The sequence below is a fragment of the Blattabacterium cuenoti genome, assembly GCF_014251635.1.
GTDB classification, from domain to species: Bacteria; Bacteroidota; Bacteroidia; order Flavobacteriales; family Blattabacteriaceae; genus Blattabacterium; species Blattabacterium cuenoti_S.
The window spans coordinates 115,344-346,029 of record NZ_CP059194.1 but is presented as its reverse complement, the minus strand read 5'-3'; the positions used below and the strand labels follow the sequence as shown (position 1 = coordinate 346,029).

Genomic DNA, 230,686 nt, shown 5'->3' with positions numbered 1-230,686 from the left:
AAAAAAAATTAAAAAATCAAGATATTTGTGCTATAATTACTGAAGGAATACAAGGTGTATCTGGAATTATAGATCCTGGATCAGATTTTTTTTATAAAATCGAAAGTTTTTGCAAAAAATATAATACAGTATTGATTATAGATGAGGTACAAAGTGGATATGGAAGAACAGGATCTTTTTTTTCTCATCAATTGTATTCTATAAAACCAGATTTAATTACTGTGGCCAAAGGTATGGGAAATGGATTTCCTATAGGAGGAGTCCTCATACATCCTAAGTTTCAACCATACTATGGAATGTTAGGAACGACTTTTGGAGGGAATCATTTAGCTTGTACAGCTGGAATTACTGTGTTGGAAATTATTCAAAAAGAGAATTTAATTGAAAATGCAAAAAGAATGGGAAAAATATTGTTACAAGGATTATGTCTTATTCCTGAAATTAATGAAATTAGAGGAAGAGGATTGATGATCGGATTAGAATTTGATTTTCCTATTCAAGATTTAAAAAATCTTTTAATTTATAAAGAAAAAGTGTTTGTTGGGACGTCTAGCAATCCATATGTTTTACGATTACTTCCTCCATTAAATATTAATGAAAATCATATAAAATTATTCCTAAAAAAGTTAAAGAATGCCTTAGCGTATCTATTTAGATATTAGATAAAAACATGGAAAACCATAAAATAATAAAAAAAGCGATACTTGTATTAGAAGATGGAACTCGGTATGAAGCTTATCATTTTGGAGCACCAGTATCCTCTTCTGGAGAAGTTGTATTTAATACAGCTATGACCGGTTATACAGAAAGTATTACAGATCCTTCTTACAAAGGTCAAATCCTTACTTATACTTATCCCATAATAGGGAATTATGGAATTCCATCTTCTTCTTGTAGTAAAGAATCTATTTCTGAATTTTATGAATCCGATAGAATTCAAGTATCCGGACTTATTATTTCTTATTATTCTAATCGTCCGTATCATTGGAATATGAATCAATCTCTATCAAATTGGTTGTATGAAAATAAAATTCCTGGATTATATGGTGTAGATACTAGATTTATTGCAAAAAAACTTAGAAAAAATGGAGGATCCATGTTAGGGAAAATTCTAATGGAAAATGAAGATCTTCCTTTTTATGATCCGAATCAAGAAAATCTTTCTGAAAAAGTATCGATACACGAAAAAATTATATATGGAAATGGGAAATACAAAATATTACTTGTAGATTTTGGGTTAAAGAATAATATATTACGTTGTCTTTTAAGAAGAAATTGTTCTGTAATCAGAGTCCCATGGGATTATGATTTTACGAAAGAAGAATATGATGGATTGATTCTTTCTAATGGGCCTGGAAATCCTAAGGTTTATAAGAAACCTATACATTATCTTCGTGTAGCTATGAAAAAAAAACAACCTATATTTGGCATATGTTTGGGAAATCAACTTTTAGGTATAGCGGCAGGAGGAGATACTTATAAATTGAAATATGCACATAGGAGTCATAATCAACCAGTTTTTTCGTTAGAAACAGGAAAAAGTTTTATCACATCGCAAAATCATGGATATGTTTTGGATGCAAAAAATCTTTCCAAAGAATGGAAAATATTTTTTAAAAATTTAAATGATGATACTTGCGAAGGAATCATTCATAATGATAAACCTTTTTTTTCTGTACAGTTTCATCCAGAAGCTTCAAGTGGACCTAAAGATACCGAATTTTTATTCGATTTTTTTATAGATTCAATTAACAAAATGAATAATTAAAGAATCTTTAATCTTTCAAAATTAGTATGAAAATAGATAAAGTACTTATCCTGGGATCAGGTGCATTAAAAATAGGAGAAGCTGGTGAGTTTGATTATTCTGGGACACAAGCATTAAAAGCCCTTAAAGAGGAGGGAATTTATACTATATTGATTAATCCAAATATTGCCACAGTTCAAACTTCAAAAGAAATTGCTGATAAAGTTTATTTTCTTCCTTTAACTCTATTTTTTATTAAACGTGTTATAGATAAGGAAAGGCCAAAAGGAATTTTATTGTCTTTTGGTGGACAGACTGCATTGAATTGTGGAATTCAACTTTTTCAAGAAGGAATTATAGAAAAATATAAAATTAAAGTTTTAGGAACTTCTATTGAATCTATTATTCACAGTGAAGATAGAAACTTATTTAGGAATCGGTTAACTTGCATTAACATAAAAACGGCAAAAAGTTTTGTTGCTCATTCTATGGATGATGCAATTTCCTATGCTTTAGAAATAGGATTTCCTATTATTATTAGATCAGCTTACACCCTTGGTGGTTTAGGAAGTGGTTTCGCTAAAAATGTTAATGATTTAAAAAAGATAGTAAATAAAGCTTTTTCTTATTCTTCTCAAATTGTTGTTGAAGAATATTTAGAGGGATGGAAAGAAATTGAATATGAAATTCTTAGAGATCAGTATGATAATTGTATTGCTGTATGCAATATGGAAAACTTTGATCCTATAGGAATTCACACAGGAGAAAGTATTGTTGTAGCCCCCTCGCAAACTCTAACAAATTCTGAATATTATAGTTTAAGAAAACTAGCGATATATATAGCTAGAGATTTTCATATAATAGGAGAATGTAACGTTCAGTTTGCGTTAAATCCTAGTTTAGAAGATTATCGTGTAATTGAAGTTAATGCGCGTCTTTCTCGTTCTAGCGCTCTTGCTTCTAAAGCTACAGGTTATCCTTTAGCTTTTGTTGCGGCTAAATTATCTTTAGGATACGGATTGCACGAATTAAAAAATTCTATAACTAGAAATACTTCGGCTTTTTTTGAACCTGCATTGGATTATGTCGTGTGTAAAATTCCTAGATGGGATCTAAAAAAATTTTATGGTGTTTCTAATAGAATTGGAAGTAGTATGAAAAGTGTAGGAGAAGTTATGGCTATTGGAGGTTCTTTTGAAGAAGCCTTACAAAAAGGAATTCGGATGTTAGATATAGGCATGCAAGGATTTATTAATGTTATGAATAAAAAGAAATTGAAATCTGTTCGATTACTAAAAGAATATCTAAAAAAACCTACAGACCAAAGAATTCTCTTTTTAGAAGAGGCTTTAGAATCAGGTATTTCCATAAAAGAAATACATCATTTAACAAAGATTGATCCATGGTTTTTATACCAGCTTGATAATATTTTTCAAACAAAAAAAAAGATAGATCGTTTTGATAATTTTAGAGATCTTCCAGAAGAATTGTTACGAAAAGCCAAAAGAGAAGGATTCTCTGATATACAAATAGCTAGTATTTTTTTTAAAAAAAATAGAGATTACAATATTTTTAATTTAGAGCAAGAAATAAGGGAACGTAGAAAAGTAAAAAATATAGTTCCATATGTAAGACAAATTGATACTTTAGCGTCTGAATATCCGGCGTATACAAATTATTTATATTTAACATATCATGCGATTCAACATGATATTATTTACGAAGAGGATAAAAAGTCTGTCATTACATTAGGATCTGGTGTTTATAGAATTGGAAGTAGTGTTGAATTCGATTGGTGTTGTGTCAATGCATTAAATACGATTCATAAGGAATCTTATAGATCCATAATGATAAATTATAATCCGGAAACTGTCAGCACCGATTTTGATGTATGTGATAGATTATATTTTGAAGAGTTGACTTTAGAACGTGTATTAGATATTATTGAACTAGAAAAACCTAAAGGAACAATTGTCTCCATGGGAGGGCAAATTCCTAATAATTTAGTTTTAAAACTTTATGAAAAAAAGGTTAAAATTTTAGGAACTTCTCCTGTTTCCATTGATAAAGTAGAGAATAGATATAAATTTTCTAATGCTATGGATCATTTAAAAATTAGACAACCTAGATGGAAAGAATTATCAGATTTTGATGCTATTCATAAATTTATAAAAGAAGTAGATTTTCCTATATTGGTTAGACCTTCTTATGTTCTTTCTGGAGCGGATATGAATGTTATTTCTAATCAAGAAGAACTGCAGCATTATCTTCGTGATAAAGTATCCATCTCTTCTGAATATCCATTAGTTATTACAGAATTTATTCAAAATGCTAAGGAAATTGAATTAGATGCTGTTTCTCAAAATGGAGAAATTTTGTATTATGCTATATCAGAACACGTAGAATTTGCAGGAGTACATTCAGGAGATGCAACATTAGTATATCCTCCACATAATTTATATTTATCTACATTAAAAGAAATTATTCGTATATCTGAAAAAATATCCAAATATTTTAATATATCTGGACCTTTCAATATTCAATTTTTATCTAAAGATAATGAAGTAAAAGTAATTGAATGCAATTTGAGAGCTTCCAGAAGTTTTCCTTTTGTATCAAAAATTTCTCATTTTAATATGATTGAATTAGCTACTCAAGTTATTCTTGGAAAAAAGAAAAATAAAATAGAACCTAATTTTTTTATTACAAATTTTTTGGGGGTAAAAGCTTCTCAATTTTCTTTTTCCCGTTTGCAAGATGCAGATCCTATTTTAGGTGTAGATATGGCTTCTACAGGAGAAGTGGGATGTTTAGGAAATACTTTTGATGAAGCGCTTTTAAAATCTATGCTTTCTGTAGGCTATACTGTTCCCAAAAAAAATATATTGATATCTGGAGGCCCTATTGAATCTAAATTAGATCTTTTAGAAGTTGTAAAACTTTTGCATAAAAAAGGATATATATTGTTTGCGACAGAAGGAACTAATAGTTTTTTATCCCATAATGGAATTCCTTCAATAAAAGTTTATTGGCCTAATGTCAAGAAATATTCAAATGTTCTTGAGTTAATAAAAAATAAAAAATTGGATCTTATTATTAATATTCCAAAAAATCTAAGCAAATCAGAGTTAAATAATGATTATACTATTAGACGTTATGCTGTCGATTTTAATATTCCTTTACTCACTAATGCCCGTTTGGCAAAAGCTTTTATACAAGCATTCTGTAATTTATCTACAGATCAATTATTTATAAAAGCTTGGGATGAATACTGAATATAAATAAATTTATGAAAAAATTTTTTAGTGTTGAAGATGTTATCAATGTACATGATCTCATTAAAGATGCTCTTATTTTGAAAAAGCATCCATATGATTTTCATCATATTGGAAAAAATAAAACAATCGGATTGGTTTTTTTCAATCCTAGCTTACGTACAAGAATTAGTTGTCAAAAAGCGGCTTTTAACTTAGGATGCGATACTTGGATATTAGATGTTCATAGGGATTCTTGGACAATTGAAATGAATGACGGAAGCGTTATGAATCTCACACAAGAACATCTTAAAGAGGCTATTTCTGTGATGAGTGTCTATTGTGATATTCTTGCAGTAAGAACTTTTCCAAACCTGTTAGATAAAGATTATGATTATCAAGAAATTATTTTTAATAAAATATTAAATTATTCCAGAGTACCAGTAGTTAACATGGAAAGTGCAACTTTACATCCTTTACAATCTTTAGCAGATGTTATGACTATTGCAGAATTTACATCTTTTTTTAAAAAAAGATGTAAAGTAGTATTAAGTTGGGCTCCTCATGTAAAATCATTGCCTCATTCCGTTGCGAATTCTTTTTCTCAATGGATATCAAAAATAGAACAGATAAATTTTACAATTACGTGTCCAGAAAAATATAATCTACATAAAAAATTTTCTAATGGAGTTTATACGACACATAATCAAAATGAAGCATTTATAAATGCAGATTTTATTTATGCTAAAAATTGGAGTAGTTATTTAGATTATGGAAAAATGCTTTGTCAAAATTCAGATTGGATGATTACTGAAAATAAAATGAAACTAACCAATCAAGCTAAATTTATGCATTGTTTGCCTGTAAGGAGAAATGTAGTAGTGGAAGATGCGGTTTTAGACAGTAAATATTCCATTGTATTAGAACAAGCAAAAAACAGAATTTATGCTTCGCAAATAATTTTTTTAAGAATGTTACAATCTTTATCATGAAAATCCACATAGTCAAAATTGGAGGACATTTAATTAATGACCGTAAGTGTCTTCATGATTCTTTGGAGGCTTTTTGTAAACTACAAGGATATAAAGTGTTGATTCATGGAGGAGGAATAAAAGCGGATTTTATTTCAAAAAAAATGGGGGTTTCACCAAAAATGATACAAGGGAGAAGAATAACAGATAAAGAAACTTTGGATATAGTAGTTATGACTTATGCAGGAGTAATTAATAAAAATATCGTGGCAATATTACAATCTTATCATTGTAACGCTTTAGGTTTATGTGGAGCTGATGGAAATTGCATTAAATCATATTTACGTAAAATGACAAATATTGATTATGGATATGTGGGAGATGTTAATGTGAAAAGTGTCAATACACATTTAATAAAATTTTTATTAAAAAATAATATCATTCCTGTATTATGTTCTATCACACATAATGGAATCGGAAATCTACTCAATACAAATGCAGATACAATAGCTGCTTATATTGCTATATCCTTAGCTAAGGAAAAAGATAAAGATTGTGAAGTAGAGTTACATTTTTGTTTTGAAAAAAAAGGGGTTTTACGAGATGTGAAAGATTCGGAATCTTATTTTAAAGAAATCAATTTTCATTTATTTCAAAAAATGAAACAAAATCATACCATAACAAATGGAATGATTCCTAAATTGGAAAATGCTTTTTTTGCATTAAAAAATGGAGTATCCAAGGTCAGTATAGGCCAACCTAACCATTTAAATGATGTGAATAATAAGACCAAGCTATGTCTGTAGTCGATTTAAAAGTTTTAAAAGAAGAAGCCATACAACTTCTAATACAGATCATCAATACGCCTTCTATATCTGAACAAGAAAATAAGGTTTCTTTCCTAATAGAGGATTATCTTCATAAATATGGATTTCATGTAAAAAGAAAATTTAACAATATATGGACTGAAAATAATAATTATTCTAAACAAGAAGATATACAAACCATATTATTAAATTCTCATCATGATACGGTAAAACCAGGAAAAAATTGGAAAACTGATCCTTTTACAGCGATCAAACAAGAAGATAAACTAATTGGATTAGGCAGTAACGATGCTGGAGCTTCTATCGTTTCATTGATATCTACTTTTATATATTTAAGTAATTTATCGGAATTACCTTATAGATTAATACTTTCTATTACTGCAGAAGAAGAAATATCTGGTTCTTCAGGTGTAAGATCAATTTTACATGAATTGGGATCTATAGACTTAGGAATTGTTGGAGAACCAACACAAATGCAAGTAGCTATTGCTGAAAAAGGGTTAATAGTATTAGATTGTGTAGCTGAAGGAAAAACAGGACACTCTGCGAGAAATACAGGAATCAATGCTATTTATATAGCCACAAAAGATATAGAACGCTTGAGGAACTTTTATTTTGATAAAAAGTCGGATTTACTAGGTTCTACTACTTTAAATGTAACTCAAATACAAGGAGGAATACAACATAATGTCATTCCTGATATTTGTTCTTTTGTCATAGATATCAGAACTAATGAATTATATAGAAATGAGGAATTGATTGAGATGATACGAAAAAAAATTCATTCTAAAATGAATCCACGTTCTTCTCATTTAAATTCATCTTTTATAAATCCTATGCATCCTATTGTTTTAAAAGCTAAATTAGTAGGAAGAAAAACTTATGGATCTCCTACTCTTTCGGATCAAAGCATAATGCCTTTTTCTACTATTAAAATGGGAGTAGGAGATAGTGTACGTTCTCATACGCCTAATGAATATGTTTTGATTTCAGAAATCATGGAGGGAATAGATATTTATATCTGTTTGTTGAAAGATTTTAACTTTTGAATTTAAAACAAAAAAGGTAAATTTGTTTGTTATGTTTTTTATTTAAAAATATGTTACAAGAAATAAACGATGACAATTTTGAAAAGTTGATTTCTAAATCAGAAAAACCTGTTCTAGTAGATTTCTGGGCCCCATGGTGTGCTCCATGTAAGGCTTTATCTGTTTTATTAGAAGAAATATTTTCTGAATATCATACAAAAGTGTCAATTTTTAAGTTGAATGTGGATAATAATCCAAAAACTTCTGATAAATATGGGATACGTAGTATTCCTACTATGATTTTTTTTAAAAATGGAGAAAAAAAAGATATCCATATTGGGATTCTTTCTAAAGAAGACATAAGAAAAAAATTAGATGCTTTAATGAATTTTTGGTCTGGTAGTTCAGTTGGTTAGAATACATGCCTGTCACGCATGGGGTCGCGGGTTCAAATCCCGTCCAGACCGCATTTTATCTTATATTTAATAAGATCTTCTATAGATATAATTTTCATATGAAATTTTTTGGCTATTTGAATCAATTGTGGTAAACGAGCCATAGATCCGTTTTTGTTTAGTATTTCTACCAATACTCCTCCAGGAATGCATCCTGCCATTTGAGTTATGTCAATAGCAGCCTCTGTATGTCCAGGTCTTACTAAGACACCTCCTTTTTTTGCACGGAGAGGAAATATATGTCCTGGTTTGTTAAATACTCTTGGTTTTACTTCATTAACTAAGGAAAAAATAGTTTTCGCTCTATCTGAAACAGAAATGCCAGTGCTAACGCCATAGCCTCGCAAGTCTACAGATACGGTGAAAGCCGTTTTTCTAGGATCTGTGTTATTTTTTACCATCATTTGAAGTTCTAATTGATCACATTTTTCTTCTGTTAAAGAGACACAAACTAATCCTCTACCATGAGTAATGAGAAAATTTACAATTTTAGGAGTTATTTTTTCAGCAGCTACTATAAAATCTCCTTCATTTTCACGATTTTTATCATCAACCACAATAATAATTTTTCCATTTTTGATATCCTGTATGGCCTCTTCAATACCATTCAAATTTTGATTTGAATCAAAAACCATATCTATTTAATTTAATTATATATAAAAATCATCCATTACAGTTTTATAAGTCATCCATATACTTATTGGGAAAAAAATAAAATTTGGTACCCAAGCTCCTATCCATGGACATATTTCGGCTTTTTCTACTTTATTTTGAGTGATAGTTAGTAAAGTATAATAGATGATGAATATAATCATTGCTATCATAGTTGGATAACCTATTCCTCCTTTTCTGATAATAGCGCCTAATGGCGCTCCAATAAGAAACATTATAATGCATGTTACTGGAAATGTAAATTTTTTTTGCAATTCTAATTGCAGCTTGGCTAAGTATATTTTCTTTTCGTAGGTATTTTTATATTTTTTTAAAAAGTTAATCTTTTTAATAAGATTTTTTGTATTAAGAGTTTGATAAAAATCATAGTCATCTAAGTTTTTCATTTTTGATTCTGAAGGAATTTTAAAATTTTGAATTAAAGTATCAAATTCTATAATTTGATAAGAATATTGTTTTTTTTTTGTTTCATTTTCACTATATAAAACTCCATTTATTAATTTCAATTGAATAGATTCATTCTCTTTATCAGGGATTAAAACTCCCTTTTGAGAAAGGATAGTATTAACAAGCGAATTTTTTTCATAAAAAAAAATAAATATATTATGTAAATAATTATTATTTATTGATTTTCTATCAATTTTTATGAAAAAATTTGGTAAAATATTTACGAAAATTCCTTCTTTTAATTTTAAAAATGGATGAGTTAATGATATTTGATATCCTAATTTTTTAGCTTTCATTTTCGCTTTTGGAATAGCAAAATCTGAAAATAAATACAATCCAATGGATAAAACAAAGGTAACCCATAAAATAGGGATCATTATACGAAAAAGAGAGATTCCAGAAGATTTGATAGCGATCAATTCTTGATTTTCTGAAAAGTCCCCAAATATTATAATAGAAGTCAATAATAAAGCAATAGGAGTTACTAATGGAAGAATAGATATCCCAAAGTAAAATACAAATTTTAATATTATAAGAACACTAACATTTTTATCTGTGAGTTCATCTACTTGACTCCAAAAAAATTGGATCATAAAAATAATAAATATTGTAGAATAAATAATTAAAAAAGGAGCTATAAATAATCGAATCATGTATAAATCCAGTTTTTTTATTATCATGATAAATTTTAATTAAAACTTATTGATTTATCTATCTATCATATCCGGTTCTGGCAAAAAAAAGTATTCATTTTTTTTATTATTATTTTCATAAAAATCAACAATTTTTTTTAAATCTGATAATTCCAGAAACGGACATTGTAATCGTATCAATTCATTTCTATTAGAAAATAGCATATCACCTTTTCCTACTAATTGTTCAGCACCGGTGCAATCTAATATAGTTCTAGAATCTATTTTAGAACTTACTTTAAATGCAATTCTTGCAGTAAAATTGGATTTTATTAATCCCGTAATTACATCTACGGATGGACGTTGTGTTGCTATAATTAAATGAATGCCTACAGCACGAGCAAGCTGTGCTAACCGGGTTATATATGTTTCTATTTGTTTTTTATTATTATTAATATTTAAATCGGCAAATTCATCAATAATTAATATGATATAAGGCAAATGATGTTTATTATATTTTACATTATTATATTCTTTAATATTTCTAACCTGATATTTTTCTAAAATAGCATATCTTTGATCCATTTCTTTACATAAAGAATTTAATATATTTTTTACTTCATGTAAATCTGTAATGATAGGTTCTATAGAATTCGGAAGTATCGCAAAATAAGATTTTGAAATCTTCTTATATATTGATAATTCTACTTTTTTTGGATCAATCAAAATAAACTTAATATCTTTTGGACTTTTTTTATATAATAGAAAAACAATCATAATATTTAATCCTACGGATTTTCCTTGTCCCGTTGAGCCTGCTATAAGTATATGAGGCATTTTCGCTAAATCTACAATAAAAATATCATTAAATATCGTCTTTCCTAAAGAAATGGGAAGTTCCATTTTATGACTTTTTTTGTTACTTTCTTCTGAGAATAAAATATCTTGTATATAAACGGGATAACGCTTATAATTGGGGATCTCTATACCAATAGATCCTTTTCCAGGTATAGGGGCAATAATTCTTATGGATATCGCGGATAAATTTAAGGCAATCTCATTTTTTAAGTTTTTGATTTTAGAAATACGTGTTCCCATTTTAGGATATATTTCATACAAAGTTATAGTAGGTCCTATACTCGCTTTTATTTCACATACTTCTATATTATAATAGTTTAGTATTTGAATTATTTTTTTTTTATTCGATTCCAAATCGATTTTTAAATCAATAAATGAAAAGTCTTCTTTTTTTTTATAAAGAATAGAATGAAGAAAGTTTTTTTTTTTACTGTCTTTACTGAAAGAAGAATCCATATTTGGTTTATTGACAATTTTTGTGTTTAAAAAATTTAATCTTTCGTCTATTTTTTTGTTAATATTTTGTATTTTTTTTTTCATTCCATTTTTTATGGTTGGAGTGCTGATACGAAAAATGATAATCAAATAAAAAATGATACTCGTCAAAAGAAGCATATATAATCCTACTTTTCCAAATAAATGAATTAAATAGTTTCCTATTTCAAATCCAAAAATTCCACTGAATATACCTTGATTAGGAACAATAACATAAAAAAAGATGGGAAGCCATATGTTAAAGAATAACAATTTATATATTGTAGATTTGTAAAAATTATTTAACAGTTTTTTATTCATAAAAAGAATTTTTAATCCTGTGAAAAACAATAATATAGGAATAAAAAAAGCGCTAATTCCTATTCCACAGTGAATAAAATAGTGAGAAACGATTGCTCCTATTTTTCCAAGTAAATTTTCTGCTATAATTTCTTTATCGAAAAGTTTTTCGAGTTGACTTTGATCATTTTTCCAATGAAAAAGAAAAGAAAAAAAACTTAAAAACAAAAAAATACTACTTCCTAATAAAAAAAATCCAAAAATGGTTTTAAGAATTTTTTTTTCTTTTTTTCTTATTTTATTTTTATCCATTTTTTTTATAGTTATGTAAAAAAAATTTAATATTTTTTAAAACTATTTTGTTTTGTTTTAAAAAAAGTTTTTTATACTGGAAAATTTATTATATTATGATTGAATAATAAAATTAAAAAAATGAAAATAAATATTTTTCTTATTATTTTTTTATGGTTTTTTTATCCTTCTCATAGTTTTGCAGAAATTATAAAACAAAAAAACACAACAGATGAAAATTCTCATTTTAACATATTTTTAGATTTCTCTAATAGTATTAATTCTACAATAGAAAAAGAATTTTCTGAAGGGGCTCGTTTTTATGAAGACTATTTAAATTTGGAAGTGATAGGAAAAGCCAATGATAAAATCAGTTATCATTTTACAAAACAATTGAAACAAATAGGGGGTTATAAAATCATGGATTTAGCTTATTTAAAATATAAGTGGAACGATAAACTTTATTTTTTGGTAGGAAAACAACCTTTTTCTTTTGGTAGTATGGAATTTTCTAATAATTTCTCTGAACATGTATATCGTTATCCGCATGTATACAAAAATAAGGATGATTATGTCGGATTCAGTTTTATTTATCTTCCCATAAAAGATCATGAATTACAATTTCAAGCGATCAATAACACAAAAGAGAAAGATGATCCTCAAGAAATAAATCATCCTATGGGATATTCTGTGAATTGGAATTGGAGTTTATCAAATAATAATAAAATCATTCAAAATAAATGGTCCTATTCTATTTTTCAAGAGTATGAGAGTCAAAAATTTTGGAAATTATTAGCTTTAGGTAGCAAATTAAATTGGAAACCTATTTCTATAGAAGCAGACTATATACTTAGTGATGAAGACATAGAAAGAAATGGTAATGTAAGAAGAATTTTACGATCATTGAATTATAATTATTCCTATAATCCCTCTGTAAAATATAGAACATATTTAGTAAAATTAAAATACAACTTTATTCCAAAATGGAATTTCATTGCTAAAGGGGTATATGAAACAGGAACCTCTAAAAGAGGATTGAATGATATTTTAGAATATAATAAATTGTTTAAAACAGCATATACTTATTATGGAGGTATAGAATTTATTCCCATAAGAAAAAATGATGATCTTAGTTTTGATTTTGCGTATCAAAACCAAATAGTTAATTACAGTTTAGATAAAATGAAAAAAGAAAATAAGAATAATCATTTTATCACTTTAGGATTGAGTTATCGTGTTAAAATAATTTAAAAAAATAATCGATAAAAAAAAATATCGAGATGCAACATGTAGTCTCGGTATTTTTTTTATAGATCAGTATATCAGTAAGTCAGTAAGTTATAATATGAAAATCGGACTTTATTTTGGATCATTTAATCCTATTCATTTAGGGCATACAATTATTGCTAATCATATAACAGAATTTTTAGATATAGATTATGTTTGGTTTGTGGTTTCTCCACAAAATCCATTAAAAAAAAAAGAACCTTTTAGATTATGAACATAGAATAGAAATGGTTCGAAAAGCTGTTTGTGATTATGAAAAAATGAGTGTTTTGGATATTGAATGTGGATATTTTCCTTCTTATACAATCCATACACTTTATAACATAGAAAAAAAATATCCTAGAAATCAATTTTTTATTCTTTTAGGAAAAGATTCATTTTTTTCTTTCAGGAAATGGAAAAATTATAAAATTATTTTAAATAGATATGATATTTTAGTTTATCCAAGAATTGGATCTTTTACACATCCGGTTTTAACATATCAAAAAAATAACATAATTTTTTTGAAAGCTCCAATTATTGAAATCTCTTCTTCTTTTATTCGAAAATCTATTCAAGAAGGAAAGAACATGAAACCTCTGCTTCATGCAGAAGTTTGGGATTATATGAATAAATATAAATTTTTTATAAAAAAGTAAAATTATTCTTTTGTTTTAATTGTTTTTATATTTATAATATTCATGAGCTTTTTTTAACAATCTTATAAATTCAAGTTCCCCGAATATTTTTTTTATGGAATGCCAATTTGGCTTTTTTACATAAAATTTTTCTTCATGAAAAGAAAAAAGGGGAATATTAGTAACAATAGTAATTAATTTTTTGTATAAAAGACCTAAATCTTTATTTTTTTCAATATTTTTTTTTATTTTTCCGTTAAGATCATGAGTTGAATTTAATAATTTTTCAATACTTCCATATTTTTGAATAAATCTGATGGCATTTTTTATTCCAATTCCTGGCAATCCTGGTATATTATCAGAAGAATCCCCCATCATACTCCATAAATCTATAACTTGTCTTGGATGGTTCACTCCAAATTTTTTTTTGATTTCTTCTATTCCAAAAATTTTTTTTGTATTTCCTTTAAAAGGTGGAATATAAACTTTAATGTTTTCTGTTATCAGTTGAAAAAAATCTTTATCTAAAGTGACTATATAAATAATATATCCTTTATTTTCTGCTTTTTTAGCTATTGTTCCGATAAAATCATCGGCCTCATATCCGTTGGGAGCATAAAAAAAAGAAATTTTAAAGGTTTTTAAAATCTTGATAATATAAGGAATAGCTATGAAAATAGCTTCCGGGGTTTTTTTTCTATGTGCTTTATACTTGTCATATTCTTCTTTTCTAAAAGAAGTTCCTTTACGGGAATCAAAAATAGTTGCCATATAGGATGGCTTTTCATTATTTAATGTGTTCATTAAAAAATATGTGAAATTTATGATAGGCGAAGTATTGAGGCCTTTAGAAGTGAAAAGTGGATTATGTATATAAGCATAATAACTTTGATAAATAAGGGGATATGCGTCAATTAAAAATAATTTTTTATTATTATTATTCATATATCAATTTTTTATTTTTTATATTTTATTATGAAAAAATCAAATAAATATACAGTCACTGCTGCTTTACCATATGCAAATGGCCCAATTCATATAGGACATTTGGCAGGAGTTTATTTACCTGCAGATATTTTCGTTCGTTATCTTAGACGAAATAAAATAGATGTTATTTTTATATGTGGATCGGATGAACATGGAGTACCTATTGCTATGCAAGCTAAAAAAGAAAAAAAAACTCCTAAAGAAATAGTGAATAAGTATCATTACATGATTAAAGATTGTTTTAATAATTTTGGAATACAGTTTGATAACTATTCCAGAACCTCTACAAAAATTCATCACGAAATTTCTACTTCTTTTTTTAAAAAACTTAATGAAAAAAAAAAGATTTTTGAAAAAGTATCTGAACAATATTATGATAAAGAAGCTCAACAATTTTTAGCGGATAGGTATATATCTGGAACATGCCCTCATTGTAAAAATGAAGAAGCTTATGGAGATCAATGCGAAGATTGTGGAAGGCCCCTAATCCCTGAAGATTTAATATCTCCCAAATCGACTATAAGTGGAAGCTTTCCAATTTTGAAAAAAACCAAACATTGGTACTTTCCCCTAAATCAATATCAAAAATTCTTGGAAAAATGGATTTTAATTAATCATAAAAAAGATTGGAAAGTGAATGTATATGGACAAGCAAAATCTTGGTTAGATCAAGGGTTAAAACCTCGTGCTATAACAAGAGATTTGAATTGGGGGGTACCTGTTCCCCAGGATAAAGGAAAAGTTCTATATGTATGGTTTGAAGCTCCTATAGGATATATTTCTTCTACTATAGAGTGGTCTAAACAAACAAAAATAGATTGGAAACCTTATTGGAAAGATGAAAATACCAAATTAATTCAGTTTATAGGAAAAGATAATATTGTTTTTCACTGCATTATTTTTCCGGTTATACTTAAAGCATATAATAGTGGATATATCCTTCCAGATAAAATATTGGCTAATGAATTTCTTCATCTAGAAAACAAAAAAATATCTACTTCTAAAAATTGGGCAGTATGGGTGCATGAATATTTAAAAGATTTTCCAAATCAACAGGACCCCCTTCGTTATATTTTAATAGCTAATATGCCTGAAAAAAAAGATAATAATTTTAATTGGAAAAATTTTCAAATAAAAAATAATACTGAATTGGTTGCTATATTAGGAAATTTTGTAAATAGAAGTCTAACTTTAATACAAAAGTACAATAAAGGCATCGTCCCTTATCCTGAAATGTTGTCTATAAAAGACAAAAATATTTTAACAAAAATTAAAGATTATCCAGAGCATATAGGAAATTTAATTGAATCCTATCAGTTTCGAGAATCCTTAGCATGTTTTATGGATTTAGCTAGACTAGGAAATAAATATTTAACAGAAGAAGAACCTTGGAGTAAAAAAAAAGAAAAACGTATCAATACCATACTTTATGTATCCCTGCAAATTGTTGGTATGTTAGCACAATTAGCAGAACCTTTTCTTCCATATACGGCAAAAAAATTGTTAGACATGCTTCGGTTGAAAACTTTTTTTTGGAATAAAATAAAAAACATAGAAGAAATTTTATGTCCAGGACATGTTTTAGGCAAGACTGTATTTTTATTTAAAAAAATAAGTAACGAAAGTATTGAAAAACAAATGAAAAAACTGAAAAAAATACAGTCATTTATGCAGTGATTTTCTATTGTGTGTCTATTGGCGGAGAGAGAGGGATTCGAACCCCCGGAGGTATCACCCTCAACGGTTTTCAAGACCGCCGCAATTAACCACTCTGCCATCTCTCCAAATTACATGTGTATGTCCACTATGTTTCTCAGAAGATCTTGCATCGTTTCTCTTTTTCTTATAAGAAAATCTTTTCCCTTAAAAATCATAACTTCAGAAGGTCTATAACGAGAATTATAATTAGAAGACATAGAAAAACAGTAAGCTCCTGCATTTTTAATGCATAAAATATCTCCTTCACGGATTTCTTTAACTTTTCTATTAAACCCAAAGGTATCCGATTCGCAAATATATCCCACTACTGTGTAAAAACGAAAACGACCATTTGGATTCGAAATATTTTCAATACAGTGATAAGCATCATAAAACATAGGACGAAGAAAATGATTAAACCCTGAATCTACTCCCGCAAATACAGTAGAAGTAGTATGTTTAATGACATTTACACTAACTAAAAAATATCCAGATTCACTAACTATAAATTTACCTGGTTCAAATATCAAAGTAATTTGACTTCCATAATTCTTACAAAAATTTTCAAATTCTTCTGTAATACAATAACTTAAAGAATTAAGATCCGTTTTTATATCATTTTTTGTGTATGGAACTTTAAAACCACTTCCAAAATCAATATAATCAAGATTGGGAAAATCAATAGCTGCTTGAAATAAGACTTTTGCTCCTGATAAAAAGGCTTTGATATTTGAAATATCAGATCCTGTATGCATATGAAATCCTTCTATTTTAAGTCCTGTATTTTTTAATATTCTTTTCATATGAGGAATTTGATAATAAGAAATACCAAATTTAGAATCAATATGTCCTACTGAAATTTTAGAATTTCCTCCTGCCATAATATGCGGATTAATTCTGATTCCTATAGCATAATCAGGGTAATATTCTCCAAATTGTTCTAAAATGGACAAATTATCTAGATTGATTCTAACTCCGAAACCAACTGCCTTTTTTATTTCTTGAATAGAAACACAATTAGGAGTGAATATAATTTTTTTAGGATGAAAACCTGCTTTTAATCCTAGTTCTACTTCTTGAATAGACACGGTATCTAATCCGCTTCCCAATTTTTGCAAAAATTTCAATATATTCAGATTAGTATTAGCTTTACAGGCATAATTAATGATTAAATTTTTTATCCCACTAAAAGCTTTTTTCATCTTTATATATTGTTTTTTTATTTTGCAAGAATCGTATACATAAAGTGGAGTCCCATATTTTTTTGCAAGTTGAATTAAGTATTCTCTATGAACTGGGTAGCTTTTATTTTTTAATTCATGCATCATAATTTACAACAAAGATAAATGAATCACATCATTCATATTTTTAACATAATCAAAGGTTAATCCTTTTAAGTGTTCGGGTTTAATTTCCTCTACATCTTTTTTGTTATCCTGTGATAAAATAATTTCTTTAATATTAGCACGTTTAGCCGCTAGAATTTTTTCTTTAATTCCACCAACAGGAAGGACTTTCCCTCTTAGAGTGATTTCTCCTGTCATAGCTAGATTAGGCCTTAACTTTCTTTTAGTAAAACTTGACACTAGAGAAGTTAACATTGTTATTCCTGCAGATGGACCATCTTTAGGAACGGCTCCTTCAGGAACATGAACATGCACATTTTTCTCTTCAAACATTATAGGATCTATGTTAAATTCTTTATAATGAGCTTTAATATATTGCAAAGCAATTGTCGCAGATTCTTTCATCACCTCTCCTAAATTTCCAGTAATACTTAAATGACCTTTTCCTTTAGATAAACTGGATTCAATATATAAAATATCTCCCCCAAAATGAGTCCAAGCTAAACCAGTAACCACACCTGGAATATTATTTTCTTCATAACGATCTGGATCATTGGGTATTCCAAGAATTTTTTCTATTTTTTCAATACTTAAAAGTTTCACATATTTTTTGTTCATAGCAATATGTTTCGCGACATAACGTGCTAATTTAGCAATATGTTTTTCCAAAGTTCTCAATCCAGATTCTCTTGTATAACTTTCAATGACTTTTTCTATTTGTTTTGTTCCAAGTACTAAATCAGATTTTTTTAATCCATTGTCTTTTAATTGTTTAGGTAGAATATGTTTTTTTACAATTTGCGTTTTTTCTTCTACAGTATATCCATTCATTTCTATAACTTCCATTCTATCTATTAGAGCAGGTTGAATATGGGAAAGTGAATTCGCTGTAGCAATAAATAATACTTTTGATAAATCGTAACCCATTTCTAAAAAATTATCGTAAAATGAGGTATTTTGTTCCGGATCTAAAACTTCTAACATGGCCGAAGAAGGATCTCCATTTGTACCTAGACCCATTTTATCTATTTCGTCTATAACAAAAACGGGATTTGAAGTTCCTACTTTTCGAATAGATTGTAATAGCCTACCAGGCATGGCGCCTATATAAGTCCTTCTGTGTCCCCGTATTTCTGATTCATCATGCAACCCCCCCAAAGAAATACGAACGTATTTTCTTTTCAATGCGGTAGCTATAGATCTTCCCAAAGAAGTCTTACCGACTCCAGGTGGACCGTAAAAGCATAAAATAGGAGAACGCATATCTCCCCTTAATTTTAATACAGCTAAATATTCTATAATACGTTCTTTTACTTTTTCCAGTCCATAGTGATCTCTGTCTAATATTTTTTGTGCATAATCTAAATCAAAATTATCTTTTGAGTATCTTCCCCAAGGAAGATCAATCATTAATTCCAGATAATTTCTCTGTACCGTATATTCTGGCATTTGAGGATTAGTTCTTTGCATTTTTAGCAATTCCCTATCAAACTGTTTTTTTGCTTCCTTTGGCCATTTTTTTCTGGAAGCTTTAGCTCGCATTTCATCTATCTCTTTTTCATAAGAGATATCTCCTAATTCTTCTTGTATGGCTTTAATCTGCTGATGCAAAAAATATTCTCTCTGTTGTTGATCCATATCACTACGAACACGGGATTGAATGTCGTTTTTTAATTTAATTTGCTGATGTTCTACGTTTAGAAAACGTAATGTTTCCATTGCTCTTTTTTTCAAATCATCGTATTCTAACAATTTTTGCTTATCTCTAGTAGCTAAATTCATATTAGCTGCTACAAAATTTATTAAAAAAGAAGGACTTTCTATATTACGAATAGCAATGCTCGCTTCTGATGGAATATTGGGGTTATCTTGAATAATTTTTATAGCTATTTCCTTTATAGATTCTACTAAAGCAAGGTATTCTTTATCCTTACAGGAAGGTTTATTTTCCTCTAACGCTATAATTTCTGCTTTAAAATATGGATCATTTTGAATAAAACGATTGACTTTAAATCTTCTTTTTCCCTGCAAAATAACCGTGGTATTTCCATCAGGCATTTTCAATAATTTCAATATTTTAGCAACCGTTCCAATAGAATACAAATCTTTTTCACTAAGGTTTTCTATTCCAGAATTTTTTTGTGTTAATACTCCAACTGTTTTATCTAATCCATAAGCATCTTGTAACAATTGTATGGATCCACTTTTTCCTGCTATAATTGGAAAAACAATTCCAGAATACAAAACCATATTTTTTACTGTTAAGATACATAATTGTTCAGGAATATCTCCTTTAAGTAACTGATCTTCTTCATCTTGACTCATTAAGGGAATAAACTCTGCTTCAGACTCGAATCCAGATTCTGTAAATATATTTTTTAATAACATAAAAAAATAGATTTCTGACTCAAATGATGAATTAACTCTTAGTTAAGAATTAATCTCCACTTATAAATTAAATATACTGTTTTCTATATGAAAAACAAAACCATCTATACGTACTTAAATTAATTACTGAAATCGTTAAAATTGATTATTATTTTTTTGAATCATATCCAAAAAAATATGTTCTGTCAAAATTTTTATGTGATTTTTTTTCATACTTTTTTTTAATTTGGAACCAAAATTTTTTCCAACTACTATAAAATTAATTTTTTGATTTACAGTATTATACACTCTTCCACCTAAAAATTCTACTATATTTTTAGCTTCATTCCGGGTTATACAAGATAATTTTCCTGTGAATACAAAAGATTTTCCTTCAATCAAAGAATACTTTTTCATTATAGGATATTTATAAACATGGAATCCATATTTAACAAGCATCTTAACTATGGATTGATGTTCCGTAATTGAAAAATAAGTAATGATACTTTTTGCAATTTTTTTTCCTATGCCAGAAATAGAAATTAAATGATTATAATTTGCATGTATTAAAGAATTGATATCCGAAAAATTATCTGTTAATTTTTTGGAAATATATTCTCCTACATGAGGAATTCCTAAAGCAAATAATACTCTGAAATAGGGATTTTCTTTCGATTTTTCTATATTATTCAAAATTCCACATGCCAGTTTTTCTTTGACTCCTTCAATTTGAAGGAGTTCTTTTTTTTTCAATTCATATAAATCATAAAAATTATATAAAAAACCTTTTTTGTATAGTTTATGTATCATTTTTTCTCCAATTTTTTTTATGTTCATAACACTTACAAAGTGGATTATTTTTTCTATTCTTTGAGAAAAACAGTTTTGATTAGTACAGTAAAATAATTCATTTCTTTTCGTTAAAATGCCATTACATGATGGACATTTTTTTAAAAAAAATACAGGAAAGGTTTGATTCAATCTTTTTTTGATGTTGATTTCTGTAACTTTTGGAATAATATCTCCTCCTTTTTCTAATAAAAGTGTATCTCCATAATGAATTCCCATTTTTTGTATAAAATTATCATTATAAAGTGCAACTCTTTTGATTGTCGTTCCAGAAATTAAAAGAGGAACGACATTGGCTACAGGAGTAATGATCCCTGTACGTCCTACTTGAAACGTAATACTTAATAATTTGGTTTCAGACAATTTTTGTCGAAACTTATAAGCAATAGCCCAACGTGGATATTTATTGGTAAATCCTAAAAGGGATTGTTTTTTATATTCATTAACTTTAATCACTATTCCATCTGTCTGATAAGGAAGTTTATTTTTACATATATCCCAAAAGTCTATAAAATGGAATACTTCTTTTATGTTCCTGCAAAAACGCGCTATTTCCGGAGCTTGAAACCCCCAATATTTTATGTATTTTATAGCTGCATATTGTGTATTAAAAGGTAAATTGTTTCCTACAACATGAAATGCTATACAAAATAAATCTCTTTTACGTACTTCTTGTATATTCTGAATTTTCAGTGTTCCACTAGCCGTATTTCTTGGATTCGCATAAGGATTTTGTCCATTTTTGATACGTTTTTTATTAATTTCTATAAAACTCTTTATAGGAATAAAGATTTCTCCACGTATTTCAAGATACATAGGATAGTTATCCCCTCTTAATTTTAAAGGAATATATTTTATCGTTTTTATATTTTTTGTGACATCTTCTCCTTTTTCTCCATCTCCACGAGTTACCGCTTTTGTTAAAAATCCGTTTTGATAAATCAAATTAATAGATACTCCATCATATTTTGGTTCACATACAAAAGATAAAGAATGAAGTGATTTACTGATTTTTGTTTTCCAAATCATTAATTCTTTTTTAGAATAGGTATTTTGAATAGAGTACATTTTGTATTTATGAGAAGCAGTAGAAATAGAATCTTTTTTAGTGACTTCTGCTCCTACTTTCATTGTAGGAGAAGTTGGATCCTGTAATTCAGGATTTTTTTTCTCTAAAAAAGATAATTCTTTTAATTTTTTATCAAAATGATAGTCAGATATTTCTGAAGTATCCGAATTATAATATTGATCATTATATTTTAACAACTTTTTTCTGAGTTTATATATTTTTTTTTCTATTTTTTCCATATTATTTATTAAGTTTAGTTGGAGTAATAAACTCCACGAACCATTCTGAAATAGCCTTGAAAATCTCTTTTTATTTCTATATTTAGAAACCCTATTTTTTTCATAAAATCAATAATATCTAAATAGATAAATTGGTTTATTTCAAAATAAACATAAACGATTCCAGTTAATCTTTTTTTGATCCAAAAAGAAATTTTTTTATAAAAAATCAAAGGATCCTCGTCAGGAACAAATAAAGCTTGATAAGGCTCGTATTGAACAATATTTGGATGTAGTAGTTCTTTTTCAGATAGCCTGATATAAGGAGGATTACTTACGATAATGTAAATCGTATTTTTATTCATTTTTTGGGGTTTATATATTACATTTTTCAAGATATCTACATTTTTTAATGAAATTTTTACATTATGTAATTTTGCATTTTTACAAGCTATGTCAAGAGCTTCTTGGTCAGAGTCAATGGCACAAATGTGTTGTATAATTTCAGGTTTTTTCTTTTTTAAAGTAATACTAATACATCCACTTCCTGTTCCAATATCAAATACTTGAACGGGATTATCATGATGATCCTGATCCTGTAGAATCCAGGATACAAGTTCTTCTGTTTCTGGTCTTGGAATGAATACTTTTTCATTAACTATGAATTTCAGACCAAAAAAATAGGTTTGCCCAATTACATATTGTATGGGTCTATTTTTTTTTAATTCCCATAATTTTTTTATTAATTTATCGTAAATAAAAAAATTTATCTTTTCTTTTCTACTTAATCGTAATAAAATAGTTGTTTTATCACATCGAAAAATATGAGTAGTGAGTAAAAAAAAGAGATTTTCTACCTCCTTAGGTTCTGGATATAAATCTTGAAGAGTCTTTTGAAAAAGACGGAAAAATTTGTAAAAAGATTCCATATGACGAAATTAAAATGATGTAAATTTCAAAAAAAATACTTATTTTATATATATATGAGACATAAGACATAATTTTTTCGTTTTTTATGTTAGATTTAGATGGTGATACCATTGTGGCTTTAGCTACTCCTATTGGATCTAGTGCTATTTCTGTTATTCGTATTTCTGGAAAAAATTCTATATCTATTGTTGAAAATATTTTTGTTTCTATTAAATCTGGAAAAAAACTGGAAAATCAATCTACACATACGATTCATTTAGGATATGTTGTAGCAGAAAATAATAATTTATTAGATCAAGTTTTAGTTTCTATTTTTAAATCTCCTTTTTCTTATACAGGAGAGAATATGATAGAGATTTCTTGTCATGGATCTTATTATATTCAACAACAGATTTTGCAATTGCTCATTAGAAAAGGAATACGTTTGGCTCGTCCTGGAGAATTTACATTGCGTGCTTTTATCAATCAGAAAGTAGATTTATCACAAGCTGAAGCTATAGCTGATTTGATTGTATCTGAAAATAAAATATGTCATGAAATATCTTTAGAACAAATCAAAGGATCATTCTCTAGTCTTATTAAGGATTTAAGGAAAAAATTATTGGATTTTGCATCTTTACTAGAATTGGAATTGGATTTTTCTGAAGAAAATGTGATCTTTGCTAAAAGATCAGAACTTTTTTCTTTCTTTCAAGAATTAAAAGGGACTTTAAAAGATTTAATTGAATCTTTTTCGTTAGGAAATGCTATAAAAAAAGGAATTTATGTGGTCATTATTGGAGAACCCAATGTGGGAAAATCTACTTTTTTTAATCAGGTTCTTCAGGAAGACCGTTCCATTATATCCCATATAGAAGGAACGACTAGAGATTGTGTGGAAGGAGAAATTATTTTGAATGGAATTCTTTTTCATTTTTTGGATACGGCAGGAATTAGAAAAACCAAAGATCCTATAGAAACTATGGGAGTGGAAAAAACCATGAAAAAAATAGAAGAGGCTCAAGTCATATTATATATTTTTGATTCTTCAAATAAAAATAAAAAAGAACAAAAAATTATTAGTGATATTAAAAAAATTCACAAAAAATATCCGTTAAAAAATATTTTTGCCATAGCGAATAAATCAGATATATCTCCTTTTCATGATTTTGAAAATTTAAAGTCAAAAATTCCCTATTTTTTTGAAATTTCGTCAAAAAATTATCGTGAAGTAAAAAGGGTGCTCAATGCTTTGGGTTCTTTATTTTTGGATAAATTAAAGGAAAAAAAAATAGTGGTAACACAAGATAGACATTATGAAGCTTTAAAGCACTCGTTAAGAGAAATATCATTAGCACACAATGCTTTTAATCAAGGATATTCAGTAGATTTAGTCTCAATATATATTAAAGACGCATTACGGTATTTAGGAGAGATTACGGGAGAAATCACAAGTGAAGATATACTCAAAAATATTTTTTCAAAATTCTGTATTGGAAAATAAATAAAATTATGTCACTACATTCTGTAAGAGTTCGTTTTGCTCCTAGTCCTACAGGCCCACTTCACTTGGGTGGAATCAGAACAGCATTATATAATTATCTTTTTGCTAAAAAACATAGAGGAACATTCGTCCTTAGAATAGAAGATACTGATCAAAAAAGATTCGTTGAGAATTCTGAATCGTATATTTTGGAGTCATTAAAATGGTGTCACATAGAACCTGATGAAGGAGTTGGGTATGGAGGGCCTTATTCTCCTTATTTTCAATCTAAAAGGGGGCATATTTATCGTATGTATATCAAGAAATTGTTAAAAAAAGGATATGCTTATTATGCTTTTGATACAGATCAAGATCTTGATAAAAAAAGAAAAGAATATAATCATCATGGGTTAACTTTTTCTTATAATTCTAGAATTAGAATGAACCTAAACAATTCTTTAACTATGACGAAAGAACAGTTACATGATAAATTGCGATCTTATTCTTATGTGATTCGATTTAAAATAGAACCTGGAGAAAAATTGAAAATGCATGATATCATACGTGGCAATATAATTGTAAATACAGATCATTTAGACGATAAAATTTTGTTAAAATCGGATGGAGTAGCAACTTATCATTTAGCTAATACAATAGACGATTATTTAATGAAAATTACTCATGTGATCAGAGGAGAAGAATGGCTTCCATCTATGTATTTGCATGTATTGTTATATAGGGCTTTGGGTTGGACTCCTCCTAATTTTGCACATTTGCCTTTAATTTTAAAAAAAAATGGAAAAGGAAAAATTAGCAAAAGAAACACAGATAGCTTAAATTCCCCTATATATCCTATACAATGGAAAACTCCAAAAACTAAAATTATCTTACCAGGATATAGGGAATTAGGTTATTTGCCAGAAGCATTTGTGAATATGTTAGCTTTATTAGGATGGAATCCTGGAGTTGAAAGGGAAATTTTTTCTTTACAAGAATTAATCAATTTATTTTCTTTAGAAAAAATAAACAAATCTGGTGTTTTTTTTGATATAAAAAAAGTAAATTGGTTCAATAAAAAACATTTAAATGATAAAAAGGAAGAAATATTTGCATTTCTTTCTGATAAAATCAAAAAATATTCTCTTTTATACAAGACAGATTACTTATGGAAAGTAATCCATTTAACAATGAATAGGATTCATTTTATTCATGAAATATGGGAACATTCTTTTTATTTTTTTATTTCTCCTAGTTCTTATGAAGCTAATTTTTTTAATAAAATTTGTCATGAAAATAGTATTCTTCAATTAAAGAATGCCAAAATATTGTTATATAATTTGAATCAATTTACATCTGTAAATTTGAGATTTTTGTTTCAAAAAACAAAAAATAAACATCAAATCATGCAATTATTTCGTTTAGCTGTAGTGGGGGTTCTAAAAGGAATTGATATTTTCATAATTTTTGAAATGTTAGGAAAAAAAGAAAGTATACAACGTATCGAAAAACTGATCAATAAAATCAAAGAAAAAATTTAGAATGTTTTTGAAAAAAGAACATAAAAATATAGATTTACATTTTCGTAAAAAAAAATTCAATGTTTAAACATTATGAAAATGTTATAATAATAACTCCTATATTATCTGATGATCAAGCAAAAGAAACAGCTAAGGAATATGAAAATTATATCATACAAAAAAAAGGAAAAATCGTTCATCAGGAACATTGGGGGTTAAAAAAATTAGCTTATTCCATTCAAAAAAAACAAAGCGGTTGTTATCACTTATTTGAATTTTTGTTAAATTCTGATTTAGTTTCTGATTTAGAATTGAAATTAAGACAAGATGAGCGTATTTTACGTTTTTTAACTGTAAAATTAAATAAACATGGAATAGAATATGCTGAAAAAAGAAGAAAAAAATTATTAAAAAAAGATGAAGAATTATGATATTAGAGGAACCCCATCAACATGCAAAACAAGTAGTAGATAATGAATTAAGATATTTATCTCCTATTAAAATCGAAACCAAAGTAGAAAAAAAATATTGCTTATTTGAACAAAGAAATATTAAATATATAGATTATAAAGATCCTACATTTTTAATCAAATTTCTGAATGCGCAAGGAAAAATTTTACCACGTCGTATCACAGGGACTTTACAAAAAAATCAAAATAAATTAAATGCAGCTATTAAGAGATGTAGACAGATTGGTCTTTTACCTTTTGTTACAGATGATTTAAGATAAAAATGAAAATTATCCTCAAAAAAGACATAGAAAATTTAGGGTTTCAATACGATGAATTAGATGTAAAACCTGGTTATGCTAGAAACTATCTAATTCCTAAAGGGTATGCTGTTTTAGCTTTACCTGGAACTATAAAAAATACTCATGAAATATTGAAACAACGTTCTAAAAAAGAAAGTTTTTTAATTGAAAAATCGAAAGAAATAGAAGATAAATTAAAAAAATTAACTATTAAAATCCCAGTTAAGGTAGGTAAAGGAGGAAAACTTTTTGGTTCGATTAATAATCAATACCTGATGAAAATTTTAAGTAAAGAAGGAATTTCCATAGATAAAAAATTTATTAGAATACTTGGAAATAAAGTAATTAAAACAACAGGAAAACATCAGGTCAATATCCGTTTACATAGGAAATGCGAGTTTAAGTTAAATTTTGAAGTATTATCTTCTTCCCAATAAAGTATCATATAATAAAAATAAATTGAGCAATACAATGATGATGGTAATAACCCAAGCTAATATTTTTAAAATAGGCCCATTGACAAATGGTCCCATTTTTTCAGAATCCCCTGTAAAATTAACTAATGGAACAATAGCAAAACTTAGTTGGACTGATAAAATAATTTGACTAATTATTAATAATTCAGTTGTTCCTTTTTCTCCATAAACAATAGAAACAATCATGGCTGGAACAATTGCTATAAGTCTTGTGATTAATCTTCGAATCCAAGGTTTAAATTTTATATTCAGAAACCCTTCCATGACTATTTGTCCAGCTAGAGTTCCAGTTAATGTTGAATTTTGTCCTGATGCTAGTAAAGCTAATGCAAAAAAAACTCCAGCTAGACTAGAGCCCAGTATAGGACTTAAAAGTTTGTGAGCGTCCATGATGTCTGCAACTTCTGTATGTCCCGCTTTATGAAAAGTGGAAGCAGATAAAATTAATATAGCTGCATTGATAAAAAACGCTAAGGATAAAGATAAGGTGCTGTCTATGGTCGCATATTTTATCGCCATTTTTTTTCCTTCAATAGTACGTGGATAATCTCTGGTTTGTATGATACTTGAGTGTAGGTAAAGATTGTGAGGCATTACCGTCGCTCCTAATATTCCTATAGATATATAGAAAGAATGCGAATTTTTCATAATTTCAGGGTTAGGGATAATTCCTTTTAATATGGGAAAAATTTCAGGTTTGGAACTAATAATTTCAAAACTGAAACAAACTAAAATTGTAAAAATTAAAGCGGCAACTACACTTTCAATATATCTAAAACCTTTATATTGGAAAAACAAAATAATTAAAACATCTATAACTGTAATTAATACACCCCATGTAATGGGAATGCCAAAAAGCAATTTTAAGGCTAATACGGAACCAATGATTTCAGCTAAATCACAAGCAGAAATAGCAATTTCACATAATATCCATAGGATAAAACTAATCAAGGTAGGGTAATGATCTCTACAAGCTTGTGCTAAATCTCTCTCACAAACAATTCCTAATTTTAAAGCTAAATGTTGCAAAATAATGGCAAAAAAATTGGATATAAAAATGACGGATAAAAGCATATAACCAAATTTAGCTCCTCCAGCGATGTCTGTTGCCCAATTTCCTGGATCCATATATCCCACAGCAATTAATAATCCTGGCCCAGTAAAAGCAAAAAGTTTTTTCCATATTCCTTTCTGTTGAGGAACAGAAACGGAAGAAAAAACTTCCGAAAGAGAAGGATGCTTATTTTCATACCTCCATCCTATAGAAGATTTTTTCTTTTTCATAATGACATAATGAAATAATAGAATACGAAAACATAAAGTTAACCGTTTTAATCTTTTTGTTGTCAAATTCATATTTCATCACTACAATTATAAAAAGTTGAAAAAATTGTATAAAATGGAATAATTTTTTATATTTGCTTCAAAATTTTTCCGCTTTATTGATAGTGATTCAATCTTTTTCTTTTTTTTGATTTCATGAAAAAAATAGCGATACAAGGGGTTAAGGGGTGTTTTCATCATGCAGCTGTTTCCAGATATTTTGAAGGATGTAATTATAAGTTGATGGAATGTTCTTCTTTTAGAGAATTGGCTGTTTCCGTAGCAAAATCTAATGTAGATATTGGGGTAATGGCTATAGAAAATACTATAGCGGGAACGATTTTGACGAATTACAGTCTTTTATCTGAATATAATTTAAAAATAGTGGGAGAGGTATATATGCCTATACAACATCATATCATGGCTTATCCCGGACAAAATATAGAAAATATTAAGGAGATATATTCTCATCCTATGGCTATTTTACAGTGTGAATTATTCATAGATGCACATCCTGATATAAAAATATCCGAGTATTCAGATACAGCTGCTGCTGCTAAATATATTTCTATATGCAAAAAAAAAGGTTTAGCTGCAATAGCGTCTGAAAATGCGGCGAAAGAATATGGTTTGGAGATCATTTCCAAGAATATACAAACGATTACAAGTAATTTTACTAGATTTTTCGTTATTAAAAATATTAAAAATTCTTATAAACAAGAAAATGATTCTTTTAATAAAGCTTCATTAATATTCAAAATATTGCATACTACTGGGAGTTTATCTCAGATATTGAGTCTTATATCTAGTCTTGGAATTAATATGACGAAAATACAATCAATCCCTATCATACAAAGACCTTGGGAGTATTCATTTTATATGGATATTATATTCAACAATATCAAAGATTATGAAAAAATGAAAAAAAGAATACAAAAAATTCCCTGTCTTCATCAATTATCTATTATGGGAGAATATAAAAATGGGAGAATAAGATCTTAATGTATAATGATTCTAGAAGCAAAAAGAACGCATAAAATATCGGAATACTTTTTTTCAGAAAAAATGAAGGAAATTCATAATCTTGAAAAAGATGGTGTAAAAATTATAAATTTAGGAATTGGAAACCCTGATCTTCTTCCTCCACATGGGGTGGTACATAAAATGAAAAAAGCATCAGAATTGAAGCATGCTAATACTTATCAAAGCTATATTGGAATAGAAGCACTACGGAGTGCCATTTCTAATTGGTATAAAAAAGTATATCAAGTTGATGTTAATCCTAAAAGTGAAATTTTACCATTAATGGGTTCTAAAGAAGGAATTATGCATATAAGCATGTCTTATTTAGATAAAGGGGATGAGGTCTTAATTCCAGATCCTGGATATCCTACTTATTCCTCTATATCAAAACTTTTAGAAGCCAAAATTGTCTATTATGATCTTGATGAGGGAGAAAATTGGAGCCCTAGACTGGAAAATATATCTAGGTCAAAAGCTAAGATGATGTGGATTAACTATCCTCATATGCCTACGGGAGCAACAATTATTTTTGATAAATTAGAAGAAATTGTTCTATTTGCGAAAAAAAATCGTGTATTACTCGTTCATGACAATCCTTATAGTTTGATATTGAATGAGGAACGTCCTTTAAGTATTTTTAATATAAAAGGATCTAAAGATATAGCTTTGGAATTAAATTCTTTAAGTAAAAGTTACAATATGCCTGGATGGCGTGTTGGAATGATAATAGGAAAAAAGGAATTTATTCAGAATATATTGAAAATAAAAAGTCAAATGGATTCTGGTATGTATTACCCCATACAAATTGGAGCTATAGAAGCTATGAATCATGATTCAGAATGGATTGAAAAATTGAATATAGAATATATCAAACGAAGAAAAATTATATGGGAAATATGTGATTTTTTAAATTTAAAATATGCAAAAAAAAGTTCTGGAATATTTGTTTGGGCCAAAATCACTGATGGAAATAAGAATGATCGTATATGGTCCGAAAAATTTCTCAAAACTTATCACATATTTGTTGTTCCTGGGAGAGTGTTTGGCCATAATGGAAAAGGATATGTAAGGTTTTCTATGTGTTGTCCAGTAAAAATTTTGGAAGAGGCGAAAAATAGAATTTTTTCATGAATATTGGAATAATAGGATTAGGATTGATTGGAGGATCCATTGGTTTAGGGTTGAGAAAATCAAATTTTGGAGATAAATTTGTAGGAACAGACTCGAATAAAGAAAACGCTTTACATGCTGTAAAACTTGGAATTGTAGATGAGATAATTCCTTTACAGGATCTTATTGTGCAATCTTCAGTAATTATTTTATCTATTCCTGTAGATGGAATAGAGAAAATTCTTCCAAGTATTTTGAATAGAATCAGTAGGGATACAGTCATTTTAGATACTGGATCTACTAAATATGATATTTGTAATAGAATTAACTCTCATCCTAAAAGAAGTCGCTTTGTCGCTACACATCCGATTGCAGGAATTGAAAATTCTGGACCTATTTCAGCTTATTCTGATTTGTTTTATAAAAAAAAATGTATCATTTGTGATTCTGAACTTAGCGCTCCAGATGCAATGTCAGTTGCTACAAAAATCTATTCTATTATGAACATGAGTGTGATTTATATGAGTTCTAAAGAACATGATTTATGTATTGCTTATATATCTCATTTACCTCATGTGGTTTCCTTTTCTTTAGCTAGTACCGTTTTAAAAAAATTTAAAAATGAAAATAAAATTTTTAATAATATGATGGGAAGTGGATTAGATTCAACTACACGTTTAGCGAAAAGTAAACCTGAAACATGGTTGCCTATTTTTATTTCGAATAGAAAAAATATGATTCAAGCTATAGATTTTTATATTGATCATTTAAATAAATTTCGTAATTATTTAATAAACAAAGAATTTCATAAAATATATGAATATATGAAAAAAGCAAACAATATAAAAGATAAAAAATATGTGTAAATTAAATGTATTGTGATGGAAAAATTGAATAATAGTATAGACAGATCTTGGATAGATAAGTGGAATCAACCCTTCATTATATCTGGTCCTTGTAGTGCAGAGAGTGAAAAACAAATATTAGAAACAGCCAATAGATTAAATTCTTCCTATGTTCAAGTATTTAGAGCTGGAATATGGAAACCTAGAACAAAACCCAATAATTTTGAGGGAATTGGAAAAAAAGGATTAGAATGGCTCCATAAGGTTAAAAATAGTACGGGGTTAATGGTCGCTACAGAAATAGCAAATGCAGAACATGTTAAATTATCCATTTCTTTTGGAATAGATATTCTTTGGATAGGAGCGAGAAGCACTGCAAGTCCTTTTACGATTCAAGAAATAGCGGATGCGTTGGAAGGAGAAGAGAATAAAATCATTTTAGTAAAAAACCCCATTCATCCTGATATAGAATTATGGACCGGAGCTTTAGAACGTTTATTGGGGAAAGGTATTAGAAAATTAGGAGTCATACACCGTGGATTTTACACATACAAAAACTCAAAATATCGCAATCAACCTAATTGGAATCTTTTGTTAAATTTTAAAAGCCTTCTTCCTAGAATTCCTATAATATGTGATCCTTCACATATTTGTGGAAATAAAGAAGGAATTTTAGATATAGCAAAAAAAGCTTATCATTTTCAATATGAAGGATTAATGATAGAAAGTCATTGTGATCCTGATCATGCTTGGAGCGATGCTCAACAACAAATCACTCCAGAAAATCTTTTGGAAATGTTAAAAGAATTAACATATGTTAGAAAATGTGATCAAAAAAGTAAAATATCTTTAGATTCTTTTCGAATTTTAATCGATGAACTAGATGAAAATATTATTACGCTTTTATCAGAAAGAATGAACATTTCCAAAAAATTAGGAGCTTTTAAAAAATCTTCAGATATTGAAATTTTTCAACCAAGTAGATGGAAAGATATTATGAAAAAATCTATAGACTTGGGGAAAAGTTTAGGAATTTCTGAAGAATTCCTTGAAGGAATTTTTAAACTCTTGCATCAAGAATCTATTAAAATTCAGAATCAAATTAGGTAATTTATTATAAAAATACTTCTTAGTCCTAAAAATGGCTTATTTATTTACCAGCGAATCTGTTTCAGAAGGTCATCCTGATAAGATTTCCGATCAAATATCGGACTCTATATTAGATCATTTTTTAGCGTATGATCCAAATGCGAAAGTAGCTATAGAAACTTTAGTCACCACGGGGCTAATTATATTAGCTGGAGAAGTAAATTCTAATACCTGGGTTAATGTTAAAAAAATAGCTCGTAATATTCTTAGAAAAATAGGATATACTAAAAATGAATACAGATTCAATGCAGATTCTTGTGGAATCCTTTCTTCTATCCAAGAACAATCTTTAGATTTATTAGAGGGGATTCATAGATCGAAAAAAGAAGAACAAGGTTCTGGAGATCAGGGGATTGTTTTTGGTTATGCCGTGAAAGAAACGGATAATTATATGCCTTTGTCATTAGAGATCTCACATCATATCTTAAGGGAACTTTCATATCTTAGAAATGAAGGGGAAAAAATGACTTATTTACGTCCAGATGCAAAATCTCAAGTAACTTTAGAATATTCTGATGACAATGTCCCGGTGCACATTCACGCTATTGTCATTTCAACTCAACATGATGAATTTGATACGAAAGAAAAAATGCATCTACGTATAGTTGATGATGTTAAGAATATTCTTATTCCAAGAGTAATGAATAATATAAAAAATGTAAAAAAATTATTTACAGATAAAACGAAATATTACATCAATTCAACAGGAAAATTTGTCACGGGGGGACCTCATGGGGACACTGGTCTTACCGGAAGAAAGATTATAGTAGATACTTATGGAGGAAGAGGATCTCATGGAGGAGGAGCTTTTTCTGGAAAAGACCCATCTAAAATGGATAGATCTGGTGCTTATGCCGCTAGACATATAGCTAAAAATTTGGTGGCAGCAGGAATTTCAGATGAGTTACTGATACAAATATCTTACGCTGCAGGGATTGCAGAACCCATAGGAATTTTTGTCAATACCTATGGGAAATCAAAAATAGATAATGAAAACATTGCGTTGAATATAAATAAAATTTTTGATTTACGTCCTTATGCTATAGAAAAAAGATTAAAATTGCGTCAGCCAATATATGAGGAAACATCTGTCTATGGACATATGGGAAAAACTCCTAAAAAAGTGTATAAGTCTTTTTTGGATATAGAAGGGAATCAAAAAAAACAAGAAGTAGAACTTTTCACATGGGAAAAGTTGGACTATTTATCCGTTATAAAGGATATATTTTACAATAAATAGGTATTTTTTAGTTCAATATTTTAACTATGTCTTACAATTTATTGAAAGGAAAAAAAGGAATTATATTTGGAGCCTTGGATGAAAATTCTATTGCTTGGAAGGTAGCAGAACGGGCTTATGAAGAAAAAGCATCTTTTGTATTAACCAATACACCAGCTTCTTTAAGAATAGGTAAAATTTATGAATTATCTCATAAAACAAAATCTATGGTGATTCCAGCAGATGCTACTTCCATTCCAGATCTGAATATTTTATTTGAAAAAACATTAGATTATTTTGGAGGAAAAATAGATTTTTTATTGCATTCCATAGCTATGTCTATAAATATACGAAAGGGTTTAACTTATCCTTCTTTAAATTATGAATTTTTAAGAAAAGGATGGGAAATCTCTGCTGTATCTTATCATAAGATTATGCAAACAGCTTGGAATAAAAAAGCGATGAATAAATGGGGTTCTATTGTGGCTATAACATATATTGCTTCTCAGCGTAGTTTTCCTCATTATGGAGATATGTCAGATTATAAATCCTATTTAGAAAGTATTACACGTAATTTTGGCTATTATTGGGGAATCAAAGAAAAAGTAAGGGTGAATACTGTATCACAGTCTCCTAGTATAACACGATCAGCGAAAGCCATTAAAGGGTTTAATCAACTTTTCATGTTATCTGAAAAAATATCTCCGTTAGGAAACGCTTCTGCACAAGATTGCGCTAACTATATAATTACACTTTTTTCAGATTTAACAAGAAAAGTAACGATGCAAAATTTATATCATGATGGAGGTTTTTCTCATACTGGAATTAATGAAGCTATGATTTCATAAAAATTAAATATCCTATAAATTTTAAGTAACTCTTAATTATTAAAAAATATGAAAAAAATTATAGCTCCATCCTTACTTTCAGCAAATTTAGCTTTTTTGTATCGTGATATAGAAATGCTGAATAAAAGTGAGGCAGATTGGTTACATATTGACATAATGGATTCCTCTTTCGTTTCTAATATTTCTTTTGGATTCTTGTTTAGTAAATATGTAAAAAAATATGCCCATAAGCCTATGGATGTACATTTAATGATATTACAACCAGAACGCTATGTTGAACAGTTGAAAGCTTGCGGAGCCGATCATTTACATATTCATTATGAAGCTTGTATTCATTTAAACCGAACAATTTATGATATTAAAGAAAATGGGATGAAGGTGGGAGTGGCTGTGAATCCACATACTCCAGTTTTTCTTTTACAAGACATTATTAAAGATATAGATTTTGTTTTATTGATGAGTGTTAATCCTGGTTATAGTGGACAAAAATTCATTCCTCAAACATATCAAAAATTAGAAGATACTAAGGATTTAATATTAAAAAAAGATTCTTCTGCTCTTATAGAAGTAGATGGAGGTGTAAATTTAGAAAATTCTTCTTTATTATTCAAAAATGGAGCAGATATATTAGTGGCAGGAACTACTATTTTCTCTGATTCTAATCCACAAAAAATTATTCGTAGAATGAAATTAGGAAATTAAACATTATTATGATTTCTAAAGAAACTATAAAAAAAATACTTTCCGTTTCTTGTATAGAAGATGTTATTGGAGATTTTGTAGGATTAAAAAAAAGTGGGTTGAATTATAGAGGACTAAGCCCTTTTTCTAATGAAAAAACACCTTCTCTTATAGTTTCTCCTACAAAAAAAATATGGAAAGATTTTAGTTCTGGAAAAGGAGGGAATATTATTACTTTTCTTATGGAACATGAACATTTCACTTATGAGGAATCATTACGTTTTCTTGCTAAGAAATATGATATCAAGATTAATCATCTAGATATAGATCAAAAACATAAAAAAGAGGAAGAAGAATACGAAAAATTATACTTGATACAAGATTATGCAAAACGTTTTTTTATTTACCAATTACATTCTACCCAAGAAGGACAGAAAAATGGATTAAATTATTTAATTCAAAAAAGAGGTTTTGACATAAAAATAATTCATAAATTTGAATTAGGCTATGCTCCTATTTCTTGGAATATACTTACGAAAACAGCATTAAAAAATGGATTTAAAATACAAGATATAAAAAAATCTGGGGTTTCTGTTTTTAGAAAATACAATCATTTTTTTGATTGTTTCCGTAAACGTGTGATGTTTCCAATACATAATTTATCAGGAAAGGTTATCGGTTTTGGAGGTAGAAATATTGATTATAGATACTCCACTAAATACATCAATTCATCAGAAAGTAATATCTTTAAAAAAAGTAAAATTTTATATGGCTTGTTTCAAGCTAAAACAAACATTATAAAAGAAAATTTTTGTTATTTAGTGGAAGGATATACAGATGTTATTTCTTTACATCAATCTGGTATAAAAAATGTAGTTTCTTCTTCGGGGATTTCACTCACCGTGGATCAAGTCCTATTGATTAAAAAATTTACAACAAATATTGTTCTTTTTTATGATGGAGATCGTTCTGGAATTAAAGCCTCTTTAAGAGTAATTAATATGATGTTAGAACGAGAAATGAATTTACGTGTATTATTTATTTCTAATGGAGAAGATCCAGATTTTATATCCAAAAAATATTCTTTTTCTCAACTCAGAGATTTTATTGCAAGAAATAGTTACAATTTTGTTTCCTTTAAACAAAAAATATATGAAAAATTCCATAAAGATGACCCCATCAAAAAATCATTTTTAGTTAAAAATATTTTGAATAGTATTTCAAAAATATACAATGTAATTCAAAAGGAATTATACCTGCAAGAAGCTTCCAAAGTGCTCAACATTCGTCAAGAAGTTTTGATTTCTGAATTGACAAGAATACACGAAAAAAAAGCACAAAAACTTAGTACAGTTAAGAGATATCCCCCGTTTTTTTCAAAAAAAAGAAACACTATTCTCATTATTGAAGATCAATTGATCCAATTGATTTTAAATCATGGAAATAAAATTATAAAAAAAAAAGAATACAAGACCACGGTTTTAGAAGAAATATTACGTATTTTTAAATGCGGAAATTTACGTTTTTCTTTGAAAAAGAATCAGGAAATATTTGATAAAATTTGTTTACAAAAGAAAAAAAAAGATGCCTCAAATTTTTTTTATAAAAAAAATATAAAATATTATTCATTATCTAAATGGGATAGAAAAGGAATACAAGTTTCTTCTCAAGAGGATCACATAAATCAATATATTAGCGATCTTTTATTAAGATATCAATCTTTATGTATTTCTAAATTGATTCAAAAAGAAATCATACATTATCAGAATTATCTTGAAAAAGATAAGAATAGAAAAGCTTTTATAAAAAAAATTATGCATTTAACAAATATAAAAAATGAACTTCATAAAAAGTTACATAGATATGTGTAATTTTTTTATAATAATTATTTTTTTCTTCTTTTAAGTTTTGGTAAATTCGTGCATATAAACACGCAAAAAATGAATACATTAATTTCAAAAAAAGCGCCTAACTTTACGGCTAGTGCGGTCTTAAATGGGAAAGAAATTGTCCAATATTTTACTTTAGAACAATTTAAAGGAAGAAAATATGTTTTGCTTTTCTTTTATCCTAAAGATTTTACTTTTGTCTGTCCTACAGAAATATATGCATTTCAAGAAAAAATTCAGGATTTTGAAATGAGAAATGTACAAATTATTGCGGTCTCTACGGATACAGAACAATCTCATTGGGCTTGGTTGCAGATGCCAAAAGAAAAAGGGGGAATACATGGAGTTACTTATCCTATTGTTTCTGATATCAATAAGACCATATCTCATAATTATGGAGTGTTGTCTGGAAACTGGATTTGCAATAATGAAGGATTGAAAGCGACGGGAGAACTAATTGCTTATAGAGGATTATTTTTAATAGATAAAGAAGGGATCGTAAGACATATTTTAATTAATGATTTTCCTTTAGGTAGAAATGTAAATGAAGCTATTCGTATGATAGATGCTCTTCAATATTACGAAAAAAGCGGAGAAGTATGTCCCGCAAATTGGACAAAAGGAAAAAAAGCGATAAAAGCTAGCCATAGCGGAATTGAAGATTATTTTTCATCTTAGTTTAAGTTTAGGAAAAATAGAGATTATACAGATCCACGACAGAAACAGCATAGATCATATAGTTTAGATTAAAATAAAAAAATGTTGAAAAAAAAAGTAGCATTTTATACCATGGGGTGTAAACTAAATTACGCAGAGACCTCAACCATAGCAAGAAAGTTTTCTAACTTATATTATCACCATGTTCCTTTCAAGAGTTATGCAGATATTTATGTGATCAATAGTTGTTCTGTGACAAAAAATGCAGAAATTGAATTTAAGCATATTATACGTTCTGCTAGAAATCTAAATTTAAAGGCTTTTATTATAGTAATAGGATGTTATGCTCAATTAAATCCTGAAGTTGTGTCTTCTATTATTGGAGTGGATCTCGTTTTAGGTTATGAAGAAAAATTTAAAATCATAGATTATGTTAATAGAAAATGGTTTTTGAAAAAAAAATACTATGCAAAGATTATTTCAAAAAAAACTTATTTTCCATCGTTTTCCGTTGGAGATAGAACTCGTTCCTTTTTAAAAATACAGGATGGATGTGATTATAAGTGCAGTTATTGCATCATTCCTATATCAAGAGGGGCCTCTCGTTCTGAGAGTATGGAAAATATATTGAAAAATATTAGATTTCTTTTTAATAAAGGGGTCAAAGAGATAGTGTTAACAGGCGTAAATATAGGCGACTATGGAAAAAATATATACGGAGAAAATCAACGGTTATATACATTTTTTGATTTAATACAAGCTATAGATCAAATACAAGAAAAAGGAAGAATACGTTTATCCTCTATAGAGCCTAATTTGTTAAAAAATGAATGTATTGAATTTTTGTCTAAAAGTAAACATTTTGTACCTCATTTTCATATACCTTTACAGTCTGGAAGCAATGATATTTTGGTAAAAATGCATAGACGTTATAGACGAGAACTTTATCAAGAAAAAGTAAAAAAAATTCGATATTTAATGCCAGATGCTTATATAGGTTCAGATCTTATTGTTGGTTTTCCTGGAGAAACACATAAACATTTTTTGGAAACTTATCATTTTTTGAATGAATTAGAAATTTCATCTTTACACATATTTACCTATTCTACTAGACCAAATACGAAATCCAGTACGATACAGAAAAATGTATCTAAAAAAATACAATGGAAACGAAATCAAGTTTTGAGAGTTCTTTCAAACAAAAAATATAGATTTTTTTGTAAAAAGCAAATTTCCACTAAAAAAACTGTATTATTCGAAAAAAATTCTCACAATAAAGAATATTTGTATGGATATACAGAAAATTATATTCGAACTAAGATCCCATTAAACTCATACAATTCTTCTATATATGAAAATACATTACAAGATGTATTAATGAAAAAAGTAGATAAGGATGGAATTATGATAGCCGAACCAATAAATTAAAAATCTAAAAATCCAATTTTTTGGGCATGTTGATGAATTTTACATCAAAAATTTCTTGAAAAGATTTTTTTACCATACGTTTCACCTCTTGAAAAGAAATCTCATTCTTTTTTAATTCTTTTTTTAAAGAAGTCACTTCTTGATTATAAATTCCACAAGGAATAATATGATTGAAATACTGCAAATCTGTATTTACATTTAAAGCAAATCCATGCATGGTTACCCAACGACTCATTCTAATTCCTATTGCACATATTTTTCTCGATTTTCCATTTTTTACATTCAACCAAACCCCTGTTTTTCCTTTTTTTCGTTCTCCCTTGATTTCATAATTTTTCCATAGAAAATGGATAATCACTTCTTCTAAAAGACGAAGATATTTATGAATATCCGTAAAAAAATAATCCATATTTAAAATGGGATATACTATCAATTGTCCAGGACCATGGTAAGTGATATCCCCTCCTCTATCTGTTTGAGAAAAAGAAACATTTATTTTTTTTAAAAAATCTGACGAAACCAACAAATGTTTATCTTTTTTCCCATTTTTACCTATAGTATATACATGAGGGTGCTCTACAAAAAGCAAATATCCTGCTTCTTGAGCAGGTATATTATGGACTTTTTTTTCTATAATATCATCAAATAATTTTTTCTGATATTTCCAAGTTTCTTCATATTCTTTTTTTCCTAAATCTTCGAAAAAAAGTATTTTTTTTTTCATAGTTTTTGAAAAATTTATATAATAAAAAAAACAAATGTACCTTCGTTTTATTCAATTCGTTCGTTTCGTATGGTGGATATACACACAAATTTATCAGAACAACAAATTATACGAAGAAAAAAACTGTCTCAACTGAAACTATTGGGAATCAATCCTTATCCATCAGAAGAATATGTAGTTACTACTACCATTTGTAATATACGAAAAAATTTTACGGAAAAAGAAACTGTAAGCATAGCTGGACGGTTAATGCGTTTTCGTATTTTAGGAAAAGCTTCTTTTGGAGAGATTAAAGACCATACAGGTTGTATGCAAATATACTTTACTCAGGATCATTTATTTTTATCTTCGGATCAAATAAAAAAAGGGGAAGCTTACAATGTTTTTTTAAAAAAACTTATAGATATAGGAGATATTATTGGAGTAAAAGGGATTTTATTTAAGACAAAAATGGATGAAATAACCATACATGTTCACAAATTCACTTTATTATCCAAATCTATCCGACCTTTACCACAAGTAAAAATGGATAAAAATAAAAAAATATATGATGCTTTTTCTAATACGGAACAACGTTATCGTATGCGTTATGTAGATCTTATAGTGAATGATCATGTAAAAGAAATTTTTTTAAAACGTACTCGTATCATTCAAAAAATAAGGAATTTTTTGGATGATAAGGGATATATAGAGGTAGATACCCCAATTCTACAATCAATTCCTGGAGGAGCTATAGCTCGTCCTTTTGAAACGTATCATAATACACTGGGTATTCCATTGTATTTACGGATAGCTAATGAACTTTATTTGAAAAGACTGATTATTGGTGGATTTCACGGGGTCTATGAATTCTCTAGAAATTTCAGAAATGAGGGGATGGATCGTATTCATAATCCAGAATTTACAGTATTAGAACTTTATGTTGCTTATAAAGATTATTACTGGATGATGAATTTTACAGAAAAATTGATGAAATGTATCTGTAATAAATTTATAAAAAAAGAAAATAATCATATTAATTTTCAAACTCCATTTCCTCGTATCCCCATATTGGATTCTATTAAAAAATATACCGGATTTGATCTTAAAGAAAAAGAAATGGGAAAAGAAGAGTTAAGAAAAGTTTGTCAAAAATTGCATATAGAAGAAAATATAAAAATGAGTAAAGCTAAATTAATTGAAAATATTTTTGAAGAAAAATGCGAAAAAAATTACATAAATCCCACTTTTATTATTGATTATCCTGTAGAAATGAGTCCTTTAACCAAAAGGCATCGTTATAAAGAAAATTTATCAGAACGTTTTGAACTCATCATAAATGGGCAAGAAATTGCTAATGCTTATTCAGAACTTAATGATCCTATCGATCAACTTAATCGTTTACGAGAGCAAATAAAGTTTTCAGATAGAAACACAAAAGACGAATCGATATCTATTGATCAAGATTTTATACGTGCTTTAGAATTCGGAATGCCTCCTACTGCAGGTATTGGTATTGGAATAGATCGTTTAGTAATGTTACTGACTCAAAAAAAATCAATTCAAGAAGTTTTATTTTTTCCACAAATGCGTCCAGAAAAAAGAGGAAAAAAATAAATCACTTCTCTTCCAATCCTAATACTTTTAATCCGTTTATTGTAGCAATTTTTACCAAATGATCTATATCATAATAATGACAAGCTTCCAACATAACTCGTAGTTCTATCCATAGATTTCCGTCAGAAAAAGGTTTATATATGTCACAAATGTTATCTGTACCAAAAGCTACTATAATTCCTTCAGGGATCATCTCATCCACTGGAGTAATAGAATTATGACTAGGAGTTAAACGTTCACTTCTGGTATGATCAATCCAAGCAATGGGACAAGATATTACCATCAAATTCGCTTTCCTCATTAATTGATATATTTTATAACGATAATCTCTAGAATGTGCCGCTAAAGAAATACTATGTATCGCTACTACCTTTCCTTGCATTCCGTGTTCAATCGTTTTTTTTACTAATTTTTCAGTTTCTTTTTCTTCACTAGTATTAAACTGATCTACATGTACATGCACAATTTTTTCTTTTTTTTTAGCTGTTTGTAATAAAATATCTAGATGTTCATCTTCTTTTCCATAATCTGTAGCGGGTAATCCACCAATAATATCCACAAATTCTATTGATTGATCGAACCAATATTTGGATTTTTTATCCAATACGCCTTTAAGAACTTGATTAGCAAAACAAATATTAATAGAATTTCCATAATTGTTTTTCAATTTTTTAGCGGCTTTCAAAGCACGATCTTCTATAATTTCATCTACATCAATAAAAGAGCACAAAGCTTGTGTTCCTTGCATTAAAAAATATTCTAAGGCTTTTTCCATACGGATATAAATATCCTCTTCTGTAGCTAAGCGTTTCATTTCATCAACCAAATACCACTTTTTTTGAAGTGGAAAATAAGAATATTTGAAATTTTTTTTTGTGAGAGTATAAGCTCTATCTAAATGAGCGTGAGCATTTACCCATCCACCTTTTTGTTTCACTTTTTCTAAAAAATTTTTTTTAGGATTCATTTTGTATTTATATTCTATTAATTTAATTAAATGTTGGAAATCCAAATAACTTTTTTAGTTATGAAAAATGGTTCTTCAAAATAATGATTTAAAGGATATTCTATCGCATGAGGAAATTCTTTTAATTCATTATAAAGATTTCCTCCTTTTAGATATAAAGCTCCATTTTTGATTCTAGAATTGGATTTGTATTTAAATTTGTTTTTTATCCAATTATGTATGATATTTATTTTGTTTACAGCTCTAGTAACCACGAAATCAAATTTATTTTCTAATTTCTCTGCACGTATCCAAATAGGATATACATTTTTTAAATGAAGATTATATATAATTTGTTCTACAATTTTAATTTTTTTTCTAATAGAATCTACTAATATAAATTTTGTATGAGGAAAAACTATGGATAAAGGAATACCAGGGAATCCCCCTCCTGTTCCTAAATCCAGAACACATGATCCAGGGTAAAAAGAAAATACTTTAGCTATTCCTAAACAAAAAAGTACGTGTTGTTGATAAAAATCGTGAAATGTTTTTCTAGAAACTAAATTCACATATGTATTCCAATACGCATATAAATTTTTTAAAGAAGACAATTTATAAATTTGTTGATCCAATAGATTTGGAAAATATTTTTTAATTAATTCCATATTAATTAATGGATAAATAAACTTGTAACCAAATTTATTTAGATTTGTAATCATTTCAATCAAACAATTCCAATAAAATAATAAATATTTATGATATGAAAAATAGATTATCACATCGATTACAGAATATATCTTATTCACAAACTATAGCTATGTCAGCTAAGGCCAGAGAATTAAAAAATAAAGGTTATGATGTTATAAACTTGAGTTTGGGAGAACCTGATTTTCTTCCCCCTAATTTTGTTTTATCTGCGGCAAAAAAAGCTATAGATCAAGGGTATCATTATTATACTCCCGTATCCGGATATTTTGAACTTAAAAAAGTAATATGCGAAAAATTCTATCGTGATAATCGTTTAAAATACACCCCTTCTCAAATTGTAGTTTCTACCGGAGCAAAACAAGCTATTATGAATGTTCTTTTATCTTTATTAAATAAAGATGATGAAGTTATTATTCCCGCTCCTTATTGGGTTAGTTATTTACAAATGGTAAAATTTTGTGAATCTTATCCTGTTATAATTCCAACAATGATGGAAAATAATTTTAAGGTTCATCCAGAACAATTAGAAAAAGCCATTACATCTAAAACAAAATTATTTCTTTTTAGTACTCCTTGTAATCCTACTGGAAGCGTTTATTCTTATGAAGAACTGAAAGATTTAGCAAAAGTTTTTAAAAAACATCCAGAAGTCATGATTCTGACTGATGAGATTTATGAACATATTTGTTACTCAAAAAAACATACTAGCATTGCTATATTTCCTGATATTTATCATCAGGTTATCACAGTTAATGGGTTATCTAAAGCTTTTTCAATGACAGGTTGGAGAATTGGATATATTGGAGCTCCAGAATGGATTGCTCAATCTTGTGATAAAATACAGGGACAGATGACATCTTGTCCCAATTCGATTGCACAAATAGCTGCTGTTACTGCATTAGCAGCCCATCCCAATAAAATAGAATATATGATCAAAGAATTTGAAAAAAGAAGAAATTTGGTTTTAGAGATGATAAAAGAAATTGATGGGTTTCAATTTTATCAACCTAATGGAGCTTTTTATATTTTTCCAAAAGTTTCAGATTTTTTTGGACGAAAATTACATGGAAAAATGATTCAAAATTCAGATGAACTTTCTGAATTTTTACTTGAAAAAACTCAAGTAGCTACCGTTAGTGGCAGTGCTTTTGGAGATAATGAATGTTTACGGATTTCTTACGCTTCATCAGAGGATAAAATCATAGAAGCTTTTACAAGAATAAAAAAGGTATTAAATTAGAATTAGAAAAATTTGGGTGGACGACCGGATTCGAACCGGCGACCCTCAGAACCACAATCTGATGCTCTAAACCAACTGAGCTACGCCCACCAAAACACAAAACAAAAGACAAAGATAATTAATTATATAAACAAAAACTTTCTATAATTTTTTTACAATATGTAAATAAATCACTATATATCCATTTTAGGATGGATGTTTTTTCTTGAATTGGATATAAAAGATGAATATTAGCACCTGCATCTAGGGTAAAATAAATATTTTTATTGCTCTGTTTTCTAAAATCCCATACCGTATAAATTACGTTCAGAGTATTGGGTTTCATCCATAAAAAATAGGGTCGAGAGGTCATGATCATAGCATGAAGAGTCAAAGCTTCATGTTCTATTAATTCTCCGAATTCTTGAAAATCTCCTATTTTTAATATAGATATAAGTCTATTCATATTTTTATTAGCACATTTAAATCTATCCTTAGCATAAGGATGATTATTCATTAATTGATGTCCTTTTGAACTTAATATTTTTTTAGGTTCATCATCTACGATTAAGATCGTATCTTCTATTTTTGTAAAAATAGAATGTACATCATATGGATATGGGATAGCATAAAGATTGTTGCTTCCTTTTATGGATTTATGATACCCCCAAACAACAAGTCCAGGATAAATAGATCTGCAAGCACTTCCAGAACCTAATCTGGATAAAAAAGAAGCTTTTTTGAAAAAAAAATCTTCTTTAAAAGAAGATACTAGTTTTTTTTCTATTTTCATGATACACAATGCTAAAGCACTCATGGAAGAAGCAGAAGAAGCAATTCCGCTACTATGTGGAAAAGTATTATAGGTTTCTATAACAAAATTCAAATCCCGTATATAGGAACAATAAAATGAAATTCTATGAAAAAATTCTAAAATTTTTGGAATAAAACTAGTTTTTTCTTTTCCTGAAAAAAATACTCTTATAGATAAATTACTTTTTTTTTTCTCTTGATAAATTAATCGCGTAACCGTGTATACTTCTCCCAAAGAATAACTAATAGACGAATTCAATGGTATTTGAATTTTATTATTATGTTTTCCCCAGTATTTTATTAAAGCGATATTAGAATGACTCTTGCTGGTGACTATTCCATTCGGGTCTATAGAATATTTTTTATTCTTATAATTATAAAAAAAACAATTTTTTTTCAAAATTCAATTACAAATCACTTTCACTTTTTATATAATCTAACATTTTTTTGTCATCGAATTCTCCTTCAGAACGAGCGATTACACAACTGGCTAACCCATTTCCTATAACATTTACGGTCGTCCTAGCCATATCCATTAATTCATCTATTCCTATAATAGCTAATATAGGCCAAGTCGGTAATCCAAAAGAAGCCACAGTAGCTAAAAGAATTACTAAAGATGCTCTAGGAACTCCAGCAACTCCTTTACTCGTTAAAATTAACGTCAGTCCTATAAATATTTGTTGACTAAAACTCAAGGGAATCCCAGATGCTTGTGCTACAAAAACAGTTGCTAAAGATAAATAAAGAGTAGTCCCATCTAAATTAAAGCTATAACCCGTAGGAATCACAAAAGCTATAATTTTTCTGGGGACACCTAATTTTTCTAAATTTTCCATAAGTAAAGGCAAGGCGGATTCGGAACTCGTAGTCGCAAACGCAAGTGATACAGGTTCAGTTAATGCTTTGACGAAACCTTTTAAAGGAACTTTAATCCAAAAAAGAATAGGAAGTAAAACAACTATCAAAAAAACTAGTAAAGCAATATAAAGAGTCAATAACAACTGAAATAAATTATATAAAATATCCAACCCCATATGTCCTACTGTATAAGCGATGGCGGATCCTACTCCTATAGGAGCAAAATACATGATAATTTTAGTAAACTTAAACATGATTTCTGAAAGACTCTCTGCAAACAGTAATATAGGGCTTCTTTTTTTATCTTCTAAGAAAACCATGGATATACCAAATACAACGGAGAAGACCACTATCGGTAATACATCTCCATGATATATAGATTTTATAAAATTTTCCGGAAATACATGAAGAATTGTGTCTTGCCAAGTTCTACTTTCTACTTTTGGTAATTGTTGTTCCGTTATTCCTGAAGGCATTACTATACCCACTCCAGCTTGGGATACATTAATTGCAATAAGACCTATAAACAAAGCTAAAGTTGTCACCACTTCAAAGTATAGTAAAGATTTCCATCCCATACTTCCTAATTGTTTAATATTAGAATGACTTGCTATTCCAACTACCAAAGTTGAAAATAATATTGGAGCAATGATAGTCTTAATCAATCTTAAAAAGATTTGAGATAAAAATCTTAGTTCTACAGCTACTTTTGGGATATCTAATCCTATTTCTATTCCTATAATAATGGATAATAAAATCCAAGTAGTTAAGTCTTTTTTCATAAAAGAATACAATATGAAAATAGATATAACGAAACATCTTAATATGCAAAGAGTAAATTTATCCAATCCTAATAAGGATTTTGATAAATGAATAAAGACATATGCTAAAACACTTAAAAAAGCTATTAATAAAACTTTTTCTTTTTTTATATTCATCCCAATACTCATTTTGTTCTTTGAAAGAATCCAATCTAAAATACTATACTATACCAAACCAAATAGGGAACAGACCCGTAGGGACTCGAACCCCAACTAACAGAACCAAAATCTGCTGTGCTACCGTTACACAACGGGTCTACGAAAAATGTAAATATATACCATTTTTTTTCAAAAACATGATAATTATATCTAAATTTGGGCTACTTTACCCTAAAAAACCTTAACCTTAAAAGGTTTCATATATAATATAAAATTATTAATTATGTCCGTAAAAATTCGTTTAAAAAGAATTGGAAAAAAACATAGACCTATTTATCATATAGTTGTAGCTGATTCTCGTGCTCCACGAAATGGAAAATTTATTGAAAAACTAGGAACTTACAATCCCCATACAAATCCTCCTTCAACTGTATTAAAAATGCAAAATGCTGTGTCCTGGTTAATGAAAGGAGCACAACCTACCAATACGGTTAAATCTATTTTTTCTAAAACCGGTGTATTATTGAAAAAACATTTATTAGAAGGAGTAAAAAAAGGCGTATTAACTGATGAAGAATCCCAAAAAAAGTTTCATACATGGTATAAAAAATATAAAATTTAGTTTACTTTAATAAGTAACATGAAAATTCTTTTGAAATATTTAATTTTACAGAAGAACAATTCATAGTCATAGAAAAATTTCCAATTCGTTCTCTTCTTAAAGAAAGTATATAAGCTCCGCTTTGAAGGGCTTTTCCAAAATCTTGGGCTACAGATCGAATATAAGTCCCCTTTCCACATTCTATAAAAAATTTTATGTAGGGAATTCCTATTTTTAGAATATGAAATTTATAAATTTTTATACGCCTAGATTTAATCACTATTTTTATTTTTTTTCTAGCATATTCATAGAATCTTTTTCCCTTTGTTTTTAACGCAGAAAAATATGGAGGATATTGATCTATTTCTCCCAAAAATCTTTTAGATATTTTTTTAATCAATTGAGGAGTAATATGCGAAGTAGAAGAAAAATTATGCTCTTCTGTTTCTGAGTCGAAAGATAAGGTTTCACAACCTAATTTCATAATACCTGTATAAACTTTTTTGAAATTTTGAATTTCATTTACTTTTTTAGTATATTTTCCTGTAAGTACAATTAATAAACCTGTAGCAAAAGGATCTAAAGTACCTGCATGTCCGATTTTTAAATTTTCTTTTGTATCAGTAAGAATAGAACTTTTTATTTTTTTAACAATGTCAAAAGAAGTCCATCCCCATGGTTTATCTACTAACAATATTTTTCCGTTTTTTAATTCTGATAAATTTTGAATCAAAATTTTCCAATTGGTTTTATTAAATAATGTACAATAAGAAAAAAAGCTCCTAAAACAATTCTATAATATCCGAAAAATTTAAAATTATTTAAATATTTTATGAAACATTTGATAGCTATCATTCCAGTGACAAAAGATACTATATTTCCTAATAACAATAATTCTATATCTTGAAATGTAAAAGAATTTAATTGAAAATAATAGTCATGTAATTTTTTACATGTAGCAATTCCAATAACAGGAACAGATAAAAAGAAAGAAAACTCAATAGCTTTTATTCTATTCACATTTTGTAACATACAAGCAATAATGGTCGTTGCACTTCTAGAGACTCCTGGAATCAGAGCCGCACATTGAAATAATCCAATAATAAAAGCTTTCAAATAAGTAATACTATTTTTTCTATCATAAAAATTTTTTTCATAAAAAATTTCTACTTTCAAAATAACGAATCCTCCTATCAAAAGAGATAAAGCAACTATGAGTGGTTTATCTAAAAAAAAATTGGTGATTTTGTTCAATAAAAAACCAAAAATTCCTACAGGGAAACTAGCTATAAAAATTTTTAGATAAAAATCTAATTTTTGAAAAAAAAACTTGTTTCTATATAAAAAAATTACTGATAAAACAGCTCCAAATTGAACAGAAATAAGAAATAAATTTGTGATTTTATTTTCTAGTATTCCCATTATATCAGCAGCAATAATCATGTGCCCTGTAGAAGAAATAGGAAAAAATTCTGTAATTCCTTCAATAATCCCTAATAGGATTGATTGAATATAATTCATATTTACTCACTTAGTTAAACAAAACAAACTAAACATCAATTTTTGCATATATCGCATTTTGTTCTATAAAATTTCTTCGTGGGGGAACTTCATCTCCCATAAGAATAGAGAAAATTTTGTCTGCTTCCGAATAATCGTCTATATTCACTTTACGTAAAGTTCTTTTTTTGGGATTCATCGTCGTTTCCCAAAGTTGTTCTGCATTCATTTCTCCTAATCCTTTGTATCGTTGTATATTGACAGATTTTCTTCCTCCTAATTTACGTATAATGTTTTCTCTTTCTTGATCATTCCAAGCATATTGATAATGATTTCCTTTTTGAATTAAATAAAGTGGAGGTGTAGCAATATAAATATGGCCTTTTTCTATTAAGGGTTTCATATAACGAAAGAATAATGTTAAAATTAAAGTAGAAATATGACTTCCATCTATATCTGCATCTGTCATAATAATAATTTTATTATATCTAAGTTTTTTAATGTTTAAAATTTTTTTGTCTTCTTCTGTACCATCTGTACCAATAGAAACTCCTAAAGAAGTAAATATATTTTTTATTTCCTCATTTTCAAATATTTTATACTGCATCGCTTTTTCAACATTGAGTATTTTCCCTCTTAAAGGTAAAATAGCTTGAAAATTCCTATCTCTTCCTTGTTTAGCTGTCCCTCCGGCAGAATCTCCTTCAACTAAATAAATTTCACAACTTTCTGGATTATTGTAAGAACAATCCGCTAATTTTCCGGGTAAAATACTACTAATGGTAGTTTTTTTCTGTATTAATTCACGAGCCTTCTTAGCGGCTTGACGCGCTTTAGCTGCTAATATAATTTTATCAATAATTTTTTTTCTATCACTAGGGTGTTCTTCTAAATAATTATACAACGTTTCTCCCACAATTTTGTCTACAATGCCTCCTACTTCATGATTACTTAATTTTGTTTTAGTTTGCCCTTCAAATTGAGGTTCCATCACTCTAACAGATATAATAGCCGTAATTCCTTCTCTAAAATCATCTCCAGTTAATTCTATTTTATTAGATAAAATACTGTATCCATCTACATATTTTTTAAACGTTCTTGTTAATGCTCTTCTGAAACCGGAAAGATGAGTTCCTCCTTCATAAGTATTTATATTGTTTACATAAGAAACAATTTTTTCTTTAAAAGAAGTATTGTATTGCATTGCAACTTCGACAATAGTATTCTCTTTTTCTTCTTCAAGAAAAAGGATATTTTTTGTTAAAGTCTCCTGATTTTTATCTAAAATTTGTAGGTATTCTTTTAATCCATTTTTAGAAAAAAAATGTTCTTTTATATTTTCTCTTTCATCTTTTAAAAATAAGTATAGACCTTTGTTTAAAAAAGATAATTCTTTTAATCGATTAGCTAAAATTTCATAATTATATATAATGGAATTAAAAATAGAATGATCTGCAAGGTAAGAAATTTTTGTTCCTTGCATATTAGTTTTTCCTAAACATTTTACAGGATAAAGGGCTTTTCCTTTTAAATATTCTTGTTGATAAATTTTTCCATTTCGATAAATTGTTACTATAAGTTTTTTAGACAGTGCATTGACACAAGAAATTCCTACGCCGTGTAATCCTCCAGAAACTTTGTAAGAATTTTTATCAAATTTACCACCTGCACCTATTTTAGTCATAACAACCTCTAGAGCCGATTTCCCTTCTTTTTTATGAATATCTATTGGGATTCCACGACCATTGTCAAGTACAGATATAAATCCATTTTTATGAATTGTAAGCCATATTTTATTGCAAAAACCTGCTAAAGCTTCATCTACAGAATTATCTATGACTTCGTATACTAAATGGTGTAAACCTCTAATTCCTACGTCCCCAATATACATGGAAGGTCTGAGTCGAATATGTTCGATTCCTTCAAGGGATTGAATACTATCTGCTGTATAATCTTTTATTGTATTATGTTTTTTATTCATATATTTTACATAAAATTTTATAGTTTTAAAGATAGAAAAAATATTATTTTGTGAAAATTTGGGGAAAAAAAACGAATTTTAGTTTCAATAAAGAAATAGAAAATTTTACTTCAAGTAAGGATTCAAAAATAGATTTGCTTTTAGCACCACATGATGTTATAGGGACTATAGCTCATGTAATTATGTTAAAAAGTATAGGATTATTAAATCAAAAAGATTTAAAAATTTTAATTCAGGAGTTGCGTAATATTTATGTTCACGAAATTTTGAAGAATAATTTTAAGATTGATGAAGGAATAGAAGATATTCATTCTCAGATAGAATTTTTGTTAACCAATCGTTTAGGAGAAGTAGGAAAAAAAATACATAGTGGGAGATCCAGAAATGATCAGATTTTGGTGGATTTGAAACTTTTTGTTCGTACAGAAATCAAAGAAATCGTATACATGGCTTATTCTTTTTTTGATTTACTATTAAAATTAAGTGAACAATATAAAAATATATTAATGCCTGGTTATACTCATTATCAAATAGCGATGCCTTCTTCTTTTGGGCTTTGGTTTGCCGCATATGCAGAAAGTTTAATAGACGATTTACTATTAATACATACCGCATATCGTATCGTAAACAAAAATCCTTTAGGTTCAGCTGCAGGTTATGGATCTTCTTTCCCTTTAAATCGAAAAATGACAACCGATTTATTGGGTTTTGAAAATTTAAATTATAATGTAGTGTATGCTCAAATGGGCCGTGGAAAAATGGAAAGAATCGTTTCAGAATCTATTTCTTCTTTGGCAAGAACTTTAAGTAAAATGGCGCAAGATATTTGCTTATATTTAAGTCAAAATTTTAATTTTATTAGTTTTCCTGATCATCTTACTACCGGATCTAGCATTATGCCTCATAAGAAAAATCCAGATGTTTTTGAGATTATACGAGCTAAATGTAATAGAATATCATCGTTACCTAATGAAATTTATTTGATTTCTTCTAATTTATGTTCTGGATATCATAGAGATTTTCAAATCATTAAAGAAAGATTTATCCCTATTTTTGAAGAAATGAAAAAATGTTTTTACATGTTTAAATATATGTTGAATCATATCATAGTAAAAAAGGATATTCTTCAGGATGAGAAGTATCAATACTTGTTTAGTGTAGAAGTCGTGAACGAGCTTGTTATTGAAAAAGGATATTCTTTTAGGGAAGCTTATCAAAAAGTTGGTTTAGATATCCAAAATGGATGTTTCAAACCCTTTACTCAGACTCAGGTTTGTTATTCCCATGAAGGAAGTATAGGAAATTTGTGTAACACACAAATTAGAAATTTAATGCAAGATATAATAAAAGAATTTGACTTTGATAAAATAAATGAAGTTATAAAACGATTAATTTATAGTGAAATTCATTTTGACGGATCCTCTAAGAATCCAATTTTCGTTTGAATTGCATGGATTTTTGATTCAACCAATCTTTTATTTTTTTATGATGTCCAGATAAAAGTATTTTTGGAACAGCCCATCCTTTATAAACTACTGGGCGAGTATAGATAGGGGGAGCGATGAAGGATTCATTTTGAAAAGAATCTGTGAGAATGGAATTTTGATTTTGTATTACTCCAGGTAATAATCGAACTATAGATTCTACAACGACAGCCGCAGCTAGTTCTCCTCCAGATAAAATATAATTTCCAATAGATATTTCTTTGGATATTAAGTGATCTCGAATTCTTTGATCAATCCCTTTATAACGTCCACAAAGAATAATAATATTTTTCTTATCAATTAAATATTGAGCATATTTTTGTGAAAATAACTTTCCATCAGGAGTCATAAAAATTTTTTCGTCATAATTTCTTTCTGATAAGAGCTTGGAAAAACACTGATCTACAGGTTCTATTCTGATAACCATACCTGATCCTCCTCCATAAGGATAATCATCTAAATTTTTTCGTTTTCCTAAACCATATTTACGCAAATCATGAACATGAATCTCTATTAAACCTTTATTAATTGCCCTTTTAATAATAGAATTGGAAAAAGGACTATGAAGAATTTCAGGCACAAGACTAACAATATCTATACGCAACGTATTATTTTTTTGTTAATATACACTTTGATAATCTAAGAATGAAACTAATGAAAAAATTCTACCTTTGTGAATAATTTATTAAAAATGAATTATATCGTATCTATAGTAGGACGACCTAATGTAGGAAAATCAACTTTGTTTAATCGTCTTGTAGGAAGAAGAAAAGCTATTGTTCATGTAACGAGTGGAGTGACAAGAGATCGTATTTATGGAAATTCAGAATGGAATGGAATAAAATTTTCTATAGTAGACACTGGTGGTTTTTCTGTTTCAAAAAATGATGTACTTGAAAAAGAAATCAAAAACCAAATTTTGATAGCGATCAAAGAATCTGATGTTATTTTATTTTTAGTAGATATAAAAACAGGAATATTAGATGCAGATATCGAAATTGCTCAAATATTAAGAAAATGTCAAAAAATAGTTTTATTAGTTGTGAATAAAGTAGATAACGTAAAATATATATATCATGATACAGATTTTTTTCGTTTAGGATTTTTTAAATATTACTGTATATCAGCTATAAATGGGAGTGGAACTGGAGAATTATTAGATAAATTAATAGAAATATTCAAACAAGAATTATTTAAAAAAAAAGAAAAAATATTGGAAAACAAGCTTTTTCCTCGTTTTTCAATAATAGGACGACCCAATGTAGGAAAATCAACTTTGATTAACTCTTTTCTTAATAAAAACCATCATATTGTTACAGATATTTCGGGAACGACCAGAGATAGTTTAGATGTATTCTACAAAAAATGGGAATATGAATGTATTTTAGTAGATACACCTGGAGTCAGAAAAAAATCTAAAATTAGAGATAACATTGAATTTTATTCTACTATGAGAACGTTTAAAACAATAGAATATGCGGATGTTTGTCTTTTAATGGTAGATGCAGGTTGTGGATGGGAAAAACAGGATATGAATATTTTTAGATTAGTGGAAAAAAATCATAAAGGTATTATAATTATTATTAATAAATGGGATTTATTTCATAAAAAAAATTCTTATACACAACAAGATTACGAATTATTTATTAGAAAAAAAATTTATCCATTTTATAATGTTCCCATTCTTTTTATATCCGCTAAAAATAAAGATGGAATACACAATATTCTCCCCATGGCTTATCAGGTTTTAAGATCCCGTGAAAACAGATTAAAAACGAATATTTTAAATAAAATTATGTTACCAATTTTTAAAAAAAATCCACCTACTCCTAAGAAAAAAAATAAATCCATAACTATAAAATATTGTACTCAGTTGCCTTCACGCACGCCAAAATTTATTTTTTTTTCTAATTTTCCTCAATACATAAAAGAATCTTATAAAAGATTTGTTGAAAATAAAATTCGTTCTCATTTTGATTTTATAGGAGTACCCATACAAATTTTTTTTAGGAAAAAATAACTTTTTAGGATTTATTTATTATCTATTGATAATATCGTGATAACACACTTAAGAGGAAAGTTAGTAGAAAAAAATCAATCTTATTTAATCATAGATTGTCATGGGGTCGGATATCATATTCATATATCCTCATATACCTATTCTTCTTCTTCTTTATTAGAAAAAGAAGGTAAAAATATTTTCATATATACTTATCTGTTTATAAAAGAAAATCAACATGTTTTGTATGGTTTTTCTGATAAAAAAGAAAGACAAATATTTTCTCATTTGATATCCGTGAATGGAATAGGGCCAAGTTCTGCTATCATGTTATTATCTTCTCTTACTCCATATGAAATAGAAAAATCTATATCTAAAGAAGATATAAAAATGTTGAACAAAGTTAAAGGAATTGGGACAAAAATAGCTAAAAGAATTATTATTGAACTAAAAGATAAAATTGAAATTATTCCTAGAAAAGGAAAAAACATAAAAAAACTATTGGAAAATACGCCTTATTTAATAAAAAAAGAAGCTTTAAGCGCTTTGAGTGTGCTGGGATTTTCTCCTCAAGAGTCTAAAACCGTTTTGGATGATATTTTAGATGAAAATCCAGAATTTTCTTTAGAAAATCTCATTAAAGAATCTTTAAAAAAAATTGTAAAATCATAAAATTATTCACTATTTAATTTATAAAAAACAAACCTTAATAATATACTTTTGTTTTTTCGTGAATTCAATAATAATACCTCTTATTATGAAACTTTTTTATCCCTCAATTATAGTGGTTCTTTTTTTCTTATCTATATTTGATCTTATTGTTGGTTTAATTAATGATGCCGTTAATTTTCTAAATTCTGCTATTGGGTCTCGAGTCGCTTCTCGTAGAACTATCATGATTTTTGCTAGTTTAGGTATTTTATTAGGAGCTTTTTTATCTAGTGGAATGATGGAAGTCGCAAGAAAAGGAGTTTTTGACCCCTCTTATTTTTATTTTTCAGATATTATTTTTATTTTTTTATCGGTAATGATATCCGATATTATTTTACTGGATATTTTTAACACTTTAGGATTGCCCACTTCAACTACAGTATCTATGGTTTTTTGTTTATTAGGAGCGGCTTTCAGTATCGCTATGATAAAAATGACATCTCCATTGAATAATGAACCCTTTCATCATTTAACTCTATACATTAAAGCGGAAAAAACATTCACCATTAGTCTAGGTATTTTTTTATCTATTATCATTTCTTTTACTTCCGGTGCTTTTATTCACTATTTCATTCGTCTTTTATTTAGTTTTGAATATGAAAGTAGATTAAAATATGTAGGGGTAATATGGAGTGCCATTTCATTGAGTAGTATGACTTATTTTCTTATTGTAAGAGGATTGCATAGTACTTTACAGGGGTTTATTGATGACAATTTAACAGGGTTTTCCTTATTGATTCAACATTTCATAAAATGGATTCACCATAATTTTTTTATCTTTTTGCTTATTTTATTTTCAACGTGGACTATTATAGCAAAGATCTTTGTTTATTTGGGATATAATATATTAAAATTTGTCGTATTATATGGGACTTTTTCTTTAGCTATGGCTTTTGCAGGAAATGATTTAGTAAATTTTATCGGGATTCCTATAGCTAGTATACAGTCTTATAATATATGGAAAGAATCGGGTAGTCCACCTGCTGAAAAATTCAATATGAAAAGTTTATCTGGAAATGTACAGGTTCCATCTTCTGTTTTAATTTTTTCAGGAATGATTATGATATTCACTCTTTGGTTTTCTAAGAAAACGAAAAATATCACGAGTACAGAAATTAATTTAAGTAGACAAAATGAAGGACCGGAAAAATTTTTATCCAATTCTTTCTCTAGAGGGATTGTTCGATTTTTTTTATATTTAGGAAATCATTTTTTTAAATTCTTTCCTAAAAGACTTCTGGTTAAAATCGAAAAAAACTTTAAGCAAAAAAAAATACAAAAAGAAGAAAGCGTTGCTTTTGATTTAGTTAGAGCTTCTGCAAATTTAACTATATCAAGTATCTTGATATCTATAGCCACAGTTCAAAAACTGCCGTTATCTACCACTTTTGTTACTTTTATGGTATCTATGGGGACATCTCTTTCAGATAGAGCCTGGGACAGAGAAAGTGCTGTTTATAGAGTTTCAGGGGTATTAAAAGTCATAAGAGGATGGTTCTTAACTGGTTTAATCGCCTTTACTATGGCAGGGATCACGGCTGCTGTTTTATACTTTTTTAAAATATGGGCTTTATCCTTTCTTATTTTTTTGATTTTATTTGTTTTTTATAGAAGTTATAAAAACTATAATAAAATGCAAGATCAAAAAATAGAAGAAAAACCGTTTTTTGGTATAGTAAATCTAACTTTAGAAGCCACTTTAGACAAAACCTTCGATATTCTAAAACCAACACTTGAATATATTGAAAGTATTTACAAAAATAGTATAGAAGGAATCACTCAGGAAAATTTAAAAATTCTTAAAGAGAGTAGAAATAATTTTTTAAAAGTAAAAGATAATTTTACTAATATACATAACTCTCTTATTAAAGTAATTAGAAAAACGAAAAATCATGAACCGATTGCTGGAATCCTTTATCTGCATATATACAACAAAACTAAAGAAATTATTGAATCTTCAGATATCATTACGAATCATACATTGTTTCATGTAATCAATAGTCATAAACCTTTAAAATATCAGCAAAAGAAAAATTTGCTAACGCTTGAGCGTTTTATGATTGAACATTTCAACATTATAAAAAGAATAATAACAGACAGAAATTTTAAAAAAATTCAATTTCCTTGTTCTATACAAAATCAAATTATAAAAAAAATTGAAGAGCAAATGAATCAACAAGTAAGGGGGATTATACATAATAAATATGGAACAAAAAATACTTTTTTGATGTTAGATCTTCTTTTACAATCAAAAAAAATCACGGAAAGTATAGAAGAAATCATTCTATTGTATCACGATGCATCATCCCATATTTCATCCAAAAAAGACGCATCTTTTTTAGCTTTCTAGAAAATGGGGGGTCATGATATTACATCCTCGCATATCTGAAAAATCCATTCTTCCTAATACTTCGAATTCATTTTCATTTATTTTTTTCCCCAAATCTTGGGTAGAAATAAAAGGACAAGATAAATAATTTGATAAATCTATAATATCAATCCCTCCTATTTTATTATTATCTATATGTATAAAAGGATCTTCAGGATCTCTTATATATATTTTCATCCAAGGAGGACATTGAAATATCCCGTTTTTTTTTGCATATGCTTGAGAAAGTAATTCTGTCATTCCATATTCTGAATGAATATCCTTTACACAAAAAAAATTTTTTAATTTATTGTGTAATTCTTCTCTAATGATTTCTTTTCTCTTTCCCTTCATTCCTCCTGTTTCCATAATTATGACTTTGTTTTGATATTCCTTCTTTTTAAAAGAAAAAGGAATCAGATAATTATATTTTTCTATAAAATCCAATAAAAAAAAACTAAGTCCAAAAATGAAAATATTTTTATTATTTCGATTAGGAATAAGATGGATATCTTTATTATAATTATTAGAGGAATAAGGAAAAGGAACAAAATGACTCCCATTTTGATAAGTTTTTTGTATCAAATGCTTTACCATATAAATTAAAGAAGAATCCTTTCGATCTGTGGGAAAAAATCCTAAAAACTTAAATTTTTCTATTGAACCATAAAAAAACTCAAAGCTTTTTATAATGCTTTCAATATAAACACTCAAACTTTTCACATAATGTTGACTCCTGATCCCAGGAGTAGTTCCGCTGCTAGTAAAAATGATATCGTAACAATCCCCTGTTCTTGTTGTATTACAACTACTCAAAATACGATGCGTTTTAAAAAAAGAAATAGGTAAAAAAGGAATTTTAGAAATATTTTTGATTTCAAATGGATTAACCTCTAAGTATTGAAGATAATTTTTATAAATTTTGTTATTTTTAATTTGATAACGGAATATATCCCATGTTAAATTATAAAATTCTTTTTTTGATAATATAGAAAAAATTTTTTTTTTAAAATTCATAAAATTTGAAATATAATTCTTTCAACTTATTGAATAAAGATCCTTTTTGATAGAAAATAAATTGAAATCCTTTTTCAAAGGAATTATTAAGAAAATTATAAGGAAAGAGGTCTATTTTTTTATTTGCTTCTTTTAAGAAAAGAATACATATTGAAAGATAAAAAAAATATTTCATCATGCCTAATATTCCCCCCCCCAATCTATCTATAGGTTTCATCCATGTGATAATCATTATGAATTCTATAATTTTTTTAATAATAAAAGCTATAATAATAATAGAAAAAAACGAAATTATTATAGAATAAATTATCAATTGATTCGGTTCTTTATATTTTGATAATATTTCTTTAAAAAAATTAAATATATAAAAACCTTTTAAAATTAAAATAAAAAATATCATAAATATGAATAATTGAGAAATTAAACCTTTTTTATATCCACGATATCCTCCATATAAAATTAGAATTATAATAATTATATCTAACATAACTATTAACATAACTATTTTTTAATATACTAAAAATAAAATGGAAAAAAAATTTATGCAACAATTTCATATTAATTGGAATAAAGTCATGTCATATATACAAAGTAATTTTTCTATAGAAGGAAAGATTGATATAATTGGAATTATTTATCTAATAGGAATTCAAGAATTAGGAAAAGGCAATAATCAGTTTTTTAATAAAGAAGATAAAATCAATATTCTACATATTGCAATATGTAGAATACTAGAACCTTTTGGTTATTATTCTTTTCTTGGAAAAGATAAAGAAGGGTGGCCTCATTATATATTGAAAAATAAGATTCCTTTTAATCAGGGAGAACAATTATTTTTAATTAAAAAAGCTATTATTCGTTACATGAATGACGAAAATATTCTGGAATAAATATGGATAAAAAAATAGATCAAATTAAAAAAGAAATCAAATGTTTTCATATGAAAACATATAATGATTTAGAAATATTCAGAATTAAATTTTTAGGAAAAAAAAAGGGAATTTTAACAATTTTATTTAAAGAATTAAAAGAAGTTTCTATTCAGAAAAGAAAAATTTATGGAAAAATTATTAATGAGTTAAAAAAAGAAGTTCAAAATAAAATAAAAATTTTTTATTCAAAAAATGAAATTCATAATAATAATGAGAAAATACTTAAATTCGATCCTACTATACCGGGAAAATCGATAGAAATTGGATCTAGACACCCCCTTTCTATTATAAAAAACAAAATAATAGATCTTTTTATGAAGATAGGATTTACTTATGTAGATGGACCAGAAATAGAGGATGATTGGCATAATTTCACTGCTTTAAACATTCCTATTTTTCATCCATCTAGAGATATGCAAGATACATTTTTTTTGTGCAAAAATCCAGATATTTTATTGCGCACACATACTTCTTCCGTGCAAATACGGTATATGAAGAAACATAGTCCGCCTTTTCGTGTCTTGTCTATAGGAAAAGTGTATAGAAACGAAACCATTTCATCACGTTCTAATTTCATGTTTCATCAAGCGGAAGGATTTTATATAGACAGAAAAGTCTCTTTTTCTGATTTGAAACAAACGATTTATTATTTGATCAATTCTCTTTTTGGAGAAGCAAAGATTAGATTTCGTCCTTCTTATTTTCCCTTTACAGAACCTAGTGCGGAAGTAGATATCTATTGTGATAGTGGATGGATAGAAATCATGGGTTGTGGTATGATAGACCCCCAAGTTTTGAAAAACGTAAATATTGATTCAGAACTTTATTCTGGATTTGCTTTTGGATTGGGAATTGAACGTTTATCTTTAATAATTTATCAAATGAAAGATATTAGAATTTATTTTGATAATGATATTCGTTTTTTAAAACAATTTAAAAGTGAGTTTTAGATTTAGATTGTCTTTGTCTGAAGATCTCATATAAAATAACACCACAAGCTACAGATACGTTTAAAGATGAAATTCCTTTTATTGATGGAATTTTTGCTTTTTCGTAGGAAATTTTTAAATACTTTGAAGAAATTCCTTTTTCTTCATTTCCTAGTATTAAAGCCGTTGGTCCTGAAAAATCAATATTATACCAATGTATATCAGATTTTTCTGTAGCAGAAACAATTTTCAATCCAGAATTTTTCAAAAATTCTATTGTGTTTAATATGTTTTTTTCTTTACATATTGGAACTTTGAATAAAGCACCTGAAGAAGTTTTGATAGAATCAGATCCAATCATAGCTGTATCTTTTTTTGGAATAATGATAGCATCTGCTCCTGCGCATGCAGCGGTCCGTATTATAGATCCAAAATTTCTTACATCTGTAATTCTATCTAAAATGATCAAAAGTGGATTTTTTCCTTTCTCATAAAATACAGGAAGCAAATCTTCTATGTTATAAGTTTCTATGGGAGAAAGTATAGCAAAAACTCCTTGATGATTTTTATTTTTCAATTGATAAAATTTTTGTTTTGAAACGGTTTGAATCGGAATATGCTCTTCTTTGGAAAGATTTATTAATTTTTTGTAAGCATTTGATACTTGCCTTAATCCTTTTTGAAAAAAAAGCTTTCTAATGTTTTTTTTAGCTATAATTGCTTCGATCAATGGATGTATTCCATAAACAATTTCTAATTTTTTCATAATACCATAATATATTATTTTTTATTGTCAAAAATTTTAATAAAATATTTATTAAATAAATTTTTTATAATGAATCGTGTAATATTTCTTCCAAAAGAAAATATGATAATAAAAATTAAAAGATATAAAATAGTTAAAATTCCAAATCCTATAACATAATTACCAAAGTAAAAAGAAAGGAAAAAACATAAAGAAAGGCTTGCTAAAAAAAAAATAATAATGCAAAATATTAATAATATAAAATTCAAAAAAACCTCTGTCATGATGGAAATCAGTATTCGAATGACTTCATTTCTAAAAATGCACCATTTTTTATGGATAAAATTTCTAATAAAGATGAACATTTTAAAACAATGAAAAACTTATTTAGTTTTAAGTTCCTAATTCATCTTCTACTTGATCCATTTTCTCTATTTTATTTTTTTTCCACTTAGCTTCAAAATCGGATTTAATTTTATGCACTTTTTTTCCAATTTTTTTACCAATTTCCTGTAAATTATCTCTTAGCTCTTCTGTTTTTTTTTCTAATATATTTTTGATTTTTTCCTCTTTTCTTGGAGTTAGTATGATTCCCATTATTAACCCAGCCATGGTCCCCAAAATAATTCCCAAAAAAAAACTTCCTCCTTTTTTCATAATAACAATTTTATATTTTTGATGGATAAATTTAATCATACAATATTTACGTACAAAATTGTATTTATGTATTTATGAAATATTTTTCACATGTTCATTAAAAAACACTTTTCTCTAAAAAAATTTAATACATTTGGAATAAATGTTTATGCTCGTTATTTTGTAGAAGTGAAAAGTATAGAAGAAATTCAAAAAATTTTTGATATATATCCATACATTTCAAAACTATTTTTAGGAAATGGAACCAATATTCTTTTTTTAAAAAATTATTACCCAGGATTAGTAATGAAAGTGGGAATGAAAGGAAAAAAAGTGGTAAAAGAAAATGATTATGAAGTCATTGTTCAAGCTTACGCTGGAGAAAACTGGAATGAATTTGTAAACTGGACGATCAAAAAAGGATTTAGTGGTTTAGAAAACCTATCATTTATTCCTGGTACAGTTGGAGCTTCTCCTATTCAAAACATTGGAGCATATGGAGCAGAAGTAAAAGATACTTTGATAAAAGTACAAGCATATGAAATAGATAATAGAAAAATAAGAGAATTTACACGTGAAGAATGTCAATTAAAATATCGTTATTCTTTCTTTAAGCATCCTCATTATAAAAATAAATTTCTTATTTTATCTGTTTTTTTTCTTTTAAGAAAGAAATTTCAACAATTAAATACATCTTATGTAGAAATTAAAGAAGAATTAGAAAATATGAATATTAAAATACCTACTATTCAAGATTTAAGTCAGGCAATTTTTAATATTAGACACAGGAAACTTCCAAATCCAAAAAAAATTGGAAATGCTGGTAGTTTTTTTATAAATCCTATAGTAGGGGTTTTGTATTTTACAAAAATCAAACATCAATATCCTACCATTACAGGTTATAGCATTTCTAATCAAAAAGTAAAACTATCTGCTAATTCATTAATTGAAAATATAGGATGGAAAGGAAAAAAAATTGGAAATGTAGGAACATATGAAAAAAAACCTATTATTTTAGTAAACTATGGAAAAGCTACTGGAATGGAGATATATTCTGTTTCAGAAAAAATAACGAAAAACATAAAAAAAAAATTTGGGATACCTTTATCTATAGAAGTAAATGTCATACAATAAGTCAAAATGAATCAAATGAAATGATAAAAATAAATAATGAAACAATTTACCTTTGTTTTATTTTTCCCTTTTTATTGGGGGGGTTCTATTCGTGTAACTTGAATTTGTATCAATGACTATGACTTTAGAAAAATCAAAACAATACATACAAAACAAAATAAAAGAAAAACCTGATTTTGGAATTTTATTATTAGGAAGTCAATTTGATAAATTGATAGAGGAAATAAAAAATCCTATATGCATTTCTTATGAAGAAATCCCTATTTTTTCTAAAAAAAATTTGTATGGAAAATTTTATTTCGGTAAAATAGAAGAAAAGAATGTGGTTTGTTTAAACGAACCTTTTTATGAAGAAAATAGAACGAACAATTTCCCTATTGTATTGTGTAAAAATATAGGAATAGATAAATTAATATTGATTAATATTTCTGGTGGAGTCAATCCCAATTACAAAATGGGAGATGTGATGTTAGTTAAGGATCATATTAATTTTTTTCCAGAAAATCCTGATATAAAAGAGTTTATAAAAAATAGATTCTTTGAAATTACAGAACCATATGATAAAAAAATGATAGAAATTGCAGAAAATATCGCGATGAATCATAATATCATTATTCAAAAAGGAGTATATGTTGCTTATCCTTATCCTAATTATAAAACCTGTGCAGAATATGCTATGATACGATCTATGGGAGGGGATAGTGTAGGCATGAATATAGTAACAGATGTCATAACAGCCAGATGTATGAATTTACGAGTATTTGCTATATCCGTTGTTATGGGATTATATGAAAAACTTAATTCAAAAAAAATAAATTTTATGAATCCATTTTTTTATAATTATAAAGAAACAGAAAAATCTATGTCTCTCCTAATATTAATAGTAAAAGAATTTATAAAACTTTGTTTATAAATAAATAATATTTATTCATGCAATTGATTGATAATATGTTCCGTAATCTTTATAAATATGTTTCTAATCTTATCGTTTTTTAAAACAACAGGTATTCCTAAATCCGAATATTCTCGTATTTTTTGCAACATAGGAATTTCTCCAAGAAAAAAAATATTCATTTTTTTTGAAAAATCTCTGACTCCATTTTTTCCAAAAAAAAAATATCTTTCTTTAGTTTCTTTTGAAGGTGAAGGAAAATAAGACATATTTTCTATAATTCCAAGTATAGGAACATAAATAGATTTAATACGAAACATTCCTACAGACCGATTTACATCTGACAAGGCTATCTTTTGAGAGGTACTTACTATAACAACCCCTTTTAATGGAATCTCTTGCAAAAGAGATAAATGAATATCCCCTGTTCCTGGTGGTAAATCCACAATTAAAAAATCTAATTCCCCCCAATTAGTTTCATGCATAAATTGTCTCAAAACTTTAGTTACCATGGGCCCTCTCCAAACAATAGCCTCTCCATATTTTGAAAAAAAACCTATAGATAGAATTTTTACTCCATAACTAGTAATAGGATTTATAATTCCATTTTTATGTTGTAAACTAACAGATTTATTTTCAATATTAAACATTAATGGAATAGAAGGGCCATAGATATCCGCATCTAATAATCCAACATGAAAACCCATATGAACCAGAGATACTGCAATATTTGTTGCTATTGTAGATTTTCCTACACCTCCTTTTCCAGAAGCTACAGCTATTATATTTTTTATTACAGGTTTTATTTTTGTCTCTGATTTTATTTCTGTTTTTATACGTATTGTATCTAAAATATTTTGATTTCTTATAGAATGGGTAATATCTTTAATGAGTTTGTTTTTTATATGCATAGCAGGATTGGATAAACTCAAATGAATTCTTATTTCATTATTTAATAAATCTATTTTTTTTACCCAACCAGATTCTATAATATTTTTATTATCAATAAGAATAACATTTTTTAACGCTTTTTCAATTTTCTTTTTCATACACGCATCATATATTATATTATTTAATTATAAACACTATTCACAATAGTACAAAAAAAATGGTTAGATTTAAAGAAATTCTAAAAATAGAATGAATTTCTGTACCTATAAGTTTCATTCTTTTCATACAATGATCATAGTTTTTAGATGGGAACAGTTTTTAGAGACTATGTTTTTAAGAAAACTTTTTCTTTCAGATAAAGAAAAAGTATTTTTTTTATCATTGTCAGAAAAACGAAAAAGAGAATTTTTAAGTATACGTTATGTTTTGAGGTATATAGGAATAAAAATGAATATTTTTTATAATGAAAAAAGAAAACCTTTTCTTTTTCCTGAAGGAAAACATATTTCTTTAAGTCATTCTTTTGAAAAGATAGCTATAGCTATAAGTTCTTATCATATAGGAATAGACATAGAAAAATTACGAAAAGACAAAAAAATATTTAAAATAAAGAAAAAATTTATTAGAGATGATGAATCTATTTTTATTCATCCAAATTATGAAGAAGATTATTTGCATATTATATGGGGAATCAAAGAAAGTTTATATAAACTAGAAGGAGGAATTTTTTATAATTTTTTAGATCATTATAAAGTTTCTCCTTTTTGCCTTAAAAAGGATTCTTGTGTGTCATGCTGGATTATAAAAAATTCCTATAGTAAACGGTTTTCTGCTTTCTATAGAAAAATAGAAGAACATTACTTAGTTTATATTATAGACATAGACAATAAATGAATATGATAAATGATTGGATAGATATACTTTTATCCCCCTATTATCATTATAGTTATTTTCACATAATTTTAGAATTTACGGCTGTAGCATTTACAATATTTAGTGTTTTTTGTGCTCAAAAAAATAATGCATGGGTATATCCAATAGGAATAGTCAGCACTATTATATATAGTTATTTAACTTTTTATTCTTCTCTTTATGGAGATTTTATTATTAACTTGTATTACACGTTGATGAGTTTTTATGGATGGTATGCATGGATATATAAAAAGGATAAAAATAATAAAATCCCTATTACTTTTTGTAATAAAAAAGATTATTTTTATACCTCTATTTTATTTTTATTCACTTGTACTTTCAGTATGATGGTTTATTTTTTTTATGGAAAACTTCAATCTCATTCTGATTGGATGGATATATTAACAACGGGTATTTATTTTTCTGGAATGTATCAAATGGCTATGAAAAAAGTAGAAAATTGGATATTTTGGATGGTGGGAAATGGAATTTCCGTACCTCTTTATTTTTTTAAGGGTTTTATATTAACAGGGATTCTATTTATTGTTCTTGTTATCCTAGCTATAGGAGGGTTTTTTCTTTGGAAGAAAAAAGCACTCAATCAAATTTTATCATAATTTTTTCATTAATAGATTCACAACGTCATTAACGTGATTGTATTCTTTTTCTGTTTTTTTTTGCATATCTTTCATTTTGATTTTGTTTTTATTGATTTCATTTTTTCCTATACTAATAACAAATGGAATATTGTTCTTATTCGCATATCTAAATTGTTTTCCTATTTTATCCGTATTAGGATATAATTGAGTAGAAATTCCTTTTCTTCTAAAAAATTTAATTATTTTGTATGCATACAAAACCTCTTCATTTCCAAAATTAATAAACAAAACTTTTGAAGAACAATTAGAAATAGTTTGAAACAAATTTTCTTGTTCCATTGCTAAATAAATTCTATCCAAACCTAAAGAAATTCCTACCCCAGAAATATTATTCATTCCAAATAAATTAGCTAATTTATCATATCGACCTCCTCCTCCGATAGAAATAAAACTCCTATTGTGAAATGGAACAATTTCTAATATTGTACCTGTATAATAATTCATTCCTCTGGCTAAAGAAAGATTCCATTCCAATTTTGTATTTTGTAAAGAAATATTCTTTATATTCTTGTAAATAAAACTCAAATCGCGGATCCCTCTTTTCCCTTTTTCAGAATCTTGTAAGGCTATGGTTAAATGTTTTTTTTTATTATAGAAATTTTCTTCCATATCGAAAAAAAATGATACTTTATCAAATGATTTAGATGAAATTCCTTTGTTCATCATTTCTTTTTTAACTAAATCTCGTCCAATTTTATTCCATTTATCTAAAGATGTTGTAAAATTTTTCCATAAATCATTTTCTATGCCAGCTATTTCAACTAATCCTCCTAATACATCTCTATGATTAATGTAGATAATTATAGGAAAATTTAATTGAGTAAAAATTTCGTCACAAAGTTGAATTAATTCTATTTCCTCCCATAAAGACCAAGAGAATGATATCATATCTGCATCACATTGATAAAATTCTCTCAATCTTCCTTTTTGAGGGTTATCTGCACGCCATACAGGTTGTATTTGGTATCTTTTAAAAGGAAAAATGATTTCATTTTGATGCATTACTACATAACGAACAAAAGGAACCGTTAAATCATATCTGAGAGCTTTATTAGACATATATTCAGTAAAGAATTTTACAATATGATCAACATTTTTATTATTTTCGATTTTTTTTAAAAAATCGAAAATTCTCTTTTTTAAAAAATTACCTGAATGTAACAATTTAAACATTAAAGAATCTCCTTCTTCTCCGTATTTACCAACGAGAGTGGAAATATTTTCAATAGAAGAAGTTTCTATAGAATCAAAACCAAAAAGCTCAAATTGTTTTCGAATCGTTTGAACTAAATAATTTCGTTTACTCATCTCAATAGATGAAAAATCTCTAGTCCCTTTGGGAATATTAGGAAACATTAATCAAACTCTTGATTTGTATTATTTTCTTTTTTACGAATCCTATTTTTTAATATTTTTTCATTTTCATTGTATGAAATAGGAAGATCAAAACTATTTTTTAACATATATTTTTTATGTTTTTTTTCGATAAAAAAATTTGAATTTATAGATTGATCAAAAATGTTTTGTTTTTGGTTCGATGAAAAATCGTCTTTTTTATTTTTTTTCTTATTATAATAAGATTTTTCTAAATGACTTGATTTTGAATAATTTTTTGAAAAAAAAGGATCAATTCGTTTAGAATAAGAATGGATTTCTTCCATTTTATTTAATTTTTGTTCATAAGGTTCTTCTAACCTATGAAAAATTTTTTTTTCTTCGTGATTAATCGCTCTCTGTATTTCCGTAGGAAACCCCGTTGCCACTATAGTAATTGAAATACTTTCTTCCAAAACCTCGTCTTCTCCTAAACCCATAATAATATTGGCATTGTTTCCTGCTTCAGATTGTATATAATCACTGATAATTCCTATTTCATCTATCGTAATTTCTATTTTTCCTGAAACAATAAGAAGAAGAACATTTTTAGCTCCCGTAATCTTATTATCATTTAATAATGGAGAATCTAAAGCTTGTACAACAGCTTCTTTTGCTCGATTTTCTCCAACAGCAATCGCCGATCCCATAACAGCTGTTCCACTTTCTTTTAAAACGGTTCTTGTATCTCTTAAATCTATGTTTTGTTTATAATGATGAGTGATGACTTCTGCAATGCCCTTAGCTGCAGTAGTTAAAACTTCATCAGCTTTTGCAAAACCGGCTTTAAATCCTAAATTTCCATATAATTCTCTTAATTTATCATTATTAATCACAATGAGTGAATCCACATTTTTTCTTAATGCTTCTATTCCTTTTTGAGCTTGTTGTAATCTCATTTTTCCTTCAAAATGAAATGGAATTGTAACAATTCCTACAGTCAAAATTCCTTTTTCTTTAGAAATTCCTGCAATAATTGGAGCTGCACCAGTTCCTGTACCACCACCCATTCCTGCTGTTATGAAGGTCATTTTAGTGTTAGAATCTAAAATACTTTTTATTTCCTCCAAACTTTCTAATGCAGCCTTTTCTCCTACTTCTGGATCTGCTCCAGCTCCAAGTCCTTCTGTAATAGAGGCTCCTAATTGAATTTTTATAGGAACTGGATTATTATTTAATGCTTGTGCATCCGTATTACACGCTATAAAATCGACCCCAGTTATTCCTTGTTCAAACATATGACTTAAAGCGTTACTTCCTCCTCCTCCTACTCCAATTACTTTAATAGAAGCTGAACGGTTTTTTGGAAATTCCAATTGAGCGTTTTCTTTTTTTTGTATAAAATCTTCTTTTTTCATTTCATGGTTTATTATTCTGTATCATTCAATATTTTACGGAACTTATCTGCCCAAATTTCAAGAAAAGATTTTGATTTTGTTTTATTTTTTTTCTTTTTATAGTCCTCATCATAATTTAATCTACGATTTTTATTATAAAATTTTGTAGAAATCAATTCAGAATTTTCATCATGTCTATGTGCTATATCTGCTGTTGTACAAAGATATTTTTTTTTATCATCAAGTCCTTTAATTATTAAACCTATAGACGTGGCATATTCTGGATTACTTATCAAACCGTTTTTTCCTCCTGAAATGTGTTCATTAGAATACCCTATACGAACGTCCATTCCAGTAATATATTCTGTTAATGGACGAATATGTTGAAGTTGAGAACCTCCACCTGTCATTACTAATCCTGCAATAAGTCTTTTCTTTTGTTCTTCATTTCCATAATTTTTTATTTCTACATTTACTTGTTCCAAAATTTCACATACTCGTATATGAATAATTTGGGAAAGGTGTTTTAAAGAAATTTCTTTAGGTTCACGACCTCTTAATCCAGGAATACAAACAATTTCCGTTTCCTTATTTTCTCCTGGCCATGCAGATCCAAATTTTATTTTTAGTAATTCTGCTTGCCGTTCAATAATCAAACAATCTGTTTTTATATTTTCAGTTATGACATTTCCTCCAAAAGGGATCACGGCAGTATGCCGGATAATGTTATCTTTAAATATAGCAATATCCGTAGTTCCTCCTCCTATATCCACTAAAGCAACACCTGCTTCTCTTTCTTCGGTACTTAATACAGCTTCAGCAGAAGCTAAAGGTTCTAAAGTCATTCCAGCTAAATTCAAACCTGCAGCTTTTACACATATCCCAATATTTCGTATAGAAGAAATTTGCCCTACTACTACATGAAAATTTGCCTCTAAACGACTTCCATACATTCCTATCGGTTCTACTATTTCTGCTTGACTATCTACTTTATATTCTTGTGGGAGAACATGAATGATTTCTTCTCCTGGTTGCATAACTAGTTTATGAACTTGATCTATTAATCTTTGTATATCTTTTTGACTGATGACATTTTCAAAATTTAATCTAGTAATATAATCATTATGTTGTAGACTTCTAATATGTTGCCCTGCTATTCCAACAATAACTTCTTTTATTTTTAAACCAGAACTATGTTCGGCTTCAGATACTGCTTCATGAATAGCTTCAATGGTTTGAGTTATATTGTTTACAACTCCTCTATGCACACCTACACTTTTAGATCTACCTATCCCTAGGATCTCAATTTTATTATATTCATTTCTCCTGCCTACCATAGCTACAATCTTCGTGGTTCCCACATCAAGACCTATAGCTATATCTTGATATTCCATAGACTTATCTTTTTTTTGCGACTACTTGGTCTTTATATTGCAAATCAATACTTTTGTATTGATTCATATCTATTCTATTTAGGTACTGCTTATAAAATGCTTTTAATTTATTCAATTTATTTTTAAAATTTTTTATATTTCCTAATATAATATGATGATTTCCGATTTTCGGAATTAAAATAAATGAATTTTTATTATTTTTTTTTATGCTAATAATTTGGTCTTTTAATAATTCATCGGAGTTTATGAATTTGACTAGATTTGTTAAATATTTTTTTTCTTCTTTTGAAAAAAGTCCTTTTGCTAAGATGACTTTTGATGAATAAAAAGAAGAAAGTTCTAAATTTTCCGCATCTTTAGTAAGATAATATTCTTGATTTCCATTTTTTATTCTTAATATGGGTTCTTTTTGCAAAATTTTAATATTAAGAGTCCCATCTACACTAAGAAATACTTCAGATTTTTTTATAAAAGGGTAATTATTTAATTTTTTTTCCATTCTCAATATACATAATTGACCGATTTTTTTTTCAATTTTTTTTGTTTTATAAAATAGAATATTTTTAATAATTTCTTCATTTACAAAATGATTTTTAGATAATGGATCAATGATAATATTAAATTTTTTTAAAATTTTGTTTTGGTGTGTTTTTTGAGAAAAATAAAAAAGCGATATCATACAAATCATATATAATAATAAAATAATGATAAAGAATTTTTTATTATTTTTCATTTATTTATCCATATCGTTTATACAACCATTCTTTAATAGGAATAATTAAGGTGTCTATATTACCAGCTCCTATTGTCAGAATAATATCAAAATTTTTTTTTTCAATTTTTTCTAAAACTTTGGACAGAGTAGATATTTCTTTAGAACTCATTTTAATTTTTTTTAACAAATTATTCGAATTAATCTTATTTATGGGAAATTCTCTAGCTGGATAAATATCTAGTAAAATTAAAATGTCAAGACGTTCTAAACTTTTTGCAAAAGATTTTTCAAAAAATTTAGTTCTACTGAATAAATGAGGTTGAAAAATACCTAATATCTTTTTATTTGGAAAACATTTTCTTACAGTATTAATCAAAGCATTGATTTCTGTCGGATGATGTGCATAATCGTCTATATATATCTTTTTTGAAGATTGATAATGAATGGAATATCTTCTTTTTATCCCTTTAAATAAAAATAAAGCTTTTATGATTTTATTTTTAGGAATTTTGAGATAGTCAGATATGGCTAATGCTGCTGTAACGTTTTTTAAGTTATGTTTACCTGGAATAGGTAAAGGTAAAGATCTCCATGTTTCTGTAGGAGTATGAAAATCAAAATACCATTTATTTTCTTTTATATAAAAATGATTGGAATAATAATTTTCTTTTTTTAGCACTGAATAATATATAGCGTTATTAGATCGAAAAAATTCTTCTCGGAAAAGAAATATTTTTTTATATGGTTTTTTTATTCTATTTGAAAAAGTTATATAAGCCTTTTTCAAGGCTTCTTTTATTGGATAAGTATCTACATGATCTTGGTCAAAAGAGGTTATACATGCTATATTGGGAGATAAGTATAAAAAAGAATGGTCAAATTCATCTGCTTCTACCAAAAAAATTTTTTTTCCATTACATACATTATTCAATATTAAATTAGATTTATAATTTTCAGAAATTCCTCCTAAAAAAGCAGTAACATTCATTCCAACACTATATAAAATGTGTCCTAATAAGGTACAAGTAGTTGTTTTTCCATGTGTTCCTCCTATGGCTATACAAATATCATTTTCTGTAATTAAAGCTAATACTTGAGAACGTTTTTTTATATTTTTACCATATTTTTTTAAATACATCCATTGTTTATGATGATTAGGAATGGCTGGGGTATACACAATCAAACATTGTTTGGATAATACCCATTTGGGTAATATTTCGATACTATCATGATAATTTATAGATATTCCTTCTTTTTCTAATTCTTTTGTCAGAAAAGTTTTACTTTGATCATGACCATAAACAGTTTTACCCATAGTATGAAAATATCGAGCCAGGGAACTCATCCCCATTCCTCCTATTCCTATAAAATAAAAAGAATCAATTTGGTTTAAGTTCATAAAATAATTTGTAAAATCTCGTTTACAATATCGCTCGTTGCTTTAGGTTTTCCTAATTCTAATACATTTTTACTCATTTTTTTTTTCATACTGGAATCATTCACTAATTCTATAACAGAATTCACCAGTTTTTGCTCAATTTCTTCATTTTTTATAATTAAAGCCGCTTCTTTTTCTTCTAATATTTTAGCATTTTGATTTTGATGATCATTAGAGGACGAAGGAAAAGGAATCAATATATATGGTTTTCCTATCAAACATATTTCTGATATAGTTAAAGCCCCAGCTCTAGATACAATAATATCCGCCGCAGCATAACATATAGGAATATTTTCAATAAATTCCATGAAAATAATATTCGAATGATAAGACATTTTATTTTTTTTAACTTTATGAAGATCGAATTTTCCTACTTGCCAAATAAGTTGCATATCCAATTCTATTATTTTGTTTAATCCTTTTATCCAAGCATTATTCATACTATTTGACCCCTGACTTCCTCCTATAGATAAAATAATAGGTTTTTTAATTTTTAATCCTAAATGAATACAAGCTTTTTCTTTACTAGGCAATTGTAATATTTCAGATCTTACTGGGTTTCCAGTTATGATTGTTTTTTCTTCTGGAAAAAATTTTTTCGCTTGATCATAAGCAATACATATCTTATTTGCGTAACGAGAGAATATTCTATTGGTTAATCCAGGAAAAGAATTTTGTTCTTGAATCAGAATAGGGATTTTATTTTTTCTTGCCGCATATAAGGTAGGAAAACTTACAAATCCTCCTGTACCAATAACTATATTTGGAGAAAATCTTTTAATGATTTTATTTGCCAAAAAAAAGCTATATATTAGTTGTATAGATAAAATAAAACCTGATATAGAAAAAAATTTATCTTTTCCACCTGAAATACAGATTTCTTCAATAGAATATCCAAATCTAGGGATTTCTCGCATTTCCATATGATTCTTAGATCCAATAAATAAAATATTTATTTTTGGGATTTTTTTTTAAGTTCATTAGCAATAGCTATTCCCGGATATATGTGCCCTCCGGTCCCTCCACTTCCAATAATAACTTTGGGTGTATTGTTCATGATGAGTTATAATTTATTTATTTGTATTTTAGTGGTGTTAGTTGAATTTTTATATATCATTCGACTGACACTTAATATGATGCCAAAACTAAAAAAAGTAACCCACATAGAAGTTCCTCCAGCACTTATAAGCGGCAAAGTTTGTCCTGTAACTGGGAATAAACCAACAGCTATTCCCATATTAATTAGCGCTTGATTTATAATAGGATAACCAACAGCAAATACCAAAAGAGAACAAAAATAATTTTGTACTTTCGTAGCTATTATCATAATTCTCATTAGAATTAGTATATAAATGAATAAAAGGATTACACCTCCAACAGATCCATATTCTTCTATTATAATAGCATAGATAAAATCTGAAGAAGATTGTGGGAGAAAAGCCTTTAAAACACTTTTTCCAGGCCCGCATCCAAATTTATTTCCTAAAACGATTGCCGTTTTAGATTGTTTCATTTGATAACTTTCTTCAGATTCATGATCCAAAAATTTTTCAATACGACTTTTCCATGTATAAACTCTGTTCATAGGGTTTCCCCATTTTATAACAGAATAAATATATATTCCTGCCAATAAAATACCCATTAAAAAAACTCCTATAATACTAGTAAATGGATATCCTCCTATAAAAAGTAAAATTAAAACGGAGATGAAAACAATAACAGCAGTAGAACCGTTAGCAGGAAAAATAAGTCCAATGATAAAAAATATTGGAAACAACAAAGGAAAAAAAGAATTTATAAAATTTATTCTTTCTTTCTTTTTTTGAGCTAAATATCTGGCACAATAGATGAAAATAACTAATCCAGCGATGCTGGAAGTTTGAAAAGATATATTTATTATAGGAATATGTAACCAACGAGAAGCATTCACTCCATCTAATTCTTTTCTTTGACTCATCGTGAAAATTAATAAAATGAATACTATAGGCATGGAAAAAATAGACATACGGTAAAAATATTTATAGTCTATAAATTGAGTAAAAAAAAGGATACAAAATCCAACTAACAAAAAAAGAGCATGTTTTAATAAATAACTAAATACTGTATTTGTCCCTCCATATGTAGTAACTAAGTTTGTGCTAGCAGAATAAACTGGTAAAAAGGAAAATATAGCCAACAAAGAGATGAAAGCCCATAAATATCTATCTCCTTTTATATATTTATTTAAAAATAGGTCTATTTTTTCAGAAATTTTCATAAATCAGTTTCCTTACTTCTTGTTTAAATTTATTTCCTCTTTCCTTGTAATCCTTAAAAAGATCAAAGCTAGAACAAGCAGGAGATAATAAAACGTTATCTCCATGAGAAGATAATACATAAGCCATATAAACAGCTTTTTTAATACTTTTTGTTTCTAAAATAATATCAATGATATTTTGAAAAAAGTTTATAATTTTTTCATTGTTTTTTCCTAAACAAATTATAGCTTTCACTTTTTTTTTAACTAAAGGAATTAATTCTATATAATTATTCCCTTTATCTTCCCCTCCTGCTATCCATATAATAGGAGCATTTGTGCTTTTTAATGCATAAAAAACTGCATTTACATTAGTAGCTTTAGAATCATTAATGAATTGGACTCCATTTATATTTAGTATTTTTTCCATACGATGTTCTATAGATTTCAATTTTAATAGCATGGAAATTATTGATTCTTTTTTTACGTTTAATATTTCGGATATAATTAATGAAACCATAATATTATAGAGATTATGATCTCCTGTTAAAGGAATATCTTTTACATTTATAAAACATATTTCTTGATTTTTTTTATTTCGAATAAATATTTTGTGATCTTTTATATAAGCGCCTATATGTAATTCTTTTTTTATAGAAAAAGGAATACAATGAGACAAAATGGTATATTTTTTTAACCCCTCTCTTATAATAGGATCATCATAATTATATATGAAAATATCTTCTTTTTTTTGAAAAGTTGCTATTCTAAATTTAGAATCAATGTAATTATCAATATTATCATATATATTTAAATGATCTCTTGTTATATTTAATAATACTGCAATATTTGAACGAAAGTTCAAACAATCATCTAACTGAAAACTACTCATTTCCAATATATAAACATCTTTTTTTTTATGACTTCTTTAGAAAAACTATGTCCAATATTTCCTGCTATTCCTACATTCATTCCTTTTTTTTTAAGTATTTTATAAGTAATGGAACAGGTTGTTGTTTTGCCATTACTTCCTGTAATTCCGATTACATAAGAATTTTCAATATAACTTTTACCGAATTCTAATTCGGATTGTATAGGGATTCCTAAAAAATTGATTTTTTTGATCAAAGGATTATTTTTATAAATCCCAGGACTTTTTATCACTTTAATAGCATTTTGAATGATTATATTCTCTGAGTGTCCTTTTTCTTCAAAGCTAATTTTATTTTCTATTAAAATTTTTTTGTATTTATTTAGAATAATTCCAGAATCCGATAAAAATATTTCTAATCCATTTTTCTTAGCTAATAAAGCGGCCCCAACTCCACTTTCTCCTCCCCCTAATATAACTATGAATTTTTTTTTCATTGCTTATTCTTATTTATTAATTAATAAAATAAATACTAACATAGAGAGCATCATTTGTATAATAATAAAACGATTAAAAATTTTATTTTCATGATATCCTAGTTTTTGAAAATGATGATGCAAAGGAGCCATAAGAAAAATTCTTTTTCCTATACCATATTTTTTTTTAGAATATCTAAAATATAATATTTGCATGATCACAGAAATATTTTCTATAAAAAAAATTCCACACAAAATAGGCAATATTAATTCTTTTCTATTAATAATAGCTAATGTAGCGATAACTCCTCCTATAGTTAAACTTCCAGTATCTCCCATGAAAATTTGGGCTGGATAGGTATTATACCAAAGAAAACTTATTAAAGATCCTAAAAAAGAAAAAGAGAATATGATAATTTCTTTTATATGAGGAATATATATAAAATGAAAATAGGAGGAATATATTTTATTACTAGAAATTATAGATAACAAAGATAAGGTTGCAAAAATAATAGAAGAAATTCCAGCTGTTAATCCGTCTATTCCATCAGTTAAATTAGCCCCATTGGATAAAAATGTAATAATAACAATAACAATAGGAATGAAAACAATCCATGCATATTTTTTCCATTTCTGATTATACCAACTCAAAAGATAGGCATAGTTAAATTCATTATTATGATATATGGAAGAAATAATGGGAATAGTGGTCTTGAATCCGTATTCTTTTTTTTTCAAAAAGTGTGAATTTTTTGATTCTATTTTTTGTTCCTGAATAGAAATGTTTGTGTTAAAATACATAGTGATTCCAATAAAAATTCCTAATAAAATTTGACTGAATATTTTTCCCATTATACTAAGTCCTTTTTTATTATGTTTTATTTTAATATAATCATCTATAAATCCAATACACCCCATATACAATGTAGTTATTATCAACATGAATACATATACATTGTTTAATGTAGAAAGGAATATTGTAGGAATTAACGTAGAAAATATGATAACAAGACCACCCATGGTCGGGGTTCCTTCTTTTTCCTTTTGACCAAAAAGTCCAAGATCTCGTATCTTTTCTCCTATAATACTATTTTTTCGATTCCAACATATAATTTTTTTATACAAAATAAAAGCTATACAAAACGATAAAAAAAAAGCAATAATAGCTCTGTAAAAAACAGAATTTATATTGACAAAAAAAGAGATATAAATCAAATATTTTAATTTAAAAAAGTTAATCATCTTACTTCTCGTAAGTTTTTAATAAATCTTGAGCAATTTTCATATCATTAAAAGAATAACGTATTCCTTTTATTTCTTGAAAAGTTTCATGTCCTTTTCCAGCTATCAGAATAACATCTTTTTTTTTAGCAATTCGAATTGCAGCTTGAATAGCTTCTTTTCGTTTCACAAAGGTTAAAATAGATTTTTTTTTTATATATGATCTAAAATTTTTCATGTCATTGAATATTTTATTCATATCTTCATTTCTAGGGTTATCTGATGTAAAAATAGGTATATCACATGTTTCATAAACAATTTTCCCCATTAAAGAACGTTTCTTTATATCTCTATTCCCTCCACAACCTATGATACAAATTAATTTTTCATCATTTTTTTTTATAATTTTAAGAGTATTAAAAATAGATTTTAATCCATCTGGATTATGTGCGTAATCTACAATAATATGAATCCCTGAATTGGATATAAATTGCTCAAAACGCCCTTTTATAGGTTTAACATATTTTATATTTTTCAATATATCATCTTTTTTTTTCCCTAATAAAATAGCTGTAGCATAACCAGCTAATAGATTATAAATATTAAATCTTCCTATTAAATGGGTAAAAATTTTATGACCATCAATCAGTAATAGATTTCCATCAATGTTTTCTTTCAAAATTTGAATTTTAAAATTTGCATTTTTTTTTATCCCATAAAAATAGGTTTTAGCTAAAGTTTTTTTTATTATTTTATGCGAATTTTCATCATCTGAATTAATTAAAGCAAAAGCTTTTTCCGATAAATTTTCAAAGAAAAGTTTTTTAATAGATAAATAACGATCAAAAGATCTATGATAATCTAAGTGATCATGTGTAATATTAGTAAAAACTCCTCCTCTAAATAATAACCCTGTAATTCTTTTTTGATGTATTCCATGTGAAGTTACTTCCATAAAAGCGTATTTACATCCTTTTTGTATTGAAATATTTAAATATTTATTAATATCAATAATATTTGGAGTTGTATGTGTAGTAGAATATTTTTTAGATAATATTTTTATACCTATAGTAGAAATAAGAATATTTTTTTCTCCCATTTTAGAAAATAACTGATGAAGAATCGTAGCCACAGAGGTTTTTCCATTTGTCCCGGTAATTCCTATTAATTTTATTTTTTTTGTAGGATCATCATAGAAATTAGACGAGACAATTCCTAAGGCTTCTATAGAATTTGGAACAAGTACATAGGTAATATGTTTATAAATGGGAAAAGAACTTCTCTCACAAATTATAGTATTAGCACCTTTTTGGATAGCATCTATAATAAATTGGTGTCCATCTGTTATTTTTCCTTTTCTAGCTACAAAAATCATATTGGATTCTACTATTCTGGAATCCATAGCAATTCCTTCTATAAATTGAGAAGTATTTTTTCCTATCATTTTTAATACATGTACTTTTTTCAAAACATCTTTTAATAGTTTTTTCATTCTTCTAATTTCAAAAATATAATCTGATTTTTTTTCAATTTTTTTCCTGGCTGAACAGATTGAGTCACCACTTTTCCTATTCCTTCATATTGTATATGAAATCCCTTATTTTCTAATATAGGGATGATTTCTTTTCCAGGAACAGATATTATATCCGGCATAACCCATTGATCAATCAAAAAATTTTTTGATTCTATAATTTTATTGAGTAATTTTTTATTTTCTTTTTTTTTAAAGAGTATTTTTTTTCCTATTCTAGGATAAATGGATTTAGCAATTTTATCAAATACAGGAACGGCTACCTCAATCCCGTAATATCCTTTTTCTGGTTTAGAAATGACAACAATACAAGAATATTTTGGATTTTTGGCAGGAAAATATCCTACAAAAGAACTATTGTAAGATAAAGGTTTTCCTTTCATCCAATAATTTAACTGTGTTGTCCCCGTTTTTCCCGCATAAGGATATTCTGGATTATAATATTTCTTAGCAGTTCCATTTTTTACGACCCCTTCTAACATGTTTTGAATTTTGATCAAAGAAGATTTTTCAGCTATAGAAGGGTTCATAACAATAGGTTTTGTATATTTTTTGATACTTTTTCCATGATGTTTTATTTCTCTAATAAATAGAGGTTTAATCATTTTTCCCTGGTTAGCAATCGCATTGTAAAATGTAAGTATTTGTAAAGGGGTTAGTTTAATATTATATCCAAAAGTCATCCATGGCAAGGTAATGCTACTCCAATTTTTTTTTCCAGGTTTTGGAATGAAAGGGAGGCTTTCCCCCGGAATATCAATTCCTATTTTTCTATCCAATTTCCATTTATGTAAGTGTTCTATGAATTTTTCCGGATTTTCTTTATAATTTTCATAAATAATTTTTGCTATTCCCACATTTGAAGAGAATTCTAAAATTTGCTTTGGATTCATTTCAACATATCCATTATAATGACTATCCCGTATTTTTTTTCCTCTTAATTTCATAACTCCTCCTTTGGTATTGATAATCATATCTACATCTATTTTTTTATCTTCTAAAGCAGCAAGAATAGCCATTGTTTTAAAAGTAGAACCAGGTTCACTTCCTTCCCATACTGCAAAATTTCTTAAATCTTCGTAAGTATTTTTTTTTGTTTTTTCCAGATTGATCATAGCAGGAATTTCTCCGCTTTTTACATTCATCAAAACCACACAACCATGATCTGCTTGAGAAATAGATAATTCTTGAAGTAACGCATGATAAGCTATATCTTGTAAATATATATCTATAGTAGAATAAACATCTTTTCCATTTTCTGGACGAATCTCGTTTTCTGATTTCAATGGTTTCCATATTTTAAAACTCATACGTTGTTCTAATCTTTTTCCATCTTTTCCTTTTAAATATTTGCTAAAAGCCCCTTCCAGTCCAGCTTTTCCTCTATGATCATCATATCCTAATGTTCTTTTTCCAATATTTTCCAATGTGTGAATTCTGCATATTTTTTTTTCTACAATAAAACCGCCTCGTATTTGTCCCTTATTGAAAATGGGAAAATTTCGTAATTTTTTAAAATGTGGATAATCTAAATTTTTTGCTAATAAAAAATATCTATTTCCCTTTTTTTTTTCATTATGAAATTTTTTATAGAAAAAAAATTTTGGTTTTCTAAATAAAAATTCTAAAGAATCACATAAAGAATAAATATTTTCTTTAAATAATTTATCAGAGATGGACAGAAAATCAATGTGAATATCATATCTGATCACAGACATTGCTAAAATACTACTATCTGACGCATAAATATTTCCACGTTTAGCCTTAATTAAATTGGTTCTAATCGTTTTGTCTATAAAATATTTTTTATATCCTTCTGAATAATTTTGAATATAGAATAAATTGAAAATAATTAGTGTAGCAATAAATATGAAGAAAAAACCAACTAAGTAAGATTTATATAATAAAATATATCTTTTTTCTTTCATTATTTATTTTCTTGTCTATGAGTCTATATTTTTTGTATCTTCCATAACTAATTCGTATGGAGGAGATTCTAAATGTTTTAATCTATTAACTAATTTTTTTCTTACAAAAGAAGCTAATTGCATTTTCATACATTGACTGTGTATATCAGCATATTCTGATTTTAATTCCTTGATTTCTTCACTAATTTTCGTTATCTTCCGAATTTTTCGGTCCATCATATGTGAACTGGTAATGCTAATTAAAGATAGCATAGTAATAAAAACAATAAAATTCCAACTACGATAAGCATCTTCTTTAACCAAAAATTTTCCTTTCAGGATATCTCGTATATTTGTCTTCATTTTTATTTATAACATTATTAAGTTTTTTCTGCTATCCTTAATTTAGCGCTTCTAGATCGTGGATTATTTATGATCTCTTGAAAACTAGGTTTAATTACTTTTTTATGAATCATTTTAAATGGAATAGTTTTAAAATTTATTTTATTTATTATGATTCCTTTTTTAAAAAAACATTTAATAATTCTATCTTCTATAGAATGATATGAAATTATAGCGATTCTACCTCCTGGTAAAAGGATTTTAGCAGATTCTAATAAAAAATTCTTTAAAACATTTATTTCATTATTAACTTCTATTCGTATAGACTGAAAAAGTCTAGCAAAAAATCTTTTTCTTTTTTTAAAAGACCCTTTTATAAAAAAAATATGAACTAAATCTAAAGTAGTCGTAATATTTTTTTTAAAACGTTTTTTTAATATTTTTTCTGCAATCCTTCTTGCATTTTTAAATTCTCCATATTCATAAAATATATGAAATAGCTCTTGTTTTGAACATTCATTTAGAACATTTTTAGCAGAATAAAAGGATTCTTGGTTCATTCTCATATCTAAAATACCATTAGATTGATTCGAAAAACCTCTTGTAGGATTGTCCATCTGTAAAGATGAAATCCCCAAATCGGCTAATATTCCTGATATTTTATCGATACGATTTTGATTTAAAATATCACGTATGTGAATAAAATTATTGTGAAATAGATGAAAACGTTTATCTTTAATCAAATTATTTTTGATAGATTCCTTATCCTGATCCAAAGCTATCAAAATTGCTTTTTTCCCTAATTTTTTCAAAATGCTATAAGAATGCCCCCCTCCACCAAATGTAGCATCTACATAAATACCATTTTGATCTGTAATCAAATTTTCTATACTTTCTTTTATAAGAACTGGTTTATGATGGTATTGTGAATTCATTTTTATATATAGGACGAAATTATATTTTATAACTATATGTTGCATATATCGTTAAAATTTTTCAAATGAAATTTAACTTAATTAAAACAGATAGCTTTTCTAGAGCAAGGATAGGGATTATAGAAACGGATCATGGGAAAATAGAAACACCTATTTTTATGCCAGTAGCTTCAAAAGGCTATGTTAAATCTGTTCCAATACATGAACTTGATAAAATGTATAAAATAATTCTTGGAAACACTTATCATTTATATTTTAACCCCGGGATTGAAATATTACATAAAGCCGGAGGAATTCATTCCTTTATAAATTGGAAGCAATCTATATTAACAGATAGTGGAGGGTTTCAAATTTTTTCTATGAAAAAATTAAATAAAATTACTGAAAACGGAGTTGTATTTAAATCGATTATCAATGGATCCCTACATTTTTTTTCTCCTGAAAAATCTATGAAAATTCAACGTTTTATAGGTGGAGACATTATTATGGCTTTTGATGATTGCCCCCCTTTTCCCTGTAGTCATACAGAAGCCAAAAAATCTGTAAAAAGAACACATCATTGGTTAAAAAAATGTTATTCTTATTTACAAAATAATCCAGAAATATATAATTATAAACAAAGTTTTTTTCCTATTATACAAGGAAGTATTTATCCGGATTTAAGAAAATCTTCAACAGAAGAGATTGCCTGTTTAGAAGCAGAAGGGTATGCGATAGGTGGATTAAGTTTAGGAGAAGAAAAAGAACAAACACATAGTATTACTGATCTATTAACAGGTCTTTTACCTAAAGAAAAACCTAGGTATTTAATGGGGATTGGATATCCTGTAGATATTCTAGAAGGAATTGCTCTTGGAATAGACATGTTCGATTGTGTTATCCCTACAAGAAACGGACGTCATGGAATGCTATTTACATCTAAAGGCATCATGAATATAAAAAATAAAAAATGGGAGAAAGATTATTCCTGTTTAGATGAATTCGGAAATTCTTATGTAGATCAATTGTATAGTAAATCTTATGTAAGACATCTTTTTTTATCTAGAGATAATTTAGCAAAAGAAATAGCTTCCATACATAATCTTTCTTTTTATTTTAATCTTATTCAAGAAGCAAAAGTTCATATCATGCGCAATGAATTTTTATCTTGGAAAAAATCTATGATTCCTTTGTTACAAAAACGTTTATAAATAATATGAAAATTATTGATCGTTATATTATTCGTAATTTTATTAGTACTTTCATATTTATTACTGTTTCGATCCAATTTCTATCTGTGATCATAGACGTTTCTCAACGTATGCATCGTTTAGAAAATAATCAAGGATCAATTAAAGAGGCTTTAATTGATTATTATCCTTTTTGGTCCATATGGTTAATTAATACTTTTTCTCCTATTTCCGTTTTTTTGTCTGTTATTTTTTTTACATCTAAATTAACCCATAATTCAGAAATCACAGCAATTCTATCAAGCGGAATTAGTTTTAAAAGATTAACACTTCCTTACTTGATATCAGCTATTATGATAGGATCTGTGTCTTTAATAATAAACTATTATTTTCTACCTATAGCTAACAAAAAAAAAAATCAATTTCATTATCAATACCTGTTAAGTCCAAGATATAAAAATAAATATGAAAAAAGTCAAACGATAAGTACTCAAATTTCAGAAAATGAATATATTTTTATTCAAAATTTTTCAAAAAAAAAAAATATAGGAAGAGAATGTGTATATCAAAAGTTTAATGGAAAAAAATTAACATACATTCTAAAATCTAAAACCATTTTTTGGTCTAAAAAACATAGAATATATATTCTATTTAATTACAGAGAAACTATAATCAAAAAAAATCATGATTCTTTGAATATAGGAGATTATAAGATTAAAAAATTTCCCATAATTCCGGAACAATTTTTACCAGAGGAATATATAGCAGAAACTATGAATATTCATGAATTGAAAAGATTTATTGATATAGAAGGAAACAAAAAAAATATGAATATGTATTTAAATGAATATTATCAAAGAACAAGTCTCCCATTTTCGACTTTAATATTCACTGTTTTAGGATTATCCATATCTACGAAAAGAAAAAAAGGAGAAATAGCTTATAATATGATTATAGGAATTGTATTAGCTTTTTTTTATATTTTTTTTATAGAAATCGCAAAAACATATTCTAACAAAGATTTTATTCCTTCTTATTTAGCTATTTGGACCCCCAATGTTATTTATGGAATCATTACATTGTTCTTTTATAAGAATAGAAGTATGAATTGAATTAATTCATTTCAAATCCTGCTATATACACTTGTCCATTTTGTTTGATAGATTTTATAGTCACATCTCCTGAGTATTTTTTTAAAACTCTATCAACATCATTAGGTTTTTTCATTTTTTCTCCATTAATAGATAAAATAATGTCTCCTTCTTCTAAACCGATAGCACTTAAACGACCTGTTCTTATCTCTATAATTCTAATCCCATAAGCAATTCCAAAATCTTTTTTATACTCTGAACTCAGTGGTTCAAATATTGCTCCTAATAATTCAGATGGAGTAATTTCCTCCTTAGTTCTTATTTTTGTTCTTCCTTGCAAATCTTTTAAAATAACGTTAAAAGTTTTTTTCTGTCTGTTCCGTATAATATTCACTTTAACTTTATCCCCTGGATATTTTGTTCCTACAATAAATGATAAATCAGCAACGTTTTGTATAGGTTTTCCATCTATGCTTTTTATGATATCTCCTTTTTTAAGTCCAGCATCTGACGCTCCACTTTTTTCAAATATTTCTCCTATCAAAAAACCTTGTTGTGATTTTATATTTTGATGTGTTTCCTTATTATAAGCTTTTAAATATTCTGTTCTAGAAAGATCCATTCCTCTAACTCCTAAATATGCACGTTGTACGGTCCCATATTTTTTGATATCTTGTATCACTTTTGCTACTAAGTTAGAAGGAGCCGCAAAACTATATCCTATAAAATTTCCAGAAGCAGAAGAAATAGCTGTATTAATTCCAATTAATTCCCCATTAGCATTGATTAAAGCTCCGCCGCTATTTCCAGGATTCACAGCTGCATCTGTTTGAAAAAAAGATTCAATAGCTGATTGTGTTTCTCCTCTTAATATCCCCAAACTTCTATTTTTTGCACTTATGATCCCGGCCGTAACTGTAGAGTTTAAATCAAAAGGATTTCCTATCGCTAGGACCCATTCACCTACTTGTACTTTATTAGAATCCGAAAAATAAATGAAAGGTAGATTTTTCTCATCAATTTTTAATAAAGCGATATCGGTACTAGAATCAGTCCCTATTAATTTAGCTTTATAAGTTCTTTGATCGCTAAGAGTTATTTCTATTTTTTCTGCGTCTTTTATGACATGATTATTAGTAACAATATATCCATCCGGAGATATAATTACCCCAGATCCATGAAGTCCAGGAATATCATTTCTTTGAGGTTTCCTGCCTCTACCATTTCCAAAATCATCAGGAAAACCAAAAAAGAAATCGAATGGATCAAATTGATTATTATATTTTTTTGAATAATTTTTTACATTGACTACTGCATCTATAGTTTTCGATACTACTCTTGTAAAATCAGGAAGCCCCGCAGAACTAACCAATGATGAAGAATTTAATGATGTAAGCTTTGTTTTTTCTAAAGATGATGTTTTTCTATTATATGGAAAAAGTGGAAAAAGTGAAGTTTCTTCTTTAGCATATTGTTTATATGCAGCAATAGTTATTATTGAACTCATAATACTGCTCAATACAATATAAAAAACTATTTTCTTCATATTTTTAATTAGTGATTTTTAATAACACAAAACAAATATATGGAAATTAATAATTTTACAGTTCAAAAAATAATATTAACTTCGTTATTATGGAACTGAATTTTTATAAATATCAAGGGACGGGGAATGACTTTATACTCCTAGATTGTAGGTCTTCTATTATGTCTAGAAAAATAGAGACCCCTTCTTTATTCAAAAAATTGTGTGATAGACATTTTGGAATTGGAGCTGATGGAATTGTTTTGATTCAAAATGATGATGAATATAAAAGTGATTTTTATATGAAATATTATAATTCCGATGGAAAAGAAAGCACAATGTGTGGGAATGGAGCAAGATGTGCTATTTTTTTTTATAAAAAATTAGGAATCACTAAAAAAAATCAAATTCATTTCAGAGCTATTGATGGAGATCATAACGGATTTATAAAGGATAATTTAGTTTCCATTAATCTACTTAATATAGATAAAAATACAATAGAAATTCATACAAAACACGTATTTCTAAATACAGGATCTCCACATCATATTCTATTTGCAGAGAATATAAAAGAAAAAAATGTATATAAAGAAGGGAAAAAAATTAGATTTCAAAGTCCTTATTTAGAAAAAGGAGTAAATGTAAATTTTGTAAAAATACTTGAAAATAACGCCTTACAAGTACGTACTTATGAAAGAGGAGTTGAAAATGAAACTTTATCTTGTGGAACAGGAGTTGTCGCCTCTGTTATTGCTGCATGTGAAACGAATAAAATAAAAAATAAAGATAATGTTGAGGAAATTTTAGTTCAAACTCTTGGAGGAAAATTATGGGTTTCATTAACAAAAACAAAAAATGAATATAAAAATGTCTCTTTAACCGGAAGTGTTAAATTTATATTTAAAGGATCCATTCTTGTTTAAGACAATCAAAATTTAAGTTGAATTTTAAAGTAAAAATAAATAGAACAAATGAGCAATGTTTCATATTCAATTGATAGTGATTCTATTAAATTTCTTGAAAAATATTTAAATGAATATTCTCCAACAGGATATGAGAACGTAGGACAAAAAATATGGATTAATCATATTAGTTCTTATGTAGAAAAAATACAAACCGATTTATATGGTACAGCAGTAGGAATCATTAATCCTAATTCTCCATACAAATTAATTATTGAAGCTCATGTTGATGAAATATCATGGAATGTTAATTATATCACAGAAGAAGGAATCATATATGTATCTCGTAATGGAGGATCAGATCCCCAAATCGCTCCATCTAAAAGAGTAATCATTCATACGGAAAAAGGATTTGTACATGGAGTATTTGGATGGCCTGCAATTCATACAAGAAAAGCTTCAGAAGAAAAATCTCCTAATCCTAATGTAGATAATATCTTTGTAGATATTGGTGTTTCCAGTAAAACTGAAGCAATTAATATGGGAGTTCATGTAGGTTGTATGATTACTTATCCGGATCAGTTTTTGATCATGAATCACAATTATTTTGTGTCTAGAGCGTTAGATAATAAAATAGGAGGTTTTATTATAGCGGAAGTAGCAAAAATGCTAATAAAAAATGAGATTGATTTAAAATTTGGATTGTACATAGTGAATTCAGTTCAAGAAGAAGTAGGATTAAAAGGAGCTAAAATGATATCTCAAACTATCCAACCCAATGTAGCTATTGTTACAGATGTTACACATGACACTTCTACTCCTATGATTGATAAAAAAATACAAGGTGATATTAGATGCGGATTTGGACCTGTTATTGGATATGCTCCTTCAATACATAAAAATGTTAGAGAATTGATTATTAATACTGCTAACAGTAAAAAAATATATTTTCAACGTTTAGTCTCATCTAGAGACACGGGAACAGATACAGATGCTTTTGCTTATTCCAATAAGGGAGTATTGTCTGGATTAATTTCCATTCCTCTTAAATATATGCACACCACAGTAGAAATGGTTCATAAAAAAGATGTAGAACAAGCTGTATTGCTTATTTTTGAAACTTTACAAGCTATTAATATTAATGTAAATAAATTTTTCATTTATTAAATATAAAATGAATAACATCTCCATCTTGAATGAGATAATTTTTTCCAGCTAAGAACATTTTTCCTTCTTTTTTTACATTTTCTTCAGATCCGTATTTTATATAATCATCATAATGAATAACTTTTGCACGAATAAATCCTTTTTGAAAATCTGTATGAATAACTGAAGAAGCTTCATGAGCTGTGCACGGATTGGGAATCGACCAAGACCTAATTTCTTTTTTTCCTACTGTAAAAAAACTTTGTAAGTTTAATAATTCATATGTTTTTTTCAGCACTTGATCAATTGCTATACAATTTTTTTTTAGTGATAAAATTACCAAAGTAGAATTTTCCATTTCTACTATTTTTTTCATATTCTCTATTATATGTAAATTAATTTCTGACCTATCGTCTATATTACATACATAAATAACAGGCTTTACAGTAAGTAATTGCAAATCTTTTATATATTCTTTATCATTTTCTTTAAATGGATACATTCTAATATTTTTTCCTTTTTTTAAAAAAGAAAAAATTTTTTTCAGTATATGTGTTGATTTATTGATTCTATTTTTTTTAGTGACTTTTTCTAATCTTTTTTCTATCGTTTCTAGATCTTTAAACTGTAATTCCATATCAATAATTTCTTTATCTCTAATAGGATTTACAGATCCTTCTACATGAAGAATGCTTAGATCGTGGAAAAAACGTATCATGTGGATAATGACATTTGTTTCACGAATATGAGATAAAAATCGATTTCCTAAACCTTCACCCTTATGCGACCCCTTAATTAACCCAGCGATATCTACTATTTTTATTTCGGATGGAATTATTTTTGTAGGATTAACAATTTTTTTTAGTTCATATAGTCTTTCATCTGGAACTTTTGTAATTCCATAATTTGGTTCTATGGTAGAAAAAGGAAAATTCTCTGATAAAACTTTGGAGTTGGAAATTAGATTAAAAAATGTTGACTTTCCTGTATTTGGAAGGCCTATAATTCCACATTTTAATTTCATTTATATAAAATTTAACATATTATATTAAAGAAAAGTATTTTTTTATTTATAAAATTTAATTTTGATGAACGAAAGTAAAATGCCGTTTTGGAAACATATTGATGAATTAAGAAAACATATAATTCATTGTTTTTGTGCAATAATCGTTTCAATGATTATTTTAATGAATAATAGAAATATTATATTTGACTGTATTATTTTTGGTCCAGCAAAAACAGATTTCATTACCTACCGTATATTTTACAAAATAGCAAATTCTTTTTTAGGTTTAGGAGTGCATTTAAACTCCGTTTCTTTTTTATATAAAAATTTAGAGATACAAAACAGACAAATATTTGGTCAATTCAATATTTATGTATGGACCTGCTTCATAGGAGGAGTTATTTTGTCTTTTCCTTATGTTTTTTATGAATTTTGGAAATTTATAAAACCGGCTCTTTCGGATAAAGAAAAAAAATATTCAATATGGATATTGATCATGGTTACTTTTCTATTTTTATTAGGAATTTTTTTTGGTTATTTTATATTATGTCCATTTTTAATTCATTTTGGATACTCTTTTAGAATCAGCTCTATTCCGAAAAATATATTTGATTTATCAGATTATATCTCTTTAATTGTGCATTCAGTGTTTTCCATGGGAATCATTTTTTTATTTCCATTTTTCATATTCTTTCTTACTAAAATGGAATTAATATCTTACTTTTTTTTAAAAAAATATAGAAAACATGCTTTTTTGATTATGTTAGTCATAGCTTCTGCCATAACACCTGGAGATATTTTAAGTACAATCATAGTTTTAATTCCTCTTATAATACTTTATCAAGTGAGTATATATATATCTTCTCATTCAAAAAAAGTCTCTTGAAAATCACAAGAGACTTTTTATTTTTTTTGTATTTGTTATGATTTTCGTATTACGATTTCAACACGTCGTCCTTTTTTCTTTCCTACTCCTAATCCTCTAACTTCTATTCTAGAAGAATCTACTCCTTTATAAACTAAAGCTTCAAATACAGAATGAGCTCTTTTTAGAGACAAAATTTTATTATAATAGGATTTTCCATTAGGATCTGTATATCCATTTATGTAAAATTTAGAATTAGGAAGAATATTTATCATGATTTCAGCTATCTCATTAATAATTGTTAAGGAACGAGTAGATAATGAAAATTTACCCAAATCAAATAAAATAGGTCTAAAAACGACATCAGGACATCCTTTATTTTCTTTTTTTCCAAATTTGTTAGGACATTTGTCTTCATGATCCGGAATATTATCTAAATCTGTATCAGGACAACCCTGGAATTTTTTTAAACCAAATTGGTTTGGACACAAATCTTCTTTATCTAAAATTCCATCATTATCTGAATCTTCTTGATTTTTACAAAAAATTTTCTTTTCTTTTTCTTCTAATTCTAGAAAATTCTTTTCTTTTTCTTGTTCTTGAATGGAAGATACGGAAGAATCATCTTTTTCTGTTACTGGGACAATTTTATGATCCTGATTAATTTTTAAATTTCCAAAACGGAAAATCAATCCTACATTATGTTTCCAAAAATTTAAATAATCTATTGATTGTTTTGCAAATACGTGATTATAAGTACTTTGTAAATTAATTCCAAAGTTAGAAACTACCCATAAATTGAAACCGACCCCCCCATCTAATAGAAAAAAGTTCTTCTTATTTGTTTTAAAATATTTCGTTTCTGAAATTCTCAACTCTCTGTTGAGATAATTGTTATACTTATGATAACCTGCTCCTAATCTGAAATAAGGATCAAATTTGTAATGAGGAAAAATATATAAATTTACCCCAGGACTTAATTTTATAAAAAAGCTATCTCGGAGCTTCCATCTAGTATTATCTACCGGGCCTAATGAAGCGTCTAAATACAAACCTATATGTTTCTTTATATTATGTTCTAATTCTATACTAGAAATAATAGGATTAAAACTATTATTTCTTTTTAGAAAAAACCCTTTAAAAGGAGACGTTATAGGATAATAATTAATGTTATGTGCTCCTATTCTAATAAACCATTTTTCTTTCGAATCTTGGGAAAATACAGACGAAAAAAAAGTAAATAAAGCAACAATAAAAAAATTGACGTTTTTCATAAAACTATAATTTCTTTAAATCTAAACAAATATAAATATTTGATTTCAAAAATAAATTAAATACGATCTTTAAATTTGAAAGATCGCTGAATTTCTCTAAAAAAATCTTTTTTTCGTAAAAATTCACGTTTATCATGTATCTTTTTTCCTTTAGCTAAAACTATTTTCATTTTTATATATCCTTTATCATTAAAAAACAATTCTATGGGAATTAAAGTTAAACCTGTATTTTTTAATTTTTTATTGATTTTTATTAATTCTTGTTTTTTCAACAATAATTTTCTTTCTCTTCTACTTGAATGATTCCAGTTTGTCCCAAATTTATATTCAGCCACATACATATTGATAGAATATAACTCTCCATCTTTCATTTGACAAAAACTTTCCATTATATTGGCTTCGTTTTGTCTTATAGATTTAACTTCTGTTCCAAATAATTGTATTCCAGCTGTATAGTGTTCTAAAAAATGATATCTAAATCTAGCCTTTCTGTTTATAATACTCATAGATTTAATTAAATTAATCGTTACTTTTGTGAAATAGTCAAACGAAACGATTAAAAATATACAAACAAAAATTGAAAAAATGAATGTACGTTATTTAAAAGATTTGTGTATTCAAGTGAGGAGAGACATTTTACGGATGGTAAGTGAAGCAAAATCTGGACATCCTGGTGGATCTTTAGGATGTACAGAGTATTTTGTAGGTTTATATCGAGAAATTATGCGTTATAATCCAAATAAATTTTCTATGGATGGAAAAGGGGAAGACCTTTTTTTCTTATCTAATGGACATATATCTCCTGTATATTATAGCATATTAGCTCGTTCTGGTTTTTTTTCTATTAGCGAATTATCTACTTTTAGAAAATTAAATTCTCGTTTACAAGGACATCCAACTGTACATGGAGGCCCCCCCGGAATACGAATTTCTTCCGGTTCTTTAGGGCAAGGAATGTCTGTCTCCATTGGTGCAGCTTTATCAAAAAAACTAAACAAAGAATTGAATGCGATTATTTACAGTTTACATGGAGATGGAGAGTTAAATGAAGGGCAAATTTGGGAGGCAGTTTTATATGCAGGTTCTAGAAAAATAGATAATTATATAGCCACTGTAGATTGTAATGGACAACAAATAGATGGAACGACTGATGAAGTGTTACCTTTAGGTAATTTAAAAAAAAAATTTGAATCTTTTGATTGGAAAGTTTTAGAAGAATCAGAAGGAAATAATATTGAAAAAGTAATTTACACTTTAAAAAAAGCTAAAAATGAAACTGGAAAAGGAAAGCCTATTTTAATCATATTATATACTCAAATGGGATATGGGGTAGATTTTATGGTTGGGAATAACGCATGGCACGGAAAATATCCTAATGAGAAAGAATTAAAAAAAGCTTTATGTCAACTTCCTGAAACTCATTTAGGAGATTATCCATTATAATTAAATTTTTTTATGAAACAATATGAAAATAAAGGACTAAAAGAAACTAGAGCGGGTTTTGGAAAAGCTTTGACTTTTTTGGGTAGAACAAATTATAAAGTGGTCGCATTATGTTCAGATCTGACGACTTCTTTATTTATGGATCAGTTTTCTAAAGAATTTCCTGAAAGATTTTTCCAAATAGGAATTGCAGAAGCTAATATGATAGGGATAGCAGCTGGACTTAGCATCGGTGAATATATTCCATTTACTGGGACATTTGCTAATTTTTCTACATCTCGTGTTTATGATCAAATACGTCAATCTATTGCTTATTCTTACAAAAATGTAAAAATATGCGCTTCTCATTCTGGCTTAACTCTAGGAGAAGATGGCGCTACACATCAAAGTTTAGAAGACATAGGAATGATGAAAATGTTACCTGGCATGACTGTTATTAACACTTGTGATTATAATCAAACTTATGCAGCCACTTTAGCCATATCGAATCACTTAGGTCCAGTATATTTACGTTTTGGGCGTCCTGCTGTGGCTAATTTTACAGATGAAAATCAGATTTTTAAAATCGGAAAAGCTGTAGTCTTAACAGAGGGAAAAGATGTTACAATTGTTAGTACAGGACATTTGGTCTGGGAATCTTTAGAAGCATCTAGAATTTTATACGAAAAAAAAGGGATAGAATGTGAAGTTATTAATGTTCATACGATTAAACCATTAGATAATAATACTATTTTAAAATCCATTAATAAAACAAAATGTATTGTTACTGCAGAAGAACACAATTATTGGGGTGGGTTAGGAGAAAGTATTGCTAGGATATTAACTACTTATAATAATAAACATAATAATAAATGGTCTTTTATTCAAAGTTTAGTAGCTGTTAACGATACTTTTGGAGAAAGCGGAAAACCTATGGAACTTTTAAAAAAGTATAATATTGATCGTGATTCTATTATCAATCATGTTCAATTGGTTTTGAATAAGAAAAACAAACGATAAATTTTGGAAATCAAAAATTTACAAAAATTAGTTCATAATTGGATAGTTAATCATGGAGTTCGTTATTTTGATGTGTTAACTAATACAATTCTTTTGTCGGAAGAAGTAGGTGAAGTTTCTAGAATTATTGCTAGAAATTATGGAGAACAGTCGAATAAAAAAAATTGTAAAAAAAGTGAAGACCTTGGAGAAGAATTATCAGATGTATTATTTATCATAGCTTGTTTAGCAAATCAGACTGGAATTGATTTAGAGAAATCCTTTCGGATCAAATTAAAAAAAAAGGAAATGAGAGATCATGCCAGACATCATGAAAATAAAAAATTAAAATAAAATATGTCTTCTTACATTAAGATTTACAAAAAAAACAGTAGTTCCTTATATGGCTCTATATCTATAACGGGATCTAAAAGTATATCTAATCGTCTTCTAATTTTAAAAGCTATTTATAAAGATGATATTCATATTGAAAATATTTCTAACTGTGAAGATACAGAAGTACTAAAAAAAAGTTTAATTAGCCCTTCTAATATATTAGATATTCATCATTCTGGAACTGCTATGCGTTTTTTAACCTCTTATTTTTCTATACAAGAGGGAAAAAAAGTAATATTAACAGGATCAGATCGAATGAAAGAAAGACCTATTTTTCTACTCGTAGAAGCCCTAAAAAAACTAGGATCCAAAATTGATTATTTGAAAAAGGTTGGCTTTCCCCCAATACAAATTTTTGGGAAAAAAATTTTAGGAGGAGAAATAGATATGAATGCAGAAGTTAGCAGTCAATACATAAGTTCTCTTATGTTAATCGCGAGTCAATTTGAAATGGGGTTAAAAATTTTTCTCAAAGGAAATATTACATCTATCCCCTATATAAAAATGACTTTTGATTTACTGACTTTAGCCGGAATAAAAGTTGATTGGAAAGAAAGAATTATCCATATTTATCCAGTAAAAAATAGGGGTAAAAAATATTTTTCTGTAGAATCAGACTGGAGTTCTGCTTCTTATTATTATTCTATGGCTTCTATTGCAAAGAAAAGCCATATCATTTTACGTTCATATAGCAATGATAGTTTACAAGGAGATCAAAAAGTATCTTATATATATGACAAATATTTTGGAATTTCTACTGTTTTTGATAAAGATAAAAATATAATAACATTAAATAAAAAATTGAATTTTTTCTTACCAAAATTTATTGAATTAGATTTAAATAAAACCCCCGATCTTGCTCAAACTATTGTTGTTACTTGTGCTGCTCTTGGCATAAAATGTAGTTTAAAAGGATTAGAAACATTGAAAATTAAAGAAACAGATAGATTAGAAGCATTAAAAGAAGAGCTTTTAAAATTTGGAGTAAGAACAAAAATTACAGATTCTTGTATAGAAATAACAGATTTATATAGAAAAAAGATTGATTCTTTTATTAGGATTAAAACTTATCAAGATCATAGAATGGCAATGTCTTTTTCTACATTTGGATTATGCTTTGATTTTTTACAAATCGATAATCCAAATGTAGTAGAAAAATCATATCCTAATTTTTGGAAAGATTTAGAATATTTAGGTTTTTTAATTGATTCTTACGATTACGATGAAGAATAAATGATTCTCCTTGCCATAATAAATCTATGATTCCAGTATTTTTGATATAATTGAGATATAATTACTCCATTAGATGTAGATGCGTGAATAAAAAATATGTTATTGTTACTCGTAATGTGGATTACCATTCCGACATGATTAATTTTATTAGATGTTCCTGTTGCAAAAAATAATAAATCACCTTTTTCTATTTTATCTTTTGGGATAAAGAAGCCTTTTTTGGCTTGATTAGAAGAAATACGGGGCAATAATATCTTGTGAGAAGCAAAAACATTTTTTATAAAAGCAGAACAGTCAATTCCAGTTTTGGTCGTACCTCCATATCTATATGGAGTATACATGTAATTTTTAGCTTTTTCTATAATGTATTTTTTCTGTTCTTTAAAGAATTGGAAATAATTTTTTGAATTATTTTTGTACATCTTTTTTTTTTTGAAAAAAATTCTTTCATATTTTTTATTGCATTCCACATTTCCATATAATGAAATAGAAATAAGATGATAATAAAAAATTATAAGTAAAACAATTTTAGAATTTATGATAGACTTTTTTTTGTTTAAAAAACGATATTGAAAAAAAAAGAGATTATCAAATGTAAACAAAATACTTGTATTAAATATAAAAAAAATTTAATTTGTGTCATTAATTATTTGATAAAAGGCCCATTCGTCTATTGGTCAGGACGTCAGGTTTTCATCCTGGAAAGAGGGGTTCGATTCCCCTATGGGCTATAATTATTTCTTATGGCAAATCATTTATCTTCTTTAAAAAGAATCAGACAGAATTACACTAGACGATTACGTAATAAATATGTATATAAAAGCACTAAAACAGCTATAAAAAAATTGTTAATAGATAAAAATAAAAAACAATATTCTATTGTTATTTCTATGATAGATAAATTATCCAAAAAAAATATTATACATGCAAATAAAGCTGCTAGATTGAAAAAAAAATTGATTAAGAAATTATTTTCTAACTCATGAAAGTTTTACTGAAATTTCATCATTATATAGCTTTTTCATTGATAATTTTTCTAATCATGGAAATGATATATATTTCTTTTTTATGGTGTAAAAAAATATTTACAAATAAAAGTTGGATTTTTTTTTTAGAATTGTATTAAATTTTACAGTATTCATTATTTTTATTCAAATTTTTATTGGTTTATTGTTAATGTTTTTCCATTTTTTTTCTTTATTCAAAAATGGAATTGAGTTTGTTGAAATTTTCAAACAAAAAAAAATTCGTTTTAAGTTGATTGAACATCCAATTATGATGATACTGGGTTCTTTTATATTTATTCTTTTCCATAAAGAATTGTCCAACAAGAACAATCAATATCAAAAAATTACTCATACAATTTTACTTTTGTTTTTTTTATCTGTATTAGCTTTTATAATTCGTTTTCCATTTAATTTAATTTAAATATGAAAATAAGTACATTATCTCCAATAGGAATATTTGATTCTGGAATTGGAGGGCTTATTATAGCTAAAGAAATGAAAATTCAGATGCCTAATGAAGATTTTATTTATTTCGGAGATACCAAAAATATGCCTTATGGAGAAAAATCTAAAGAATTTATTAGAAAATATTCGATGAAAATAGCTTCTTTTCTTTATGAAAAAAAGTGTAAAGCTTTAGTTATAGCATGCAATTCTATTACATCTAACGCTTTGGATCAAATTCAAAAAAAATTTCATAAAAAAATATTGATATTTAATGTTATAGATCCTGTGGTAAAAAATACAATTTTTCTATCCTATAAAAAAATAGGAATAATCGCTACCCCTGCTACTGTACATTCAAATTTGTACACAAAAAAAATAAAAAAATACTATAGTCATTTAGATATAGTTCAAATGTCTACTCCTTTATTAGCGCCTATTATAGAAAATGGTTGGGGAACAAATAAAATAAATCCTATTATAAAAAATTATTTAAATCACTTAAAGTCAATAGATGCAATATTATTAGCTTGTACTCATTATTTATTTTTGAAACAAGAAATAGAAAATTTTTATCATGGAAAAGTTCATTTAATTGATATCCAAAAAATAGTAGTGCAAGAAATAAAAAAAAAATTAAGTGAGCAAAAATTATTATGCTTACACCCTACTTGGAATAGATTTCCTATTTTTTATACATCTACTTCTATTCCCATTTTTTTTGAAAAAAAAGTACGAATTCTTTTTGGAAAAAAAGTGTTTTTTAAAACACATATTTTTAATTTTTTCTAATTTGTGCATCTATTACAGCTAAAGTAGCTAAATTAACTATTTCTTCTATGCTAGATTGCATCTGCATAACATGTGCAGGTTTGCGCATTCCTAACATTACAGGTCCTATAGTTTGAACATCACCTAAACCTCTAATAAATTTATAAGTTAAATTTCCTGATTCTAAATTTGGAAAAATAAAAATATTTGCTCTTTTTTTTACAAGTTTAGAAAAAGGAAATTTTTTAGATAATAAAAATTCATTCAAAGCAAAGTCAGGTTGTACTTCTCCATCTACTATCAAATCTGGATATTTTTTATGCAGAAAAGATACTGTTTGAGAAACTTTAAAAGATGTTTTTGAATCAGATGAAAAATTTTGAAAAGATAACATAGCTATACGTGGTTCAATATCAAAACTTTTAACCACATGAGAAGCCATTAAGGCTATTCTAGCTAACTCTTTACTTGTTGGGTCTGGAATCACTGCTGTATCTGCTAAAAATAGAGGGCCACGTTTCGTTAGTAATATCATCATTCCTGCTGTTTTGTGAACAAAATCAGCTTTTCCGATAACCTCTAACATGGGACGTAAACTTAATGAAAAACTTCTGGAATATCCTGTAATAACGGCATCTGCTATCCCTTGATCTACCATCATAGCTCCAAAATGATCATTAGTACGCATACGAATTTTGGAATCATATAAAGTTAAACCTTTTCTATTCCTTCTTTTCCAAAGTATTTGGGCAAAATATTCTACTTTTTTTATATTTTCTTCTTTTTCTGGATCTATAATCTCTAGTTCAATATCTAAATTATTTTCATTAATTAAACGTTTGATCCTGTATTCATTTCCTAAAACTATGGGAATAGAAACAATTCCTTCTTCATGAAGAATTTGAACCGATTTCAGAATATCGTATTCTTCTCCATTACAAAAAACAACTTTTTTAGGATTTGTACGTGCTCTATTTTGAATCATTCGAAGCATTTTACTTTCATATCCCATTCTATCGAGCAACTTTTCTTGATAAACTTTCCAATCTAAAATAGGATTTCTGGCTACTCCAGAATCCATAGCTGCTTTTGCTACAGCAGGAGCTACACGAGTAATTAAGCGATTATCAAAAGGTTTTGGAATGATATACTCTTTTCCAAAAGAAATGTTTTTTTTATTATAAACAATATTAACTTGTTCCGGAACAGGTTCTTTTGCCAAAGAGGCGATAGAATGTACTGCCGCAAGTTTCATTTCATCATTGATCACATTAGCATGAACATCTAATGCTCCTCTGAATATATAAGGAAATCCTAATACATTATTCACCTGATTGGGATAATCACTTCTTCCTGTAGCCATAATAACATCTGGACGTGCTTTAATTGCTAAATTATAATCTATTTCTGGATCAGGATTTGCCATAGCAAACACGATTGGGTCTTTAGCCATACTTTTTAGCATGTTAGGCGTTAATATTCCTCCTATGGATAAACCGATGAAAACATCTGCGTTATTAATAGCTTGTTCCAATTTTTTAATTGGATAAATATTTACGGAAAACTCTTTTTTTTCTTTATTTAAATCTTTTCTTGAAATGTGTAATAAACCTTTACTATCAAACATAAGAATATTTTCAGGTTTCACTCCAAGTTGTTTATATGTTCTCGCACAAGAAATTGCTGCAGCACCAGCTCCATTAACTACCATTTTAATTTCATGAATTTCCTTCCCAACATAAGTAACAGCATTAAGCAGCGCTGCTCCTGAAATAATAGCTGTTCCATGTTGATCATCATGCATAACAGGAATATTAAGTTCTTTTTTAAGTCTTCTTTCTATTTCAAAAGCTTCTGGAGCTTTTATATCTTCTAGGTTAATTCCGCCAAAAGTAGGAGCAATAGCTTTTACTGTTTCTATAAATTTTTCTGGATCAGATTCGTCGATTTCTATATCAAAAACATCTATTCCAGAAAATATTTTGAATAAAAGAGCTTTTCCTTCCATTACTGGTTTAGAAGCTAACGCTCCAATATCACCTAGACCCAAAACTGCAGATCCATTAGTAATCACGGCGACAAGATTTCCTTTAGATGTGTATTTATATACTTCTATAGAAGAACGAGCAATTTCCTTACAAGGTTCAGCTACTCCTGGAGAATAAGCAAGAGATAAATCTCTTTGACTGCTATATTTTTTCGTAGGGGTAATTTGTATTTTTCCAGAAGGAAACTGACTATGGTAATTTAAAGATTCTTCACGAAAATTACTTATGTTTTTTCTCATTATGTCATTATGTTTAAAATATTTTTTTATCCATATTGATTCCAAAAAATATCTTTTTCAAAAAAATATTTTTTATCTGTTTTCCATCTGATTATAAGTTTATAGTATCCTTTTTTTAAAATTTTTTTTGGAATCAACAATGTTTTTTTGGAAGATTTCAATATTTTGAAAGATTGCGTAAAATCTAAATCTTTGGAAGAAGATCTAAATAAAGTGAAAAAACCACGAATGTCATTTTCAACAGGAGGGAATATTATCTCAATTCCAGAATAGGAAATAAAAACTTTTATTTTTATAGGAAGTTCTAATACATTTTTTTTCTCATTTATAATTTCTTGATATTTCATTTCTTCTTCATAATATCTATCTGATACAAGTTGACTTCCTACATGTGGAAAAAAGAAAGCAATGTAAATAATAAAGATTATAAAAACAACTAAAGATAACACGATTCCAGTATCCCAATTGAATTTAATTTTCATAATTAAAACTTTAAATTTTTTTGCAAATAAAATAGGGAAATTAATGGATGACTTATTTATATCTTACCCCATTCGCTTCTTCTTATACCTTGAGGAGCCTTACTTATTAAAGGTTTATTAGATTTTTGATTGATAAAATAAACATAACTAGATATTTTTTCAATATCATTTCCTTTAATTTCTCCTGATTGACCAAAAGCACGCATAGTTGGATTATTATCGCTTCCATTCCATATTAAATAAAATATGTTTTTAAATAAATCTTTATTTTTTGCATTGATCCAATAATCATCTGTTAAATTAGGACCGATATTCCCACTACCATCCGATTGATGGCAAGTTGCACAATTTTCCTCGAAAAGAACTTTTCCACTATTGATTAAATTTTCTTTAAAACGTGCATTCTCTATAGTTACCTGTGGGGTATTTTTTTCAAAAATTTCAATATTTTTTAATTGATTTTTATAAGCTATATCATATTCCTTATAAGGATTAGAATAATCTATTAATAAATAAGAAAAAAAATAAATCGCGGAAAAAGCAATTGTAAGATAAAAAAGATGAACCCACCATATAGGCAATTGATTATCTAGTTCTATAATTCCGTCAAATCCATGATCTATTTTTTTAACTTCATCATGATTGATTTTTTTATAATCGTAAAATATGAATCTGTAAAGCCTATAAAAATAATTTCCTTCATTTTCTTCAAAAATTTTTTTCCTTTCTTTTTCTGAAAGAAATCGTAATTGTATCCTAAAAATCAAATTATTAATAGATTCCAAAATACACAACAATACCGTAATTATAATAAAAAAAAATATAGTAATAGGATGTACTAAATAAGATATGTGATTATAACTTATAAAAAACACATAAAGCATGAATATTATAACAGATAAAAAAGAAGGTATCATAATAAAAGAAGAGATTTTAGATCTCATAACCTATCCTTTTTTTTTTCTTTTTCTAGTTCTAAGGGAATTAAACTTATTTTATAATAATATTCCTTAGATTTTGAAAAAACAAAAAATATTACAAAAAAAAACGCCAATGAAAATAAAATTAACATGATAGATTGAAAAATACCTATATTTTTTTCTCCTGTAAAATATTGTTTAAAAAAACTTATCATTTTTTTATATCTGTTAAGATTTAATATCTGTCCCTAATCTTTGTAAATAAGCAATAAGAGCTATAATTTCTCTTTCTTTCAATGGAATGAATTTTTCTTTTTCTATTTTTCTTTGTTGATCTATTTCTTTTTTTAAACTTGGATATTCTTGATAAATATCATGTACAATCTGACTTGCTTGATGATCCATATCTTGGTTTGCTTTTTTTATATATTCAAAAGTATATGGAACTCCTAATTTTACCATAGCTCTCATTTTTTTTTCTGTATTAGATCTGTCCAATTTATTATAAATTAACCAAGGATATCTTGGCATAATAGATCCAGGAGAAGTAGAACGAGGGTTATACATGTGATTAAAATGCCAGGAATTAGGGTTTTTCCCTCCTTCTCTAGCTAAATCTGGACCTGTTCGTTTGGATCCCCAAAGGAATGGATGGTCATATACAAATTCTCCAGCTTTAGAATACTCTCCATAACGGACGACTTCATCTCTAAATGGACGAACTTGTGCACTATGACAAGCATTACATCCTTCTCTCACAAATAGATCTCTCCCTTCTAATTCTAGGGCTTTGTAAGGTTTAACATTATGAATTGTAGGAACATTAGATTTAATTACTAAAGTAGGGATGATTTCTATTAAACCTCCAATAGCTACTGCTATAAAAGAAAAAATAGCCAATTGTATTGGTTTTTTTTCTAACCAACTATGGAATGTTTCTACTTTATCTTTGTTATTATTATAACTATCATAAAATGGATCACATTTAAATTCCTCATTATCTAATGAATTACCTTGTTTTATTGTTTTAAAAATATTATAAATCATTAAAATAAAGCCAAAAAAGTAAATAAATCCACCTACAAATCTCATTTTATAAAATGGAATAATAGATAAAACAGAATCTAAAAAATTTTTATAAGCTAAAGTTCCATCAGGGTTAAACTTTTTCCACATAATAGATTGTAAAACAGATCCAAAATACATAGGAAAAATATATAAAATAATACCTAAAACACCCATCCAAAAATGAATATTAGCCAATAGTATAGAATATAACTTTGTATTCCATATTTTTTGAGTTAACCAATATATAATTCCAAAAGCCATAAAACCATTCCACCCCAAAGTACCTAAATGAACATGAGCTATAACCCAATCTGTAAAATGACCTATAGAATTTAGAGTTTTAGTCGCTAACATAGGACCTTCAAAGGTCGCCATTCCATAACAAGTAATTCCAACCACAAAAAATTTTAAAATAGGATTTTTATTCATTTGATTCCAAGCTCCTCTTAAAGTAAGCAATCCATTTAACATCCCCCCCCAAGAAGGAGCAATTAACATAATTGAGAAAATTGTCCCCAACATTTGAGCCCAATTAGGAAGTGATGTATACATTAAATGATGAGGTCCTGCCCAAATATATATAAATATTAATGACCAAAAATGTATAATAGAAAGTTTATAAGAAAAAATAGGTTGATTAGATGCTTTTGGAACAAAATAATACATTAAACCCAGTATAGGTGTGGTTAAAATAAATGCCACTGCGTTGTGTCCATACCACCATTGCATTAATGCATCTTGTACTCCAGCATATATAGAGTAACTTTTAAAAGATAAAAGAGATATAGGTAATTCAAGATTATTAAATACATGTAACATCCCTACAGCAACCCATGTTCCTAATAAAAACCAAACGCTAACATACAAATGCTGAATTTTTCTTTTCAGAATGCTTCCAATCATATTTATTCCGTAAATAATCCAGATAAACAATACTCCTATATCTATAGGCCATTCATGTTCAGCGTATTCTTTACTTGTATTAATTCCTAATAAGAAAGTAATCCAAGTTGAGATAATAAATATTTGCCATCCCCAAAAATGAATCCAACTGAGAATATCACTAAAAATCCTCGTTTTTAATAAACGTTGTAAAGCATAATAATAACCTGTAAAAATAATATTTCCTACAAAAGCAAAAATAGCAGTACTTGTATGTAACATTCTCCATCTACCAAACCCCATGACCCCTTGAGTATCCTTCAATTTATTACCAAAAATAAATTCAGGAATTTCAGGAATAAATAATAATAAGGCTATAAATAGTCCAGCTAAAAATCCAATCATAGCCCAGAATATCGTAGCATATAAAAAAGCTTTTACAATACTGTTATTATAATAATATGTTTTTAATTTCATCAGAAAATTTAATTTTTTTCAAAATCATCATCAATTAAAATTCTAACACTAGGAGATTCATAATCATCAAATTGTCCAGAATAAAGACCAATTAAAAAAAATATGAGAAAAAATGCTCCCAAAGAAATACTAGATAATATCATAATAATTAATATATCCATAAACATAATCAACTAAAATTTACGTGAAATGATCCAAGTAGATAGAATAGAAAAAAAAATAACAGAAAGAGAACTTAAAGGCATCAAAATAGCCGCGATAAAAGGTCTTAAATTCCCGGTAATTGCAAATAAGATTCCTACACTATTATAAAATAAACTGATCATAAAATTACAAAATACTAATTTTGCAGAGACTTTAGATATCTTCAAAAATAAAAAAATTTTATTCAAACAATTAGATTGCATAAAAGCATCACAATTTGGAAAAAAACTAGTTGGGTTTTCGGATACAGAAATTCCTACTTCACTTTGATTTAACGCAGCGCAATCATTAATTCCATCTCCAAACATCATAATCTCTTCTCCATTTTTTTGTAATTTTTTAACATAATTCAGTTTATCTTCTGGACTTTGACTAAAAAAAACTTGACTTGATTTTGGTAAAATCGACTGTAAATATTTTTTTTCTAAATCATTATGATCTCCAGAAAGGATAATAATTTTATATTCTTTTAAATCTTGAAACATTTTTTCTATTCCCTCACGATAACAATTTCTAAATAAAAAATAACCTACGAATTTATTATTTATAGAAATAAAAACTGTTGTTTGACTCTCTTTATTTTCATTAATTATTTTCTTTGTAATCCCTAAATATTTTGAAGAACCAATTTTTACCGGTATATCTTTTATGATTCCTTCTAATCCTTTCCCTATGATCTCCCTAAAATTTTTTATAAGATAAAAATCTTTTATAGTTAATTCTGATAATATTTTTTTACTTAAAGGATGAATTGAATTTTTTAATAAAGAAGCTACAATTTTTTTTTCTTCATATTTCATCTTTCCTACAAAAGATATTTTTTCTTTATTGGGATCAGTTATAGTTCCAGTTTTGTCAAAAATTAAAGTTTTAGCTGAAGACATTCTTTCCATTGTGAAAATATCTTTCACATAAAAACCCTTTTTAGAAAAAAAACGTATAATATTTCCAAAAATTAATGGAGCAGAAAGAACTAAAGCGCAAGGACAAGTAATAATCAAAACGGAAAAAACTGTTTGAAAAATTTTTGTAACGTCATTACTAAAAGACCAGTATATTCCAGTTATGATTGAAATTATCAAAATAATAGGAGTAAAATATTGACTAAATCTAGTTGATATTGAATTCAAGTCAAATAATTTTTTACTACGAAACTGGTTAAATTTATTCTTATTCCATAATAAACTTAAATAACTATGATCTACATTTTTGATCACTTTTATAATAATAGCTTCTCCTTTTTGTTTAGAACCAGCATAGATTCGTTCTCCTATTTTTTTAGGAATTAAATAGGATTCTCCTGTAATAAAACTGTTATCTAATACAGCATTTCCTTTTATTAATACAGAATCAGCAGGAACAATTTCCTCATTTCTGATTAAAATATGATCACCTTCTTTCAAGCAAGAAAGCAAAATTTTTTCTTCTTTTTCATTTTTTTCATCTCTATGTATTTTTGTTATTAAAACTGGGTAAAAAGATTTGTAATTTTTATCAAAAGATAAAATTTTATTATGAGTATGTATTTGAAATATTTTACTTATAAGTAGAAATAATGAAAAACTAGAAAGACTATCAAAATAACCAGAACCTAAATCAAAAAAAACCTCATAACAACTCCATAAAAAAAGAACCAATATTCCAATAGAAATTGGAACATTGATATTCAAAACATGTTTTTTCAATCCTAATATAGCATATTTAATATGATCAGTAAAAGAAAATATGACTACAGGTAAAGATAAGATTACCATTAAATAACGAAAAAAATTACGATTTTCCATAAACCATATATCTTCTTGAGCACCAACATATTCCGGTATAGCTAAAAGCATAATATTGCCAAAACAAAAAAAAGAAATAGCTAGTTTTCCTATTAATTTTCGACTTAATAAATTCGTATTATTTTTTTTATTTTCTATCGATTCAAAATTAATCGAAGGTCTATATCCCATACTATCAAGTAATTTAGCTATATCACTCAGTTTAAGTTCAATATTATTGAATGTAATCCAAATTTGTTTACTGTAAAAATCAATAGTAGAATCAAAAATATTTTTATGTAGCTTGGGTAATCTTTCTAAAATGAAAACACAAGAATTACAATGAATAGAAGGAATTAAAAAACGAACTTTAGTAATATTTTTATGGTTAAAATCAATTATTTTATCTGAAATTTTTTTATCATCAAGAAAATCAAAAATATTTTGTTCTTTCATATTCTTTCAATAATTTCATGATTAATTAGATTCCTGTTCCTGTATATATTTTTGGTATTCTTTTGAAGACATTAATTTATCATATTCTTTGATGTCTATAATTTCTATTCGAATAATCCACCCTTCACTATAAGAACTTTTATTAATTAGTTCTGGTTGTGAAGATAATTTATTATTAATTTCAAGAATATAACCCGAAACTGGCATGAATAAATCTGAAACAGTTTTTACCGCTTCTATTGTTCCAAATGAATTTTCTGCTTTTACTTTTTTTCCTATAATGGAATCTTCTATGTCTAAATAAACAATGTCTCCTAACTCATTTTGAGCAAAATGAGTTATCCCTACATAAGTTTGATTTTTTTCATTTAGCATACCTATCCATTCATGATTTTTACTATACCTTAAATTATTAGGATTCATATATTCAATAAATTTTATAATTCGAAGAATGATTTATTTTCACACTATTCAATTTTTTTGAATGATAAAAAATTTATAAAAAAACGGAGCTTTTTACTAAGAATTTTGAAAAACGAATCTTGATTTTTATTTTTTATATAATTCAAATATTGATCGATTCTTTTTTCTATACTAGAAGTAGTGTTTTGATCAAACTTCCATAAACAATATTTTTCAATTTGATCAATTAACAAATTTGCATAATTTAAAGATGTCGCGTAACCTGCTTTTTTTAGTTCCGTAGCCCAAGCTTGATAATCATTTTTTTTAAGAAAAAACAATTTATAATAACGTGGTTGCTGTAAAAATTTAGAGTGATCATGAAAAGATTCTTGCACGGAATTATATTTTCTAAAACATTCTTTAGGAAGATCGTCATCATGATAATAAACATCTCCTATCCAATTTTTTCCACATTTAATTCCAAAATGATTATTTGTCGCTTTGGATAAAGAACTTTTTCCACTAGAAGATTCCAAAATCCCTTGACCCAATTTAATACTTGCTGGAATTCCAAATTTTTCCATTTCTTCAATCGCAAAAACAGCATATTTTTTAATATATTCAATCACATTCTCTGTTACTTTTTCTTTCTTATTTTCTTGTGAAAAAGAAAATAATGACATCAAAAAGAATAATACAAAATAAAAAAATTTTTTCATTTTTATTAACTTTTGACAAATAAAATTACATTTTTTTTTATAGTTTTTCATTAAGTAAAAAGATTCCACGAAAAACCTGTTTTAATAAATAGTTTATTATTATGAGAATTATAAACATCATAAAATCCTATATTTATATTTTGGATACCAAAATAAAATATAGTTCTATATATTTTAAAATTAAAAAAATAATCCACAAAAGGAATTCCTCCAATAATTTTATTAGGAACATATTTTTCATCTAAAGAAAAAGTTTGAAAATTAAAAGGATAAGATGCTTTTTGATGATAGAATTTACTAAAATAATGAAAAGAAAGCCCTGTTTGGATAAATAAAGCTTTATGAAAGTAATTATTTTTATAAAATATTGTACTTCTCAATAAAAAATTTGGGATAGAAAAAACTAATGGATCAGCATCATATTGTTGATATAATAAAATGTTATTTAATTGAAATTTCCATATATCATATGTCGTTTTGATTTTAAATCCATATAATTGAATATGTTTACGATATAAAAATTTCTTCATTTCTTCTTCTTGATCTTGATCTTGAAAAGAATGATTCAATTTAGATATATAAAAAGAAACACAATATTTTTTTTCGTAAGAACTTAAGGAAAAATTCATTGTTTTTTCTCTATCAAAAAAAAATATATTCTTATTATAACTATCTTGATTTTTTCTTAAAACATGAATAGGAATAAAATTATTGTAGATTATATTATCATTTTCATCTAGACTCAATTGAGTTAGCAACCAAAATTTTGAAAATAAAAACGCATTTAACATAATATCCCCCTTCAAATAGGACTTTTTAATATTATAATTTTCTATAACCCATTTTCCGTTTGAATAAAATTCAACAACATTATTAATAGGATAATAGATTTTGGTTTGTATGGACAAATTATTGATATCTTTATTTTTACTAATACTATCATTAAATAATTGATAATATATTTTATCAAAAATACCCCCCATTTCTACGCTGATTTTTTTTCGATTAAAAATTAAAAATAAACCATTTCTTAAGTAAGAATGATTGATTTTTTTTCCTTTAAAATCTATAAATGAATGATCGTTGGAATATTTTTCGTATTCCATATAAGTTTTTAAAAATAATGATCTGTTTTTTTCTTTTATATAAGAAATTTTTTGAAGAAGACTTATATAAAATCTAGTATGAATTAATTTTTTATGATAAAAAAAAACATTTTTATAATTTCTAATATCCCATTTTGGGATTTCTTCTTTTTCTTTCGTATCAAATTTTTGATAAATATAATGTCCCCACAATTTATAATTATAATCATTTTGATTTTGATAATTAAAGGTGGTTAATAATAAATCTTTACTTTTTTTTAAATCAAGCTCATTTTCTAAATGAAAATTTCTATATTCTACGGAATAATTACTTTTTTCATCAAAATTTTGAGAAAAAAAACCGCCTAATGTTTTTTCTTTTTTTAAAAAATCACTTATGTAAAAAATTTCAGAAAAAGGAGTTTTTACATCAAAATATTTAATTTTTTCACGATAAAAAAAAGGATCCTTAAAAAAAAACATTTTTTTAGGCATATTTGCATTAAAATTTTCTTTCATTAATTTTTCGTATCTAGGAATAAATAAATCTTTTTCATTACTGAAAAAAAACCCGATATTGTCATATTTAAAGAAATTATGAGAATAATATTTTTTTATAGAAAAAGGCTTTTCTAAAAAAATTTTTTTTAGATTTTTTTCTTCTGTCCAAAATTTGTAATCCTGATAAGTCGGATGATAAAATTCAATATTTTCTGTTTCGGTTTTTTTTTCATTAATGTGCATTTTTATCATTTTTTCTTCCATATTATGATATACAAAAAGGAAGCAAGTAAAAATAAATATTTTCATATAATCGAATTATAAATTGCACTATTTATAATTAATATCTAAAAATAGAAAAAATTTATTTACATTTGCATGATGTAAATGTCATTTCTAATGAAAATGGTATTCTTCAATTAGTATTGTGTCAACAATATTTTAAAGACTTGTTTTTTTCTTTATGACAGTCTTTTTATCATATCATAGTCAAAATACCATAAGCCATGTTTAAATTTAATTTTAGAACTATTCAGAAAAAAATTTTGGCTGATAGTGCTACACCAATAGAATTATATTTAAAACTAAGAGATATTTTTCCTAATACATTATTATTAGAATATTCTGATTACCAAATTTCCAAAAATAATTCTTCTATTCTTTGTATTGATCCTATTTCTGAACTTATTTTAGATCAAAATGTACTGCGAATATCATATCCTAATTGTGTTCATAAAGACATTTTTATAAATGATAAATTGGATATACAAATTTTAATTGAGGATTTTTTTCAAAAATTTGAAAACGAAAGTATAACTTATTTTTATTCAGGATTATACGGTTACATGTCTTATGACAGTATTCAATATTTTGAAAATATTCAATTTCATGCCCCAATTAATAAAATATATAATATTCCTAAAATACGACTTGGTTTTTATCGAAACTTAATTGTGTTTCATCATTTTCATCATGAGATATATGTAATTGAACATCAGTTTTATGATATTGAAAAAAAAACTTTCATGAATCAATTGATAGAATTAATAAAAAAGAAAAATTTTTCATCTTTTCCATTTAAATCTATTGGAAGTCGTTATTCAAATGTAACAGATATAGAATACAAAAAAATGGTATCTTTAGGAGTAAAAGCTTGTTTACGTGGAGATGTTTTTCAAATTGTATTATCTCGTCAATTTCAACAGAAATTTAAAGGAGATGAGTTTAATGTATACCGTGCTTTAAGATTTATAAACCCTTCCCCATATCTTTTTTATTTTGATTATGGAAATTATAAATTATTTGGTTCTTCTCCAGAATCTCAACTCATTATTCATAACCAAATAGCTTATATTAATCCAATAGCAGGAACAATACGGAGATCAGGAGATGAAGATAAAGATAAAAATCTATCCGAAAATCTTTCAAGTAATCCAAAAGAAAATGCCGAACATGTCATGTTAGTAGATTTAGCAAGAAACGATCTCAGTAAAAATTCTTCTAATGTTAAAGTAGAAAAATTCAAAGAAATACAAATTTTTTCTCATGTATTACACATGGTGTCTAAAGTATCTGGTAAGATAGATAATAATATCTCAATTATAAAAGTATTTGGAGACACTTTTCCTGCAGGAACTCTTTCTGGAGCCCCTAAATATAAGGCGATGGAATTAATTGATAAAATTGAAAATCAACATAGAGGAATATATGGAGGGGCAATTGGTTTTTTTGGATTAAATAATTCTTGTATTAATACGGCCATAGTCATTCGTTCTTTTGTGAGTAAAAATAATACTCTATTTTTTCAAGCTGGCGCAGGGATTGTTTCTGACTCTAAAGTAGAAAAAGAGTTAGAAGAGGTAAATAACAAACTTATGGCCTTATTTAAAGCTATAGAATTAGCTAAAAATATATGAAGTATTATGAATAAAATACTGATTTTGGATAATTATGACTCTTTTACTTATAATCTTGTACATGCTGTAAAAAAATTAACAACAAATCCGATACAAGTATCTAGAAATAACGAAATTAAACTATCGGATATAGAAAAATATAATAAAATTATTCTTTCTCCAGGACCTGGAATACCTGATGAAGCACATATTTTAAAACCTTTAGTAAAAGCTTTTGCTTCTACAAAAAGTATTTTCGGAGTTTGTTTAGGTCAACAAGCAATAGGAGAAGTGTTTGGAGCTACTCTTCTGAATACAAAAGAGGTTTATCATGGAATATCTAGTTTAATTAAAATTGTAGATACACAAGAGATTTTATTTCAAAAATTACCTAAAGAGATTAAAGTCGGACGTTATCATTCTTGGATTATATCTCCACATAATTTTCCTGAAGAACTTCAGATAACAGCTATTGGAAAAAAAGGGGAAATTATGGCTTTACGTCACAAATTTTATGATGTGTGTGGAGTACAATTTCATCCAGAATCTATTTTAACTCCATATGGGGAAAAAATAATAGATAATTGGCTGAATTTAAATTTATTATGAATAATAAAATATTAAAAAATCTTTTTTTAGAAAAAACATTAACAAAACAAGAAGCGAAAAATCTTTTTATAGAATTATCAAAAGGTAGAATTAATCAAACACAAATAGTAGCGATAGCCACTATATATAATATGAGACCACCCACTTTAGAAGAGATTGTCGGTTTTAGACAAGCTATCATGGAGCTATCTATAAAAGTAAACCTTACAGAATTTAATGCTGTCGATATTGTAGGAACAGGCGGAGATGGAAAAAATACTTTTAATATCTCTACTTTAGCATGTTTTGTAGTAGCAGGAACAGGAGAAAAAGTAATCAAACATGGAAGTTTTAGTTCTTCTTCTATCACAGGGTCTTCAAACATCTTAAAAGGATTAGGGTATCATTTTACTAACAAAGAAGAAAATTTGAAAAATCAATTGGATAAAGTAGGAATTTGTTATTTACATGCTCCTACATTTCATCCTGTATTGAATAGAATATCTGGGGTAAGAAAGGAACTAGGAGTTAAAACTATTTTTAATATACTTGGTCCATTATTAAATCCAGGAAAACCAAGAAATCAATTGTTAGGAGTCAATAACTTAGAATTAGCAAGAATATATCATTATATGTATCAAAATACGAAAAATAATTATGCTATTATTCACAGTTTAGATGGTTATGATGAAATCACACTTACTAGTGATGTAAAATGTTACACCCCAAAAGGGGAACGATTTTACTCCATAAAAGAATTAGAAATAGGAAATAAAAAGATTAAAGTAAACCCCACTGAATTGAAAGGAGGTAAAAATACAGAAGAAAATATTCGTATATTTATTAGTGTTTTATCTGGAGAAGGGACTTTAGCTCAAAATGAAGTCGTTCTAACAAATGCTACGTTTGCATTAAGTTTATTAAATCAAGATAGTCTTGAAAACAATTATGATAAAGCAAAGCATTCATTAAAAAGTGGAAAAGCAAAGAATATTCTAAAAAAATTATTAAGCTTATGAGTATTCTTGAAAAAATTGTATCTGTCAAACAAAAAGAGATATATAAAAACAAAATTATACGCCCTATAAAAAAGTTGGAAAAAAGTTCTTTCTTTGAAAGAAAAACTTTTTCTCTCGTAAAAAATATAAAAAAAAACCATACTGGTATTATTGCTGAATTTAAATGTAAGTCTCCTTCTAAAGGAATTATTAATAAAACAATATCAGTAGAAAAAGTGGTTAAAGATTATGAATCTGCAGGGGTTAGTGGAATATCTATTCTTACAGATCAACATTTTTTTTCCGGTAAAAATGAAAATTTAGAAAAATCACGTTCTATAGTTTCTGTTCCTATCTTAAGAAAAGATTTTATTATTGATGAATATCAAATTATAGAATCTAAATCTGTGGGAGCTGATGTTATTTTATTAATTGCTGGAATACTTTCTAAAAACCAAATAGCCAATTTTTCTAAATTGGCAAAAGATATTGATCTAGAAGTTATTATTGAAATTCATAATGAATATGAAATAAACAAAATAACAGACAACTTGGATATTGTAGGAATTAATAATCGTGATTTACAAACTTTTATTGTGGATTATAATAATTGTTTAAGATTATCTTCAAAAATTCCTAATAGTTATATAAAAATTGCAGAAAGTGGAATTGCTGATGTAAATCATATCTTAAAGTTAAAAAAACAAGGATTTAAAGGCTTTTTAATTGGAGAACATTTTATGAAAAAAAAGGATCCTGGAAAAATTTGCAAGAATTTTATAAAATCCTTATCGAAAAGACTGAATATAGAATAAATATGAAATCCCAATTATTAAAAGTAAAAATATGCGGAATGAAATTTAATGTACAAAAAATTTCTGATTTATTACCTGATTTTTTAGGTTTTATATTTTATCCTAATTCCCCTAGATTTGTAGGTTTTAATTTTATTATTCCAAAAATAAAAAAAGGAATATTGAAAATAGGTGTTTTTGTAAACGAGTCAGAAGAAAATATATTGAAAATAAAAACAAAAAATAAACTAGATTTTATTCAATTGCATGGAACAGAAAGCCCTTTTTATTGTGAAAAATTATTCAAAAAAGGATTAAAATTAATTAAATGCTTTAGAATCGATGATTCTTTTTCTTTTAAAAAAATTGTGAATTATGTTCCTTTTTGCACTTATTTTTTATTTGATAATAATACAATTTATTATGGAGGTAGTGGGCAAAAATTTTGTTGGAAAAAACTTTATGAATACACTTTTCAAATTCCTTTTTTTTTAAGTGGAGGGATTGGAATACAAGATGTTGATAAAATCAAAAATTTTTTTCATCCGAAAATGTTTGCAATCGATATTAATAGTAAATTTGAAATTTTTCCAGGAAAAAAAGATGATATGAAATTAAATGCGTTCATAAAAAAAATAAGAAAATTATGAAATATTTTGTTGATGAAAATGGATATTATGGAGAGTTTGGAGGGGCTTTTATCCCTGAAATGTTACATTATAATATAACAGAATTACAATACAAATATAAAAAACTTATTACAAGTTATGAATATCAAAAAACATATAAAGATTTACTAAAAAATTATGTAGGAAGACCTACTCCTTTATTTTTTTGCAAAAAATATTCAAATCAATATCATGCTAAAATTTATCTTAAGAGAGAAGACCTTAATCATACAGGATCGCATAAAATTAATAATGCTATAGGTCAAGCTTTACTCGCAAAAAAATTAGGGAAAAAAAAAATTGTTGCAGAAACAGGTGCTGGACAACATGGAGTTGCAACAGCTACTATTTGTACACTAATGCATTTAAAATGTGTAATTTTTATGGGAGAAATAGATATGCAACGTCAACATAGTAATGTTATCAGAATGAAATCTCTAGGGGCCGAGGTAATTCCGGTTTTGAGTGGAGATAAAACACTTAAAGATGCTGTTAATGAAGCAATTCGTTATTGGATTAATCATCCAGAAAGTTATTATTTAATTGGTTCTACGGTGGGGCCTCATCCTTATCCTCAAATGGTTGCAGATATTCAATCTATTATAAGCGAAGAAGTTAAAATACAATTAAAAGAAATAGAAGGGGTCTCTTCTCCTAATTATGTAGTGGCTTGCATAGGAGGAGGGAGCAATGCGGCTGGTTCTTTTTATCATTTTTTGGATGATAATTATGTTAATCTTGTGGCGGTAGAAGCTTCTGGACTAGGCATTACAACAAGAAAGACAGCTGCGTCTATTCATTGTGGATCTAAAGGTATATTACATGGAAGTATGACATTGATTTTACAGGATCAAGACGGTCAAGTCCTTCCCGCTTATTCTATCTCTCCAGGGTTAGATTATCCAGGTATTGGCCCCATGTTTGCTAATCTTTTCGTAAAAAAACGTGTAAATTTTTTACATTCTACAGACAAAGAAGCTTTACAAGCGGGATATGAATTAATCCGATCAGAAGGAATTATTCCTGCTTTAGAAAGTGCTCATGCATTAGCTGCACTAAAAAAAATTTCTCTTAAAAAAGAGGATATAGTAATTGTAACTTTGTCTGGAAGAGGAGATAAAGATATTAATATTTACGATAAATTTTTTGTTAAATTCTCAAATGATGAATCAAATTCATAATTTATTTAGAAATAAAAATAAAGATATATTATGTATTTATTTTACGGCAGGGTTTCCTTATTTAAATAGCACAGGGAAAATAATAGAAGTTTTGCAAGACCTTCCTGTAGATTTAGTTGAGATAGGAATTCCCTATTCTGATCCTTTGTCAGACGGAATGATTATTCAAAAAAGTAACAAAACTTCGTTGAAAAATGGAATGAACATCTCCTTATTATTTGATCAAATAGAAGAATTGAAAGGAAAAATAAAAATTCCTATTATTCTTATGGGGTATTACAATCAATTTTATAAATTTGGAAAAGAAAAATTTTTAAAAAGATGTAAAGAGTCAGGTGTTTCCGGATTAATTTTACCGGATCTCCCGGTAGAGATTTTTTTACATAAATATCAAAATATATTTAAAGAATATTTATTATCTATGATATTTTTAATCACTCCAAAAACTAATTCATCCAGAATATCTCTGTTAAGTAAAATAAGTGATGGATTTTTATATATAGTTTCTTCTAATTCTACTACAGGTGGCGTCAATACTTTTGGAGAAGAACAAATCTCATTTTTTAAACATGTCAAAAAATTTTCTAACAACATTCCAAAATTGATTGGTTTCGGGATAAAAGATAAAAAAACTTTTAATTTATCATGTCAATATGCTAATGGAGGAATTATTGGAAGTTCTTTTATTCAATCGTTAGATAAAAATAAATTGGTAGAAAGTATAAGAAAATACATAAAATCTATTAGATAATTTTTTTTCGATCACCAAAAATTAAAGTCCCTAATCGAACTATCGTGCTTCCATATTTTATAGCTATATTATAATCTCTGCTCATTCCCATAGAAAGGATATAATGTCCATATTTATTTTTATATTTATTATATAATTCATGTAAATATGAAAATTCATTATGGATTTTTTTTTCTTCTTGAAAAGAGGCTATTCCCATTATCCCTATTATTTTGACATTTTTCATTTTTTTATAAGTTTCATCCTCTAATATTTTTGAAGCTTCTTGATCAGTAATTCCTGATTTATTTTTTTCATTACAAATTTTTATTTGTAAAAGACAGTGTATAATTTTATGATATTTAGAGGCTATTTTATTTATTATCCTAATTTGTTTTATATTTTGAACACTATGAATTAAATAAATAAAAGGGATTATATGTTTTAATTTATTACTTTGTATTCTTCCAATCATATGCCATCGAATATCTTTGGGCAATTTTTTATATTTTTTCACCATTTCTTGAATATAATTTTCGCCAAAATCTCTATGCCCTATTTTATACAATTTTTCTATATAAAAAGTATTTTGATTTTTAGAGACTGCCAAAATTTTTACATTTTGTGGAATCATTTTTTTTATACTAAGAAATTGATCATCTATAATGCGATTCATTACGAAAATTTTCTTTCAAACTCTTTCATAATTTCAATAAGAAATCGAACGCTTTCTAATGAAAGCGCATTATAGATGCTAGCACGATATCCACCTAAATATCTATGACCATCTAGTCCTACAATATTTTCTTTTTTCCACATTTTATTAAATTCTTTTTCTAAATTCTTTTTTTTTAAGAAAAAGGAAACATTCATATTAGAGCGATTTTCTTTATGTATTTTATTTTCAAATAAATTATTTTGATCTATTTCATCATATAATAATTTAGCTTTATACTGATTTTTTTTTTCTAAAATAGAAAGACCACCTTGATTCTCTATCCATTCCAATGTTAACATAGAAGTATAAATAGAGAATACATTTGGAGTATTTAAAATGCTATTATTTTGTATATGAATTTTATAATCCATATAAGAAGGAATATCTTTTCTGAATTTTCCTAAAATATCTTTTTTCAGAATCACAATAGTCATTCCTGATGAACTAACATTTTTTTGTGCAGAAGCGTAGATTAAACTGAATTGACAAAAATCTAATTTTCTGCTAAAAATATCTGAAGACATATCACAAACTATTGGAATAGATGTTTTAGGAAACATTTTCATTTGTGATCCAACTATTGTATTGTTAGATGTACAATGAAAATAATCCGTTTCACATGGTACATGATAATTTTTTGATATATATGTATAATTTTTATTTTTACCAGAAAATAAAATTTTTACTTCTCCAAACTTTTTAGCTTCCTTAATAGCGTTATGGGCCCAAAATCCTGTATCTAAATAAGCGGCCTTTTGGTTCATTAAATTAAATGGAACCATTGAAAATTGTAATGTTGCACCTCCTTGAAGAAATAAAATAGCATAATCATCATTTAAATTCATAACACGTTTTACTAAAAGAGTAGCTTTTTCGATTATTTCTAAAAAATCTGTACTTCTATGAGAAATCTCAAGTAAAGATAATCCGGTACCATTAAAATTAATTACAGATTGAGCTGATTTTCTAACAACTTCTTCCGGTAAAACAGAAGGGCCTGCATTGAAATTGTGTACTTTCATAAATAAATAGAACAACTAATTCTTTTCAAAATTAAAAAATACTAAATTGAAATTGTAAAATAAACAGATAATAACTCAATTATATTTTTACTCCTAATATTTTTTTTGTATTTTCCGTAACCTTGAATCTATCATCTAAGCGATTTCCTATAATTAAAATAATATATCCATTTCCATTAATTAATAACCATGTATGCTCTTTTTCTAAAAGAGAAAATTTTTTTTCCTTGTAATATTTGCTTAATTTTTTTTTCCCGTTCATTTTCAAGGGATAAAAAAAGTCTCCTTTTCTCCATGTTCTTAATAATAACGGAAATTGGATTTTTTCAAAGTCCATAAGAAACATATCTTTCCTACTTTTTTTTTCTGGATCGTAAAAAAAATTTATATCGATAGGTAAGAACTTTTTATTAATAATTTTTAGATTCGGAATCATATAAGTCTTATTTTTATTTTCTGATAATAATTGATGAGAAACTAAAATCCAATTATTTCTGCTTTTAATAATACGATAAATTTTGGATATAAGTTGTTTCCCAGATTGTGCGTCAATAAGATATTTCATACTATGGATATCATTAAATCCATATGGAGAAAATAATTTAAACAAATAAAAAGACAAAGGTTGTAATTTTTTTATTTTTTTACATTCTATTTTCCAAAAAAATGGATAATCTTTTTTTTCTATTGTAATTTCTTGACGAACTTCTTCTATTTTATTTTCTATTAAAAAATTTTCATCATGAAGATGGTTTATAGTTTTTTTTAATCCATTGTGAAAAGAAAATGAAAAAGAATGAAATGTAGATAAAACTGAACGAATTTTATTCCTTAAATATTTAATATCTAGATTGCTACGATCATATCTCCATTTTATATTTTTTATTTTTGCATAATAAAGAATTTCTTCTTTAGTAAAATCAGAAAGAGGACGAATAAATTTTTTATTTTCTTTAGGAATTCCCAACAACCCCTTAAGACCGGTCCCTCTAAAAATATTCATGAAAAAAGTTTCTATAGAATCATCAAAATGGTGTCCTAATACTATGTATTCATATGAATTATTTTCTAATAATTCTGTAAACCAATCATATCTAAGTTTTCTTGCTGACATTTGTATAGACAACTTATGTTTTTTAGAAAAATTTAAAGTATCAAATTTTTTGACATGACATATTATATTTTTTTCGGAACAAAAATTTCTAATAAAAATTTCATCTTTATTAGATTCTTGATCTCTTAAAGAAAAATTACAATGTGCTACTTCTGATTCAATTTTAGGAAGATCAAGTAACAAATTGATAAGGACCATACTATCTAACCCTCCGCTCACAGCTACACATACTTTTTTTTTAGAATTAAACGAAAAATATTTTTTTAAATGATTAGATGATATTTTTTCCATGATAATTTCAGCTAATATATTTAAGGATTTCTTGAACTATATCCTCTTTAGATTTTCCACATATATTTATTTTTTCTAAAGATTTCTCATAAAAATATGCCCTTTTCGATAAATGTTTTATAATAAATCTAAACAATTCATTTTTCGATAAATGTGAAATTAAAGGTCTTGTCTTTTTTTCTAAAAATAATCTTTTAAATAAAGTATAACTATCCGTTTTTAAATAAAATGTATTTGAATATTTGTTTAATAAATAAATATTATTATAAAAACAAGGAGCCCCTCCTCCAACCGAAAAAACATATTTATTTTTTTCTATCAAAATTTTTTTTAACATAAAATGTTCTCTTTTTCTAAAAAGAAGTTCTCCTTTTTTTTTAAAAAAATTACAAATAGAATCATTTTTACTTTCAACAAGAAGAGCATCTAAATCATAAAAATCCAAATTTAACTTTTTAGAGAGTATCTTTCCAATAGTAGTTTTTCCACTCCCCATGTATCCAATTAAAGTGATTTTCATAAATACATAAAAATTATAGTATATTTGCTTAAATTAATAACTTAATTTCATAGTGAGAAAAGACCTGGTAGCTCAGCTGGTAGAGCATTACACTTTTAATGTAAGGGTCCTGGGTTCGAATCCCAGTCAGGTCATTTATTTACTTACTAAAAATTTCAAGCACAACAGGACAATGATCGGAATACTTAACCTCTGGCATGAGGTAAGCATTTTTTATTTCCTTTTTTAAGGAATCACTAACCATGGCGTAATCGATTCTCCATCCTTTATTATTTTTCCTAGCGTTACAACGATAACTCCACCAACTGTAATGATGTGCTTCTTTAACAAAATTCCTAAAACTATCTATAAATCCTAAATTTAAAAAATAAGTCATCCACTTTCTTTCTTTTGGTAAAAAACCTGAAATTCTTTGATTTCGAATAGGGTCATAAATATCTATTTCATGGTGGCAAATATTATAATCTCCACAAATGATGAGGTTATTTAATTCACTTTGTATTTTTTTTACGTGTAAAAAAAAATTTCTCATGAAAAAAAATTTAAAATTCAATCTTTTCATCATATTATTTCCTGAAGGAATATAAAGACTAATTATTGATGTGTTTTTTAGGTCTATACGTAATACTCTTCCTTCTTTATCGATAGAATCTAACCCTATTCCGTATTCTACATGAATAGGTTTTTTTTTACATAAAATCCCTACGCCACTATATCCTTTTCTTTTTGAAGGAAACCAGTAATGATTATAACCTAAGTTATCAAAAATACTTGTATTTATTTGTTTTGGAAAAGCTTTTATTTCTTGTAAACACAAAACATCTGGCTTATTTATTGCAATCCAATCAGATAATCCTTTATTAATTCCAGATCGTATTCCATTTATATTATAACTGATAATTTTCATTATTTTAAATTTTTATTTAAAAAATAGATTAAGTTATTAGGTTAATTATAAAATATTCAAAATAGTTATTATATTTGCCGTGATGCATTAAAATGCATTAATTTTTTTACTATAACTAAAATAAAAGCTTACAAGAGTAAGCTTTTATTATTTTTTCCTGCATTGGATTATGGATAAACTTAAAATAGCGATTCAAAAATCGGGGCGTCTTTATGAAGATTCTATAAAATTACTGAAAGATTGCAGTATTGAAGTGAATATTGGGATAGATAAGTTAAAAACAACGGCACTTAATTTTCCACTGGAAATACTTTTTCTTAGAGATGATGACATACCTCAATATTTAGAAGATGGAGTAGCTGATATAGGAATTGTAGGAAAAAATGTTCTTTTAGAAAAAAGAAAAAGAATAAGAATAAAAGAAACCTTGGGTTTTGGAAAATGTAGACTTTCTATCGCCGTTCCTAAATCTTTAGTTTATAATAATATTAATGATTTGCATGGAAAACGTATTGCTACAAGTTATCCTTTTTTGGTTAGAGAATTTTTCAAAAAAAGATATATAAATGCAGAAATTCACGAAATATCTGGGGCCGTAGAAATTGCTCCTGGAATAGGGTTAGCCGATTGTATCTGTGATTTAGTAAGTAGTGGATCCACTCTTTTTATGAACGGATTAAAAGAAGTAGAAACTGTTCTTCAATCTGAAGCGGTGTTAGCTTCACATTTACATTTAGGATCTCCGCAAAACATTATAATGGAAAAATTATTATTTCGAATTAGAGCGGTAAAAAAAGCTAAAAATAATAAATATATTCTATTAAACGTTCCAAATGAAAAACTAGAAAAAATAATATCTTATCTTCCAGGAATTAAAAGTCCAGTTATTTTACCTTTAGCAAATTCAGAATGTAGTTCTGTACATTCTGTCGTAAATGAAAATGATTTTTGGGGTATAATAGAAAACTTAAAAGCACTTGGAGCTCAAGATATATTAGTACTTCCTATAGAAAAAATTATACTATAAAATAGAAATATGGATATGATTCAAGTATATATTCATCCTACATCCGAAACATATAAATCTATTTCTAATAGAAGCGTACAAAATATTTATCATTTAAAAAAAATAGTGCTTCCTATTATTGATAATGTTAAAACTTATGGAGATGTAGCCTTAAAAACTTATACAATAAAATATGATCATGCTGATATAAAACATATTCAAGTAACAGAAGAAGATCTCAATAAAGCTGATATGAAAATTTCAAATCGATTAAAAAAATCTATTGAGATTGCATATCAGAATATAAAATGTTTTCATCAAAAACAAATGCATGAGGAGCCTACAATAGAAATTTCAAAAGGAGTTCTATGCTGGAGAAAAATTGTTCCAATCGAAAAAATTGGTTTTTATATCCCAGGAGGGTCTGCTCCTTTATTGTCCACTGTATTAATGTTAGGAGTTCCTGGAAAATTATCAGGATGTAAAAATATTATATTATGTAGTCCTCCAAATAAAAATGGAGAAATTCATCCAGCTATTTTATATACAGCGAAATATGTAGGGATTACACGTATATATAAAGTAGGAGGAGCTCAAGCGATTGCAGCTATGGCTTATGGAACAGAAAGCATACCTTCTGTCTATAAAATATTTGGTCCTGGAAATTCTTATGTCACGATAGCTAAACAAATTGTATCTCAAAAAGGAATAGTGTCTATAGACATGCCTGCCGGGCCTTCAGAAGTAGCTATTATGGCTGATAATTCAGCGAATCCAGAATATGTTGCGTCAGATTTATTATCTCAATCCGAACATGATCCAGAAAGTTATATTCTTTTGATTACCACAAACAATAAATCTTGGATAGAAGAAGTTAAAAAAGAATTAAAAAAACAATTTTTAGATATTTCTAATAAACAAGATATTGTTGAAAAATCTTTGAAAAAAAGCAAAATAATAGTTCTTACATCTTTAGATGAATGCTTGGCTTTAATCAATAAAGTCGCACCAGAACATTTGATTATAAATTGTAAAAATGCTTCTTATTGGGGGGAGAAAGTAATCAACGCGGGATCTGTTTTTTTAGGAAACTATTCTCCAGTTAGTGCAGGGGATTATGCTTCTGGAACGAATCATGTACTCCCCACTTATGGTTATGCTAAATCTTACAGTGGAGTATCTATAGATAGTTTTGTAAAAAAAGTAACTTTTCAAAAGTTATCTAAGAAAGGATTGAAAAATTTATCAGAATGTATTAGTGTTTTATCTTCTGAAGAAGGCTTGCTTGCACATAAAAAATCTATTAATATTCGGTTAAAAAATGAGTTTTAAATGTTAATACATGAATAAGTTTAATTTAAATTCTCTAATCAGAGATAATATTTTAAATCTGGCCCCTTATATATCTGCGAGAACAGAACATCATGAAGAAAAAAATTCTATTTTCTTAGATGCTAATGAAAATTCTTTCGGCTCTCCTTTATCTTTTCTAAATTCTTATAATAGATATCCGGATCCTTTGCAAAAAGAGTTGAAAGAAAAAATATCAGATTTTAAAAATGTTTCTCCATCCCAAATATTTTTGGGAAATGGAAGTGATGAAATTATTGATTTGGTTTATCGTATTTTTTCTAGACCAGAAGTAGATCATGCTATTATTTTTCCTCCTACTTATGGTATGTATGAAGTAAGTGGAAAAATTCATGGAGTGGATATAATTAAAATTTTTCTTACAGAGGAAAATTATCAATTAAATTTGGATAAAATAGAAAAAGCTCTGAATCCAAATAGTAAAATTATTTTTATTTGTTCTCCGAATAATCCTACTGGAAATGATCTAAAAAGGGAAGATATAGAGAATATAACAAAAAAATTTACAGGAATTGTTGTTTTAGATGAGGCATATATAGATTTTTCAAATCAAAAATCTTTATCAATGGAAATTAATAAGTATCCAAATTTAATTATTTTACAAACACTTTCCAAATCCTGGGGTTTAGCAGGGTTAAGAATAGGAATAGCCATTGCTTCTGAAAATATTATTCAATGGATGAATAAAGTAAAACATCCATATAATATTAGTATTCTTTCTCAAGAAATAGCGATGAAAGCTTTAGAAAATAGAGACTTATTTTTTTTTCATTTAAAAAATATTCTTGCAGAAAGAGAATATATGCAAGAATCCCTAAAAAAAATTCCTATTATACAAAAAGTGTACCCTAGTTCCGCTAATTTTTTATTAGCAAAAATAAATTTTTCTTCAAAAAATCTTTATCAATATCTAATGAAAAAAAAAATTGTTGTTAGAGATCGTTCAAAAATAATTTTATGTAATAATTGTTTAAGAATTACAATAGGAACTCATGAAGAAAATGAGTATTTAATAAATCAAATTTTAAAATACTCCATTCAAAAAATAAAAATGTGATGAAAAAAATATTGTTTATTGATAGAGATGGGACTATTATACAAGAAAACCCTCCTAGTTATCAAATTGATTCTATTGATAAAATCAATTTTTATCCAAAAGTTATCTTTTTTTTGTCAAAAATCGCGCAAGAATTGAATTATGATTTAGTTATGATATCTAATCAAGATGGCTTGGGTACAGATCAATTTCCTTATAAAATTTTTTGGCCCATACATAATCATATATTAAATATTTTAAAAACTGAGGGGATTAATTTTACTTCTGTTCATATAGACAACACTTTTCCAAAAGAAAAATCACCAAACAGAAAACCTGGAATAGGAATGGTGTCAAATTATTTAAAATCAGACTGTTATGATCTTTCTAAATCTTTTGTAATTGGAGATAGACTAACAGATGTTTTATTCGCTAAGAATTTAGGATGTAAATCTATATGGATAAAAGATAATCATCATTATAAAAATTTAACAAAAGAAGAAAAAGATTACTCTTTTAATATAGATGAAAAAGATTTAAAAAAAACAATATCTTTAAAAACTGATAGTTGGGAAAAAATTTATGAATATTTATCATCAATAAAAACGAAAAAAATTGTTCATCAACGAATTACATTAGAAACAAATGTTAAAATTACTATTTGTCTTTATGGAAAAGGGAGATCTCATATTAAAACAGGACTTGGATTTTTTGATCATCTTATACAACAAATAGCATTTCATAGTTCTATAGATTTAAATATTCAAACAAAAGGAGATCTTTATGTAGATGATCACCATACTATAGAAGATACTGGTATTACTCTAGGTGAAATTTTTTATAAAGCTTTAGAAAGTAAAAAAGGAATAGAACGTTATGGATTTTATTCTCTTCCTATGGATGACAGTTTAGCTACAATTGCATTAGATCTTGGAGGAAGAAGTCAATTATTTTGGAAAGCAAAATTTTTCAGGGAAAAAATAGGAGAAATTTCTACTGAAATGTTTTTACATTTTTTTAAATCCTTTTCTTTATCTGCTAAATGTAATTTACATATTCACGCTATAGGAAAAAATGATCATCATAAAATAGAATCTATTTTTAAATGTTTTGGAAGAGCTATTAAAATGGCAATACAAATACAAAAAAACTCTTCTACTAAAATACCTAGTACTAAAGGTATATTGTAAAAATTTTAAAATGTTATGAAAACGATTATCATAAAATATCCTGCAGGAAATGTACAATCGGTTCTTTTTTCTTTAGAAAGGATAGGAGTACAAGCTACAGTTACAGATTCTAAAGAGTCGATTCAAAATGCAGAGAAAATTATTTTACCTGGTGTTGGAGAAGCTAATTGTGCTATGAAATATTTAAAAGAAAAAAAATTGGATTTACTTTTATCAAAATTAAAACAACCTGTGTTGGGAATATGTTTAGGCATGCAATTACTTTGTAAATTTTCAGAAGAAAGTAGTACTACATGTATAGGAATTTTTGATTTATTAGTCAAAAAATTTAAATCTAGCAATAAAAATGAAAAAGTTCCTCAAATAGGTTGGAATACTATTCATAAATTGAAAGGATCTTTATTTGAAAATATTCCAAATGGAAGTTATCAATATTTTGTTCATAGTTATTATGTTCCTTTAGGAAGGGACACTACAGCAAAAACAGAATATATAGTTACTTACAGTGCTGCACTGCAAAAAAATAATTTTTATGCTGTACAATTTCATCCAGAAAAATCTTCCTATGTGGGACATAAAATATTAGAAAACTTTATTCGATTATAAACTTATGAGAATGGACATTATAGTAGCTATAGATTTAATTGACGGTAAATGTGTTCGATTAATACAAGGTGATTTTAAAAGAAAAAAAATTTATAATAAAGATCCATTAGAAATAGCTTTATTATTGGAAAATCATGGAATATCTAGACTTCATTTAGTAGATTTAGATGGGGCAAAAAAAGGAAAAGTCGTTCATTGGAAAATTTTAGAGAAAATAGCAAAACGTACACATTTAATTATAGATTTCGGAGGAGGAATTCATTCTGAAAAAGATATACGGACTGTATTTGAAAACGGAGGACATATTGCTACTGTGGGTAGTATTGCTGTTCAAAAACCTTTTCTTTTAAAAGAATGGATTGATACTTATGGAGGAGATAAAATATTATTAGGAGTAGACATTAAAAATAATAAAATAGCAACCCATGGTTGGACTAAATTGAGTGATTTTCCTTTTTTGGATTTTTTACAAGAAAAAAGCAATCATGGAGTTAAAAAAATTTTTTGTACAGATATATCTAGAGACGGAGTCCTATCAGGGCCTTCTTTTCTTTTATATAAAAAAGTTATTGAAAAATTTCCAAATATTGAATTCATAGCAAGTGGAGGAATTAGTAATATGAATGATGTGAACAAATTATTTAATTTGGGTTGTAGTGGAGTCATTATTGGAAAAGCTATATATGAAAATAAAATATCATTGTCCCATCTTAAAGATTGGGGAAAAAAAAGGAATAAAAGGAATAATAAGAATTAAATATGTTAGCTAAACGTATCATACCTTGTTTAGACATAAAAAATGGAAGAACAGTAAAAGGAGTAAATTTTGAGCATTTAAAAGATGCTGGGGATCCAATACAACTAGTTTGTTGGTATACAAAACAAGAAGCAGATGAATTAATATTTTTGGATATTACGGCCACAAATGAAAAACGTAAAACACTAATTAGCTTAGTAAAAGATATTTCCCGTCATATTAATATTCCTTTTACGGTTGGTGGAGGAATTAAAGAGGAAAAAGACGTTGAACTCTTGTTAAATGCAGGAGCAGATAAAATATCTATCAATACTGCCGCTTTTAAAAAGCCGAATCTTTTAGAAAGTCTTTCTAAAAGATTCGGAAGTCAATGTATTGTTTTAGCTATTGACACTAAATATGAAGGAGATGAATGGTGGGTATATTTAAATGGAGGAAGAATTTCAACTAAAACTAAAACCTTAGATTGGGCTAAAGAAGGAACTAACAGAGGAGCAGGAGAGATATTATTAACTTCAATGAATCATGACGGAACAAAAAATGGATTTGCATTAGATATTACTAAAAAAATATCCGAAAATATTTCCACACCTGTAATCGCTTCAGGTGGAGCTGGAAAATTAGAAGATTTTTATAAAATATTTGAAGAAGGAAAAGCTGATGCTGCTTTAGCTGCCAGTATATTTCATTACAGAGAAATAGAAATACCAAAATTAAAATATTATTTAAATAAATTTCATATACCTGTAAGAACTGCAATAAAAAATACAAAATAATGATAAATTTTAAAAAAGGTTTGATTCCCACCATTGTTCAAGATTCAAAAACAGATAAGGTATTAATGCTAGGTTATATGAATCAAGAGGCTTATAAAAAGAGTATTGATGAAAAAAAAGTGACTTTTTATAGCAGGTCGAAAAAAAGATTATGGACTAAAGGAGAAATTAGCAAAAATTATCTTTTTATTCAAGATATATTAGTAGATTGTGACGAAGATACGTTATTAATTAAAGCAACACCAGCAGGTCCTACTTGTCATAAAGGATCAGATACGTGTTGGAAGGAAATAAACAATAAGAACTTTCTATTTCATCTGGAAAATATAATCTCGGATAGAATGAAAAAAAAACAAGAAAATTCTTATATATGTCAATTATTTAAAAAAGGAATCAATAGAATATCTCAAAAATTTGGAGAAGAAGCGGTAGAATTAATCATTGAATCTAAAGACAATAATAAAAATTTATTTTTAAATGAATCTGCGGATTTACTTTTTCATTATCTTATTCTTTTAAAAATTAAAAAAATTGAAATACAAGAGGTTATTGATGTTTTAGAAAATAGACATTCAAAATATTAATATTAAGGTATATTTACCATTTTATGAATTTGAAGAGATATTCTCCATTTAGGGTTTTTTTTAATATAAGAAATTATTTTTGGAATAATACTAAAAATGTTATTCCATTCGGGTTGTAAAAATAAGAAACAATTAGTAGACTCAATATAAGTGGCTTGTTCTTCTGCAAACAAAAAATCGTTTTCATCCGATATAACGATTTTTAACTCATTGATTTTTTTGTAATTTTCTTGTAAAGGAGGTTTTATTTTTTTAGGAGAAATTGTAATCCAATCCATATATTTTTCTTTTATAGGATAAGAACCTGAAGTCTCAATATGAACACGATACCCTTGTTTTTTAAGTTTTTTAACTAAAGGAGCTAAATTCCACATAGTAGGCTCCCCTCCAGTAATTATAACCGTTTTTACTTTATGTTTATGATTGTTTATATTAGTAATAATTTTATGTATAGGTACAAAATCCTCTTTTTTTATATTCCAACTTTCTTTCGTATCGCACCAGTCACATTTAATATTACATCCTTCGAAACGAATAAAATATGCAGCTATTCCATAATAATGTCCTTCTCCTTGAATAGAATAAAATGATTCTTTTATAGGATAACTAATTTCTTTCATGTGGCTTCCTATTTCTCTATCTATCTATTATTTAATGCAGCTATTAAAGTATTTTTGAGTAACATAACACGAGTCATAGGCCCTATTCCTCCTGGAACAGGAGTAAGGTAAGAGGCCTTTCCATTAACACTATAAAAATCAACATCTCCTAATATTTTTTTTTCATAATTATGGATTCCTACATCTACAACAATAGCTCCTTCTTTGATCATTTTTCCTTTAAGAAATCCTGGAATTCCTACTGCTACTATAATAATATCAGCTTGTTTAGTGTAATATTCTATATTTTTAGTTTTACTATGAGTAAGTGTTACCGTTCCATTACCAGGATTACTTTTTCTACTCATAAGTAGGCTCGTTGGTTTCCCCACTATTCTACTTCTACCAATTATCACAATATATTTTCCAGATATTTCAATTTTATATCTTTCTAAAAGTGTTAATATTCCTAATGCTGTAGCAGGAAAGAAAGCATTCATGTCCAAAGCCATTTTTCCAAAATTTTCGGGGTGAAATCCATCTACATCTTTTTTGGGATTGATAGATAAAATAATTTTATCTTGATTCATATGCTTTTCTAAAGGTAATTGCACTATAAAACCATCTATATATGGATTTTGATTCATTTTTTTTATTTCTTCTAATAATTCTTCTTCTGAAGAATTTATAGGAAGATGGATTAAAGAATATTGAATTCCAATATTTTTGCATTCTTTAATTTTATTGTTAACATATGTAATGCTAGAACTATTATTCCCTGTTAAAATAATGCCAAGATGAGGAATGCGCTCGTTTTTGTTTAACATTTCTTTTTCTATAATCCTGGATATTTCATTTCTTATTTTTTGAGCTAACAGATTTCCATCTAATAATTTAGTAATCATTTCCTAATTTCTATTTCTTTTGTTAATTGAAGAAATTCTTTTACAGATAATTCTTCTGCTCTTTTGTTTAAAAATGGTATTTTGTAAAAATTTGGAATATGTTTGAAGAATTGTAAAGAATTTTTTAATTTTTTCCTTCTTTGATTAAAGGCTGTTTTAACACATTGAAACAACATATTTTTATTACAGTTAATGGGTTCATTTTTTCTTTTTAAATAGATCACTGCAGACTGAACATTAGGTATAGGAAAAAATACTTTTTCTTTTACAGTAAAAAGATATTCTACATCATAAAATGTTTGAACTAGAACTGATAAAATTCCATAAGTTTTTTTCCCCTTATGAGATGTAATTCGTTTTGCTACTTCTTTTTGAAACATGCCAACGCATTCTGGAATGTATTGATTATATCTTAATATATGAAATAATATTTGAGAAGAAATTTTATAAGGAAAATTGCCAATAACTGCAAAATTTTGTAAGCTAATTTCTTCAGGGTTCCATTTTAAAAAATCTCTATGAATGATTTGATTTTTAGAAATAGGAAAATTGTTTTTTAAAAAACAAATTAATTCTTCATCAATTTCTATCAAAAAAATATGATTGTATGGATTTTTTAGCAAATATTTAGTCAATATCCCTAATCCTGGACCAACCTCTACTATTGTATTGTAATTTTCAAAAGAAAGATGATTGACGATTTTTTTGGCTATATTCTGATCTCTTAAGAAGTATTGATCAAATTTTTTTTTAAAAAAAAGTTTATGCATATGCATGATGCAAATATAGAAAATATTATTTGTATCTTGTGTGTATAAAAATGCATGGTAAATTACGATTATAGTTTTTCACATGATATGCTTCAAACCTCTTTTATACGAAAAAATAAAATAAAAGTTTTATTGGGACTAGAAAAACGTAATTTTAAAAAATTACATTTAATAAATGAAATACTAATTTTAGACGAAAAAAAAAAAACAGCTCAAAATGTTTTCAATAAAATATTGGAAAAAGAAAATTTAATATCAAAAAAAATAGGTCGAATTTTAATTTCATATAATGATGGTTCTCAAGTAAAAGTAAAAGATTTAAAAGAAAAATCTTTTTTTCTAAAAAAAGAAAGAAACAAGATTCATATTAAATTAGAAAAAATTTCTAAAATTTTAGAAAATAAATTAAATCAAATTCCTAACATTCCTGATGAGGAAGTCAAAAAAGATTCTGAAATTCATGATGTTCTTTGCCAAGAAGGAGAAATTAATTGTTCCATCATAAATCCTTTACCTCATTGGGAGTTATCTAAAAAATTTTGTTTATTCGATTCGAATTTAGGAACCAAAATATGTGGATCCGGTTTTATAGTTTACATGGGAAAAGGAGCTAAATTACAAAGAAGTTTAATACAATATTTTTTAGACCAAAACATACAAGCTTCATATCAAGAATACAGTTTGCCTTATATTATTAATGAAAAATCTGGATATGCAACAGGACAAATTCCTGATAAAGAGAATCAAATGTATTTGATAGAAAAAGATAACTTTTATTTGATTCCTACTGGAGAAGTTCCTATTATGAATTGTTATAGAGATAGAATCCTTACTGATTTAGATCTTCCTATTAAAGCAACGACTTATACTTCTTGCTTTAGAAGAGAAGCAGGTTCTTATGGTTCAAAAGTTAGAGGGCTAAATAGGTTACATCAGTTTGAAAAAGTAGAAATTATTCAAATAACTACACCAGATTCTTCTTTTTTTTCTCTGAATGAAATGATTTTACATGTAAAAAATATTTTAAAATCTTTAAATTTACCCTTTCGTATTGTTCGTTTAAATGGTCCAGATCTTGGATTTTCTTCTGCTATAACTTATGATTTTGAAGTTTATTCTATGGCACAAAAAAAATGGCTAGAAGTAAGTTCTATATCAAATTGTACTAATTTTCAATCAAAAAGATTACATCTTAGATATAAGAATATTACAGGAAATATAGAATTGTGTCATACTCTTAATGGAAGTGCTTTAGCTTTGCCACGAATAATGGCTGCTTTATTAGAAAATAATCAAACTGAAAATAAAATTAATATTCCTAAAGTTTTGGTTCCTTATACAAAATTTGATCATATTAAATAACAATTATGAAAGTGACTGAGCATATAGCTAAAGCAAAAAAAAGTTTATTTTCTTTTGAAATATTACCCCCTTTAAGAGGGCGTGATATTAAAGATATATTTTCTACTTTAGATCCATTAATGGAATTTAGTCCCCCTTTTATTGATGTCACTTATCATCGAGAAGAATTCATTTACGTAGAAAAAGATAATGGGCTTTTACAGAGAAGAAAAATATCAAGACGTCCAGGAACCGTAGGTATTTGTGCTGCTATTATGAATAAATATGGAGTTGACGCCGTTCCTCATCTAATTTGTGGAGGATTTAGTAAACAAATGACAGAAAATGCTTTAATAGATCTCAATTTTTTGGGAATAGATAACGTTTTGGTGCTTAGAGGGGATCCTCTAAAATCTGATAAAAGTTTTATTGCACAAAAAGATGGACACGAATATGCAGTTGAACTCGTAAAACAAGTTAAAGATTTGAATTTAGGAAAATATCTTGATAAAACTTTTGTTGAACAAAAAAAATCTACATTATTTGATTTTTGTATTGGAGTAGCAGGGTATCCAGAAAAACATTTAGAAGCTCCAAATATAGAAAGTGATTTATTTTTTTTGAAAAAAAAAGTAGAAGCAGGAGCTGATTATATTGTGACTCAAATGTTTTTTGATAACAAAGAATTTTTTACTTTTGTAAAAAAATGTAGATCAGAAGGTATTTCTGTTCCTATTATCCCCGGTATTAAACCTATTTCCTCTAAAAAACAATTAAATGGTCTTCCCTCTCGTTTTTATTTAAATATTCCCAATGAATTAGTAAAAGAAGTGGAAAAAGCTAAAGATAAAAAAAATGTATCTCATATTGGAATTGAATGGGCTATTCATCAATCTAAGGAACTAAAAAATTCTGGTGTAGAAGTAATTCATTATTATACTATGGATAAACCAGAAAATATTTACAAAATAGTTCAAGCTGTTTATTGATTTATTTTTATTGGATATAAAGAGTTTTTTTTATAGCATTGATTATTTTTTCTTCATTAGGAAACCAATTTTTTACTAAATTAGAAGCATAAGGAGCGGGTGTATCTAATAAAGAAACTCTATTAACAGGAGCATCAAGATAATCAAATGCTTTTTTTTGTATAAAATATGAAATTTCAGAAGCGATAGATGAAAAAGGCCATGATTCTTCTAAAATTACTAAACGGTTAGTTTTTTGTACTGAAAATAGAATAGATTCATAATCTAATGGACGTATAGTACGAATATCTATCACCTCTACACTAATGTTTTCTTTATCTAATTTATATGCCACATTTAAAGCTATCTTCATAATTTTTCCAAAAGACACTAAACTAATGTCAGTTCCTTCTTTTTTTACATCTGCTTGCCCAATAGGAAGAATGTATTCTTCATCTGGAATCATCATTTTATCTCCATACATTTGTTCAGATTCCATAAAAATTACTGGATTGTTATCTCTGATAGAAGACTTTAAAAGACCTTTTGCATCATAAGGATTACACGGAATCACTACTTTTAATCCAGGACAACTTGCATACCAACTTTCAAAAGATTGAGAATGTGTGGCTCCTAATTGTCCAGCAGAACCAGTAGGCCCTCTAAAAACAATGGGAATATTCCATTGCCCTCCACTCATATAACGTATTTTTGCTGCATTATTAATAATTTGATCCATAGCAACTAAAGAAAAATTAAAAGTCATGAACTCTATAATAGGTCGACATCCATTCATAGCAGAGCCGATTCCAATTCCAGAAAACCCTAATTCCGATATAGGTGTATCAATAACTCTTTTTGGACCGAATTCTTCTAACATTCCTTTAGAGGCTTTGTAAGCCCCATTATATTTAGCAACTTCTTCTCCCATGAGATAAATAGTGTCATCTCTTCTCATTTCTTCACTCATAGCTTCTGCTATAACTTCACGAAAACTTTTTTCTTTCATAATCATACATAATTAATCGTATCAATTTTTTAAAAATATAAAAAAACAACGGAAAAGAAAGGATGATCTTTCTTTTCCGTCAGTTCACAAAATCAATAAATTTAATTATTATTTTTGCTTTTTGTTTTTGAAAAAGTATTCTTGTTTTTTCTAAATTTTCTTTTTCATTTATAGTTTCTGTTTTTGTTTTTGAAAAAGTATTCTTGTTTTTTTTCTAAATTTTCTTTTTCATTTCTAGCTTCTGTTATTGATCTCGCCAATTTATGCAAAAGTATATTTTTATCTTTGAGTGTTTTTAATTTTTCTTTCCCATATTTTTTTTCATCTTCGAATTCTTTTTGAGCTTGTATTTGCTCTTCTGAACCTACGGGTTTAGATCTCATTATCATTTTTTTTCTTTTAATTTCTTCCAAAATATCTTTTTGAACTTTTACCATTTTATAATATTCATCATAATGTTTCGTACTTTCTTCTTCTAATTTTTCTATTTTTTCTCTTGCTTCTTTTATTTTTTTATATAAATCATCGGGATCTATCTCATCTATATTGAAATTATCCGGATTTCCAGTATTATTAGAATTAGAATTGGTATTATCTGAGGAAGTTGAAGCTATGGTGGAAGGAGGATCAGGGACAGATGTATTATTATTCACGCTAGATTTTTTTTCTCTTATATCATCATTACAAGAAATAATAAATCCTAACGCTATGAAAATTGTTGTAATCAAAAATCTAAAAGAAGTGTTCATAATAAAAATTTTTAAATATTATTATTAAATATATAAAAAAAATTATTACATATAACTAAGAATTTTATTATATTATTAGCAGAACAATAAATGATAAAAACAACCTTACCAAATTTAGTATATTTGGATACGGGAACAATGGTTCGATTTATTTATAATTATATATTCCTATGGATCAATTTATTAGATTAGCTATACGGGGAATATCCTTAAGTCAAATACAATCTGGTATATATGTTTTATTGCTTGAAGAAGAATCTGGAAGAATAAAACTTCCCATTATTATAGAGAGTTTGCAAGCTCAGTCCATTGCTTCCGCTTTAGGAAAAAGAGATGCATCTAGATCTTTTACTCATGATTTATTTCTTTCTTTTGCGAAAGTATTTCATATTAAATTAAAAGCAGTAGTTATATATAAATTAGTAAATGGAATATTTTTTTCTTATATTTTGTTGGAAGGGGATTACGTAGAAGAAGAAGGAAAAAAAATAGAGAAAAAAGAATATAAAATAGATTCAAAAACATCAGATGCAGTTGCTTTAGCCGTACGATTTCAAGCCCCTATTTATACAACAAGAGAAATTTTTGATAAAGCGGGCATTTATTTTGAAAATGGATTTCCTATTGACAAAGAAAATGACGTTTCTGAGACAGAAATGGAAAATAGTGGGCTTCTTTTTTTTAAAGAAAAAAGTCAACAGGATTTAGAAAATATGACAGAAAAAGATTTGAATGCTTTATTAAATCATGCGGTAATCAATGAATGTTATGAACTTGCGGCACGAATAAAAAAAGAATTAGATAGAAGAGAATAAATTATTTTTTCTTTTCAAATCTAATAAAGCTGTAGTTAAATAAATGATTTTTATCTTTTTCATAAAAAAATTCATATATTTTTTTCCATTTTTTTGTGTCTATTTTTGGAAATTTAGCGTCTCCATGAAATTTTTCATGAACAACTGTTAATTCTATAGTATGCGCTTTTTCAATTATGGATTCATATGTCTTTTCTCCCCCTATGATAAATATTTTCTTATATGTCAAATATTCTATCTGTTTTATAGAAGAAATAATTCTAATATTTTTTTGATTTCTTAAATATAAAAGGTTTATTTTATTTCTTGTTAGTATAATATTTTTTCTTTCCGGAAGTATTTTTCCAATAGATTCGAAAGTTTTTCTTCCCATCAAAACTGTTTCCCCCGTAGTTAAATTTTTAAAACGTTTTAAATCATTAGGTAAATGCCACATTAATTGATTGTTTTTTCCTATGAATCCATTTTTTGAAACAGCAGCAATCAGAACTATTTTCATGATTATTTCAATTTTTTTTATATTTTTAAATTTATGGATATTCCTATTAAATATGATCACAAATCCGTGGAGAAAAAAAGATATCATTATTGGATGAAAGGGAATTATTTTTCATCTTATCCAGATGAGAGAATTCCTTATGCTATAGTAATGCCACCTCCAAATGTGACTGGTATCCTTCATATAGGACATATGCTGAATAATACGATACAAGATGTTTTAATTAGATATGCTAGAATGAAAGGATATAATGTTTGTTGGATTCCAGGGGTGGATCATGCTTCTATTGCTACAGAAGCAAAAGTTGTTCATCAGTTAAAAAAAAGAGGATTATCTAAGATTTTATTAGGAAGAGAAAAATTCTTGTATCATGTAATGAAATGGTCGAATAAGCATAAAAACATTATTTTTGATCAACTTAAAAAATTTGGATGTTCATGTGATTGGAATCGCACTCAATTTACGATGAGTCCAAAATTATCTCAATCTGTAACAAAAGTTTTTATAGATTTATATAATAAAGGATACATATATAGAGGTTATCATGTCGTTAATTGGGATCCTGAAGCTCAAACTACTCTTTCTGATGAAGAAGTTTTTTATAAAGAACATATTGGAAAACTTTATTATTTGAAATATAAAATAAAAGGAGAAGAAAATTATGTAACTGTAGCTACAACTCGTCCTGAAACTATATTTGGTGATACTGCAATTTGTTATCATCCAGACGACATCCGTTATGATCATTTGAAAGGAAAATACGCTCAAATTCCAATAGTCAATAGATATATTCCAATTATACAAGATTCATATGTAGATCCCAATTTTGGAACTGGATGTTTAAAAATTACTCCGGCTCATGATATACATGATAAAAATATAGCAGATAAACATAAATTAGAGATCATAGAAATTTTTAATAAAAATGCAACTTTAAATGAAAAGGGCCTTCATTATCAAGGGTTAGATCGTTTTGAAGTAAGAAAACAAGTTATAGAAGAACTTAATAAGTTAGAATTCTTGAATTCTATAGAAAAAATTAATCATAAAGTAGGTTTTTCGGAACGAACTTTATCAGTGGTTGAACAAAGATTATCTCTTCAATGGTTTTTGAAAATGAAAAAGATATCTATTCCTGCTGTTGAAGCTGTAAAAAGTGGAGACATTAAATTTTATCCCAAAAAATTTCATAAAACTTATCTTAAATGGATGAGTCAAATTCGTGATTGGAATATATCTAGACAATTATGGTGGGGACATCGTATTCCTGTTTATTATTATGGTAAAAAAATTAATGATTTTGTAGTTGCAGAAAATTTAGATCAAGCATTAGAAAAAGCAAGACATAAAAGTAAAAATCCATATTTAAGTTATAATGAAATATGGCAAGATCCGGATGTTTTAGATACTTGGTTTTCTTCTTGGTTATTGCCTTTATCTGTCTTTGATGGAATTTATCATCCTGATAATCATGAAATTATTTATTATTATCCTACTGAAGAGATAGTGACAGGTTCAGATATATTATTTTTTTGGGTTGCACGTATGATTATTTCTGGTTTTTTATTAAAAAATCATAAACCCTTTAAAAGGGTTTATTTCACTGGAATTGTTAGAGATTATGAAAATAATAAAATATCAAAGTCATTAAATAATTCTCCGAATCCTATAGATTTAATAAATAAATACGGAGCGGATGCTGTTCGTATGGTCCTGATGCTCAAAAATAGTGTAGGAAAAGATTTTCATTTTGAAGAAAAAATATGTTTACAAGGAAAAAATTTTTCTAATAAAATATGGAATGCTTTTCGTTTAATTCAGAGTTGGAAAGTGACAAAAAATCAATATGCTCCTGATTATTCTTTACTTGCTATTAAATGGTTAAAAAATCGTTTTTATTATGTTTTGGATATTTTTGAAAAATCTTTCCAAGAATATAGATTAGATGAATCATTAATGATTTTGTATAAGTTTGTTTGGTACGATTTTTGTTCGATTTTTCTTGAAATAATCAAACCTATTTATGGGAGTAAATGTGTAGCAGAGATGGTGTACTCAAATGTTGTTAAATTTTTTGAAAATATATTGAAATTATTGCATCCATATATGCCTTTTATATCAGAAGAAATTTGGAATCTTATTAAGATAAGAGAGCCAAAAGAGGCTCTAATAATTTCTTCTTGGCCTGAAAAAAAATTTTATGATTATGATATTTTAGTCTCTTTTGAAAGAGCTACCGAAATCATATCCAAAATACGAAATATTAGAAATCAGAATCATATTTCTCATAAAGCAAGACTTGTTTTATTTTCTATAAGAAAAAAAGAAAAAGAATATGATCCTATTATATTAAAATTAGCTAATCTATCTGAAATAGTTACTGTATCAAAAGAACCTAAAAATGTTCCATTTTTTTCTTTTTTATTAGATACAGATCAATTTTTTTTATCTTTAGATCAAAAAAGATGTTCTTATAATCACATGGACATTGTTAAAATAGAAAATAAAATTCAATATTTTTATAATTTATTGTCTATGATTCGAAAAAATTTATATAATAATAAATATGTGGCTTCTGTTCCAAAAAATTTACTTTTGAAAGAAAGAAAAAAAGAAAATGACACATTAAATAAAATTGATAAACTTAAGGTATATTTAAAATTTTTAAAAAAAAATAGATAAAATTACCAATTACTGCTGCCACCTCCTCCTCCAAAATTTCCTCCCCCTCCAAATCCATCAAAATTATCATCATCATCATGGTCATGAGAATGATTTCGATTTCTGAATAAAAAATTTGTTATAAATAACGTATTTAATAATGAAGTATCTGTTTTTTTTTTCAAAAAAAATAAAAAAAATAGAATCAAAAAAATACTAATTTTAGTTAATAAATTCCATGTATAAAAAATTTGATGATTCTGTTTTTTTTGATATTTATATTTATTTTTTAATATTTTAAATATTTCCTGAGTACTGTGATCTATAGCTTGATAATAAAAATTATTTTTCAATAGAGGTTTTATTGTTTTGAGAATCTTTATAGTTAAAAAATCGGTAATATAAGGTTCGATCCCGTATCCATTTTGAATAGATATTTTCCTATCACGAATAGATAATAATATAATTATCCCATTATTTTTATGAAGCTTTCCAATTCTCCATTTTTCTCCCCATTGAGAAGCTAATAAATTTGGATCTTCTCCATGAAGATCCTGAATTATTAAAACTAAAATCTCAGTAGATGTAATTTTCGAATATGAAATAAGTTTTTGATTTAATCTTTCTATTTTCTTTTTGGACAGAACTCCAGCATAATCCTGTACAGGATATATTTTTTTTGGAGCTTCAGGAACATAAAATTGTCCTTTTATTAAATTTGAACAAAAATAAATTAAAATAATTAAAATATATTGAATAATTTTTTTCATATTTTTTTAATTTAAATTGCCCCTTTTTTAATCCCATATATTTTATTTTTTCATGAAAAAAAATGAAAATCTAATTAGAAGAAAAATCTATAATTGGAGACTTTTTGGATCCTATTTGAGATTGGAAATATCCTTTTTCTTTAAATTGATAAAAAAAGTTCGCAATTATAATTTTTGGAAATTGATTTCTATAAATATTGAAACTATTTACTTTATTATTGAAACGATTTCTTTCTACATTAATCCTGTTTTCTGTTCCTTCTAATTGATTTTGTAATTCATAAAAATTTTCCGTTGACTTAAGATTAGGATAATTTTCCACAATCAAGAGAAATCTATTGACAGAATTATTTAATTGATCTTGTACTTGTTGAAATTTATTTATTTGATTTTGATTCAAATCATTTCTATTTATAGAAACAGAAGTAGCTTTTGCTCTAGCTTCTATAATTTTATTTAATGTATTTTTTTCAAAATTTGCAGATCCTTTTACTGTATTTACCAAATTTGGAATTAAGTCCGTTCTACGTTGATAAACATTTTCGACTTGTCCCCATTGTGTTTTAATATTTTCGTTAAGTTTCACTAAGTGATTGTATGTATTAGTTATCCATAATGCAGTTATGGATATTAAAATAAAAATGGAAAAAATAGCTATTAGAAAACTTTTTTTCATATTTATACCGATTAAAAATATTTATTAATTACAAATTTTTTTATAAAAAATTTCTCTACTAGAAAAATAAAACAAACATTCTTTAAATGCATTTTGATTACTATCAGATCCATGTATTGCGTTTTTTTCTAAAGAGGTAGCATATAAATTTCGTATAGTTCCTTTTTTTGCGTACACTGGATTCGTGTCTCCTATTAAAATTCTAAAATCTTTCACGGCATTTTTTTTTTCTAATATAACAGAGACTATTGGCCCAGAAGACATAAACTTTACTAAAGATTTGAAAAACAACTTTTTCTGATGTTCTGCATAAAATTTTGTAGCTGATTTTTGTGAAATTTTCGTCATTTTTAACGCTATAATATGAAATCCAGCATGAACTATTTGAGATAAAATAGGGATAAGATGTCCTTTTTGTACTGCATCTGGCTTTATAATAGAAAGAGTGATTTTTCCATACATATGATGAATCATAATTTCTATTTCTATTGAAAAATATTTAAAATTAAATAAAGAAATTCATAAATGAAAATTCCTATATTTTCACAATAAAAAATGACAATTTTATGAATTATAAGAATAATAAAATATCTAATGATGATGAGGGGGGGTCTTTTGATTTTGATTCATTTAAAGAAATGGTTTTAAATGATTACAAATTAGCACGAATTAGTCGTGAAACTAGCATTTTAGGACGTAAAGAAGTTTTAAATGGAAGAGCTAAATTCGGGATATTTGGAGATGGGAAAGAAATTCCTCAATTAACTATGGCAAAAGTTTTTAAAAATGGAGATTATCGATCGGGATATTATCGGGATCAAACATTTATGATGGCTATTGGAGTTTTAACTGTAAAAAGTTTTTTTTCTCAATTATACGCACATTCAGATTTGGAAGCAGAACCAGTTTCGTCTGGTAGAATGATGACGTCTCATTTTGGAACACGTTTTTTAAATGAATCTGGAAATTGGAAAAATCTTATTAAACAAAAAAATTCTAGTGCGGACATTTCTTCTACTGCGGCTCAAATGCCTAGATTATTAGGATTGGCTCAAGCTTCTAAAATTTATAAAAAATTAAAAAATTTAAAAAAAACACATAAAATGTTTTCTCATAATGGAAATGAAGTTGCATTTGGAACTATCGGGAATGCTAGTATTTCTGAAGGATTATTTTGGGAAACATTGAATGCGGCTTCAGTATTGCAGATTCCTATTATACTTTCTATTTGGGATGATGAATATGGAATATCTGTTCCTAATAAATATCAATTTTCAAAACAAAATATTAGTGATCTTTTATCTGGATTTCATAGAAATAGAAAAGAAAAAGGAATAGAAATTATGCGTGTAAATGGATATAATTACATAGATCTTACAAAAACATATATTAAAGCAGATAAAATTGCTCGTAATGAACATGTCCCTGTAATTATACATGTTACAAATTTAACCCAACCTCAAGGACATTCTACTTCTTCTTCACACGAAAGGTACAAATCAAAAGAACGTTTAGAATGGGAAATAAATAATGACGGAATCAAAAAATTTAGAGATTGGATTCTAAATTTTAGGTTTGAAATAAATCAAGAAAATTATCGTAAAGTAGCAAATGTTAGAGATTTAGATCAAATAGATATAGAAGCTAAAGAATATGTTAAAAATGAGAAAGAAAAAGCTTGGGAAGCATTTCAAAAACCTATTCTTAAAATTAAGAATGAAGTTTTAAGTCTTTTATATAAAATAGAAGATACTTATACGGAAAAAAAATGGATTCACAAATATGTGAAAAAATATATTAAAGAATTACAGGATGTAACAAAAAATTATCTTACAAAAAAATCAATATTTCGCATTTCTAGAAAAGTATTATATCTTTTATCAGAAATTAAATCTGATGCAAAGGACTGTCTAACAGAATGGATTAAAAAAAAATACCTTGTAGAACAAGAAAACTATTCTTCACATTTATATAGTATTTCCGAAAAAGCTTCCGTAAAAATAACAGAAGTCTTTCCTGTATACAATAATGAGAATAATTATGAAGTAGATGGAAGGATTGTATTAAGAGAAAATTTTGATAAATTATTGGAATTACATTCTGATCTTTTAATTTTTGGAGAAGATGTAGGAAAAATAGGAGATGTTAACCAAGGATTAGAAGGCTTGCAAAAAAAATATGGAAAAATTCGTGTTTTCGATACAGGAATACGTGAATCTACTATTCTTGGTCAAGGAATCGGACTTGCGATGCGAGGGCTTCGTCCTATAGTTGAAATTCAATATATAGATTACATCCTATATGCTTTACAAATCATGAGTGATGACTTAGCTTGTTTGCAATATAGAACAAAAGGAGGGCAAAAAGCTCCTGTTATTATTAGAACTAGAGGCCATCGTTTAGAAGGAATATGGCATTCTGGTTCTCCAATGGGTGGTATTATTAATTATTTGAGAGGGATTTTGGTTCTTGTTCCAAGAAATATGGTAAAAGCGGCTGGGTTTTATAACACTTTATTATCTGGAGATGATCCTGCTTTGGTTGTTGAATGTCTTAATGGATATAGAATCAAAGAAAAATTACCTAAAAATTTAGGTTTATTCAGAACGCCTATTGGAATAGTGGAAAGAACAAGAAAAGGAAAAGATCTCACTATGGTTACTTATGGATCTACATGGAGAATTGTAAATGAAGCGTCAGAAGAATTATATAAAATGAATATAGATTCTGAAATAATTGATGTTCAGTCTTTATTACCCTTTGATTTACAAGAAGACATTGTTAAAAGTTTACAAAAAACCAATAGGTTATTGATTATAGATGAAGATGTTCCAGGAGGGGCTTCTGCTTATATTTTACAGAAGATATTAGAAGAACAAAATGGATATTATTATTTAGATAGCCCACCTGTTACGATTACAGCTCAAGAACATCGTCCTCCTTATGGATCAGATGGGGATTATTTTTCAAAACCTTCTGTTGAAAATATAGTAGAAACAGTGTTAAAAATGATGCATGATAGTTAGAAAATTCAGTCTTTTATTGCATAATAATTTTTTTTGAAATATAATATTTGTTTATTATTATATTTGTTTTACTAATGTTTTTTAATTTTATGAAAATAGAAAAAACCTTACATTCTAGGATTGAAAAAATGGATTTCAATAATATTGTTTTTGGAAATCAGTATTCGGATCATATGTTTTGTACTGAATTTAAAAATGGAAAATGGAAAAATTCTATTATTAAGCCTTTTGGAAAAATAATGTTTTCTCCTATATCTCTTGTTTTTCATTATGGGCAAGCTGTTTTTGAAGGCATGAAAGCTTACAAAGATAAAAACGAAGAAGTTTTCTTATTTCGTCCGGAAGAAAACTTTAAAAGAATAAATAGATCCGCTGCTCGTTTGGAAATGCCGACTATACCTGAAAATATTTTTATGAATGGATTAAAAAAATTAATAGATATAGACAGGGATTGGATTCCAAAAAATTATGGACAATCTTTATATATTCGTCCTTTTTTAATTGCTACCAATGGAGTTTTGTCAGCTAAGCCTTCTAAAGATTATATGTTTATGATTATATCTACTCCTGCAGATACTTATTATAAATATCCTTTAAAAATTAAAATAGAAGAAAAATATAGCCGTTCTGCATCAGGAGGTGTTGGTTTTACTAAAGCTGCTGGTAATTATGCTTCTTCTTTTTATCCAACTAGATTAGCTAATGAAAAAGGATTTGATCAAATACTGTGGACGGATTCTTCTACTCATACAATGATAGAAGAATCCGGCACTATGAATGTTTTTTTTTATTTAAAAAATAAACTTATAACTCCAAAAGCCAATGACAATATATTAAATGGAATTACCTGTAAAAGTATTCTTTCTTTAGCGGAAAAAGAAGGTTTTTTAGTAGAAGAACGAAATTTAAGCGTATCAGAAATTATAGAAGGATTAAAAACTGGTGAATTGAAAGAAGCTTTTGGCTGTGGAACTGCAGCCGTTATAAATTATTTCAAAATGATTAGCTATAAAGAAAATGATTTTTATTTACCTGATTTTTCAGAAAAAAAAAGAATATCTCTTCATTTAAAGAAAAGATTATTAGATATACAACATAATCTGTCAAAAGATCCTTTCGGATGGAGAGTTCGATTAAAAAGATATTTGTAAAAAATCATTCTATGTCATCTATGAATGATCATTTTCAGTCTATAGAAAAAATAGTCAGAGAATCTATATTTGTTTTATATAAATTAAAATCTTGTCCTGAATTGGATTTTCAATATACTAAAAAAGAATATACAGGGGATATTACTTTGATTTTATTTCCTTTATCCAAAAAATTAAAAAAGCCCGTAGAAAAAATTGGGAAAGATATAGGAAATTATGTGATAAATCAGTTAAAAGGGTTGATTCGGGTTTCTATTATTAAAGGTTTTTTAAACTTTATTTTCGAAAATGATTATTATATTTATCTTCTTAAAGAAATGTTAAATACAAATTTTTATGATTTTAAATATACTTCAAAAAAAATCATGATAGAATATTCTTCTCCTAATACTAATAAACCGCTTCATTTAGGTCATATTAGAAATAGTTTGATTGGAGCATCTATCGCTGAAATATTAAAAATGGTCGGACATGAAATAATAAAAATTCAAATTATTAATGATAGAGGAATACATATATGCAAATCTATGATAGCTTGGAAAAAATTTGGAAAAGGAGAAACTCCTGATAGTGTAAAAATAAAAGGAGATCATTTTGTAGGAAAATATTATAGTTTATTTGATAAAATATATCGTAAAGAGACTCAAGAATTATCTAAAAAAAATTATACACCTATTCAACATTCAATTATGAATCAAGCTAGAGAATTATTAAAAAAATGGGAATCAGGAGACCCTATTATTCTAAAGACTTGGAAAAAAATGAATCAATGGGTTTATAATGGATTTGAAGAAACTTATAAAAAATTGGGGATTGTTTTTGATAAAATAGAATATGAAAGTAATATTTATGAAATTGGAAAAGAAATTGTAAAAAAAGGCCTTGAAAAAGGAGTTTTTTTTCAAAAAAAAGATGGATCCATTTGGATTGATTTAATCAAAGAAGGTTTTGATCAAAAACTTTTATTACGATCTGATCAAACTTCCGTATACATAACTCAGGATATTGGAACAGCTGTTGAACGTTTTAAAAAATATGATATAGACCAAATCATATACATCGTAGGAAAAGAACAAGATTATCATTTTCAAGTTCTTTTTAAGGTGTTAAAACGTTTAGGATATATATGGGTAAATAAGTTATTACATTTATCTTATGAAATGGTATATTTACCAAGTGGGAGAATGAAATCTAGAGAAGGAAATGTTATAGATGCTGATAGTATTATTTTAGAAATGTATTCTATTGCAAAAAAAAATTTTTTAAAAAAATTTATAAAAGTACATGAAAAATCTGCTGAAATAATAGGATTAGGAGCTTTGAAATATTATTTTCTTAAAATAGATCCAAGAAAAAAAATAATTTTCCATCCTGAAAAATCTATAGATTTTAAAGGCAAAACAGGGACATATATTCAATACACTTATTCTAGAATCCGTTCTTTGGAACGAAATTTTTTCAAATTATGTTCATTACTTAATTATTATTGGTCAAATATAAAATTTGATGTATATGAAAGAAACATGATCAAAATTCTTCAAAAATATCCATTAATATTAAAAAAATCCGCAATACATTTAAATCCTTCTTTAATAGCGAATTATGTATATGAAGTATCTAAAACTTTTAATAACCTTTATCAAAATAAAAAATTAATAGATCCTTTAAACGTAATTCATAGTAATGTTCGCATGAATATTATTCATGTAACAGGAAATGTTTTAAAATCTGGAATGAATTTATTGGGCATTAAAATGCTTGATCGTATGTAATAAAGAATATATACTTATGTTTGAACATTTACAAAATAAACTCTCTAAAGCTCTTCATATTTTGAAGGGACACAATACAATTACAGAAATTAATATAGCATCTTCTTTAAAAGAAATTGGACGAGCACTTGTTGATGCAGACGTTAATTATAAGATAGTTAAAAGTTTTATTCAAAGAGTTCAAGAAAAATCTATTGGAAAAAAAGTACTAACTTCTTTAAATCCAAAACAATTAATTACAAAAATAGTATATGATGAATTAGTTTCTCTTATGGGAAAAAAAAGTATAGAAATCAATCTTTCTAATGATCCTGCTATTATCTTAATTTGTGGATTACAGGGAAGTGGAAAAACTTCTTTTTCCTCTAAACTTGCTTTTTTTTTAAGAAAAAAAAATAAATATCCTTTGCTCGTTGCTGCAGATATTCATCGTCCCGCAGCTATAAATCAATTGAAATTGATTGCGGATAAAGCCGATATTCCTGTTTTTTCTTTAAAAGAAAGTAAAAATGTTATAGAAATTGTAAATCAATCTATTTTTTATGCTTCTAAAAAAAATAGAAATGTAATTATTATTGATACAGCTGGTAGATTAGGTGTAGATGAAATCATGATGAAGGAAATTCAAGAAATAAATCAATGTTCTCAACCAGACGAGGTTTTATTTGTTGTTGATGCCATGACAGGACAAGATGCTATAAATACGGCTCAATCTTTTTCAAAAGTATTGAATTTTGATGGGGTTGTCATAACGAAATTAGACGGAGACAGTAGAGGTGGTGTTGCTATAACCATGTCTAGTATAGTGAAAAAACCTATAAAATTTATTAGTAATGGAGAAAAGATAGAGGATTTAGAAATTTTTCATCCAGACAGAATAGCTAACAGAATATTGGGTATGGGTGATATAGTTTCTTTGGTTGAAAAAGTACAAGAACAATTTGATGAAAAAAGAACTCAAAAAATTTATCAAAAAATTTCAAAAAATCGTTTTGATTTTAATGACTTATTAGAGCAAATTCAACAATTTAAAAAAATAGGAAATATAAAAAATATTATTTCAATGATTCCTGGAATTGATAGGTATTTTTCTTTTTATGGAAATCAAAAAGATTCTTTAAAAAAAATAGAAACTATTATTTATTCTATGACTCCTTATGAAAGAAATCATCCTAAAATTCTTACTGATATAAAAAGAAAAAAGAGAATATCTAAAGGATCTGGGATTACATTAAGTCATATAGATCTTTTTATCAAACAATTTCATGATATGAATAAAATCATGAAGAAAATTCATGCTCATTCAGGAAAAAAAATTGTAAAGGATTTTATATATCAAATGATTAACAAAGAAAATAATGTATAATTTTAATTATAATTTTCTTTTATTGAAAATATTTTTAATTTTGTTCATTTAATATTTTAAAAATCCCAATAGGATGGATATTCCGTTTGGAATTTGATATGAGTGAAAAGTGAAAAATGATGAAAGATTTTTTAAATAGAGATAGATTTTTGAAGATTTTAGAAAATGTAAATATTTGGGATGTTATTATTGTTGGAGGAGGTGCCACAGGATTAGGCATCGCTTTAGATTCTTCCTCCAGAGGATATAAAACTCTTTTATTAGAACAGTCTGATTTTTCTAAAGCAACTTCTAGTCGTAGTACGAAATTAGTTCATGGAGGAATCCGATATTTAGCTCAAGGAAACATAAGGTTAGTTTATGAAGCATTGCAGGAGAGAGGTTTTTTATTAAAAAACGCACCTCATTTAGTTAAAAAACAAAAATTTATTATTCCAGTATTTAATTGGAAAATGGGCATTATGTATTGGACTGGTTTAAAATTGTATGAATGGTTATCTGGTTCTTTAAGTTTTGGTAAATCCAAATTTTTATCAAAAAACGAAATAGTTAAAAATTTTCCAGAAATTAGGAGCAAAGAGTTAAAAGGAGGGATTTTATATTATGATGGACAGTTTGATGATGCGCGTTTAGCTATAAATTTAGCTCAGACATGTGTTCAAAAAGGCGGAATATTATTGAATTATTTTCAAGTTAAAAGTTTACTTAAAAAAGTTGGGAATAAAATTTCTGGAGTTGTAGCTTGTGATCTTGAAACTAAAAAAAAATATTCTATTTATTCAAAAATGGTTATAAACGCTACTGGAGTTTTTTCTGATTCTATTTCAAGAATGGATGAATCTACATGCCCTATTTTCATAAAACCAAGTCAAGGAACACATATTGTATTAGATAAATCTTTTTTCAGTAGTTCAAACGCTATAGTTATTCCAAAAACTCCGGATGGAAGAGTCTTATTTTGCGTTCCATGGTATGATCATGTTTTAGTTGGAACTACAGATACTTTTTTGGAAAAAAGCGTTCTTGAACCGAAACCTTTAGAAGAAGAGATCGATTTTATATTACAAACTTTTAATAGATATTTTGTACTTCATACAAAAAAAAGTGATATATTAAGTGCATTTTCTGGATTACGTCCTCTTTTTGTTCCTAATAATAATTCTTGTTCTACTAAAACTAAAGATATTTCTAGATCTCATAAACTTATGATTAGTTCTTCTGGATTAATTAGTGTTATAGGTGGAAAATGGACTACATATAGAAAAATGGCGGAAGATACTGTAAATAAAGCTATTGAAATAGGAAAATTAAAAAAAATGCCTTCTGTTACAAAGAATCTTAAAATTTATGGATCCTATTCTTCATATAAAAGTCAGAATTATCATTGGAATAGATATGGAGAAGATGAATATCATATAAAAAAATTAATTGATAAAAATCCATTGTTGGGAGTTTCCTTAATTTCAAAAGATTCTTCCTCTTATTATTATACCGAAGCCGAAGTAGTTTGGATGGTTCGGTATGAAATGGCGAGAACAATTGAAGACGTTTTGGCAAGAAGGTTCCGTTTATTATTTTTAAATGCTAAAAAAGCAATAGATATAGCACCCAGAGTCGCTACATTAATGGCTAAAGAACTTTCTAGAGATGAAAAGTGGGAAAAATCACAAGTAGCTGCTTTCAAAAAGTTAGCTATGCAATACTATTATCCATCAGTTTGATAGTATTTGATAGTAGAAAAGTTATTATATGTTTATGAAAAAATATGTGCTATCATTAGATCAGGGAACGACCAGTTCGAGAGCTATTATTTTTGATAAAATTGGAAATATTATTTCTGTAGCTCAACGAGAGTTTACACAAATTTATCCTCATCCTGGATGGGTAGAACACAATGCAGAAGAGATATGGTCGACGCAAGCTTCAGTAGCTTTAGAGGCTATTTTAAAGGCTAATTTAGAAGGAGAAAATATTGTATCAATAGGAATTACCAATCAAAGAGAAACCACTGTTGTGTGGGATAAAAAAACGGGAGAACCTATTTTTAATGCGATAGTATGGCAAGATAGACGTACATTTAAATATTGTGATCTTCTTAAAAAAGAAGGACTAACCGAAATGATTCGAAAAAAAACAGGTTTAATTATCGATCCTTATTTTTCAGCTACAAAAATTAGATGGATATTAGAAAATGTTCCTGGAGCTAAGAAAAAAGCTCATTCTGGATCCTTAGCATTTGGGACGATAGATTCATGGTTAATATGGAATTTAACCGGTAAAGAAATTCACGTCACAGATGTGACTAATGCTTCTCGTACTATGTTATTTAATATTCACACACTTAGTTGGGATCAAGAGTTGATAAATTTATTTAACATTCCAATTACCATGCTACCAGAAGTAAAATCATCTAGTGAAATTTTTGGTTATACAACAGGACATATTTTATCACATAAAATCCCTATATCTGGTATTGCTGGAGATCAACAAGCTGCTCTTTTTGGGCAAATGTGTACTAAAATTGGTATGGTAAAAAATACTTATGGAACAGGATGTTTTATGTTAATGAATGTAGGAGATAATCCGGTTTTTTCACAAAATAATTTAATTACTACTGTAGCTTGGAAAATAAAAAATCAAGTTCAATATGCATTGGAAGGAAGTGTTTTTATCGCAGGTGCTGTCGTTCAATGGCTTAGAGATGGGTTAGGACTCCTTTTATCTTCCAATGAAGCTGAAATATTAGCTTCTTCTGTAGAGAATACGGAAGGCCTGTATATGGTCCCAGCTTTTTCAGGTTTGGGTGCTCCTTATTGGGATCAAAAAGCAAGAGGAATTATTGTCGGCATAACAAGAGGAACTTCTTCTGCTCATCTTGTTCGAGCCGCATTAGAAAGTATTGCTTTTCAAAATATGGATGTACTGAAAGCTATGGAAGCCGATTCTGGTATTTCTATAAAAGAACTTCGTGTAGATGGAGGGGCAACGGTAAATCAATTGTTAATGCAGTTTCAATCTGATATTTTGAATGTAAAAGTTGTAAAATCTAAAATTTCAGAACTTACAGCAGCTGGAGCTGCTTATTTAGCGGGATTAGCTGTAAATTATTGGAGCAGTCTTGAAGAGATTCAAGATAAATGGCAATTAGAACAAATTTTTGAGCCAAAAGGAATGGATAATAGATTAGAAAGAATTCAAGGTTGGAAAAGAGCAATAAAAACAACTCGTTCTTGGTCCAGTCAAATAAAATAAATATAATGACAAAAATATATGCAGAAATTATAGGAACAATGATTTTAGTATTTTTAGGAAATGGTGTGGGTGCAAATGTTGTTTTGTCAAAAACTAAAGGTCACAGTAAAAATGGAGAATGGCTGACTATTACTATAGGATGGGCATTAGCTGTTTTTATGGGAATAACAGTATCTGCTCCTTATAGTGGAGCTCATTTAAATCCATGTGTTACTATAAGTTTTGCCATAATTGGAAAATTTAGTTGGAACATGGTTCCTTTTTATATTTTTTCTCAATTTATTGGAGCTATGTTAGGGTCTTTATTCGTATGGATTTTATACAAGGACCATTTTCTTGAAACTCAAGAAAAAGAAGAAAAATTATCTGTTTTTGTAACGATTCCTTCTATAAAAAATTTATTTTCTAATTTTTTAAGTGAAGTTTTAGCTACTTTTATTTTTATATTCATTTCTTTATATCTTTCTACTGAAGGAACTCTTTTTTTTAAAGAGGGAAAGTATCCAATAGGATTGGGATCGTTAGGGGCGCTTCCTTCCGCTTTGGTAGTGTTAGGTGTTGTTTTATCTTTAGGAGGGGCTACAGGTGCTGCTCTAAATCCTGCTCGTGACCTAGGACCAAGAATCATATATTCTATAATTCCTATTCCTGGAAAAGGAAAAAGTAATTGGGATTATGCTTTGATCCCAATATTTGGGCCTATAGTAGGATGTGTAATAGCGGCAACATTATATTTATTTTTGTCATTGTAAAAATAAAAAAACTTGTAACTTATTTTTTATGGATAAAGATAAGTTAGTTCCTCTTTTAAAAAAAGACTCTAATAAAAATAGAGATCACAGAAAAATAGGGAAAAAACTAAAATTTTTTGTTTTTTCTGATCGAGTGGGAACTGGATTACCTTTATGGTTACCTAGAGGAACAATTCTTAGAAAAAATTTGGAAGAATTTTTAACTGGTGTTCAAAAAAAGTCAGGATATGAAATGGTGATCTCTCCACACATTGGTCATAAAAAATTGTATGTTAAAAGTGGTCATTGGAGCAAATATGGAAAAAATCATTTTAAACCCATTTATACACCTCGGAAAGAAGAAGAGTTTCTTTTAAAACCTATGAATTGTCCTCATCATTGTGAAATTTATCGTTCTCAAGAATGGTCCTATCGTGATCTTCCTATACGTTTCGCAGAATTTGGAACAGTATATCGTTATGAACAAAGTGGAGAACTTCATGGTTTAACTAGAGTTAGATGTTTTACTCAAGATGATGCTCATATTTTTTGTACTTATGATCAATTGTTAGAAGAATTTAAGAAAGTAATTAATTTGGTTTTTTATGTTTTCCGTTCTCTAGGTTTTTTTACATATACAGTTAGAATCTCTCTTAGAGATCCTAAAAAAATAGATGATTATATAGGATCAGAAAAAAATTGGGAAAAAGCTGAAAAAGCGATATTACAAGTAGTAAAAGAAGAAAATATAGAAGCATCTGTGAATTACGGGGATGCCGCTTTTTATGGGCCAAAATTAGATTTTCTTATTAAAGATTCTTTAGGAAGAAATTGGCAACTAGGAACGATTCAAATAGATTATAATTTACCTGAAAGATTTGATTTATATTATAAAGGTAAAAATAATGAAAAGTGTCGTCCAGTAATGATACATAGAGCTCCTTTTGGTTCATTAGAACGTATTATCGCTATTATGATAGAACATACGGAGGGGAATCTTCCATTGTGGTTGGTCCCTCATCAAGCAGTGATACTTCCTATAAGTGAGAAATATGTGGTTTATGCAAAAAAAATTTTAAATTTAATGTTGAGTTACAATATTCGTGTATTTATTGATAATAGAAACGAGAAAATTAATAAAAAGATTAGGTATTCTGAAGAAAATAAAATTCCTTATATGATAATTTTGGGAAATAAAGAGGAAAAAAATGAAATGATGTCATTACGACGTCATAGATTAGGACATATAGGAATATTTCCTATTTCCAATGGAATAGAATCTATTTTGAATGAAACAAATTTAAAAACTATAAAACTTTTATAATATAAAAAAAAAATTTTCAAGAGGTAATAAAAAAAATAGAATGCACCGACCATTACCGAAAAAAAAAGAAGTACATCGTATCAATGGAAGTATTATTGGGACTCCAAAAGTCCGTTTAGTCGGTGACTCTTCCATAAAAAATGGTATTTTTTCTATAGAAAAAGCTATACAATTTTCTAGAGAAAGAGAACTAGATTTAGTTGAAATTAATCCTAAATTAAATCCTCCAGTGTGTAAGATACTGGATTACAAAAAGTTTTTATACGAACAAAAAAAAAGAAAGAAACAATTTAAAGCAAAACAAATTAAAGTAAATACCAAAGAAATTAGATTTGGGCCCCAAATTGGGGATCACGATGGAAAAGTTAAAATTAAAAGTGCAGAAAAATTTTTAATGCGTGGAGATAAAGTGAAAGTATTTGTTTTTTTTAAAGGACGTTCTATCGTATATAAAGATCAAGGAAAAATCAAATTATTAAAATTTGCAGAAGAAATTGAAGAATTCGGAAAAGTAGAGCAAATGCCGGTAATGGAAGGAAAGAGAATGTATATGATATTAGCTCCAAAAAAATTTTAACGTCATATTGTTATGTTATGTATAAGTATAAATTGAAAACAAAATCAGGATCAAAAAAAAGATTTAAAACAACAGCTAATGGATATATAAAAAGAAAACATGCATTCAAGAATCATCTATTAACTAAAAAATCTAAAAGAAAAAAACGTAATCTTTCTGTATTCACTTTGTTAAAAAAATCAGATCAAAAAAACATCAAAATACAAATTTAAAAAATTATGCCTAGATCTACAAATGCGGTTTCCTCGAGACGAAAACGTAAAAAAATACTTAAATTAGCTAAAGGTTTTTATGGTTCCAGAAGTAAAGTTTATACAGTTGCTAAAAATGCTGTAGAAAAGTCTTTTGTTTATGCTTTCTCAGGAAGAAAAAGAAAAAAAAGAGATTTTAGATCTCTTTGGATTCAACGGATCAATGCGGGTGTTCGTCAGTATGGAAAATCCTATTCTGAATTTATGAGTAAATTATCCGAAAAAAAAATTAAAATTAATAGAAAGATTCTTTCATATATATCTATGAATGATCCTAATGTTTTCAAAAAAATGGTAGATGAGGTTTATTCACAATGAATTTTTTTCATGGTAAATTCATCAATTTTTTTTGAATTATTTTCTTTTTATCATAAGATAAATAATCAATGAAAAGTTTCCCTTCAATATGATCATATTCATGTAAAATTATTCTTGCACAGATACCTGTTAAGGTACTTTTTTTTTTTTTCCAATTTTGATCATAATATTCAATTATTACATTAGATTTTCTTTTTACATTCCCCATAATTCCAGGAATACTAAGACATCCTTCATTAAATTTACATTCTTTTCCATGAATTTTTAATATTTTAGCATTAATAAAAACTTCTTTATAATTTCTAATATCTCTTCCATTTAAATAAGTAGTTTCTACTATAAAAAGTCGAATATTCTTTCCAATTTGTGGTGCTGCCAATCCTATGCCTTTTACTTTATGTATCGTTTCAAACATGTCTTGAATCAATTTACTGATTTCCTTTCTTCTTTTAGAAGAAGAAAAATCTATGTTCAAACATTTTTTTCTCAAAATCGGATTTCCATAAAGAACTATAGGTAATATCATGAATATGAATTATTTTTTTTTGCAAGATAAGACTGTAAAATTATAGTAGCACTAATTTGATTTAAAATTGTTTTCTTCCTTCTTTTTTTTTTTTTTAAACCCAATTTTATCATAGTATAAAAAGCCATTTTAGATGTAAAACGTTCATCTAATCTTTCTATAATGATTTTAGGATATTTTACGCGAAATTTATTTAAAAATTTCTGAATTTCTGTTTCTATTAAAATTTCTTTTTTATTATTTAATTTTTTGGGTAATCCTACAACAATTTTTTCTATTTTTTCACAAAATAAAAAATTTTCTAAAAAATTCATTAAATTTTTAGTTAGAATAGCATTTAGTCCAAAAGCAAATATTTTTTTTTCATCTGTTATGGATAAACCAGTAATAATTTTTCCATAATCTATTCCTAATATTTTTGCCATTATCGAATGTCTACTTGTTATCTTATTTTATTTTTACTACTTTTGTTTTTCTTCTTATTACCCAATATAAAAAATAATATAAAAAAGTGAATAGACTAAAATTAGAAATAGATCAAGCTTGGAATAAGAAAAATATATGGAGCACTGATGTAAATATAAAAAATGTAGTTATTCAGGTTATTAACCATTTGGAAAATGGTTCAATCAGAGTATCAAATTATTTAAATGGAAAATGGATAGTCAATGAATGGGTTAAAAGAGCTATTATTATGTATTTTTCGGTTCAAAAAATGGATACAGTAGAACTAGGTCCATTAGAATTTTACGATAAAATTCCTATCAAGAATAAATTTAAGGAAAAAGAAATACGTGTAGTCCCTCATGCTATAGCGCGTTATGGTTCGTATATATCACCTGGAGTTATTCTTATGCCTTCTTATGTAAATATAGGTGCATATATAGGAAAAAATACCATGATAGATACATGGGCAACAGTTGGAAGTTGTGCTCAAATTGGAAGTGGGGTTCATGTAAGCGGAGGAGTTGGAATTGGGGGTGTTTTAGAACCTTTACAAGCTCATCCAGTTATTGTTGAGGATGATGTATTTATTGGATCTAGATGTATTTTAGTGGAAGGAGTTTTGATAAAAAAAGGAGCTGTTTTAGGAGCAAATGTCGTTATCACAGCCTCTACTAAAATTTTTGATGTAACTAATGAAAAACCTATTGAAATAAAGGGGATAATTCCTAAATATTCTGTAGTCATACCAGGATCTTATCCAAAAAAATTTCCTTCAGGTGTATATCATGTTCCATGTGCTATGATTATAGGTAAAAGGAAAGAAAGTACAGATAAAAAAATATCTTTAAATAATGCGTTGAGAACTCATAATTTAGAAATTTAAATGTCTTTTCACATAGAGGTCGAAAAAAGTGTAGATATATTAAAAAAAGGAAAAAATTTATTATATCCTACAGATACTGTATGGGGATTAGGGTGTGATGCATTTAATATACAGGCTATAAAAAAAATATGTGAAATTAAGAATAGAAATGTTTCTAAATCGATGATTGTTTTGGTAGAAAGTATAGATCGTTTGCATCAATTAGTAGGAAAAATTTCTCTTTTTACTAAAAAAATAATTCTCAATAATCTAGTCAAAAAAGATAAGCCTATTACTATAGTATACGAAAACACTAAAAAAATAGCATCTAATTTTTTTAGACAAGATAATACTTTAGCGGTTCGTTTAACACATGATCCATTTTGCTCTTGTTTGATTAGAAATTTAGATAGACCCATTATTTCTACTTCTGCTAATTTATCGGGATTTGTAACTCCTAAATCTTTTTCAGAAATTAGTCCTTATATTTTAAATAAAACAGATTATGTTGTAAATTTCCGTAGAGAAGAAAAAGTAAACTATACTAGTTCTTCTATTATAAAAGTTGTATATAATCAGGTAAAAATATTACGTATGTAGACGGACATGAATTTATCATCTGCTGTTCATCAAAAAATATTTCGTATTGTAAGTTTTTCTTCTCAAAGAATAAGACAAAATAGCTATGTTATAGGAGGTTATGTACGTGATTTTTTGTTAGGTAAAATGAAATTTAAAGATTTAGATATTTTAACTATAGGAGAAGGGATAAGGTTAGCTCAAGAGGTTTCTAAATATATTATTCCTTATCCTAAAATAATAATATTCAAACGTTTTGGGACGGCTATGTTGGAATACGATAATCAAAAAATAGAATTTGTGGGATCAAGAAAAGAATCTTACAATTTTTCCAGTAGAAAACCTGTTATAGAATTTGGATCATTGCAAGATGATCAAAATAGAAGAGATTTTACAATCAATGCTTTAGCAATTAGTTTAAACCGAAACAATTATGGAGAATTGATAGATCCATTCGGTGGATTATTAGATTTGAAAAAAAAAATATTGAGAACTCCATTAGATGCAAATATTACTTATTCTGACGATCCATTACGAATGATGCGAGCTATACGGTTTTCTACTCAATTACAGTTTATGATTGAAGAATATTCATTTCAATCAATTCAAAAAAACAAGAATAGAATAAATATTGTTTCTATAGAAAGAATTGTAGAAGAGTTTAACAAAATTCTACTATCTGAAAAGCCTTCTATAGGATTGTTTTTATTATATAAATCTGGATTGTTATCAATTATATTACCGGAATTAGTGTCGTTAAAAGGAATAGAAGAAAAAAATGGATATAAACACAAAGATAATTTTTATCATACTTTGAAAGTAGTAGACAATATCAGTAAAGATAAGAATAGTTCTCTTTGGTTAAGATGGGCAGCATTACTTCATGATATAGGAAAAACTTATACTAAAAAATTTTTACCGGGAATAGGATGGTCTTTTCATGCTCACGAATTTGTAGGAGCTAAGATGGTTTCAAATATATTCCAACGTTTAAAGCTTCCAAAAGGTTTTTCTATGAAATATGTTCGAAAAATGATTCAGCATAGTTGTAGACCTATTGCGTTAATAGGAAATAATACTAGCGATTCTGCTATACGTAGATTATTATTTGATATAGGAAACGATCTAGAAGATTTAATGAAATTATGTATCGCTGATATTACGACTAATAATATGGAAAAGAAAAATAAATATAAAAAAAATATTTATATTCTTATGGAAAGAATTAGAAAATTAGAAGAAAAAGATAGAATTCAAAATTGGAAATCCCCCATATCAGGAAATGATATAATGAAGGCCTTTGATATTGATCCATGTAAAGAAATAGGAATCATAAAAAATTTTGTTAAGGATTCTATTTTGGAAGGAAAAATATCTAATGATTTTAATTCTGCTTATTTTATGATGTTAAAAAAAGGAGAAGAGTTGGGATTGAAAAAAAAATAATATATGTTATTTTCTAACATAAATGGAATAAATAAAAAAAAAATCGTACTATTGCCTCATAATAATCCGGATGGAGACGCTTTAGGGTCATCTTTAGCTCTTTTATTCTATCTTAGAAAATTAAAACATGATGTAGATTTAATATCTCCAACAGAATATTCTGAATCTTTTAAATGGCTTCCTGGAACTGAGGATATTCTTGTATTTTCTGAACAAACACAATCTTTAGTAAAAAAAAAAATTGTCAACTCGGATTATGTATTTTTTATAGATTTTAATAATTTGTCAAGAATCAATAACATAAGAGATTTTTTTTTATGTTCAAAAGCAAAAAAAATACTAATTGATCATCATCCTTTTCCTTTTTATTTTGATTTTATGTTTTCAGACCCTACAGTCTCAGCTACCAGTATTTTAGTCTTTCGATTCATATCTTATATGAATCATTTGGATAAAATAGACAAAGAAATAGCTACCTGTTTATATGTAGGATTAATGACTGATACAGGTTATTTTCGGTTTCCTTCTGTAACTTCAGAGACACATTTTATTGCCGGAAAATTAATAGATAAAGGGATTGATATAGATTTCATTTATCATCATATACAAGAAAAATACAATGAAAACAGATTAAAATTATTATCTAAAGCCCTAAAAAAATTAAAAATCATTAAAAAATACCGTACAGCTTACACAAGCATAAAAGCTTCGGATATTAATTTTTATTCATATAAACAAGGAGATACAGAAGGGATTATTACTTATGGATTAGGTATTAAAAATATTGTTTTTTCTGTTTTCTTTTTTGAAGAAAAAGAAAATTATCCTATCAAAATCTCCTTTCGCTCGAAAGGAAATTTTGATGTAAATTTCTTTGCTAGAAAACATTTTGGAGGAGGAGGTCACAAAAACGCAGCAGGAGGGATATCAGAAAAAAGCTTATCTGAATCTATAGAATATTTTCTAAATATTATCCCAAGCTATTATAAAAATCTTATGTTTTCCATTTGATATTACATCCGTAGCTTAGTTTTACTATTGGATATATTTTTTTTCCTTTTAAAATATTTTGCAATATATTTCTCACATCAAAACCTGTAACAGGAATATTATTTCCAGGCCTAGAATCATCTAATTGGCCATGATAACATAAATTTCCCTTTCCGGAAAAAATAAAAAATTCAGGAGTACATTTTGCACAATAATATTTAGCAACTTCCTGTGTTTCATCAAAAAAATAAGGAAAAGGATAACCTAACTGATGATGTACTTTTTCCATATTTTCTGGAGAGTCCTCTGAATACTTTTTTGCATCATTAGAATTAATCGCTAAAAATGAAATTCCTTTTGACAGGAAATCATTAGCTAAACGAATTAATTCATCATTAATATGTTTCACATATGGACAGTGATTACAAATAAACATTATTACAGTTGCTTGATTTGAAAAATAATCTCTTAAAAATTTCCTCTTTCCTGAAGAAACTTCTAATAATTCAAAATCTTTAATTTTAATCTTAATTTTACTAGAAGAATAAGTTCGTACCATGATTTTATAATTTTTTTTTAGAAAAAAACACAAAAGATTTTTTCTTTTCTTCCTCAGCCAATTCCGCATCTATTAATATTCTACCACTATGTTCGTCTATTAAAAGTTTATTACGTTGTATCAATTCAGAATATTTTTGAGGTGTAATTGCGAGATAAGAACCCAATGGAGCCCCTCTTTGTACTGGAGCAACAGCTACTCCATTTTTGACTCCATTTCTGATTCTTCGATAAGTTTTCAATAAACCATTATCTACCTTTTTAGAAAAACATAAAGATCGTTCTAATAATATTTTTTCTTCTTTATCGTTTTCTAAACAAATGTTATTCAATTCTTTTTTTTTGTGAAAAAAGTGCTCCTCTTTATTTTTTAATAAATCTTCTTTTTTTTTAAAAATTTCTTCCATTTTATAAATATGAACATTTAATTCCTTAATTTTTTTTTTAGCTAATTGAATTTCTAACTTTTGGTAATCAATCTCTTTATCTAGAGAATATAATTCTTTATGATTTTTAATATGATCTTTTTGTTTTTCATATTTTTTAATCAAAATATCTGAAGATTTAATGTTTTTACTTTGTTTATTTATATTTTCTTTTATACAAAGAATATCTTCATGAAGATTTTCTAATTTCTTTTTCATTTGGGAAATTTCTTCTTCTAGACTTCCTATTTCCATAGGAATATTACCACGGAACTTTCGTATTTCATCTATACGAGAATCTATTAATTGAAGATTATATAATACTCTCAATTTATCTATTACAGTGACAGCTTCTTGTATTTTATGGACCATAATTAATAAAAATATTTAACTGGATTAGTATGAATTTTTGATTCATAAACGTAAATCGAAGTAAAATTTTTATATAAAAAAGATTTCAGTAAATTTTTAGTAAATTTTTCAGATTCATAATGCCCTATATCTACAATTAATATTTTTTTTTCATACTTAAAAAAATCATGATATTTTAAATCAGAGGATATAAAAACATCAGCTTTTTCTTCTATAGCTGTTTCTATTCCAAAACGACCTGACCCTGTAATCATCGCTATTTTTTGAATTTTTTTTTCTGTAAAATTAGAATGTCGAATACAAGGAACGTTCATTCTTTTTTTTATAAAAAGAAGAAAATCATATTCATTCATTTTTTCCATAATATTTCCTATAAAACCTATTCCTATATAAGGATTTATATTTTCAAGATTATAAATTTCGTAAGCTACTTCTTCATAAGGATGATTTTTAAATAATACATTTTTTATTATGTTCAATTTATAATCAGGAAAAAGAACGCTAATACAAGTTTCTTTTTCCATATGAAAAATTTCTTTTTTTCCAAAAAAAGGTTTAGTTTTTTTATTTCCCATGTAACTTCCAAATCCATCAAAATTATAACTACAGTGACTGTAATTAGAAATATTTCCAGCTCCTGCTTCAAACAAAGCATTTCTAACTTTTTCTGCATAATTAACTGGAACATAAGTAACTAATTTTTTTATAGTTTCTTTTTTAGGAAAAAGAACTTTTTCTCTGTTTATTCGTAATAATTTAGATATATAAGAAGAAGTTCCTTCCCATATCATATCTAAGTTTGTGTGAATCACATAAATAGATATATCATTTTTTAACGCATGAATTATGACTCTTTCCGAAAATGTTTTTCCAGTTATATTCTTAATAGATTTAAAGATGACGGGATGAAAAGAAATTATCAAATCACATTTCTTTTTAAGAGATTCATCAAAAACCTCTTCAGTGAGATCCAAAGTAATTAGTACATTTTTTACTTTTCTATGAAATGATCCTACTATTAATCCAACGTTATCATAAGAATCTGCATATTCTAGAGGGGCTATATCTTCTAATATATTAGCTATATCTCTAACAAACACTTCCATATAAATAAAAAAAAACACTCATTTTAACAAATTTATCAAAAAAAATTGATTTTTATATTTTTTGATAGTATAATAATAAAATAATAAAAAAAAGATATGAATATAATTCAAAAGAAACCAAAGTGGATCAAAGTAAAATTGCCAATGAGTAAGAATTATCATGAATTGCAAAAATTAGTTTCTTTGCATAAACTGAATACAATTTGTCAGAGTGGAAGTTGCCCAAATATAGGGGAATGCTGGGATAAAGGAGTGGCTACTTTCATGATATTGGGAAATATTTGTACAAGATCTTGTCGATTTTGTGGAGTGAAAACAGGACGTCCTGAGAAAATAGATTGGAAAGAACCAGAAAAAGTAGCAAAATCTATAAAAATATTAAAAATTAAACATGCTGTATTAACTTCTGTTAATAGAGATGATTTACAGGACATGGGGTCTTACATATGGATTCAAACCATACAAAAAATACGACATTTTAATCCAGACATTACAATAGAAGCTTTAATTCCCGATTTTAAAGGAGAAAAAAAAATAATAGATAAAATAATTGATATTAAACCAGAAGTTATTTCTCATAATGTGGAAACAGTCGCTAGATTAACAAAAAAAGTTCGTATTCAAGCTAAATATGATCGTAGTCTAGAAGTTTTACAATATATAAAAGAAAAGAATCAAAATATACGCACTAAAACAGGAATTATGTTAGGATTAGGAGAAACAAAAGAAGAAATAATAGAAACGATGAAAGATATTAAAAAATCTAAAGTAGATATTTTAACAATGGGACAATATTTACAACCTTCATTAAAACATTATCCTGTTCGTTTTTTCGTTTTTCCAGAACAATTCAAAGAATTGAAAAAAATTGGATTAAAAATGGGATTTAAATATGTAGAAAGCGGTCCATTAGTTAGATCTTCTTATCACGCGGAAAAACATGTAAAATAAATCTAAGTATTTTTTTTTTCTTTTCCAAAAATATACTTATATTTTTTTTCTTTCCACATTTTTTTTTCACATAGAAAATTTTTAATATAAAATGATACAGATTTATCGTTTCCAAGCCTTGAAAATAAAATGAGCTGTTCAATAGAACGAGTAGTCGCTACATATAACAAATTTATGTTATCGAATTTAATGTTTGATAGATAATACTCATAAAAATTACGGATATTATTATCATGTTTCATTTGTTTGAAATAGGTCTCTATTTCTATATAAATAGTATTTAATCCATTATATAAATGAGGATTTACATCAATCCATGCTTCTTCTTTTTTTTTAGAAAAAATATTCCAATCTGTGAAAGGAATAAGTACCACAGGAAATTGCAACCCTTTAGATTTATGAATGGTCATAATACGAATAGCATTGATGTGATCAGAAATCACAAGACTTTCCTTTTCTTTTTTTAATTCCCAATAATCTAAAAAATCTATAATAGAATTTCCTACTCTTTTCATAGATCTATAAACAAAATCTAAAAAAGAATAGATATATGTAGAATTTTTTTGATTTAATAATCCAAAAGATTCAATAATCTTTTCTGAGATATTGTATATCGATTTATTATATAATTTATTTGATGTTAATGAATTCTTAAACAAAATTTTTTTTAAGAATAAATCCAAAGGTAGAAAAAGTATTTTCGTAATGAAATCATGATCATTTTTTTTAGGATGAAAAAATTTCTTCTCTAATAATAGAAAAATTAAAATAACTCTTTTTTGATAACAATGAGGATAAGCAATAATGTAAAAAAAATTTATGATAATTTGTATTTCCAAATGATTTTTTATTAATAAAGAAACAGAAGTATTTACAATTATACCGTCTTCCACTAGTTTTTCAGATAAAAAATTACCTTCTTCATTACTTCTGACTAAAATAGCAATATCTGATAATGCATATTTTTGTTTTAATAATTTTTTTATTTTATTTTTTATATTATAGTAAATATATTCTTTATAATTTTTATTAAAATCATGAATAAAATTTATTTCTACATATCCCCCAGATTTTTTCTCTATTTTTTGTTTGTAGTTTTTATATATATCTTGATAAATAGTCGAATTGAATATTTTAGATATAGATTGATAAAGTAAATTATTAAATTTTACAATTTCTTCATAACTACGAAAATTTTTTTCTATAGTTTTTATTTTTTTTTTATAACATATTGACTTACAATTAATTAATTTTATAAATTGTTTAGCATCACCTCCTCTCCATCTATATATAGATTGTTTAGGGTCTCCTACTATCATAGCTGATCCATTTTCTGATAATGTATTTTCAACTAATATTCTAATATTTTGCCATTGTAAAAATGAAATATCTTGAAATTCATCTATGAAATAATGTTTATATTGCATGCCAATTTTTTCATATATTCTTGGTAATGTTCCTTTTATAATTCTTTCATAAAGAATTTTATTTAACTCTACATTTAAGATAATTTTTTTTTCATTTTTCATATCATGAAACTCTTTTTCAATTTCATGTATAATTGATAATATGCTTATGTTTTTTAAAAAAAGTTTATCTAAAAGATAATTTGATATATTTTTTTTATATATAGATTTTGATTCTTCATATAAAAAAAGTATTTTTTTTTGATTTTTTTTTATTAGTATTTTTTGGTTTTCATCAGAAAAAAATTTAGAGTAGAATATTCCTTTTTTAATATATTTTTCAAGACGTTCATTAAAAGGGTTAAAAAATATATTTCCATCTTTAAATTTTTGAAAAAATCTGGGTAAATCTAAATGAATGAATGAATGTTTTTGAATAGAAGTTTTTTCTAAAAGTTTAAAAAACTTTTCTCCTTTTTTTTTACATTTTTTTTCGAATATTTTAGTTCTTTGAATTAAAATATTTTTTAACTGAACGAAATCTTTTATAGAAGAATTTTTAATTTCTTTTATGGGAAGAAAATTATTTTCTTCAACCATTATATGAGCTATTTTAAATAGCTCTTTTCTTAAATCCCAATTTTTTCCTTTCTTTAGTTTTTCTAAAGATGATTGTATCAAAATATTTGACCATTTTTCAGAATTTTTTAATCTGTATAATATATTTTCTACAATTTTCAATAAAAATTGGTCTGTATCCATTTCTAAACTGATTTCTTTTTCTGGGAAAAAAGATCTTATAATATTATAAGTAAATTTATCTATCGTACTTATATTTTTAGAAAAAGAATAGAAATCGTGTAATATGGAAAATAATATTTTTTCAGAACGTTGAAACAATTGATGCTTCGTTAAACTTAAATTCTTTGTAATACAATCAAACAAAAAATGATATTCTTCTTTAACTTTTTTATTTGAAAATTCTTTGATGCACTGTAAAATACGATTTTTCATTTCTTCAGAAGCTTTTTTAGTAAAAGTTAAAGCCAAAACTCTTTTAAATTCATCAGGATAAGGGCTTTTTAATAAAACATAAAGATAATTGATTACTAAAAAAGTAGTTTTTCCCGAACCTGCTGATGCATTGTATATTTTTAATGTAGATGGTGAAACTAGCATATTAAATTTTATTAACTTATATTTTTACAAAAATTCGTATAAAAAATTAAGTAATACACTTGATTTTTATTTATATATGTTAAGAAATAATAATTATTAAATTAAATCAATTAAATCGAATATAAAAAATACTTTTTTTTACATTTGTTAATCCTTTTAAAATAAAATTTTAAATACATGTTTAAAAAATTTCCTTTTGGAGTTGCTACTGGTAATCTTGTGAAAGAAATATTCGAATACGCTAAGGAAAATGTATTTTCCATACCAGCTGTAAACGTTACCGGATCTAATACTATGAATGCTGTTATGGAAACCGCTGCAGAAGTAAATTCTCCTGTTATTATTCAATTATCTAATGGAGGTGCTATTTTTAATGCTGGAAAAGGATTAAGTAATAACAAAGAAAAAGCAGCAATTCAAGGCGCTATAGCTTGTGCTATGCATATTCATAAATTGGCTTCATACTATAAAACAACAGTTATTCTTCATACAGATCATTGTTCTAAACCTTTTCTTCCATGGATAGATGGTTTGATAGAAGCCAATGAAAAATATTATAAACGTTTTGGAAAAACGTTATTTAGCTCACATATGTTAGATCTCTCTCAGGAATCTTTAAAAGATAATATTAATATTTGTGAGCAATATTTTGATAGAATGAATAAAAGTCGAATGACTCTTGAAATAGAACTTGGCGTCACGGGAGGAGAAGAGGATGGAATAGATAACTCTAATATAGAAAACAATAAACTTTATACTCAACCAGAAGAGGTTTCTTATGCCTATGAGAGATTAATGAAAATTAGTGATAATTTTATTATAGCAGCTTCTTTTGGAAACGTACATGGAGTTTATAAACCTGGAAATGTCATGCTTCGTCCTGAAATTTTGAAAAATACACAAGAATATATACAAAAAAAATTTCATACTCATACCAAAAAACCAGTTTCTTTTGTTTTTCATGGTGGATCAGGTTCTACCGAAGAAGAAATACAGAAAGCTATTAGTTATGGAGTAGTAAAAATGAACATAGATACTGATTTACAATATGCTTTTACTTGTGGGGTTAGAAATTATATGAATAAAAATCAGGAATATTTAAAAAAACAAATAGGAAATCCAAAAGGAAAACATGTTCCTAATAAAAAATATTATGATCCAAGAGTATGGTTAAGAGAAGGAGAAAAATCTTTTAAAATTATTTTAAAAAAATATTTTGAATTCATGAATAATATTAATACTTTATAAAATACAACCATGACTTGGTTTTTGAGAAAAAAAAAGAATATTATAACATCTATAGACGAAAGAAAAGATTTTCCAAAAGGGATTTGGTACAGAACTCCTAGCGGAAAAATTATAGATACGGAAGAATTAAAAAAAAACGCTTATGTTAGTCCAGAAGATGGATATCATGTAAGAATTCATAGTAAAGAATATTTTGAAATTCTTTTTGATCATGGTGAATTTTTAGAAATGAATGTAAAAATGATGAGCAAAGATCCTATGAAATGGGAAGATTATAAAAAGTACACAGATAGAATTCAAGAAGCACGAAAAAAAACAAATTTATATGATGCAATTAGAACAGGAGTTGGAAAAATTAAAACTATAAATGTTGTGATATCTTGTATGGATTTTTCATTTATAGGAGGATCCATGGGGTCCGTAGTAGGAGAAAAAATATCTAGAGCAATCAAATATTGTATCGATAAAAAATATCCATATATATTAATTTCTAAATCCGGTGGAGCAAGAATAATGGAATCCTCTTTTTCATTAATGCAAATGGCTAAAACCATAGCTAGATTAACCCAATTACGAGATGCTAGAATTCCTTATATCTCTATTTTAACTGATCCAACTACGGGAGGGGTGACCGCTTCTTACTCCCTACTTGGGGATATAAATATAGCTGAACCAGGAGCTCTTATTGGATTTGCTGGACCTAGAGTGATCAGAGAAATAATAGGAAAAGACCTTCCAAAAGGATTTCAAACAGCAGAATTTTTAATGGATCATGGGTTTATAGATTTAATTTCCCCTAGAACCGAATTAAAAAAAAATATACATAATTTGGTTTCTATGATGATATAAAAATTATTCCCATTCAATAGTAGATGGTGGTTTAGAGGTAATATCATATGCTATTCTATTAATTCCATCAACCTCATTTGTAATTCTATTTGAAACTTTTTCTAAAAAATCGTAAGATAAATGTGAAAAAGTGGCGGTCATAAAATCTTCAGTGTTCGTAACACGTAATATCGCAGCATATTCATAAGTTCGTTTATCCCCTTTAATTCCTACAGTTTTTACAGGCAATAAAACTATAAAAGCCTGATTAACAGAATAATAAATATCGTAATTTTTTAATTCTTGTAATAAAATCGCCTCTGCTTCTTTTAAAATAGAGATTTTTTTTTCATTAATTTCTCCAATTATACGAATTCCTAAACCAGGTCCAGGAAATGGATGACGATATAAAATTTCTTTTGGAAGTCCTAATTTTTCTCCTATTTTTCTAACTTCATCTTTAAATAATTCTTTTAATGGTTCAATGAGTTTTAATTTCATTAATGCCGTTGGGAGCCCTCCTACATTATGATGAGATTTTATAGAACAACTTATTGAAGTTTTTGAAAAAACAGAAGATTCAATAACATCTGAATAAATGGTCCCTTGTGCGAAAAATTCAACATCTTTGATTTTCTTTGACTCTTTTTGAAAAATATATAGAAATTCTTTCCCTATAACTTTTCTTTTAATTTCTGGATCCACAATTCCGGTTAGTTTAGATAAAAAACGATTTTTAGCGTCTATTATTTTTATAGTAAAATGCATTTTTTCACATAAAGAAGATATTTTTTTTTTTTCATTTTTCAACAATAATCCTGTATCTACGAAAATACAATTTAAAGAATCACCAATAGCTTGATGAATGATATAAGCGGTGACAAAAGAATCTACTCCTCCAGAAAAACCTAACACAACTTTTTTTTTATCTACACGTTTTTTAATATCATCTATTGTATTTTTAACAAAGTTATTTAATTTCCAATTTGAACTACATTTGCAAATGTGAAAAACAAAATTTTTTAACATATATATTCCATATTCTGTATTTTTTACTTCTGGATGAAATTGAACTGCATAAATATCTTTATTGATATGACTAAAAGCAGCAATATCACAAGATGATGTATGTCCGATAACTTTAAATTCTTTTGGAATATTTTTTACTTCATCAAAATGACTCATCCAAACAATAGATTTATCTGGAATTCCATAAAATAGACTGTTATTAGGGTGATCTATGATCAAATCTGATTTACCATATTCCTTGTGTTTTGATTTTTTTATCTCTCCTCCAAAAAGAAAAGAAATAAGTTGCATTCCATAACAAATTCCGAATATGGGGATATTTAGTTGAAAAATATTTTTGGATATTAATGGAGAGCCTTTTTCATAAATAGAAAAAGGCCCTCCTGATAGAATCAATCCTTTAGGTTTTTTTTTTGAAATTACATGATATATAGAAGTCTCATTATAATGATATAATAAAGTATATACTCCTATATCTCGAATTCTTCTAGCAATCATATGACTATATTGAGATCCAAAATCTAATATGAGTATAAAATCTTTTTTCATTTTTGTATTTTTATAATGAATTATAAACCAATATCTTTTCTGAAATACAAATTTTCAAATTGAATTTTTTTAGCCTTATCGTAAGCTTCTTTTCTGGCTTCTTGAAGGGTCTTTCCTATTCCTACTATGTTAAGAACTCGTCCACTTGATGTGATCCATTTTTCTTGTTCTTTTTTTGCTCCAGCAATGTAAAAAGGTTCTTTTAAAGAATTTAAACCTGTTATAATTTTTCCACTTTCATATTTTTCAGGATATCCTTTAGATGATAAAACTACACAGCAAGAACACAATTTTTCCCAATCAATAGATATTGATTTATGTTGAAAGGAAGATTGAATAATATTTAAGAAATTACTTTTCATTAATGGAAATAAAGTTTGAGCTTCAGGATCTCCAATACGAGTATTGTATTCTAATAAGTAAACTTTGTTATGAGTTATCATTAATCCAAAATACAAAAATCCAAAAAAGGTTAATTTTTCTATAATTAACCCTTTTAAAGTAGGTTCTAAGATATTTTTTTTAAAATCAATCCAAACAGAATTTGTCATATATGGATTGGGAACAATCGTACCCATTCCTCCTGTATTCAATCCTTTTTCATTTTCTTCAATTTTTTTATAATCTTTAGCCGATAAGAAAGGGATAATATCTTTTCCATTGAAAAGAGATATAATAGAAGCTTCTTTTCCTTGTAAAAATTCTTCTATTATAATTTGATTCCCAGATTTTCCAAACTTTTTTTTTATCATAATATTTTTTAAAGCTTTTCTAGCGTCATTTTGGTTATGAGCTAAAATAACCCCTTTTCCTGCAGCTATGCCATTAGTTTTAATAGCTATAGAGTTTGTATATTTTTTTAAAAAATTAATAGCTTTTTCATAACAATAAAAAATATCGTACTTAGGAGTACGAATTCCATATTTTTTCATAAAGGATTTAGCAAAAATTCGATTTCCTTCAAGTTTAGCAGCTAAATAATGTGGTCCAATTATTTTTAATCCAAAATTATTAAAAATATCGACGACTCCTTCCAATAAAAAAATTTCGGATCCTACAATGGTTATATCTATCGTATTTTTTTTAGCGAAAAAACCTAATTCTAATACAGTATGATGATTTTCAATATTTTTCCCTATTAAACTAGTCCCTCCATTTCCAGGATAAAAATAAAGATGTATAGATTGATTATCTTCCAATAATTTTTTTCCTATAGCATGTTCACGTCCCCCACTTCCAAGAATTAAAATTTTCATTATTTTTTAATGTTTAAAGTGTCTTTTTCCAGTAAAAGCCATTGCAATTCCATAATCGTCACAAGCTTTTACAGATTCTTCATCACGTATAGACCCTCCTGGTTGAAGAATAGCACGTATTCCACCAGAACGTGCTGCTTCATCGACAACATCTCTAAAAGGAAAAAAAGCATCAGAAACGAGAACTAATCCCTCTTTACTTTTTTCTAAAGCTCTTTCTATAGCTTGACGAGCAGCCCAAATTCTATTAGTTTGACCTCCAGAAATACCTAAAGTTTGCGTATTTTTAGCCACTACAATAGCATTAGATTTCACATATTTTACTACTTTTTGAGCAAAAAATAAAGATTTTAGTTCTTGATCACTAAATTTTTTTTTAGTAACTATTTTATAACTTTTTTCATAAGGAAAAAAATAATCAGATTCTTGTACTAAAATTCCTCCGTCTATTTGCACATATTCTAACCTATCTGAAATAGGTTCACTGATACTAATAATTCTAAGATTTTTTTTAATTTTTAAAATATTTAAAACATCTGTTTCGTAATTTGGAGAAAGAACCACTTCTAAAAAAATGTGGTTGATCTCTTTTGCTAATTCTTTTGTAATTGGGACATTAACAGCCATTATTCCTCCAAAAGACGAAATAGTATCAGCGTAATAAGTTTTTTGAAATGCCTCAATAATGTTTTTTCCTAACGCTACCCCACAAGGAGTGGAATGTTTCACGGTACAACAAGCAGGTTCTGAAAATTGAGTCACAACTTTCCATGCTACATCCATATCTCTTAAATTATTAAATGATAATTTTTTTCCATGTAATTGCTGAAAATTACGCATTGATCCTTTATGAGTTATATTTACATAATAAGCTGCTTTTTGATGAGGATTTTCTCCATAACGGAGATTTATTTTCTTTTCATAAGAAGAATGTAAATAAATAGGAAATTTATCATCCAAAAGATATTGAGAAATAGCAGAATCGTAAGCAGAAGTAAAATTAAACGCTTTTCCTGCTAATCTTTTTCTCAATTTTAATGAAGGAAATCCATAATCGTCAATTTCAGATTGAACTAACTCATAATCATTCTTATCTGTAATAGCGGTTACATGTAAAAAATTTTTAGCAGCCGCTCGAAGCATAGATGGCCCTCCAATATCAATAAATTCTATTAAGGAATTAATATTGATAGGTTCAGGTTTATGATGTATTTTTTCAAAAAATGGATAAAAATTAACCAAAACAATATCAATAAGATGAATATTGTGAGAATGAACAGATTTCATATGTTTTTCAATGGAACGATTAGCTAAAATTCCTGCATATATATTAGGATGAATGGTTTTTACTCTTCCATCTAAAATTTCAGGAAAAGAAGTAAAATTAGAAACCTCTATGAGATTTGATAATCCTTTTTTAATAAAATATTGGTAGGTCCCTCCAGTAGAAACTATTTGATATCCTTTTTGATCTAAAAAATTGACAAATTTAAATAATTTTTCATTTTTTTCATAAACACTAATCAAAGCTCTTTTCATAATACATACTACAAATTAATTGTTACTTTTTGAGTGTATAACTCCTTATAATTATAATTCTTTATTATAAAGTTTGTTAATAGATTGAATTAATATTTCTTTTTCTATCAGATAAATTTTTTTCGATAAAGATACTGGAGTTTCATCTGAATCGATTTGACATGTTTTTTTCAAAATTACATTTCCTAAATCCACATTTTTTGTGACATAATGAACTGTAGCACCTGATATTTTTTCCTTATTTCTTATAACTGCTTGATGTACCTTTATTCCATACATTCCTTTTCCTCCATATTTAGGCAATAAAGAAGGATGAATATTTATAACTTTATTCAACCATTTTTCACAAAACTCTGCATCAAGTATAGAAAGAAACCCTGAAAGAACTATAAGATCCGGAATATACCTTGCAAGTATATTACTTATTTCTTTAGAAAGAAATTTTTTATTAGTCCTTATTAAAGAAAATACTGTAATATTTTTTTTCAACGCATATTGAATGGCTTTACACCATCTATCAGAAATCACTAGATTTACCATTGAATTATAAAGCTTTCCGCTTTTAATTGCTTGTAAAATATGCTGCATACCAGTTCCCTTTCCAGAAACTAAAATAGCTATTTTTTTCATGGAAATGTTTTTATATCAAAAATACTTTTTTATTTCCTTTCACAATATTCCCCAAAATAAAAGGCTTTTCTCCTAAAAAATGGAGTCTTTCCAAAAGAGAATCTTTTTCTTCAAAAGACACTACTATAATCATTCCTACTCCCATATTAAAAGTATTCCACATTTTATGTTCTGATAGATTTCCTTTTTTTCGAATGTAATTGAAAACAGGCTGGATAGGAATTTTTTCTTTTTCCACTACAGCTGATAAATTTTCTGGAAGAATTCGATATAGATTATCAGATATTCCTCCTCCAGTAATATGAGCTAATCCGTGTATCAAAAATTCTTTTAATAAAGCATGAATAGGAAAATGATAAATTCTAGTTGGAATTAAAAGCGTCTCATAAAACGGTTTTTCTTGGAAAGATTTTAAAAAATCTTCTTTAGAAAAAATATTTCTAATTACAGAAAAACCATTACTATGTACACCTGATGAGGGCAGTCCTATTAAAACATCTCCTTCTTGAATTAATTTTTTACCATCGACAAGATGGTTTTTTTCTACAATACCTACACAAAATCCAGCTACATCATAATCATTTTTTCTATAAATTCCGGGCATTTCCGCAGTCTCTCCCCCAATCAGACAGGTGTTTGTTTTTTTGCAGGAAATAGCTATACCTTGTACAATTTTTTCTACAATACTAGAATCGAGTTTCCCACAAGCTAAATAATCTAAAAAGAATAAAGGAATAGCTCCATGACATAAAACATCATTTGCACACATTGCAAAACAATCTTCTCCAATCACATTATATTTTTTGCAGTCTATAGCCAAACGTAACTTAGTCCCCACTCCATCAACTCCAGATACTAAAATAGGTTCCTTATATCCATATTCATATATTTTATAAAAACCAGAAAAATGATCTAACGTACTCATTACTCTATTGTTATAAGTATTTTCTAAAATCTTACTAATTTTGCATGTGGTCATTTTTTTTTTATTCACTTTCATATTATATATATTAATTAGTTTTTTTTAACTGGATAATTTCCGGTAAAACAACCAAAACAATAATGAATACTTCCAAGAATATCTATAAAATTATCCATACTTAAAAATTCTAAACTATCTACATTTAGAATTTTTGCTATACTTTTTTTATCAATATGATTGTATGATATGAGATCTTTTTTACTTGGAGTGTCTACTCCTAAATAACATGGACCTATAATAGGAGGAGAAGCACTTCTAAAATGAATTTCTTTAGCACCTGCTTTTCTTAATATGTAAACTAATCTACGACTGGTAGTTCCGCGAACTATAGAATCATCGATAATAACAATTCGTTTTCCTTTTATTTCATCTAATATAGGATTTAATTTCAAGTTTACCATTTTTTCACGCATTTCTTGTTGAGGATGAATAAAAGATCTTCCAATATATTTATTTTTTACTAAAATTGGTTTAAAAGGAATTCCCGAAGCTTTAGAATACCCAATAGAAGCTGGAACTCCAGAATCTGGAACTCCAATAACTACATCCGCTTCTACTGGATGTTGTTCGTAAAGTTTTTCTCCACTCTTTTCACGAATTTCATAAACATTTATATTTTCAATTAAGGAATCAGGACGAGAAAAATAAATATATTCAAAAGAACATATTCTTTTTTTTATATTTTTTCTTTTTGTAAGTAGAGAGAATTGAATTGATTTTTTCTCCACTATTATAATCTCTCCTGGGAATACATCTCTTACATAAAACCCTCCTACTGAATCAATTCCACATGTTTCAGAACTAAATATATAAATCTCTTCATTCAACATTCCATAACATAAAGGACGTATTCCGTTTGGATCTCTAAATGCAGCCATTTTATTATCCATAAGGACAATCACAGAATATGCTCCTTTAATATCAATAGTTGTTTTTTGAATAGCTTTTTCTAAACTGTTATCAGATTCTGGTAAATATTTTTGTATTAAACGTAAAATAACTTCTGAATCTGAATATTCGGATATAAAATTTATTCCTTTGGATTCCAATTCTCTACGTAGATCTTGAGCATTGACTAAATTTCCATTATGTACTATAGATATAGTGCTTTTTCCATAAGAATCCTCTCCAAAAAAAGGTTGAATATTTTTTTTACTTTGCCCTCCTTCTGTGGAATAACGAGTATGTCCAATCACAGCATTTCCATGATAACATTCAGAATTTGAAATTTTTCTAAAAAAATCTAAAACCAATCCTTCACTTTTATGTGATATAATAAATCCATCTCGTAAGACAGAAAAACCACAAGCTTCTTGTCCTCTATGTTGTAATGCAAATAAACCAAATTGAATTAAAGAAAATGTGTCTACTTTATAAGGTGAATAAATTCCAAAAACACCACATTCATCATGAAATTTATCAAAATAATTATTTTCCAGAATATAAGGAAATAATTGAGATATCATCTTTTTGGAAAAAGAATATCTTTGTTCCATTATTTTAATGGATTAACTTACATTTAACCTTTTTAATATCTCCATATAAATGTCAAATACTTTTTCTTGTAATCCCATTCTAAATGAATCTTTATCCAATTTTTTCATTGTTTTTTTATCCCAAAAACGACAAGTATCTGGACTAATTTCATCGGAAAGTAGAATCTCATTTTTATGATTCTTCCCAAATTCTATTTTAAAATCCACCAATATAATATTTTTATCTAAGAAATATTTTTTTATAATATGGTTGATTTTCGATGTTATGCTATAAATGGTATTTAATTCTTCATATGAAATAATTTCTAGAAATACTGCATGATGATCGTTAATTAAGGGGTCTTTTAACTTATCATTTTTATAAAATATTTCAAAAATAGGATTATACAGATGAATCCCTTCTTTAACGCCTAAACGTTTAGACATACTTCCCGCAACAATATTTCGAACAACAAATTCTAAAGGGATCATCTCTACTTTATGACACAACTGCTCTCTGTTGTTTTTTTTTCGTATAAAATGAGTTTTGATTCCACGAGAATTTATAAATTGAAAGATCAATGTAGTTATTTCATTATTTAAAACACCTTTGTCTTGTAATATATTCTCTTTTAATCCATCAAAAGCAGTTATACTATCTTTATGATGAATTAATACTTCAAATGGATTATTGGTAGCATATATTTTTTTTGTTTTCCCTTCTGATAAAATATTTTTTTTAATTATGCAGCTCATGGTAATAAATGTTGCTTGATTTCAGTTATCAATTTTTCCTTTTTTTTCATTCTGAATTTTAGCAATAATTTCCTTATATCTTGATATTTTGTAGCTAAAATATGAATAGCAAATAAAGCTGCATTATAGGAATTATTTATTCCTACTGTAGCTACGGGAACGTTTTTTGGCATTTGTACTATAGAAAAAAGAGCATCTATTCCTCCTAAGGATCCATAATTATTATTAGAATGAATAGGGACTCCTATAACAGGTAAAATCGTTTTAGAAGAAATAAATCCAGGTAAATGAGCGGATAATCCAGCTCCTGCAATAATTACATCTGTCCCTTCAGATTCTATTTTCTTGATAGTGTTTGATAAAATATCTGGTAATCGGTGTGCGGAAATTACATAAGATTCATAACTTATGTTAAATTTTTCGAGGACTTCCGCTGTTATTTTCATAATTGATTTATCAGAAATACTTCCAAAAAATATAGCCACTTTCATAATTTATTTTGATTTTTATTATAAAAAATATTGTACTGCATTTTTAAAAATTGAATGTTCATGAACATTAGGAATATTTTTTAATAAACCATGATCATAACGTTCTGGGTGAGTCATTCTTCCATAAATTCTACCATCTTCACTTAATAAACCCTCTACGGATTCAACAGATCCATTAGGATTATATAATCTATCTGAACTAGGATTTCCTTCTAAATCTACATATTGTGTGGAAATTTGGTTTTTATCTAATAAAGTATTTATTGTTTTTTTATTTGCATAAAATCTTCCTTCGCTGTGAGATATGGGGAGAGTATATATTTTATTTTTCATCCCGTTTAACCATGGAGAGTGATCAGAGATCACTTTAATATGAACACATTGGGATATATGTTTTTCTATTTTATTGTAAGTCAATGTCGGAGAATTAGAATCCATCAAACGAATTTTACCATAAGGTAATAATCCAGACTTTATAAGTCCTTGAAATCCATTACAAATTCCTAAAATCAATCCATCTTGATCAAGAAAATATTTAACAGCATCTTGAATATATGGATTATGTAATATAGATACAATAAATTTAGCAGATCCATTTGGTTCATCTCCAGCACTAAAACCTCCACAAAGCATAAATATTTGTACAGATTCTATATATTTTTTAAAATATAAAATGGACTCTATAATATCTTTATCATTTAGATTTTTAAATACTAAAGTATTTACTATAGAACCCTCTTTTTCAAATGCACGAATCGATTCAAATTCACTATTTGTCCCAGGAAATATAGGAATAAACACACGGGGTTTCCCTTTTTTTTTAAATTTACATTTCCATATGATAGAATTATACTTTTCTTTTTGTTTAATTTTTTCTACTTTTATTTTTTTAGTATTATTAGAATTAGAAAAATTAGAAGAGAAAATAGGAGAAAAAGTTTTTAACCAATTTTTTATAGATTCATCTATATCAATAGATATTCCATTAAAATTTAAATACTCGTGAGAAATAATTTCTCCTATTGGAATAAAATTTTTGTATGGAATGTAAGATGAAGATTCTATAATTAAGGAACCTATGTTCGTTTCAAGCAAATGATCTTTATAATCAATGACTGCTCCTAAACGATTCCCAAAAGACATATTGGCAAGAGCAACAGAAATGCCTCCATCTTTAACTGTTTTAACCGAAACAATTTTCCCGGAACAAATTCCTTCATGAACCTGGTCATAGGCTTTTTTTATAGAATCAAAATCTGGCATTTCATTCTTTAATGAATTGTGATAATACAAATAAATTTTATTTCCTGCTTTTTTAAATTCAGGAGATATAATATGAAAACATAAACCTGTAGCTACACCAAAGGCGATAAATGTTGGTGGAACATGTAAATTTTTGTACGTACCAGACATAGAATCTTTTCCCCCTATAGAAGCTAGTTTCAATGACATCTGAGCATGATAAGCCCCTAATAAAGCAGAAAAAGGTTTCCCCCAATTTTCTGGGTCATTTCCCAATTTTTGATAATATTCTTGAAAACTAAAATAAGTATTTCTGTAATCACCCCCCATAGAAACAATTTTTGAAATACATTCTACAATTGCATAAGCACCTCCATGAAAAGGGCTCCAAGTAGAAACTTCAGGATGAAAACCCCAAGAAGCTAAACTTACTGTATTTGTATTTCCTCTTAAAACAGGAATTTTTTGTACACTTCCTTCAGATGGGGTCATCTGATATTTTCCTCCAAAAGGCATTAAAACTGTAGTCGCACCTACAGTACTATCAAACATCTCCACTAAACTTTTTTGAGAAGCTATATTTAATTCAGAAAGAGTATTTAAAAATTTTTCCTTACTAAAAGGAATTTTTTTTGATTTATTAAAAGGGGAAACTGAAATAGGGGAATTCACACGAACAGCTTTTTCTTTATGAGATCCTTTTGTATTCAAAAAAGAACTTTTTACATTAAAAATTTCCTTTTTTTTATAATAAAAAATGATACGTTTATTGTCAGTGATTTTCCCGATAGGCACAGACATGATATTTTCTTCACGAGAAAAATGAATAAATTTTTTCACATTTTTAGGATCTAATATTACTGCCATACGTTCTTGAGATTCAGAAAGCGCAATTTCTATAGATTCTATTTTTTTTTCATTTTTTACCGGTATCTTATCTAAATATAGCACTAAACTATCGCTTAATTCACCTACAGCAACAGCGGCTCCCCCTGCTCCAAAATCATTGCATTTTTTTATTAAAGAAATAACTTTTTTTTTTCTAAAAAATCTTTGAATTTTTCTTTCTATTATTGGATTTCCTTTTTGTTGGTCATGATTTTTAAAATCAGAACTATGTTCTTGAGAAGAATTTGTAGCTCCTCCAATTCCTTCTTTTCCTGTCAAGCCTCCAATTAACAAAATAACATCTCCTTTTCTTGGTTTATCCTGTTTGATAAAATCAATAGGAACTGCGCCAATAACCATTCCAACTTCCATTCTTTTTGCTCTATATCCTTCATGATAAATTTCATGCACATGAGTTGTTGCTAATCCTACTTGATTTCCATAAGAACTATAACCACGAGCTGATTCACAACAAATTTTATGTTGTGGTAATTTTCCATTTATAGTTTTTGAATTGATAGGATCAGCAGCCCCACTCAACCTTAGGCCTTGATAAACAAAAGCTCTACCAGATAAAGGATCACGAATAGCTCCTCCTACACAAGTGGAAGCCCCTCCAAAAGGATCGATTTCAGTAGGATGATTATGAGTTTCATTTTTAAATAATAGATACCATTTTTCTTTTTTTTCAGTGAAATCTACATCTATCATTATCATACACGCATTATGTTCATCTGATAAAACATAATTTTTTAATTTACCCTTTTTATAAAGAATTTTAGCAGGAAGATTAGATAAATCCATAAGATTTATAGGATATTTTGATCTTCCTATTAAATCTCTATCCTTTAAATATTTTCTAAAAATACTTTGATATGTTTTTTTTAATGATCCATCAAAAGATATATCTATCAATGTGGTAAAAAATGTTGTATGACGACAATGATCAGACCAATAAACATCAAATATACGTAATTCTTCTTGTGTTGGATTTCGCTTCTCTTGAGAGAAATATTTCTGTATAAATAGTAAATCATTAACTTCCATAGAAAGATTCCATTTACTATGGATTTTTCTTATTTTTTCAACAGAAAAATTAATAAAATTGTCTATGATTTCGGGAGCATTTTTTTCGTTTTGTGCATTTAAACATGAATTAATGTAATATTTTTTTATTTTATAAAAATCCTGTTTTTTTTTCATACCAATTAATTCAATTAATTGTCCTGTTTTTACGGAAACTCTAGTAGAAGATTTGGGATCTATAATTTTTATACATTGCATAGCTGCATGGGCTCTATCATCATATTTTTCTGGAAAATATTCTATATATGAAGTATTCAAATGTATCTTTTTATGCAAAATATCTGTTACAGGATCTACAAAAACCTTTGATAGGCTTTCTAAAAAAAGTTTTTCATTTATATTAAATATATCATATATATAATAAATAATTATATTAGACAATGAAACATTCATATTTTTTAATTCATTGTATAATTTTCTAGAATCGATATCAAAAGGACTTTTTTTTTGTATATAAATTCTGAAATTCATTATTTATCCATGTATTAAATTTGTCTATCCATATTAGATATATCAGACTCAATTAGATGATGAAAACGATTTAATATGGGATTCACTTTTTTATCAATAAATTCTAAAGCTTGATCTGAAGAAAATCCTGTAAAATTTTTAGGATTTAGAATTTGGTTCATTTCTTTTTCATCAATTGGTATTTTTTTATCATGTAAAATACGTTTAATAAAATCATTTTCCATTCCTTTTAATTTAATATTATCATTTGTTTCCATAGAATGAACTCGTATTCTTTCATGAATATCTTGCCTATCTGCTCCCTTTTTTACACATTTTATAATAAGATATTCAGTCATTAAAAAAGGAAGCTCCTCTTTTATATGTTTATCAATGATTTTAGGATATACAACTATATTTTCTAATATATTATTCCAAATCATTAAAATAGAATCTATAGATAAAAAGGACTGTCCTATAACCAGTCTTCGGTTTGCAGAATCGTCTAAAGTACGTTCCAACCATTGTGTTGCCGCAACTAAGGCTGAACTATTAGATAAAGAAATAACATACTTAGCTAAAGAGGCTATACGTTCACTACGTATTGGATTCCGTTTATAAGCCATAGCACTAGATCCAATTTGTTCTTTTTCAAAAGGTTCTTCCATTTCTTTTAAATTTTGTAATAAACGTAAGTCGTTACTAAATTTATGAGAAGATTGAGATATATTGGATAATAAATTTAATATTTGAGCATCGACTTTTCTATCGTAAGTTTGTCCTGTTATAGGAAAAACATTTTTAAATCTGAATTTACTAGATAATTTTTTTTCTAAATCTTTTACTTTTTGTAAATTTCCATTAAATAATTCTTTAAAAGTATCTGCTGAACCTACAGTTCCTTTAACTCCTCTAAAATGAATATTTTTTAATCTAAATTCTAATTCTTCTAAATCTAGAAGTAAACTTTGTAACCATAAAGCAGAACGTTTTCCTACAGTTGTTAATTGAGCTGCCTGATAATGAGTAAAAGCTAAAGTAGGTATATTATGATATTCTAAAGTAAAATTCCTAAGACGAAAAATTACATTAATTAATTTTTTTAATAATATCTCTAATCCATCACGAATTAAAATAATATCCGTATTGTCTCCTAAAAACGCACTTGTGACACCCAAATGAATTATAGGTCTAGCTATAGTCGCTTTTTCTCCAAAAGCATATAAATGAGCCATAACATCATGGCGAAATTTTTTTTCATAGAAAAAAACTCTATCCCAATCAATGTCATGTAAATGATTTTTTAAGTCAAGGATTTGTTCATTACTAATGTTTAATCCTAATTCTTTTTGAATTTCTGCTAAATATAACCATAATTTTCTCCAAGTAAGAAACTTTTTTTTTGGAGAAAAATTATATAACATTTCTTTACTACTATATCGTTCTATTAAAGGATTTTTATATTCTTTACACACAAAAAATATTTTCTTAAGTAAAAATTTTAAAAAATAAAGACTTGTTTTTAATGATATTCTGGTTCCTTTCAGAACCGACAGAAATTAATAAAATTTCTAAATTTAGATAAACTTCAATAAATTTAATATATTTTTTACAATTTTTTGGTAAATCTTCGTATTCATGAATATGAGATATGTCTTGTTTCCATCCAGGTAAGTCTACATAAATCCCTTTTACTTCTTGTTTTATATTTGCTGGAAAATATTGAATTATTTTATCATTACATTTATATTTTACACATATTTTAATAATTTCCAATTCACTTAAAACATCTAATTTTGTAAGAACTAAATAATTGACCCCATTAATCATACAAGAATATTTCAGAGCGATCAAATCTAACCACCCGCATCGTCTTGGCCGTTTTGTCGTCGCTCCATATTCATTTCCTTTTTTACGTATCACATCATTCATTTCACTTCCTATCTCTGTAGGAAAAGGACCAAATCCTACACGAGTACAATATGCTTTTGTTATTCCTATAAAATTTTTTAAAAAGTTAGGAGGAATTCCAACTCCTGTACAGACGCCTCCTGTAGAAGTAGAAGAAGTTGTCACATATGGATATGTTCCATAATTTATATCCAATAGCATAGCTTGAGCTCCTTCAAATAGAATCTTCTTTTTGTGATGAAAAGCCTCATGAATTTCATAAACAGCATCTACTACCCGATCAGAAAGAATTTTTGCATATTCTATATATTCTTCATAAATAGATTGAAAAAAAAGTGGTTTTTTTTGAAAAATTTTTGTAAAAATTTTGTTTTTAAGATCGATGTGGTATTTTAATTTTTTATGAAAAACTTCTAAATTTAATAAATCTAAAACACGAATCCCTGTTCTATTGATTTTATCCACATAAGTGGGTCCAATTCCTTTGTGAGTCGTACCAATTGACTTGTCTCCTAAAGCTTCTTCTTGATATTGATCTAACAAACAATGATAAGGCATAGTGATGTGGGCTCTTTTTGCTAAAAAGACTTTAGATGTATTTATCCCCATTGATTCTAAATTTTGTATTTCTTGTATAAAAGATTTAGGATCAATGACTACTCCAGGCCCAACAATACACTTAACTCCAGAATAAATAACTCCAGAAGGAACTAAATGAAGAACAAAATAACTATTTTTAATATGAATAGAATGACCCGAATTATTTCCTCCTTGATAACGGATTACATAATCCGAATTTTTAGCAAGTAAGTCTGTAATTTTTCCTTTTCCCTCGTCACCCCATTGGAGACCCACAATAACATTTGAAGGCATGATTTTTCATTTTAATGTTGATTCTTTTGACAAAGTTAATTCTTATGAACATATAATCTATTTTTTTTTAAAATTTTTTTTTATATGTTGATAAGCTAATTTTGTAACCTTTCTTCCTCTAGGTGTTCTAATTAAGTATCCTTCCTGAATTAGAAAAGGTTCATAAACTTCTTCTATGGTATCTGAATTTTCGCTAACAGCTGTTGCTATAGTATTGATCCCAACAGGTCCTCCTTTAAAATAATCTATGATATATGAAAGAATTCTATTATCCATTTCATCTAATCCATGTTTGTCTACATTAAGGGCTTGTAATCCTAAATTACATATGTTAATATCAATGGTTCCATTTCCTTTTACTTCCGCAAAATCACGAATTCTACGTAATAAAGCATTGGCTATACGTGGAGTTCCGCGACTTCTATTCGCTATTTCATGAGAGGCTTCTTCCGTTATTGGAATATTTAGCAATTTTGCACTACGATTTACAATATCGTTTAATAATTCTTTTTCATAATAACTAAGACGAAAATTAATTCCAAATCTAGAACGCATAGGTGCCGTAAGCAAACCTGATCTTGTAGTGGCTCCTATTAAAGTGAAAGGAGACAAATCGATTTGTAGTGATCTAGCATTCGATCCAGAATCGATGATAATATCTATTTTATAATTTTCCATAGCTGAATACAAATATTCCTCAACTATCGGAGAAAGACGATGAATTTCATCAATAAAAATTACATCGTTTATTTTTAAATGAATCAACAACCCAGCTAAATCTCCAGGCTTATCTAAAACAGATCCTGAAGTAATAGTAATATTTACACATAATTCATTAGCCACAATATGTGCTAGCGTGGTTTTTCCCAATCCTGGAGGTCCATGAAATAAAATATGATCTAAAGCTTCTTTTCTTTTTTTAGCAGCTTGAATAAAAATTTTTAGGTTGTTCAATATATCATGTTGTCCAATAAAATCTTGGATTTTTTTGGGATTTAAAGATCCCTCTAAAAAAGATGACACAATTATAATACGTTTTAATATTCAAATTCAGAACAAACTATATATCCGGAAAAAAACAAATAATACAATAAAATTCCAATCTTTTAAAAGATTTAATATAGTATAATTTGTTAAATCAAATTGAATAGGAACAATAGATACATATCCATTCTTTAATGCCCATTCATCTGTATCTGCCTTTTCATCCAAATTAACAAAATCTCCTACTAACCAATAATAAGTTCTTCCTTTAGGATTGGAACGTTTATCAAAACTTTCTCTCCATTTAGACTCTGCTTGTCTACATATTTTAATTCCTTTGATTTCTTCTTTTTTTAATTTAGGAATATTTACATTCAAAGTAATTTTTTTTTCCGGAATAGGATTATAAAGAATTTTTTTTACAATTTGAGATACATATTTTTTAGATGGTTCAAAATCAGCATTCCAATCAAAATCTAAAAGAGAAAATCCTACAGATGGAATTCCCTCTATACTTGCCTCAATCACAGCAGATACAGTCCCAGAATACATAATATTTACAGAAGAGTTTGATCCATGATTAATTCCTGATACACAAATATCAGGTTTCCTTGGAAGAAGGTCATTAATTGCTAATTTAACACAATCGACTGGAGTTCCAGAACATTCCCATTCTTTTTGATTTCCATTATCTATCTTTACCGAATCACAATATAATATTGTATTCATTGTTATTGCATGTCCTACTCCAGACTGAGGTTTATTTGGAGCCACTACATACACATCTCCTAAAAGATTCATAGAATGAACAAGAGCTCTAATCCCTGGAGCTATAATGCCATCATCATTTGTGACTAAAATAATTGGTTTTTTTATCATTTTATATTATATAAAAAAGCTATTTACATTTATATATAATTTTACTAATATTTAATACATAACATAATTGTGAACTTCAAAATAAAAAAACTGAATGATATTAAGTACATAATAATTGGTTTTTTTATCATTTTTTCATTAAGTTTCTGTTCCCCATTAGGAGAAGGAGAACAGGAAAAATACCGTATAGTACTCAAAACAATATATAAAACACTTTACTTTTTACACACAAATCCTATTTGTATAAATAATGATTTTTCACAAAAAGTATATCATAAATTTTTTGAAAAATTAGATAATCAAAAACGTTTTTTTCTACAAAAAGATGTGGAAGATCTTTCTTTATATAAAGAAAAAATAGACGATTTTTGGATTCATGGAGATCCTACTTTTTTTAATATTATCATGAAACGTTTTTTACTAAGAGTAAAAGAAGTGGAATCTATATGTTATAAAATATTAAAAACATCTTTTGATTTCAATCAAAAAGAAATGTACATATTTAGAGAACAAAATTCTTTTTATCCAAATAATAAACAAGAATGGATTGAAAAATGGAGAAAATATTTAAAATATTTAACTTTATTAGAGATCATTACTTCCACAAACCAAAAAATGATGACTTCCACAAACCAAAAAATGATGACTTCCACAAACCAAAAAATGATGACTTCCACAAACCAAAAAATGATGACTTCCACAAACCAAAAAATGATGAGTAGTGGCTCCTATTAAAGTGAAAGGAGACAAATCGATTTGTAGTGATCTAGCATTCGATCCAGAATCGATGATAATATCTATTTTATAATTTTCCATAGCTGAATACAAATATTCCTCAACTATCGGAGAAAGACGATGAATTTCATCAATAAAAATTACATCGTTTATTTTTAAATGAATCAACAACCCAGCTAAATCTCCAGGCTTATCTAAAACAGATCCTGAAGTAATAGTAATATTTACACATAATTCATTAGCCACAATATGTGCTAGCGTGGTTTTTCCCAATCCTGGAGGTCCATGAAATAAAATATGATCTAAAGCTTCTTTTCTTTTTTTAGCAGCTTGAATAAAAATTTTTAGGTTGTTCAATATATCATGTTGTCCAATAAAATCTTGGATTTTTTTGGGATTTAAAGATCCCTCTAAAAAAGATGACACAATTATAATACGTTTTAATATTCAAATTCAGAACAAACTATATATCCGGAAAAAAACAAATAATACAATAAAATTCCAATCTTTTAAAAGATTTAATATAGTATAATTTGTTAAATCAAATTGAATAGGAACAATAGATACATATCCATTCTTTAATGCCCATTCATCTGTATCTGCCTTTTCATCCAAATTAACAAAATCTCCTACTAACCAATAATAAGTTCTTCCTTTAGGATTGGAACGTTTATCAAAACTTTCTCTCCATTTAGACTCTGCTTGTCTACATATTTTAATTCCTTTGATTTCTTCTTTTTTTAATTTAGGAATATTTACATTCAAAGTAATTTTTTTTTCCGGAATAGGATTATAAAGAATTTTTTTTACAATTTGAGATACATATTTTTTAGATGGTTCAAAATCAGCATTCCAATCAAAATCTAAAAGAGAAAATCCTACAGATGGAATTCCCTCTATACTTGCCTCAATCACAGCAGATACAGTCCCAGAATACATAATATTTACAGAAGAGTTTGATCCATGATTAATTCCTGATACACAAATATCAGGTTTCCTTGGAAGAAGGTCATTAATTGCTAATTTAACACAATCGACTGGAGTTCCAGAACATTCCCATTCTTTTTGATTTCCATTATCTATCTTTACCGAATCACAATATAATATTGTATTCATTGTTATTGCATGTCCTACTCCAGACTGAGGTTTATTTGGAGCCACTACATACACATCTCCTAAAAGATTCATAGAATGAACAAGAGCTCTAATCCCTGGAGCTATAATGCCATCATCATTTGTGACTAAAATAATTGGTTTTTTTATCATTTTATATTATATAAAAAAGCTATTTACATTTATATATAATTTTACTAATATTTAATACATAACATAATTGTGAACTTCAAAATAAAAAAACTGAATGATATTAAGTACATAATAATTGGTTTTTTTATCATTTTTTCATTAAGTTTCTGTTCCCCATTAGGAGAAGGAGAACAGGAAAAATACCGTATAGTACTCAAAACAATATATAAAACACTTTACTTTTTACACACAAATCCTATTTGTATAAATAATGATTTTTCACAAAAAGTATATCATAAATTTTTTGAAAAATTAGATAATCAAAAACGTTTTTTTCTACAAAAAGATGTGGAAGATCTTTCTTTATATAAAGAAAAAATAGACGATTTTTGGATTCATGGAGATCCTACTTTTTTTAATATTATCATGAAACGTTTTTTACTAAGAGTAAAAGAAGTGGAATCTATATGTTATAAAATATTAAAAACATCTTTTGATTTCAATCAAAAAGAAATGTACATATTTAGAGAACAAAATTCTTTTTATCCAAATAATAAACAAGAATGGATTGAAAAATGGAGAAAATATTTAAAATATTTAACTTTATTAGAGATCATTACTTCCACAAACCAAAAAATGATGACTTCCACAAACCAAAAAATGATGACTTCCACAAACCAAAAAATGATGACTTCCACAAACCAAAAAATGATGACTTCCACAAACCAAAAAATGATGACTTCCACAAACCAAAAAATGATTTGGAAAAATGCATTCGTTAATAACGAAAAAAAATCAAGAAAAAAAGTAGAAGAATATATTCAAGATTATTTCAGAAAATTAAAAATAAAAAAAGAATCCGATTGGTTTTCTATATATGTTAATACTATTACTTCTCAATATGATCCTCATACAAATTATTTTTCTCCAAAGGAAAAAGAAATTTTCGATTTTAATGTATCTGGACAAACAGGAGGAATTGGTATAGAATTAGAAGAAGATGAAAAAGGATATCCTACCGTTGTTAAACTCATTTATGGTGGCCCTGCATGGAAAAACAAAAAAATAGAAGTAGGAGATAAAATTATACGAGTAGCAAAAAACATAAACTCAGAATCTAAAAATATTGTAGGTCTGTTATTAGAAAATTCGATTCGCTTAATAAGAGGAAAAAAAGGGATCAAAGTGAAACTAACTCTTCAAAAGAAAAATGGATCTATAGAAGAAGTGATTCTTACTAGGGATATAATTGAAAAGAAAGAAATTTTTGCAAAAAGTGTAGTCATATTGGATAAAAATAAAGATAAGTATGGTTTGATCCGACTCCCAGAATTTTATTTTAATCCTGAAAATCAAAATGGGAGAAATGCAACTAAAGATATGAAAGAAATTATTCAAAAATTCAAAAAAGAAAATATAAAAGGAATTTTGATAGATATCAGAAATAACGGAGGAGGATCTTTAGATACTGTAATAGAAATTGCTAGTTTTTTTTTAGGAAAAGTTCCTATCGTACAAATAGGAAAGCCTAACAGAAAAAAAAAGATACTTAAAAGTTATAAAAATCAAATTCTGTGGACAGGACCCCTTGTCGTTCTTGTGAATGAGTTATCTGCTTCTGCTTCCGAAATTCTCGCTGCGGCTATAGCCGATTATAAAAGAGGTATTATTGTTGGAAGTTATCAAACATATGGAAAAGGAACTGTACAAACAGTTTATCCATTAAATCGATTTTTTTTCTATAATGAAAAATTAGGAGCTTTAAAATTTACTATTAATAAATTTTACCGTGTGAATGGAGATTCTACTCAATTAAAAGGAGTAAATTCCGATATAGTCATTCCAAGTAATACGGAAAGTCTATTTTTAAAATTTATAGAAAAAAATCAAATCAATCCTATAAAATGGGATTATACAGATCCTATTCCTTCTCTTCACTTTTATTATAATAATTTATATTTAGAAAATATTAAAAATAAAAGCATAAAACGTTTGAAAAAAAATAAGAATTTTATCAATATTTATAAAAAAATACAATCATTAGAAAAAAATTTTTCTAATTTTAATAAAAAACAATTTTCTTTAAACTGGGAAGAATTTTTTTATGAAAATTTAAAAATAAAAAAAAGAAATGAAAATTTTAAAAAATTAAAAAAAAATTTGAATATATATGGATTACAAGCTTTTCCTCCCCATTACAAAATTTTTTTAAAAGAAAAAGAGTCAGAAGAACAAAAAAAATGGGAAAAAAATCTGAAGAAAGATTTTTATATAGCAGAATGTATCAATATATTACGAGATTTTAATGAAAACCCATAATAGGTTTGTATACTTTTGCCACATCAGCTATGGAATCGTTTTCTTTTAAATTGATTAATCTGACCCCTTGAGTTGTTCTTCCCATAACTCTTATATCTGATACAGGAATACGTATAATAATCCCTGATTTTTTAATAATCATCAAATCATCTTGATCCGTGACATATTTTATGGAAATTAAACGCCCTGTTTTTTGAGTTATATTTATTGTTTTAATTCCTTTTCCACTACGATTGGTAATACGATAATCTTTTATATGGGATCTTTTTCCAAATCCTTTTTCAGAAACAACTAATAAATGTCCTTTTTCTTTTCCTTCTACATCTACACATATCATTCCAATAACCAAATCTTGATTATTTGTATTAATTCCTATGACTCCGGAAGAATTTCTTCCAGTAGAACGAACTTGATTCTCTGAAAAACGAATAATTCTTCCACTTTTTACAGCAATAAAAACATGGCTGTCTCCCTTAGTTAAAATCGCTTCCAACAAAGAATCTCCTTTACGAATAACAATCGCATTGATCCCATCTTTTCTAGGACGAGAATAATTTTCTAAAGATGTTTTTTTAATAATACCTTTTTGCGTAATCATCATAACATAATAATCTTTTACATACTTTTTATTAGTAAGATCTTCCGTTAAGATATAAGCATTAACTTTATCATCTTGTTGAAGATGAATAATATTTTGTATCGCTCTCCCTTTAGAAATTTTAGACCCTTCTGGAATTTCATATACTCTAAGCCAAAAACATTTTCCTTTTTCTGTAAAAAAAAGTAGATATTGATGATTGGTTGCTACAAGTAAATGTTTGAAAAAGTCCGATTCTCTAGCAGTAGCCCCTCTGTTTCCCACCCCTCCTCTTCCTTGACGTTTGTATTCTGATAAAGATGTTCTTTTAATATAACCGGCATGGGAAATAGTAAGAACGACCTGTTTGTTTTCAATTAGGTCTTCTATGTTCACCTTATCTCCTGAATAATCAATTTGAGTACGACGTGTATCTTGATATTTTTTTTTGATATTTAAAAGTTCTTCTTGAATAATTTTAGTTCTTGTGGAATGCTTTTCCAAAACATTTTTAAAAAATTCTATTTTTTTAATAAGTTCGTTATATTCTTTTTTAAGTTTATTGATTTCTAAAGATGTAAGGCTTTGTAATTTCATCTCTAAAATGGATTGAGATTGATTTTTTGATATTTTAAATTTTTGAATCAATCTATCACAGGCATCATAATGATTTTTAGAGTTTTGAATTAATTGAATCATGATATCTAAATCATCTAATATTTTCAAAAAACCTAACAAAATATGAACACGATTTTTACACTTATTGAGCTCGTATTTAGTACGGCGAATAATAACATTATGTCTATGATCAACAAAATGTTGAATAAGACTTTTTATATTTAATTGAACAGGTTTTCCATTAACGAGAGCTATATTATTTATATTAAAATAAGTTTGTAAAGAAGTTAATTGAAACAATTTATTCAATAATATATTAGAATTTGTATTTTGTTTTAAAATGTAGACAATACGTAATCCATTTCTATCTGATTCATCCCGAATTTGATAAATACCTTCCATTCTACCCTCTTTCATAAGTTCCACTGTTCTAGCGATCATCTCAGCTTTGTTGACTTGATAAGGGATCTCATCTACAATAATACATTGTCTCCCATGAATTTCTTCGAAATGTACTTTTGCGCGTAAAATAATACGTCCTTTTCCGGTAAAAAAAGCATTTTTAACTCCATCATATCCGTAAATAATTCCACCTGTAGGAAAATCAGGAGCTTTAATATATTTCATGATCTGTTCTATAGATATATCGTTATTTTCTATATAAGCGCAAATAGCATTTATAGTTTCTTTTAAATTGTGAGGAGGGATATTAGTAGCCATTCCAACTGCAATACCAGAAGATCCATTTATCAAAAGGTTTGGAATTCGTGTAGGTAAAACTGTAGGTTCTTCCAAAGAATCATCAAAATTTAATTGCATATCCACAGTTTCTTTTTTAATATCCAACAACATTTCTTCAGATATTTTTTTCATTTTTACTTCTGTATAACGCATGGCTGCCGGAGGATCTGCATCTAATGATCCAAAATTACCCTGTCCATCTATTAATGGATAACGTAATGTCCATTTTTGAGTCAGACGAACCATCGTCTCATAAACGGAAACATCTCCATGTGGATGATATTTTCCTAAGACTTCTCCCACAATACGAGCGGATTTTTTATAAGAACTGTTAGAAAGAATTCCTAACTGATACATTCCATAAAGAACTCTTCTATGTACAGGTTTTAATCCATCTCTAACATCGGGAAGAGCTCTGGATACAATAACAGACATAGAATAATCTATATAAGATGATTTCATTTCATCTTCAATATTAATAGAAATCAATTTCTCTCCTTCACTTTCATTCATTTTTTTTGAAAATATTAATTATTAAAAACACTTAGTTCAAAAAACTCTCTTTGATCAAAGAATATGGTACTTGACAATTATATGAACATTCTCCTATTTCTTTTAATAAAGAAAATTGAATTTTATTTTTTTCATTTTTTTTATCATGTTCCATAATCAGCAACAATTTATTAATTTCTAAATTATCAATTTGATTTGATATTGGACATAATGCAGAAAGCGAAGATCTGATTTCTTTATAATCAGACATGGATAAACCATTAATTTTGTAGGAAATCCATGATTCATAAATCATTCCTATAGTTACAGCAAACCCATGTAACATTTTGTTCATATTCATAAAATAACTTTCTAAAGCATGTCCAATAGTGTGTCCAAAATTAAGAATTTTTCTTAATCCTTTTTCTTTAGGATCTTGATCTACAATTTTTTGTTTTATCAATATAGATTGATGAATTAAGTGCGTCCATTCATTTTTATTCTGTTTATTCTGAATGATATCTGTTTGTATTTGATTCATTTGTGTCCAAAAATTTTTATCAGCTATTAATCCATGTTTGAACATTTCTGCCATACCAGAAAAAATTTCTTTATTCGGAAGTGTTTTTAAAAAATGAGTATCAATGATTAAAAATTCTGGAACATAAAAAGATCCTATTTCGTTTTTTATAGAATCTAAATTCACACCTGTTTTATATCCTATAGCAGCATCCACCATTCCTAATAAAGTTGTAGGGATATTAATAAAACGAATACCTCGTTTGAATATAGAAGCTACAAATCCTCCAGTATCTGTTATAACTCCTCCTCCTAAATTTATAATTAAACTTTTTCTAGTTGCTTTAAATTTTTCTAGATTTTTACATATTTGAATACACGTATAAATATTTTTTTCTTTTTCCCCTGATTTTATTTTAATAACATTAGATTTTTTCAAAAAATCTATATTCTGAAAAAGAATGGGAAGACAATGTGTATAGGTAATATTATCTACTAGAATGAATATGTTTTTTATAGAATCCACTTGATGAAGTAAATAATTTTTAAGGACATCATAAGCTTCTTCATTAAAGTGTATAAATTCTCCCCTTTTTTTCATTATTCATGAATTTATCTTCATTGAACAAAATTAACCAATTTTTTATTAATCAATAAAATAAAATATTTTGTACAACCAAAAAATGATAAAAATTAAACCTATTATGAAGAAAAATATATTAGGAATCCATCCTAGAATATTAATAAATTTAAATAAAGACTCCATAAATAAAATATATTAGTTTTTTGAATATGAAAAAAATATAAAAATAAATATTTTTATTTTTTAGTTTTTATAAAAAATGGAAATATTTAACTTTGACTTTCATTATCATATTTGTAAATATGCCAGATATTTGGGATTTTTTTCAGCATTTGTTTAATCCTAGATGGATATTTTTATATTTCGGAAATACAGCTTTATTTATTCTTTTAGCTATTGTTTTTGCGGAAACAGGGTTTTTTATTGGTTTTTTCTTGCCTGGAGATTCTTTATTATTTACTGCTGGAATTTTTGGGGAAGATTTATGCAAAAATTTTTATAATGTCCCTTTTTTTGTGATAATTTTAATCGTAGCAGGCGTCGCTATTCTTGGTAATATACAGGGATATTGGTTAGGGTACAAATCTGGGAAACTGTTATATAAAAGAAAAGATTCCTTTTTTTTTAAAAAAAAACATTTAATTTTAGCAAAATTGTTTTATAATAAATATAAAAAAACAGCTCTTATCATGAGTCGTTTTCTCCCCATGTTTCGTACTTTTGCTCCTATTATAGCAGGAGCAATTCGCATAGATTTCAAAAAATTTATGATATATAACATTCTTGGAGCGCTTGCTTGGACTTTTTCTATCATGTTAGCGGGCCATTATTTAGATAAAAGTTTTCCGGAATTAAAAAATCATCTTGAATGGATTATTTTATTAATTGTATTAATTACAACTATACCTGTTTTTTTAAAAATGAAAATAAATAAGAATAAAAAAATATTTATCTAAATTTTTTTATATTTTGGAATCCTTTTTTGAAAAAAGAATTCTTGTATAAGAGCCTTGCACTGGTTTTTCATAATTCCAGATGCAAATTCTGTTTTGGGATGTAATTTAATCCCATAATACAAGAATCCTCTTTTTGATGGGTTAGAGGCCCCACAAACAACTCTTCCTATTTGAGACCAAAATAAAGCTCCAGCACACATGACACATGGTTCTAGGGTTACATATAAAGTACATTTTTTTATGTATTTTTTTTTCAAATAATTAGATGCTAAGTTTATCACTAACATTTCTGCATGTGCAGTAATATCGCATAAAGTTTCAGTTAAATTATGAGCTTTTGCTATAACCATATTTTGATATGTAATTGCAGCTCCTATAGGAATTTCATTTTTATAAAAAGCAAGATGAGCCTCTTTTAATGCTATTTTCATAAAATAAAAATCTAGAAACATTATCCATTTTATTTTTTTACTTTTTTGTTTTCTTTTTCTTTTCCTTCTTGATTTTCTTCTTCTTGAGCACCTTTAATAATTGTCCGCGAATTTTTTACGCTTGCTATCAATGTATGGGAAGGGTGCAATATAGTATATTTATCATTATATAAATCTTCAATTGTTATTCTATCTCCTATATCTAAAGAATTTATATTTAATTTAATATGTTCTGGCATATTATGTGAATTTGCTTTCACTTTTAATTTTCTGATATTCAAATGATATTCACCTCCTTTTTCTACTCCAACAGGTCTACCAAAAGATTTAATAGGAATTTCTAATATAATAGATTTAAATTTATCAATTTTGTAAAAATCAACATGTAATATTTTTTCATTAACAGGATCAAATTGTATTTCCTTTCGAATCGCGTTAATACTTCGGTCATATCCTTCTATCTGAAGAATAATACCATATACTTCTGTTGTATATATTATTTTCTTTAAACTTTCTAATGAAGTAGAAAACGGAATATTTGTATTTTTTCCATATAAAATACACGGAACTTTTCCAGAAAGTCGAATGGAACGGACTGCTTTTTTCCCAATATCTCTTTTATAACCATATATATTAACATATTTCATATTATAAATTTATTACTAATGGACTCGTCTTTATGTACTGATTGCATCACTTCCGCAAAAAGCGGAGCACAAGACAAAATTTTAATTTTATCACTTGGATTCACTTGATTTATAGGAATTGTATCTGTTACTGCCAATTCTTCAATTGCTGACTGATGTATTTTTTCATATGAATTTCCTGATAAAACAGGATGAGTAGCTATCGCACGTACACTTTTAGCTCCTTGTTTCTTTATTAAATTAGCCGCTTCCGTCAAGGTTCCAGCTGTATCTACCATGTCATCTATAAGTATAATATTTTTTTCTTTTACATTTCCTATAAGATTCATGAATTCTATTTCATTTGCTTTTTTTCTTTCTTTATAACAGATTACTACATCTGTTCCTAAATAACCAGCATAACTTCTAGCTCTTTTAGCCCCTCCCATATCTGGAGAAGCGATTGTTAATTGATCTATATTTAATTTTTTAATATAATCAATAAATATTCTAGATGCATACAAATGATCTACAGGTATATCAAAAAATCCTTGAATTTGATCCGCGTGTAAATCCATAGTCATGACTCTAGTCGCTCCTGAAGCGACTATCAAATTCGCTATAAGTTTAGCGGCAATAGGAGTTCTAGGTATATCTTTATGATCTTGTCTAGCCCATCCGAAATACGGAATCACAAGTGTTATGTTATAAGCTGAAGCTCTACGAGCTGCATCGCACATTAACAATAATTCCATTAAATTATCTACTGGAGGAAAAGTAGACCCAATCAAAAATACTTGAGATCCACGAACAGATTGTTCAAAACAAGGAGTATATTCTCCATCACTAAATTCTAAGAATCGTACTTTACCTAGAAAGTTTCCATAGTAATAAGCTATATTTTCTGATAGTTTTAACCCACTTCTTGTAGAAAAGAAGAGAACCTTTTGATTCATAGTTATATTTTTTTATGCAAAAATACTCTTTAAATTAAAAAAGAAAATAGATATTGGGATCATGAAACAATATTTAAATTTATTAAAAAACGTATTAAAAAAGGGAATCAAAAGAAAAGATAGAACTGGCATAGGGACAATAAGCTTATTTGGATCTCAAATGAGATTTGACTTAAAGAAAGGTTTCCCTCTTTTAACTACTAAAAAATTAAATATACGGTCTATTATTTATGAACTATTATGGTTTTTAAAAGGTGATACAAACATTCAATTTTTAGTAAATAATCAAGTTAATATTTGGAACAAGTGGGCGGACAATCATGGAGAATTAGGTCCTATATATGGATTTCAATGGAGAAAATGGCCAACCTACGATGGCCATTTTGTAGATCAAATCGTTAATCTTATAAAAGAAATAAAATTTAATCCTAATTCTAGACGTTTAATTGTTTCTTCTTGGAATGTAGGGATGATTAAAAGTATGGCACTCCCTCCTTGTCATTTATTATTTCAATTTTATGTATATAAAAAAAAATTATCGTTACTTTTATATCAAAGAAGTGCAGATATCTTTATTGGATTACCATTCAATATTGCTTCTTACGCTTTGTTACTCACTATGTTAGCTAACATACTCCATTTAAAAGAAAAAGAACTCATTCATACTATAGGAGATGCTCATATCTATAATAATCATATTGAGCAAGTTAAACTACAGATGAAAAGAACCCCAAGACCACTTCCTAAAATGATTATAAATTCTTCTGTGAAAGATATTTTTCAATATCGTTTTGAAGACTTTGAATTAAAGAACTATAATCCTTTTCCTCATATTAAGGGAGATGTTGCCATTTAATTAAAAAATTAAAAATTTATTTTCTTTCTAATAACCAATCTTTGAAAACATGAAAATTATTGGATAAAGATATTTTTTTGTTGGTATTTTTTGTATTCAAAAATATTTCTAGTTCTTGAGTCGGTACAATTTTTTTACGCAAAAAAGATGGTATATGATCTAAAAATTTAATAGGATGAGCAGTTTCTAAAAATATAGCTGGATCTGAAGTATTATTAATTTCTTGTAAATATTGTCTAAGCCCTAAATAACCAATCGCTCCATGTGGATCTAGCATGTATTTATATTTTTTCCACATTATTTTTATAATTGACAAAGTTTCTTCATCTGTGAATTTGTAGGAAGATAGTTTTTTTCTTAATTGAAACATATTTTTTTTATATAAATACCATATTCTAGAAAAATTACTTGGATTAGATATATCCATAGCATTTGATATAGTTTTTTTTACCGGAAAAGGATGGTATTTTTCAGATTTTAAAAATCTAGGTATAGTATCGTTAATATTTGTAGATGCAATAAAAAATTTTATTGGTAATCCCATTTTTTCAGCCATCATTCCTGCACAAATATTCCCAAAGTTTCCACTAGGAACTGAAAAAATTAATTCTATAGGATTTTTTTCTATTATTTGTCTGTAAGCTAAAAAATAATAAAACATTTGAGGAAGCCATCTCCCTACATTAATAGAATTAGCAGAAGTTAATGTGTATTTATCGTTCACTTTCTTGTCTAAAAAGGCTTTTTTTACCATGCTCTGACAGTCATCGAAGTCCCCATCTATTTCTAAAGCGAATATATTATCTCCCAATGAAGTGATTTGTTTTTTTTGTAAAGAACTGATTCCATTATATGGATATAAAATAATGACTTCTATTCCAGGCTTTTTATGAAACCCTTTAGCAACAGCGCCCCCGGTATCTCCTGAAGTCGCTACTAAAACCGTAACGGTTTTTCCTAATTTTTCAGAAAAAAAATTTAAACATTCTGCCATAAACTTAGCTCCCACATCTTTAAAAGATAAAGTGGGACCATGAAAAAGTTCTAATACATGAATATTATCATGTATTTTTTTCAATGGAAAAGAAAAATTCAAAGTATCATGAATAATATTATCAATGTACTTTTCTGGGATGCATTTTTCAATATAAGGTTTTATTACAAACATGGCTATCGTATAGATATCATAAGCTGGAAGTTTATGAATAAATTTAGGGGATAGTTTAGGAATACATTCAGGCATATATAACCCACCATCAGGGGATAATCCTGTTAAAACAGCATCTTCGAAAGAAACTAAGTTTTTATAATTTTTTAAACTATAATATAACATATTAATTATTTTTTCTATAATATTTGAGTCCACTTGACTCCTTGCTGATTGATAGGAGAAGTATAAGTTTTATAATCAACTTTTAACGGAGAATATACTCTATTCATAACTTCAGTCACTTTTTTTGCCGTATGATTTCCTTTGCTCAACATGAAAACAGAAGGACCTGAACCAGAAATTCCTCCTCCCAAAGCTCCTATTTCTTTGCATCTTATTTTTAATTCATAAAAAGCTGGAATTAGCATTGCTCGTATTGGTTCAGCAATAACATCTTCTAAAGACCTACTTATTAATCCATAATCTTCTAGATATAATCCTGCTACCAATGCCCCTACATTCCCCCACTGTCTAATAGCATCTGTCATTAATATTTTTTGTTTTAAAATTTCTCTAGCATCTGATGTTTTAACTTCAATTTGCGGATGTATGATGCTAACCCATAATTCATTAGGAGTGTGTAATTTAGTTATGTCCAATGGTTTATAACTCCTAACTAATGTTAGTCCTCCCATGATAGCAGGAGCAACATTGTCAGCATGAGCAGTCCCACTTGCTACACGTTCTCCTTCCATAGCAAAACGTATTAATTGTATGCTATTGAAAGGGTTTCCTAATAGAACATTAGCTCCATAAACTACCCCAGCGGCACTAGCGGCACTAGATCCTATTCCGCTTCCAGGGTGAATATTTTTAATTAATTCAATTTCAAATCCTATTTTTTTTTCGTTATCAAATTTTTGTTTTTGTTGATATTTTTTCAATAAAAATTGCAAAGCAACAAAAGCCACATTTTTTCTTGGATCATTAGGTAATGAAGCCCCATATATTCGATTAATACGTATTCCTGGATTATTAGATTTATATAAAAAAATTTCATCTTTAGGAAAATCTAAAGCTAATCCAATAACATCAAAACCACAAGCTAAATTAGCGACAGTAGCTGGTGCAAATATTTTAATTCCCTTCATGATTTTTATTTAGTAGCTTTAATAATATCTGAAAAAACTCCAGATGCAGTAACTTCGGCTCCAGCACCTGCTCCTTTTATGATAAGAGGTTGTTCCGCATAACGATATGTATTATATAAAACCATATTATCTTTTCCTTCTAATTGAAAAAATGGATGAATCTGTGAAACAGATTCTAATCCAACAGAAGCGACTCCATTTTCATAACGTGCAATAAAACGTAAACGTTTTTTATCTTTTTCCGCTTCACTTCTTATTTTAAAAAAATAATCTCTGTATCTGTGCAATTCTTGATAAAAATTATCTATAGAACTTGAATTCAAACAAGTTTCTGGAAGAAAAGATTTCTGATGAATATCACTCAATTCTAATGGAGAACCACATTCTCTTGCTAAAATTAGTATTTTTCGCATAACATCTAATCCACTTAAATCAATTCTAGAATCCGGTTCTGTATATCCTTTTAATTGAGCTTCTTTTACTACTTCTAAAAAAGATTTTTTTCCTACAAAATGATTAAATATAAAATTTAAACTTCCTGATAATACAGCTTCTATTTTATGAATTTTATCTCCACTATTAATTAGATCGTTCAGTGTACTAATGACTGGTAAACTAGCACCTACATTAGTTTCAAACAAAAATGGGGCTTTAAAATGTCTAGAAAGTGTTTTTAATTTTTTATAATGATCATAATCGGAGGAACAAGCTATTTTATTACAAGTAATAACGCCTATTCCATTTTTTAGAAATTTATCATAGGTCATAGCCATTTCTTCACTAGCTGTATTATCTACAAATAAACTATTCCTTAGATTAAATTTCCATACTTTTTCCATAAAGGAATATATATTCATATTTATACCTTTTTGGTTCAGATATTGTCCCCAATCACTTAAGTTAATTCCATGATCATTAAAATACATTTTCTTGCTGTTAGCTAATCCAATGACTCTAACTTGAAGCTTTAATTCTTCTAATAAGTAATTTTGTTGTTGATCTATCTGTTCAAGCAATTTGCTTCCCACTTTTCCTACTCCACAAATAAAAAGATTAATTTGTTTTGGTGGACTTTCAAAAAAAGCTTCATGTAAAGTGTTTAATGCCTTTTTAAAATCGTTTTTTCTAATAACGGCTGATATATTTTTTTCAGTAGAACCTTGCGCTATAGCTCTGACATTAATACTATTTCTTCCTAAAGCTGAAAACATTTTCCCACTAGTTCCATGAAGATTTTTCATATTATCTCCCACCACCGCAATGATACAAAGATCTTTCTCGATTCTTAATGGATCAATCCGTCTTTGATGTATTTCTTGAGCAAATTCACTATCTATAACGGCTTTTGCTTTAATTACATCTGTTTCATGAATTCCTGTCGTAATTGAATGTTCTGAAGAACTTTGAGTGATAAATATTACATTTATTTTTTCCCGTGATAAAGCTTCGAATAAACGTTTGGAATATCCAGGAATTCCGATCATACCACTTCCTTCCAAAGTAAGCAATGCCATATTCTGAATTCCAGATATTCCGGTAACAGGTTGACTAATATTTGTATTTTTGTTAATATAAATCAAAGTTCCCGTATCTAAAGGAGAGAAAGTATTTTTAATTTGTATAGGAATATGTTTTTTCATAGCAGGTTGAATCGTAGGAGGATAAATAACTTTTGCTCCAAAATGTGATAATTCCATAGCTTCCTCATAAGAAATTTCTTTTATAGGAAAAGCTTGATTCACTATTTTTGGATTTGCTGTCATCATTCCACTTACATCCGTCCATATTTCTAGTAAACTAGCTGATATCGCCGCAGCTAAAATAGCCGCTGTATAATCAGACCCTCCTCTTCCAAGAGTAGTGGTTTCGTTTTCTAACGTAGAAGCGATAAATCCTGGTAAAACGATGTATTCTGATGTTTTTTCACAAAAAAACTGAATAATATGGTGATTACTTGTGATAAAATCTACTTGTGCGCATCCAAATTGAGAATCTGTAATAATTAAATCTCTGCTATCTTTACAAACTGCATCTAACCCAGATTGTTTCAATTTTTCTGCAATGAGGAAAGAAGAACTCAATTCTCCAAAACTCATGATTTTATCTAAAGATCGTTTTGAAAGTTCTTCTACTTGAAAAATACCGTCACATAAACTTTCTAAATCATTTATATTTTTTTTAATCCAACTGATTAAATGACTTTGATAGGTGATAGGAAACAATTCTCTTATAATATTAAGATGTCGAATCTCTATTTCTTCTAATATATTTTTATAAATATTTTTTCTTTCAGAAGCTAATTGGCCACATTGAATCAACTGGTCCGTAATGTTTCCTAATGCAGATACAACAATAGCATATCTTCCTTTTGGTTTTTTTTCTAACAAAGAACAAATACGTTTTATTGCATCAGAATGAGCTACGGAACTACCCCCAAATTTTAAAACTTGCATTTTTTAATTATTTTTTAAAACAATTTTCCCATTATTAAAGATGCTAACAAAAATAACGATAATTTGTGGAGACGTATTTTTTTTTATTCTTTTGATTGATATTTAAGTTTTTTCATCTATAGAGCTACAATTTTTTTGTAAAAATTAGATGATAGTTAAGAACTTTGTAAGATGCAATCAGGATGAAAAACGATTCTATTTATCTTTCATTATTATAATATTTCATAACTTTAATCCCATATATGTATTATTATGTATGTTGTTTGTTGCAACGAATATTATGTTTATGAATTAAATTAAAGAAAGCATATGCATTTAACTTCTTATGAAAAGGAAAAAATTCTTCTGCACATGGCTGGAGAATTGGCAAAAAAACGTTTAAAAAGAGGATTAAAATTGAATTATCCTGAATCTTTAGCTTTAATCGCTCATTATGTAATGGAAGGAGCTCGTGATGGAAAAACAGTAAAAGATCTCATGTATGAAGCAGGAAATATTCTGAACCATGAACAAGTTATGGATGGAGTGTATGAATTACTTAATAATGTTCAAGTAGAAGCAACTTTTCCTGATGGAACAAAGTTGGTAACTATACATCATCCTATCAAAAAAAATAGAAAAAAAAATTCTAATTTAATTCCAGGACAATATGATCTTCTAAAAGAAGAGATTGTATTCTTCCCCGGAAGATCTCGTATAGAAAGAATAGTATCCAATACAGGGACTCGCCCTATTCAAGTAGGATCTCATTTTCATTTTTATGAAACCAATTCTGCTCTTCTTTTTGACAGAGAAGGAACTAAAGGATACAAACTCGATATTCCTTCTGGTAGATCCGTTCGTTTTGAACCAGGTGAAACAAAAGAAATTATGTTAGTAGAAATTGGAGGAAGTAAAAAAATTTATGGATTTTCAGGAAAAGAAAATACAACTATATGAAAAAAATAGATAGAGAATCTTATGCAAGTATGTATGGTCCTACTAAAGGGGATAAAATTCGTTTAGGAGACACATCTTTATGGATTGAAATAGAAAAAGACTATACTATTTATGGAGATGAATGTGTTTTTGGAGGAGGAAAAGTTATTAGAGACGGAATGGGCCAACATCCATTTGCAACAAGAGATGAAGGAGTTTTAGATTTAGTATTAACTAATGCTATTATTATAGATCATTGGGGAATTGTAAAAGCGGATATAGGAATTAAAAATGGTCTTATTGTTGGAATAGGAAAAGCTGGAAATCCATATTTTATGGACGGAGTTACTCCTAATATGTATATTGGAGCAGGAACAGAAGTCATTTCTTCGGAAAATATTATAGTAACATCTGGAAGTGTAGATAGTCATGTTCATTTTATATGCCCACAATTGTTTGAAGTCGCATTAGAAAGTGGAACAACTACTATTATTGGTGGAGGTTCAGGTCCCGCGACTGGAACTATAGCTACAAATTGTACTTCAGGCGTATGGAATATTCAAAGAATGTTAAAAAGTACAGACCATATTCCTATTAATTTTATTTTTCTTGCTAGTGGAAATAGCTCTCGCCCCGAAGCTTTAATTGAACAAGTAAAAGCTGGAGCTGGTGGATTAAAAATACATGAAGATTGGGGGAGTACTTTCCATGTTATAGATCAATGTTTGAATGTAGCAGAAAAATTGGATGTACAAGTCAACATACATACAGATTCATTAAATGAATCCGGTTATGTAGAAGATACCTTAAAAATATTCAAAAATAGAACAATTCACACTTATCATACAGAAGGGGCCGGCGGTGGACATGCTCCTGATTTATTGAAAGTTATATCGTTTTCTAATATTTTACCTTCATCAACAAGTCCTACCATGCCTTATACTTGTAATACCATAGATGAACATTTAGATATGTTAATGATTTGTCATCATTTGGATTCTAATTTACCAGAAGATATTGCTTTTGCTAAATCACGTATAAGATCTGAAACTATTAGCGCAGAAGGAGTTTTACATGATATGGGAGCCATTAGTATGACTAGTTCAGATTCTCAAGCTATGGGACGTATAGGGGAGATCGTAAAACGAACATGGCAAACAGCTGATAAAATGAAAAAACAAAGAGGATCTATAAATGAAGATCATTCAAAAAATGATAATTTTAGAGTAAAAAGATATATTTCAAAATATACTATAAATCCTGCTATTACTCATGGTATTTCAGAATATGTAGGATCGATTCATATCGGAAAAATGGCAGATTTAGTATTATGGAAGCCTTCTTTTTTTGGAGTAAAACCTGAGTTAGTCATAAAGAGTGGGATGATTGTTTATGCAAGTATGGGAGATCCTAATGCTACTATTCCTACACCTCAGCCATTTATGTATCGAAAAATGTTTGGATACTTTGAACCAAAATTAAGCAGTGTTTTTGTATCAATAAATGCAATTAACAATGGTTTTTTTGATAAAAATAAAATTAAGAAACAAATAAAAATAGTAAGAGGATGTCGTGCTTTATCCAAAAAAAACATGATCTTAAATGAAGAAATGCCTAATTTAGAAGTGGATCCCAAAACTTATAATGTTTATATCAATGGAGAGAAAATAAGCTCTCATCCTTCTGATATTTTACCTCTTTCTCAAAGATATTTCTTATTCTGAATTAAAAAAATACCCAGGGCGGGATTCGAACCCGCATGATGTAAAAAAATCACTGGATTTTGAGTCCAGCGCGTCTGCCTGTTTCGCCACCTGGGTTTTATCAAAATATATGATATAATATATATATAGTCAATTTAAATAAGTTTTTCTATTCCTATTTTCAATTGTTTTAAAAAAGTAAATTCGTCATTATTTTTTGCATATAAGTAAATAACTCTTTTTATATTAGATAAATAAATAAGCTTACAACATTCTTTACACGGAAAATGAGTGATATATATGGACCCTCCTTCACAAGAGAAAGAAGAAGAAGATACTTTTAATATTGCATTTGCTTCTGCATGTATAACATACCATTTAGTATTTCCGTTATGATCTTCACATATATTATCAAATCCATTTGGAGTACGATTATAACCATCAGATATGATTTTGTTATTTTTAACTATAATAGCTCCTACTTTTTTTTTTTACAAAAAGATAATTTTGAACGTTCAACTGCCATATTCATATACACCATGTCATGGTATTTTTTATAAATCATTACAAATAAATATGAAAAAAATATATAGCATACAAAATACAAAAATTAAAGATTTGATAAAAATTTATCAAAAAAAAAATTATATGAATGTTTTTTTTGTTGAAGGAATAAAAGAATTTGAAATGGCTATAAAAGGGAATTTTTCCCCAATAAAAATATTTATATGCGAAAAAATATTTAAAAAATATAATATGATTCAGTCATTTCATTCCATCACTTTTATTATTAGTATGAAAATTTTTAAAAAATTAGCATACAGAGATAATTCAGGGGGAATTATTGCTCTGTTTAAAGAAAAAAAATATATAAATCAATTGAAAAACATAAAAATTTCTAATAATAATTCTTATTTAATACTTATACTAGATGGAATAGAAAAACCTGGGAATATAGGAGCTATGTTAAGAGTAGCTGACGTCGCAAATATTCATATTATCATACTATGTAACATGAAAACTTATGTGTATAACTCTAATATTATTAGATGTAGCTTAGGGACTCTTTTTACAAGAAACATTTTTATAGAAAAAATAGAATCAATCATATATTGGTTACAAAAGAATAAAATACAAGTTTTAACAACAGGATTTCATAAGCATAAAAAAGCGATAAATCTATACCATACTAAATTCTATCATAATAATAATATAGCTATAGTTTTTGGTTCTGAAAATAAAGGAGTATCTAATATTTGGATTGAGAAAGCTAATAAAATAATAACAATTCCTATGTTTGGAAATATAGATTCATTAAATGTTAGCAATGCAATGTCTATAATTATATATGAAATTATTAGACAAAGAAATTATGCTAAAATATAATTTATATCCGTTTTTCATATATTTTCATATATGTAGTCTATTTTTAAAGTTTTTTTTTTGGAAGCCTCAACAGACAATCTATCACAATAGTCATTGATATAATGATCATTATGACTTTTTATCCAATGAAATATAACAAAATGTTGGTAAAACAAATATAAAAACCTTTTCCATAAATCTACATTTTTTTTATTGTGAAAGTTATTTTTTTCCCATTTATAAATCCATCTATTTTGCACAGTATTTACAATATATTTAGAATCAGTAAAAACAATAATATTTTGCTTTTTATTTTTTATTTTTTCCAATCCCACTATCACTGATAACAGTTCCATTCTATTATTAGTTGTATAACGAAATCCTTCTGAAATTATTTTTCTATTATAAAAATGACCAAAAAATATTTCTATAAAAATTCCATACCCTCCTGGTCCAGGATTTCCTTTCGAAGAGCCGTCAGTATAAATATGTATTTTTTTTTTCACGAATAATTTAATTCATGTAATTAACTATTTTTTTTTTCACGTTCAAATTTTTCTAATTGATATTTTATTAAATTAAAACATTTTTCTTTCAAATTGTTCTTATCTTTTAAGGATAAATTTTTTGTTGATATGGAATGATGTTGTTTAATTCTTATTTTTCCTGGTCTTCCTTTTGTAATAGAAGAACTGGGAAATTTTGTTTTTATGTCAGCTATAGTAAAAGGAATAATAGAAATTTTTTTTAAAATAGCGATAAAAAAAGCCCCGTTCTTGAAATGATCTAAGAAAATATGAGGTTTAGGGACACCACCTTCTGGAAAGATACAGACACTTTTTCCAGAATCTACTTTATCTTCTATTTTTTTAAATACATGTATACAACTCGATAAATTTTTTCTATCAATAAGAATATTACTCTTTTTATAAACAAATCCAAAAAAAGGAAGCTTAGCTAACTCTGCCTTTCCAACAAAAACCAAAGGATGATTTCTCATCAAAGAGTAAATTAACATAATATCCATAATAGAACTATGATTACTGATAATTACGTATTGTTGATTCTTATCTAACATTTCTTTATCTTTTTCTAACACATACCAAAACCCCATAAGAAAAAGATTGCTTCTAGCCCACATTTGATGAAACCAATATGCAATAGGATAGTGTTTTTCTTTGAAAAGAAACGGGATAGAAGCTCCTGCCCATAAGGGAATCAAAAATATATTGATAAGAAAAAACCATGTACGCCATAACAATATTAATGATATTTGTATAATTCTCATTGAAGTGATAAAATTAATAGAAATATATAAAATTCGTAATAACTTTATAAGTTTATTTATTTTATTTTAAACAAAAATTATTGAATAGTACTTCAATTGTTAAGCATGATATAAAAAAAAATCTGATCTTTATGTAAAAAAAAGTATTTCCTTAGATAGAGATACATGTATACATTAGGAGAGTTTATTATAGAAAATAGAGATCGTTTTTCATATTCCACCGAAGCATTATTACGATTGTTTAGCTCTATAAAATTAGCTTCTAAAGCTATTCATAAAGAAGTTAATAAAGCAGGGTTAACAGAAAAAATCATAGGAAGTTCTGGCGTTACTAATGTGCAAGGTGAAAATCAACAAAAATTGGATGATTTTGCTCATAAAGCTTTCATTGAATCTTTTAAAAGTCGAAATGTTGTTTGCGGAATTGCTTCTGAAGAAAGTAAAGATTTTATAGTAATAAAAGGAAAACAAGAAAAAAATTTTAAAAATCAGTACATTGTTTTAATAGATCCACTTGATGGTTCTTCTAATATCGATGTGAATGTATCTATTGGAACTATATTTTCTGTATATATGAGAAAATCTCCTATTCAAATGAATTTAACAATAGAAGATTTTTTGCAAAAAGGCAATCAACAAATTCTTGCCGGATATATTATTTATGGATCTTCTACTATATTGGTATATAGCACTGGAAATGGGGTGCATGGATTTACTTTAGATCCTTCAGTTGGAACATTTTACTTATCTCATTTTAATCTTCGTTTTCCTAAAACAGAAAAGATATATTCTATTAATGAAGGTAATTCTGATAAATTCCCTAATGGAATTAGGGAATTTATCAGGTATTGTCAAGAAGAAAAAGATAATCGTCCCTATACAGCAAGATATATTGGATCTTTAGTCGGAGATTTTCACCGAAATATGATACAAGGAGGAATATATATCTATCCAAAAACAGCTTCTTCTCCAGAAGGAAAATTAAGATTACTTTATGAATGTAATCCTATCGCTTTTTTAGCAGAACAAGCTGGAGGAAAAGCTTCTGATGGGAAAAAACGGATTTTAGACATAAAACCAACTAAATTGCATCAAAGAACTCCATTTGCTTGTGGGCCTACAGGGATGGTTTCCAAGTTAGAAGAGTTTATGGGATATTGTGAATAAATTTTAAAAAAAATGCAATTTAAAGAAAAAAAAAGTTTTGAAAAAGTAATAAAAAATGGAAAATATTTCTTTGTATATCCTATTTTGTCTGTTCTTTTATCAGAAAAAAGTTTTGATAAAAATTCATCAATCAATCTCGTTGGAACTCTGGTAAAAAAAAAATTTCAAAAAATCAGTTCACAGAAATAGAATAAAACGTTTATTAAAAGCTTCTTTTTTTTTAAATAAATCGATTTTAGAAAAACACATTTTAATTATAAATCAAAATTATTACATAATTTTGATTTATAAAGCTTTCTATTTACCTGAATTTAAAAATATTAATGAATCTGTTCTAAATATTTTTAATAAAATAATAAAAAACCATTAATTATTAATTATTGCTGAAATAATTGCCCCGCATTTGCCCCAAAAATTTTCACAGCAAAAGCTAATAAAACAATTCCAAATATTTTCTTTAAAATATCCAATCCGTTATTTCCTATTTTTTCAGCTATAAAATCACATCTATCTATAACAAAATAAACAACTATCATATTCAAAATGAGAGATAAAAGAATAACATTTACGTCATAAGTTGCTCTTAATGAAATTAAAGTAGTTAAAGATCCAGGACCAGCTATAAGTGGAAAAGCTATTGGAACAATAGAAGTTTGAGCATTTTCCGTAACCTTATGAAGGTCTATTCCCAATATCATTTCTAAACCTATTAAAAATAATACTACAGATCCCGCTACAGAGAAAGAATGCACATCAACTCCAATAATTTTCAGCATAGGTTGTCCTAAAAAAAGAAAAGATAAAAATATTACAAGAGAAGTGATTATAACTTTTTTAGTGTCTATAATGTTCCCCTTTGATTTAAACCCCATAATTATGGGGGCGTTCCCTAATATGTCTATAATGCTAAAAAGTATCATAAAACAACTGATTAATGAATTTATCCATTCCATACTCAAAATTTATTCATGAAATTTTTTATGATTGAAATAATTTTTTAAAATATAATATGTATGTATATACAAATTAAATAAAATTATAATCAGTATCATTAATTTTAACAAAAAAAAACTCATATCATATAAATGGAATAGAATTATTTAAAGTCCATTTTCATAAGCTTTCCATCCTGCATTTCTATATTCTTCTGCTGTGATTTTAGGATTTACAGATTGATAAATAGCTTTCCCCACAATAATAAAATCACTTCCATTTTTTTCAAAAGCTTGAACAGGATGAATGTAATTATTTCCTACATTATTTGTTTTCATAGAAAAATGAATCCCAGGTGTAAATAATAATAATCGATCATCTATTTTTCTTTGTGCAACAGTTCCAATAACTTTTGGATTTTTTAAAGAAATATTTAGCGCTTTTCTTACATAATTATCATCAGATAATCTTCCATAAGAGGACATTTCAGATATTGTAATCAACCCTATACTAGAAGGTATGTTCAAATTTTGTATACTCATACTACCAGCAAGGACGTGCGCTGTAATGATGTCCGCCCAAGAAGAAATTTTATGTATTCCGTAATGCAATTGAAGACAATTAGTAGGACCAACGTCACATAATTTTCTATCTTCGAATAATAAAAATTTTTTTTCTATAGAAATGTTTTTAAGATTATTTATAAATGAATATGAAAAATCATCTATAATATCTGCATGTAGTTTTAATCCACAAATTCTGTCGCCAATTAAATTTACTAATTTCAAAATATTTTTAGTATATATTAAATCAGCGGAAACTATTAAATTTGTTTTTTTTTTCAATGTAATATCTATAAGTTTTTTTCCTATAGGATGAGAGATTTTATCTTTTTTTTCTTCATAGGATATCCGTTTATTTTGAATATTTTTTATATTTTTTTTTCTAAAAAAAAATTGAATCATGTCTATTTCTTTTTTTTTTAAAAAATGTTTCTTTCTTAATATTTTGAAAACTTCTCCTATTCGAAATAAAGTTCGGATATTATATCCTCTTTTTTTTATATTTTCTATTCCTCCTTGTTCTCTATCAAGAATAGACATAATATTTTTTATTATTAATCCTTCTTTTTCAAGGTCTATTACCGTTTTTAGTAAACTATCTCCGCTTGTGATAACATCTTCTATAATTAAGCAGTTTTGTCCTTTTTTATATATTCCTTCAATCATTCGTTCAGTCCCATATCCTTTATTTTCTTTTCTTTTAATAATTAGCGGAATTTTATAGACCAAAGATAAAGCAGTAGCTATCGGTAAAGCCGCATATGGAACTCCACAAATTAACTCGAAATCATAAGATGGCACTTCATGTATCAGTAAATCCGATAACTTTATTAATAAATCAGGTCTAGAAGCTATTGGACGAAAATCTATATATATAGAAGAATTCATTCCACTTTTTAATGTGAAATTTCCAAATTTTATAATTCCTAAATTATAAATTTCTAAAAAAAATTGTTCTTTTTCTTCCATAAGAAAAACTGTTTTGGTAAAGTTAAAAATTTTATACTTTGGATTCTATTATAATTAATAATGTGATTATGAAAAAAATAGATATTTCTGCTAATATAAACGGGATAAAACTCCCGTTATGTATTCTGAATGCATCAGGAGTTCTTTGTTCAACTGATGAAGAACTATCCAGTTTATTAAATAGTTCTTCTGGTGGAGTTGTGACAAAAAGTTGTACACATAAACCAAGAAAAGGAAATGTTTTACCTAGATATTTTGAATGGAATACAGGAAGTATAAATTCAATGGGATTACCTAATCTTGGTATTAATTTTTATCTAAATTTTTTAGAAAATAAAAATATAAATAAACCTATTTTTCTTTCTATATCCGGATTATCTACAGAAGAAAACTGTTTTCTTATTCGAAAAGCAAACCAATCTTCAAAAGTCACTGCTATAGAATTAAATTTGTCTTGTCCAAATCTTCTTGAAAAAGAAAATATGTTAGGTTATGATTTTTATAAAATTTCAAATTTTATGGAAAATATATTTAAATTTAATAAAAAACCTTTAGGAATTAAACTTCCTCCTTATTTTCAAGATGCACATATTAAAAATGTAGCTTTAATTCTAAATCAGTTTCCTATTTTTTTTATTACTTGTATTAATAGTTTACCTAATGGTCTTTTTATTGACACAAATAAGGAGTCAGTAGTAATACGACCTAAAAAAGGATTTGGAGGAATAGGCGGGTCAATTATAAAACCATTTGCATTAGCTAACATTCATAAGTTTTATACTTATCTTCGAAAAGATATTTCTATAATAGGATGTGGAGGGATTTCTTCTGGAGAAGATATTTTTGAACACATATTATGTGGAGCTTCTGCTGTTCAAATTGGAACACAATTTATGAAGGAGGGAATTTCGGTATTTGAAAGACTGAAAAAAGAGTTGACTTTTATTTTAGAAAAAAAGAATTATTCATCTATAAATAGTTTTAAAGGAAGATTAAAAAATTTTCAATAAGATTTAGAAAAAACTACTCTTTGCATAGAAGGTTTTCCAGAAAAAATGCATTTTCCTTTTTCCTTTTCATTATACATAGGAATGCAACGTATAGTTGCTTCTGTTTCTTCTTGAATTTTTTTCCCTGTATTTTTTGTTCCATCCCAATGAGCAAAAATAAATCCTCCTGAATGATTTATTTTATTCTTAAAATCATTGTAATGATCTGATTTTATAATTAATTTTTGAGTTCTGTGAAAAGCTTTTTTATAAATATTTTTTTGTATTTCATCTAGTAATTTTAGTATTGAATCTTTTAAATTTTTCCAAGGTATATATGTTTTTTCATATGTGTCTCTTCTAAATATTTCTACTTTTTCATTTTGTATTTCATTTTTTCCTATGCTAATTCGTATAGGCACTCCTTTTATTTCATATTCATGAAATTTCCATCCAGGAGTCAATGTAATTCTATTATCATATTTTACTCTTATTTTTTCTTTTTTTATAATATTTAAAATTTTTTCTGATATTTTATTAATGATTGTATTGTTTTCTTTATAATATATAGGAATAATAACAATTTGTATAGGAGCTATTTTTGGAGGTAAGACTAAACCTCGATCATCAGAATGCGACATAACTAATCCCCCTATTAATCTTGTAGATACGCCCCAAGAAGTCCCCCATACATATTCTTTTTTTCCGTTAGAATTAGTAAATTTCACATCAAAAGCTTTAGAAAAATTTTGTCCTAAAAAATGTGAGGTTCCAATTTGTAAAGCTTTTCCATCTTGCATAAGGGCTTCGATGCAGTATGTTTTTTCTGAACCATAGAATTTATCCATATATGGTTTGATTCCTTTCAATACAGGAATAGCCAAAAATTTTTCTGAAAAATCTGTATAAATATTTAATATTTTTATGGCTTCTTCTATAGCTTCTTTTTCTGTAGAATGAGCCGTATGCCCTTCTTGCCATAAGAATTCAGAAGTTCTAAGAAATAAACGAGTTCGCATTTCCCATCTTAGTGCATTTCCCCACTGATTAAATAAAATTGGTAAATCTCTATAAGATTGAATCCAACGTTTATAAGTTTTCCATATAATACTTTCTGAAGTAGGTCTAATTACTAGTTCTTCTTGCAACTTAGATTCAGGATCAACGATTAGCTCTTCTTTATCTTGATTTTTTTTTAATCTAGAATGTGTAACAACGGCACATCCTTCAGAAAAAATTTCAGTATGCTCTTTTTCTTTTGAGAAAGCAGATTTTGGAATAAGTAAAGGAAAATAAACATTTTGATGTCCAGTTAATTGTAACATTTTGTCTAGTATTGTTTTCATTCTATCCCATAAAGAGTATCCATATGGTTTAATAATCATAAAACCACGTACTCCGGAAAATTCTGCTAAACCAGATTTAACAACAATTTCATTGTACCATTTTGAGTAATTTTCACTACGTTTACTTAATTGACTCATAATAAATGATTCTATTTTGAAAGATAGAAAAATTATTTAACACATTTAATTTTATTTCTAAATTAGTAATTTATTAAATAAATAATTATATGGCCCACCCTAAAAGAAGGCAATCTAAATCTAGAAAAAACAAAAGAAGAAGTCATTTTAAAATAAAAGAACCTTTATTAGCAAAGTGTGTTGTTACCAATCAAAAACATTTATACCATCATGCACATTGGTATGAAAACAAGCTTTATTACAGAGGAAGAATTGTCTATAGTAAAAAAAATAAAAAAGAATCCTTATAAATAAAATAAAAAATTATGGATTTAAAAAAAATAAAATCCCTGATTCAATTTATTTCTGGTTCAAATATTGATGAAATAAAGATTAAAATAGGAAATACTGAAATATACATGAAAAATAGAACATTAATAAAAAAAGAAAAACGTTCATGGAATCCTGCTTATCCTACTAAAATATCTTCATCATCATCTTCTTCTATTTCTTCTGATTTTTCTGATAGATTTTATAAAATAGAAAAAGAAAATAAAAACAAATATTTAACCATAAAATCTCCTATGATAGGAACATTTTACAGAAAACCTCATCCTGATCAAGAGCCTTTTGTCAAAATAGGAGATAAAGTAAAAATAGGAACAAAAGTTTGTGTAATCGAAGCTATGAAATTATTTAATGATATTGAATCTGAAGTTAATGGAAACTTGGTGAAAGTTTTAGTGGAAGATGCTTCCCCTGTTGATTATGACCAGCCTTTATTTCTTATAGATCCGAATTGTTAAATTTTTATGTTTAAAAAAATATTAATAGCTAATCGTGGAGAAATTGCTTTGCGAATTATACGAACAGCTAAAGAAATGGGAATTAAAACTGTAGCTGTTTATTCTACAGCAGATAAACATAGTCTTCATGTTTATTTTGCTGATGAAGCTGTATGTATTGGGCCTCCTCATTCATATCAATCTTATTTAAATATACCAAATTTGATTTCTGCAGCAGAAATTACGAACGCAGATGCCATTCATCCTGGATATGGATTTTTGTCTGAAAATGCATATTTTTCTTCTATGTGTCAGAAACATGATATAAAATTTATTGGGGCTAAACCTAGTCATATGATTCAAATGGGGAATAAAATTTCAGCCAAAAAAACTATGAAAAAAGTTGGAATTTCTTGTTTACCTGGATCTGACTGTTTTTTTGAATCATCTTATAAAGAGATTGAGAAAATTGCAGATAAAATAGGATATCCGATTATTATAAAAGCGGTTTATGGTGGTGGAGGGAAAGGAATCCGATCTGTTTTAGATAAAAATCATTTAAAAAATTCTTGGGAAGAAGCTAAAAAAGAAGCTTGGTCTTGTTTTGGAAAAAAAGATATGTATATAGAAAAATTAATTTTAAATCCAAGACACATAGAAATACAAATTCTAGGAGATAAATATGGAGAAGCATGTCATTTATCAGAAAGAGATTGTTCCATTCAAAGAAGAAATCAAAAATTGGTAGAAGAAGCCCCTTCTCCATTTTTAACTAGATCCCTTAGAAAAAAAATGGGAGAAGAAGCCGTAAAAGCAGCTGAATTTATTCATTATGAAGGAGTAGGAACTATAGAATTTTTGGTAGATCAAAATAAGAATTTTTATTTTATGGAAATGAATCCAAGAATACAAGTGGAACATACTATAACCGAAGAAATAACAGGTTTAGATTTAATTCAAGAACAAATATCCATAGCTTATGGTAAAAAACTTTCTAGAAAAAAAAATTATTATCCCAAAATGTATTCAATAGAATGTAGAATTAATGCAGAAGAACCGCATTACAATTTTCGTCCTGTTCCTGGAAAAATCACTCAAATGCATTTACCTGGAGGAAAAGGTGTGCGCATTGACACACATATTTATGCAGGATATTTTGTCCCACATTATTATGATCCTATGATTGCTAAAATTATTACCACGGCTAAAAGTAGAAAAGAAACCATTGAAAAAATGCGTCGTTCTTTAGATGAATTTGTAATAGAAGGAATACATACAACTCTTCCTTTCCACAGAAAACTTATGCAAAATAATGATTTTTTAAAAGGAAATTATAATACAAATTTTTTAGATAATCTAAATTCCGATTTTTACAATAGAATACAAATAAAATAAATGTTATTTTTTATCAAACAATTTTAAAAAATTGATCATTTCTTGAATGTTCCCATTCATAAATCCTGCAAGATCATAAATAGATTTATGAATTCGATGATCCGTGACTCGATTTTTAGGATAATTGTAGGTACGAATTTTTACGGAACGATCCCCTGTAGAAATCAAGGATTTTCTTTTTACAGATATTTTTTTTAATCTTTTTTCTTTTTCATTTTGATAAATACGTGATCGTAAAATGCTTATAGCTTTTTCAAAATTTTTATGTTGAGAGCGTTCTTCTTGACATTCTACTGTAATTTTACTTGGAATATGTGTTAATCGGACAGCAGATTCTGTTTTGTTTACATGTTGTCCTCCAGATCCACTAGACCTAAAAGTATCTTTTTTTATATCAGATAAGTTAATGTTGATTTCTATATCTTTTACTTTAGGGAGAACGGCTACGGTGATAGCAGATGTGTGTACTCTTCCCTGAGATTCTGTTTTTGGAATCCTTTGCACTCTATGCACTCCAGATTCGAATTTTAAATTAGCATAAACCCCTTCTTCTCCATTGACATCTAAAATAATTTCTTTGTATCCTTTTATTCCTCCTCTTTGAGCATGTATGATTTTATATTTCCAACCTGATTTTTTAAAATACATAGTATACATTCTTAATATATCTTCTACAAAAAGACATGCTTCATCTCCACCTGTTCCAGAACGGAGTTCCACGATAGCAGCGTTTCTATGATCTTCTGTTGCACATTCTTCTTTGGAAGAAGAAAGTAGACGACAGGATTCTTTTTCAATAGAAGATAAATTTTCTAATATTTTGTATTTTTCTGTTGAAGCTAATTCCTTCATTTCCGGATCAGAATCGTTTTCTATAATGAAATTTATTTCTTTAAGAAAAGTTAATTTTTTATTGTATTCTTCATATAGAGAAACTATTTTTTCTAATTTTTTGTATTTTTTTAATAATGTTTTGTACTGATTTTGATCAGATATAATACTAGGTTGTATAATTGATTCTGAAATTTCATGAAATTCCTTTTTATAAACTTCTAACTTTTGAATCAATGAAGTTTTTTTCATTTTTAAATCTTATAAATCCCTTTATTATATTTATGTTGAAATCAACTATTATCGTATTCGATTTATAGAATCGATTAATTCGATATCTTTTTTTATAGCTCTATTCGTTATATATAAAATATATATACATAATATAAAAAAAATAAACATGATAAATATGTATATATTCACATTCAATTGATAACATGAAAAAAAAAGGATTATTACATGAATAGTATTAGCAAGTATATTAATTTTGTTGAAAAATATTTGCAATTTTTTTTCTTTGAAAAGGAAAAAACTTAAAATAGATAGGAATAGACATATAATTATAAAAATTAAAATTGTTTCTTTCAAATACAAATGAAAATCAAAAAAATCAGTTATCTTTTTATTTAAAGAACATAAAAAGTATATGAGGAAAGAATAAATAAAAATAGAAATAAGTAAGTACAATGTTTGTATTCTATATAACATAATATGAAAGATTAAATTATTTTTATAATGTTATTAAAGTTCAAATTAATTTTTTGTATAATTGCATTTATCGTTTCTAAGTTATTTTTTTTCATAATACATTACATACACTAAAAACATATTACTTAACCAAGCATATATATTATTATATATAAAACCCAATCACTTTATGTTTGATATAACTGAATTAAAAAGTAAAAAACTTTTTGAATTACAGGAGATTGCTCGTTCATCAGGATTAAAAAAATGTACACAATTACGAAAGAACGAACTTCTAGAAAAAATTATTTCCATTTTCAATAATAAAAAAAATACTTCTGTTTCAAAAAGAGAAAATCCTTTAAAAAAAGGATTTAAAATGCGAAAAAACACTGAATCTAAAAATTCATTATCTAAAAATTCATTTTCAGAAAACAACAGCATAAATGGTAAAAAAAAATTGATTCCCCAAGAACATTTAAAAATTTCAAATTCTAAACTTTCAGAAGAATCCACGAAATTTCAAAAAAAACATCAAAATTTTTCTAATTGGAAAAAAAATGATAGAAATGATAGATTCGAAGCTCAAAATACATCATCATCTCACGGAATAGAAGTAGGATCACAGAAAATCTCTTCTAATAAATACCGTACTCCTGAATATGAATTTGAAGGTATAATAATAAGCGAAGGAGTATTGGAAATTATGCCAGAAAATTACGGATTTTTAAGATCTTCTGATTTTAATTATTTATCATCTCCTGATGACATTTACGTTTCTCAATCTCAAATTAGACTTTTTGGGATGAAAACAGGAGATACAATAAGGGGAGAAGTTCGTCCACCTAAAGATGGGGAAAAATATTTTCCATTAATTAAAATTCTTGAAATCAATGGAAGATCTCCCTCTTTTGTTAGGGATAGAGATTCTTTTGAGCATTTAACTCCATTATTTCCAAACGAAAAATTTAAATTAGCTGAAAAAAATGCAACTCTTTCTACAAGAATTGTAGACCTTTTCACTCCTATAGGAAAAGGACAAAGAGGAATGATTGTCGCACCCCCTAAAACAGGAAAAACTACTTTATTAAAAGAAATAGCTAATGCTATTGCGGCTAATCATACTGAAGTATATTTAATTATATTATTGATTGATGAACGGCCAGAAGAAGTAACAGATATGCAGAGAAATGTGAAAGGAGAAGTCATTGCGTCTACTTTTGATGAACCAGCAGATAGACATGTTAAAGTCGCTAACATTGTTTTGCAAAAAGCAAAAAGAATGGTCGAATGCTCACATGACGTTGTCATATTGTTAGATTCAATTACGCGTTTAGCGCGTGCTTATAACACTGTTTCTCCTGCGTCTGGAAAGGTATTATCAGGAGGAGTGGATGCAAATGCATTACACCGACCTAAAAGATTTTTCGGAGCCGCTAGAAACATAGAAAATGGAGGATCTTTATCTATAATCGCCACAGCTATGATTGATACAGGATCGAAAATGGATGAAGTAATTTTTGAAGAATTTAAAGGAACAGGGAATAAAGAGCTTCAATTAGATAGAAAAATAGCTAATAAACGAATTTATCCAGCTATTGATCTTGTTTCTTCTAGTACAAGAAAAGACGATCTTTTACTTGATCCAAACACATTACAAAGAATGTGGATTTTGCGAAAACATCTTTCCGATATGAACCCAGTGGAAGCTATGGAATTTTTAAGATCTAGAATGTCTAGAACTCAAAATAATGAAGAATTTTTAATATCTATGAATGGATGAATTCATTTTAATATTTGATTTTGTAGATGAAAAACATTATATTCACACAATATAATATTCGCGGGATGGAGCAGTTGGTAGCTCGTCGGGCTCATAACCCGAAGGTCATAGGTTCGAGTCCTATTCCCGCTATTTTTTCCTCATAATTTGAATGTATTTATATTTTTTAATTTTTTTATCTTTTTCATATGTTGTGTCTATTTTTTTAGAAAATTGGAATTTTTCTTTAGAAAAGAATTTAAAGATCAACAGAATGAGATTCAAAAATTATCTAAATATAGTAGAATCGAAGCCGTCGATTCTTTATTGGAAATGAAAAATGGTTTAATACAAACTATAAAAATTTTTCAAGATGTTATAGATAAAAAAGTTCAATTTTGTATTGATAATCAAGATAAGAAATTAGACTCTGTTTATACATCACAGGAAAAATTTATTAAAATTCTTGAAAAAAAACTTGAGGAGATAAGAGAAAATGTCAGTAATAAACTTCAAAGTTCTTTAAATCTTCATTTGGGGAAATCATTCGAAATAATTGGAAATCAATTATTTGTTTTACAACAAGGATTAGGTGAAATGAAAATATTAGCAAAAGATGTGAGTTCTTTAAAAAGAACCTTAAATCATGTAAAAATATGTGGAAGTTTTAGCGAAATGCAGCTTTCAATGCTTTTACAACAAATTTTATCTCCAGAACAATACGCTTCTAATGTTGTAACCAAACCTAATACAAATTTTGTAGTAGAATTTGCAATTAAACTTCCAGGACTTGAAGATGGAAATATGATATGGTTACCTATTGATGTTAAGTTTCCGAAAGAAACTTATGAAAAAGTTCAAAAAGCTTATAGTAATGGGGAAAAGAAAAATATAGAAACAGCTATAAAAAATATGGAATCTGTGTTGAAAAAAATGTCTAAAGATATTCAAGATAAATATATTGACCCTCCATACACTACTGATTTTGCTATCCTTTTTTTACCTTTTGAAGGAATATATGCTGAAATTGCAAAAAATTCTAGTTTGTTAGAGGAATTATTAAGAAAATATAAAACAGTGATAGCAGGTCCGTCTACATTAGCTGCTGTATTAAATAGTTTACAAATTGGTTTCAGAACTTTAGCTATTCAAAAAAGAAGTTCTGAAGTATGGAAAATTTTAGAAACGGTAAAACAAGAATTCACAAAATTTGGATTGTTACTTCATCAAGCTCAAGATAAATTACAAGGAGCTTCCAAGGATATAGATCGATTATTAGGAGTTAGGACTAATTTGATCGAAAAAAAATTAAGAGATATAGAAAATTTCTAATAAATGTATAAGCGGAGAGAAAGGGATTCGAACCCTTGACACTTTTTTGTGAACACGCTTTCCAGACGTGCGCCTTAATCCTCTCGGCCATCTCTCCAAAAAAGTAAAATTGTAAGCCGGATTCTGTTTTTATACCTATCATTTATCTAGGATCTAGGTTACCCAAGATCTCAATCTGCCTACCCCCCGGTTTCAACCGAGCTAGTTTTCCGGTGTACATGGCATTTCACCACACAGAGTTTACATGATTTCACTACAGCAATATTAATCTTAATAATCTGTACATTCTTTCTGTTGCACTATTCCTCACCTTACGATGGATGGGGGTTACCCATTGTGTTGCTCTACGGTGTCCGGACTTTCCTCATTTTTTTTACTAAAAAAATGCGATAGGACATTCTACTTTTTATTTTTTTATTTAAATTTTATTTAAATCTGAGTATATATTTTCTACATCATCATTCATATGAATTTTTTCAATTAAATTGAAAACTTTATTTCTTTTTTCTTTTGAAAGGGATTTAATCTGTTTGGGAATATATTCGATTTTATATTCATGTAATATTTTTAACTTTTTTAAATTGTTTTTCATAGAACCAAAATATTCAAAATCTGTGTACAAATAAATCGTGCTGTGATCTGTTGTAAAATTTTGAGCCCCAAAATCTATTGTCATAAGTTCGAAATCATCCATTGAATAATGAATATCTTTTTTTCTTATACAAAAAACACCCATTTTGTGAAAAAAGTGAGTTAATTCCCCATTATGACATAATCTTCCTCCATTTTTATTAAAAAGTGTTCTAATATTGGAAGCGGTTCGAATGCTGTTATTAGTCATACATTCTATAATTATACTGATTCCGTGTATGAATCCTTCTAAATTACAATTTTTGTAATCATCTGTTTTGATTTGTAAAGCTTTTTTTATAGCTTTTTCTATAGTATTTTTAGGAATATTGACTGATTTAGCATTTAAAATTGCATTTTTGAAACGAGAGTTGTTTGTTCCTGACTCTTTTACGGCTGTAGAGATTTCTTTAATAATTTTAGAAAATTTTTTAGATTTTTTGAAATCTTGATTTGATTTTCTATGTTGTATATTTGCCCATTTGCTATGTCCTGACATGGAATGAACGTCTTTATTTTTATGATAATAATATTATATTTATAGTCATTTTGGTTTTGGTGTATATTAAGTTAACAAAAAAAATTATTATGTCAAAAATTTGTGAATTGACAGGAAAAAAAGCCATGATAGGAAATAGAGTATCTCATGCAAATAACAAAAATAAACGTCGTTTTAACATTAATCTATGTAAAAAACGTTTTTTTTTGATAAGAGAAAAAAAGTGGATTACTTTAAAAGTTTGCATTTCCGCTGTAAAACTTATTAATAAAATAGGGATAGAAAAGGTTTTAAAACGTTTTAAGTATAAATATTAATTAAAAATAAAAAAATGGGAAAAAAAGGAAATAGGGTGCAGGTTATATTAGAATGCATTGAACAAATAAAAATCGGAATTCCTGGTTGTTCTAGATATGTTACAACAAAAAATAAAAAAAACACTCCAAATAGAATTGAACTTAAAAAATATAACCCAATACTAAGAAAGTATACAATTCATAAAGAGATTAAATAAATTTAAATTAATACAAAATGTCTAAAAAGGGAATCGATAATCAAAAAAAAAAGATTTCAAAAAAAAAAATGATTTTAGCTATAAGAATAGTTAAATCTAAAAAGTCAGGGTCTGATACCTATATCTTTGAAAATAAAATGATTTCTGAGAAAGAAATCAGTATTTTTTTTATAAAAAAGTAATGACTTATTATAATGTTTTTTAAAAAAAAAGAAAAAAATAAAATATTCGATTATGAATTAAAAAAAACTAGAGAATCTTTTTTCTATAAAATCAGAAATATTTTTTTTAAAAAATCGAAAATAGACATAAACATTATTGATCATATAGAAGAGATATTGTTATCTGCTGATATAGGAACAAAAACTACTATAAAAATCATTAATAATTTAGAAAAAAAAATTCAAACAGAAAAGTATAGGAACACACAAGATATTTATGATATACTTAAAAAAGAAATTGAAAACATTTTTATAGATATTAAAAATGTCTCTTTAGAAAAAAAAATAAAAAAAACTAACAAAAAACCATATGTTATACTGATAGTCGGAGTTAATGGTGTTGGAAAAACAACTACAATTGGAAAATTAGCTTTTTTTCTAAAGAAAAAAGGATTTTATGTTGTCATAGGTGCTGCAGATACATTTAGAGCCGCAGCTATTGATCAACTCGAAATATGGTCAAATAAAGCTGGAGTTCCTTTAATCAAACAACATATGCATGCAGATCCAGCATCTGTAGCATATGATACTTTACAATCTGCAATATCCAAAAAAAAAGATGTGGTCCTGATTGATACTGCTGGGCGATTGCAAAATCGAATCAGTATTATGGAAGAGTTATCTAAAATAAATAGAGTTATGAAAAAAATAATATCTGAATCTCCTCATGAAACTATACTGATTTTAGACGCAACAACTGGTCAAAATGCTTTTGAACAGATCAGACAATTCACTTCTTTTGTCAAAATTACTTCTATTATTTTAACAAAAATAGAAGGAACAGCTAAAGGAGGAGTGGGGATAGGAATTATGGATCAATTTAAAATTCCTATACAATATTTAGGGATTGGAGAAAAAATACAGGATTTAAAAGTATTTGATGGAAAAAAATTTGTAGATTGTTTTTTTTGAATATAGATCAAACTGACATTATATATAAATGTATAATTACGGTATAATTTTTATTTGTTTATAATTTTATAATTCAACATTTTATGATTAATAAAAATAAAAAAATTAGTGTTACTTCAGATAATATTTTTCCTATTATTAAAAAATTTCTTTATTCAGATCAAGAAGTTTTTTTACGTGAACTAGTTTCTAATGCTATAGATGCTGTTATAAAATTAAAAACTTTAATCAAATTAGAAAATTTATATGATATTGTTGATGATTTTAAAGTTAGAATTATCATAGATAAAATAAATAATACACTTCATATTTTAGATAATGGAATAGGGATGACTCAAGAAGAAGTGGATAAATATATTAATCAAATAGCTTTTTCTGGAGCTGAAGAGTTTGTTAAAAAATATAAAAATACAACGGATTATAATATTATTGGACATTTTGGATTAGGTTTTTATTCTTCTTTTATGGTGTCAAATAAAGTCATGATATTGACTCAATCTTATAAAAAAAATGCATCATCCATACTTTGGTCTTGTGAAGGGGATCCAAATTTTATGATGAAAGAAATCGAAAAAAGAGATAGAGGGACCGAAGTTATTTTATTTCTTAATGAAGAAAACAAAGAATTTTTAGAGCATGATCGTATTTTAAAGTTATTGAAAAAATACTGTAAATTTATGCCTATAACAATTTCTTTATCCTCAAAATCAGATGATAAAGAAACTGTTATTAATAATGTCAATCCTGCTTGGAAAAAAAATCCACTTCAGTTAAACGATAAGAATTATTTAGATTTTTATCATGAATTGTACCCCAATCAATTAGAAGAACCTTTATTTTGGGTACATCTAAACATAGATCACCCTTTTCATTTAACAGGAATTTTATATTTTCCTAAAATAGAAAAAAGAATAGATATACAGAAAGATAAAATTTATTTGTATCAAAATCAAGTTTATATTACGGATAACTTGGAAGGGATTCTTCCAGATTTTCTCAGTTTATTAAAAGGAGTTATAGATTCTCCAGATATTCCTCTTAACGTATCACGTTCTCATTTACAATCGGATACATCTGTTAAAAATATATCTAAATATATAACAAGAAAAGTAGCTGATAAGCTGGATTCTATGTTTAGAAAAGATATAGATAATTTTCAAAAAAAGTGGAAAGATATAAAAATTATAGTAGAGTATGGAATGATTAGTTCGCAAAATTTTTTTGATAAAGCTATTAAATTTTTTCTTTTTTATACTCTAGATCAGAGTTATTTTACACTGGAAGAATTTAGGGAAAAAATAAAAGAGACTCAAAAAAATAAAGAAGGAAAAATTGTTTTTCTTTATTCTTCAGATGAAGATCAGCAATATAGTTCTATAAAAGAAGCTAAAGATAGATGTTATCAAGTTTTAATTTTAGACAGTCCTCTTTCCGTTCATTTAATACAGAAATTGGAATTTTCTTATCAAGATATTTGTTTTGTCCGAGTGGACTCAGATCATATTGATAAATTAATTAATTATAAAAAAGAGGAAAAACTTCATTCAGAACTTTCTGAAAAAGAAAAAAAAGACTTAAAAAGTCTTATTCAGAATCATAATCCTATAATGGGAAATTTTCAATTTTCCATAAAATTGGAAAATTTATCCACAAAAGACAATCCTTTTTTAATTATCATTCCAGAATTTTTAAGAAGAATAAAAGAAATGAATTCCGCTATAGGAAAAGACATAGCAGAACAAGATAAATATTATCAATTAATAGTAAATACAAATCATGTTTTGATAAAAAAAATATTAAAAGAAACATCAGAAGAAAAAAGAATAAAAATTATACAAGAAACTTTAAATTTGACTCTTTTATCAAAAAATTTATTACATGGAAAAAACCTTGAAAATTTTATATCAAAAAAATTAAAAGATCTTATTCAAGGAATTAAAATTAAAGAATAAAAAAAAATAGGTGTCTATTTATTAAATTTTTTTAATTTAATTCCTGTTAATATTTTTTTTGTATATAATGGAAAATCTGAGTTCTGTATCCACCCATAATAATTGGGATCTTTTTCAAAAATGTCAAAAACTTTTTCTCCTTTGTATTTTCCAAAATTGAATATTTCATTTCCTTCTTCATCTATTTTTATAAATCCGGCAAGATCTGCTATGTTTTTTTGATGAGAAAATTGATTGAGACTTTTTACGTCTTTTTTTAAGTTTTCATATTTTTCTAATTGTGCTAATAATATTTCGTATGTAGCAAATGTATCAGCTCTAGAACTATGTGCTTTCATAAGATTTTTACTACAAAAATATTTATAAGCAGCAGAAAGGGTTCTGGGTTCCATTTTATGAAAAATGACTTGTACATCTATGGTTTTATGTTTTTTAATATCAAAAGACATTCCTGCACGAAGCATTTCTTCTGCTAAAATTGGAATATCAAATCTGTTAGAATTATATCCTGCTAAATCTGTATTTTCAATCATTTTAAAAATAGAAGAAGCTACGTCTTTGAATTTAAGTTTTCCTGCTACATCTTCATCTTTAATCCCATGAATAGCTGTTGATTGTGGAGGAATAGGAATTCCAGGACAAATTAACCAAGTTTTATCTTCTTTACCTCCATTCGGGAATATTTTTAATATGGATATTTCTATGATTCTATCTTTTCCTATATTGATTCCTGTTGCTTCTATATCAAAAAAACAAATAGGACGATGCAGTTTTAATTTCATGTTTTTAATATGAATTTTTTTGTTTTAATCTATGAAAATAGATTGAGGTTATTATATAAAAAATGATAATGCATGGTAAAGCTGTCATATGTAAAGTTAATAAAAGAAATGTACTAATCAATAAAAAAATATAACGTATTTTATTATTTTTCCAATAAAAATTTTCAAAATTTAAAGTAAACATTGTAATCTGAGACACTAAAAAGTAACAGGAAAAAAATATCATAAAAAGCATTACAATAAGATATATGATTTTTTTATCTGTAAAAAGGGCAGTATGATTTGTAATTATTATAGATAAAGAAGAAAAAAAAAGAGTATTTAAGGGGGTGGTAAGTCCTACAATATGATTGTAATTGTAAGAATTAATATTGAATTTAGCCAAACGATATGCAGAAAAAATGGAAATAAAAAACGCTGAATATTCAATAAATGGAATTGGTGTTTTTTCTTCCAATAAAAGAAAAACTATTATAGATGGAACTATTCCAAAAGAAACCATATCTGCTATAGAATCTAATTCCTTTCCAAACGTATTTTTATTTTTTATTAATCTAGAAAAAAAACCATCTAAAAAATCAAAAATTATTGAAAATAAAGTAGCAATAATAGAATAATCAAAATTTTTCGATTGCAAAAATACTATAGATATGCATCCACAAAATAAATTTAATAAAGTGAATATATTAGGAACTACTTTTAGTGTTATCAAAATTATGTAAATAAAAATTATTCTAAAATAACAAATATTATTTTAATGTAAAATGATTAAATTATTCTACGAAATTTCTGGCTTTTATATTAAAAAAAGATCTTTCTTTATTAAAGAAATTTGTATTTTATTAAATAATGAAGGGATGTCCATTGGAAATATTAACTATATTTTTTGCAATGATGACTTTCTTTTAAACATGAATAAAAAATATTTAAAAAAAAATTTCTATACAGATGTACTTTCGTTTAATTATTCTATTAATAAATATATATCCGGAGATATATTTATTAGTGTAGATCGTGTTTATGAAAATTCTAAACAATGGAATCAATTTTTTATGGATGAATTAAAACGTGTTATGATACATGCTGTATTACATCTATTAGGGTATGATGACTGTAATTATATTAATAAGAAAATTATGAAAAAAAAAGAAGAGTTTTATTTAAATTTATTTCAATTTTAAAAATCATGTTTTTAGATATATATGATGTTATCGTGGTTGGTGGAGGACATGCTGGGGTTGAAGCCGCTTCTGCGTCTTCTAATATGGGATCTAAAACTTTACTTATTACTACTAACCTGCAAACGATAGGTCAAATGTCATGTAATCCGGCTGTAGGAGGAATTGCTAAAGGTCAGATGATTAGAGAAGTAGATGCCTTAGGAGGTTATTCAGGTATCATTGCAGATTCTAGTACAATTCAATTTAGAATGCTGAATAAATCTAAAGGGCCTGCTATGTGGAGTCCTAGGGCTCAATGTGATAGAAAATTATTTTCCTATTATTGGAGATTTTTTATAGAAAAAAATGCTAATTTAGACCTGTATCAAGATACAGTAACATCTTTAATCATAGAACAATATAAAGTTAAAGGAGTCAAAACTTATTTTGGTTTAAAAATTAAAGGAAAATCAGTCATACTTACAAATGGTACTTTTTTAAATGGAAAAATACATATTGGTGAAATAAAAATTAATGGAGGTAGGATAGCAGAACAAGAAGTAAGAGGAATCACGGAACAATTAACAAAAAATTTTGGATTTAGATTTGGAAGAATGAAAACAGGAACATCGCCAAGAGTTGATGGGCGTTCTTTAAATTATGATAAAATGAAGTCTCAAAATGGAGATGCAGATCCAAGAAAATTTTCTTTTTTTTATAATACAAAAAAATTAGAAAAACAAAAAAAATGTTATATTACTTATACTAATCAAAAAATACATGATTTTATCCGTAATAATTTCAGAAATTCTCCACTTTATACAGGATCTATTCAAGGAGTTAGTCCTAGATATTGTCCTTCTATAGAAGAAAAAGTTTTCCGATTTTCGGATAAAAAAGAACATACAATTTTTGTTGAACCAGAAGGATGGAATACTGTAGAAGTGTATGTAAATGGTTTTTCCACTTCTTTTCCAGAGAAAATACAATATCAATCTTTAAAAAAAATTCCAGGATTTGAAAAAGTAAAAATATTAAAACCTGGATACGCTATTGAATATGATTATTTTCCTCCAGAACAACTCAAGGTAACTTTAGAAAGTAAAATCATAGAAAACCTTTTTTTTGCTGGACAAATTAACGGGACAACGGGGTATGAAGAAGCGGCAGCACAAGGATTAATAGCAGGAATTAATGTTCATTTAAAAATTCATCAAAAAGAACCATTTATTCTAAAAAGAAATCAGGCTTATATTGGAGTTTTAATAGATGATCTAATTACAAAAGGGACAAAAGAACCTTATAGAATGTTTACTTCAAGAGCGGAATATAGAATGTTATTGCGACAAGATAATGCTGACGAAAGATTAACTCCTATGGGATACAATATAGGTTTGATTTCAGAAGAAAAAATGATACTACTAGATAGAAAAAAATCAAAAATAGAAAAATGTATGTATTTATTTAAAAAAAAACATTTTGATCCAGAAACTATAAATCCTGTATTACATGCTAAAAAATCTCCTAAAATATATTATGATAAAAAAATAGAAACGATTTTATCTCGTTCTGAAATTCATATTGAAGATATTATATCCATTCCATTTTTGATGGAGGAAATTAAAAAAAATGATTTTTCCAAGGAAATATTAGAACAAGTATCTATTAGGATAAAATATAAGGGATACATAGATAGAGAAAAAAAAAATGCAAAAAAATTATTAAAATTGGAAAGTCTTAAGATTCCGAATAATTTTGATTATAAATCAATTAAATCTCTTTCTTCGGAAGCAAGAGAAAAATTAGATTATTATCGTCCAATATCATTGGCACAAGCTTCAAGAATTAGTGGGGTCTCTCCTTCGGATTTAAGTATTTTACTTATTCATATTCATATGGGCCGTTAAATTGTTGTTTTCGATTGTTTTTAGGTATAATAAATAAATCTTCATCTTCTTTTTTCATGTAAAATTTTTCTCTCGCTAATTTTTCAAGATATTTAGAATCTGTAGTTAATTTTTTGAATTTAGTTTCTTCTAATGAAATTTTTTTCTTCAAAAAATTTCTATTGCGTGTCATTTTCTCAATGCTTTTTTTCAATTTATAATGTAAGATTAAAGAATTAGAATCAAAAAAAAACATCCATATAAAGAAAAGAACACTAATCCAAAAGTATTTATTTTTAAGTACTCTATATTTTTTTTCTTTTAGCATGACCACACTTGAAATAGATTGAAAATATGTTAATTAATATACCCATAATCCAATAAATACTAAAAAAAGATAAAAAAATTACACACCAAAAACCAGATATAGTTATGAGTAAGAAAAACAAAAATCCTATAAATTTAATAATCATATAAAAATTATAATTTTATATATAATTTCGTAAAAAAATAGGATAATGACATATAGAATAGAAAAAGATACTTTAGGGGTCGTTAGAGTGCCTGTTAAAAAATATTGGGGAGCACAAACAGAAAGATCTAGGAGAAATTTTAAAATTGGGCCAGAAGCATCTATGCCTGTAGAAATTATTCATGCATTTGGTTTTTTAAAAAAAGCCGCCGCTCATGTTAACTTTGAATTGGGGATTCTATCCAAAAAAAAGAAAGATATGATCTCTTTAGTTTGTGATGAAATTATAGAAAAAAAATTAAATGATCAATTTCCTTTAGTGATATGGCAAACCGGATCAGGGACTCATACTAATATGAATATCAATGAGGTAATTTCTAATAGGGCTCATGTTTTAATGGGAAAAAGACTAGGAAGTTCTCAATCTTTTATTCATCCCAATGATGATGTGAATATGTCTCAATCATCCAATGATACCTTTTCTACAGCGATGCATATCGCTTCTTATCAAAAATTAGTAAAAGAAACTATTCCTTCTATACAAAAATTAAAAAAAAATTTAGAGGAAAAATCAAAATTGTTTCATAATGTTATTAAAATAGGGAGAACCCATCTTATGGATGCTACTCCTATTACTTTAGGACAAGAATTTTCAGGATACGTTTCTCAAATAGATCATGGATTAAATGCTATAAAAAAAACTTTAGATCATCTATCTGAATTGGCTATAGGTGGTACCGCTGTTGGAACAGGATTGAATGCTCCAAAAGGATATGATATAAAAATAACAGAATACATATGTAAATATACTGGTCTTCCTTTTAAAGTCGCAAAAAATAAGTTCGAAGCTATATCATCTCATGATGCTGTAGTAGAATCTCATAACGCTCTTAAACAAATAGCTGTTTCTTTAATTAAAATATCAAATGATATTCGTTTTTTATCTTCTGGCCCACGTTCAGGGATTGGAGAAATTCATATTCCTGCAAATGAACCAGGATCATCGATAATGCCTGGAAAAGTAAATCCTACTCAATGCGAGGCTATCATTATGGTCTGTACTAAAATTATAGGAAATGATGTATCTATTTCTATAGCGGGATCTTCAGGAAATTTCGAATTAAATGTAGCTAAACCATTAATCGCATCTAATTTTTTAGAATCTTCCCAATTACTTGCAGATGCTTGTACTTCTTTTTCTTCTTTTTGCGTGAGAGGAATAACCCCAAATTATCATAGGATTAAAGAATTATTGGATAAATCTTTGATGTTAGTTACAGTACTTAACAACCACATTGGATATGAAAAATCAGCAGAGATTGCAAAATCTGCTTATGTAAATAATAGTACGTTAAAAAAAGAGGCGGTTCGATTAGGATATTTAACCATTGATGAATTTGAAAAACTAGTAAACCCGTCAAAAATGGTATGAAGAATTGTTTTTCAAAAAAATAATTTTTCCACATTCAAATGAATGATATCGGATATTTTTTCTTCTGATGTAGAATAAATCTGTGATAATTTTTTTAAAATTATTGTTAAATTTTTCGGTTCATTTCTTTTTCCTCTAAAAGGATGTGGAGAAAGATAAGGAGAATCAGTTTCTAATACTATATGATTCAAATTGATTCTATGTAAGAATTGACTAACATGATTATTTTTAAAAGTAATCATCCCTCCAATACCTAATTTTATTCCAAAATCAATAATTTTTTGAGCTTGTCTAAAAGTCCCTGAAAAACAATGAAAAACACCTTTAAGAGAAGAATTTTTTTCTTTTGATAAAATATGAAAAACTTGATCAAAAGCCTTTCTGCAATGTATGACTACGGGTAATTTTTTTTGTTTAGCCCATTGTATTTGAGTTTGAAAAGCATATTCCTGTTCAGAAACAAATTTTTTTTCTAAATGAAGATCCATTCCAATTTCTCCTACAGAAATAAAGGAATGTTTCCATAACCATGTTTTAATATTTTGTAATTCTTTTTCTAAACTATATGGATCAACTTTATTAGGATGCAAACCTATCATGGAAAAACATACATTAGGATATTTTTTTTCTAATTTTAATATATTAGGAATGCTAGAACTATCTATAGAAGGAAGTAAAAATCTATTGATTCCTTCATGAAAGGCCTTTTGTATTACAAAATTAATATCTTCATCAAATTCTTTCATGTATAAATGAGTATGTGTATCAGTAATTTTCATGTAATAATCAATTTTAAATCAAAATATTTTATGAAAGCTTATTTATTTCCGGGTCAAGGAACTCAATTTTTAGGAATGGGAAAAGATTTGTACAAAAATTCTCATTTAGCAAAAAAATTATTTCAATTATCAGATGAAGTTTTAGGTTTCCGAATTACATCTGTAATGTTTGAAGGATCTATAGATACTTTGAAAAATACGAAATATACACAATTAGCAATTTATATATATTCAGTTATAAAAGCAAAAACATTAAATAATTTTGAACCTGATATGGTAGCTGGACATTCTCTGGGTGAATTTTCTGCTTTAGCTGCAATTAATGTTTTTTCTTTTGAAGACGGATTAAAACTAGTGAATCAAAGAGCTTCAATTATGCAAGATATTTGTGAATTAACCCATGGAGGGATGGCTGTTGTGTTTGGATTAAAAGATTCTATTATAGAAGACGTTTGTAAAAATGATCATGGGGTTATAGTTCCATCTAATTATAATAGTCCTGAACAATTAGTTATTTCTGGAGAAATTCAAGCTTTAAGGAGAGTTTGTTTCTATCTAAAAAAAATAGGAGCTAAAAGAATATTTATTCTTCCTGTTCATGGAGCTTTTCATTCTCCTATTATGGAACCAGTCCAAAAAAAATTTCAAAAAATTGTGAATAAAATTTATTTTAAAGATTCTAAATATCCAATATATCAAAATGTAACTGCTTTACCTGTCGTAAAATCTTATGATATAAAAAAGAATCTTGTAAAACAACTGACATATCCAGTTAAATGGAAACAATCTATAAAAAATATGATGGATCATGGAGCTGTTTCATTTACAGAAATAGGTCCTGGTAATATTTTACAAGGTTTAATTAAAAAAATTAAAAAATTATACCTAAAAAAAATATAAATCCATAATGCATAGACATAGATATAAACGTTTTTTTTATAGTCATGGAAAACTATTATTAACAGGAGAATATTTTATTCTATATGGAGCCTACGGATTGGCTCTACCTACAATTAAAGGACAATCATTAACTATTTTTGGACACAATTTATCTTCTGTTTTACATTGGAAAAGTTATGATGAAATCAATCAACTTTGGTTTGAAGGGGTGTTTCAACTTCCTTCCTTAGATATTTGTTACGAAACAGAAAAAAACACGGCTCTTAAATTAAGAGATTTGTTATTGAAATCTAAAAAAGTTCAAAAAAATTTTCTTCCTAATGAACTAGGAATATATGTTAAAACACAATTAGAATTTCCCAGAAATTGGGGATTAGGCAGTAGTTCTACTTTAATTAATAATATCTCGAAATGGGCTAAAATAGATCCTTATATATTATTAGGAAATAATTTTCCAGGAAGTGGATATGATATAGCTTGTGTTTCAATTTCAAAACCCATAATTTACAAATTATGGAATCAAAAACCTCATATTATTCCCATAGAATTTAATCCACCATTTAAAGATCAACTTTTTTTTCTGCATCTCAATAAAAAACAGAATA

The 230,686-nt window shown here is 27.0% G+C and carries 216 protein-coding genes, 9 tRNA genes, 1 other RNA gene and 4 pseudogenes (2 of these 230 only partly in view); 117 read left to right on the top strand and 113 right to left on the bottom strand.

Annotated features, from left to right (window positions below; all coding sequences use genetic code 11):
- The 8 genes from H0H64_RS01640 to H0H64_RS01605 form a co-directional block, all read left to right on the top strand.
- Window positions 1–662, top strand: the 3' portion of a protein-coding gene (locus tag H0H64_RS01640; RefSeq protein WP_185857079.1) for an aspartate aminotransferase family protein. 481 nt of this gene lie to the left of the window's left edge; 662 of the gene's 1,143 nt are visible here — the last part of the coding sequence; its start codon lies beyond the left edge, outside the window; the stop codon is at window positions 660–662.
- Between the two features lie 8 nt (window positions 663–670).
- Window positions 671–1,768, top strand: coding sequence for a glutamine-hydrolyzing carbamoyl-phosphate synthase small subunit (carA, locus tag H0H64_RS01635; protein WP_185857078.1), 1,098 nt, complete (start codon window positions 671–673; stop codon window positions 1,766–1,768).
- A gap of 26 nt (window positions 1,769–1,794) precedes the next feature.
- Window positions 1,795–5,022 carry a carbamoyl-phosphate synthase (glutamine-hydrolyzing) large subunit gene (gene carB / locus H0H64_RS01630; protein WP_185857077.1) on the top strand — a complete coding sequence of 1,076 codons (3,228 nt, stop codon included), beginning with the start codon at window positions 1,795–1,797 and terminating at the stop codon, window positions 5,020–5,022.
- Window positions 5,023–5,036: 14 nt separating this feature from the next.
- Entirely contained in the window at window positions 5,037–5,993 is a 957-nt protein-coding gene (locus tag H0H64_RS01625) for a Rossmann-fold NAD(P)-binding domain-containing protein (protein WP_185857076.1), read from the top strand.
- On the top strand, window positions 5,990–6,778 hold the full coding sequence (argB, locus tag H0H64_RS01620) for an acetylglutamate kinase (RefSeq protein WP_185857075.1): 789 nt from the start codon (window positions 5,990–5,992) through the stop codon (window positions 6,776–6,778). The genes H0H64_RS01625 and argB overlap by 4 nt, the downstream gene beginning before the upstream one ends.
- Window positions 6,769–7,848 (top strand): M20 family metallo-hydrolase, encoded by a 1,080-nt coding sequence (locus H0H64_RS01615; RefSeq protein WP_185857074.1) that lies wholly within the window; start codon window positions 6,769–6,771, stop codon window positions 7,846–7,848. The genes argB and H0H64_RS01615 overlap by 10 nt, the downstream gene beginning before the upstream one ends.
- A gap of 50 nt (window positions 7,849–7,898) precedes the next feature.
- Window positions 7,899–8,243, top strand: coding sequence for a thioredoxin (gene trxA, locus H0H64_RS01610; protein WP_185857073.1), 345 nt, complete (start codon window positions 7,899–7,901; stop codon window positions 8,241–8,243).
- Window positions 8,221–8,294: transfer RNA gene (locus H0H64_RS01605), tRNA-Asp, on the top strand. Before trxA ends, H0H64_RS01605 begins: the two co-directional genes overlap by 23 nt.
- Here the strand turns inward: H0H64_RS01605 and ribB are convergent.
- From ribB to H0H64_RS01590, 3 genes are read right to left on the bottom strand one after another with little or no spacing between them, the layout of a single operon-like run.
- The gene (ribB, locus tag H0H64_RS01600; RefSeq protein WP_185857072.1) at window positions 8,276–8,917 is read right to left on the bottom strand and encodes a 3,4-dihydroxy-2-butanone-4-phosphate synthase; all 642 of its coding nucleotides are present in this window, start codon (window positions 8,915–8,917) and stop codon (window positions 8,276–8,278) included. The two genes, H0H64_RS01605 and ribB, sit on opposite strands and share 19 nt — an antisense overlap.
- Before the next feature lie 15 nt (window positions 8,918–8,932).
- Window positions 8,933–10,054, bottom strand: coding sequence for an LptF/LptG family permease (locus H0H64_RS01595; RefSeq protein ID WP_238784979.1), 1,122 nt, complete (start codon window positions 10,052–10,054; stop codon window positions 8,933–8,935).
- 54 nt (window positions 10,055–10,108) lie between these two features.
- Window positions 10,109–11,977: a DNA translocase FtsK 4TM domain-containing protein gene (locus H0H64_RS01590; RefSeq protein ID WP_185857070.1), complete on the bottom strand. Its 1,869-nt coding sequence runs from the start codon at window positions 11,975–11,977 to the stop codon at window positions 10,109–10,111.
- A gap of 120 nt (window positions 11,978–12,097) precedes the next feature.
- Between H0H64_RS01590 and H0H64_RS01585 the strand changes: the two genes are divergently transcribed.
- Window positions 12,098–13,207 (top strand): porin, encoded by a 1,110-nt coding sequence (locus tag H0H64_RS01585; RefSeq protein ID WP_238784978.1) that lies wholly within the window; start codon window positions 12,098–12,100, stop codon window positions 13,205–13,207.
- Window positions 13,208–13,301: 94 nt separating this feature from the next.
- A pseudogene (gene nadD, locus H0H64_RS01580) lies at window positions 13,302–13,881 on the top strand (nicotinate (nicotinamide) nucleotide adenylyltransferase).
- A 15-nt stretch (window positions 13,882–13,896) separates the two neighbouring features.
- Here the strand turns inward: nadD and H0H64_RS01575 are convergent.
- Window positions 13,897–14,805: a 5'-3' exonuclease gene (locus tag H0H64_RS01575; protein ID WP_185857069.1), complete on the bottom strand. Its 909-nt coding sequence runs from the start codon at window positions 14,803–14,805 to the stop codon at window positions 13,897–13,899.
- Window positions 14,806–14,835: 30 nt separating this feature from the next.
- Between H0H64_RS01575 and metG the strand changes: the two genes are divergently transcribed.
- Window positions 14,836–16,524: a methionine--tRNA ligase gene (metG, locus tag H0H64_RS01570; RefSeq protein WP_185857068.1), complete on the top strand. Its 1,689-nt coding sequence runs from the start codon at window positions 14,836–14,838 to the stop codon at window positions 16,522–16,524.
- A gap of 19 nt (window positions 16,525–16,543) precedes the next feature.
- Here the strand turns inward: metG and H0H64_RS01565 are convergent.
- The 5 genes from H0H64_RS01565 to H0H64_RS01545 all read right to left on the bottom strand — a co-directional run bounded on the left by H0H64_RS01565 (window position 16,544) and on the right by H0H64_RS01545 (window position 23,323).
- Window positions 16,544–16,631, bottom strand: a tRNA-Ser gene (locus H0H64_RS01565).
- Between the two features lie 3 nt (window positions 16,632–16,634).
- Window positions 16,635–17,873, bottom strand: a complete 1,239-nt coding sequence (gene lysA / locus H0H64_RS01560) for a diaminopimelate decarboxylase (protein ID WP_394798746.1) — start codon at window positions 17,871–17,873, stop codon at window positions 16,635–16,637.
- A gap of 3 nt (window positions 17,874–17,876) precedes the next feature.
- A complete protein-coding gene (gene lon, locus H0H64_RS01555) occupies window positions 17,877–20,279 on the bottom strand; it encodes an endopeptidase La (RefSeq protein WP_185857067.1) in 2,403 nt (800 codons plus the stop codon).
- Between the two features lie 135 nt (window positions 20,280–20,414).
- Window positions 20,415–22,415 carry an NAD-dependent DNA ligase LigA gene (ligA, locus tag H0H64_RS01550; protein ID WP_185857066.1) on the bottom strand — a complete coding sequence of 667 codons (2,001 nt, stop codon included), beginning with the start codon at window positions 22,413–22,415 and terminating at the stop codon, window positions 20,415–20,417.
- Between the two features lie 14 nt (window positions 22,416–22,429).
- Window positions 22,430–23,323 carry a N5-glutamine methyltransferase family protein gene (locus H0H64_RS01545; protein WP_185857065.1) on the bottom strand — a complete coding sequence of 298 codons (894 nt, stop codon included), beginning with the start codon at window positions 23,321–23,323 and terminating at the stop codon, window positions 22,430–22,432.
- A gap of 86 nt (window positions 23,324–23,409) precedes the next feature.
- Between H0H64_RS01545 and mnmE the strand changes: the two genes are divergently transcribed.
- From mnmE to rplI, 5 genes are read left to right on the top strand one after another with little or no spacing between them, the layout of a single operon-like run.
- A complete protein-coding gene (gene mnmE / locus H0H64_RS01540) occupies window positions 23,410–24,807 on the top strand; it encodes a tRNA uridine-5-carboxymethylaminomethyl(34) synthesis GTPase MnmE (protein ID WP_185857064.1) in 1,398 nt (465 codons plus the stop codon).
- An 8-nt stretch (window positions 24,808–24,815) separates the two neighbouring features.
- Complete coding sequence (gene gltX / locus H0H64_RS01535) at window positions 24,816–26,324, top strand: glutamate--tRNA ligase (protein ID WP_185857063.1); 1,509 nt, start codon at window positions 24,816–24,818, stop codon at window positions 26,322–26,324.
- Window positions 26,325–26,383: 59 nt separating this feature from the next.
- On the top strand, window positions 26,384–26,734 hold the full coding sequence (gene rpsF / locus H0H64_RS01530) for a 30S ribosomal protein S6 (protein WP_185857062.1): 351 nt from the start codon (window positions 26,384–26,386) through the stop codon (window positions 26,732–26,734).
- Complete coding sequence (rpsR, locus tag H0H64_RS01525; RefSeq protein ID WP_185857061.1) at window positions 26,731–27,033, top strand: 30S ribosomal protein S18; 303 nt, start codon at window positions 26,731–26,733, stop codon at window positions 27,031–27,033. The genes rpsF and rpsR overlap by 4 nt, the downstream gene beginning before the upstream one ends.
- A 2-nt stretch (window positions 27,034–27,035) precedes the next feature.
- A complete protein-coding gene (gene rplI / locus H0H64_RS01520; protein WP_185857060.1) occupies window positions 27,036–27,491 on the top strand; it encodes a 50S ribosomal protein L9 in 456 nt (151 codons plus the stop codon).
- Here rplI and H0H64_RS01515 read toward each other — a convergent pair.
- Window positions 27,474–28,814: an Nramp family divalent metal transporter gene (locus H0H64_RS01515; RefSeq protein ID WP_185857584.1), complete on the bottom strand. Its 1,341-nt coding sequence runs from the start codon at window positions 28,812–28,814 to the stop codon at window positions 27,474–27,476. The two genes, rplI and H0H64_RS01515, sit on opposite strands and share 18 nt — an antisense overlap.
- A gap of 195 nt (window positions 28,815–29,009) precedes the next feature.
- Between H0H64_RS01515 and H0H64_RS01510 the strand changes: the two genes are divergently transcribed.
- The 10 genes from H0H64_RS01510 to mtaB all read left to right on the top strand — a co-directional run bounded on the left by H0H64_RS01510 (window position 29,010) and on the right by mtaB (window position 39,702).
- Window positions 29,010–29,855 (top strand): prephenate dehydratase, encoded by an 846-nt coding sequence (locus H0H64_RS01510; RefSeq protein ID WP_185857583.1) that lies wholly within the window; start codon window positions 29,010–29,012, stop codon window positions 29,853–29,855.
- A 6-nt stretch (window positions 29,856–29,861) separates the two neighbouring features.
- On the top strand, window positions 29,862–31,007 hold the full coding sequence (locus H0H64_RS01505; RefSeq protein WP_185857582.1) for a pyridoxal phosphate-dependent aminotransferase: 1,146 nt from the start codon (window positions 29,862–29,864) through the stop codon (window positions 31,005–31,007).
- Entirely contained in the window at window positions 31,004–31,852 is an 849-nt protein-coding gene (locus tag H0H64_RS01500; protein ID WP_185857581.1) for a prephenate dehydrogenase, read from the top strand. Before H0H64_RS01505 ends, H0H64_RS01500 begins: the two co-directional genes overlap by 4 nt.
- Window positions 31,853–31,867: 15 nt before the next feature.
- Window positions 31,868–32,941, top strand: a complete 1,074-nt coding sequence (locus H0H64_RS01495) for a bifunctional 3-deoxy-7-phosphoheptulonate synthase/chorismate mutase type II (RefSeq protein ID WP_185857580.1) — start codon at window positions 31,868–31,870, stop codon at window positions 32,939–32,941.
- Between the two features lie 31 nt (window positions 32,942–32,972).
- Window positions 32,973–34,220, top strand: coding sequence for a methionine adenosyltransferase (gene metK / locus H0H64_RS01490; RefSeq protein ID WP_185857579.1), 1,248 nt, complete (start codon window positions 32,973–32,975; stop codon window positions 34,218–34,220).
- A gap of 26 nt (window positions 34,221–34,246) precedes the next feature.
- On the top strand, window positions 34,247–35,047 hold the full coding sequence (locus H0H64_RS01485; RefSeq protein WP_185857578.1) for an enoyl-ACP reductase FabI: 801 nt from the start codon (window positions 34,247–34,249) through the stop codon (window positions 35,045–35,047).
- A 48-nt stretch (window positions 35,048–35,095) separates the two neighbouring features.
- Window positions 35,096–35,749: a ribulose-phosphate 3-epimerase gene (gene rpe, locus H0H64_RS01480; protein ID WP_185857577.1), complete on the top strand. Its 654-nt coding sequence runs from the start codon at window positions 35,096–35,098 to the stop codon at window positions 35,747–35,749.
- A gap of 8 nt (window positions 35,750–35,757) precedes the next feature.
- On the top strand, window positions 35,758–37,599 hold the full coding sequence (gene dnaG, locus H0H64_RS01475; protein ID WP_185857576.1) for a DNA primase: 1,842 nt from the start codon (window positions 35,758–35,760) through the stop codon (window positions 37,597–37,599).
- A 69-nt stretch (window positions 37,600–37,668) separates the two neighbouring features.
- Window positions 37,669–38,295 (top strand): peroxiredoxin, encoded by a 627-nt coding sequence (locus tag H0H64_RS01470; RefSeq protein ID WP_185857575.1) that lies wholly within the window; start codon window positions 37,669–37,671, stop codon window positions 38,293–38,295.
- An 81-nt stretch (window positions 38,296–38,376) separates the two neighbouring features.
- Window positions 38,377–39,702 (top strand): tRNA (N(6)-L-threonylcarbamoyladenosine(37)-C(2))-methylthiotransferase MtaB, encoded by a 1,326-nt coding sequence (mtaB, locus tag H0H64_RS01465; RefSeq protein WP_185857574.1) that lies wholly within the window; start codon window positions 38,377–38,379, stop codon window positions 39,700–39,702.
- 4 nt (window positions 39,703–39,706) lie between these two features.
- Here mtaB and lipB read toward each other — a convergent pair whose 3' ends face one another.
- Window positions 39,707–40,426, bottom strand: a complete 720-nt coding sequence (lipB, locus tag H0H64_RS01460; protein WP_185857573.1) for a lipoyl(octanoyl) transferase LipB — start codon at window positions 40,424–40,426, stop codon at window positions 39,707–39,709.
- Between the two features lie 69 nt (window positions 40,427–40,495).
- Here lipB and lysS point away from each other — a divergent pair, with 69 nt between their 5' ends.
- Window positions 40,496–42,022 carry a lysine--tRNA ligase gene (lysS, locus tag H0H64_RS01455; protein WP_185857572.1) on the top strand — a complete coding sequence of 509 codons (1,527 nt, stop codon included), beginning with the start codon at window positions 40,496–40,498 and terminating at the stop codon, window positions 42,020–42,022.
- Between the two features lies 1 nt (window position 42,023).
- On the opposite strand, the gene H0H64_RS01450 is transcribed toward lysS, so the two are convergent.
- Window positions 42,024–42,989 carry an amidohydrolase family protein gene (locus tag H0H64_RS01450; protein ID WP_185857571.1) on the bottom strand — a complete coding sequence of 322 codons (966 nt, stop codon included), beginning with the start codon at window positions 42,987–42,989 and terminating at the stop codon, window positions 42,024–42,026.
- A gap of 26 nt (window positions 42,990–43,015) precedes the next feature.
- Window positions 43,016–43,636, bottom strand: coding sequence for a 16S rRNA (guanine(527)-N(7))-methyltransferase RsmG (gene rsmG / locus H0H64_RS01445; protein WP_185857570.1), 621 nt, complete (start codon window positions 43,634–43,636; stop codon window positions 43,016–43,018).
- Window positions 43,637–43,731: 95 nt separating this feature from the next.
- On the opposite strand from rsmG, the gene H0H64_RS01440 reads away from it, so the two are divergent.
- A complete protein-coding gene (locus tag H0H64_RS01440; RefSeq protein ID WP_185857569.1) occupies window positions 43,732–44,919 on the top strand; it encodes a pyridoxal phosphate-dependent aminotransferase in 1,188 nt (395 codons plus the stop codon).
- Between the two features lie 15 nt (window positions 44,920–44,934).
- On the opposite strand, the gene H0H64_RS01435 is transcribed toward H0H64_RS01440, so the two are convergent.
- The 4 genes from H0H64_RS01435 to H0H64_RS01420 all read right to left on the bottom strand — a co-directional run bounded on the left by H0H64_RS01435 (window position 44,935) and on the right by H0H64_RS01420 (window position 47,651).
- Window positions 44,935–45,009: transfer RNA gene (locus H0H64_RS01435), tRNA-His, on the bottom strand.
- A 28-nt stretch (window positions 45,010–45,037) separates the two neighbouring features.
- Window positions 45,038–46,111, bottom strand: coding sequence for a diphosphomevalonate/mevalonate 3,5-bisphosphate decarboxylase family protein (locus H0H64_RS01430; protein WP_185857568.1), 1,074 nt, complete (start codon window positions 46,109–46,111; stop codon window positions 45,038–45,040).
- A 7-nt stretch (window positions 46,112–46,118) separates the two neighbouring features.
- Complete coding sequence (locus H0H64_RS01425) at window positions 46,119–47,522, bottom strand: dicarboxylate/amino acid:cation symporter (RefSeq protein ID WP_185857567.1); 1,404 nt, start codon at window positions 47,520–47,522, stop codon at window positions 46,119–46,121.
- A gap of 58 nt (window positions 47,523–47,580) precedes the next feature.
- Window positions 47,581–47,651, bottom strand: a tRNA-Gln gene (locus H0H64_RS01420).
- A 124-nt stretch (window positions 47,652–47,775) separates the two neighbouring features.
- Here H0H64_RS01420 and rpsP point away from each other — a divergent pair.
- Window positions 47,776–48,114 carry a 30S ribosomal protein S16 gene (gene rpsP / locus H0H64_RS01415; protein ID WP_185857566.1) on the top strand — a complete coding sequence of 113 codons (339 nt, stop codon included), beginning with the start codon at window positions 47,776–47,778 and terminating at the stop codon, window positions 48,112–48,114.
- A gap of 1 nt (window position 48,115) precedes the next feature.
- Here rpsP and truB read toward each other — a convergent pair whose 3' ends face one another.
- Genes truB through gyrB form a run of 3 tightly spaced genes read right to left on the bottom strand, consistent with a single transcriptional unit; the run spans window position 48,116 to window position 51,574 of the window.
- The gene (truB, locus tag H0H64_RS01410) at window positions 48,116–48,826 is read right to left on the bottom strand and encodes a tRNA pseudouridine(55) synthase TruB (protein ID WP_185857565.1); all 711 of its coding nucleotides are present in this window, start codon (window positions 48,824–48,826) and stop codon (window positions 48,116–48,118) included.
- Window positions 48,823–49,614 carry an undecaprenyl-diphosphate phosphatase gene (locus H0H64_RS01405; RefSeq protein ID WP_185857564.1) on the bottom strand — a complete coding sequence of 264 codons (792 nt, stop codon included), beginning with the start codon at window positions 49,612–49,614 and terminating at the stop codon, window positions 48,823–48,825. The genes truB and H0H64_RS01405 overlap by 4 nt, the downstream gene beginning before the upstream one ends.
- A 28-nt stretch (window positions 49,615–49,642) precedes the next feature.
- Window positions 49,643–51,574, bottom strand: a complete 1,932-nt coding sequence (gene gyrB, locus H0H64_RS01400; RefSeq protein WP_185857563.1) for a DNA topoisomerase (ATP-hydrolyzing) subunit B — start codon at window positions 51,572–51,574, stop codon at window positions 49,643–49,645.
- 50 nt (window positions 51,575–51,624) lie between these two features.
- Between gyrB and argH the strand changes: the two genes are divergently transcribed.
- Window positions 51,625–53,019 carry an argininosuccinate lyase gene (argH, locus tag H0H64_RS01395; RefSeq protein WP_185857562.1) on the top strand — a complete coding sequence of 465 codons (1,395 nt, stop codon included), beginning with the start codon at window positions 51,625–51,627 and terminating at the stop codon, window positions 53,017–53,019.
- On the opposite strand, the gene trmD is transcribed toward argH, so the two are convergent.
- Window positions 52,997–53,662 carry a tRNA (guanosine(37)-N1)-methyltransferase TrmD gene (trmD, locus tag H0H64_RS01390; RefSeq protein WP_185857561.1) on the bottom strand — a complete coding sequence of 222 codons (666 nt, stop codon included), beginning with the start codon at window positions 53,660–53,662 and terminating at the stop codon, window positions 52,997–52,999. The genes argH and trmD overlap by 23 nt on opposite strands.
- A gap of 87 nt (window positions 53,663–53,749) precedes the next feature.
- On the opposite strand from trmD, the gene der reads away from it, so the two are divergent.
- The 3 genes from der to H0H64_RS01375 all read left to right on the top strand — a co-directional run bounded on the left by der (window position 53,750) and on the right by H0H64_RS01375 (window position 58,118).
- The gene (gene der, locus H0H64_RS01385; protein WP_185857560.1) at window positions 53,750–55,078 is read left to right on the top strand and encodes a ribosome biogenesis GTPase Der; all 1,329 of its coding nucleotides are present in this window, start codon (window positions 53,750–53,752) and stop codon (window positions 55,076–55,078) included.
- A 36-nt stretch (window positions 55,079–55,114) separates the two neighbouring features.
- On the top strand, window positions 55,115–55,729 hold the full coding sequence (gene ruvA, locus H0H64_RS01380; RefSeq protein ID WP_185857559.1) for a Holliday junction branch migration protein RuvA: 615 nt from the start codon (window positions 55,115–55,117) through the stop codon (window positions 55,727–55,729).
- Window positions 55,730–55,814: 85 nt separating this feature from the next.
- Window positions 55,815–58,118: an inorganic phosphate transporter gene (locus H0H64_RS01375; RefSeq protein WP_185857558.1), complete on the top strand. Its 2,304-nt coding sequence runs from the start codon at window positions 55,815–55,817 to the stop codon at window positions 58,116–58,118.
- Here H0H64_RS01375 and H0H64_RS01370 read toward each other — a convergent pair.
- Both H0H64_RS01370 and H0H64_RS01365 read right to left on the bottom strand, forming a co-directional pair.
- Complete coding sequence (locus tag H0H64_RS01370) at window positions 58,107–59,153, bottom strand: LuxE family acyl-protein synthetase/acyl-CoA reductase (protein ID WP_185857557.1); 1,047 nt, start codon at window positions 59,151–59,153, stop codon at window positions 58,107–58,109. The genes H0H64_RS01375 and H0H64_RS01370 overlap by 12 nt on opposite strands.
- A complete protein-coding gene (locus H0H64_RS01365; protein ID WP_185857556.1) occupies window positions 59,143–59,640 on the bottom strand; it encodes a CvpA family protein in 498 nt (165 codons plus the stop codon). The genes H0H64_RS01370 and H0H64_RS01365 overlap by 11 nt, the downstream gene beginning before the upstream one ends.
- Window positions 59,641–59,680: 40 nt before the next feature.
- Here H0H64_RS01365 and H0H64_RS01360 point away from each other — a divergent pair, with 40 nt between their 5' ends.
- Both H0H64_RS01360 and pheS read left to right on the top strand, forming a co-directional pair.
- Window positions 59,681–60,043, top strand: a complete 363-nt coding sequence (locus H0H64_RS01360) for a hypothetical protein (RefSeq protein ID WP_185857555.1) — start codon at window positions 59,681–59,683, stop codon at window positions 60,041–60,043.
- 2 nt (window positions 60,044–60,045) lie between these two features.
- Complete coding sequence (gene pheS / locus H0H64_RS01355) at window positions 60,046–61,035, top strand: phenylalanine--tRNA ligase subunit alpha (RefSeq protein WP_185857554.1); 990 nt, start codon at window positions 60,046–60,048, stop codon at window positions 61,033–61,035.
- On the opposite strand, the gene rlmB is transcribed toward pheS, so the two are convergent.
- Window positions 61,019–61,780: a 23S rRNA (guanosine(2251)-2'-O)-methyltransferase RlmB gene (gene rlmB, locus H0H64_RS01350; RefSeq protein ID WP_185857553.1), complete on the bottom strand. Its 762-nt coding sequence runs from the start codon at window positions 61,778–61,780 to the stop codon at window positions 61,019–61,021. The two genes, pheS and rlmB, sit on opposite strands and share 17 nt — an antisense overlap.
- Before the next feature lie 372 nt (window positions 61,781–62,152).
- Window positions 62,153–62,455, bottom strand: coding sequence for a YtxH domain-containing protein (locus H0H64_RS01345; RefSeq protein ID WP_238784999.1), 303 nt, complete (start codon window positions 62,453–62,455; stop codon window positions 62,153–62,155).
- A 51-nt stretch (window positions 62,456–62,506) separates the two neighbouring features.
- Here H0H64_RS01345 and murB point away from each other — a divergent pair, with 51 nt between their 5' ends.
- The gene (murB, locus tag H0H64_RS01340; protein WP_185857552.1) at window positions 62,507–63,529 is read left to right on the top strand and encodes a UDP-N-acetylmuramate dehydrogenase; all 1,023 of its coding nucleotides are present in this window, start codon (window positions 62,507–62,509) and stop codon (window positions 63,527–63,529) included.
- A gap of 112 nt (window positions 63,530–63,641) precedes the next feature.
- Window positions 63,642–64,442 (top strand): purine-nucleoside phosphorylase, encoded by an 801-nt coding sequence (locus H0H64_RS01335; protein ID WP_238784998.1) that lies wholly within the window; start codon window positions 63,642–63,644, stop codon window positions 64,440–64,442.
- Between the two features lie 11 nt (window positions 64,443–64,453).
- On the opposite strand, the gene H0H64_RS01330 is transcribed toward H0H64_RS01335, so the two are convergent.
- Window positions 64,454–65,470 carry an Mrp/NBP35 family ATP-binding protein gene (locus tag H0H64_RS01330; protein ID WP_185857551.1) on the bottom strand — a complete coding sequence of 339 codons (1,017 nt, stop codon included), beginning with the start codon at window positions 65,468–65,470 and terminating at the stop codon, window positions 64,454–64,456.
- Window positions 65,471–65,561: 91 nt separating this feature from the next.
- Here H0H64_RS01330 and H0H64_RS01325 point away from each other — a divergent pair, with 91 nt between their 5' ends.
- The gene (locus tag H0H64_RS01325) at window positions 65,562–66,206 is read left to right on the top strand and encodes a 4'-phosphopantetheinyl transferase family protein (RefSeq protein ID WP_185857550.1); all 645 of its coding nucleotides are present in this window, start codon (window positions 65,562–65,564) and stop codon (window positions 66,204–66,206) included.
- A 5-nt stretch (window positions 66,207–66,211) separates the two neighbouring features.
- Complete coding sequence (gene pnuC / locus H0H64_RS01320; RefSeq protein ID WP_185857603.1) at window positions 66,212–66,841, top strand: nicotinamide riboside transporter PnuC; 630 nt, start codon at window positions 66,212–66,214, stop codon at window positions 66,839–66,841.
- Here pnuC and hisS read toward each other — a convergent pair.
- From hisS to rsmH, 14 genes and pseudogenes are all read right to left on the bottom strand, one after another.
- On the bottom strand, window positions 66,836–68,239 hold the full coding sequence (gene hisS / locus H0H64_RS01315; protein ID WP_185857549.1) for a histidine--tRNA ligase: 1,404 nt from the start codon (window positions 68,237–68,239) through the stop codon (window positions 66,836–66,838). The two genes, pnuC and hisS, sit on opposite strands and share 6 nt — an antisense overlap.
- Window positions 68,239–69,615, bottom strand: a complete 1,377-nt coding sequence (ftsZ, locus tag H0H64_RS01310) for a cell division protein FtsZ (protein WP_185857548.1) — start codon at window positions 69,613–69,615, stop codon at window positions 68,239–68,241. The genes hisS and ftsZ overlap by 1 nt, the downstream gene beginning before the upstream one ends.
- Window positions 69,616–69,626: 11 nt before the next feature.
- Window positions 69,627–70,988: a cell division protein FtsA gene (gene ftsA, locus H0H64_RS01305; protein ID WP_185857547.1), complete on the bottom strand. Its 1,362-nt coding sequence runs from the start codon at window positions 70,986–70,988 to the stop codon at window positions 69,627–69,629.
- Window positions 70,989–70,992: 4 nt separating this feature from the next.
- Window positions 70,993–71,721, bottom strand: a complete 729-nt coding sequence (locus tag H0H64_RS01300) for a cell division protein FtsQ/DivIB (protein WP_185857546.1) — start codon at window positions 71,719–71,721, stop codon at window positions 70,993–70,995.
- A 4-nt stretch (window positions 71,722–71,725) separates the two neighbouring features.
- Window positions 71,726–73,102, bottom strand: a complete 1,377-nt coding sequence (gene murC / locus H0H64_RS01295) for a UDP-N-acetylmuramate--L-alanine ligase (protein WP_185857545.1) — start codon at window positions 73,100–73,102, stop codon at window positions 71,726–71,728.
- Complete coding sequence (gene murG / locus H0H64_RS01290) at window positions 73,099–74,064, bottom strand: undecaprenyldiphospho-muramoylpentapeptide beta-N-acetylglucosaminyltransferase (RefSeq protein WP_262887094.1); 966 nt, start codon at window positions 74,062–74,064, stop codon at window positions 73,099–73,101. The genes murC and murG overlap by 4 nt, the downstream gene beginning before the upstream one ends.
- 29 nt (window positions 74,065–74,093) lie before the next feature.
- On the bottom strand, window positions 74,094–74,198 hold the full coding sequence (locus H0H64_RS03120; RefSeq protein WP_262887093.1) for a glycosyltransferase: 105 nt from the start codon (window positions 74,196–74,198) through the stop codon (window positions 74,094–74,096).
- Between the two features lie 6 nt (window positions 74,199–74,204).
- A complete protein-coding gene (locus H0H64_RS01285) occupies window positions 74,205–75,398 on the bottom strand; it encodes an FtsW/RodA/SpoVE family cell cycle protein (protein ID WP_185857544.1) in 1,194 nt (397 codons plus the stop codon).
- Window positions 75,385–76,745, bottom strand: a pseudogene (gene murD, locus H0H64_RS01280) (UDP-N-acetylmuramoyl-L-alanine--D-glutamate ligase). Before murD ends, H0H64_RS01285 begins: the two are co-directional and overlap by 14 nt.
- Before the next feature lie 9 nt (window positions 76,746–76,754).
- Window positions 76,755–77,966, bottom strand: a complete 1,212-nt coding sequence (gene mraY / locus H0H64_RS01275; RefSeq protein WP_185857543.1) for a phospho-N-acetylmuramoyl-pentapeptide-transferase — start codon at window positions 77,964–77,966, stop codon at window positions 76,755–76,757.
- A 1-nt stretch (window position 77,967) separates the two neighbouring features.
- Entirely contained in the window at window positions 77,968–79,437 is a 1,470-nt protein-coding gene (locus H0H64_RS01270) for a UDP-N-acetylmuramoyl-L-alanyl-D-glutamate--2,6-diaminopimelate ligase (RefSeq protein WP_185857542.1), read from the bottom strand.
- Entirely contained in the window at window positions 79,434–81,404 is a 1,971-nt protein-coding gene (locus tag H0H64_RS01265; protein WP_185857541.1) for a penicillin-binding protein, read from the bottom strand. The genes H0H64_RS01270 and H0H64_RS01265 overlap by 4 nt, the downstream gene beginning before the upstream one ends.
- Before the next feature lie 15 nt (window positions 81,405–81,419).
- Window positions 81,420–81,746, bottom strand: a complete 327-nt coding sequence (locus H0H64_RS01260; RefSeq protein ID WP_185857540.1) for an FtsL-like putative cell division protein — start codon at window positions 81,744–81,746, stop codon at window positions 81,420–81,422.
- A 17-nt stretch (window positions 81,747–81,763) separates the two neighbouring features.
- Window positions 81,764–82,660 (bottom strand): 16S rRNA (cytosine(1402)-N(4))-methyltransferase RsmH, encoded by an 897-nt coding sequence (gene rsmH / locus H0H64_RS01255; protein ID WP_185857539.1) that lies wholly within the window; start codon window positions 82,658–82,660, stop codon window positions 81,764–81,766.
- A 65-nt stretch (window positions 82,661–82,725) separates the two neighbouring features.
- On the opposite strand from rsmH, the gene tgt reads away from it, so the two are divergent.
- Both tgt and H0H64_RS01245 read left to right on the top strand, forming a co-directional pair.
- Window positions 82,726–83,850, top strand: a complete 1,125-nt coding sequence (gene tgt / locus H0H64_RS01250) for a tRNA guanosine(34) transglycosylase Tgt (RefSeq protein WP_185857538.1) — start codon at window positions 82,726–82,728, stop codon at window positions 83,848–83,850.
- 5 nt (window positions 83,851–83,855) lie between these two features.
- A complete protein-coding gene (locus H0H64_RS01245) occupies window positions 83,856–84,941 on the top strand; it encodes an LptF/LptG family permease (protein WP_185857537.1) in 1,086 nt (361 codons plus the stop codon).
- Between the two features lies 1 nt (window position 84,942).
- On the opposite strand, the gene H0H64_RS01240 is transcribed toward H0H64_RS01245, so the two are convergent.
- On the bottom strand, window positions 84,943–86,466 hold the full coding sequence (locus H0H64_RS01240; RefSeq protein ID WP_185857536.1) for a Do family serine endopeptidase: 1,524 nt from the start codon (window positions 86,464–86,466) through the stop codon (window positions 84,943–84,945).
- 89 nt (window positions 86,467–86,555) lie between these two features.
- Here H0H64_RS01240 and dapF point away from each other — a divergent pair, with 89 nt between their 5' ends.
- Window positions 86,556–87,368, top strand: a complete 813-nt coding sequence (gene dapF / locus H0H64_RS01235; protein WP_185857535.1) for a diaminopimelate epimerase — start codon at window positions 86,556–86,558, stop codon at window positions 87,366–87,368.
- 48 nt (window positions 87,369–87,416) lie between these two features.
- Window positions 87,417–88,514: a zinc-binding metallopeptidase family protein gene (locus H0H64_RS01230; RefSeq protein ID WP_185857534.1), complete on the top strand. Its 1,098-nt coding sequence runs from the start codon at window positions 87,417–87,419 to the stop codon at window positions 88,512–88,514.
- Here the strand turns inward: H0H64_RS01230 and H0H64_RS01225 are convergent.
- A complete protein-coding gene (locus H0H64_RS01225) occupies window positions 88,504–89,517 on the bottom strand; it encodes a redox-regulated ATPase YchF (protein ID WP_185857533.1) in 1,014 nt (337 codons plus the stop codon). The two genes, H0H64_RS01230 and H0H64_RS01225, sit on opposite strands and share 11 nt — an antisense overlap.
- Window positions 89,518–89,581: 64 nt before the next feature.
- Between H0H64_RS01225 and tatC the strand changes: the two genes are divergently transcribed.
- The gene (gene tatC / locus H0H64_RS01220) at window positions 89,582–90,385 is read left to right on the top strand and encodes a twin-arginine translocase subunit TatC (protein ID WP_394798753.1); all 804 of its coding nucleotides are present in this window, start codon (window positions 89,582–89,584) and stop codon (window positions 90,383–90,385) included.
- A 35-nt stretch (window positions 90,386–90,420) separates the two neighbouring features.
- On the opposite strand, the gene H0H64_RS01215 is transcribed toward tatC, so the two are convergent.
- Window positions 90,421–91,638 carry an OmpA family protein gene (locus H0H64_RS01215; RefSeq protein ID WP_185857531.1) on the bottom strand — a complete coding sequence of 406 codons (1,218 nt, stop codon included), beginning with the start codon at window positions 91,636–91,638 and terminating at the stop codon, window positions 90,421–90,423.
- 56 nt (window positions 91,639–91,694) lie between these two features.
- Window positions 91,695–92,144 (bottom strand): SsrA-binding protein SmpB, encoded by a 450-nt coding sequence (gene smpB, locus H0H64_RS01210; protein WP_185857530.1) that lies wholly within the window; start codon window positions 92,142–92,144, stop codon window positions 91,695–91,697.
- 79 nt (window positions 92,145–92,223) lie between these two features.
- On the opposite strand from smpB, the gene H0H64_RS01205 reads away from it, so the two are divergent.
- The 4 genes from H0H64_RS01205 to H0H64_RS01190 are packed head-to-tail and all read left to right on the top strand — an operon-like array spanning window position 92,224 to window position 95,688.
- A complete protein-coding gene (locus H0H64_RS01205) occupies window positions 92,224–93,081 on the top strand; it encodes a transketolase (protein WP_185857529.1) in 858 nt (285 codons plus the stop codon).
- Window positions 93,082–93,093: 12 nt separating this feature from the next.
- Window positions 93,094–94,080 (top strand): transketolase family protein, encoded by a 987-nt coding sequence (locus H0H64_RS01200; protein WP_185857528.1) that lies wholly within the window; start codon window positions 93,094–93,096, stop codon window positions 94,078–94,080.
- 3 nt (window positions 94,081–94,083) lie between these two features.
- Window positions 94,084–94,413 carry a nucleotide pyrophosphohydrolase gene (locus H0H64_RS01195; RefSeq protein WP_185857527.1) on the top strand — a complete coding sequence of 110 codons (330 nt, stop codon included), beginning with the start codon at window positions 94,084–94,086 and terminating at the stop codon, window positions 94,411–94,413.
- A 3-nt stretch (window positions 94,414–94,416) separates the two neighbouring features.
- The gene (locus H0H64_RS01190) at window positions 94,417–95,688 is read left to right on the top strand and encodes a 3-phosphoshikimate 1-carboxyvinyltransferase (RefSeq protein ID WP_185857526.1); all 1,272 of its coding nucleotides are present in this window, start codon (window positions 94,417–94,419) and stop codon (window positions 95,686–95,688) included.
- Here the strand turns inward: H0H64_RS01190 and H0H64_RS01185 are convergent.
- Window positions 95,673–96,110 carry a C40 family peptidase gene (locus tag H0H64_RS01185; protein WP_185857525.1) on the bottom strand — a complete coding sequence of 146 codons (438 nt, stop codon included), beginning with the start codon at window positions 96,108–96,110 and terminating at the stop codon, window positions 95,673–95,675. The genes H0H64_RS01190 and H0H64_RS01185 overlap by 16 nt on opposite strands.
- Before the next feature lie 237 nt (window positions 96,111–96,347).
- Here H0H64_RS01185 and H0H64_RS01180 point away from each other — a divergent pair.
- The 4 genes from H0H64_RS01180 to murI all read left to right on the top strand — a co-directional run bounded on the left by H0H64_RS01180 (window position 96,348) and on the right by murI (window position 97,931).
- Window positions 96,348–96,419: transfer RNA gene (locus tag H0H64_RS01180), tRNA-Glu, on the top strand.
- A 12-nt stretch (window positions 96,420–96,431) separates the two neighbouring features.
- Window positions 96,432–96,674: a 30S ribosomal protein S20 gene (rpsT, locus tag H0H64_RS01175; RefSeq protein WP_185857524.1), complete on the top strand. Its 243-nt coding sequence runs from the start codon at window positions 96,432–96,434 to the stop codon at window positions 96,672–96,674.
- Window positions 96,675–96,786: 112 nt separating this feature from the next.
- The gene (locus tag H0H64_RS01170; RefSeq protein WP_185857523.1) at window positions 96,787–97,116 is read left to right on the top strand and encodes a hypothetical protein; all 330 of its coding nucleotides are present in this window, start codon (window positions 96,787–96,789) and stop codon (window positions 97,114–97,116) included.
- Between the two features lie 2 nt (window positions 97,117–97,118).
- Entirely contained in the window at window positions 97,119–97,931 is an 813-nt protein-coding gene (gene murI / locus H0H64_RS01165; protein WP_185857522.1) for a glutamate racemase, read from the top strand.
- On the opposite strand, the gene H0H64_RS01160 is transcribed toward murI, so the two are convergent.
- The 9 genes from H0H64_RS01160 to H0H64_RS01120 form a co-directional block, all read right to left on the bottom strand.
- On the bottom strand, window positions 97,918–100,197 hold the full coding sequence (locus tag H0H64_RS01160) for an NADP-dependent malic enzyme (RefSeq protein ID WP_185857521.1): 2,280 nt from the start codon (window positions 100,195–100,197) through the stop codon (window positions 97,918–97,920). The two genes, murI and H0H64_RS01160, sit on opposite strands and share 14 nt — an antisense overlap.
- A 26-nt stretch (window positions 100,198–100,223) precedes the next feature.
- Window positions 100,224–100,679 (bottom strand): FixH family protein, encoded by a 456-nt coding sequence (locus H0H64_RS01155; RefSeq protein ID WP_185857520.1) that lies wholly within the window; start codon window positions 100,677–100,679, stop codon window positions 100,224–100,226.
- Between the two features lie 56 nt (window positions 100,680–100,735).
- Window positions 100,736–101,623 carry a cbb3-type cytochrome c oxidase N-terminal domain-containing protein gene (locus tag H0H64_RS01150; protein ID WP_185857519.1) on the bottom strand — a complete coding sequence of 296 codons (888 nt, stop codon included), beginning with the start codon at window positions 101,621–101,623 and terminating at the stop codon, window positions 100,736–100,738.
- Between the two features lie 204 nt (window positions 101,624–101,827).
- A complete protein-coding gene (gene ccoN / locus H0H64_RS01145; protein ID WP_185857518.1) occupies window positions 101,828–104,026 on the bottom strand; it encodes a cytochrome-c oxidase, cbb3-type subunit I in 2,199 nt (732 codons plus the stop codon).
- A gap of 8 nt (window positions 104,027–104,034) precedes the next feature.
- On the bottom strand, window positions 104,035–104,193 hold the full coding sequence (gene ccoS / locus H0H64_RS01140; protein ID WP_238784997.1) for a cbb3-type cytochrome oxidase assembly protein CcoS: 159 nt from the start codon (window positions 104,191–104,193) through the stop codon (window positions 104,035–104,037).
- A gap of 6 nt (window positions 104,194–104,199) precedes the next feature.
- Window positions 104,200–106,449, bottom strand: coding sequence for a heavy metal translocating P-type ATPase (locus tag H0H64_RS01135; protein ID WP_185857517.1), 2,250 nt, complete (start codon window positions 106,447–106,449; stop codon window positions 104,200–104,202).
- Window positions 106,450–106,470: 21 nt separating this feature from the next.
- Complete coding sequence (gene gcvH / locus H0H64_RS01130) at window positions 106,471–106,872, bottom strand: glycine cleavage system protein GcvH (RefSeq protein ID WP_185857516.1); 402 nt, start codon at window positions 106,870–106,872, stop codon at window positions 106,471–106,473.
- A gap of 44 nt (window positions 106,873–106,916) precedes the next feature.
- Window positions 106,917–107,573 carry a glycoside hydrolase family 73 protein gene (locus tag H0H64_RS01125; protein WP_185857515.1) on the bottom strand — a complete coding sequence of 219 codons (657 nt, stop codon included), beginning with the start codon at window positions 107,571–107,573 and terminating at the stop codon, window positions 106,917–106,919.
- Window positions 107,574–107,623: 50 nt separating this feature from the next.
- A complete protein-coding gene (locus H0H64_RS01120; protein WP_238784996.1) occupies window positions 107,624–109,402 on the bottom strand; it encodes a putative porin in 1,779 nt (592 codons plus the stop codon).
- A gap of 263 nt (window positions 109,403–109,665) precedes the next feature.
- On the opposite strand from H0H64_RS01120, the gene H0H64_RS01115 reads away from it, so the two are divergent.
- Genes H0H64_RS01115 through trpA form a run of 7 tightly spaced genes read left to right on the top strand, consistent with a single transcriptional unit; the run spans window position 109,666 to window position 116,034 of the window.
- A complete protein-coding gene (locus H0H64_RS01115; protein ID WP_185857513.1) occupies window positions 109,666–111,075 on the top strand; it encodes an anthranilate synthase component I family protein in 1,410 nt (469 codons plus the stop codon).
- Between the two features lie 6 nt (window positions 111,076–111,081).
- On the top strand, window positions 111,082–111,663 hold the full coding sequence (locus H0H64_RS01110; protein WP_185857512.1) for an anthranilate synthase component II: 582 nt from the start codon (window positions 111,082–111,084) through the stop codon (window positions 111,661–111,663).
- The gene (gene trpD / locus H0H64_RS01105; protein ID WP_185857511.1) at window positions 111,660–112,661 is read left to right on the top strand and encodes an anthranilate phosphoribosyltransferase; all 1,002 of its coding nucleotides are present in this window, start codon (window positions 111,660–111,662) and stop codon (window positions 112,659–112,661) included. The genes H0H64_RS01110 and trpD overlap by 4 nt, the downstream gene beginning before the upstream one ends.
- Complete coding sequence (gene trpC / locus H0H64_RS01100; protein ID WP_185857510.1) at window positions 112,658–113,455, top strand: indole-3-glycerol phosphate synthase TrpC; 798 nt, start codon at window positions 112,658–112,660, stop codon at window positions 113,453–113,455. The genes trpD and trpC overlap by 4 nt, the downstream gene beginning before the upstream one ends.
- A 2-nt stretch (window positions 113,456–113,457) precedes the next feature.
- Complete coding sequence (gene trpF, locus H0H64_RS01095; protein WP_185857509.1) at window positions 113,458–114,084, top strand: phosphoribosylanthranilate isomerase; 627 nt, start codon at window positions 113,458–113,460, stop codon at window positions 114,082–114,084.
- Complete coding sequence (gene trpB, locus H0H64_RS01090; protein ID WP_185857508.1) at window positions 114,081–115,283, top strand: tryptophan synthase subunit beta; 1,203 nt, start codon at window positions 114,081–114,083, stop codon at window positions 115,281–115,283. Before trpF ends, trpB begins: the two co-directional genes overlap by 4 nt.
- Entirely contained in the window at window positions 115,267–116,034 is a 768-nt protein-coding gene (gene trpA, locus H0H64_RS01085) for a tryptophan synthase subunit alpha (protein ID WP_185857507.1), read from the top strand. Before trpB ends, trpA begins: the two co-directional genes overlap by 17 nt.
- Here the strand turns inward: trpA and H0H64_RS01080 are convergent.
- The 4 genes from H0H64_RS01080 to H0H64_RS01065 all read right to left on the bottom strand — a co-directional run bounded on the left by H0H64_RS01080 (window position 116,027) and on the right by H0H64_RS01065 (window position 119,678).
- Window positions 116,027–116,689 (bottom strand): YggS family pyridoxal phosphate-dependent enzyme, encoded by a 663-nt coding sequence (locus H0H64_RS01080; protein ID WP_185857506.1) that lies wholly within the window; start codon window positions 116,687–116,689, stop codon window positions 116,027–116,029. The genes trpA and H0H64_RS01080 overlap by 8 nt on opposite strands.
- The gene (gene serC / locus H0H64_RS01075) at window positions 116,689–117,753 is read right to left on the bottom strand and encodes a 3-phosphoserine/phosphohydroxythreonine transaminase (RefSeq protein WP_185857505.1); all 1,065 of its coding nucleotides are present in this window, start codon (window positions 117,751–117,753) and stop codon (window positions 116,689–116,691) included. The genes H0H64_RS01080 and serC overlap by 1 nt, the downstream gene beginning before the upstream one ends.
- Before the next feature lie 79 nt (window positions 117,754–117,832).
- Window positions 117,833–119,158 (bottom strand): tRNA lysidine(34) synthetase TilS, encoded by a 1,326-nt coding sequence (gene tilS / locus H0H64_RS01070; protein WP_185857504.1) that lies wholly within the window; start codon window positions 119,156–119,158, stop codon window positions 117,833–117,835.
- Window positions 119,159–119,165: 7 nt separating this feature from the next.
- A complete protein-coding gene (locus tag H0H64_RS01065) occupies window positions 119,166–119,678 on the bottom strand; it encodes a shikimate kinase (protein WP_185857503.1) in 513 nt (170 codons plus the stop codon).
- Between the two features lie 61 nt (window positions 119,679–119,739).
- On the opposite strand from H0H64_RS01065, the gene H0H64_RS01060 reads away from it, so the two are divergent.
- A tRNA-Lys gene (locus tag H0H64_RS01060) sits at window positions 119,740–119,812 on the top strand.
- Between the two features lie 5 nt (window positions 119,813–119,817).
- On the opposite strand, the gene H0H64_RS01055 is transcribed toward H0H64_RS01060, so the two are convergent.
- Complete coding sequence (locus H0H64_RS01055) at window positions 119,818–120,585, bottom strand: exodeoxyribonuclease III (RefSeq protein ID WP_185857502.1); 768 nt, start codon at window positions 120,583–120,585, stop codon at window positions 119,818–119,820.
- A 169-nt stretch (window positions 120,586–120,754) separates the two neighbouring features.
- Between H0H64_RS01055 and hisG the strand changes: the two genes are divergently transcribed.
- From hisG to hisIE, 8 genes are read left to right on the top strand one after another with little or no spacing between them, the layout of a single operon-like run.
- Window positions 120,755–121,612 carry an ATP phosphoribosyltransferase gene (hisG, locus tag H0H64_RS01050; RefSeq protein ID WP_185857501.1) on the top strand — a complete coding sequence of 286 codons (858 nt, stop codon included), beginning with the start codon at window positions 120,755–120,757 and terminating at the stop codon, window positions 121,610–121,612.
- Window positions 121,613–121,627: 15 nt separating this feature from the next.
- Window positions 121,628–122,923 carry a histidinol dehydrogenase gene (gene hisD, locus H0H64_RS01045; RefSeq protein ID WP_394798752.1) on the top strand — a complete coding sequence of 432 codons (1,296 nt, stop codon included), beginning with the start codon at window positions 121,628–121,630 and terminating at the stop codon, window positions 122,921–122,923.
- Window positions 122,924–122,933: 10 nt separating this feature from the next.
- Window positions 122,934–124,019, top strand: a complete 1,086-nt coding sequence (gene hisC, locus H0H64_RS01040; protein WP_185857499.1) for a histidinol-phosphate transaminase — start codon at window positions 122,934–122,936, stop codon at window positions 124,017–124,019.
- Window positions 124,019–125,188 carry a bifunctional histidinol-phosphatase/imidazoleglycerol-phosphate dehydratase HisB gene (hisB, locus tag H0H64_RS01035; protein WP_185857498.1) on the top strand — a complete coding sequence of 390 codons (1,170 nt, stop codon included), beginning with the start codon at window positions 124,019–124,021 and terminating at the stop codon, window positions 125,186–125,188. Before hisC ends, hisB begins: the two co-directional genes overlap by 1 nt.
- A 15-nt stretch (window positions 125,189–125,203) precedes the next feature.
- Entirely contained in the window at window positions 125,204–125,794 is a 591-nt protein-coding gene (gene hisH, locus H0H64_RS01030; protein ID WP_185857497.1) for an imidazole glycerol phosphate synthase subunit HisH, read from the top strand.
- Window positions 125,795–125,804: 10 nt separating this feature from the next.
- Window positions 125,805–126,551 (top strand): 1-(5-phosphoribosyl)-5-[(5-phosphoribosylamino)methylideneamino]imidazole-4-carboxamide isomerase, encoded by a 747-nt coding sequence (hisA, locus tag H0H64_RS01025; RefSeq protein ID WP_185857496.1) that lies wholly within the window; start codon window positions 125,805–125,807, stop codon window positions 126,549–126,551.
- 2 nt (window positions 126,552–126,553) lie between these two features.
- A complete protein-coding gene (gene hisF / locus H0H64_RS01020; protein ID WP_185857495.1) occupies window positions 126,554–127,327 on the top strand; it encodes an imidazole glycerol phosphate synthase subunit HisF in 774 nt (257 codons plus the stop codon).
- Window positions 127,327–127,911, top strand: a complete 585-nt coding sequence (hisIE, locus tag H0H64_RS01015; RefSeq protein WP_185857494.1) for a bifunctional phosphoribosyl-AMP cyclohydrolase/phosphoribosyl-ATP diphosphatase HisIE — start codon at window positions 127,327–127,329, stop codon at window positions 127,909–127,911. The genes hisF and hisIE overlap by 1 nt, the downstream gene beginning before the upstream one ends.
- A gap of 2 nt (window positions 127,912–127,913) precedes the next feature.
- Here hisIE and H0H64_RS01010 read toward each other — a convergent pair whose 3' ends face one another.
- From H0H64_RS01010 to rsmA, 3 genes are read right to left on the bottom strand one after another with little or no spacing between them, the layout of a single operon-like run.
- Window positions 127,914–128,531 carry a 7-carboxy-7-deazaguanine synthase QueE gene (locus tag H0H64_RS01010; RefSeq protein WP_185857493.1) on the bottom strand — a complete coding sequence of 206 codons (618 nt, stop codon included), beginning with the start codon at window positions 128,529–128,531 and terminating at the stop codon, window positions 127,914–127,916.
- A gap of 20 nt (window positions 128,532–128,551) precedes the next feature.
- On the bottom strand, window positions 128,552–129,412 hold the full coding sequence (locus H0H64_RS01005; protein ID WP_185857601.1) for a bifunctional 5,10-methylenetetrahydrofolate dehydrogenase/5,10-methenyltetrahydrofolate cyclohydrolase: 861 nt from the start codon (window positions 129,410–129,412) through the stop codon (window positions 128,552–128,554).
- Window positions 129,412–130,185: a 16S rRNA (adenine(1518)-N(6)/adenine(1519)-N(6))-dimethyltransferase RsmA gene (rsmA, locus tag H0H64_RS01000; RefSeq protein ID WP_185857600.1), complete on the bottom strand. Its 774-nt coding sequence runs from the start codon at window positions 130,183–130,185 to the stop codon at window positions 129,412–129,414. Before rsmA ends, H0H64_RS01005 begins: the two co-directional genes overlap by 1 nt.
- Window positions 130,186–130,272: 87 nt before the next feature.
- Between rsmA and serS the strand changes: the two genes are divergently transcribed.
- Together serS and metF are read left to right on the top strand one after the other, a co-directional pair.
- On the top strand, window positions 130,273–131,547 hold the full coding sequence (gene serS / locus H0H64_RS00995) for a serine--tRNA ligase (RefSeq protein ID WP_185857492.1): 1,275 nt from the start codon (window positions 130,273–130,275) through the stop codon (window positions 131,545–131,547).
- Between the two features lie 5 nt (window positions 131,548–131,552).
- Window positions 131,553–132,515 (top strand): methylenetetrahydrofolate reductase [NAD(P)H], encoded by a 963-nt coding sequence (gene metF, locus H0H64_RS00990; protein ID WP_185857491.1) that lies wholly within the window; start codon window positions 131,553–131,555, stop codon window positions 132,513–132,515.
- 7 nt (window positions 132,516–132,522) lie between these two features.
- Here metF and H0H64_RS00985 read toward each other — a convergent pair whose 3' ends face one another.
- Both H0H64_RS00985 and H0H64_RS00980 read right to left on the bottom strand, forming a co-directional pair.
- Window positions 132,523–133,503, bottom strand: a complete 981-nt coding sequence (locus H0H64_RS00985; RefSeq protein WP_185857490.1) for a pyruvate dehydrogenase complex E1 component subunit beta — start codon at window positions 133,501–133,503, stop codon at window positions 132,523–132,525.
- 164 nt (window positions 133,504–133,667) lie between these two features.
- Complete coding sequence (locus tag H0H64_RS00980; RefSeq protein WP_185857489.1) at window positions 133,668–134,252, bottom strand: hypothetical protein; 585 nt, start codon at window positions 134,250–134,252, stop codon at window positions 133,668–133,670.
- Between the two features lie 170 nt (window positions 134,253–134,422).
- Between H0H64_RS00980 and H0H64_RS00975 the strand changes: the two genes are divergently transcribed.
- Entirely contained in the window at window positions 134,423–135,067 is a 645-nt protein-coding gene (locus H0H64_RS00975) for a bifunctional nuclease family protein (protein ID WP_185857488.1), read from the top strand.
- A gap of 1 nt (window position 135,068) precedes the next feature.
- On the opposite strand, the gene H0H64_RS00970 is transcribed toward H0H64_RS00975, so the two are convergent.
- A complete protein-coding gene (locus tag H0H64_RS00970; protein ID WP_185857487.1) occupies window positions 135,069–135,566 on the bottom strand; it encodes a dihydrofolate reductase in 498 nt (165 codons plus the stop codon).
- Between the two features lie 33 nt (window positions 135,567–135,599).
- Here H0H64_RS00970 and H0H64_RS00965 point away from each other — a divergent pair, with 33 nt between their 5' ends.
- Window positions 135,600–138,248, top strand: coding sequence for a valine--tRNA ligase (locus tag H0H64_RS00965; RefSeq protein WP_185857486.1), 2,649 nt, complete (start codon window positions 135,600–135,602; stop codon window positions 138,246–138,248).
- Window positions 138,249–138,250: 2 nt separating this feature from the next.
- Here the strand turns inward: H0H64_RS00965 and H0H64_RS00960 are convergent, their stop codons facing one another.
- From H0H64_RS00960 to ndk, 3 genes are all read right to left on the bottom strand, one after another.
- Window positions 138,251–138,997, bottom strand: a complete 747-nt coding sequence (locus tag H0H64_RS00960; protein ID WP_185857485.1) for a TPM domain-containing protein — start codon at window positions 138,995–138,997, stop codon at window positions 138,251–138,253.
- A gap of 70 nt (window positions 138,998–139,067) precedes the next feature.
- Window positions 139,068–139,673 carry a LemA family protein gene (locus tag H0H64_RS00955; protein ID WP_185857484.1) on the bottom strand — a complete coding sequence of 202 codons (606 nt, stop codon included), beginning with the start codon at window positions 139,671–139,673 and terminating at the stop codon, window positions 139,068–139,070.
- Window positions 139,674–139,697: 24 nt separating this feature from the next.
- Window positions 139,698–140,147, bottom strand: a complete 450-nt coding sequence (ndk, locus tag H0H64_RS00950) for a nucleoside-diphosphate kinase (RefSeq protein ID WP_202983776.1) — start codon at window positions 140,145–140,147, stop codon at window positions 139,698–139,700.
- 92 nt (window positions 140,148–140,239) lie between these two features.
- On the opposite strand from ndk, the gene H0H64_RS00945 reads away from it, so the two are divergent.
- The 11 genes from H0H64_RS00945 (at window position 140,240) to rplT (ending at window position 153,441) form a co-directional block, all read left to right on the top strand.
- Window positions 140,240–142,699 (top strand): alpha-ketoacid dehydrogenase subunit alpha/beta, encoded by a 2,460-nt coding sequence (locus H0H64_RS00945; protein WP_185857483.1) that lies wholly within the window; start codon window positions 140,240–140,242, stop codon window positions 142,697–142,699.
- 89 nt (window positions 142,700–142,788) lie between these two features.
- A complete protein-coding gene (locus H0H64_RS00940; RefSeq protein ID WP_185857482.1) occupies window positions 142,789–143,850 on the top strand; it encodes a branched-chain amino acid aminotransferase in 1,062 nt (353 codons plus the stop codon).
- A gap of 20 nt (window positions 143,851–143,870) precedes the next feature.
- Entirely contained in the window at window positions 143,871–145,622 is a 1,752-nt protein-coding gene (argS, locus tag H0H64_RS00935) for an arginine--tRNA ligase (RefSeq protein WP_185857598.1), read from the top strand.
- 16 nt (window positions 145,623–145,638) lie between these two features.
- Window positions 145,639–146,988, top strand: a complete 1,350-nt coding sequence (ffh, locus tag H0H64_RS00930) for a signal recognition particle protein (RefSeq protein ID WP_185857481.1) — start codon at window positions 145,639–145,641, stop codon at window positions 146,986–146,988.
- A 116-nt stretch (window positions 146,989–147,104) separates the two neighbouring features.
- Entirely contained in the window at window positions 147,105–148,709 is a 1,605-nt protein-coding gene (locus tag H0H64_RS00925) for a glycerol-3-phosphate dehydrogenase/oxidase (protein WP_185857480.1), read from the top strand.
- 28 nt (window positions 148,710–148,737) lie between these two features.
- Entirely contained in the window at window positions 148,738–150,240 is a 1,503-nt protein-coding gene (gene glpK, locus H0H64_RS00920; protein ID WP_185857479.1) for a glycerol kinase GlpK, read from the top strand.
- Between the two features lie 5 nt (window positions 150,241–150,245).
- Window positions 150,246–150,992 (top strand): MIP/aquaporin family protein, encoded by a 747-nt coding sequence (locus tag H0H64_RS00915; protein ID WP_185857478.1) that lies wholly within the window; start codon window positions 150,246–150,248, stop codon window positions 150,990–150,992.
- Between the two features lie 28 nt (window positions 150,993–151,020).
- The gene (gene thrS / locus H0H64_RS00910; protein ID WP_185857477.1) at window positions 151,021–152,295 is read left to right on the top strand and encodes a threonine--tRNA ligase; all 1,275 of its coding nucleotides are present in this window, start codon (window positions 151,021–151,023) and stop codon (window positions 152,293–152,295) included.
- Window positions 152,296–152,335: 40 nt separating this feature from the next.
- The gene (gene infC / locus H0H64_RS00905) at window positions 152,336–152,872 is read left to right on the top strand and encodes a translation initiation factor IF-3 (RefSeq protein WP_185857476.1); all 537 of its coding nucleotides are present in this window, start codon (window positions 152,336–152,338) and stop codon (window positions 152,870–152,872) included.
- A gap of 17 nt (window positions 152,873–152,889) precedes the next feature.
- Window positions 152,890–153,084, top strand: a complete 195-nt coding sequence (rpmI, locus tag H0H64_RS00900; RefSeq protein ID WP_185857475.1) for a 50S ribosomal protein L35 — start codon at window positions 152,890–152,892, stop codon at window positions 153,082–153,084.
- Window positions 153,085–153,090: 6 nt separating this feature from the next.
- On the top strand, window positions 153,091–153,441 hold the full coding sequence (gene rplT / locus H0H64_RS00895) for a 50S ribosomal protein L20 (protein WP_185857474.1): 351 nt from the start codon (window positions 153,091–153,093) through the stop codon (window positions 153,439–153,441).
- 7 nt (window positions 153,442–153,448) lie between these two features.
- Here rplT and def read toward each other — a convergent pair whose 3' ends face one another.
- Entirely contained in the window at window positions 153,449–153,967 is a 519-nt protein-coding gene (gene def / locus H0H64_RS00890; protein WP_185857473.1) for a peptide deformylase, read from the bottom strand.
- Window positions 153,964–154,392 (bottom strand): Holliday junction resolvase RuvX, encoded by a 429-nt coding sequence (ruvX, locus tag H0H64_RS00885; RefSeq protein WP_185857472.1) that lies wholly within the window; start codon window positions 154,390–154,392, stop codon window positions 153,964–153,966. Before ruvX ends, def begins: the two co-directional genes overlap by 4 nt.
- Window positions 154,393–154,478: 86 nt before the next feature.
- Here ruvX and H0H64_RS00880 point away from each other — a divergent pair, with 86 nt between their 5' ends.
- The 4 genes from H0H64_RS00880 to H0H64_RS00865 are packed head-to-tail and all read left to right on the top strand — an operon-like array spanning window position 154,479 to window position 158,312.
- The gene (locus H0H64_RS00880) at window positions 154,479–155,297 is read left to right on the top strand and encodes a 2,3,4,5-tetrahydropyridine-2,6-dicarboxylate N-succinyltransferase (protein ID WP_185857471.1); all 819 of its coding nucleotides are present in this window, start codon (window positions 154,479–154,481) and stop codon (window positions 155,295–155,297) included.
- Window positions 155,298–155,876: an L-threonylcarbamoyladenylate synthase gene (locus H0H64_RS00875; protein WP_185857470.1), complete on the top strand. Its 579-nt coding sequence runs from the start codon at window positions 155,298–155,300 to the stop codon at window positions 155,874–155,876. It abuts the gene before it with no gap.
- 6 nt (window positions 155,877–155,882) lie between these two features.
- Window positions 155,883–157,301 carry a CCA tRNA nucleotidyltransferase gene (locus H0H64_RS00870; RefSeq protein ID WP_185857469.1) on the top strand — a complete coding sequence of 473 codons (1,419 nt, stop codon included), beginning with the start codon at window positions 155,883–155,885 and terminating at the stop codon, window positions 157,299–157,301.
- A 3-nt stretch (window positions 157,302–157,304) separates the two neighbouring features.
- Window positions 157,305–158,312 carry a DHH family phosphoesterase gene (locus H0H64_RS00865; RefSeq protein WP_185857468.1) on the top strand — a complete coding sequence of 336 codons (1,008 nt, stop codon included), beginning with the start codon at window positions 157,305–157,307 and terminating at the stop codon, window positions 158,310–158,312.
- Here H0H64_RS00865 and H0H64_RS00860 read toward each other — a convergent pair.
- The 3 genes from H0H64_RS00860 to H0H64_RS00850 are packed head-to-tail and all read right to left on the bottom strand — an operon-like array spanning window position 158,296 to window position 160,752.
- Window positions 158,296–158,850 carry a thioredoxin family protein gene (locus H0H64_RS00860; RefSeq protein ID WP_185857467.1) on the bottom strand — a complete coding sequence of 185 codons (555 nt, stop codon included), beginning with the start codon at window positions 158,848–158,850 and terminating at the stop codon, window positions 158,296–158,298. The genes H0H64_RS00865 and H0H64_RS00860 overlap by 17 nt on opposite strands.
- A gap of 4 nt (window positions 158,851–158,854) precedes the next feature.
- Window positions 158,855–159,646, bottom strand: a complete 792-nt coding sequence (locus tag H0H64_RS00855) for a zinc ribbon domain-containing protein (RefSeq protein ID WP_185857466.1) — start codon at window positions 159,644–159,646, stop codon at window positions 158,855–158,857.
- Window positions 159,647–159,648: 2 nt separating this feature from the next.
- Window positions 159,649–160,752: a Nif3-like dinuclear metal center hexameric protein gene (locus H0H64_RS00850; protein WP_185857465.1), complete on the bottom strand. Its 1,104-nt coding sequence runs from the start codon at window positions 160,750–160,752 to the stop codon at window positions 159,649–159,651.
- A gap of 96 nt (window positions 160,753–160,848) precedes the next feature.
- Here H0H64_RS00850 and lipA point away from each other — a divergent pair, with 96 nt between their 5' ends.
- Entirely contained in the window at window positions 160,849–161,703 is an 855-nt protein-coding gene (gene lipA / locus H0H64_RS00845) for a lipoyl synthase (RefSeq protein ID WP_185857464.1), read from the top strand.
- A gap of 2 nt (window positions 161,704–161,705) precedes the next feature.
- Here the strand turns inward: lipA and H0H64_RS00840 are convergent, their stop codons facing one another.
- The gene (locus H0H64_RS00840) at window positions 161,706–164,288 is read right to left on the bottom strand and encodes a UvrD-helicase domain-containing protein (RefSeq protein ID WP_185857463.1); all 2,583 of its coding nucleotides are present in this window, start codon (window positions 164,286–164,288) and stop codon (window positions 161,706–161,708) included.
- Between the two features lie 177 nt (window positions 164,289–164,465).
- Here H0H64_RS00840 and fbaA point away from each other — a divergent pair, with 177 nt between their 5' ends.
- Both fbaA and accD read left to right on the top strand, forming a co-directional pair.
- Window positions 164,466–165,536: a class II fructose-bisphosphate aldolase gene (gene fbaA, locus H0H64_RS00835; protein WP_185857462.1), complete on the top strand. Its 1,071-nt coding sequence runs from the start codon at window positions 164,466–164,468 to the stop codon at window positions 165,534–165,536.
- 9 nt (window positions 165,537–165,545) lie between these two features.
- Entirely contained in the window at window positions 165,546–166,385 is an 840-nt protein-coding gene (accD, locus tag H0H64_RS00830; RefSeq protein ID WP_185857461.1) for an acetyl-CoA carboxylase, carboxyltransferase subunit beta, read from the top strand.
- 3 nt (window positions 166,386–166,388) lie between these two features.
- On the opposite strand, the gene guaA is transcribed toward accD, so the two are convergent.
- The 13 genes from guaA to surE (H0H64_RS00765) form a co-directional block, all read right to left on the bottom strand.
- Window positions 166,389–167,942: a glutamine-hydrolyzing GMP synthase gene (gene guaA / locus H0H64_RS00825; protein WP_185857460.1), complete on the bottom strand. Its 1,554-nt coding sequence runs from the start codon at window positions 167,940–167,942 to the stop codon at window positions 166,389–166,391.
- Between the two features lie 20 nt (window positions 167,943–167,962).
- Complete coding sequence (gene purD, locus H0H64_RS00820; RefSeq protein WP_185857459.1) at window positions 167,963–169,198, bottom strand: phosphoribosylamine--glycine ligase; 1,236 nt, start codon at window positions 169,196–169,198, stop codon at window positions 167,963–167,965.
- A gap of 6 nt (window positions 169,199–169,204) precedes the next feature.
- Entirely contained in the window at window positions 169,205–170,737 is a 1,533-nt protein-coding gene (gene purH, locus H0H64_RS00815) for a bifunctional phosphoribosylaminoimidazolecarboxamide formyltransferase/IMP cyclohydrolase (protein WP_185857458.1), read from the bottom strand.
- Window positions 170,738–170,788: 51 nt separating this feature from the next.
- Window positions 170,789–171,367 carry a formyltransferase family protein gene (locus H0H64_RS00810; protein ID WP_185857457.1) on the bottom strand — a complete coding sequence of 193 codons (579 nt, stop codon included), beginning with the start codon at window positions 171,365–171,367 and terminating at the stop codon, window positions 170,789–170,791.
- Window positions 171,368–171,377: 10 nt separating this feature from the next.
- Window positions 171,378–172,367 (bottom strand): phosphoribosylformylglycinamidine cyclo-ligase, encoded by a 990-nt coding sequence (gene purM, locus H0H64_RS00805; protein ID WP_185857456.1) that lies wholly within the window; start codon window positions 172,365–172,367, stop codon window positions 171,378–171,380.
- Window positions 172,368–172,381: 14 nt separating this feature from the next.
- Window positions 172,382–173,815, bottom strand: coding sequence for an amidophosphoribosyltransferase (gene purF, locus H0H64_RS00800; RefSeq protein ID WP_185857597.1), 1,434 nt, complete (start codon window positions 173,813–173,815; stop codon window positions 172,382–172,384).
- Window positions 173,816–173,857: 42 nt separating this feature from the next.
- Window positions 173,858–174,580, bottom strand: a complete 723-nt coding sequence (purC, locus tag H0H64_RS00795; protein ID WP_185857455.1) for a phosphoribosylaminoimidazolesuccinocarboxamide synthase — start codon at window positions 174,578–174,580, stop codon at window positions 173,858–173,860.
- Window positions 174,577–175,071, bottom strand: coding sequence for a 5-(carboxyamino)imidazole ribonucleotide mutase (gene purE, locus H0H64_RS00790; RefSeq protein ID WP_185857454.1), 495 nt, complete (start codon window positions 175,069–175,071; stop codon window positions 174,577–174,579). Before purE ends, purC begins: the two co-directional genes overlap by 4 nt.
- Window positions 175,072–175,089: 18 nt before the next feature.
- Window positions 175,090–178,758 (bottom strand): phosphoribosylformylglycinamidine synthase, encoded by a 3,669-nt coding sequence (locus H0H64_RS00785; protein WP_185857453.1) that lies wholly within the window; start codon window positions 178,756–178,758, stop codon window positions 175,090–175,092.
- 14 nt (window positions 178,759–178,772) lie between these two features.
- Complete coding sequence (purB, locus tag H0H64_RS00780) at window positions 178,773–180,161, bottom strand: adenylosuccinate lyase (RefSeq protein WP_202983778.1); 1,389 nt, start codon at window positions 180,159–180,161, stop codon at window positions 178,773–178,775.
- A gap of 64 nt (window positions 180,162–180,225) precedes the next feature.
- Complete coding sequence (locus H0H64_RS00775; RefSeq protein ID WP_185857451.1) at window positions 180,226–181,521, bottom strand: adenylosuccinate synthase; 1,296 nt, start codon at window positions 181,519–181,521, stop codon at window positions 180,226–180,228.
- Window positions 181,522–181,578: 57 nt separating this feature from the next.
- Window positions 181,579–182,544, bottom strand: coding sequence for a Holliday junction branch migration DNA helicase RuvB (ruvB, locus tag H0H64_RS00770; protein ID WP_185857450.1), 966 nt, complete (start codon window positions 182,542–182,544; stop codon window positions 181,579–181,581).
- Between the two features lie 27 nt (window positions 182,545–182,571).
- Window positions 182,572–183,384: a 5'/3'-nucleotidase SurE gene (gene surE, locus H0H64_RS00765; RefSeq protein ID WP_185857448.1), complete on the bottom strand. Its 813-nt coding sequence runs from the start codon at window positions 183,382–183,384 to the stop codon at window positions 182,572–182,574.
- A 69-nt stretch (window positions 183,385–183,453) separates the two neighbouring features.
- Between surE (H0H64_RS00765) and H0H64_RS00760 the strand changes: the two genes are divergently transcribed.
- Window positions 183,454–184,119 carry a hypothetical protein gene (locus H0H64_RS00760; RefSeq protein ID WP_185857449.1) on the top strand — a complete coding sequence of 222 codons (666 nt, stop codon included), beginning with the start codon at window positions 183,454–183,456 and terminating at the stop codon, window positions 184,117–184,119.
- On the opposite strand, the pseudogene H0H64_RS00755 reads toward H0H64_RS00760, so the two are convergent.
- Window positions 184,087–184,545, bottom strand: a pseudogene (locus H0H64_RS00755) (AAA family ATPase); the annotation flags it as partial. The gene H0H64_RS00760 and the pseudogene H0H64_RS00755 sit on opposite strands and share 33 nt — an antisense overlap.
- Window positions 184,546–184,572: 27 nt before the next feature.
- Window positions 184,573–185,385 carry a 5'/3'-nucleotidase SurE gene (gene surE / locus H0H64_RS00750; protein WP_185857448.1) on the bottom strand — a complete coding sequence of 271 codons (813 nt, stop codon included), beginning with the start codon at window positions 185,383–185,385 and terminating at the stop codon, window positions 184,573–184,575.
- A gap of 69 nt (window positions 185,386–185,454) precedes the next feature.
- Here surE (H0H64_RS00750) and H0H64_RS00745 point away from each other — a divergent pair, with 69 nt between their 5' ends.
- Window positions 185,455–187,683 carry a carboxy terminal-processing peptidase gene (locus H0H64_RS00745; protein WP_185857447.1) on the top strand — a complete coding sequence of 743 codons (2,229 nt, stop codon included), beginning with the start codon at window positions 185,455–185,457 and terminating at the stop codon, window positions 187,681–187,683.
- Here the strand turns inward: H0H64_RS00745 and gyrA are convergent.
- Both gyrA and aroB read right to left on the bottom strand, forming a co-directional pair.
- Complete coding sequence (gyrA, locus tag H0H64_RS00740; protein WP_185857446.1) at window positions 187,667–190,132, bottom strand: DNA gyrase subunit A; 2,466 nt, start codon at window positions 190,130–190,132, stop codon at window positions 187,667–187,669. The two genes, H0H64_RS00745 and gyrA, sit on opposite strands and share 17 nt — an antisense overlap.
- Before the next feature lie 31 nt (window positions 190,133–190,163).
- Window positions 190,164–191,231 carry a 3-dehydroquinate synthase gene (gene aroB / locus H0H64_RS00735; RefSeq protein WP_185857445.1) on the bottom strand — a complete coding sequence of 356 codons (1,068 nt, stop codon included), beginning with the start codon at window positions 191,229–191,231 and terminating at the stop codon, window positions 190,164–190,166.
- Window positions 191,232–191,515: 284 nt separating this feature from the next.
- Between aroB and H0H64_RS00730 the strand changes: the two genes are divergently transcribed.
- Window positions 191,516–192,169 carry a DedA family protein gene (locus H0H64_RS00730; RefSeq protein ID WP_185857444.1) on the top strand — a complete coding sequence of 218 codons (654 nt, stop codon included), beginning with the start codon at window positions 191,516–191,518 and terminating at the stop codon, window positions 192,167–192,169.
- Here H0H64_RS00730 and H0H64_RS00725 read toward each other — a convergent pair.
- Genes H0H64_RS00725 through H0H64_RS00715 form a run of 3 tightly spaced genes read right to left on the bottom strand, consistent with a single transcriptional unit; the run spans window position 192,166 to window position 194,182 of the window.
- Window positions 192,166–192,600, bottom strand: coding sequence for a nucleoside deaminase (locus H0H64_RS00725; RefSeq protein ID WP_185857443.1), 435 nt, complete (start codon window positions 192,598–192,600; stop codon window positions 192,166–192,168). The genes H0H64_RS00730 and H0H64_RS00725 overlap by 4 nt on opposite strands.
- A 29-nt stretch (window positions 192,601–192,629) precedes the next feature.
- Window positions 192,630–193,247, bottom strand: coding sequence for a 50S ribosomal protein L25 (locus tag H0H64_RS00720; protein ID WP_185857442.1), 618 nt, complete (start codon window positions 193,245–193,247; stop codon window positions 192,630–192,632).
- Complete coding sequence (locus H0H64_RS00715) at window positions 193,244–194,182, bottom strand: ribose-phosphate diphosphokinase (protein ID WP_185857441.1); 939 nt, start codon at window positions 194,180–194,182, stop codon at window positions 193,244–193,246. The genes H0H64_RS00720 and H0H64_RS00715 overlap by 4 nt, the downstream gene beginning before the upstream one ends.
- 61 nt (window positions 194,183–194,243) lie before the next feature.
- Between H0H64_RS00715 and H0H64_RS00710 the strand changes: the two genes are divergently transcribed.
- Window positions 194,244–195,038, top strand: a complete 795-nt coding sequence (locus H0H64_RS00710; protein WP_185857440.1) for a thymidylate synthase — start codon at window positions 194,244–194,246, stop codon at window positions 195,036–195,038.
- A gap of 16 nt (window positions 195,039–195,054) precedes the next feature.
- Here H0H64_RS00710 and thrC read toward each other — a convergent pair whose 3' ends face one another.
- Genes thrC through thrA form a run of 3 tightly spaced genes read right to left on the bottom strand, consistent with a single transcriptional unit; the run spans window position 195,055 to window position 199,792 of the window.
- On the bottom strand, window positions 195,055–196,371 hold the full coding sequence (gene thrC, locus H0H64_RS00705; protein WP_185857439.1) for a threonine synthase: 1,317 nt from the start codon (window positions 196,369–196,371) through the stop codon (window positions 195,055–195,057).
- Window positions 196,372–196,385: 14 nt separating this feature from the next.
- Window positions 196,386–197,339, bottom strand: a complete 954-nt coding sequence (locus H0H64_RS00700; RefSeq protein WP_185857438.1) for a homoserine kinase — start codon at window positions 197,337–197,339, stop codon at window positions 196,386–196,388.
- Window positions 197,340–197,344: 5 nt separating this feature from the next.
- Window positions 197,345–199,792 (bottom strand): bifunctional aspartate kinase/homoserine dehydrogenase I, encoded by a 2,448-nt coding sequence (gene thrA / locus H0H64_RS00695; RefSeq protein WP_185857437.1) that lies wholly within the window; start codon window positions 199,790–199,792, stop codon window positions 197,345–197,347.
- Between the two features lie 309 nt (window positions 199,793–200,101).
- Between thrA and H0H64_RS00690 the strand changes: the two genes are divergently transcribed.
- A complete protein-coding gene (locus H0H64_RS00690) occupies window positions 200,102–200,731 on the top strand; it encodes an urease subunit gamma (protein WP_185857436.1) in 630 nt (209 codons plus the stop codon).
- On the top strand, window positions 200,728–202,434 hold the full coding sequence (gene ureC / locus H0H64_RS00685; protein ID WP_202983775.1) for an urease subunit alpha: 1,707 nt from the start codon (window positions 200,728–200,730) through the stop codon (window positions 202,432–202,434). Before H0H64_RS00690 ends, ureC begins: the two co-directional genes overlap by 4 nt.
- 10 nt (window positions 202,435–202,444) lie before the next feature.
- Here the strand turns inward: ureC and H0H64_RS00680 are convergent.
- Both H0H64_RS00680 and H0H64_RS00675 read right to left on the bottom strand, forming a co-directional pair.
- A tRNA-Leu gene (locus tag H0H64_RS00680) sits at window positions 202,445–202,530 on the bottom strand.
- A 38-nt stretch (window positions 202,531–202,568) separates the two neighbouring features.
- Window positions 202,569–202,978, bottom strand: a pseudogene (locus H0H64_RS00675) (deoxycytidylate deaminase).
- Window positions 202,979–202,989: 11 nt separating this feature from the next.
- Between H0H64_RS00675 and H0H64_RS00670 the strand changes: the two are divergent.
- Entirely contained in the window at window positions 202,990–203,799 is an 810-nt protein-coding gene (locus H0H64_RS00670) for an RNA methyltransferase (RefSeq protein ID WP_185857435.1), read from the top strand.
- 14 nt (window positions 203,800–203,813) lie between these two features.
- Here the strand turns inward: H0H64_RS00670 and H0H64_RS00665 are convergent, their stop codons facing one another.
- Entirely contained in the window at window positions 203,814–204,284 is a 471-nt protein-coding gene (locus H0H64_RS00665) for a ribonuclease HI (protein WP_185857434.1), read from the bottom strand.
- Window positions 204,285–204,304: 20 nt separating this feature from the next.
- Window positions 204,305–205,066 (bottom strand): lysophospholipid acyltransferase family protein, encoded by a 762-nt coding sequence (locus H0H64_RS00660; RefSeq protein ID WP_185857433.1) that lies wholly within the window; start codon window positions 205,064–205,066, stop codon window positions 204,305–204,307.
- Window positions 205,067–205,231: 165 nt separating this feature from the next.
- Here H0H64_RS00660 and fbp point away from each other — a divergent pair, with 165 nt between their 5' ends.
- From fbp to H0H64_RS03125, 3 genes are read left to right on the top strand one after another with little or no spacing between them, the layout of a single operon-like run.
- Window positions 205,232–206,233, top strand: coding sequence for a class 1 fructose-bisphosphatase (fbp, locus tag H0H64_RS00655; protein WP_185857432.1), 1,002 nt, complete (start codon window positions 205,232–205,234; stop codon window positions 206,231–206,233).
- 12 nt (window positions 206,234–206,245) lie between these two features.
- The gene (locus tag H0H64_RS00650; RefSeq protein WP_185857431.1) at window positions 206,246–206,422 is read left to right on the top strand and encodes a hypothetical protein; all 177 of its coding nucleotides are present in this window, start codon (window positions 206,246–206,248) and stop codon (window positions 206,420–206,422) included.
- A gap of 1 nt (window position 206,423) precedes the next feature.
- On the top strand, window positions 206,424–206,603 hold the full coding sequence (locus H0H64_RS03125; RefSeq protein ID WP_185857595.1) for a hypothetical protein: 180 nt from the start codon (window positions 206,424–206,426) through the stop codon (window positions 206,601–206,603).
- Window positions 206,604–206,610: 7 nt separating this feature from the next.
- Here the strand turns inward: H0H64_RS03125 and H0H64_RS00640 are convergent, their stop codons facing one another.
- Entirely contained in the window at window positions 206,611–207,186 is a 576-nt protein-coding gene (locus H0H64_RS00640) for a MarC family protein (RefSeq protein ID WP_185857594.1), read from the bottom strand.
- 147 nt (window positions 207,187–207,333) lie between these two features.
- Entirely contained in the window at window positions 207,334–208,698 is a 1,365-nt protein-coding gene (gene pyrF, locus H0H64_RS00635) for an orotidine-5'-phosphate decarboxylase (RefSeq protein WP_185857430.1), read from the bottom strand.
- Window positions 208,699–208,760: 62 nt separating this feature from the next.
- Between pyrF and H0H64_RS00630 the strand changes: the two genes are divergently transcribed.
- Window positions 208,761–209,708 (top strand): dihydroorotate oxidase, encoded by a 948-nt coding sequence (locus H0H64_RS00630; protein ID WP_202983777.1) that lies wholly within the window; start codon window positions 208,761–208,763, stop codon window positions 209,706–209,708.
- Here H0H64_RS00630 and proS read toward each other — a convergent pair.
- Window positions 209,702–211,171: a proline--tRNA ligase gene (gene proS / locus H0H64_RS00625; RefSeq protein ID WP_185857428.1), complete on the bottom strand. Its 1,470-nt coding sequence runs from the start codon at window positions 211,169–211,171 to the stop codon at window positions 209,702–209,704. The two genes, H0H64_RS00630 and proS, sit on opposite strands and share 7 nt — an antisense overlap.
- Before the next feature lie 89 nt (window positions 211,172–211,260).
- On the opposite strand from proS, the gene rpmF reads away from it, so the two are divergent.
- The 3 genes from rpmF to accC are packed head-to-tail and all read left to right on the top strand — an operon-like array spanning window position 211,261 to window position 213,330.
- Window positions 211,261–211,461, top strand: a complete 201-nt coding sequence (gene rpmF, locus H0H64_RS00620) for a 50S ribosomal protein L32 (RefSeq protein ID WP_185857427.1) — start codon at window positions 211,261–211,263, stop codon at window positions 211,459–211,461.
- A gap of 15 nt (window positions 211,462–211,476) precedes the next feature.
- A complete protein-coding gene (gene accB, locus H0H64_RS00615) occupies window positions 211,477–211,956 on the top strand; it encodes an acetyl-CoA carboxylase biotin carboxyl carrier protein (protein ID WP_185857426.1) in 480 nt (159 codons plus the stop codon).
- A gap of 6 nt (window positions 211,957–211,962) precedes the next feature.
- Entirely contained in the window at window positions 211,963–213,330 is a 1,368-nt protein-coding gene (accC, locus tag H0H64_RS00610; RefSeq protein WP_185857425.1) for an acetyl-CoA carboxylase biotin carboxylase subunit, read from the top strand.
- 3 nt (window positions 213,331–213,333) lie between these two features.
- On the opposite strand, the gene prfA is transcribed toward accC, so the two are convergent.
- The gene (gene prfA / locus H0H64_RS00605; RefSeq protein ID WP_185857424.1) at window positions 213,334–214,413 is read right to left on the bottom strand and encodes a peptide chain release factor 1; all 1,080 of its coding nucleotides are present in this window, start codon (window positions 214,411–214,413) and stop codon (window positions 213,334–213,336) included.
- A 48-nt stretch (window positions 214,414–214,461) separates the two neighbouring features.
- Window positions 214,462–214,869 (bottom strand): DUF4293 family protein, encoded by a 408-nt coding sequence (locus H0H64_RS00600; protein ID WP_185857423.1) that lies wholly within the window; start codon window positions 214,867–214,869, stop codon window positions 214,462–214,464.
- 169 nt (window positions 214,870–215,038) lie between these two features.
- Between H0H64_RS00600 and rho the strand changes: the two genes are divergently transcribed.
- The 3 genes from rho to H0H64_RS00585 all read left to right on the top strand — a co-directional run bounded on the left by rho (window position 215,039) and on the right by H0H64_RS00585 (window position 217,942).
- Entirely contained in the window at window positions 215,039–216,631 is a 1,593-nt protein-coding gene (rho, locus tag H0H64_RS00595) for a transcription termination factor Rho (RefSeq protein ID WP_185857422.1), read from the top strand.
- Between the two features lie 59 nt (window positions 216,632–216,690).
- Window positions 216,691–216,763: transfer RNA gene (locus H0H64_RS00590), tRNA-Met, on the top strand.
- 81 nt (window positions 216,764–216,844) lie between these two features.
- Window positions 216,845–217,942, top strand: a complete 1,098-nt coding sequence (locus H0H64_RS00585; protein ID WP_238784995.1) for a DNA recombination protein RmuC — start codon at window positions 216,845–216,847, stop codon at window positions 217,940–217,942.
- Between the two features lie 12 nt (window positions 217,943–217,954).
- On the opposite strand, the gene H0H64_RS00580 is transcribed toward H0H64_RS00585, so the two are convergent.
- From H0H64_RS00580 to H0H64_RS00570, 3 genes are all read right to left on the bottom strand, one after another.
- A tRNA-Ser gene (locus H0H64_RS00580) sits at window positions 217,955–218,039 on the bottom strand.
- An RNA gene (gene rnpB, locus H0H64_RS00575) (RNase P RNA component class A) lies at window positions 218,039–218,348 on the bottom strand. Before rnpB ends, H0H64_RS00580 begins: the two co-directional genes overlap by 1 nt.
- Window positions 218,349–218,360: 12 nt before the next feature.
- On the bottom strand, window positions 218,361–219,071 hold the full coding sequence (locus H0H64_RS00570) for a YebC/PmpR family DNA-binding transcriptional regulator (protein WP_185857420.1): 711 nt from the start codon (window positions 219,069–219,071) through the stop codon (window positions 218,361–218,363).
- Between the two features lie 89 nt (window positions 219,072–219,160).
- Here H0H64_RS00570 and rpmB point away from each other — a divergent pair, with 89 nt between their 5' ends.
- From rpmB to htpG, 5 genes are all read left to right on the top strand, one after another.
- Window positions 219,161–219,388: a 50S ribosomal protein L28 gene (gene rpmB / locus H0H64_RS00565; protein ID WP_185857419.1), complete on the top strand. Its 228-nt coding sequence runs from the start codon at window positions 219,161–219,163 to the stop codon at window positions 219,386–219,388.
- 14 nt (window positions 219,389–219,402) lie between these two features.
- Window positions 219,403–219,585, top strand: a complete 183-nt coding sequence (gene rpmG, locus H0H64_RS00560) for a 50S ribosomal protein L33 (protein ID WP_185857418.1) — start codon at window positions 219,403–219,405, stop codon at window positions 219,583–219,585.
- Window positions 219,586–219,602: 17 nt separating this feature from the next.
- Window positions 219,603–219,767: a DUF4295 domain-containing protein gene (locus tag H0H64_RS00555; protein WP_185857417.1), complete on the top strand. Its 165-nt coding sequence runs from the start codon at window positions 219,603–219,605 to the stop codon at window positions 219,765–219,767.
- Between the two features lie 12 nt (window positions 219,768–219,779).
- Window positions 219,780–220,718: a signal recognition particle-docking protein FtsY gene (gene ftsY, locus H0H64_RS00550; RefSeq protein ID WP_185857416.1), complete on the top strand. Its 939-nt coding sequence runs from the start codon at window positions 219,780–219,782 to the stop codon at window positions 220,716–220,718.
- A gap of 83 nt (window positions 220,719–220,801) precedes the next feature.
- Entirely contained in the window at window positions 220,802–222,670 is a 1,869-nt protein-coding gene (gene htpG, locus H0H64_RS00545; RefSeq protein WP_185857415.1) for a molecular chaperone HtpG, read from the top strand.
- 14 nt (window positions 222,671–222,684) lie between these two features.
- On the opposite strand, the gene H0H64_RS00540 is transcribed toward htpG, so the two are convergent.
- Window positions 222,685–223,452, bottom strand: coding sequence for a 3'-5' exonuclease (locus H0H64_RS00540; RefSeq protein ID WP_185857414.1), 768 nt, complete (start codon window positions 223,450–223,452; stop codon window positions 222,685–222,687).
- A gap of 4 nt (window positions 223,453–223,456) precedes the next feature.
- A complete protein-coding gene (locus H0H64_RS00535) occupies window positions 223,457–224,089 on the bottom strand; it encodes a CDP-alcohol phosphatidyltransferase family protein (RefSeq protein WP_238785001.1) in 633 nt (210 codons plus the stop codon).
- Window positions 224,090–224,216: 127 nt separating this feature from the next.
- Between H0H64_RS00535 and ybeY the strand changes: the two genes are divergently transcribed.
- Together ybeY and mnmG are read left to right on the top strand one after the other, a co-directional pair.
- Window positions 224,217–224,633, top strand: a complete 417-nt coding sequence (gene ybeY, locus H0H64_RS00530) for an rRNA maturation RNase YbeY (RefSeq protein WP_185857413.1) — start codon at window positions 224,217–224,219, stop codon at window positions 224,631–224,633.
- 5 nt (window positions 224,634–224,638) lie between these two features.
- The gene (mnmG, locus tag H0H64_RS00525; RefSeq protein ID WP_185857412.1) at window positions 224,639–226,519 is read left to right on the top strand and encodes a tRNA uridine-5-carboxymethylaminomethyl(34) synthesis enzyme MnmG; all 1,881 of its coding nucleotides are present in this window, start codon (window positions 224,639–224,641) and stop codon (window positions 226,517–226,519) included.
- On the opposite strand, the gene H0H64_RS00520 is transcribed toward mnmG, so the two are convergent.
- The gene (locus H0H64_RS00520; RefSeq protein WP_185857411.1) at window positions 226,494–226,826 is read right to left on the bottom strand and encodes an FtsB family cell division protein; all 333 of its coding nucleotides are present in this window, start codon (window positions 226,824–226,826) and stop codon (window positions 226,494–226,496) included. The two genes, mnmG and H0H64_RS00520, sit on opposite strands and share 26 nt — an antisense overlap.
- Before the next feature lie 190 nt (window positions 226,827–227,016).
- Here H0H64_RS00520 and fumC point away from each other — a divergent pair, with 190 nt between their 5' ends.
- Complete coding sequence (gene fumC / locus H0H64_RS00515) at window positions 227,017–228,402, top strand: class II fumarate hydratase (protein WP_185857410.1); 1,386 nt, start codon at window positions 227,017–227,019, stop codon at window positions 228,400–228,402.
- An 11-nt stretch (window positions 228,403–228,413) separates the two neighbouring features.
- Here the strand turns inward: fumC and H0H64_RS00510 are convergent, their stop codons facing one another.
- Window positions 228,414–229,181, bottom strand: a complete 768-nt coding sequence (locus H0H64_RS00510; RefSeq protein ID WP_185857409.1) for a TatD family hydrolase — start codon at window positions 229,179–229,181, stop codon at window positions 228,414–228,416.
- A gap of 30 nt (window positions 229,182–229,211) precedes the next feature.
- On the opposite strand from H0H64_RS00510, the gene fabD reads away from it, so the two are divergent.
- Window positions 229,212–230,081, top strand: a complete 870-nt coding sequence (fabD, locus tag H0H64_RS00505; RefSeq protein ID WP_185857408.1) for an ACP S-malonyltransferase — start codon at window positions 229,212–229,214, stop codon at window positions 230,079–230,081.
- Between the two features lie 7 nt (window positions 230,082–230,088).
- Window positions 230,089–230,686, top strand: partial view of a GYDIA family GHMP kinase gene (locus tag H0H64_RS00500; protein ID WP_185857407.1) — the 5' portion only. The gene runs 338 nt beyond the window's last position; 598 of the gene's 936 nt are visible here — the first part of the coding sequence; its start codon is at window positions 230,089–230,091; the stop codon falls past the right edge of the window.

Bases quoted from the DNA above. Each gene is read 5' to 3' on its own strand.
- carA (WP_185857078.1), top strand. From the start codon at position 671: ATGGAAAACCATAAAATAATAAAAAAAGCGATACTTGTATTAGAAGAT.
- carB (WP_185857077.1), top strand. From the start codon at position 1,795: ATGAAAATAGATAAAGTACTTATCCTGGGATCAGGTGCATTAAAAATA.
- H0H64_RS01625 (WP_185857076.1), top strand. From the start codon at position 5,037: ATGAAAAAATTTTTTAGTGTTGAAGATGTTATCAATGTACATGATCTC.
- argB (WP_185857075.1), top strand. From the start codon at position 5,990: ATGAAAATCCACATAGTCAAAATTGGAGGACATTTAATTAATGACCGT.
- H0H64_RS01615 (WP_185857074.1), top strand. From the start codon at position 6,769: ATGTCTGTAGTCGATTTAAAAGTTTTAAAAGAAGAAGCCATACAACTT.
- trxA (WP_185857073.1), top strand. From the start codon at position 7,899: ATGTTACAAGAAATAAACGATGACAATTTTGAAAAGTTGATTTCTAAA.
- ribB (WP_185857072.1), bottom strand. From the start codon at position 8,917: ATGGTTTTTGATTCAAATCAAAATTTGAATGGTATTGAAGAGGCCATA.
- H0H64_RS01595 (WP_238784979.1), bottom strand. From the start codon at position 10,054: ATGATTCGATTATTTATAGCTCCTTTTTTAATTATTTATTCTACAATA.
- H0H64_RS01590 (WP_185857070.1), bottom strand. From the start codon at position 11,977: ATGGATAAAAATAAAATAAGAAAAAAAGAAAAAAAAATTCTTAAAACC.
- H0H64_RS01585 (WP_238784978.1), top strand. From the start codon at position 12,098: ATGAAAATAAATATTTTTCTTATTATTTTTTTATGGTTTTTTTATCCT.
- H0H64_RS01575 (WP_185857069.1), bottom strand. From the start codon at position 14,805: ATGAATAATAATAATAAAAAATTATTTTTAATTGACGCATATCCCCTT.
- metG (WP_185857068.1), top strand. From the start codon at position 14,836: ATGAAAAAATCAAATAAATATACAGTCACTGCTGCTTTACCATATGCA.
- lysA (WP_394798746.1), bottom strand. From the start codon at position 17,873: ATGATGCATGAATTAAAAAATAAAAGCTACCCAGTTCATAGAGAATAC.
- lon (WP_185857067.1), bottom strand. From the start codon at position 20,279: ATGTTATTAAAAAATATATTTACAGAATCTGGATTCGAGTCTGAAGCA.
- ligA (WP_185857066.1), bottom strand. From the start codon at position 22,415: ATGGAAAAAATAGAAAAAAAAATATATAAACTCAGAAAAAAGTTGTTA.
- H0H64_RS01545 (WP_185857065.1), bottom strand. From the start codon at position 23,323: ATGGAATCTTTTTACAAATTTTTCCGTCTTTTTCAAAAGACTCTTCAA.
- mnmE (WP_185857064.1), top strand. From the start codon at position 23,410: ATGTTAGATTTAGATGGTGATACCATTGTGGCTTTAGCTACTCCTATT.
- gltX (WP_185857063.1), top strand. From the start codon at position 24,816: ATGTCACTACATTCTGTAAGAGTTCGTTTTGCTCCTAGTCCTACAGGC.
- rpsF (WP_185857062.1), top strand. From the start codon at position 26,384: ATGTTTAAACATTATGAAAATGTTATAATAATAACTCCTATATTATCT.
- rpsR (WP_185857061.1), top strand. From the start codon at position 26,731: ATGATATTAGAGGAACCCCATCAACATGCAAAACAAGTAGTAGATAAT.
- rplI (WP_185857060.1), top strand. From the start codon at position 27,036: ATGAAAATTATCCTCAAAAAAGACATAGAAAATTTAGGGTTTCAATAC.
- H0H64_RS01515 (WP_185857584.1), bottom strand. From the start codon at position 28,814: ATGAAAAAGAAAAAATCTTCTATAGGATGGAGGTATGAAAATAAGCAT.
- H0H64_RS01510 (WP_185857583.1), top strand. From the start codon at position 29,010: ATGAAAAAAATAGCGATACAAGGGGTTAAGGGGTGTTTTCATCATGCA.
- H0H64_RS01505 (WP_185857582.1), top strand. From the start codon at position 29,862: ATGATTCTAGAAGCAAAAAGAACGCATAAAATATCGGAATACTTTTTT.
- H0H64_RS01500 (WP_185857581.1), top strand. From the start codon at position 31,004: ATGAATATTGGAATAATAGGATTAGGATTGATTGGAGGATCCATTGGT.
- H0H64_RS01495 (WP_185857580.1), top strand. From the start codon at position 31,868: ATGGAAAAATTGAATAATAGTATAGACAGATCTTGGATAGATAAGTGG.
- metK (WP_185857579.1), top strand. From the start codon at position 32,973: ATGGCTTATTTATTTACCAGCGAATCTGTTTCAGAAGGTCATCCTGAT.
- H0H64_RS01485 (WP_185857578.1), top strand. From the start codon at position 34,247: ATGTCTTACAATTTATTGAAAGGAAAAAAAGGAATTATATTTGGAGCC.
- rpe (WP_185857577.1), top strand. From the start codon at position 35,096: ATGAAAAAAATTATAGCTCCATCCTTACTTTCAGCAAATTTAGCTTTT.
- dnaG (WP_185857576.1), top strand. From the start codon at position 35,758: ATGATTTCTAAAGAAACTATAAAAAAAATACTTTCCGTTTCTTGTATA.
- H0H64_RS01470 (WP_185857575.1), top strand. From the start codon at position 37,669: ATGAATACATTAATTTCAAAAAAAGCGCCTAACTTTACGGCTAGTGCG.
- mtaB (WP_185857574.1), top strand. From the start codon at position 38,377: ATGTTGAAAAAAAAAGTAGCATTTTATACCATGGGGTGTAAACTAAAT.
- lipB (WP_185857573.1), bottom strand. From the start codon at position 40,426: ATGAAAAAAAAAATACTTTTTTTCGAAGATTTAGGAAAAAAAGAATAT.
- lysS (WP_185857572.1), top strand. From the start codon at position 40,496: ATGGTGGATATACACACAAATTTATCAGAACAACAAATTATACGAAGA.
- H0H64_RS01450 (WP_185857571.1), bottom strand. From the start codon at position 42,989: ATGAATCCTAAAAAAAATTTTTTAGAAAAAGTGAAACAAAAAGGTGGA.
- rsmG (WP_185857570.1), bottom strand. From the start codon at position 43,636: ATGGAATTAATTAAAAAATATTTTCCAAATCTATTGGATCAACAAATT.
- H0H64_RS01440 (WP_185857569.1), top strand. From the start codon at position 43,732: ATGAAAAATAGATTATCACATCGATTACAGAATATATCTTATTCACAA.
- H0H64_RS01425 (WP_185857567.1), bottom strand. From the start codon at position 47,522: ATGAGTATTGGGATGAATATAAAAAAAGAAAAAGTTTTATTAATAGCT.
- rpsP (WP_185857566.1), top strand. From the start codon at position 47,776: ATGTCCGTAAAAATTCGTTTAAAAAGAATTGGAAAAAAACATAGACCT.
- H0H64_RS01405 (WP_185857564.1), bottom strand. From the start codon at position 49,614: ATGAATTATATTCAATCAATCCTATTAGGGATTATTGAAGGAATTACA.
- gyrB (WP_185857563.1), bottom strand. From the start codon at position 51,574: ATGAATAAAAAACATAATACAATAAAAGATTATACAGCAGATAGTATT.
- der (WP_185857560.1), top strand. From the start codon at position 53,750: ATGAATTATATCGTATCTATAGTAGGACGACCTAATGTAGGAAAATCA.
- H0H64_RS01375 (WP_185857558.1), top strand. From the start codon at position 55,815: ATGAAACTTTTTTATCCCTCAATTATAGTGGTTCTTTTTTTCTTATCT.
- H0H64_RS01370 (WP_185857557.1), bottom strand. From the start codon at position 59,153: ATGAATTTTAAAAAAAAAATTTTTTCTATATTATCAAAAAAAGAATTT.
- H0H64_RS01365 (WP_185857556.1), bottom strand. From the start codon at position 59,640: ATGTTAGATATAATTATTATAATTCTAATTTTATATGGAGGATATCGT.
- H0H64_RS01360 (WP_185857555.1), top strand. From the start codon at position 59,681: ATGGAAAAAAAATTTATGCAACAATTTCATATTAATTGGAATAAAGTC.
- pheS (WP_185857554.1), top strand. From the start codon at position 60,046: ATGGATAAAAAAATAGATCAAATTAAAAAAGAAATCAAATGTTTTCAT.
- rlmB (WP_185857553.1), bottom strand. From the start codon at position 61,780: ATGAAAAAATTAGAAATTGTTTATGGAATACATCCATTGATCGAAGCA.
- H0H64_RS01345 (WP_238784999.1), bottom strand. From the start codon at position 62,455: ATGATTAAATTTATCCATCAAAAATATAAAATTGTTATTATGAAAAAA.
- murB (WP_185857552.1), top strand. From the start codon at position 62,507: ATGTTCATTAAAAAACACTTTTCTCTAAAAAAATTTAATACATTTGGA.
- H0H64_RS01335 (WP_238784998.1), top strand. From the start codon at position 63,642: ATGACTATGACTTTAGAAAAATCAAAACAATACATACAAAACAAAATA.
- H0H64_RS01330 (WP_185857551.1), bottom strand. From the start codon at position 65,470: ATGAAAAAGAAAATTGAAAAAGCGTTAAAAAATGTTATTCTTATTGAT.
- H0H64_RS01325 (WP_185857550.1), top strand. From the start codon at position 65,562: ATGAATTTCTGTACCTATAAGTTTCATTCTTTTCATACAATGATCATA.
- hisS (WP_185857549.1), bottom strand. From the start codon at position 68,239: ATGTTTCCTAATATTCCCAAAGGGACTAGAGATTTTTCATCTATTGAG.
- ftsZ (WP_185857548.1), bottom strand. From the start codon at position 69,615: ATGAAAAAAGAAGATTTTATACAAAAAAAAGAAAACGCTCAATTGGAA.
- ftsA (WP_185857547.1), bottom strand. From the start codon at position 70,988: ATGGAATATCAAGATATAGCTATAGGTCTTGATGTGGGAACCACGAAG.
- H0H64_RS01300 (WP_185857546.1), bottom strand. From the start codon at position 71,721: ATGAAAAATAATAAAAAATTCTTTATCATTATTTTATTATTATATATG.
- murC (WP_185857545.1), bottom strand. From the start codon at position 73,102: ATGAACTTAAACCAAATTGATTCTTTTTATTTTATAGGAATAGGAGGA.
- murG (WP_262887094.1), bottom strand. From the start codon at position 74,064: ATGGAAATGCGAGAAATCCCTAGATTTGGATATTCTATTGAAGAAATC.
- H0H64_RS03120 (WP_262887093.1), bottom strand. From the start codon at position 74,198: ATGAACAATACACCCAAAGTTATTATTGGAAGTGGAGGGACCGGAGGG.
- H0H64_RS01285 (WP_185857544.1), bottom strand. From the start codon at position 75,398: ATGAAAATTTCTGAAAAAATAGACCTATTTTTAAATAAATATATAAAA.
- mraY (WP_185857543.1), bottom strand. From the start codon at position 77,966: ATGATTAACTTTTTTAAATTAAAATATTTGATTTATATCTCTTTTTTT.
- H0H64_RS01270 (WP_185857542.1), bottom strand. From the start codon at position 79,437: ATGAAAAAACTATTAAAAGATGTTTTGAAAAAAGTACATGTATTAAAA.
- H0H64_RS01265 (WP_185857541.1), bottom strand. From the start codon at position 81,404: ATGAAAGAAAAAAGATATATTTTATTATATAAATCTTACTTAGTTGGT.
- H0H64_RS01260 (WP_185857540.1), bottom strand. From the start codon at position 81,746: ATGAAGACAAATATACGAGATATCCTGAAAGGAAAATTTTTGGTTAAA.
- rsmH (WP_185857539.1), bottom strand. From the start codon at position 82,660: ATGAATTCACAATACCATCATAAACCAGTTCTTATAAAAGAAAGTATA.
- tgt (WP_185857538.1), top strand. From the start codon at position 82,726: ATGAAATTTAACTTAATTAAAACAGATAGCTTTTCTAGAGCAAGGATA.
- H0H64_RS01245 (WP_185857537.1), top strand. From the start codon at position 83,856: ATGAAAATTATTGATCGTTATATTATTCGTAATTTTATTAGTACTTTC.
- H0H64_RS01240 (WP_185857536.1), bottom strand. From the start codon at position 86,466: ATGAAGAAAATAGTTTTTTATATTGTATTGAGCAGTATTATGAGTTCA.
- dapF (WP_185857535.1), top strand. From the start codon at position 86,556: ATGGAACTGAATTTTTATAAATATCAAGGGACGGGGAATGACTTTATA.
- H0H64_RS01230 (WP_185857534.1), top strand. From the start codon at position 87,417: ATGAGCAATGTTTCATATTCAATTGATAGTGATTCTATTAAATTTCTT.
- H0H64_RS01225 (WP_185857533.1), bottom strand. From the start codon at position 89,517: ATGAAATTAAAATGTGGAATTATAGGCCTTCCAAATACAGGAAAGTCA.
- tatC (WP_394798753.1), top strand. From the start codon at position 89,582: ATGAACGAAAGTAAAATGCCGTTTTGGAAACATATTGATGAATTAAGA.
- H0H64_RS01215 (WP_185857531.1), bottom strand. From the start codon at position 91,638: ATGAAAAACGTCAATTTTTTTATTGTTGCTTTATTTACTTTTTTTTCG.
- smpB (WP_185857530.1), bottom strand. From the start codon at position 92,144: ATGAGTATTATAAACAGAAAGGCTAGATTTAGATATCATTTTTTAGAA.
- H0H64_RS01205 (WP_185857529.1), top strand. From the start codon at position 92,224: ATGAATGTACGTTATTTAAAAGATTTGTGTATTCAAGTGAGGAGAGAC.
- H0H64_RS01200 (WP_185857528.1), top strand. From the start codon at position 93,094: ATGAAACAATATGAAAATAAAGGACTAAAAGAAACTAGAGCGGGTTTT.
- H0H64_RS01190 (WP_185857526.1), top strand. From the start codon at position 94,417: ATGTCTTCTTACATTAAGATTTACAAAAAAAACAGTAGTTCCTTATAT.
- H0H64_RS01185 (WP_185857525.1), bottom strand. From the start codon at position 96,110: ATGTACAAAAATAATTCAAAAAATTATTTCCAATTCTTTAAAGAACAG.
- rpsT (WP_185857524.1), top strand. From the start codon at position 96,432: ATGGCAAATCATTTATCTTCTTTAAAAAGAATCAGACAGAATTACACT.
- murI (WP_185857522.1), top strand. From the start codon at position 97,119: ATGAAAATAAGTACATTATCTCCAATAGGAATATTTGATTCTGGAATT.
- H0H64_RS01160 (WP_185857521.1), bottom strand. From the start codon at position 100,197: ATGAGAAAAAACATAAGTAATTTTCGTGAAGAATCTTTAAATTACCAT.
- H0H64_RS01155 (WP_185857520.1), bottom strand. From the start codon at position 100,679: ATGAAAATTAAATTCAATTGGGATACTGGAATCGTGTTATCTTTAGTT.
- H0H64_RS01150 (WP_185857519.1), bottom strand. From the start codon at position 101,623: ATGAGATCTAAAATCTCTTCTTTTATTATGATACCTTCTTTTTTATCT.
- ccoN (WP_185857518.1), bottom strand. From the start codon at position 104,026: ATGAAATTAAAAACATATTATTATAATAACAGTATTGTAAAAGCTTTT.
- ccoS (WP_238784997.1), bottom strand. From the start codon at position 104,193: ATGTTTATGGATATATTAATTATTATGATATTATCTAGTATTTCTTTG.
- H0H64_RS01135 (WP_185857517.1), bottom strand. From the start codon at position 106,449: ATGAAAGAACAAAATATTTTTGATTTTCTTGATGATAAAAAAATTTCA.
- gcvH (WP_185857516.1), bottom strand. From the start codon at position 106,872: ATGAATCCTAATAATTTAAGGTATAGTAAAAATCATGAATGGATAGGT.
- H0H64_RS01125 (WP_185857515.1), bottom strand. From the start codon at position 107,573: ATGAAAAAATTTTTTTATTTTGTATTATTCTTTTTGATGTCATTATTT.
- H0H64_RS01120 (WP_238784996.1), bottom strand. From the start codon at position 109,402: ATGCACATTAATGAAAAAAAAACCGAAACAGAAAATATTGAATTTTAT.
- H0H64_RS01115 (WP_185857513.1), top strand. From the start codon at position 109,666: ATGTTTAAATTTAATTTTAGAACTATTCAGAAAAAAATTTTGGCTGAT.
- H0H64_RS01110 (WP_185857512.1), top strand. From the start codon at position 111,082: ATGAATAAAATACTGATTTTGGATAATTATGACTCTTTTACTTATAAT.
- trpD (WP_185857511.1), top strand. From the start codon at position 111,660: ATGAATAATAAAATATTAAAAAATCTTTTTTTAGAAAAAACATTAACA.
- trpC (WP_185857510.1), top strand. From the start codon at position 112,658: ATGAGTATTCTTGAAAAAATTGTATCTGTCAAACAAAAAGAGATATAT.
- trpF (WP_185857509.1), top strand. From the start codon at position 113,458: ATGAAATCCCAATTATTAAAAGTAAAAATATGCGGAATGAAATTTAAT.
- trpB (WP_185857508.1), top strand. From the start codon at position 114,081: ATGAAATATTTTGTTGATGAAAATGGATATTATGGAGAGTTTGGAGGG.
- trpA (WP_185857507.1), top strand. From the start codon at position 115,267: ATGAATCAAATTCATAATTTATTTAGAAATAAAAATAAAGATATATTA.
- H0H64_RS01080 (WP_185857506.1), bottom strand. From the start codon at position 116,689: ATGAATCGCATTATAGATGATCAATTTCTTAGTATAAAAAAAATGATT.
- serC (WP_185857505.1), bottom strand. From the start codon at position 117,753: ATGAAAGTACACAATTTCAATGCAGGCCCTTCTGTTTTACCGGAAGAA.
- tilS (WP_185857504.1), bottom strand. From the start codon at position 119,158: ATGGAAAAAATATCATCTAATCATTTAAAAAAATATTTTTCGTTTAAT.
- H0H64_RS01065 (WP_185857503.1), bottom strand. From the start codon at position 119,678: ATGAAAATCACTTTAATTGGATACATGGGGAGTGGAAAAACTACTATT.
- H0H64_RS01055 (WP_185857502.1), bottom strand. From the start codon at position 120,585: ATGAAAATTATCAGTTATAATATAAATGGAATACGATCTGGAATTAAT.
- hisG (WP_185857501.1), top strand. From the start codon at position 120,755: ATGGATAAACTTAAAATAGCGATTCAAAAATCGGGGCGTCTTTATGAA.
- hisD (WP_394798752.1), top strand. From the start codon at position 121,628: ATGATTCAAGTATATATTCATCCTACATCCGAAACATATAAATCTATT.
- hisC (WP_185857499.1), top strand. From the start codon at position 122,934: ATGAATAAGTTTAATTTAAATTCTCTAATCAGAGATAATATTTTAAAT.
- hisB (WP_185857498.1), top strand. From the start codon at position 124,019: ATGAAAAAAATATTGTTTATTGATAGAGATGGGACTATTATACAAGAA.
- hisH (WP_185857497.1), top strand. From the start codon at position 125,204: ATGAAAACGATTATCATAAAATATCCTGCAGGAAATGTACAATCGGTT.
- hisA (WP_185857496.1), top strand. From the start codon at position 125,805: ATGGACATTATAGTAGCTATAGATTTAATTGACGGTAAATGTGTTCGA.
- hisF (WP_185857495.1), top strand. From the start codon at position 126,554: ATGTTAGCTAAACGTATCATACCTTGTTTAGACATAAAAAATGGAAGA.
- hisIE (WP_185857494.1), top strand. From the start codon at position 127,327: ATGATAAATTTTAAAAAAGGTTTGATTCCCACCATTGTTCAAGATTCA.
- H0H64_RS01010 (WP_185857493.1), bottom strand. From the start codon at position 128,531: ATGAAAGAAATTAGTTATCCTATAAAAGAATCATTTTATTCTATTCAA.
- rsmA (WP_185857600.1), bottom strand. From the start codon at position 130,185: ATGCATAAACTTTTTTTTAAAAAAAAATTTGATCAATACTTCTTAAGA.
- serS (WP_185857492.1), top strand. From the start codon at position 130,273: ATGCTTCAAACCTCTTTTATACGAAAAAATAAAATAAAAGTTTTATTG.
- metF (WP_185857491.1), top strand. From the start codon at position 131,553: ATGAAAGTGACTGAGCATATAGCTAAAGCAAAAAAAAGTTTATTTTCT.
- H0H64_RS00985 (WP_185857490.1), bottom strand. From the start codon at position 133,503: ATGAAAGAAAAAAGTTTTCGTGAAGTTATAGCAGAAGCTATGAGTGAA.
- H0H64_RS00980 (WP_185857489.1), bottom strand. From the start codon at position 134,252: ATGAACACTTCTTTTAGATTTTTGATTACAACAATTTTCATAGCGTTA.
- H0H64_RS00975 (WP_185857488.1), top strand. From the start codon at position 134,423: ATGGATCAATTTATTAGATTAGCTATACGGGGAATATCCTTAAGTCAA.
- H0H64_RS00970 (WP_185857487.1), bottom strand. From the start codon at position 135,566: ATGAAAATAGTTCTGATTGCTGCTGTTTCAAAAAATGGATTCATAGGA.
- H0H64_RS00965 (WP_185857486.1), top strand. From the start codon at position 135,600: ATGGATATTCCTATTAAATATGATCACAAATCCGTGGAGAAAAAAAGA.
- H0H64_RS00960 (WP_185857485.1), bottom strand. From the start codon at position 138,997: ATGAAAAAAATTATTCAATATATTTTAATTATTTTAATTTATTTTTGT.
- H0H64_RS00955 (WP_185857484.1), bottom strand. From the start codon at position 139,673: ATGAAAAAAAGTTTTCTAATAGCTATTTTTTCCATTTTTATTTTAATA.
- ndk (WP_202983776.1), bottom strand. From the start codon at position 140,147: ATGATTCATCATATGTATGGAAAAATCACTCTTTCTATTATAAAGCCA.
- H0H64_RS00945 (WP_185857483.1), top strand. From the start codon at position 140,240: ATGAATTATAAGAATAATAAAATATCTAATGATGATGAGGGGGGGTCT.
- H0H64_RS00940 (WP_185857482.1), top strand. From the start codon at position 142,789: ATGAAAATAGAAAAAACCTTACATTCTAGGATTGAAAAAATGGATTTC.
- argS (WP_185857598.1), top strand. From the start codon at position 143,871: ATGAATGATCATTTTCAGTCTATAGAAAAAATAGTCAGAGAATCTATA.
- ffh (WP_185857481.1), top strand. From the start codon at position 145,639: ATGTTTGAACATTTACAAAATAAACTCTCTAAAGCTCTTCATATTTTG.
- H0H64_RS00925 (WP_185857480.1), top strand. From the start codon at position 147,105: ATGATGAAAGATTTTTTAAATAGAGATAGATTTTTGAAGATTTTAGAA.
- glpK (WP_185857479.1), top strand. From the start codon at position 148,738: ATGTTTATGAAAAAATATGTGCTATCATTAGATCAGGGAACGACCAGT.
- H0H64_RS00915 (WP_185857478.1), top strand. From the start codon at position 150,246: ATGACAAAAATATATGCAGAAATTATAGGAACAATGATTTTAGTATTT.
- thrS (WP_185857477.1), top strand. From the start codon at position 151,021: ATGGATAAAGATAAGTTAGTTCCTCTTTTAAAAAAAGACTCTAATAAA.
- infC (WP_185857476.1), top strand. From the start codon at position 152,336: ATGCACCGACCATTACCGAAAAAAAAAGAAGTACATCGTATCAATGGA.
- rpmI (WP_185857475.1), top strand. From the start codon at position 152,890: ATGTATAAGTATAAATTGAAAACAAAATCAGGATCAAAAAAAAGATTT.
- rplT (WP_185857474.1), top strand. From the start codon at position 153,091: ATGCCTAGATCTACAAATGCGGTTTCCTCGAGACGAAAACGTAAAAAA.
- def (WP_185857473.1), bottom strand. From the start codon at position 153,967: ATGATATTACCTATAGTTCTTTATGGAAATCCGATTTTGAGAAAAAAA.
- ruvX (WP_185857472.1), bottom strand. From the start codon at position 154,392: ATGGCAAAAATATTAGGAATAGATTATGGAAAAATTATTACTGGTTTA.
- H0H64_RS00875 (WP_185857470.1), top strand. From the start codon at position 155,298: ATGTCTTTTCACATAGAGGTCGAAAAAAGTGTAGATATATTAAAAAAA.
- H0H64_RS00870 (WP_185857469.1), top strand. From the start codon at position 155,883: ATGAATTTATCATCTGCTGTTCATCAAAAAATATTTCGTATTGTAAGT.
- H0H64_RS00865 (WP_185857468.1), top strand. From the start codon at position 157,305: ATGTTATTTTCTAACATAAATGGAATAAATAAAAAAAAAATCGTACTA.
- H0H64_RS00860 (WP_185857467.1), bottom strand. From the start codon at position 158,850: ATGGTACGAACTTATTCTTCTAGTAAAATTAAGATTAAAATTAAAGAT.
- H0H64_RS00855 (WP_185857466.1), bottom strand. From the start codon at position 159,646: ATGGTCCATAAAATACAAGAAGCTGTCACTGTAATAGATAAATTGAGA.
- H0H64_RS00850 (WP_185857465.1), bottom strand. From the start codon at position 160,752: ATGGAAGTGTTTGTTAGAGATATAGCTAATATATTAGAAGATATAGCC.
- lipA (WP_185857464.1), top strand. From the start codon at position 160,849: ATGAATATAATTCAAAAGAAACCAAAGTGGATCAAAGTAAAATTGCCA.
- H0H64_RS00840 (WP_185857463.1), bottom strand. From the start codon at position 164,288: ATGCTAGTTTCACCATCTACATTAAAAATATACAATGCATCAGCAGGT.
- fbaA (WP_185857462.1), top strand. From the start codon at position 164,466: ATGTTTAAAAAATTTCCTTTTGGAGTTGCTACTGGTAATCTTGTGAAA.
- accD (WP_185857461.1), top strand. From the start codon at position 165,546: ATGACTTGGTTTTTGAGAAAAAAAAAGAATATTATAACATCTATAGAC.
- guaA (WP_185857460.1), bottom strand. From the start codon at position 167,942: ATGAAAAAAGATTTTATACTCATATTAGATTTTGGATCTCAATATAGT.
- purD (WP_185857459.1), bottom strand. From the start codon at position 169,198: ATGAAAATTTTAATTCTTGGAAGTGGGGGACGTGAACATGCTATAGGA.
- purH (WP_185857458.1), bottom strand. From the start codon at position 170,737: ATGAAAAGAGCTTTGATTAGTGTTTATGAAAAAAATGAAAAATTATTT.
- H0H64_RS00810 (WP_185857457.1), bottom strand. From the start codon at position 171,367: ATGAAAAAAATAGCTATTTTAGTTTCTGGAAAGGGAACTGGTATGCAG.
- purM (WP_185857456.1), bottom strand. From the start codon at position 172,367: ATGAAAGTGAATAAAAAAAAAATGACCACATGCAAAATTAGTAAGATT.
- purF (WP_185857597.1), bottom strand. From the start codon at position 173,815: ATGATATCTCAATTATTTCCTTATATTCTGGAAAATAATTATTTTGAT.
- purC (WP_185857455.1), bottom strand. From the start codon at position 174,580: ATGAGCTGCATAATTAAAAAAAATATTTTATCAGAAGGGAAAACAAAA.
- purE (WP_185857454.1), bottom strand. From the start codon at position 175,071: ATGAAAGTGGCTATATTTTTTGGAAGTATTTCTGATAAATCAATTATG.
- H0H64_RS00785 (WP_185857453.1), bottom strand. From the start codon at position 178,758: ATGAATTTCAGAATTTATATACAAAAAAAAAGTCCTTTTGATATCGAT.
- purB (WP_202983778.1), bottom strand. From the start codon at position 180,161: ATGTTATATAATTTTTCTCCAAAAAAAAAGTTTCTTACTTGGAGAAAA.
- H0H64_RS00775 (WP_185857451.1), bottom strand. From the start codon at position 181,521: ATGCCTTCAAATGTTATTGTGGGTCTCCAATGGGGTGACGAGGGAAAA.
- surE (WP_185857448.1), bottom strand. From the start codon at position 183,384: ATGATAAAAAAACCAATTATTTTAGTCACAAATGATGATGGCATTATA.
- surE (WP_185857448.1), bottom strand. From the start codon at position 185,385: ATGATAAAAAAACCAATTATTTTAGTCACAAATGATGATGGCATTATA.
- gyrA (WP_185857446.1), bottom strand. From the start codon at position 190,132: ATGAATGAAAGTGAAGGAGAGAAATTGATTTCTATTAATATTGAAGAT.
- aroB (WP_185857445.1), bottom strand. From the start codon at position 191,231: ATGAAAAAAAGGGGAGAATTTATACACTTTAATGAAGAAGCTTATGAT.
- H0H64_RS00730 (WP_185857444.1), top strand. From the start codon at position 191,516: ATGCCAGATATTTGGGATTTTTTTCAGCATTTGTTTAATCCTAGATGG.
- H0H64_RS00725 (WP_185857443.1), bottom strand. From the start codon at position 192,600: ATGAAAATAGCATTAAAAGAGGCTCATCTTGCTTTTTATAAAAATGAA.
- H0H64_RS00720 (WP_185857442.1), bottom strand. From the start codon at position 193,247: ATGAAATATGTTAATATATATGGTTATAAAAGAGATATTGGGAAAAAA.
- H0H64_RS00715 (WP_185857441.1), bottom strand. From the start codon at position 194,182: ATGAATCAAAAGGTTCTCTTCTTTTCTACAAGAAGTGGGTTAAAACTA.
- H0H64_RS00710 (WP_185857440.1), top strand. From the start codon at position 194,244: ATGAAACAATATTTAAATTTATTAAAAAACGTATTAAAAAAGGGAATC.
- thrC (WP_185857439.1), bottom strand. From the start codon at position 196,371: ATGTTATATTATAGTTTAAAAAATTATAAAAACTTAGTTTCTTTCGAA.
- H0H64_RS00700 (WP_185857438.1), bottom strand. From the start codon at position 197,339: ATGAAGGGAATTAAAATATTTGCACCAGCTACTGTCGCTAATTTAGCT.
- thrA (WP_185857437.1), bottom strand. From the start codon at position 199,792: ATGCAAGTTTTAAAATTTGGGGGTAGTTCCGTAGCTCATTCTGATGCA.
- H0H64_RS00690 (WP_185857436.1), top strand. From the start codon at position 200,102: ATGCATTTAACTTCTTATGAAAAGGAAAAAATTCTTCTGCACATGGCT.
- ureC (WP_202983775.1), top strand. From the start codon at position 200,728: ATGAAAAAAATAGATAGAGAATCTTATGCAAGTATGTATGGTCCTACT.
- H0H64_RS00670 (WP_185857435.1), top strand. From the start codon at position 202,990: ATGAAAAAAATATATAGCATACAAAATACAAAAATTAAAGATTTGATA.
- H0H64_RS00660 (WP_185857433.1), bottom strand. From the start codon at position 205,066: ATGAGAATTATACAAATATCATTAATATTGTTATGGCGTACATGGTTT.
- fbp (WP_185857432.1), top strand. From the start codon at position 205,232: ATGTATACATTAGGAGAGTTTATTATAGAAAATAGAGATCGTTTTTCA.
- H0H64_RS00650 (WP_185857431.1), top strand. From the start codon at position 206,246: ATGCAATTTAAAGAAAAAAAAAGTTTTGAAAAAGTAATAAAAAATGGA.
- H0H64_RS00640 (WP_185857594.1), bottom strand. From the start codon at position 207,186: ATGGAATGGATAAATTCATTAATCAGTTGTTTTATGATACTTTTTAGC.
- pyrF (WP_185857430.1), bottom strand. From the start codon at position 208,698: ATGGAAGAAAAAGAACAATTTTTTTTAGAAATTTATAATTTAGGAATT.
- proS (WP_185857428.1), bottom strand. From the start codon at position 211,171: ATGAGTCAATTAAGTAAACGTAGTGAAAATTACTCAAAATGGTACAAT.
- rpmF (WP_185857427.1), top strand. From the start codon at position 211,261: ATGGCCCACCCTAAAAGAAGGCAATCTAAATCTAGAAAAAACAAAAGA.
- accB (WP_185857426.1), top strand. From the start codon at position 211,477: ATGGATTTAAAAAAAATAAAATCCCTGATTCAATTTATTTCTGGTTCA.
- accC (WP_185857425.1), top strand. From the start codon at position 211,963: ATGTTTAAAAAAATATTAATAGCTAATCGTGGAGAAATTGCTTTGCGA.
- prfA (WP_185857424.1), bottom strand. From the start codon at position 214,413: ATGAAAAAAACTTCATTGATTCAAAAGTTAGAAGTTTATAAAAAGGAA.
- H0H64_RS00600 (WP_185857423.1), bottom strand. From the start codon at position 214,869: ATGTTATATAGAATACAAACATTGTACTTACTTATTTCTATTTTTATT.
- rho (WP_185857422.1), top strand. From the start codon at position 215,039: ATGTTTGATATAACTGAATTAAAAAGTAAAAAACTTTTTGAATTACAG.
- H0H64_RS00570 (WP_185857420.1), bottom strand. From the start codon at position 219,071: ATGTCAGGACATAGCAAATGGGCAAATATACAACATAGAAAATCAAAT.
- rpmB (WP_185857419.1), top strand. From the start codon at position 219,161: ATGTCAAAAATTTGTGAATTGACAGGAAAAAAAGCCATGATAGGAAAT.
- rpmG (WP_185857418.1), top strand. From the start codon at position 219,403: ATGGGAAAAAAAGGAAATAGGGTGCAGGTTATATTAGAATGCATTGAA.
- H0H64_RS00555 (WP_185857417.1), top strand. From the start codon at position 219,603: ATGTCTAAAAAGGGAATCGATAATCAAAAAAAAAAGATTTCAAAAAAA.
- ftsY (WP_185857416.1), top strand. From the start codon at position 219,780: ATGTTTTTTAAAAAAAAAGAAAAAAATAAAATATTCGATTATGAATTA.
- htpG (WP_185857415.1), top strand. From the start codon at position 220,802: ATGATTAATAAAAATAAAAAAATTAGTGTTACTTCAGATAATATTTTT.
- H0H64_RS00540 (WP_185857414.1), bottom strand. From the start codon at position 223,452: ATGAAATTAAAACTGCATCGTCCTATTTGTTTTTTTGATATAGAAGCA.
- ybeY (WP_185857413.1), top strand. From the start codon at position 224,217: ATGATTAAATTATTCTACGAAATTTCTGGCTTTTATATTAAAAAAAGA.
- mnmG (WP_185857412.1), top strand. From the start codon at position 224,639: ATGTTTTTAGATATATATGATGTTATCGTGGTTGGTGGAGGACATGCT.
- H0H64_RS00520 (WP_185857411.1), bottom strand. From the start codon at position 226,826: ATGCTAAAAGAAAAAAAATATAGAGTACTTAAAAATAAATACTTTTGG.
- fumC (WP_185857410.1), top strand. From the start codon at position 227,017: ATGACATATAGAATAGAAAAAGATACTTTAGGGGTCGTTAGAGTGCCT.
- H0H64_RS00510 (WP_185857409.1), bottom strand. From the start codon at position 229,181: ATGAAAATTACTGATACACATACTCATTTATACATGAAAGAATTTGAT.
- fabD (WP_185857408.1), top strand. From the start codon at position 229,212: ATGAAAGCTTATTTATTTCCGGGTCAAGGAACTCAATTTTTAGGAATG.